This window comes from Pseudomonas sp. Irchel 3H9, assembly GCF_900187495.1.
Taxonomy (GTDB): Bacteria; Pseudomonadota; Gammaproteobacteria; order Pseudomonadales; family Pseudomonadaceae; genus Aquipseudomonas; species Aquipseudomonas sivasensis.
On sequence record NZ_FYDK01000001.1, the window covers coordinates 1078028 to 1245901 of the forward strand.

Annotated in this window: 158 protein-coding genes, 10 tRNA genes and 6 pseudogenes (1 of these 174 running past the window's edge); 90 read left to right on the top strand and 84 right to left on the bottom strand. The window is 59.6% G+C overall.

Going from position 1 to position 167874, the window contains the following annotated elements; genetic code table 11:
• The 8 genes and pseudogenes from CKW32_RS05175 to CKW32_RS05210 form a co-directional block, all read right to left on the bottom strand.
• A pseudogene (locus CKW32_RS05175) lies at positions 1-11 on the bottom strand (transporter substrate-binding domain-containing protein) (it extends 3624 nt beyond the left edge of the window).
• An 8-nt stretch (positions 12-19) separates the two neighbouring features.
• A complete protein-coding gene (locus tag CKW32_RS05180; protein WP_032889068.1) occupies positions 20-640 on the bottom strand; it encodes a response regulator transcription factor in 621 nt (206 codons plus the stop codon).
• 256 nt (positions 641-896) lie between these two features.
• On the bottom strand, positions 897-1292 hold the full coding sequence (locus CKW32_RS05185) for a response regulator (protein WP_081797772.1): 396 nt from the start codon (positions 1290-1292) through the stop codon (positions 897-899).
• A gap of 171 nt (positions 1293-1463) precedes the next feature.
• A complete protein-coding gene (locus tag CKW32_RS05190) occupies positions 1464-2795 on the bottom strand; it encodes a deoxyguanosinetriphosphate triphosphohydrolase (protein ID WP_095184233.1) in 1332 nt (443 codons plus the stop codon).
• Between the two features lie 71 nt (positions 2796-2866).
• Positions 2867-4030, bottom strand: a complete 1164-nt coding sequence (locus CKW32_RS05195) for an EAL domain-containing protein (protein WP_095184234.1) — start codon at positions 4028-4030, stop codon at positions 2867-2869.
• A gap of 95 nt (positions 4031-4125) precedes the next feature.
• Positions 4126-4467 (bottom strand): hypothetical protein, encoded by a 342-nt coding sequence (locus CKW32_RS05200; protein WP_032889075.1) that lies wholly within the window; start codon positions 4465-4467, stop codon positions 4126-4128.
• On the bottom strand, positions 4464-4853 hold the full coding sequence (locus tag CKW32_RS05205) for a phage holin family protein (protein WP_032889077.1): 390 nt from the start codon (positions 4851-4853) through the stop codon (positions 4464-4466). The genes CKW32_RS05200 and CKW32_RS05205 overlap by 4 nt, the downstream gene beginning before the upstream one ends.
• 4 nt (positions 4854-4857) lie before the next feature.
• Complete coding sequence (locus tag CKW32_RS05210) at positions 4858-5172, bottom strand: YqjD family protein (protein ID WP_032889079.1); 315 nt, start codon at positions 5170-5172, stop codon at positions 4858-4860.
• A 346-nt stretch (positions 5173-5518) separates the two neighbouring features.
• Between CKW32_RS05210 and CKW32_RS05215 the strand changes: the two genes are divergently transcribed.
• Positions 5519-6727, top strand: coding sequence for an ammonium transporter (locus CKW32_RS05215; protein WP_032889301.1), 1209 nt, complete (start codon positions 5519-5521; stop codon positions 6725-6727).
• Here the strand turns inward: CKW32_RS05215 and CKW32_RS05220 are convergent.
• Positions 6718-8439, bottom strand: a complete 1722-nt coding sequence (locus CKW32_RS05220) for a monovalent cation:proton antiporter-2 (CPA2) family protein (RefSeq protein ID WP_095184235.1) — start codon at positions 8437-8439, stop codon at positions 6718-6720. The genes CKW32_RS05215 and CKW32_RS05220 overlap by 10 nt on opposite strands.
• A 147-nt stretch (positions 8440-8586) precedes the next feature.
• Between CKW32_RS05220 and CKW32_RS05225 the strand changes: the two genes are divergently transcribed.
• The 3 genes from CKW32_RS05225 to CKW32_RS05235 all read left to right on the top strand — a co-directional run bounded on the left by CKW32_RS05225 (position 8587) and on the right by CKW32_RS05235 (position 10197).
• Entirely contained in the window at positions 8587-8823 is a 237-nt protein-coding gene (locus tag CKW32_RS05225) for a glutaredoxin family protein (RefSeq protein WP_095184236.1), read from the top strand.
• A gap of 74 nt (positions 8824-8897) precedes the next feature.
• Entirely contained in the window at positions 8898-9233 is a 336-nt protein-coding gene (locus tag CKW32_RS05230; RefSeq protein WP_032889084.1) for a hypothetical protein, read from the top strand.
• A 73-nt stretch (positions 9234-9306) separates the two neighbouring features.
• Positions 9307-10197 (top strand): pseudouridine synthase, encoded by an 891-nt coding sequence (locus CKW32_RS05235; RefSeq protein ID WP_095184331.1) that lies wholly within the window; start codon positions 9307-9309, stop codon positions 10195-10197.
• A gap of 54 nt (positions 10198-10251) precedes the next feature.
• On the opposite strand, the gene CKW32_RS05240 is transcribed toward CKW32_RS05235, so the two are convergent.
• Positions 10252-10473 carry a YgdI/YgdR family lipoprotein gene (locus CKW32_RS05240; protein ID WP_032889086.1) on the bottom strand — a complete coding sequence of 74 codons (222 nt, stop codon included), beginning with the start codon at positions 10471-10473 and terminating at the stop codon, positions 10252-10254.
• Positions 10474-10553: 80 nt separating this feature from the next.
• A complete protein-coding gene (gene mobA / locus CKW32_RS05245; RefSeq protein ID WP_095184237.1) occupies positions 10554-11156 on the bottom strand; it encodes a molybdenum cofactor guanylyltransferase MobA in 603 nt (200 codons plus the stop codon).
• Between the two features lie 76 nt (positions 11157-11232).
• Here mobA and moaB point away from each other — a divergent pair, with 76 nt between their 5' ends.
• Together moaB and glp are read left to right on the top strand one after the other, a co-directional pair.
• Positions 11233-11772: a molybdenum cofactor biosynthesis protein B gene (gene moaB / locus CKW32_RS05250; RefSeq protein WP_032889090.1), complete on the top strand. Its 540-nt coding sequence runs from the start codon at positions 11233-11235 to the stop codon at positions 11770-11772.
• Entirely contained in the window at positions 11756-12982 is a 1227-nt protein-coding gene (glp, locus tag CKW32_RS05255) for a gephyrin-like molybdotransferase Glp (protein WP_095184238.1), read from the top strand. Before moaB ends, glp begins: the two co-directional genes overlap by 17 nt.
• A gap of 129 nt (positions 12983-13111) precedes the next feature.
• On the opposite strand, the gene CKW32_RS05260 is transcribed toward glp, so the two are convergent.
• Positions 13112-13441 (bottom strand): EscU/YscU/HrcU family type III secretion system export apparatus switch protein, encoded by a 330-nt coding sequence (locus CKW32_RS05260; RefSeq protein WP_095184239.1) that lies wholly within the window; start codon positions 13439-13441, stop codon positions 13112-13114.
• On the bottom strand, positions 13438-15015 hold the full coding sequence (locus CKW32_RS05265) for a flagellar hook-length control protein FliK (protein ID WP_095184332.1): 1578 nt from the start codon (positions 15013-15015) through the stop codon (positions 13438-13440). The genes CKW32_RS05260 and CKW32_RS05265 overlap by 4 nt, the downstream gene beginning before the upstream one ends.
• Before the next feature lie 200 nt (positions 15016-15215).
• Between CKW32_RS05265 and ccmA the strand changes: the two genes are divergently transcribed.
• The 10 genes from ccmA (at position 15216) to CKW32_RS05315 (ending at position 22575) form a co-directional block, all read left to right on the top strand.
• Positions 15216-15851: a cytochrome c biogenesis heme-transporting ATPase CcmA gene (gene ccmA, locus CKW32_RS05270; RefSeq protein WP_032889096.1), complete on the top strand. Its 636-nt coding sequence runs from the start codon at positions 15216-15218 to the stop codon at positions 15849-15851.
• On the top strand, positions 15848-16516 hold the full coding sequence (gene ccmB / locus CKW32_RS05275) for a heme exporter protein CcmB (protein ID WP_003189951.1): 669 nt from the start codon (positions 15848-15850) through the stop codon (positions 16514-16516). The genes ccmA and ccmB overlap by 4 nt, the downstream gene beginning before the upstream one ends.
• 91 nt (positions 16517-16607) lie before the next feature.
• Positions 16608-17363, top strand: a complete 756-nt coding sequence (locus CKW32_RS05280; RefSeq protein ID WP_032889098.1) for a heme ABC transporter permease — start codon at positions 16608-16610, stop codon at positions 17361-17363.
• Complete coding sequence (gene ccmD / locus CKW32_RS05285; protein WP_003172771.1) at positions 17360-17536, top strand: heme exporter protein CcmD; 177 nt, start codon at positions 17360-17362, stop codon at positions 17534-17536. The genes CKW32_RS05280 and ccmD overlap by 4 nt, the downstream gene beginning before the upstream one ends.
• Complete coding sequence (gene ccmE, locus CKW32_RS05290; RefSeq protein WP_032889100.1) at positions 17533-17988, top strand: cytochrome c maturation protein CcmE; 456 nt, start codon at positions 17533-17535, stop codon at positions 17986-17988. The genes ccmD and ccmE overlap by 4 nt, the downstream gene beginning before the upstream one ends.
• 3 nt (positions 17989-17991) lie before the next feature.
• A complete protein-coding gene (locus CKW32_RS05295; RefSeq protein WP_095184240.1) occupies positions 17992-19980 on the top strand; it encodes a heme lyase CcmF/NrfE family subunit in 1989 nt (662 codons plus the stop codon).
• Positions 19977-20513: a DsbE family thiol:disulfide interchange protein gene (locus CKW32_RS05300; protein WP_032889103.1), complete on the top strand. Its 537-nt coding sequence runs from the start codon at positions 19977-19979 to the stop codon at positions 20511-20513. Before CKW32_RS05295 ends, CKW32_RS05300 begins: the two co-directional genes overlap by 4 nt.
• Positions 20510-20983: a cytochrome c-type biogenesis protein gene (locus CKW32_RS05305; RefSeq protein WP_032889105.1), complete on the top strand. Its 474-nt coding sequence runs from the start codon at positions 20510-20512 to the stop codon at positions 20981-20983. Before CKW32_RS05300 ends, CKW32_RS05305 begins: the two co-directional genes overlap by 4 nt.
• Positions 20976-22160 (top strand): c-type cytochrome biogenesis protein CcmI, encoded by a 1185-nt coding sequence (gene ccmI / locus CKW32_RS05310; protein WP_095184241.1) that lies wholly within the window; start codon positions 20976-20978, stop codon positions 22158-22160. The genes CKW32_RS05305 and ccmI overlap by 8 nt, the downstream gene beginning before the upstream one ends.
• 16 nt (positions 22161-22176) lie before the next feature.
• Complete coding sequence (locus CKW32_RS05315; protein WP_095184242.1) at positions 22177-22575, top strand: hypothetical protein; 399 nt, start codon at positions 22177-22179, stop codon at positions 22573-22575.
• A gap of 209 nt (positions 22576-22784) precedes the next feature.
• Here CKW32_RS05315 and CKW32_RS28265 read toward each other — a convergent pair whose 3' ends face one another.
• The gene (locus CKW32_RS28265; protein ID WP_177434249.1) at positions 22785-23768 is read right to left on the bottom strand and encodes a hypothetical protein; all 984 of its coding nucleotides are present in this window, start codon (positions 23766-23768) and stop codon (positions 22785-22787) included.
• A gap of 95 nt (positions 23769-23863) precedes the next feature.
• On the opposite strand from CKW32_RS28265, the pseudogene CKW32_RS28450 reads away from it, so the two are divergent.
• Together CKW32_RS28450 and phnN are read left to right on the top strand one after the other, a co-directional pair.
• Positions 23864-24095, top strand: a pseudogene (locus tag CKW32_RS28450) (alpha-D-ribose 1-methylphosphonate 5-triphosphate diphosphatase); the annotation flags it as partial.
• A complete protein-coding gene (gene phnN / locus CKW32_RS05330; protein WP_095184244.1) occupies positions 24095-24667 on the top strand; it encodes a phosphonate metabolism protein/1,5-bisphosphokinase (PRPP-forming) PhnN in 573 nt (190 codons plus the stop codon). The pseudogene CKW32_RS28450 and the gene phnN, both read left to right, overlap by 1 nt.
• A 35-nt stretch (positions 24668-24702) precedes the next feature.
• Here the strand turns inward: phnN and CKW32_RS05335 are convergent, their stop codons facing one another.
• Positions 24703-25398, bottom strand: coding sequence for a helix-turn-helix transcriptional regulator (locus tag CKW32_RS05335; RefSeq protein WP_095184245.1), 696 nt, complete (start codon positions 25396-25398; stop codon positions 24703-24705).
• A gap of 74 nt (positions 25399-25472) precedes the next feature.
• On the opposite strand from CKW32_RS05335, the gene CKW32_RS05340 reads away from it, so the two are divergent.
• Both CKW32_RS05340 and CKW32_RS05345 read left to right on the top strand, forming a co-directional pair.
• Complete coding sequence (locus CKW32_RS05340; protein ID WP_095184246.1) at positions 25473-26597, top strand: cytochrome P450; 1125 nt, start codon at positions 25473-25475, stop codon at positions 26595-26597.
• A 137-nt stretch (positions 26598-26734) separates the two neighbouring features.
• A pseudogene (locus CKW32_RS05345) lies at positions 26735-27154 on the top strand (type II toxin-antitoxin system HicB family antitoxin).
• On the opposite strand, the gene CKW32_RS05350 reads toward CKW32_RS05345, so the two are convergent.
• From CKW32_RS05350 to gcl, 9 genes are all read right to left on the bottom strand, one after another.
• Positions 27151-28347, bottom strand: a complete 1197-nt coding sequence (locus CKW32_RS05350) for an MFS transporter (protein WP_081797774.1) — start codon at positions 28345-28347, stop codon at positions 27151-27153. The pseudogene CKW32_RS05345 and the gene CKW32_RS05350 sit on opposite strands and share 4 nt — an antisense overlap.
• A gap of 274 nt (positions 28348-28621) precedes the next feature.
• Positions 28622-29626 (bottom strand): sulfate ABC transporter substrate-binding protein, encoded by a 1005-nt coding sequence (locus CKW32_RS05355; protein WP_032889121.1) that lies wholly within the window; start codon positions 29624-29626, stop codon positions 28622-28624.
• Positions 29627-29722: 96 nt separating this feature from the next.
• A complete protein-coding gene (locus CKW32_RS05360) occupies positions 29723-30547 on the bottom strand; it encodes an ion transporter (RefSeq protein ID WP_032889122.1) in 825 nt (274 codons plus the stop codon).
• Between the two features lie 31 nt (positions 30548-30578).
• Positions 30579-31454, bottom strand: coding sequence for an urea transporter (locus tag CKW32_RS05365; protein WP_095184247.1), 876 nt, complete (start codon positions 31452-31454; stop codon positions 30579-30581).
• Between the two features lie 137 nt (positions 31455-31591).
• On the bottom strand, positions 31592-33007 hold the full coding sequence (gene pyk, locus CKW32_RS05370) for a pyruvate kinase (RefSeq protein ID WP_095184248.1): 1416 nt from the start codon (positions 33005-33007) through the stop codon (positions 31592-31594).
• A complete protein-coding gene (locus tag CKW32_RS05375) occupies positions 32997-34277 on the bottom strand; it encodes a glycerate kinase (RefSeq protein ID WP_095184249.1) in 1281 nt (426 codons plus the stop codon). The genes pyk and CKW32_RS05375 overlap by 11 nt, the downstream gene beginning before the upstream one ends.
• A gap of 176 nt (positions 34278-34453) precedes the next feature.
• The gene (locus CKW32_RS05380) at positions 34454-35344 is read right to left on the bottom strand and encodes a 2-hydroxy-3-oxopropionate reductase (RefSeq protein ID WP_032889129.1); all 891 of its coding nucleotides are present in this window, start codon (positions 35342-35344) and stop codon (positions 34454-34456) included.
• Positions 35345-35470: 126 nt separating this feature from the next.
• A complete protein-coding gene (gene hyi, locus CKW32_RS05385) occupies positions 35471-36253 on the bottom strand; it encodes a hydroxypyruvate isomerase (protein ID WP_032889131.1) in 783 nt (260 codons plus the stop codon).
• A 10-nt stretch (positions 36254-36263) separates the two neighbouring features.
• Complete coding sequence (gene gcl / locus CKW32_RS05390; protein ID WP_032889133.1) at positions 36264-38039, bottom strand: glyoxylate carboligase; 1776 nt, start codon at positions 38037-38039, stop codon at positions 36264-36266.
• A 255-nt stretch (positions 38040-38294) separates the two neighbouring features.
• Between gcl and CKW32_RS05395 the strand changes: the two genes are divergently transcribed.
• The gene (locus CKW32_RS05395; RefSeq protein ID WP_095184250.1) at positions 38295-38735 is read left to right on the top strand and encodes a heme-binding protein; all 441 of its coding nucleotides are present in this window, start codon (positions 38295-38297) and stop codon (positions 38733-38735) included.
• A 118-nt stretch (positions 38736-38853) separates the two neighbouring features.
• On the opposite strand, the gene CKW32_RS05400 is transcribed toward CKW32_RS05395, so the two are convergent.
• A complete protein-coding gene (locus tag CKW32_RS05400) occupies positions 38854-39459 on the bottom strand; it encodes a TetR/AcrR family transcriptional regulator (RefSeq protein WP_032889137.1) in 606 nt (201 codons plus the stop codon).
• 133 nt (positions 39460-39592) lie between these two features.
• Between CKW32_RS05400 and CKW32_RS05405 the strand changes: the two genes are divergently transcribed.
• Positions 39593-40513: a DUF808 domain-containing protein gene (locus tag CKW32_RS05405; protein WP_032889139.1), complete on the top strand. Its 921-nt coding sequence runs from the start codon at positions 39593-39595 to the stop codon at positions 40511-40513.
• Between the two features lie 64 nt (positions 40514-40577).
• Here the strand turns inward: CKW32_RS05405 and CKW32_RS28000 are convergent, their stop codons facing one another.
• From CKW32_RS28000 to CKW32_RS05420, 3 genes are all read right to left on the bottom strand, one after another.
• Complete coding sequence (locus tag CKW32_RS28000) at positions 40578-41093, bottom strand: hypothetical protein (RefSeq protein ID WP_050442854.1); 516 nt, start codon at positions 41091-41093, stop codon at positions 40578-40580.
• A gap of 230 nt (positions 41094-41323) precedes the next feature.
• Entirely contained in the window at positions 41324-42112 is a 789-nt protein-coding gene (locus CKW32_RS05415) for a VacJ family lipoprotein (protein ID WP_032889141.1), read from the bottom strand.
• Positions 42105-43403, bottom strand: a complete 1299-nt coding sequence (locus CKW32_RS05420; protein WP_032889143.1) for a serine/threonine protein kinase — start codon at positions 43401-43403, stop codon at positions 42105-42107. Before CKW32_RS05420 ends, CKW32_RS05415 begins: the two co-directional genes overlap by 8 nt.
• 236 nt (positions 43404-43639) lie before the next feature.
• On the opposite strand from CKW32_RS05420, the gene CKW32_RS05425 reads away from it, so the two are divergent.
• Complete coding sequence (locus tag CKW32_RS05425; RefSeq protein ID WP_095184252.1) at positions 43640-44008, top strand: hypothetical protein; 369 nt, start codon at positions 43640-43642, stop codon at positions 44006-44008.
• Between the two features lie 81 nt (positions 44009-44089).
• Here CKW32_RS05425 and CKW32_RS05430 read toward each other — a convergent pair whose 3' ends face one another.
• Positions 44090-45643, bottom strand: a complete 1554-nt coding sequence (locus tag CKW32_RS05430) for a glycosyl hydrolase family 17 protein (protein WP_095184253.1) — start codon at positions 45641-45643, stop codon at positions 44090-44092.
• Between the two features lie 332 nt (positions 45644-45975).
• Between CKW32_RS05430 and CKW32_RS05435 the strand changes: the two genes are divergently transcribed.
• The 3 genes from CKW32_RS05435 to CKW32_RS05445 all read left to right on the top strand — a co-directional run bounded on the left by CKW32_RS05435 (position 45976) and on the right by CKW32_RS05445 (position 49059).
• Positions 45976-46827, top strand: coding sequence for a glycine betaine ABC transporter substrate-binding protein (locus CKW32_RS05435; RefSeq protein ID WP_032889150.1), 852 nt, complete (start codon positions 45976-45978; stop codon positions 46825-46827).
• Positions 46828-47092: 265 nt separating this feature from the next.
• The gene (locus tag CKW32_RS05440; RefSeq protein WP_027607054.1) at positions 47093-47404 is read left to right on the top strand and encodes a DUF485 domain-containing protein; all 312 of its coding nucleotides are present in this window, start codon (positions 47093-47095) and stop codon (positions 47402-47404) included.
• Complete coding sequence (locus CKW32_RS05445; RefSeq protein WP_095184254.1) at positions 47401-49059, top strand: cation acetate symporter; 1659 nt, start codon at positions 47401-47403, stop codon at positions 49057-49059. The genes CKW32_RS05440 and CKW32_RS05445 overlap by 4 nt, the downstream gene beginning before the upstream one ends.
• Positions 49060-49299: 240 nt before the next feature.
• On the opposite strand, the gene gltA is transcribed toward CKW32_RS05445, so the two are convergent.
• The gene (gene gltA, locus CKW32_RS05450; protein WP_032889154.1) at positions 49300-50589 is read right to left on the bottom strand and encodes a citrate synthase; all 1290 of its coding nucleotides are present in this window, start codon (positions 50587-50589) and stop codon (positions 49300-49302) included.
• Positions 50590-50953: 364 nt separating this feature from the next.
• On the opposite strand from gltA, the gene sdhC reads away from it, so the two are divergent.
• From sdhC to CKW32_RS05510, 11 genes are all read left to right on the top strand, one after another.
• A complete protein-coding gene (gene sdhC / locus CKW32_RS05455; RefSeq protein ID WP_016979564.1) occupies positions 50954-51328 on the top strand; it encodes a succinate dehydrogenase, cytochrome b556 subunit in 375 nt (124 codons plus the stop codon).
• The gene (gene sdhD, locus CKW32_RS05460) at positions 51322-51690 is read left to right on the top strand and encodes a succinate dehydrogenase, hydrophobic membrane anchor protein (protein ID WP_032889156.1); all 369 of its coding nucleotides are present in this window, start codon (positions 51322-51324) and stop codon (positions 51688-51690) included. The genes sdhC and sdhD overlap by 7 nt, the downstream gene beginning before the upstream one ends.
• A 3-nt stretch (positions 51691-51693) precedes the next feature.
• Positions 51694-53466 (top strand): succinate dehydrogenase flavoprotein subunit, encoded by a 1773-nt coding sequence (gene sdhA, locus CKW32_RS05465; RefSeq protein WP_032889157.1) that lies wholly within the window; start codon positions 51694-51696, stop codon positions 53464-53466.
• A gap of 11 nt (positions 53467-53477) precedes the next feature.
• On the top strand, positions 53478-54182 hold the full coding sequence (locus CKW32_RS05470) for a succinate dehydrogenase iron-sulfur subunit (RefSeq protein ID WP_003172807.1): 705 nt from the start codon (positions 53478-53480) through the stop codon (positions 54180-54182).
• 261 nt (positions 54183-54443) lie between these two features.
• On the top strand, positions 54444-57275 hold the full coding sequence (locus CKW32_RS05475; protein WP_032889159.1) for a 2-oxoglutarate dehydrogenase E1 component: 2832 nt from the start codon (positions 54444-54446) through the stop codon (positions 57273-57275).
• Positions 57276-57319: 44 nt separating this feature from the next.
• Positions 57320-58543 carry a 2-oxoglutarate dehydrogenase complex dihydrolipoyllysine-residue succinyltransferase gene (odhB, locus tag CKW32_RS05480; RefSeq protein WP_095184255.1) on the top strand — a complete coding sequence of 408 codons (1224 nt, stop codon included), beginning with the start codon at positions 57320-57322 and terminating at the stop codon, positions 58541-58543.
• A gap of 98 nt (positions 58544-58641) precedes the next feature.
• Positions 58642-60078, top strand: coding sequence for a dihydrolipoyl dehydrogenase (gene lpdA / locus CKW32_RS05485; RefSeq protein WP_032889163.1), 1437 nt, complete (start codon positions 58642-58644; stop codon positions 60076-60078).
• A 205-nt stretch (positions 60079-60283) separates the two neighbouring features.
• Positions 60284-61450: an ADP-forming succinate--CoA ligase subunit beta gene (gene sucC / locus CKW32_RS05490; RefSeq protein WP_003210567.1), complete on the top strand. Its 1167-nt coding sequence runs from the start codon at positions 60284-60286 to the stop codon at positions 61448-61450.
• Positions 61450-62331: a succinate--CoA ligase subunit alpha gene (gene sucD / locus CKW32_RS05495; RefSeq protein WP_003210566.1), complete on the top strand. Its 882-nt coding sequence runs from the start codon at positions 61450-61452 to the stop codon at positions 62329-62331. Before sucC ends, sucD begins: the two co-directional genes overlap by 1 nt.
• Before the next feature lie 359 nt (positions 62332-62690).
• Entirely contained in the window at positions 62691-64004 is a 1314-nt protein-coding gene (gene brnQ, locus CKW32_RS05505) for a branched-chain amino acid transport system II carrier protein (protein WP_032889165.1), read from the top strand.
• Positions 64005-64236: 232 nt separating this feature from the next.
• Positions 64237-64974, top strand: coding sequence for a DUF599 domain-containing protein (locus CKW32_RS05510; RefSeq protein ID WP_032889167.1), 738 nt, complete (start codon positions 64237-64239; stop codon positions 64972-64974).
• A 106-nt stretch (positions 64975-65080) separates the two neighbouring features.
• Here CKW32_RS05510 and CKW32_RS05515 read toward each other — a convergent pair whose 3' ends face one another.
• The gene (locus CKW32_RS05515) at positions 65081-65332 is read right to left on the bottom strand and encodes a hypothetical protein (protein ID WP_010211724.1); all 252 of its coding nucleotides are present in this window, start codon (positions 65330-65332) and stop codon (positions 65081-65083) included.
• 158 nt (positions 65333-65490) lie between these two features.
• Between CKW32_RS05515 and CKW32_RS05520 the strand changes: the two genes are divergently transcribed.
• The 4 genes from CKW32_RS05520 (at position 65491) to CKW32_RS05535 (ending at position 69205) form a co-directional block, all read left to right on the top strand.
• A complete protein-coding gene (locus CKW32_RS05520; protein ID WP_095184257.1) occupies positions 65491-65967 on the top strand; it encodes a PaaI family thioesterase in 477 nt (158 codons plus the stop codon).
• On the top strand, positions 65964-66416 hold the full coding sequence (locus CKW32_RS05525) for a PaaI family thioesterase (protein WP_032889171.1): 453 nt from the start codon (positions 65964-65966) through the stop codon (positions 66414-66416). The genes CKW32_RS05520 and CKW32_RS05525 overlap by 4 nt, the downstream gene beginning before the upstream one ends.
• An 89-nt stretch (positions 66417-66505) precedes the next feature.
• The gene (gene htpG / locus CKW32_RS05530) at positions 66506-68410 is read left to right on the top strand and encodes a molecular chaperone HtpG (RefSeq protein ID WP_032889307.1); all 1905 of its coding nucleotides are present in this window, start codon (positions 66506-66508) and stop codon (positions 68408-68410) included.
• Between the two features lie 66 nt (positions 68411-68476).
• Positions 68477-69205: a dienelactone hydrolase family protein gene (locus CKW32_RS05535; protein WP_095184258.1), complete on the top strand. Its 729-nt coding sequence runs from the start codon at positions 68477-68479 to the stop codon at positions 69203-69205.
• 113 nt (positions 69206-69318) lie between these two features.
• Here the strand turns inward: CKW32_RS05535 and CKW32_RS05540 are convergent, their stop codons facing one another.
• Both CKW32_RS05540 and CKW32_RS05545 read right to left on the bottom strand, forming a co-directional pair.
• Positions 69319-70185 carry a pirin family protein gene (locus CKW32_RS05540; protein WP_095184259.1) on the bottom strand — a complete coding sequence of 289 codons (867 nt, stop codon included), beginning with the start codon at positions 70183-70185 and terminating at the stop codon, positions 69319-69321.
• 64 nt (positions 70186-70249) lie between these two features.
• Entirely contained in the window at positions 70250-70666 is a 417-nt protein-coding gene (locus CKW32_RS05545) for an OsmC family protein (protein ID WP_032889177.1), read from the bottom strand.
• 140 nt (positions 70667-70806) lie between these two features.
• Here CKW32_RS05545 and CKW32_RS05550 point away from each other — a divergent pair, with 140 nt between their 5' ends.
• Positions 70807-71829 (top strand): amidohydrolase family protein, encoded by a 1023-nt coding sequence (locus CKW32_RS05550; RefSeq protein ID WP_095184260.1) that lies wholly within the window; start codon positions 70807-70809, stop codon positions 71827-71829.
• A 96-nt stretch (positions 71830-71925) separates the two neighbouring features.
• Positions 71926-73551, top strand: coding sequence for a methyl-accepting chemotaxis protein (locus CKW32_RS05555; protein ID WP_095184261.1), 1626 nt, complete (start codon positions 71926-71928; stop codon positions 73549-73551).
• Positions 73552-73670: 119 nt separating this feature from the next.
• Here the strand turns inward: CKW32_RS05555 and fabB are convergent, their stop codons facing one another.
• The 5 genes from fabB to CKW32_RS05580 form a co-directional block, all read right to left on the bottom strand.
• Positions 73671-74891, bottom strand: a complete 1221-nt coding sequence (gene fabB / locus CKW32_RS05560; protein WP_012723103.1) for a beta-ketoacyl-ACP synthase I — start codon at positions 74889-74891, stop codon at positions 73671-73673.
• An 11-nt stretch (positions 74892-74902) separates the two neighbouring features.
• Positions 74903-75418 carry a 3-hydroxyacyl-[acyl-carrier-protein] dehydratase FabA gene (gene fabA, locus CKW32_RS05565; protein ID WP_010211704.1) on the bottom strand — a complete coding sequence of 172 codons (516 nt, stop codon included), beginning with the start codon at positions 75416-75418 and terminating at the stop codon, positions 74903-74905.
• Between the two features lie 249 nt (positions 75419-75667).
• Entirely contained in the window at positions 75668-77569 is a 1902-nt protein-coding gene (locus tag CKW32_RS05570) for an ATP-binding protein (RefSeq protein ID WP_095184262.1), read from the bottom strand.
• Positions 77566-78495: an ABC transporter substrate-binding protein gene (locus tag CKW32_RS05575; protein ID WP_095184263.1), complete on the bottom strand. Its 930-nt coding sequence runs from the start codon at positions 78493-78495 to the stop codon at positions 77566-77568. The genes CKW32_RS05570 and CKW32_RS05575 overlap by 4 nt, the downstream gene beginning before the upstream one ends.
• 1 nt (position 78496) lies before the next feature.
• A complete protein-coding gene (locus tag CKW32_RS05580; protein WP_095184264.1) occupies positions 78497-80617 on the bottom strand; it encodes a TonB-dependent siderophore receptor in 2121 nt (706 codons plus the stop codon).
• A gap of 195 nt (positions 80618-80812) precedes the next feature.
• Here CKW32_RS05580 and CKW32_RS05585 point away from each other — a divergent pair, with 195 nt between their 5' ends.
• The 9 genes from CKW32_RS05585 (at position 80813) to CKW32_RS05625 (ending at position 88658) form a co-directional block, all read left to right on the top strand.
• Positions 80813-81838 carry an NAD(P)H-dependent glycerol-3-phosphate dehydrogenase gene (locus CKW32_RS05585; RefSeq protein ID WP_032889192.1) on the top strand — a complete coding sequence of 342 codons (1026 nt, stop codon included), beginning with the start codon at positions 80813-80815 and terminating at the stop codon, positions 81836-81838.
• A gap of 10 nt (positions 81839-81848) precedes the next feature.
• Complete coding sequence (locus CKW32_RS05590) at positions 81849-82196, top strand: DUF4389 domain-containing protein (protein ID WP_029292722.1); 348 nt, start codon at positions 81849-81851, stop codon at positions 82194-82196.
• Positions 82193-82642, top strand: a complete 450-nt coding sequence (gene sixA / locus CKW32_RS05595) for a phosphohistidine phosphatase SixA (protein ID WP_095184265.1) — start codon at positions 82193-82195, stop codon at positions 82640-82642. The genes CKW32_RS05590 and sixA overlap by 4 nt, the downstream gene beginning before the upstream one ends.
• 85 nt (positions 82643-82727) lie before the next feature.
• A complete protein-coding gene (locus CKW32_RS05600) occupies positions 82728-84377 on the top strand; it encodes an AMP-binding protein (RefSeq protein ID WP_095184266.1) in 1650 nt (549 codons plus the stop codon).
• Positions 84378-84407: 30 nt separating this feature from the next.
• Complete coding sequence (locus tag CKW32_RS05605) at positions 84408-84851, top strand: hotdog fold thioesterase (RefSeq protein WP_032889200.1); 444 nt, start codon at positions 84408-84410, stop codon at positions 84849-84851.
• A gap of 97 nt (positions 84852-84948) precedes the next feature.
• A complete protein-coding gene (locus CKW32_RS05610) occupies positions 84949-85752 on the top strand; it encodes an alpha/beta fold hydrolase (protein ID WP_095184267.1) in 804 nt (267 codons plus the stop codon).
• On the top strand, positions 85749-86603 hold the full coding sequence (locus tag CKW32_RS05615; protein ID WP_032889206.1) for an alpha/beta hydrolase: 855 nt from the start codon (positions 85749-85751) through the stop codon (positions 86601-86603). Before CKW32_RS05610 ends, CKW32_RS05615 begins: the two co-directional genes overlap by 4 nt.
• Before the next feature lie 102 nt (positions 86604-86705).
• Positions 86706-87524 (top strand): DUF4892 domain-containing protein, encoded by an 819-nt coding sequence (locus tag CKW32_RS05620; protein ID WP_095184268.1) that lies wholly within the window; start codon positions 86706-86708, stop codon positions 87522-87524.
• A 72-nt stretch (positions 87525-87596) separates the two neighbouring features.
• Positions 87597-88658, top strand: coding sequence for an AI-2E family transporter (locus tag CKW32_RS05625; protein ID WP_032889210.1), 1062 nt, complete (start codon positions 87597-87599; stop codon positions 88656-88658).
• Here the strand turns inward: CKW32_RS05625 and CKW32_RS05630 are convergent.
• Both CKW32_RS05630 and CKW32_RS05635 read right to left on the bottom strand, forming a co-directional pair.
• On the bottom strand, positions 88655-89692 hold the full coding sequence (locus CKW32_RS05630; protein WP_095184269.1) for a HAMP domain-containing sensor histidine kinase: 1038 nt from the start codon (positions 89690-89692) through the stop codon (positions 88655-88657). The genes CKW32_RS05625 and CKW32_RS05630 overlap by 4 nt on opposite strands.
• Positions 89692-90456 (bottom strand): response regulator, encoded by a 765-nt coding sequence (locus tag CKW32_RS05635; RefSeq protein WP_095184333.1) that lies wholly within the window; start codon positions 90454-90456, stop codon positions 89692-89694. Before CKW32_RS05635 ends, CKW32_RS05630 begins: the two co-directional genes overlap by 1 nt.
• A 259-nt stretch (positions 90457-90715) precedes the next feature.
• Here CKW32_RS05635 and pyrF point away from each other — a divergent pair, with 259 nt between their 5' ends.
• On the top strand, positions 90716-91414 hold the full coding sequence (gene pyrF, locus CKW32_RS05640; RefSeq protein ID WP_017734306.1) for an orotidine-5'-phosphate decarboxylase: 699 nt from the start codon (positions 90716-90718) through the stop codon (positions 91412-91414).
• A gap of 59 nt (positions 91415-91473) precedes the next feature.
• Here the strand turns inward: pyrF and CKW32_RS05645 are convergent, their stop codons facing one another.
• Positions 91474-92481 carry an NADP-dependent oxidoreductase gene (locus CKW32_RS05645; protein WP_095184270.1) on the bottom strand — a complete coding sequence of 336 codons (1008 nt, stop codon included), beginning with the start codon at positions 92479-92481 and terminating at the stop codon, positions 91474-91476.
• Between the two features lie 228 nt (positions 92482-92709).
• Between CKW32_RS05645 and CKW32_RS05650 the strand changes: the two genes are divergently transcribed.
• From CKW32_RS05650 to CKW32_RS28770, 4 genes and pseudogenes are all read left to right on the top strand, one after another.
• Complete coding sequence (locus CKW32_RS05650; RefSeq protein WP_095184271.1) at positions 92710-93471, top strand: SDR family oxidoreductase; 762 nt, start codon at positions 92710-92712, stop codon at positions 93469-93471.
• Positions 93472-93673: 202 nt separating this feature from the next.
• Entirely contained in the window at positions 93674-95086 is a 1413-nt protein-coding gene (locus CKW32_RS05655; RefSeq protein WP_095184272.1) for a PLP-dependent aminotransferase family protein, read from the top strand.
• Between the two features lie 1024 nt (positions 95087-96110).
• Positions 96111-96311: pseudogene (locus CKW32_RS28765) on the top strand (HAMP domain-containing protein); the annotation flags it as partial.
• Positions 96312-96326: 15 nt separating this feature from the next.
• Entirely contained in the window at positions 96327-97169 is an 843-nt protein-coding gene (locus CKW32_RS28770) for a methyl-accepting chemotaxis protein (RefSeq protein WP_371260739.1), read from the top strand.
• 36 nt (positions 97170-97205) lie between these two features.
• On the opposite strand, the gene CKW32_RS05665 is transcribed toward CKW32_RS28770, so the two are convergent.
• Both CKW32_RS05665 and CKW32_RS05670 read right to left on the bottom strand, forming a co-directional pair.
• Positions 97206-98018, bottom strand: a complete 813-nt coding sequence (locus CKW32_RS05665; protein ID WP_032889223.1) for an alpha/beta fold hydrolase — start codon at positions 98016-98018, stop codon at positions 97206-97208.
• A gap of 99 nt (positions 98019-98117) precedes the next feature.
• Positions 98118-98888, bottom strand: coding sequence for a hypothetical protein (locus tag CKW32_RS05670; RefSeq protein ID WP_032889225.1), 771 nt, complete (start codon positions 98886-98888; stop codon positions 98118-98120).
• 358 nt (positions 98889-99246) lie between these two features.
• On the opposite strand from CKW32_RS05670, the gene CKW32_RS05675 reads away from it, so the two are divergent.
• From CKW32_RS05675 to gltS, 7 genes are all read left to right on the top strand, one after another.
• A tRNA-Glu gene (locus CKW32_RS05675) sits at positions 99247-99322 on the top strand.
• A gap of 3 nt (positions 99323-99325) precedes the next feature.
• Positions 99326-99401, top strand: a tRNA-Gly gene (locus CKW32_RS05680).
• A gap of 105 nt (positions 99402-99506) precedes the next feature.
• A tRNA-Glu gene (locus tag CKW32_RS05685) sits at positions 99507-99582 on the top strand.
• A gap of 3 nt (positions 99583-99585) precedes the next feature.
• Positions 99586-99661: transfer RNA gene (locus CKW32_RS05690), tRNA-Gly, on the top strand.
• 103 nt (positions 99662-99764) lie between these two features.
• Positions 99765-99840 (top strand) — tRNA-Glu (locus CKW32_RS05695).
• Between the two features lie 3 nt (positions 99841-99843).
• Positions 99844-99919 (top strand) — tRNA-Gly (locus CKW32_RS05700).
• Between the two features lie 249 nt (positions 99920-100168).
• Positions 100169-101380, top strand: a complete 1212-nt coding sequence (gene gltS / locus CKW32_RS05705) for a sodium/glutamate symporter (protein ID WP_095184274.1) — start codon at positions 100169-100171, stop codon at positions 101378-101380.
• 80 nt (positions 101381-101460) lie between these two features.
• Here the strand turns inward: gltS and CKW32_RS05710 are convergent, their stop codons facing one another.
• A complete protein-coding gene (locus tag CKW32_RS05710) occupies positions 101461-103200 on the bottom strand; it encodes a dipeptidase (protein WP_095184275.1) in 1740 nt (579 codons plus the stop codon).
• A 215-nt stretch (positions 103201-103415) separates the two neighbouring features.
• Positions 103416-104042: a serine-tRNA(Ala) deacylase AlaX gene (locus CKW32_RS05715; RefSeq protein ID WP_032889231.1), complete on the bottom strand. Its 627-nt coding sequence runs from the start codon at positions 104040-104042 to the stop codon at positions 103416-103418.
• A gap of 89 nt (positions 104043-104131) precedes the next feature.
• Here CKW32_RS05715 and CKW32_RS05720 point away from each other — a divergent pair, with 89 nt between their 5' ends.
• Positions 104132-105079 carry a LysR family transcriptional regulator gene (locus CKW32_RS05720; RefSeq protein ID WP_032889233.1) on the top strand — a complete coding sequence of 316 codons (948 nt, stop codon included), beginning with the start codon at positions 104132-104134 and terminating at the stop codon, positions 105077-105079.
• Here the strand turns inward: CKW32_RS05720 and CKW32_RS05725 are convergent, their stop codons facing one another.
• Together CKW32_RS05725 and CKW32_RS05730 are read right to left on the bottom strand one after the other, a co-directional pair.
• Positions 105080-105487 carry a PA2817 family protein gene (locus tag CKW32_RS05725; RefSeq protein ID WP_010567536.1) on the bottom strand — a complete coding sequence of 136 codons (408 nt, stop codon included), beginning with the start codon at positions 105485-105487 and terminating at the stop codon, positions 105080-105082.
• 75 nt (positions 105488-105562) lie between these two features.
• Positions 105563-108010: an acyl-CoA dehydrogenase gene (locus CKW32_RS05730; RefSeq protein ID WP_095184276.1), complete on the bottom strand. Its 2448-nt coding sequence runs from the start codon at positions 108008-108010 to the stop codon at positions 105563-105565.
• Positions 108011-108201: 191 nt separating this feature from the next.
• Here CKW32_RS05730 and CKW32_RS05735 point away from each other — a divergent pair, with 191 nt between their 5' ends.
• The 4 genes from CKW32_RS05735 to CKW32_RS05750 all read left to right on the top strand — a co-directional run bounded on the left by CKW32_RS05735 (position 108202) and on the right by CKW32_RS05750 (position 111376).
• Positions 108202-108861 carry a transglutaminase family protein gene (locus CKW32_RS05735; protein ID WP_095184277.1) on the top strand — a complete coding sequence of 220 codons (660 nt, stop codon included), beginning with the start codon at positions 108202-108204 and terminating at the stop codon, positions 108859-108861.
• Between the two features lie 54 nt (positions 108862-108915).
• A complete protein-coding gene (locus CKW32_RS05740; RefSeq protein ID WP_095184278.1) occupies positions 108916-109533 on the top strand; it encodes a glutathione S-transferase family protein in 618 nt (205 codons plus the stop codon).
• 134 nt (positions 109534-109667) lie between these two features.
• A complete protein-coding gene (locus CKW32_RS05745) occupies positions 109668-110600 on the top strand; it encodes an ABC transporter ATP-binding protein (protein WP_095184279.1) in 933 nt (310 codons plus the stop codon).
• Positions 110597-111376 carry an ABC transporter permease gene (locus tag CKW32_RS05750; protein ID WP_032889243.1) on the top strand — a complete coding sequence of 260 codons (780 nt, stop codon included), beginning with the start codon at positions 110597-110599 and terminating at the stop codon, positions 111374-111376. The genes CKW32_RS05745 and CKW32_RS05750 overlap by 4 nt, the downstream gene beginning before the upstream one ends.
• Positions 111377-111501: 125 nt before the next feature.
• Here CKW32_RS05750 and CKW32_RS05755 read toward each other — a convergent pair whose 3' ends face one another.
• A complete protein-coding gene (locus CKW32_RS05755; RefSeq protein ID WP_095184280.1) occupies positions 111502-112041 on the bottom strand; it encodes a TetR/AcrR family transcriptional regulator in 540 nt (179 codons plus the stop codon).
• Positions 112042-112132: 91 nt separating this feature from the next.
• On the opposite strand from CKW32_RS05755, the gene CKW32_RS05760 reads away from it, so the two are divergent.
• The 3 genes from CKW32_RS05760 to CKW32_RS05770 all read left to right on the top strand — a co-directional run bounded on the left by CKW32_RS05760 (position 112133) and on the right by CKW32_RS05770 (position 116512).
• Positions 112133-113332 carry an MFS transporter gene (locus CKW32_RS05760; RefSeq protein WP_095184281.1) on the top strand — a complete coding sequence of 400 codons (1200 nt, stop codon included), beginning with the start codon at positions 112133-112135 and terminating at the stop codon, positions 113330-113332.
• A gap of 88 nt (positions 113333-113420) precedes the next feature.
• On the top strand, positions 113421-114569 hold the full coding sequence (locus CKW32_RS05765) for a TDT family transporter (protein ID WP_095184282.1): 1149 nt from the start codon (positions 113421-113423) through the stop codon (positions 114567-114569).
• A gap of 68 nt (positions 114570-114637) precedes the next feature.
• Entirely contained in the window at positions 114638-116512 is a 1875-nt protein-coding gene (locus CKW32_RS05770) for an MFS transporter (protein ID WP_095184283.1), read from the top strand.
• Positions 116513-116629: 117 nt separating this feature from the next.
• On the opposite strand, the gene sugE is transcribed toward CKW32_RS05770, so the two are convergent.
• The 3 genes from sugE to rdgC form a co-directional block, all read right to left on the bottom strand.
• Complete coding sequence (sugE, locus tag CKW32_RS05775; RefSeq protein WP_095184284.1) at positions 116630-116944, bottom strand: quaternary ammonium compound efflux SMR transporter SugE; 315 nt, start codon at positions 116942-116944, stop codon at positions 116630-116632.
• Between the two features lie 105 nt (positions 116945-117049).
• The gene (locus CKW32_RS05780) at positions 117050-118015 is read right to left on the bottom strand and encodes a bile acid:sodium symporter family protein (protein WP_032885981.1); all 966 of its coding nucleotides are present in this window, start codon (positions 118013-118015) and stop codon (positions 117050-117052) included.
• Between the two features lie 153 nt (positions 118016-118168).
• Positions 118169-119089, bottom strand: coding sequence for a recombination-associated protein RdgC (gene rdgC, locus CKW32_RS05785; protein WP_095184285.1), 921 nt, complete (start codon positions 119087-119089; stop codon positions 118169-118171).
• Positions 119090-119248: 159 nt separating this feature from the next.
• Between rdgC and CKW32_RS05790 the strand changes: the two genes are divergently transcribed.
• The 4 genes from CKW32_RS05790 (at position 119249) to CKW32_RS05805 (ending at position 119768) form a co-directional block, all read left to right on the top strand.
• Positions 119249-119324: transfer RNA gene (locus CKW32_RS05790), tRNA-Val, on the top strand.
• A gap of 19 nt (positions 119325-119343) precedes the next feature.
• Positions 119344-119420: transfer RNA gene (locus CKW32_RS05795), tRNA-Asp, on the top strand.
• A 176-nt stretch (positions 119421-119596) separates the two neighbouring features.
• Positions 119597-119672 (top strand) — tRNA-Val (locus CKW32_RS05800).
• 19 nt (positions 119673-119691) lie between these two features.
• Positions 119692-119768: transfer RNA gene (locus tag CKW32_RS05805), tRNA-Asp, on the top strand.
• A gap of 240 nt (positions 119769-120008) precedes the next feature.
• Here the strand turns inward: CKW32_RS05805 and CKW32_RS05810 are convergent.
• From CKW32_RS05810 to CKW32_RS05835, 7 genes and pseudogenes are all read right to left on the bottom strand, one after another.
• Positions 120009-120161: pseudogene (locus CKW32_RS05810) on the bottom strand (AAA family ATPase); the annotation flags it as partial.
• A 69-nt stretch (positions 120162-120230) separates the two neighbouring features.
• On the bottom strand, positions 120231-121052 hold the full coding sequence (locus CKW32_RS28775; RefSeq protein ID WP_371853982.1) for a methyl-accepting chemotaxis protein: 822 nt from the start codon (positions 121050-121052) through the stop codon (positions 120231-120233).
• A gap of 36 nt (positions 121053-121088) precedes the next feature.
• Positions 121089-121901: pseudogene (locus CKW32_RS28780) on the bottom strand (cache domain-containing protein); the annotation flags it as partial.
• 59 nt (positions 121902-121960) lie between these two features.
• Positions 121961-123214, bottom strand: a complete 1254-nt coding sequence (locus CKW32_RS05820; RefSeq protein WP_095184287.1) for an OprD family porin — start codon at positions 123212-123214, stop codon at positions 121961-121963.
• Between the two features lie 91 nt (positions 123215-123305).
• Positions 123306-124610, bottom strand: coding sequence for a CitMHS family transporter (locus CKW32_RS05825; protein ID WP_032885984.1), 1305 nt, complete (start codon positions 124608-124610; stop codon positions 123306-123308).
• Positions 124611-124746: 136 nt separating this feature from the next.
• Positions 124747-126060 carry a dicarboxylate/amino acid:cation symporter gene (locus tag CKW32_RS05830; protein WP_032885986.1) on the bottom strand — a complete coding sequence of 438 codons (1314 nt, stop codon included), beginning with the start codon at positions 126058-126060 and terminating at the stop codon, positions 124747-124749.
• Positions 126061-126103: 43 nt separating this feature from the next.
• Entirely contained in the window at positions 126104-127186 is a 1083-nt protein-coding gene (locus tag CKW32_RS05835) for a 4-oxalomesaconate tautomerase (protein ID WP_095184288.1), read from the bottom strand.
• Positions 127187-127351: 165 nt separating this feature from the next.
• On the opposite strand from CKW32_RS05835, the gene CKW32_RS05840 reads away from it, so the two are divergent.
• Positions 127352-128242 carry a LysR family transcriptional regulator gene (locus tag CKW32_RS05840; protein ID WP_032885988.1) on the top strand — a complete coding sequence of 297 codons (891 nt, stop codon included), beginning with the start codon at positions 127352-127354 and terminating at the stop codon, positions 128240-128242.
• 22 nt (positions 128243-128264) lie between these two features.
• Here CKW32_RS05840 and CKW32_RS05845 read toward each other — a convergent pair whose 3' ends face one another.
• Positions 128265-129170, bottom strand: a complete 906-nt coding sequence (locus CKW32_RS05845) for a LysR family transcriptional regulator (protein ID WP_032885989.1) — start codon at positions 129168-129170, stop codon at positions 128265-128267.
• Positions 129171-129267: 97 nt separating this feature from the next.
• Between CKW32_RS05845 and CKW32_RS05850 the strand changes: the two genes are divergently transcribed.
• From CKW32_RS05850 to CKW32_RS05860, 3 genes are all read left to right on the top strand, one after another.
• A complete protein-coding gene (locus tag CKW32_RS05850) occupies positions 129268-130059 on the top strand; it encodes an SDR family NAD(P)-dependent oxidoreductase (RefSeq protein WP_095184289.1) in 792 nt (263 codons plus the stop codon).
• Positions 130060-130227: 168 nt separating this feature from the next.
• On the top strand, positions 130228-131628 hold the full coding sequence (locus CKW32_RS05855) for an aspartate aminotransferase family protein (protein ID WP_095184290.1): 1401 nt from the start codon (positions 130228-130230) through the stop codon (positions 131626-131628).
• A 69-nt stretch (positions 131629-131697) separates the two neighbouring features.
• Positions 131698-133065, top strand: a complete 1368-nt coding sequence (locus tag CKW32_RS05860; protein WP_032885992.1) for a glutamine synthetase family protein — start codon at positions 131698-131700, stop codon at positions 133063-133065.
• A gap of 266 nt (positions 133066-133331) precedes the next feature.
• On the opposite strand, the gene CKW32_RS05865 is transcribed toward CKW32_RS05860, so the two are convergent.
• Both CKW32_RS05865 and CKW32_RS05870 read right to left on the bottom strand, forming a co-directional pair.
• Entirely contained in the window at positions 133332-134498 is a 1167-nt protein-coding gene (locus tag CKW32_RS05865) for a catalase family protein (RefSeq protein WP_095184291.1), read from the bottom strand.
• On the bottom strand, positions 134495-136303 hold the full coding sequence (locus tag CKW32_RS05870) for a di-heme-cytochrome C peroxidase (RefSeq protein WP_095184292.1): 1809 nt from the start codon (positions 136301-136303) through the stop codon (positions 134495-134497). The genes CKW32_RS05865 and CKW32_RS05870 overlap by 4 nt, the downstream gene beginning before the upstream one ends.
• A gap of 247 nt (positions 136304-136550) precedes the next feature.
• Between CKW32_RS05870 and CKW32_RS05875 the strand changes: the two genes are divergently transcribed.
• The 4 genes from CKW32_RS05875 (at position 136551) to CKW32_RS05890 (ending at position 138851) form a co-directional block, all read left to right on the top strand.
• On the top strand, positions 136551-137282 hold the full coding sequence (locus CKW32_RS05875; protein WP_032885995.1) for an FKBP-type peptidyl-prolyl cis-trans isomerase: 732 nt from the start codon (positions 136551-136553) through the stop codon (positions 137280-137282).
• A 311-nt stretch (positions 137283-137593) separates the two neighbouring features.
• Positions 137594-138052, top strand: coding sequence for a YkvA family protein (locus CKW32_RS05880; RefSeq protein ID WP_010211619.1), 459 nt, complete (start codon positions 137594-137596; stop codon positions 138050-138052).
• Between the two features lie 92 nt (positions 138053-138144).
• Positions 138145-138483, top strand: a complete 339-nt coding sequence (locus tag CKW32_RS05885; RefSeq protein WP_032885997.1) for a helix-turn-helix transcriptional regulator — start codon at positions 138145-138147, stop codon at positions 138481-138483.
• On the top strand, positions 138480-138851 hold the full coding sequence (locus CKW32_RS05890; RefSeq protein WP_005786715.1) for a hypothetical protein: 372 nt from the start codon (positions 138480-138482) through the stop codon (positions 138849-138851). Before CKW32_RS05885 ends, CKW32_RS05890 begins: the two co-directional genes overlap by 4 nt.
• Here CKW32_RS05890 and CKW32_RS05895 read toward each other — a convergent pair.
• Together CKW32_RS05895 and CKW32_RS05900 are read right to left on the bottom strand one after the other, a co-directional pair.
• Positions 138848-140617, bottom strand: coding sequence for a bifunctional diguanylate cyclase/phosphodiesterase (locus tag CKW32_RS05895; RefSeq protein ID WP_095184334.1), 1770 nt, complete (start codon positions 140615-140617; stop codon positions 138848-138850). The two genes, CKW32_RS05890 and CKW32_RS05895, sit on opposite strands and share 4 nt — an antisense overlap.
• A gap of 118 nt (positions 140618-140735) precedes the next feature.
• On the bottom strand, positions 140736-142817 hold the full coding sequence (locus CKW32_RS05900) for a carboxy terminal-processing peptidase (RefSeq protein WP_177434250.1): 2082 nt from the start codon (positions 142815-142817) through the stop codon (positions 140736-140738).
• Positions 142818-142954: 137 nt separating this feature from the next.
• On the opposite strand from CKW32_RS05900, the gene CKW32_RS05905 reads away from it, so the two are divergent.
• Positions 142955-143917 (top strand): zinc-binding dehydrogenase, encoded by a 963-nt coding sequence (locus CKW32_RS05905; RefSeq protein WP_095184294.1) that lies wholly within the window; start codon positions 142955-142957, stop codon positions 143915-143917.
• Positions 143918-144063: 146 nt separating this feature from the next.
• Here the strand turns inward: CKW32_RS05905 and CKW32_RS05910 are convergent, their stop codons facing one another.
• From CKW32_RS05910 to CKW32_RS05935, 6 genes are all read right to left on the bottom strand, one after another.
• Positions 144064-144717, bottom strand: coding sequence for an HAD family phosphatase (locus CKW32_RS05910; protein ID WP_095184295.1), 654 nt, complete (start codon positions 144715-144717; stop codon positions 144064-144066).
• A 29-nt stretch (positions 144718-144746) separates the two neighbouring features.
• Positions 144747-145736 (bottom strand): ABC transporter ATP-binding protein, encoded by a 990-nt coding sequence (locus CKW32_RS05915; RefSeq protein ID WP_095184296.1) that lies wholly within the window; start codon positions 145734-145736, stop codon positions 144747-144749.
• Positions 145733-146533, bottom strand: a complete 801-nt coding sequence (locus CKW32_RS05920) for an ABC transporter permease (RefSeq protein WP_032886004.1) — start codon at positions 146531-146533, stop codon at positions 145733-145735. The genes CKW32_RS05915 and CKW32_RS05920 overlap by 4 nt, the downstream gene beginning before the upstream one ends.
• Positions 146520-147356, bottom strand: a complete 837-nt coding sequence (locus tag CKW32_RS05925; protein ID WP_164444784.1) for an ABC transporter permease subunit — start codon at positions 147354-147356, stop codon at positions 146520-146522. The genes CKW32_RS05920 and CKW32_RS05925 overlap by 14 nt, the downstream gene beginning before the upstream one ends.
• A 5-nt stretch (positions 147357-147361) precedes the next feature.
• Positions 147362-148168 (bottom strand): alkaline phosphatase family protein, encoded by an 807-nt coding sequence (locus CKW32_RS05930; protein ID WP_095184297.1) that lies wholly within the window; start codon positions 148166-148168, stop codon positions 147362-147364.
• A 190-nt stretch (positions 148169-148358) separates the two neighbouring features.
• Complete coding sequence (locus tag CKW32_RS05935; protein WP_032886007.1) at positions 148359-149435, bottom strand: ABC transporter substrate-binding protein; 1077 nt, start codon at positions 149433-149435, stop codon at positions 148359-148361.
• Positions 149436-149787: 352 nt separating this feature from the next.
• Here CKW32_RS05935 and CKW32_RS05940 point away from each other — a divergent pair, with 352 nt between their 5' ends.
• Positions 149788-150501 carry a UTRA domain-containing protein gene (locus CKW32_RS05940; protein ID WP_032886008.1) on the top strand — a complete coding sequence of 238 codons (714 nt, stop codon included), beginning with the start codon at positions 149788-149790 and terminating at the stop codon, positions 150499-150501.
• A 100-nt stretch (positions 150502-150601) separates the two neighbouring features.
• On the opposite strand, the gene CKW32_RS05945 is transcribed toward CKW32_RS05940, so the two are convergent.
• The 9 genes from CKW32_RS05945 to soxR form a co-directional block, all read right to left on the bottom strand.
• Entirely contained in the window at positions 150602-151516 is a 915-nt protein-coding gene (locus CKW32_RS05945) for a metal ABC transporter solute-binding protein, Zn/Mn family (protein ID WP_095184298.1), read from the bottom strand.
• Positions 151516-152415, bottom strand: coding sequence for a metal ABC transporter permease (locus tag CKW32_RS05950; protein WP_032886010.1), 900 nt, complete (start codon positions 152413-152415; stop codon positions 151516-151518). The genes CKW32_RS05945 and CKW32_RS05950 overlap by 1 nt, the downstream gene beginning before the upstream one ends.
• On the bottom strand, positions 152412-153158 hold the full coding sequence (locus CKW32_RS05955) for a metal ABC transporter ATP-binding protein (RefSeq protein WP_095184299.1): 747 nt from the start codon (positions 153156-153158) through the stop codon (positions 152412-152414). Before CKW32_RS05955 ends, CKW32_RS05950 begins: the two co-directional genes overlap by 4 nt.
• Complete coding sequence (locus CKW32_RS05960) at positions 153155-154075, bottom strand: metal ABC transporter substrate-binding protein (protein WP_095184300.1); 921 nt, start codon at positions 154073-154075, stop codon at positions 153155-153157. Before CKW32_RS05960 ends, CKW32_RS05955 begins: the two co-directional genes overlap by 4 nt.
• Before the next feature lie 19 nt (positions 154076-154094).
• Complete coding sequence (locus tag CKW32_RS05965) at positions 154095-154655, bottom strand: DUF6162 family protein (RefSeq protein WP_095184301.1); 561 nt, start codon at positions 154653-154655, stop codon at positions 154095-154097.
• Entirely contained in the window at positions 154652-154975 is a 324-nt protein-coding gene (locus tag CKW32_RS05970; protein ID WP_032886016.1) for a hypothetical protein, read from the bottom strand. The genes CKW32_RS05965 and CKW32_RS05970 overlap by 4 nt, the downstream gene beginning before the upstream one ends.
• Complete coding sequence (locus CKW32_RS05975; protein WP_032886017.1) at positions 154972-155508, bottom strand: hypothetical protein; 537 nt, start codon at positions 155506-155508, stop codon at positions 154972-154974. Before CKW32_RS05975 ends, CKW32_RS05970 begins: the two co-directional genes overlap by 4 nt.
• A complete protein-coding gene (locus CKW32_RS05980) occupies positions 155508-156707 on the bottom strand; it encodes a PepSY domain-containing protein (protein WP_095184302.1) in 1200 nt (399 codons plus the stop codon). The genes CKW32_RS05975 and CKW32_RS05980 overlap by 1 nt, the downstream gene beginning before the upstream one ends.
• Before the next feature lie 425 nt (positions 156708-157132).
• The gene (gene soxR, locus CKW32_RS05985; protein ID WP_032886019.1) at positions 157133-157573 is read right to left on the bottom strand and encodes a redox-sensitive transcriptional activator SoxR; all 441 of its coding nucleotides are present in this window, start codon (positions 157571-157573) and stop codon (positions 157133-157135) included.
• 99 nt (positions 157574-157672) lie between these two features.
• Here soxR and CKW32_RS05990 point away from each other — a divergent pair, with 99 nt between their 5' ends.
• Complete coding sequence (locus CKW32_RS05990) at positions 157673-158038, top strand: antibiotic biosynthesis monooxygenase (protein ID WP_032886020.1); 366 nt, start codon at positions 157673-157675, stop codon at positions 158036-158038.
• On the opposite strand, the gene CKW32_RS05995 is transcribed toward CKW32_RS05990, so the two are convergent.
• The 4 genes from CKW32_RS05995 to msuE are packed head-to-tail and all read right to left on the bottom strand — an operon-like array spanning position 158027 to position 162099.
• On the bottom strand, positions 158027-159130 hold the full coding sequence (locus CKW32_RS05995) for a sigma-54-dependent Fis family transcriptional regulator (RefSeq protein WP_032886021.1): 1104 nt from the start codon (positions 159128-159130) through the stop codon (positions 158027-158029). The genes CKW32_RS05990 and CKW32_RS05995 overlap by 12 nt on opposite strands.
• A 13-nt stretch (positions 159131-159143) precedes the next feature.
• Complete coding sequence (locus tag CKW32_RS06000; RefSeq protein WP_095184303.1) at positions 159144-160331, bottom strand: acyl-CoA dehydrogenase family protein; 1188 nt, start codon at positions 160329-160331, stop codon at positions 159144-159146.
• Between the two features lie 55 nt (positions 160332-160386).
• Positions 160387-161526 (bottom strand): FMNH2-dependent alkanesulfonate monooxygenase, encoded by a 1140-nt coding sequence (ssuD, locus tag CKW32_RS06005; protein WP_032886023.1) that lies wholly within the window; start codon positions 161524-161526, stop codon positions 160387-160389.
• A gap of 9 nt (positions 161527-161535) precedes the next feature.
• The gene (gene msuE / locus CKW32_RS06010; protein ID WP_095184335.1) at positions 161536-162099 is read right to left on the bottom strand and encodes an FMN reductase; all 564 of its coding nucleotides are present in this window, start codon (positions 162097-162099) and stop codon (positions 161536-161538) included.
• 399 nt (positions 162100-162498) lie between these two features.
• Between msuE and CKW32_RS06015 the strand changes: the two genes are divergently transcribed.
• The 3 genes from CKW32_RS06015 (at position 162499) to CKW32_RS06025 (ending at position 166009) form a co-directional block, all read left to right on the top strand.
• A complete protein-coding gene (locus tag CKW32_RS06015; RefSeq protein ID WP_081797672.1) occupies positions 162499-162768 on the top strand; it encodes a hypothetical protein in 270 nt (89 codons plus the stop codon).
• A 232-nt stretch (positions 162769-163000) separates the two neighbouring features.
• Positions 163001-164161, top strand: a complete 1161-nt coding sequence (locus CKW32_RS06020) for a cysteine desulfurase family protein (protein WP_095184304.1) — start codon at positions 163001-163003, stop codon at positions 164159-164161.
• Between the two features lie 39 nt (positions 164162-164200).
• Positions 164201-166009, top strand: coding sequence for an aminopeptidase P family protein (locus tag CKW32_RS06025; RefSeq protein ID WP_095184305.1), 1809 nt, complete (start codon positions 164201-164203; stop codon positions 166007-166009).
• Positions 166010-166119: 110 nt separating this feature from the next.
• Here CKW32_RS06025 and CKW32_RS06030 read toward each other — a convergent pair whose 3' ends face one another.
• Together CKW32_RS06030 and rhtA are read right to left on the bottom strand one after the other, a co-directional pair.
• A complete protein-coding gene (locus tag CKW32_RS06030; protein ID WP_032886026.1) occupies positions 166120-166401 on the bottom strand; it encodes a hypothetical protein in 282 nt (93 codons plus the stop codon).
• A 164-nt stretch (positions 166402-166565) separates the two neighbouring features.
• Positions 166566-167453 (bottom strand): threonine/homoserine exporter RhtA, encoded by an 888-nt coding sequence (gene rhtA / locus CKW32_RS06035; protein WP_032886027.1) that lies wholly within the window; start codon positions 167451-167453, stop codon positions 166566-166568.
• Between the last annotated feature and the right edge of the window lie 421 nt (positions 167454-167874).

Genomic DNA, 167874 nt, shown 5'->3' on the forward strand with positions numbered 1-167874 from the left:
CGCCTGGGCATCCGGTTTCTCACACTAGCGCGTTTCGTTTTGCCAACTCGATAAGTTCTACCAAGGACTTGGCTTGAAGTTTTTGCATCAGCCTCTTTTTATATGTGCTTACGGTTTTGTTACTCAGGAACATGCCTTTTGCGATTTCCTTGTTGGTTCGGCCTTGTGCAAAAAGTTGCAATACCATCAACTCTCTATCATTAACGGCCTTGAACAGTTCAAGTTCCTTGCAGCTCTCATCGTTGGCGTTTAAGGCCTGGCTGGGGAAATAGTTGTAGCCGGACAGTACGGCACGGATGGCGCTCATCAGTTCACTCAGATCGCCTTCCTTGCATACATAACCATCGGCCCCCGAACGCATGCAGCGTGTGGCAAAGAGAGTGGGGGATTGAGCCGTCAAAACCAGGGTTTTCATCGAAGCGCTCATGGCGTTGAACCGGCAAAGCACTTCGAGTCCATCGAGTTTGGGAATGCTGATGTCCAGGATGATCAGGTCCGGCATGCATTCGCGGACCATTTGTATCGCGTCGCATCCATTGTCCGTTTCGCCGACTACTTTGAAGTTTTCCTCGTGCTCCAACAACATGCGTATGGCCAGTCTTATAACGGGGTGGTCATCAATAATAAAAACTGTGTTCATGATCATATTCCATGCAAGTGCAAATAAAGCGGGCACATTAGCTCAGAAGGTGAGGGGTAAGCATGAACTTGAGGGGGGGCAGGTATAAAACAGGAAAGTTCCTACATTAAAAAAGGTAAAGCCCTACCGGGCGTGAAGGCGTCGCGAGACGAGCGGCCAGGGTTTCCCAAGGGGATGGGTTAGCGTGTGATTGCAAGGAGTTTGCGACACTTATACGTAAACTTTTCGACGGCCTAGTTTGTTTAAGTTCCTACACTTATAGCGTGAGTAATATATGGATCAAGCCTGCAAGTTCATCTTTATTCAACGGCTTTTGCAAATAGCCGAGCAATGGCAGGTCACGTTCAAGGGCTTGGTTATGCAGCGCCGACAGTTCTGCCTCGGGAAGCCCGCTGAGCAAGATGGCGGCCTTTATAAAGCATTGGCGACTGGCGATTTCAATCAACTCGAGCCCGGGCAGGTCGGGCAGACACTGGTCGCACAGGAGGATGTCGAAGGGCGCTTGGGCCTGCGTCATCAAACGGATTGCCTGTCCGGCGTTTTCCGCCGGGGTCAGTTGCTCAAAACCAAAGCTCTTGAGCAGGCACTGGGTGGCGAGCAGTTGAAAGGGATGGTCCTCCACCAACAGGATTCGAAGGGGGTAATTGGGCATAGAGGGCACACGGTGAGTGAAGCGTCGATGGAGGGCATGTAGGAACTGTTCGCCAGATTTGCCCGGAGCGTGAGCGATTATTCCTCGGGAGTTTGTGCGAATTCGATCAGGCCGCTCTGTTCCCGTCGTAGGGCGATTCTCTTCAGGGAACAGGCAACTTGATAAATGACGTTACTGAGGGCTCGAACGCCCGGTCATTTCCCGCGCCATCTCGGTGGCATAGCTGTCGGTCATGCCAGCGATAAAGTCGATCATGCGCAGGAACGAGGCGTGCAACGGCCAAGCCGGGTTCGGTGCATTGTTACCCAGCAGGTCGAGAATACGCCGGTTCTTGAAAGAGGGCGTTCGTCCGCCATGCTGCTCCAATGCCGCGCCGCAAAAAGCGTTCAGCAGTATTTCCAACGTGGTATAGGCGCCAATTTCATGCAAGGTCTTGCGTTTGTCCTGGAAGATTTTCTTGCGCGCCATGTCTTTGGCATCCAGCACGCAGCGTTTGGCCGGCCCGTGCATATGCTCCACCAAGTCGCCGGGCAGGGTGCCGGCCAGCAAGGCATCCTGCTGTTCGACGAAGGCTCGCGCCGCCGCGTTGGTCAAATGCTCAATGGCTTTGCCGCGCAGGATCGCCAGCTTGCGTCTGCGCGAGTCCTGAGATCCCAATTGCCGATAGGTCTGCGGCAGGTCGTCGCCTACCAGGTCGAGCAGCAGCGACTCGACTTCGGCGTATTCCAGCAAGTCCATTTCCAGGCCGTCTTCCAGGTCGATCAGGGCATAGCAGATGTCATCTGCGGCTTCCATCAGATAGACCAATGGGTGACGGGCCCAGCGTTGTTCTTCCAGTTGCGGCAGACCGAGCTTGTGGGCGATCTGTTCGAGGATCGGCAGTTCGCTCTGGTAGCAGCCGAACTTGTGTTTCTTGTAGCCCAGGGCGTCGGCGTGGCGAGCGGTCCAGGGGTATTTCAGGTACGTGCCCAGGGTCGCGTAGGTCAGTCGTGTACCGCCGTCGAACTGATGGTATTCGAGCTGGGTCAGTACCCGAAAGCCTTGGGCATTGCCTTCGAAATTGAGGAAGTCGTTGCGCTCGGCGCTGCTCATGTCGTCCAGCCAGCCACGCCCGGCGGCCTGTTGGAACCAGTGCCGGATGGCGTCTTCGCCCGAATGCCCGAACGGCGGGTTGCCGATGTCATGGGCCAGGCAGGCTGATTGCACCACCATGCCCAGATCACTCGGTTCGCACCAGTCGGGCAGTGCACTGCGCAGGGTTTCGCCGACGCGCATGCCGAGTGAGCGGCCCACGCAACTGACTTCCAGGGAGTGGGTCAGGCGGGTGTGGATATGGTCGTTGCTGGACACCGGGTGCACCTGGGTCTTGCGGCCCAGGCGGCGAAATGCGCCGGAGAAAATAATGCGGTCATGGTCTTTGTGAAAAGGGCTGCGGCCGAGTTCTTCCGGGCTGTGCAGGGGCTTTCCAAGCCGTTCGCGGGTAAGCAGGGTAGGCCAATCCAAGGCGGGTACTCTCCGTGCGGTGAATGACCCTCCCAGCTTCCCGGTTCCACCTTGGCGGGGCAAGCGAAAATCTACAACCCGGCGGCGTCGATATCAATTAACAGCAAGCGCTGACCGTTATCGAAGAATTGTCCGGCAGTGAGGCAATACTGGTTGGTGGTGGCGTCGCGATACGTCGACGACAAGGTCAGGCGCCGCTCGTCCCAACCTTCGGCCAGCAGGTGATAGAAATACGGGCGCCATGACCAGTTGTGGCCTAGGTAACGCGTGTCGGCCTGCCAGGCGTCCTGGCGCCATTCGAAGTTCGGCGTGAGTTGCGTGCCATGTCGGTCGCACTGATAAAAGCGCAGCAGCCATGGGAAATCCTGCAATTGTGGTAACTGGCTAAGCGGTGCCTGGCCCAGGGCCCAGCTTTGGAGGATTTTCATCAGCTCGGCCAACTGTTGGCGCAGGTCCATGATGCGTCCACGCTCTGCCAGCTTCTGCTGGACGTACGCTGCGCGCAGTTGGGCAAAGCGTGGCACGAAGGCGTCGGTGGCAAACCAATCCAGCTGTGCCTGCGCGAACAGATAGCCCTGTACATAGCGCGAGCCGCATTCCAGGGCAAAGCTCAGTTGCGCTTCAGTTTCCACGCCTTCGGCAATGATCCAACAGCCGGTTTTCTCCGCCATCTGCGCCAGCGCCCGCACGACGTCACTGCTTGGCCCGCCCTTGGCGGCTTCCTGGAAAAGGCGCATGTCCAACTTGAGGATATCCGGCTGCAATGCCAGCACCCGGTCAAGCTGGGAATAGCCGGCACCGAAGTCATCAATGGCAATACGCGCACCGGCCTCGCGATAACGCGCGACCACATCGGCCAGGCGCTGGATATCGCCACCCAGTTCGGTGATCTCGAACACAACGCGCTGCGGGTCAACGCCGTGGGCGTGGATTTGTTTCAAGCTCGGCAGGGCCTGGCCCGGACGCAACCGGTTGATCCAGCGGGGCGAGATGTTCAGGCTCAGAAACCAATCGTCGGGGGCTTCATGCAGGCGGCTCAAGGCATTGTCGCGGATCTGACGGTCGAGGCGTCGCAACGTCGTGCCTGGCGTGCGCGGGTCCGCGAACAACGGGCCCACAGACTGCAAGCTGCCGTCAGCCTGGCGCAGGCGACCCAAGGCCTCGACGCCGGCAATGCGTCCGGTGGCAGTGTCAATAAACGGCTGGAAGCAGGCGAGCGGTTGCCCGTCAATCACAGGACCTCCTTATGAGAGGTAGCGAAAAAAAGAGGCCCGGCCTTCAATGACGAAGGCCGGGCCGATTCTGTTTGCAAGAATGCAGCCAGCAGGGCTCATCCTTTTCGGGAAGTACCTGCCATCGCTAATTTGATCAGCGGGATCAAACCTGCGCCCAGCCGCACCAACCGGGTCACGCTGCTGATACTGCCGCCCTTGGCACCCTTCCCGGTAAAGAAGCCCATCAGCGTCACCGCCGCCACGCCCCACAGCGGCGCGTGCTTGATGCCCAGGCTGTCCTGCCAGTTGTGGCGCATGTCGCGCACTTTGTGCAGCGGAGCCATCAATTGTTGGGACTCATGACGGATTTCCTGGCGGTGCATTTCCATGCGCAGGCGAATCAGTGCCTTGCGCATTTCTCGACGGGATGTGTTGTGCGGGATCTCAGTCATGCTCATGGCAGCAGGCGCTCCCGATCATTGGCCAGCTCTTCAAGCGTGGCGTGGAAGGGCGTGGACTCATCGAATACTGCTGCTTTCAAGCGCACCCCGCAGAACGCGGCGGCCAGGCTGTAGAACAAGCAGAGGCAGATGATCCCGGTGAGACGGTAGCCGGTGTCCCAGACCAGGATCATCACCAGCGTCGACAACCCGACCAGCAACAACAGGGCAAACACCAAGGCCAAGCCGGCAAACAGCAGCAGGCTGACGGTGCGTGCTTTCTGCTCCTGCAATTCGATGCCGAACAGTTCGACGTGGCTGTGCAGCAAGCCTAGAACGGCCGCGCCCAGGCGTCTTGAGGTAGAACTTGCGCCCGTGGCCGAGCCGCTTTCGCCGATAGACATAATGTTAGCGCCTTGTAGCCAATAGGCCGATCAGAAAGCCCACGCCAGCGGCAATACCCACCGACTGCCAGGGGTTGGCCTGTACGTAGTCTTCAGTAGCGGTGACCGCAGCTTGGCCGCGCTCGCGCAGGGAGTCTTCGGTCAGTTGCAGGGTTTCACGGGCCTTGAGCAAGCTTTCATGAATCTTGCTGCGCAGCTCGTCGGCCTGGTCACCCGCCAGGATCGCGGTGTCATCCAGTAGCTTTTCGGTATCACTGACCAGGGTTTGAAAATCCGCCATCAGTATCTCTTGGGCTGTCTGTGCTGTTTTTCTGGCCATGGTTATCTCCGTGATTGGCTGATCGGTACGTGTGGTTTCGAGTCACCGGCGTCGGTGAAGGTTCACTGCAATTGCGTGGTACAGCTTTTGCTTTGCCTTGGTGCGCATGCACGGGTGCCTGCGCTGAATCTGGGCGGTAAGGCCTCAAGCCATCAAAAACCTTACCTTAAATAACTGAAACTCGCGGAAAAACCCTGTCGGCAACAGCCTGTTGTGTTGATCGCTGCGCTAAAGCGGTTCACGCCCTGTGAAGAGGGGCGGTACCGGCGGTGCCAATTTAGTGCGTACAACCGTGGCTTGAACCGCTTTGGTGCTTTTTGCCTTTAATGCAGGCCTGCCAACCTTCATGGAAAATTTGCAAAGTGCGGTGGACACTCTGGTCCACAGTTCAAACACCCTGTTTATCCTGATCGGCGCGGTCATGGTACTGGCGATGCACGCCGGCTTCGCATTCCTGGAAGTCGGCACCGTTCGCCAAAAAAATCAAGTCAACGCGCTGTCGAAGATCCTCAGCGACTTCGCCATCTCTACTTTGGCCTATTTCTTTATAGGCTATTGGATCTCCTACGGCGTGAGCTTCATGCAACCGGCGGCAGTAATCAGCGCGGACCATGGCTATGGCCTGGTGAAATTCTTCTTCCTGCTGACGTTTGCGGCAGCGATCCCCGCGATCATCTCCGGCGGCATTGCCGAGCGTGCGAAGTTTGCTCCGCAGTTGTGCGCTACCGCGTTGATCGTGGCGTTTATCTACCCGTTTTTCGAAGGCATGGTCTGGAATGGCAATTTCGGCCTGCAAGCCTGGTTGCTCGCCACCTTTGGCGCCAGCTTTCATGACTTCGCCGGTTCTGTCGTGGTGCACGCAATGGGCGGCTGGCTGGCGCTGGCGGCGGTGTTGCTGTTGGGCCCGCGTAACGGACGTTATCGAGAAGGACGCTTGGTCGCCTTTGCGCCATCGAGCATTCCGTTTCTGGCGCTGGGTTCTTGGATTCTCATCGTCGGCTGGTTCGGCTTTAACGTGATGAGCGCGCAAACCCTCAACGGCGTCAGTGGCCTGGTGGCGGTCAACTCGTTGATGGCGATGGTAGGCGGCACTGTTGCTGCGCTGGTGATCGGCCGTAACGACCCAGGCTTCCTGCATAACGGCCCGCTCGCCGGGCTGGTGGCGATCTGCGCCGGTTCCGACCTGATGCACCCGGTAGGCGCGCTGGTCACCGGTGTGGTCGCCGGTGGGCTGTTTGTCTGGTGCTTTATCGCCGCCCAGGATCGCTGGAAGATCGATGACGTGCTGGGCGTGTGGCCATTGCATGGCCTGTGCGGTGTGTGGGGTGGGGTTGCCTGCGGCATCTTTGGCCAGACCGCGCTGGGCGGCCTGGGTGGCGTGAGCCTGGTCAGCCAGTTGATCGGCACCGGCCTCGGCGTGGCAGTCGCGTTCGGCGGCGGCCTGTTGGTGTATGGGGTGATCAAACGCGTCGGTGGCCTGCGCCTGAGTCAGGAGCAGGAGTACTACGGCGCGGACCTGTCGATCCACAAGATCGGCGCGGTCAGTCAGGATTGATCGTCGCTGTTCGGCGGCGTGAAAGAGCCGTGCAGCAGGCGATAGCGGTTGTGTCGCACTTCATCGACCCGCGCCTGTACCTGGTGGTCTGGAAGGCCCAGCAGGATCAAGGCGTGGGAGGCGAGCATCAGGCTCGACTCCAATAGTTCGGGCACCACTTCGCTGGCGCCCGCAGCTTTCAGTTCGGCCCACTGGCTGTCATCGCGAGTGCGCACCAGAATCGGCACCTCAGGGTTGATACGGCGCGCCTCTTTCAACACCACCAGGGCGACATCGCTGTTGTCCACGGCAATTACCACCAACCGCGCGCGTTCCAGGCCCACCGCACTGAGCAGGGCGCCGCGACGGCAGTCGCCGTAATGCACGCTGCTGTCCTCGGTGGCGGCTTCCTGTACCCGTTCCGGGTCGTCATCCAGGGCGATAAAGGCTTGTTGTTCCCGCCGCAGAAAGCGCCCGATGGACTGCCCCACACGGCCGTAGCCACAGATCACTGCATGGCCGCGTAACTCGGCATTGAGCGCGGTGATTTCCTCCAGCTGCACTTGCTGGTTGGGTTTGCGGTGCAGGCGCAGGGCAATCGCCGGGGCGGCGCGCAACAGCAGTGGCGTCAGCAACATCGAGCAGAACGTGGCGGCGAGCAGCAAGCCATTGAATTCATCCGGGATCAGCCGGCTTTGCTGCATTTGCGCCATCAACGCAAAACAGAACTCACCGCCCTGGGCGAGGGCCAAGCCGCTGCGCCAGGCGGTTTCGCTGTCGCTGCCCCGCAGCTTGACCAGCACCGCTACCACGCACCCCTTGATCAGCATCAGCGCGAGGGTCAGGCCGAGGATCAGCAGACTGTGGCTGATGAACAATTGCAGGTCGATCAACATGCCGATACTGACGAAAAACAGCCCCAGCAGGATGTCGCGAAACGGTCGGATATCCGCTTCGATCTGATGGCGGTAATGGCTTTCGCCCAGCAGCATGCCGGCCAGGAAGGCGCCGAGGGCCGGCGACAGACCGAGCAAATGGGTGAGCCAGGCGGTCAGCAACACGATCACCAGTGCAAGCAACACAAACAGCTCCGCCGAGTGGGACGCGGCGACTTCATGGAACAGGCGCGGCAACAACCAGCGACTGGCCAGCAGCAGGCCAACAAACAGCAACACGGTTTTACCCAGCGTCAGCGGCAGCGCCCAGTACCAGGCTTGATCGCTGCTGCCGGCAAACACGGGCACCAAGGTCAGTAGCAACACGGCTACCACGTCCTGGAACAGCAGCACGCCAATCGCGTTCTGGCCATGGCTGCTGAAGATTTCTCCGAGGCTGGTCAGCTCTTTGCTGACGATGGCCGTGGACGACAATGCCAAGCCCGCACCCAGCAGCAACGCGATGCCGGGGGCCACACCAAAGCCCATCAACAAGCCTCCAAGCAGCGCACTGCACCCCAGCACCTGCAAACTGCCCAGGCCAAACACCACGCGGCGCAGGGCGAGCATCTTTGTCAGGGAGAACTCCAGGCCCAGGGAAAACAACAGGAACACCACGCCAAGCTCGGCGAGGTCGGGCAGCTCTTCGCTGTCATTCACCCAGTCCAGCGCTGTAGGTCCCACGGCGAGGCCCACACACAGGTAGCCCAGAACGGGCGGCAGTTGCAGTCGGCGAAACAGCGCAATCACCACAAGGGATGAGGCCAAAATGATCAGCAGGTTGGCGAACACGAGCATCTCCGTTGCAGGGTGAGCGGGCAAAAAGCCGCGAGAATCGCTGAATCAGTTATACGTCATGCTGATATGTGTCAGGGTTTATCGGCTCGCCACGGGTCTTACGCAAGCCTAGAATGTTGATCTGTTTTCTGATCAGGTCCTTTCGCCATGCTTCCTGAATGCCAGTTGTTCGGCACCCTGGGTTGCCATCTTTGTGAGATTGCCGAAGCCGAAATCATGCCGCTCGTCGAACACGGGCTGTTGGTGGAGCTGGTTGACATCACCGATCCCCAAGATCTCACCGACCTCTATGGGCTGCGGATTCCGGTGCTTCGACGGGTGGATACCGGCGCCGAATTGGACTGGCCCTTTGACGCTGAACAGGTCGTTGCCTTCCTGCGCTGACGTTTATGCGATGGCGGGTTTCCAATTATTACGTTACTGTATGTTTGTACAGCGATTGAATAGAGGGAACGCCCGTGGTGAATGTTGAACAACTGAAAAGCAGCGTCAATCGCATGTCCGCCGACGTCGTGCGCGACGCGGTGAACGAGCTGCGCCTCGATGGCTTGGTCACGGAAGGCAAGACGCCCTTTAACAAAGTGCATTTCAATACCTGCTTCGCGGAGATCGAAGCGTTGTTCCAGCGCGCCGGTTACCACAAGCAACTGGATGTGGTGGGTTATCAGGGCTTGCTCTACGCCTTGTACGATCCCGGTCGCTGGGAAGCGGTGGATGTGCTGCGTTGGCTCAAGGAATTCACCGAAGCGGCCAGTGCGTCGCCGATCCTGCGCACGCAATTAGCCAAAGCCTGAGATCCGCCCTAGGCTCAATCCCGCGTCGTGCGGGATAATGCCCATCGGTTTTTTCAAGGCTTCGAGCATCGGCATGTCCACTTCCGGTTTTTCCGCGTCCCAACACCAAGCCAGCACTCTCTACTTGCCGCCAGGCCCTTGGGCGACCGTGCTCGATTGCCTGTGCGAGCACTTCCCGGCGATCAGCCGTGAGCACTGGCTGGACCGCATCGCCCGCGGACGGGTATTGGATATCAACGGCAGCCCCATCAAGCTGGACCTCGCCTACAAGGAAGGTCTGTGCATTTACTACTTCCGTGAAGTGCCGAACGAAAAGGTGATTCCGGTGCAGGAAACTATCCTGTACGCCGACGAGCACTTGGTGGTCGCGGATAAACCGCATTTCCTGCCCGTGACCCCGGCCGGAGAGTACGTCGAGCAAACCCTGCTGCGCCGCCTGATTCGCCGCCTGGATAATCCGTCGCTGGTACCCCTGCACCGTATCGACCGGCACACCGCCGGGCTGGTGCTGTTCTCCGCCAACCCCGCCAGCCGTTCGGCCTATCAGCAATTGTTCCCCAAGCGCCAGATCGATAAATTCTACGAAGCCATTGCCCCAGCCTTACCTGGTTTGACGTTCCCGTTGGTGCACAAAAGTCGCCTTGTGGACGGCGAACCCTTCTTCCGCATGCAGGAAGGCGAGGGCGCCAGCAACACCGAAACGGCGGTGGAGGTGCGGGAAAAAAATGGCGATCTCTGGCGCTACGGCCTGTTTCCCGTGACCGGTAAGAAGCACCAACTGCGCGTTCACATGACCGCGCTGGGGGCGAGCATCTGCAATGACCCGTTCTACCCGGACGTGCTCAAGGATGCCGTCGACGATTACGCCAACCCGCTCAAGCTGCTGGCCCAGGGCGTACGGTTTATCGACCCGGTCACCGGCGAAGAGCGTCGTTTTCGCAGCCAGATCAACCTCGATTGGTAACCCCGGAAACGACAAGGCCCGCGCGAGGCGGGCCTTGTAGGCAAACGCTAAGACTTACAGGTCTTTAACGGTGCGGACCTGATCTTTATTGATACGGGTCTGCTTGCCGTCCAGTTGTTCGAACTCGTAGAAGCCCGAATCCTTATCGAATTTAGGGGTGTCGACGGCCTGGATTTCGCGACCGTCATTCAGGGTGATCACTGTCGGCGAGGCGCAACCGGCGAGGGTGGCGATGCCCAGTGCAAGCATGAGAGCGGCGATGGTCCGTTGAGTCATGGGTTTGTCTCCGAGAGAATACTTTTTAATTGCTGACCTTGAGACGCGTAAGGCGTCGCCAAAGTTCCTTGTGCGAAAGTTCATTCTGACACGTCAGAGCTCGGCTGTAACAGCTCCGGCGTATTAAGGTTGGCCAGCCGTGGGTCATCCGCCGGGCACTCCAGCCCCACGCCGCCCAATTGCAGGAATATCTTGCGCGGGCTTCGCTCGCCGGCTTGCCAGGCCTGTTCTACCTCGGTTTTGAGGTGTGTAGGGATGATGCAGATCAAGGGTTCCCAGAATTCGCCGTGGCGCACCATCACGGGCACCGATGGGTTTTGCCGCGCGGTCTTAAGCAGGTCGGTCAGTAGGATCGCGTCGATAGCCGGCACGTCGCACGGCAATATCAGCAGGTGCTCATGGCGCGCTGCGGCCAGCCCGGCGCGGATACCGGCGAGCGGGCCCGGAAAGTCCGGGCTGTCGTCGCTCACCAGCGTGTCGGCATAGGGCGCGTAGAGGTCCTGGTTGCGATTGCACGAGATGATCATGTCATCCGTCAACGCTCGCACCAAGCGCTGTAGATGGGCGATCAATGGCTGGCCGCGCCATGCCAACAGACCTTTGTCCTGGCCGCCCATGCGCTGGCCGCGCCCGCCGGATAACAGCAAAATCGAGCAGGGAAGGGGCGAAGAATCTAACGACATAAAGGTTCCGCTGCGGCAGGTAAATAGGGGCCTGTGATATAACACCGGGCTGTTCCTCCGACAACCGGACCGTGCCATGAAAGCCAAGGCTGATGCGCCCTTCGTACCCCTGAATATCGCTGTATTGACCGTCAGCGACACCCGCACCCTGGACACCGACACCTCGGGCCAGGTTTTCGTCGACCGCCTCACCGCCGCCGGGCACAACCTGGCCGAGCGCGTACTGCTCAAGGACGACCTCTACAAGATCCGCGCCCAGGTTGCCCATTGGATTGCCGAAGACGTGGTGCAAGTGGTGCTGATCACCGGCGGCACCGGTTTCACCGGCCGTGACAGCACCCCCGAAGCCGTGAGCTGCCTGCTCGACAAGCAGGTCGACGGCTTTGGCGAACTGTTCCGCCAGATATCCGTGGCCGACATCGGCACCTCCACCGTGCAATCCCGTGCCCTGGCCGGCTTGGCCAATGGCACCCTGGTGTGCTGCCTGCCGGGTTCCACCAATGCGGTGCGCACGGGTTGGGACGGCATTCTTGCCGAGCAGTTGGACAACCGCCATCGCCCCTGCAACTTCGTCCCGCACCTGAAACAGGCCGCGCCTTGTGAATCCCGTGGGTAAGCCTGGCAAGACCGGCGCGCTGATGCCCGTGGAAGAGGCGCTGCAGCACCTGTTGGCGCTGGCCGAAGCTGCGCCGATCCGCGAGCCGCACGCCTTGCCCCTGGCCGAGTGTGATGGCCGGGTATTGGCGCAGGATCTGGTCTCCACCCTCGACCTGCCTCCGTGGCCGAACAGTGCCATGGACGGTTACGCGCTGCGCCTGGCGGACTGGACCGGTGAGCCGCTGGTGGTGAGCCAGCGCATCTTTGCCGGTCAGGCACCTGAACCTCTGGCCGCGGGCACTTGCGCGCGCATCTTCACCGGCGCACCGGTGCCGCAAGGCGCCGATTGCGTGGAGATGCAGGAAAATGCCGTGGTCCACGCCGATGAGCGCGTGAGCTTTACCGAGCCCCTGCACGCCGACCAGAACATCCGCCCTCAAGGCCAGGAAACCACGGTCGGTGAACTCGTTTTGTCAGCCGGGACGCGCTTGGGCCCGATTGAGCTGGGCCTGGCTGCGTCCCTCGGCTGTGATCGTCTGAATGTAGTGCGCTGCCCGCGCGTGGCCGTGCTGTCCACCGGCGACGAGTTGATCGAGCCCGGCTTGCCGCTGGGGCCCGGCCAGATCTACAACAGCAATCGTCGCGTGCTGTGCAGTTGGCTTTCACGCATGGGCTGTGAAGTGATCGACGCCGGGATCCTGCCGGATGACTTGGAACAGACTCGCACGCGATTGGCGGGCCTGGGCAGTGTCGACCTGATCCTGTCCACCGGTGGCGTGTCGGTAGGTGAAGCGGACTTCCTTGGCATCGCCCTGCGTGAAGAAGGCGAACTGGCCCTGTGGAAGCTCGCGATCAAACCTGGCAAGCCACTGACGGTCGGGCATTTCCGTGGCGTGCCGGTAATCGGCCTGCCGGGTAATCCGGCCTCGACCCTGGTGACTTTCGCACTGTTGGCGCGCCCCTACATCCTGCGTCGCCAAGGTGTGGCCGACGTGGAGCCGTTGCGGTTCGAAGTCCCGGTGGGATTCGTCTGGCCGAAACCGGGCAATCGTCGCGAGTATCTGCGCGGGCGCATCGAGCAGGGCAAGGCGATCATCTACCGTAACCAAAGCTCTGGCGTGCTGCGCAGCGCGGCGTGGGCGGAAGGGTTTGTGGAGGTGTTGGAAGGGACGACGCTGGCACTCGGTGATCGGGTTAATTTCATCCCGCTGAGCGAAGTCCTGAACTGAACACAAGTCCAAATGGGAGAGGGGGCTTGCCCCCGATAGCGGTGCTTCAGCCACACATCAGGTGACTGACACTCTGCCATCGGGGGCAAGCCCCCTCCCACATTTGGACCTTTGTGTGCCTGTGGCTATTCAGTAGTCGTCGCCACGCTCCGTGACGTCCCGCTCCACAGGCCGCGCTTCCGGGTCATAGCCCACCGGGAACTTGCCCTTCAAGGTCCAGGCAAACGCAATGATCTCCGCGATGGTGCGGTACAACTCCTCCGGAATGCTGTCGCCCAGTTCCATGCGCGCCAGCAGCTTTACCAGCTCGGCGTTTTCATAGATCGGCACTTCATTTTCCCGCGCCAACTTGAGGATGGCTTCGGCCAGGGCATCGTCGCCCTTGGCGGTCAGGGTCGGCGCTTGCTGGCCGTCGTACTTGAGGGCAATCGCCTGGCGCGGTGGGTTGGAGTTCTTCATGCGGTTTCATCCACCCAGCGTTGCTCCAGTCCGGTTTTCGGCCCGCGTGGTGGCGTACCCAGGTGGCAATCGAGGTCGCCGACGTTGATCCCCGAAGTCACCAGCCGCTCGCGCAAGTTGCCCAAATGGCTTTCGATCAGGCTGGCGGTGAACGGGCGTGTTGCCCACAGTTGGCTCGACAGTTTGCCCTGGGTCAGTTGTGCCTGGACCTGCAACGGCCCCAGCGGCTCCATATCGAATGCCAGCTCGACGCGCCATAGCATTTGCTTGGGGTCTTTGCGGTCTTTGCGTTCGGGCTGGTCTTTGTCTGGCGCCGGTTCTTCGCGCTGGAACTTGACCTGCAACGGCACGATGTCCTGCAGCGTGCGCATAGGGATTTCCAACTGCCAGGTGGTTTGCAGGCGGCCATCGGCGGTGGTGCCGGTCTGTTCCAGACTCGACAGTTGGTGGCTCTGTAACCTGGAAATGGCCCCGGCTGCCAGACGCAGCAGGTTTTCCAGGTCGCCTTCGCCTTCAAGCTTCGCCATCAGCCGCTCGGGCAGTGGAAAGCTGACCGGTGCCTGCCGCGCGCTGACTTGGCCCAGCGTGTTCAGTGGGCTGCGCACAAAATTGGGCAATACCTGGGCCAGCGTGTTGGCCGCAAGAATGGCGTTGAGGTTGGTACTGGCGGGCAGGGCGGGCAATAGGTCCGCGACAAGGCGCAGCAGTGCGCCCTTCATGTCCAGTGGTGGTATTTGGGGATTCTGTCCTGCGAGTAATTTGGCCTCCAGAAAGGCGCCGCTGTTCTGAATCACTTGAGCCAGGACTTTGGGGTTACTGACCTGTGCCAGATCAGGCAACGCCGCGAGCAAACGGTCGGCGGCGGCGCGCAGATCGGCGGAAGTACTGTCGCCACGGGGCAGGTTTTGCAGGGCGGTGAACACCGCATCCAGGGAGCCCTGGCGACTTTGCTGGGTCGACAACTGTTGGGTGACCGCCAATTGATCCTTGAGCCCGCTCAGCGGCACAAAATTCAAGGTCTGCGCGTTCTGCACCACGGCGCTGAGCAGGCTGCCTACGCGCAACGGCTGTGGGCTTTCCACCGTCAGTGTCGCGCCGGCCAAGACGTTATTCAGCACTGTCACCAGCGAACGATAGATCGCCGGTTGCGCCGTGCCCTGGGGCAGCATCTGAGTGGTCAATACCTTGGCTTGCAACAGCGTACCTTCCGGGACTTTGGCGGTATCGATGCGGGTGAGGGCGGCGACGTTGGCACTCAAAGCCTGTTGCAGGCTGAGGGTCAGATTGCCCGCTGGCGTCTGGCTCACCGCCACATTGCTGCCTAAGGGCAATGGCTGCGCGCTGCTGGCCTGCACCAGCGTCTGGCGGCCGCCGTCCAAGGTCAGCTTGAGCAGCAACTGAAAGGCTTCACCGCCTTGTTTAAGGGCGATGACTTCGGCATTCGCGGTTTTCCCAGGGTCGATCAGCCCAATCTGCGGCTCCAGCAGTTTCAGCAGTGCTCCAGGCGCAGGCGCGGAGCTTTGCCCGGCTGCCGGGGTGGGAGGAAGCGTAGGAAGGTTGATCTCGCCGGTCATCGTGCGCATCGTCTCTGGGGAAATTGCCCTCTTTAGCGTAGGGCATCGCATGTATAATGCCGCCCGTCTGCAAAGAGAGCGCTAAAAACCTCACAACTATTTGATCCAGCTCTCTAAAATCGGTCGCCAAAGCCGTTATTGTGCTTCTTTCTATAACGGCCGCTGCACCGCCGACTTGAACCGTAAAGGCCCGCGATCTCTTGACCAGCCCTCTTCTTGAAGCCGTAGCGCTCTCCTGTGAACGCGACTTGCGCCTGCTGTTCGAGCACCTCGACCTGCGTGTGGCGGGTGGCGATATGGTGCAGATCAGCGGTCCCAACGGCAGCGGCAAAACCAGTTTGCTGCGCCTGCTGGCCGGGTTGATGCAACCCACGGCCGGTGAAGTGCGGCTTAACGGCAAGCCCCTCAACGAACAGCGCACCGAGCTTGCACGCAACTTGATCTGGATCGGCCACGCCGCCGGCATCAAGGACGTGCTCACTGCCGAAGAAAACCTCAGCTGGCTCAGCGCCCTGCACCATCCTGCTTCCCGCGATGCCATCTGGCAGGCCCTGGCCGCTGTGGGCCTCAAGGGTTTCGAAGACGTTCCCTGTCACACCCTGTCCGCCGGCCAGCAGCGCCGCGTGGCCCTGGCGCGGCTCTACCTGCCTGGTCCGCCGCTGTGGATTCTCGACGAACCCTTCACCGCCCTCGACAAGCAAGGCGTCGCCCAGTTGGAAGAACACCTGGCGCGGCATTGCGAGCAGGGCGGAACCGTCTTGCTCACCACCCACCACACCCTGGCGCGCATGCCCGCCGGTTACCGCGACCTTGATCTGGGCCGGTGGTCGGCATGAGTGTCTTCGCCCTGCTGGTCGCCCGCGAAGCACGGCTGTTGTGCCGTCGCCCGGCTGAATTGGCCAACCCGCTGGTGTTCTTTGCCATCGTGATTGCGCTGTTCCCGCTGGCGGTCGGTCCCGAGACTAAACTGTTGCAAACCTTGTCGCCGGGGCTGGTGTGGGTGGCGGCGCTTTTATCGGTTCTGCTCTCGCTGGACGGGCTGTTTCGCAGTGATTTCGAAGACGGTTCCCTGGAACAGTGGGTCCTTTCGTCGCACCCTCTGCCACTTCTGGTACTGGCCAAGGTGCTGGCACACTGGGCTTTTTCCGGCCTCGCGCTAGTCTTGCTCTCGCCGCTGTTGGCGATGATGCTGGGCTTGCCCGTCGAATGCCTGCCGGTGTTGCTTTTGTCCTTGTTACTCGGCACGCCAGTGCTCAGCCTGTTGGGGGCCGTGGGCGCAGCGTTGACCGTCGGTTTGAAGCGTGGTGGCCTGCTACTGGCCCTGTTGATTCTGCCGTTGTACATCCCGGTACTGATCCTTGGCAGCGGCGCTTTGCAGGCTGCGCTCATGGGCATGCCGGCGACCGGTTACCTCCTGTGGCTTGGTAGCCTGACCGCCCTGGCGGTAACCCTGACACCCTTTGCTATAGCCGCCGGCCTGAAGATCAGCGTCGGCGAATAATGAGGTCTGACCCAGCGACATTGTCAGCTCTTCAACATAAGAAAGACCCTACGTTTCTCGCAATGACGAGAAGCAACCGTGAGAAACAGCAATGAACTGGACCTGGTTTCACAAGCTCGGCTCGCCCAAATGGTTCTACGGCATCAGTGGCAAACTGCTGCCTTGGTTCAGCATCGCCGCCGTGTTGCTGATCGGCATCGGCCTGGTCTGGGGCCTGGCCTTCGCGCCGCCGGACTACCAGCAAGGCAACAGCTTTCGCATCATCTATATCCACGTACCCGCCGCGATGCTGGCCCAGTCCTGTTACGTGATGCTCGCGGTGTGCGGCGTTGTCGGCCTGGTGTGGAAGATGAAGTTGGCCGACGTTGCCCTGCAATGCGCCGCGCCCATCGGTGCGTGGATGACCGCCGTGGCGCTGGTCACCGGCGCGATCTGGGGCAAACCCACCTGGGGCTCGTGGTGGGTGTGGGATGCGCGACTAACGTCCATGTTGATCCTGCTGTTTCTGTACTTCGGTCTGATTGCCCTGGGCAACGCGATCAGTAATCGTGACAGCGCCGCCAAGGCCTGCGCGGTGCTGGCCATTGTCGGCGTGATCAACATCCCGATCATCAAATACTCGGTGGAGTGGTGGAACACCCTGCACCAGGGCGCCACCTTCACCCTCACCGAAAAACCGGCGATGCCCGTGGAAATGTGGGCACCGCTGCTGTTGATGGTGCTGGGCTTCTACTGTTTCTTCGGTGCCGTGCTGCTGATGCGCATGCGCCTCGAAGTGCTCAAGCGTGAAGCCCGCGCCAGTTGGGTCAAGGCCGAAGTGCAAAGCAGCCTGGGAGCGCGCGGATGAGTTTTGCTTCTTTCAGTGATTTTCTCGCCATGGGCCACCACGGCCTCTATGTCTGGACGGCCTATGGCATCTGCCTGGCGGTGCTGGCCCTCAACGTCGCCGCGCCGATCCTGGCCCGCAAGCGTTACCTGCAACAAGAGGCGCGTCGTCTGCGCCGGGAGACCGAAAAGTGAATCCGCTGCGTAGAAAACGTCTGATGATCATCCTCGCCATCATGGCCGGCGTCGGCATTGCCGTGGCCCTGGCCTTGAGCGCGCTGCAACAGAACATCAACCTGTTCTACACCCCGACCCAGATCGCCAATGGCGAAGCACCGGTTGATACCCGCATCCGCGCCGGTGGCATGGTGGAGAAGGGCTCGTTGAAACGTTCCGGCGATTCCCTCGACGTGACCTTCGTGGTTACCGACTTCAATAAGGCCGTGACCATCACCTACCGTGGCATCCTCCCGGACCTGTTCCGCGAAGGCCAGGGCATCGTCGCCCTGGGCAAACTCAACGCTGACGGCGTGGTGGTGGCCGATGAAGTGCTGGCCAAGCACGACGAAAAATACATGCCGCCGGAAGTCACCAAGGCGTTGAAAGAAAGCGGCCAATCGGCACCAACCCCAGCGAAGGAGGGCTAAGTGATGACGTCCGCACTGTTTATTCCCGAGTTGGGCCAATTGGCGATGATCCTCGCCTTGTGCTTCGCCATCGTGCAGGCCGTGGTGCCGTTGCTCGGTGCCTGGCGCGGCGACCGCCTATGGATGAGCCTGGCGCAGCCGGCCGCCTGGGGTCAGTTTGCCTTTCTGCTGTTCGCGTTTGGCTGCCTGACATACGCCTTTATGACCGACGACTTTTCCGTCGCCTATGTCGCCAATAACTCCAACACCGCGCTGCCTTGGTACTACAAGTTCAGCGCCGTGTGGGGCGCCCACGAAGGTTCGTTGCTGCTGTGGGCGTTGATCCTCGGCGGCTGGACCTTCGCTGTATCGGTGTTCTCGCGCCAATTGCCGCAAGTGATGCTGGCGCGGGTGCTGGCGGTGATGGGCATGATCAGCATTGGTTTTTTGCTGTTCCTGATCATGACCTCCAACCCTTTCAGCCGCATCCTGCCGCAGATTCCATCGGATGGGCATGACCTCAACCCCTTGCTGCAAGACATTGGCCTGATCGTGCACCCGCCGATGCTCTACATGGGTTACGTCGGTTTCTCCGTGGCCTTCGCCTTCGCCATCGCCGCCTTGCTTGGCGGGCGTCTGGATGCCGCGTGGGCGCGCTGGTCGCGGCCATGGACCATCGTCGCCTGGGCGTTCCTGGGTATCGGCATCACCCTCGGCTCGTGGTGGGCCTACTACGAACTCGGCTGGGGCGGATGGTGGTTCTGGGACCCGGTGGAAAACGCCTCGTTCATGCCGTGGCTGGTGGGTACTGCACTGATTCACTCGTTGGCCGTCACCGAAAAGCGCGGCGTGTTCAAGAGCTGGACCGTGTTGCTGGCCATCGCGGCATTTTCCCTCAGCCTGCTGGGCACATTCCTCGTGCGTTCGGGTGTGTTGACCTCGGTGCACGCCTTTGCGTCCGACCCGGAGCGCGGCGTGTTCATCCTGATCTTCCTGCTGTTTGTGGTTGGCGGCTCCCTGACCCTGTTCGCCCTGCGCGCGCCGGTGGTCAAAAGCCAGGTCGGCTTCAATCTGTGGTCGCGGGAAACCCTGCTGCTGGGCAATAACCTGGTGCTGGTGGTGGCCGCGTCGATGATCCTGCTCGGCACTCTGTACCCGCTGGTGTTGGATGCCCTGAGCGGCGCCAAACTGTCCGTCGGCCCGCCGTACTTCAACGCGTTGTTCATCCCGTTGATGGGCCTGTTGATGGTGGTGATGGCGGTCGGCATGCTGGTGCGCTGGAAGGACACCCCGGTCAAATGGCTGGTCGGCATGTTGATGCCGGTGCTGCTCGGCAGCGTGGCCCTGGCCGTGGTCGCCGGGATTGCCTATGGCGACTTCAACTGGGCGGTGCTCGCCACCTTCCTGCTTGCCGCCTGGGTATTGCTGGCCGGTGTGCGCGACATCTTCGACAAGACCCGCCACAAAGGCCTGGTCAAAGGCCTGCCGACGCTGACCCGCAGCTACTGGGGCATGCAGATCGCCCACATCGGCATCGCCGTGTGTGCGCTGGGCGTGGTGCTTTCCAGCCAGAACAGCGCCGAGCGCGATCTGCGTCTGGCGCCGGGCGAGTCCATGGACCTTGCTGGGTACCAGTTCATCTTCGAGGGCGCCAAGCACTTTGAAGGGCCGAATTTCACGTCGGACAAAGGCACCGTGCGGGTAGTCCGCAACGGTAAGGAAATCGCCGTATTGCACCCCGAAAAACGCCTGTACACCGTGCAGAGCTCGATGATGACCGAAGCCGGTATCGACGCGGGTTTCACCCGTGACCTCTATGTGGCACTGGGCGAACCGTTGGGCGAGGGCGCCTGGGCAGTGCGCGTACATGTGAAACCGTTTGTGCGTTGGATCTGGTTCGGCGGTTTACTCACAGGGTTTGGTGGTTTGCTGGCCGCGCTGGACCGGCGTTATCGGGTCAAGGTCAAGAGCCGAGTGCGTGAAGCCTTGGGTATGCAAGGAGCGGCGGTATGAAGCGTTGGTTGATGGTGTTGCCGCTGGCGTTGTTCCTGGTGGTGGCGGTGTTCCTGTATCGCGGCCTCTACCTGGATCCGGCAGAGTTGCCTTCGGCGATGATCGGCAAGCCTTTCCCCGAGTTCTCGCTGTCGAACGTGCAAGGAGACAAGACGCTGACCCGTGCCGACTTGCTGGGCAAACCGGCACTGGTCAACGTATGGGGCACATGGTGCATTTCCTGCCGCGTCGAACACCCGGTGCTGAATAAGTTGGCTGAGAAGGGCGTGGTGATCTACGGCATCAACTACAAGGACGACAATGCGGCGGCCTTGAAGTGGCTGGCCGAGTTCCATAACCCGTACCAACTGGACATCCGTGATGAAGACGGCAATCTCGGTCTCAACCTCGGCGTTTACGGCGCCCCGGAAACCTTCTTCATTGATGCCAAGGGTGTGATCCGCGACAAATACGTCGGTGTGATCGACGAGGTGGTCTGGCGCGAGCAACTGGCTGCCAAGTACCAGGCGCTGGTCGATGAGGCCAAGCCATGAAGCGTCTGTTAGTTGCTGCCGTGCTGGCACTGGGTTTGGCGGGTGTGGCCCACGCCGCCATCGACACGTACGAATTCGCCAAGGACGGTGACCGCGAGCGTTTCCGCGAATTGACCAAGGAACTGCGCTGCCCCAAGTGTCAGAACCAGGACATCGCCGACTCCAACGCTCCCATCGCCGCCGACCTGCGCAAAGAGATCTTCCGCATGCTGGGAGAGGGCAAGGACAACCAGCAGATCATCGACTTCATGGTCGATCGCTATGGTGATTTCGTGCGCTACAAACCGGCCCTCACCGGCAAGACCGCGCTGCTCTGGTTCGGCCCTGCAGGGCTGTTATTGGCCGGCGTGGTGGTGATGGCGGTGATCGTGCGCCGTCGCCGCGCAGCGCCGACCGATGGTTCCGACGCGCTGTCCCCCGAAGAGCGTAAACGCCTCGACCAATTGCTGGACACCAAGACTGATGATTGATTTCTGGCTCGCAGCCGGCTTGCTGCTTCTGATTGCCCTGAGTTTCCTGTTGATCCCTGTGTTGCGCGGCCGCCGTGCCCAGCGCGAAGAGGATCGCACCGCGCTGAACGTGGCGCTGTATCAAGAACGCGTCGCCGAGTTGCAAGTGCAGCAGGACGAAGGCGTGCTCAACGCCGCGCAACTCGACACCGGTCGCGCCGAAGCCGCCCGCGAACTGCTGGCGGATACCGAGGGTGTGGAAAAACCCCGCGAATCGCGCCTGGGCAAACCGCTGCCATTGCTCGCCGCCGTCCTCGTCCCTGTCCTTGGCTTGGGCCTGTACCTGCACTTTGGTGCCAGCGACAAGGTCGAGCTGACCCGCGAATTCTCACAGCCACCGGTGTCCATGGAAGACATGACCCACCGCCTGGAACGCGCGGCTGCGGCCCAACCGGATTCGGCCGAAGGCCTGTACTTCCTCGGTCGCGCCTATATGGCCCAAGACCGCTCCGCAGACGCCGCGAAAGTGTTCGAGCGCACCGTGGCCCTGGCCGGGCGCCAGCCGGAGCTGCTGGGGCAGTGGGCCCAGGCGCAGTACTTTGCCGACAACAAACAGTGGTCGCCCAAGGTGCAGGCGCTCACTGATGAAGCCTTGAAGCTGGACCCGAAGGAAGTCACCAGCCTGGGCTTGCTGGGCATTGCGGCATTTGAAGGCAAGCGTTATCAAGAGGCCATCGACTACTGGACCCGTCTGTTGGCCCAACTGCCACCGGAAGATAATTCCCGTGCTGCCCTGCAAGGCGGCATCGACCGGGCTGCGCAAAGTCTGAAGGAGAGCGGGGGCAGCGTCGCCCAAAGGGCTGTGATGAAGGTACGTGTGGGCCTGTCCGCCGACGTGAAGGCCAAGGCCTTGCCAACCGACAGCGTGTTCATCTTCGCCCGCGCCGTCAGTGGCCCGCCGGCACCTCTGGCGGTCAAACGCGTCACCGTCGCCGAATTGCCCGTTACCGTCGAACTGGGTGACGCCGATGCAATGATGCCGCAATTGAAACTGTCCAACTTCCCCGAAGTCCAACTGGTTGCGCGCATATCCCGGGCCGGTCAACCAACCACTGGCGAGTGGATCGGCCGCAGCCAACCCCTGGCCAGCAGCACCATTGCGCTGCAACAGCTGACCATCGACAGTCCGGACAAGTAATTTTGAGGAAACGCCTATGACGACCGCATTCGCACGCATCACCTTGCTCAGCCTGGTACTGGGCCTGAGCGCCTGTGCGGTCCATCGGCCACCACCTGGCCCGACCGGCCCGACTATCCCGCCGTCCGGCCCCTCGACTCAGCCGAGCACCAAGCCTTCCGGCCCGGTCACCCCGCCACCGAAGCCTGCCCCGACTAAATCGCCGACCTTCGCCCCCCCACCGGGCGCCGCCAGCCATTGGGACGGCAAGATGCAGGTGTACGTGCTTGATGACCAACCGGACACGTTCTACCGCCAGCGCACCTACTACCGCTGGAGCAACGGCTGGAGCCGCTCCATCAGCCCCAATGGGCCGTGGGAAGACACCAACGTGCAAGGTGTGCCGCCGGGGTTGAGCAAGCAGTACGCGCAATGACAAAAGGCGACCTTCGGGTCGCCTTTTTCATGCCTGTGAAATCCATCCTTCCAGGCACTGAAGTTCAAATACGGGAGGGGGCTTGCTCCCGATAGCGCCAGGTCAGTCACTGATTAGCTGAATGTGGCATCGCCATCGGGAGCAAGCCCCGTCCCACAGTGGACCTCCTCAGCCCTCGGGCCATGGAGGCGCCGGTACCATGCCGCTTCTCATATGTTCATCAGTTTCGCCGCAATGGCATTCCAGCCAGCCGGTTCATGGATCATGGTCAAATAGTCATGGCCCGCGAAGAACTGCCCCTGAAACGTGTGCTTAGCCATGATCTCCTTGATGATCATCGTGGCAGGGCCCAAACCGGTATTGCCGGTTCGGGCATCGAGTGCACGACCTCGCACTTGAGTGGTGATTGCGGCGCCGAGCATCATCTTTCTTTGTTCAAGCTGCTTGATCTGATCTGCTCGGGATAAACCGGCGAGGCTGGCTTGCGGCATATCGCCGACGTTGGGGTTCTGTTCAAGAAAGGCCGCCCACTGCAACTCCATCGCCGCCACCTTGCACAGGGCGGCGTAACGGTCGCTGACCATCAGCCTGGCCAGTTCAAGTTGGAAGCTGACCATGATGAGCGGGATTTTTCCGACCAGGCCGATGCCGGTAAATGAAAGCAAGGTCGAGGTGGTCGAGATGGCCATTTCTGTGCCTCGAAATGCGAGCTTCTTGAACTTTACCTCGATGGCCAGTTGCAGCCATTTAATCGCATCACTGACTTGTTTATCACCAGCGGCGAAGGGTTGATAAGCCGCCAGCATTTTTGACAGCCGACGCAGATGTATCGCCGTAGAGGTCGTGGCAGACGCATGCCTGGCCGCATAGAAGGGCGCGGGAATAGGCGAGATCGCCGGGCTTATCGCCGCCACTCCCACCCCGGTTGCGCCAACACCCAAGCTTTTGTATTTGCGGTGTGAAAGCATCTTTTGGGTTTTGGGCGAGGGTCCGCAATTGCCGTTTTTGACAAAGTACGGGTTGAGTTTCAACCCGCTTTTTTCGCAGACCTTCATATAACTTCTGGCGGCGCCTATGGTTGTGATGATGGGGTGAAGGCCAGCCAGTCCGGAAAGAAGGCTAAAGAATATGTCTTCTTTTGACTGTTCTGTTTGAGCGGTTTCACGTACTTGCGCTGCGATTGAGTCGGGCACTGTTTCGTCTCCGTTGAGGGGAGAAGGGATAGGAGCCTGTACCGTAGATAAGCACCGTAGTGCTGGCTGTAGGATTGTTCGGGGAGGCATCACTCGTCTTTGTGGTGGCGCCGAACCTGATGCGCGGCGGGTCGCACTCGGGTAATGTGGCCGCCGCCGGCCTGGCTGCCGAAGGATTGCTGGATATACTTTTCAGTGATCGCTATCCGCCCAGCCTGTTGCAGGCGGCATTTGTACGGGCCATCGGGCCGAGCTGATGCAAGCCAGGCGCCGCGAAGGGCTTCCTGTGGTGCATAAGTCTGGCGACAAGCGAAGAGGGTGTGTTGATGGCGGGCAGGTTGATCTATCTCATCGGGCCATCGGGTTCGGGCAAGGACAGCCTTCTGGATGCCGCCCGTCCGCAGTTGGCCGAGCGCGGCTGCCGCATCGTGCGGCGCGTCATCACCCGTTCGGCGGAGGCCGTGGGCGAGGCGGCGCACGGTGTGAGCGCGGAGCAGTTTGCGGTGATGCGTACCGAGGGGGCGTTTGCCCTCAGTTGGCAGGCCAACGGCTTGTCCTATGGCATTCCACGGGAAATCGACGATTGGCTGGCGGCGGGGGATGACGTTCTGGTCAACGGCTCGCGTGCACACCTGGCGCAGGCCCGCGCGCGTTATCCGCAGATGCTGGTGCTATTGCTGACCGTGGATCAAGGCGTGTTACGCCAGCGCTTGATCGCGCGGGGACGAGAGTTGCCGGCCGACATCGAGGAGCGCTTGGCGCGCAATGCGCGGTTTACTCAAGAGCTGATCGGCGGCAGTGGTACAGGGTTGTTTGTGCTGGATAACTCCGGCCCCTTGGATCACACGGTCGAGCGCCTGCTGCACTGCCTAGATGCTGGGCATTCGGTATGCGCCTGATCCTGCTACGTATCGGCGAGTTTGGCTGGTGATCTTCATGGTTCGCAGATCGTTGTTCCAAATCGGGCCTTGAGCGCTTTGCGGCCCTTTGGCGTCACACTCAGTGCGCGGCTATCCAAGTCCTGTATTACCCATTCACGGCGAACAGCGTTTTGCAAAAGCGCCGCGCCCAAAGCACCCGCCAGGTGCGGGCGGCGCATGCTCCAGTCCAGGCAGGCGCAGGCGAATCGCCGTCGTTGCGTGCGCAGCGTCGCCACATCAATCCCAAGTTCAACCATCGCCTCGTCGCCGTGTGCGCTGAGTTGGTAGCTGTCGTTCCCGGTCAACCAGCCGGCCTCAATGAAATGGTCGTGCAGCGTGACCGCCAACGTACCCGCCATGTGGTCGTAGCAGGTGCGCGCAAACTGCAGACGCGTGGGCGTGCTCGGCACAAACGCCTTGGCGCTGTTGCGGCTGATCACCATCAACCCTTCAATCGCCTGGGCCACCGACAGACCGGCGAGGCTGTAGTACCGGTGACGCCCCTGCGTGTGCAGCGTGATCAAGCCGTCGTCCTTGAGCCGGGCCAAGTGCGCGCTGGCGGTTGAGGTGCTGACCTCGGCAATCACCGCCATTTCGGTGCTGGTACGCGCATGCCCATCCATCAGCGCGCAGAGCATTTTCGTGCGCGCAGGTTCTGCAATTGCGCCGGCGACCTGTGAGAGTGCGGCGTCGTCGTCCTGGCCATTCATATTTCGTTCCTGAGCGAATCGTTACCGGGTGAGGTGACTGATAGTAGCGGTTCTTCGTGAACAGGACGTCCTGAATGACACCGCTTGAAGCCGCTACCCACGCTGACCCTTATGACTATTACTCACGCCTGAGACGTACTGGCGGGTTGCTGTTCGACGCTGAACTTGGGCTGTGGGTCGCCAGTACAGCCGAGGTGGTTGCGGCTGTTCTGGCTCACCCGGATTGTCGAGTACGCCCGCATCACGAGCCGGTGCCTGCTGCGATTGCGCAAGGCGCGGCAGGCCAGGTATTTGCCCGCTTGATGCGGATGAATGAAGGGACGGCCCATCGATGCCCGCGAGCAGCAGTCGAACCGGCATTGGCTGGCGTAGGCGTCGGGACCGTCGCGGAGGTGGTCGGCAGCCTTATCGACCGCGTGGATAACCTGGAGGCGTTGATGTTCACCTTGCCGGTCTCGGCGGTTGCGGCGTTGCTGGGTTTTCCAGCTGGGCAGACAGCAGCGGTTGCCGAGCTGACACGGGATTTCGTCGCCTGCCTCTCGCCGCTGAGCAACGAGGCCCAACGGCATCACGCCGACATCGGAGCGTCGCAGTTGACGCAAATGTTCGGCGACGTACTTGAAGCTTCGGCGTTGATGACGCACATCCGCACAGGCGACTGGATGGACACTGACGTGTTGACCGCGAACCTGATCGGGCTGCTGTCACAGACCTGCGAAGCCACGGCCGGCCTGATAGGTAACACATTGGTGATGCTCGCCCGGCAGCCTGATCTGCTGGAGCAGGTTCAGCACGCGCCCGCCCAGGTCATGGCGCTGGTTGAAGAAGTGGCGCGCTTCGATTCCCCAGTGCAGAACACTCGGCGGTTTGTTGCCGACCGGTGTGCCATCGGTAACCGCGTGCTGGAGGCCGGGGATACCCTCCTGGTGGTGCTGGCGTCCGCCAATCGTGACCCTGCGGCAAACCCGATGCCCGATAGTTTTGTGCTTGAACGCCCGCAGCGGCGCAGCTTCAGCTTTGGTTTCGGCGCTCATCAATGTCCTGGCCAGCGGCTGGCGTTGATCATTGCGTCCCAAACCATCCTTGCGCTGCTCCGTCGCCAGCCTGCCTTGCTGGCGGGCGGGGGGTCATTCGGTTACTGGCCGTCGCTCAACGGGCGGATTCCGAGGTTTCACTCGGCAGCGCTCAACATTCGGTAAAACCACCGCCAGTCAGGCTGAGAGGTTCTGTGCTTGAGCAAAGAAAACTCTAGGGTTGTTTTTGTTCAGGCCAAGCCAAGGAGGCTGGGGTGCAAAGCAGGTGATTGATCAAGGAGCTGCAAGAGGCTGGATGGGTACTGGATCGCGTCACGGGCAGACATCATATTTTTATCGAATGGAGCGATGACTTTACCGCCACCGGAATTCAAATCCCCGATATTCCAGGCGCTGTCACCGCCGGGGACAGCTTTGAAGAGGCTTGCAACGCTGCCGTGTAAGTCGCGCACATCCTGCTGCAGGAGATCGCTGCAGAGGGCGGGACGATTCCGATGCCAACGTCAGTCGCGAACCATCGCGCTCATGAGGACTATGCGGGGATGGGCTGGGGGATGCTGGCGTTGGACATCTCGCCTTATCTGAGCAAGACCGAGAAGGTCAATGCGACCTTGCCCGGTTATGTCATCCAGCGAGTCGACCGTTATGTGCGTGAGCACAAGGTCAAAAGCCGCTCGTCATTTCTGGCGGACGCGGCTCTGGAGAAGTTGGTGCGCTCTTAAGCGGTTGCGACCGCCACCCGCCGGGACGCACTCAGGAACCGCAACAACGCCACCAGCGGGAATGCGCTGCCGACCAGCATCACCCCGAGCCAGCCGCCGTGTTCATACACGCTGCTGGCAATCGCTGAGCCAAAGGCGCCGCCGATGAAGATGCTGGTCATGTACAGCGCGTTCAAACGGCTGCGGCTGTTGGCGTCGAGGGCGTAGATGGCGCGTTGGCCCAGGACCATGTTCATCTGCACGCAGAAGTCCAGGACCACACCGGTTACCGCCAGGCCGATCACGCTGTACAGCGGATGTACGAAAGCCGGCAGGAAGCTCAGCGCGGCGAACAGCATCGCCAGCAACGAAGCGCGGTGAGTGTGACCGGCGTCCGCCAGGCGCCCGGCGATGGGCGCGGCGATGGCGCCCAAGGCACCGACCAGGGCGAACAGGGCGATTTCGCTCTGGCTCAGGCCGTGATTACGCGCCAGCTCCAGTGGCGCGGCGGTCCAGAACAGGCTGAAGGTGGCAAACATGCAGCCTTGGTAAAACGCGCGCTGGCGCAGCACGGGCTGGCGACGCAACAAGGTGCCCAGCGAGCCCAGCAATTGGCCATATGTGGCGCTGTGGTCGGGTTGGCGCTTGGGGATGGTCAGCATCAGCACCACGCTGATAAACGCCATCAACCCCGCCGCCGCCATGAACATCGCACGCCAGCCGAAGTGGTCCGCCACCACGCTGGAGACCGGCCGTGCCAGCAGGATGCCCAGCAACAGACCGCCCATGATGCTACCGACCACACGGCCACGGGACTCGGCAGGCGCCAGGTGCGCGGCCAGCGGGATCAGGATCTGCACCGATACTGAACTGAATCCGATCAGCAGCGACACCAGCAAGAACAGGTTCGGCTGTGCGGTGAACGCTGCGCCCAGCAGGCTGGCGATGGCCACCACGGTGGTGAGGATCATCAGCTTGCGGTTTTCCAGCAGGTCGCCCAATGGCACCAGGAAGAACAGCCCCAGGGCATAACCGATTTGCGTCAGGGACACGATCAGGCTGGCCATGGCCGGCGTAAGGCCGATGTCCGGGGCGATCAGTTCAATGATCGGTTGCGCGTAGTAAATGTTGGCAACGATGGCGCCGCAGCAGAACGCAAACAGCATCACCATCCCGCGGGTCATGGTGCTTGTAGTGTGGGGAGTAGCGTTCATGGTGTTCTCATAAAAGCGGAGGAAGATGGCGAGCGAGAGTAAAGCCAAGGCGTACGCACGAGTAGGGCGCTCGTGGTGATATCACTTATGCTGGCTGATGATACATTCAGAAACAACTAAGGTGGTGTGGCACTACCGATGCAACGGCCATACAGACAGCCAAATGTGGGAGGGGGCTTGCCCCCGATGGCGGAGTGTCAGTCACTGGGTGTAGTGGCTGACACACTGCTATCGGGAGCGAGCCCCCTCCCACATTTTTTACCGCGTTTCTTAGTTATTGACCGGAGTAGATCTGGTCGAAGATGCCACCGTCATTGAAGTGGGTCTTCTGTACGGTGCGCCAGTCACCAAAGGTTTTCTCCACCGACAGGAAGTCGACTTTCGGGAAGCGGTCGGTGTACTTGGCCAGTACTTTTGGATCACGCGGGCGCAGGTAGTTGTTGGCGGCGATTTCCTGGCCTTCCGGCGACCACAGGTACTTCAGGTAGTCTTCGGCGGCCACGCGGGTGCCTTTCTTCTCGACCACTTTGTCGACCACCGACACCGGCGGCTCGGCTTCAGCGGAAACGCTTGGGTAGATCACTTCGAACTGATCACGGCCGAATTCACGGGCGATCATTTCGGCTTCGTTCTCAAAGGTCACCAGCACGTCGCCGATTTGGTTGGTCATGAACGTGGTGGTCGCTGCACGGCCACCGGTGTCGAGCACAGGCGCTTGCTTGAACAGCTTGCCGACGAAGGTCTTGGCCTTTTCTTCATCGCCGCCGTTCTTGAGCACATAACCCCAGGCCGACAGGTAGGTGTAGCGGCCGTTACCCGAGGTTTTCGGGTTAGGCACGATCACTTGCACGCCATCCTTGAGCAGGTCCGGCCAGTCTTTCAGCGCCTTGGGGTTGCCCTTGCGCACGATAAACACGGTGGCGGAGGTGAACGGCGCGCTGTTGTTGGGCAGGCGCGTGACCCAGTTGTCTGGCACCAGTTTGCCGTTGTCGGCAAGGGCGTTGATGTCGGTGGCCATGTTCATGGTGATCACGTCAGCGGGCAGACCGTCGATCACCGAACGCGCTTGTTTGCTGGAACCGCCGAAGGACATTTGCAGGGTCAGCTTGTCGTTCGGGTGCTCGGCTTCCCAATGCTTCTGGAACGCGGCGTTGTAGTCCTTGTAGAAATCGCGCATTACGTCATAGGAGACGTTGAGCAGTGTGACCGGTGCGGCGTGCACGGCGCCCGCCAGGGCAAGACCGGCGGCCAGGAGAGAGGCGCTAACGAGTTTTTTCACTGCTCATTCCTTGTTGTTCGGGAGAAGGGGTAAGGCCATTTGCCAGCGACTATAGCCGGGGCGCCATAGTCGCTTAAAGATTAAAAAGAACTTTGCTTATTCCACTTTCTTGAAAAGATTACTGCCGCAGCGCGAGCAGAACGCCGCATTGGGCTCGTGGCTGTTTTTCTTGCACACCGGGCAGTCGGTTTGCAGCTGTTCACCGCGCATGGCACTGGCCAGCTCGGCGGTAAAAATGCCCGTGGGCACTGCGATGATCGAGTAACCGGTGATCATCACCAGTGACGAAATCACTTGGCCCAACGGCGTCTTCGGCACGATATCGCCAAAGCCCACGGTGGTCAGGGTGACGATGGCCCAATAGATGCCTTTGGGAATGCTGGTAAACCCGTGTTCCGGGCCTTCGATCACGTACATCAAGGTGCCGAACACCGTCACCAGGGTGCATACGCTCACCAGGAACACCACGATCTTCTGCTTGCTGCCGCGCAACGCCGCCATCAGGTAGTTGGCTTGCTTGAGGTACGGGCTGAGCTTGAGCACGCGGAAAATCCGCAGCATGCGGATGATGCGGATGATCAGCAGGTACTGCGCATCGCTGTAATACAGCGCAAGGATGCCGGGCACGATGGCGAGCAAATCCACCAGCCCGTAAAAACTGAAGGCATAGCGCAACGGCTTGGGCGAGCAGTACAGGCGCAGCCCGTACTCGATCAGGAAGATGACGGTGAAGCCCCACTCGATATACGCCAGCACATTGGCGTAGTTCTGGTGGATCTGGTCGATGCTGTCGAGCATCACGATCACCAGGCTGGCGAGGATGATCAGCAACAAGATGCCGTCAAAGCGCCGCCCGGCGACGGTGTCGCTCTGAAAAACCATGACGTAGAGCCGCTGGCGCCAGTCGTTGTTGCTGTCCATAAGTCCCGCCCGAATCGAAGATCGAGCAAGCCTAGGGGGATTCGAAGGGGCTGTCCATGCGCGGTTTCTGCACGATTCGGCGACCGGCGCGTACCAGCCAGCAGGCGAGGATAAACGGCGCGGTGAGCGCGGGCAGGTGCAGGGCGGCAAAGCCCGGTGTCAGAAGGATCGCCAGCAGGATGCCGAGCAGCGGCAGCCAGGCTTGGCGACGCGCTTGGCTCAGGGCCAGGGCCGCGAGGGCCGGGTTGTAGCTGTGCAGGCCGAGGAGGGCGCCGGTGCTGTCCTCCAGCATGACGCCGATCAGCACGCCGGCGCTGGCGCCGATCAAGGCCCAGATGGCCGCGCGTCGGTTGGCGAGCCACAGGCCAAGGGCAATCAAGACGCCGGCCACGGGCTGATCCAGCAGCATGATTTGCGCCAGGCCAGTGAAGGGCGCGTTGAACAAAGCCAGGGCGTCCGGTGCGCCCAGGGCGAAGGTGTTTGGCGCCGCAGTGCCCAGCAGCAGCCAACCCAGCATGACAAACGGCGCGGTGTAGGCAGGCAAGTCATCCGGTTGCGTCGCGTGCCTGAGCCATTGCCGCGTGAGAATCGCACTCAGGCCGCCACACGCCAGGATCAGCGGCGGCAACAAGGCAGACCACGCGAAATGCTCGCTGATCAACAAGCCCAGCAACACGCCGTTGTAGCTATATAAGCCAGCTTGGCGTTCAGCTTTGGGATAACCCCGGCGCTGGGCCGTGAGCAACCCGGCCACGCCACCCAGCAGTGCACCGCCGAGCAAGGCCGGAGCGCCGATCAGGATGGCCAGTAGGCACAGCAAGCCGCACAGCGGCTGGCGTTGCAGGAAGATTTGGCTGAAGCCGTTGAGCAGCGCTTCGGCCCAGTCGGGGCAGGTCTGGTTGTGCATGATGGGGATTCAGTGAGACTGAGTTGTCCCCATCGAGGGCCAGCCCCCTCCCACATTGGACTGCATTCACACATCTAACGATGTGAATCCAATCAAGTGTGGGAGGGGGCTTGCCCCCGATGGGGCCTCTACAGGCGCTAGATCAGCGTCTCTATACGCAAAGAGTTGGTCGACCCCGGCTGCCCGAACGGCACCCCCGCCGTAATCACCAACGTATCCCCGCGCTGCGCCATGCCCTGAGCCTGGGCAATCTCCAGTGCCGTGGAACACACCTCATCCACCTGGCGCAGCCGATCATTGACCACCGAGTGCACGCCCCACGCCACGCTCAGCCGTCGCGCCGTGGACAGGTTCGGTGTGAGGTTAAGGATCGGCGCCACGGGCCGTTCCCGTGCAGCGCGCAGGCTGGAGCTGCCGGATTCGCTGTAGTTCACCAGCACCGCCACCGGCAGGATGCTGCTGATACGACGGATCGCGCAGCTGATGGCGTCCGACACGGTGGCATCGGCTTTGGGCCGGCTGACGTCCAGTTGCGCCTGGTAATCCGGACCGTTTTCCACTTGGCGGATGATCTTGCTCATCATCTGCACGGCTTCGAGCGGGTACTCGCCCGATGCGGTTTCTGCCGACAGCATCACCGCATCTGCGCCCTCGGCCACGGCGTTGGCCACATCGGTGACTTCGGCACGGGTGGGCGCCGGTGAGAAACGCATGGATTCGAGCATCTGCGTGGCGACCACCACCGGTTTACCCAACTGACGGCAGGTGCTGATGATGTCCTTCTGGATCTGCGGCACGCTCTCGGCCGGTACTTCCACACCCAGGTCGCCTCTGGCCACCATGATCGCGTCGCTCAGTTCGGCGATTTCCCGCAGGCGCTGCACGGCCGACGGCTTCTCGATCTTGGCCATCAGGAAGGCTTTGTCACCGATCAGCTCGCGGGCTTCGCGGATGTCTTCCGGGCGTTGCACGAACGACAACGCCACCCAGTCCACGCCCAGCTCCAGGCCGAAGCTCAGGTCGCGGCGGTCCTTGGCGGTCAGAGGGCTCAGTTCCAACAGCGCTTGTGGCACGTTCACGCCCTTGCGGTCGGAAAGCTCACCGCCATTGAGCACGGTGGTATCAATGGCATCGGTGTGCTTGGTGATCACCCGCAGGCGCAGCTTGCCGTCGTCCAGCAGCAGGTCCATGCCCGGCTCCAGCGCTGCAATGATTTCCGGGTGGGGCAGGTTGACCCGGCGTTGGTCGCCCGGGGTCTCATCCAGGTCCAGGCGCAGGGCCTGGCCGCGCACCAATTGCACCTTGCCTTCGGCGAAACGCCCGACTCGCAGCTTCGGCCCTTGCAGGTCCATCAGGATGCCCAGCGGGTAGTTGAGCTGGCGCTCCACCTGGCGAATCCATTGGTAGCGCTGGGCGTGATCGGCGTGGTCACCGTGGCTGAAGTTGAGGCGGAAGATATTCACCCCGGCTTCTACCAGTTCGAGGATGTCATCGATCCCGTCGGTGGCCGGGCCCAGGGTGGCGAGGATCTTGACCTTCTTGTCAGGCGTCATGGGCAGTGCTCTCAAGGATCAGAATGGCGCGGAAGTCGTTGACGTTGGTGCGGGTTGGCTCGGTGACGATCAAGTCGTCGAGCGCCGCGAAATAGCCGTAGCCGTTGTTGTTATCCAACTCATCGCTGGCGCTCAGGCCCAAGGCTTCGGCGCGGCGGTAGCTGCAGGGCGTCATGATTGCGCCGGCGTTGTCTTCCGAACCGTCGATGCCGTCCGTGTCGCCCGCCAGTGCGTACACGCCGGGCAGGCCTTTGAGGCTGTCGGTCAGGCTCAGCAGAAATTCCGCATTGCGCCCGCCCCGGCCATTGCCGCGCACTGTGACGGTGGTTTCACCGCCGGACAGGATCACGCACGGCGCTGCCAACGGTTGGCCGTGCTGCACGATCTGCCGGGCAATGCCCGCGTGCACTTTGGCCACGTCCCGCGCTTCACCTTCCAGATCGCCGAGGATCAGCGGGCTGAAACCGGCCTGGCGTACTTTTACGGCCACGGCTTCCAGGGATTGCTGGGGGCGGGCGATCAATTGGAAGTGGCTGCGGGCGAGGATCGGATCGCCGGGTTTGACGGTTTCCGAGGCCGGGTTTTGCAGCCAGCTGCGCACGGAGGCGGGTGCGTCGATCCCGTAACGCTTGAGAATCGCCAGGGCTTGTTGCGAGGTGCTCGGGTCGCCGACGGTAGGGCCGGAGGCAATCACCGTGGCCTGGTCGCCCGGCACGTCGGAGATGGCGTAGGTGTACACCGTTGCCGGCCATGCGGCCTTGGCCAACCGACCGCCTTTGATTGCTGAGAGGTGCTTGCGCACGCAGTTCATCTCGCCAATGGTCGCGCCGGATTTGAGCAACGCCTTGTTGATGGTTTGTTTGTCCGCCAGGGTGATGCCTTCGGCGGGCAGGGCCAGCAATGCAGAGCCGCCGCCGGAGAGCAGGAAAATCACACGGTCGTCTTCGTCGAGGTTGCTGATCAACTCCAGCACGCGCTTGGCCACGGCCAGGCCGGCAGCATCGGGGACGGGGTGGGCGGCTTCAACCACTTCGATTTTTTTGCACGGTGCGCCATGGCCGTAGCGGGTGACCACCAGACCAGTGACCTCGCCGTGCCAGCAGTTCTCGACGACGAGTGCCATGGCGGCGGCGGCCTTGCCGGCGCCGATCACGATCACGCGGCCGGTGCGGTCGGCGGGCAGAAAGGGTTCAAGGACTTGCCGGGGGTGGGCGGCGTCGATGGCTGTGGCAAACAGCTCGCGAAGCAGGTGTTGCGGATCGACCGACATAAGCGGGCTCCCGGGGATTTTTGTTATTAGAGGTGCAGCAATTTCAGATTTGGAATGCGATCAAGTGTGGGAGGGGGCTTGCCCCCGATAGCGGTGTGTCAGGCGTAGATGATTGGGCTGAAACACTGTCCTCAGGGGCAAGCCCCTCCCACATTCAAGGTGTTTCCACTGACGGGTTACTTATCGCGAATCGAGAAATTCGCCATATGCTCCAGCCCCTTGATCAGCGCCGAGTGATCCCAGTTGCCGCCACCAATTGCCGTGCACGTACTGAACACCTGCTGGGTACCGGCAGTGTTCGGCAGGTTGATCCCCAACTCCTTGGCTCCGGCCAGGGCCAGGTTCAGGTCTTTCTGGTGCAGGTTGATGCGGAAGCCAGGATCGAAGGTGCCCTTGATCATGCGTTCGCCGTGCACTTCCAGAATCTTCGACGAGGCAAACCCACCCATCAGCGCTTCACGCACCTTGGCCGGGTCGGCGCCGTTTTTCGAGGCAAACAGCAGCGCTTCGGCCACCGCCTGGATGTTCAGCGCAACGATGATCTGATTGGCCACTTTGGCCGTCTGGCCATCGCCATTGCCGCCGACCAGCGTGATGTTCTTGCCCATGCTCTGGAACAGCGGCAGGGCACGTTCGAAGGTCTGGGGCTCGCCGCCGACCATGATGCTCAGGGTGCCGGCCTTGGCGCCGACCTCACCGCCGGACACCGGTGCATCGAGGTACTGTGCACCGGTCTCGTTGATTTTCGCTGCGAATGCCTTGGTGGCAGTGGGCGAGATCGAACTCATGTCGATCACAACCTTGTTCGGCGACAAGCCAGCGGCGACGCCGTCGGCGCGGAACAGCACGTCATCGACCTGCGGTGTGTCGGGCACCATGACGATGATGAATTCGGCTTCCTGGGCGACTTGCTGCGGATTGGCCAGGGCCACTGCGCCGGCGTTGATCAGCTCGGCCGGCGCCTTGCCGTGGTGCTCGGAAAGAAACAGTTGGTGACCTGCTTTCTGCAGGTTCGCGGCCATGGGTTGGCCCATGATGCCGGTGCCGATAAATCCGATTTTAGCCATGGTGAAATCCTCTTCTTATGTGGGAGGGGGCTTGCCCCCGATGGCGGTGTGTCAGGCAAAACATTGCTGACTGACCCGCCGCTATCGGGGGCAAGCTCCCTCCCACAGGGTTTTGTGTGGTGTCTGTCAGATGGCGTTATGGGTCTTAAGCCAACCCAGGCCCGCTTCGGTGGTGGTCAACGGCTTGTACTCACAGCCGACCCAACCCGAGTAGCCAATCCGATCCAGATGCTCGAACAGGAAGCGATAGTTGATCTCGCCCGTGCCCGGCTCATTGCGCCCAGGGTTGTCCGCCAGCTGGATGTGGTTGATCTCATCCAGGTGCGTGGCCATGGTCCGGGCCAGGTCGCCTTCCATGATTTGCATGTGGTAGATGTCGTACTGCAGGAACAGGTTGGCACTGCCCACCTGCTCGCGGATCGACAGGGCTTGCGCTGTGGTGTTCAGGTAGAAGCCGGGGATGTCGCGGGTATTGATCATCTCCATCACCAGCTTGATGCCCGCTGCTTGCAGCTTGTCGGCGGCGTACTTGAGGTTGGCGACGAAGGTTTTTTCCAGGGTGTCGTCGTCAACGCCTTGTGGCCGAATGCCCGCCAGGCAGTTGATCTGGGTATTGCCCAGCACTTGGGCGTAAGCGATGGCCAGCTTGACCCCGGCGCGGAATTCCTCGACCCGGTCCGGATGGCACGCCAGGCCGCGTTCGCCTTTGGCCCAGTCACCGGCTGGCAGGTTGAACAGCACCTGGGTCAGGCCGTTGGCGTCGAGGTGTGCCTTGATGTCAGCCGAGCTGAATTCATACGGGAACAGGTACTCGACACCTTCGAAACCGGCATCGGCGGCCGCTTTGAAACGGGCAAGGAAATCCTGTTCGGTAAACAGCATGGACAGGTTGGCGGCGAAACGCGGCATAAGGCTCTCCTTAATCGAGCAGGGAAATGGCAGTCGGTGCATCGTTGCCGACCAGGGCCAAGTCTTCGAATTCGTTGACGGCGTTGATCTCGGTGCCCATGGAAATATTGGTCACGCGCTCCAGAATGATTTCGACGATCACTGGCACCTTGAATTCTTCGATCATCTCCTGGGCCTTGCGCAGCGCCGGCTGGATCTGGCCTGGCTCGAATACACGCAGGGCCTTGCAACCCAGGCCTTCGGCGACGGCGACGTGGTCCACGCCATATCCATTGAGTTCCGGGGCGTTGAGGTTGTCGAAAGACAGCTGCACGCAGTAGTCCATTTCAAAGCCACGTTGTGCCTGACGGATCAAACCCAGGTAGGAATTGTTCACCACTACATGGATGTACGGCAGCTTGAACTGCGCGCCCACGGCCAGTTCTTCGATCATGAACTGGAAGTCATAGTCGCCGGATAACGCCACCACCTTGCGGCTCGGGTCGGCCTTGACCACGCCGAGTGCGGCGGGAATGGTCCAGCCCAGCGGGCCAGCCTGGCCGCAGTTGATCCAGTGGCGTGGCTTGTAGACGTGCAGGAACTGCGCGCCGGCAATCTGCGACAGGCCGATGGTGCTGACGTAGCAGGTGTCTTTGCCAAACACTTGGTTCATCTCTTCGTACACGCGCTGCGGCTTGACCGGCACGTTGTCGAAGTGAGTCTTGCGGTGCAGGGTGGCTTTGCGCTGCTGGCAGTCATGCAGCCAGGCACTGCGGTCCTTGAGCTTGCCGGCGGCTTTCCACTCGCGGGCCACTTCGATAAACATTGTCAGCGCCGCACCGGCGTCGGAAACGATACCCAGGTCCGGGGTGAAAACACGACCAATCTGGGTCGGCTCAATGTCGACGTGGATGAACTTGCGGCCCTCGGTGTAGACCTCTACCGAACCGGTGTGGCGGTTGGCCCAGCGGTTGCCGATGCCCAGCACCACGTCCGACTTGAGCATGGTCGCGTTGCCATAACGGTGGGAGGTTTGCAGGCCGACCATACCCACCATCAGCGGGTGATCATCGGCGATGGTGCCCCAGCCCATCAGGGTCGGAATCACCGGTATACCGGTGAGTTCAGCGAATTCCACCAGCAGCTCGCTGGCATCGGCGTTGATCACGCCACCCCCGCTGACCAGCAACGGACGTTCGGCCGCGTCGAGCAGGGCCAGGGCTTTTTCGACCTGGATGCGTGTCGCCAGTGGTTTGGCCAGGGGCAGTGGCTGATAGGCGTCGATGTCGAATTCGATTTCGGCCATCTGCACGTCGAACGGCAGGTCGATCAGCACTGGGCCTGGTCGGCCGGAACGCATTTCATAAAAGGCTTTCTGGAACGCGTAGGGCACCTGGCCGGGTTCCAGGACGGTGGTCGCCCACTTGGTCACCGGCTTGACGATGCTGGTGATGTCCACGGCCTGGAAGTCTTCCTTGTGCATTCGTGCACGAGGGGCTTGGCCGGTGATGCACAGGATCGGGATCGAGTCGGCCGAGGCGCTGTAGAGGCCGGTGACCATGTCGGTGCCCGCCGGGCCCGAGGTGCCGATACACACGCCGATATTCCCGGCCTTGGTGCGGGTGTAACCCTCGGCCATGTGCGAGGCGCCTTCAACGTGGCGAGCAAGGACGTGATCGATGCCACCCACCTTCTGCAAGGCTGAGTACAGCGGGTTGATCGCGGCGCCTGGGATGCCGAAGGCGGTGTCCACGCCTTCACGGCGCATGACGAGGACGGCGGCTTCGATTGCTCTCATTTTGCTCATGTTTTGGTGCCTCTTGCGTTTTGTAATTGTATACAAGTGGTGTCTGTTCAAAGTGTATTCACGGCGGGATGCGCAGGTCAATCCATTTTATTGATTGGTCTTTGCGTTCGTCGGAACGGCTTTTTTCGACGTATGGAGCCTTTGTGCGAAAATATTGTATACAAAAACAAATGTCATTGTGTTCTATTTGTTTGATCGAGCATCTGATCAAACAGACCTCCACCGCTTTCCCAATAACAAAAGAAGGACGGCACCATGAGCGCTTTAACCTTGAAGATTGCCACCCAACTGGCCAGCCAGGCCCTCACTGCAGGCCGCACGATTTCAGCGGCACCGCTGACCATTGCGGTCCTCGACAGCGGCGGCCACTTGATCACCCTGCAGCGCGAAGACGGCGCCAGCCTGCTGCGCCCGCAAATCGCCATCGGCAAGGCCTGGGGTGCGATTGCGTTAGGCAAGGGCTCGCGCTTGCTGGCACTGGATGCGCAGCAACGGCCGGCGTTTATTGCGGCGTTGAATAGCCTGGGGCAGGGCAGCGTCGTGCCGGCACCGGGTGGCGTGTTGATTCGGGATCAGGATGGGGCGGTACTGGGAGCAATCGGTATCAGTGGGGATACGTCGGATATTGATGAGCAGTGTGCGATCACGGCGATCGAGGGGGTGGGGTTGTGGGCGGATGCTGGGGTGTCAGCCTAATCGTCGGTGACTGTCAGGGCCCCATCGGGAGCAAGCCCCCTCGCACAATTTTGACCGCGTTCGCAGTTCACCATGTGGGAGGGGGCTTGCCCCCGATTGGCACCCACACCTCGGTGTATCAGTCGGGTTCACAGCCCTTGAGCACCAACCGAATAATGGTCTGCGCCGCCGCTTCGTAATCCGCTTCATCGAGCTTGGCCTTGCCGGTCACCGCCGAAATCTGCCAGTCGAAATCCGCATAGGTCTGCGTCGCCGCCCATATGCTGAACATTAGGTGATTTGGGTCGATCGCCGCAATCAACCCACGATCCACCCAGCTCTGGATGCATTGGATATTGTGCTTGGCCTGGGCGTTGAGCTGTTCGACCTGATCGCTGCTCAGGTGCGGGGCGCCGTGCATGATTTCGCTGGCGAACACCTTGGAGGCAAACGGCAAGTCGCGGGAGATGCGGATTTTCGAGCGGATGTAGTTGCTCAACACTTCTTTGGGGTCGCCGTCCGGATTGAACGGCGTGGAAGCGGCCAGGATCGGCTCAATAATGCTTTCGAGCACCTCGCGGTAGAGGTTGTCCTTGGACTTGAAGTAGTAATAGACGTTGGGCTTGGGCAGGCCGGCCTTGGCGGCAATGTCGCTGGTTTTGGTCGCGGCGAAGCCCTTGTCGGCAAACTCCTCGCTTGCCGCCCGCAGGATTTTTTCTTTGTTGCGCTCGCGAATGGTGCTCATAAACCAGGAGTTTCCTTGCCAATACCGGCGGTTGCGCATGGTAGCACCGGCTATCCGCGGGCCTCAACAATGTGCCCGCAACGCCTCGCGCCGCGTTATGCTCGCGCCATCCCCCCTTATGGAAGTGCGATTCATGGCAGGAAGCAGCTTGTTGGTGTTGATCGATGACATCGCCGCGGTACTCGATGACGTTGCCTTGATGACAAAAATGGCCGCGAAGAAGACCTCCGGCGTGCTGGGTGACGACCTGGCGCTCAACGCCCAGCAGGTTTCCGGTGTGCGCGCCGAGCGTGAAATTCCCGTGGTGTGGGCGGTGGCCAAGGGCTCGTTCGTCAATAAACTGATCCTGGTGCCCACCGCACTGTTGATCAGCGCCTTTGCGCCGTGGGCGGTGACGCCGCTGTTGATGCTCGGCGGCGCCTACCTGTGTTTTGAAGGCTTCGAGAAAGTCGCGCACAAATTCCTTCACAGCAAAGCTGAAGACCAGGCCGAGCACGCGCAGTTGGCCGACGCCGTAGCGGACCCGGCGACCGACCTGGTGGCGTTCGAAAAAGACAAGATCAAAGGCGCGATCCGCACCGACTTCATCCTCTCCGCCGAAATCATCGCCATTACCCTCGGTATTGTGGCTGACGCGCAGTTGACCCAGCAGGTGATCGTGCTGTCGGGCATCGCCATTGTCATGACCATCGGCGTCTATGGGCTGGTGGCCGGTATCGTCAAGCTGGACGACTTGGGTCTGTGGCTCACCCAGAAGCCCGGTCAGGTAGCGCGCAGCATCGGTGGTGGGATCCTGAGTGCGGCGCCATACATGATGAAAAGCCTGTCGGTGATCGGCACGGCTGCGATGTTTATGGTCGGTGGCGGCATCCTCACCCACGGCGTACCGGTGGTGCATCACTGGATTGAATCGGTGAGTCAGAGCGCCGGCGCAATCGCTTGGTTGATGCCGACCTTGCTGAATGCGGTGGCGGGGATTATCGCCGGTGCGCTGGTATTGATGATGGTGTCGCTGGTTCGCAAGGTATGGCAGCGCACTAAACGTCAGGCGTGAAGTTCGCAGTCACGCATGTGTGTTCAGGGCGCTATAAGGGCGTTCGGTCTGATCGTGGTGCCGCTTATCTCGGACCGGGTTGCAGCCCTGGATAGCCTTCTTCCGTAAAGCGTACAAGCATGCTCGCTTCGGAGTTCCAAAGGTGCATCTTGCCGTTGTTCGGAGTTGAAGCGTTGTGCGCTGATGGACTCTTAAAGCCAGTGTCTATGCGGTCGTTGTTGGGCGTCGAAAAGGCATGTGGGGTGCTATCAATGTATTTAAGTACCCGAAGAGCATTGGCTGCGATGTTCGCGCGGTCGTAGGGCGTAAGTTTATGCAACTCATGCTGGGGAACGCCGCCGACTTTGAGGAAAAATGCTTGGAGTTGAGTTTTAGTGAGCACAGAAGGCTTGGTGCTAGTGCCGAAAACCGAAGCAAAAAGCGGATCTTCGTAGAAGTCGTGATGGCTACGATAGTCACCCTCGTCCCGGCCGGTATTTTGGGTCGGCGGCGCGTGCTTTACTTCGTTCTGGTGTGTGGAGGTAGTTGTCAGAACCTTGTCCACGTTTGAGTGTGTTACTGAAGCGCTGGATAACAGCATCTGTGTCGGCCTTTAAAATAAAGCGTCTGATGGGATGTTCTGTGGTTGGGGGCGTCTGCTGCTTCAGGCGTTAACTGAACCTGAGAGGCACACTCTTAGTATTGAGTTTTTCCCCAGGGATAGTTCCCGGGCAAAGTGTGCGTGCTCTGTGGGAGGTTGCTTGAGTCTGTTGTGCGAAAAAAAAGGCCATCCAGATTGCCTGGATGGCCTTTTAATTAAGCTAGACGTGATTACTCGGCAATCTGCAACTTGCGCGATTCCGTGTAGATATACCGTACCTTCTCATACTCGAACGGCGAGTTCATCTGACCATAACGGAAGCTGGTCTGATAACGCTTGTCCACCGCGCGCAGGGCCCAGATTTCCGGGTGGTTGGAGCTGACTTCCGAGACGTTCAGGAAGTTGATCTGCGATTCCGCGGTGTAGTCCACCAGCAAGCCGCCGGTGTCGCGCAAGTTCGATGGGCCGAAGATCGGCAGTACCAAATACGCCCCGCCGGGGACGCCGTAGAAGCCCAGGGTCTGGCCGAAGTCTTCGCTCTGGCGCGGTAGGCCCATGGCGGTGGCCGGGTCCCACAGGCCGGCGATGCCGACGGTGGTGTTGAGCAGCAGGCGGCCAGTGGTCTCCAGGGAGCGGTGCCCCTTGAGTTGGAGCAAGCTGTTCAACAGGTTGGGCACGTCGCCCAGGTTGTTGAAGAAGTTGCTCACGCCGGTGCGCAGGAAGCTCGGGGTCACGTATTTGTAGCCGTCGACCACGGGCAGGAACACCCATTGGTCGAAGCGGTAGTTGAAGTGGTACACGCGGCGGTTCCACGATTCGAGCGGGTCATACACGTTGAGGGCGTTGACGGACGAGCGTTCAAACTCGCGCTGGTCCAGACCCGGGTTGAATTTAAGTTTGCTTAACGGCTCTTTGAAACCGTCGGAATCCACCACGACCGGCGCGTGAGCCTTGCTGTTGTCGGCATTGGCTACGCCCGCGCACATCAGGGCGGCGAGCAGCAGAAGATATTTAGCCACGGAAGAACTCCAGCATGGCGTCGGCGTTGACGCGGTAATTGAGGTTGCCGCAGTGGCCGCCCAGTGGGTAGACGGTCAAGCGATCGCCGAAGGTTTTACGCAGGAAACCAAGGTCGCCCGGGCCGAGGATTACGTCGTCGGCGTTGTGCATGACGGCGATTTTCGGGCTGGCGTGCAGGTAGTCCTTGAGGGCGTACAGGCTGACCTGGTCAACCAGTTGCAACAGGCTGCCGCCATCGGAACGGGCTCGCCACATCGGGATTACCTGTTCGGTGAGGTAGCAGTCGAAATCGCATTGCAGTGCACGCTTGAGGAACGGCGTGAGGCTGGTGCCTTCGGTGATCGGGTACTTCGGTGGGATGATCAGGCCGCGGCGGTTGATCAGGTCCGAGGTAAAGGCAATGTCGGCCGCCGAAAAGCGGAACGACGTGCCAATCAGCATGGCCATCTGTTCGTTGGTCAAGTGCTGCTTGGATTGCTGGAAGTCGTAGAGGAGGGCGTCGTTGAGGTCGATATAGCCCTTTTGCTGGAAGTAGCGAGTCAGCTTGTTCAGCACCAGTTCATAGAAGGTGGTGGTGTTGTTGATGCCCTTGACCTCGGTCTGTACCAGCTTGTCGAGGTTAGTGATCGAGGTATAGAGGTTGACCGGCGGGTTGAGCAGCAGCACTTTCTTGAAGTTGAAGCTGCGGCGGGTCTCGTCCAGTTTGCTGACGAACGCTGCATCCAGGGCGCCGAGGCTGTAGCCGGTGAGGTAGAAGTCGGTCACTGGCAGCGAGGCGTTTTGCGCACGCACGGCTTGCATCACGCGGTACATGTCTTCGGCGTCTTCCTGGGTGATCCCAGGGGTGGCGAAGCGCGAGGCGGCACTGATGAAGTCAAAGCTGGTAGGCGACGACAGTTGCACTACGTGATAGCCGGCTTGGTAATACAGTTTTTTCAGGTATTCGTTGATGCTGCTATCGAACCGCGCACCGGTGCCCGCGATCAGGAAGATCAGCGGCGCGGCGCGGTCTTGCTTGGCGATGCGGTAGGTGAGCTTCTTCACCGCCCAGAAGTTGTCCGGCAGGCTGAACTCGCGCTCTGGGCGCATGTTCAGGGTGTAGTCGGACTGGTTGATTTCGCTATCACTCGGCAATGTCGGCCGAAGGTCAGGCGGAGTGGTGGCGATGGTCGCTTCGAACGGGTTGGTCAAAGGGTAGCCATAGCTGGCTTGGTCGATATCGACCGCCAGTGCTGACGCACTCAAAAAAAGGCTGCCCAGTAAGGCAGCACAGCGCAAGGAACGGAGCATGACTTAATCCCTAAGAGGAAACGTGCTTAATGAAGTTCGCAGGCTATGACCACCGCGTTGCCACCGAAGTGCCAGCTCTCGGCACGAAAAGTCGGAAAATAACGTCGGAATCGGGGTAATAGTAGCGAGACGATACACTTTGCCATGCATTAGTGAACACTAATTGTGTGTATGCAGCTTGCTAACGACCGCTGGCGCATTAAGCTGAGCGCCGTTTTTGCCTATCGGAGTGCTCCATGTCCCGCCGCTTGCCCTTGATTCTGCTGCTTATTGCCCTGCCGTTATGGCTGGCTGCCAGTTATGGCGCACGTTACGGCTTTATGGAAGATGGCCAGTGGGTCGGCATCTGTGCCGACGAGGCCAGCCGCTGGGAATGCCAGGTGCGTTCGAACCTGGGCTTGATGATTCACTTTAAGGTGCTGGGCTGGGCCGCACTGGTGACCTCGGTGCTGGCGTTTTTCGTGCCGGGTCGCGTGGGCTGGGGATTGGCAGTGCTGGGGCTGGTGTTCGGGTTCCCGGCCCTGGCGCTGTACAACACCACGTTTGCGGTGTTTGCGGTGGTGATTGCGGGGTTGCGGTTGGTCAGACAGCCGCGGGGCGCCTGATAAGGCCAATCGGGGGGCAATCCCTCTCCCTCCCTTGGAATGCGTTCTCATGTGGGAGGGGGCTTGCCCCCGATAGCGGTGTTACGCCTTGCGCATCCGCAAGCACCGCCACAAAGCCACAACCATCAACCCACTGACCACCGCCCAACCCCACGCCTGCTGGTTCAGCAAGCCTTCACGGTATAGTTGCGGCGCAATGCCGGCACCGATAATAAAGGTCAAGAGTGCAATCTCCCGGCGTGGCCCGGTCACCGGACGAACCAGATACACCAACGCCGGCAGTAGCAGCGCCGCACTCGGGAAACTGCGGTAGCGTGGGTCAAACACCAGTGCCAGCATCATCACCGCACCGGCAAAGCCGGCGATTGCCACCAGCCAGCCCGCACGCTGTTCCAGCCAATTGAAGGCCCGCTCGCGCCAACCTTCCCGAGTGCTCAATGCCAGTGCTGCATGAGCCAATACCAGCAAGTTGAGCGTCATCAACAACGCCGCCCACACCCACTCATCATTAAATCGCGCAGTCACGCGGGTCAGTTCGGCCCAGGTTCCGATAGAGCAGGCCGCCACTGCGCCGAGCAGCGGCAGGGCCATGGCGGCGCGACTGCTGCGAACGCGACCACCGAGCACCAACGTCCCCAGCAGGATGACACCACCCACCCCCAACCACAGCGGCCAGTACGGCACGTTAGTCACCGGCCCGGCGAGGATGCCCTTTTCCTGGCGATCAGCATCGAACAAGCCCCAGTAGCCGCCTACCGCACCTTCGCTGGCACGTTTCCACGGCTGGTCAAACGCTTCGATCAGGTTGTAGCGCCAGCCATTGGCTTCGGCCATCGCCACAAAACCACGCATGAACTTGGCTTCATTGACTCGGCTCGGCACGGCTGTTTCACGCTGGCGACCCTCGCTGGGCCAGCCGGTTTCGCCGATCAGCACGTCCTTGGGCGCGAACTTGTTGCCGAAGGTCTGGCGCACATCGCCCACGTGCTTGAGGGCCTGGTCGATGCTCGAAGGATCATCTTCCCAATAGGGCAGTAGGTGAATGGTCAGGAAATCCACCGCCGGGGCGATTTCCGGGTGTTGCAGCCAGAACTCCCAGACATCGGCGTAAGTGACCGGTTGTTTGATCTGGCTTTTGACTGTCTGGATCAGCTTCACCAACTGCGCGGCGGTGACTTCCTTGCGCAACAGCGCTTCGTTGCCGACGATCACCGAGGTCACCACATCCGGGTTGGCGTTTGCCGCTGCGATCAACTCGTCGATTTCTTTTTCGGTGGCCACCGGATCACTGCTGACCCAAGCGCCGGCCATCACCTTGAGGCCATGTTTGCGCGCCATGCCTGGCAGGGCTTCCAGGCCGGTCATGGAGTAAGTGCGGATGCATTCGAATCGGGTGGCCAGTAGGGCCAGGTCGGCGTCCATCCGCTCGGGGCGTAGTTTGAACGGCTGGTCGAACGGGGATTGGTCTTTGTCGAACGGCGTGTAGGACGCGCATTGCAGTTTATGGCTGGCACTGGCGACATCCGGCAACACCACCGGACGGCCGAGGCCATACCAATAGCCGACCAGGGCCAGCAGGCCGAGGATCAGGGCGAAGAAATAGGGCAGGGCAGGGAAGCGGGCGGTCGCGGGCATGGTCGGCTTATCTGGGGGAGCAAAGGCGCGCATCTTACCCGGATTTGCCCTCTCCCAGTGGGGCTGCATAATTTTGACATGCAAAGTTCGGGCGGAATATTGACGCCATGTTCCAGGAAACGTCCTGCTGGCGATGTGATGTCGTTTCTTGCTTGCATAAGGTCGCTGACAGAGCAGGTCGACGGCTTCTGCGGGTTGATGATCAGGGTGTCAGTACTCAACTGATGTCGCAGCCACCGGATCGATGCGCGTGAACGGGGCGCGGTGCACTACATAACAACAGGTTGACGTCGCTCGGCATCCGTCGAGCGCAGCACTTTCGGGGAAGTACGATGAAGATGCGACGACTCTTGGGCGCAGCTGCCACTCTGGTAGTTGCGATGAGCTCCACACTGGCCAGCGCCGACAGCAAAACCCTGAGCATCGGCTACGTTGATGGTTGGTCGGACAGCGTTGCCACCACCCACGTGGCGGCAGAAGTGATCAAACAAAAGCTCGGTTATGACGTGAAACTGCAGGCGGTTGCCACCGGCATCATGTGGCAGGGCGTGGCGACCGGCAAACTCGATGCCATGCTTTCCGCCTGGCTGCCCGTGACTCACGGTGAATACTGGACCAAGAACAAGGACAAGGTGGTCGATTACGGCCCCAACTTCAAGGATGCGAAAATCGGGCTGATCGTGCCGGAGTACGTCAAGGCCAAGTCCATCGAAGACCTCAAGACCGACACCACCTTCAAGAACAAAATCGTTGGTATCGACGCCGGTTCAGGCGTGATGCTCAAGACCGACGAAGCGATCAAGGCCTACGGCCTGGACTACAAACTGCAGGCCAGCTCGGGCGCAGCAATGATCGCCGAACTGACCCGTGCCGAAGACAAACAGGAATCCATTGCGGTCACCGGTTGGGTGCCACACTGGATGTTCGCCAAGTGGAAACTGCGTTTCCTGGAAGATCCAAAAGGGATTTATGGTGCTGCTGAAACCGTCAACAGCATCGGCAGCAAGGGCCTGGAGAAGAAAGCGCCGGAAGTCGCGGCCTTCCTGAAGAAATTCCAGTGGGCCTCCAAGGACGAAATCGGCGAAGTCATGTTGGCTATCCAAGAAGGTGCCAAGCCTGATGCAGCGGCCAAGGACTGGGTCGCCAAGCACCCTGAGCGTGTAGCCGAGTGGACCGGTAAATAACCCCCCCCCAATGCCTTGATACAACCCCTGTGGGAGGGGGCTTGCTCCCGATTGCGGTGTGTCAGTCGTCAATGTTCTGACTGGCTCACCGCGATCGGGAGCGAGCCCTCTCCCACATTATTTTCGTCATCCGCAAATGTTTCTTTGCCCTCCCAATCCCTCGCTACACTTCCTCTAATACTAAGGTCGTCTGGAACCTGTTCAGCAGCCGCATACAGTGGCTATGTTCCAATAATAAAAAAGCTGTGCTGCGAGGATAAAAACAATGAACGACAGCATTTACCTCTCGATTCAAAACAGCCCTCGTTTCAAGGAGCTGGTGAGAAAAAGGGAAAGGTTCGCCTGGATTCTCTCGGCGATCATGCTAGGGCTTTACTCCGGATTCATCCTGTTGATCGCCTACGGGCCACAAGTGCTAGGGGCCAAACTGAGCCCTGGTTCATCTATTACGTGGGGTATCCCTATTGGGGTCGGGCTGATTGTCTCGGCCTTTGTCCTCACCGGCATCTACGTACGACGCGCCAACGGCGAATTCGACGACCTGAACAATGCGATTCTCAAGGAGGCTGCGCAATGATCCGTCGTCTATTGGCTGTATTCGGCGCTTCGGTCTTCGCGCCCGCTGTGTGGGCGGCGGATGCATTGACTGGTGAAGTGCACAAACAACCGCTGAATATCGCAGCGATCCTGATGTTCGTGGCCTTTGTCGGCGCGACGTTGTGCATCACCTACTGGGCGTCCAAGCGTAACAACTCGGCGGCCGACTATTACGCGGCCGGCGGCAAGATCACCGGTTTCCAGAATGGACTGGCGATCGCCGGCGACTATATGTCGGCCGCGTCCTTCCTGGGTATTTCCGCGCTGGTGTTCACCTCTGGCTACGATGGCCTGATCTACTCGATCGGCTTCCTGGTGGGCTGGCCGATCATTCTGTTCCTGATCGCCGAGCGCCTGCGTAACCTGGGCAAGTACACCTTTGCTGACGTAGCGTCCTACCGCCTCGGCCAAACCCAGATCCGCAGCCTGTCGGCCTGTGGCTCCCTGGTGGTGGTGGCGTTTTACCTGATCGCTCAGATGGTGGGTGCGGGCAAGCTGATCCAACTGCTGTTCGGTCTGGACTACCACGTAGCGGTGATCCTGGTCGGTATCCTGATGTGCATGTACGTGCTGTTTGGCGGCATGTTGGCGACGACTTGGGTACAGATCATCAAGGCAGTGCTGCTGCTGTCCGGTGCCTCGTTCATGGCGCTGATGGTGATGAAGCACGTCAACTTCGACTTCAACATGCTGTTCTCCGAGGCAATCAAGGTTCACCCTAAAGGTGAAGCGATCATGAGCCCCGGCGGCCTGGTGAAGGACCCGATCTCCGCGTTCTCCCTGGGCTTGGCACTGATGTTCGGTACCGCCGGCCTGCCGCACATCCTGATGCGCTTCTTCACCGTAAGCGACGCCAAGGAAGCGCGTAAGAGCGTGCTGTATGCCACTGGCTTCATCGGCTACTTCTATATCCTGACCTTTATCATCGGCTTCGGCGCGATCCTGCTGGTCAGCACCAACCCGGCGTTCAAGGATGCTGCAGGCGCTCTGTTGGGCGGTAACAACATGGCGGCGGTGCACCTGGCTAACGCGGTGGGCGGCAGTATCTTCCTGGGCTTTATCTCGGCCGTGGCCTTCGCCACCATCCTCGCGGTAGTGGCTGGCTTGACCCTGGCCGGTGCTTCGGCGGTTTCCCATGACCTGTACGCCAGCGTGATCAAGAAAGGCAAGGCCAACGAAAAGGATGAGATTCGCGTGTCGAAGATCACCACCATCGCCCTCGCAGTGTTGGCGATCGGCCTGGGCATCCTGTTCGAAAGCCAGAACATTGCGTTCATGGTCGGCCTGGCGTTCTCGATTGCGGCCAGCTGTAACTTCCCGGTGTTGCTGCTTTCCATGTACTGGAAAAACCTCACCACCCGTGGCGCCATGATCGGTGGCTGGTTGGGCTTGATCAGCGCCGTTGGCTTGATGGTGCTGGGTCCGACCATCTGGGTCTCGATCCTGCATCATGAAAAAGCCATCTTCCCGTACGAATACCCAGCGCTGTTCTCGATGATCATCGCGTTTGTGGGTATCTGGTTCTTCTCCATCACCGACAAGTCGGCGGCGGCAGAGAAAGAGCGTGCGCTGTACTTCCCGCAGTTTGTGCGTTCGCAGACTGGCCTGGGGGCGAGTGGGGCGGTTAACCACTAAGGTTGAAGCTGGATAAGGAAATGCCCCGGTCGAAAGGCCGGGGCATTTTTTTGTCTGGAGGTTATGAGGTGCTTGTGCCAATGCCATCGGGGCAAGCCTCCTCCTGCAGTTAACCGAGTGCATCATTTGGAATGCACTTCAATGTAGGAGGTGGCTTGCCCCTGATGGTGGTAGATCAGTCGACACAAATAAAAACGGCCTCCACTGAGGGAGGCCGTTTTCGGTGCTGCTAAAAGGTGCTTACTTGCGATCTTCCAGCTTGGAGATGTCACGCGACTCGTAGCCGGTGTACAGCTGGCGCGGACGGCCAATCTTGTACGGGCTGGAGAGCATTTCTTTCCAGTGGGAGATCCAGCCCACGGTGCGGGCGAGGGCGAAGATTACGGTGAACATGCTGGTTGGAATGCCGATCGCCTTGAGGATGATCCCCGAGTAGAAGTCGACGTTCGGGTACAGCGAGCGTTCGATGAAGTATGGGTCGGTCAGGGCGATCTCTTCCAGGCGCATGGCCAGTTCGAGTTGCGGATCGTTCTTGATGCCCAGTTCCTTCAATACTTCGTCGCAGGTCTGCTTCATCACGGTCGCGCGCGGGTCGCGGTTCTTGTAGACCCGGTGACCGAAGCCCATCAACTTGAACGGATCGTTCTTGTCTTTGGCCTTGGCGATGAACTTGTCGATGTTGGACACATCGCCGATTTCATCGAGCATGGTCAATACGGCTTCGTTCGCACCGCCGTGGGCAGGGCCCCACAGTGCGGCGATACCGGCGGCGATACAGGCGAACGGGTTGGCACCCGAAGAGCCTGCCAGGCGTACGGTGGACGTCGAGGCGTTTTGCTCGTGGTCGGCGTGGAGGATGAAGATCCGGTCCATGGCCTTGGCGAGTACCGGGCTGATCGGTTTGATCTCGCACGGGGTGTTGAACATCATGTGCAGGAAGTTTTCCGCGTACGTCAGGTCGTTGCGCGGGTACATCATGGGTTGACCCATGGAGTACTTGTAAACCATTGCGGCCAGAGTCGGCATCTTGGCAACCAGGCGGATCGCGGAGATTTCGCGATGCTGCGGGTTATTGATGTCGAGGGAGTCGTGATAGAAGGCTGACAGGGCGCCAACCACACCGCACATGACGGCCATCGGATGGGCGTCGCGACGGAAGCCGTTGAAGAAGGTCTTCAACTGCTCGTGAACCATGGTGTGGTTCTTTACAGTGCTGACGAACTGGGCTTTTTGCTCGGCTGTTGGCAGTTCGCCATTTAGCAGCAGGTAGCAGGTTTCCAGGTAGTCCGACTTTTCAGCCAGTTGCTCGATCGGGTAGCCCCGATGCAGCAGAATGCCATTGTCGCCGTCGATATAGGTGATCTTCGACTCGCAAGAGGCGGTCGACATGAAGCCTGGGTCGAAAGTGAAACGGCCCGTGGCCGTCAGGCCCCGTACGTCGATAACATCGGGACCAACGGTGCCGGTTAAAATGGGCAGCTCGACGGGGGCTGCGCCCTCGATGATCAACTGCGCTTTTTTGTCAGCCATGTGGCCTCCTATTTATGCTTCAAATCATCAGACAGACCCCCCACGCAGGGCCCGCACCACTATAGTGAGATAAATTCAGATGTCAATTTGCCTAAAGTCTTGCTCCAGAAGGCTTTAACCGTACTTTTTCCTCGAAATTGACTGCCATTTACGCCTTTTATCTCGCCAGCGCAATCCGCTATTAGGGTGAGGAGCGCGCGTTGTCATTAGTAACCTAACTGTCTATACTCGGCCACCGACCGCCAAGGGCTTTTGGGCTTGCTTTCATTGGGGGTCGCACTCCCTGGGTGGTGCTTACCTGACCAGTGCACTCCCCAACAACTTTGCCCTGATTGTTAGGGGCTCTTCAGTGTGAAAAAAAGCCGTGAATAGCCAACGACCTGTAAACCTAGACCTAAGGACCATCAAACTCCCCATCACCGGCGTTACGTCGTTCCTGCACCGTGTTTCCGGCATCATCCTGTTCCTGGGCTTGGGCATCATGCTTTATGCATTGAGCAAATCCCTGGGTTCCGAGGAAGGTTACGCCGAGGTGAAGGCATGCTTGACCAGCCCGCTGGCCAAGTTCGTAGCATGGGGCCTCCTGTCCGCTCTGCTTTATCACCTGGTAGCCGGTGTGCGCCACTTGATCATGGATGCGGGTATCGGTGAGACGCTGGAAGGCGGCCGCCTGGGCTCGAAAATCATCATCGCCATTTCCGTGGTGCTGATCGTTCTGGCAGGAGTTTGGATATGGTAACCAGCGTTACGAACCTTTCGCGTTCAGGCCTCTATGACTGGATGGCACAGCGTGTGTCTGCGGTCGTTCTCGCGGCTTATTTCATTTTCCTGATCGGATACCTCGTCGCAAATCCGGGCATCGGCTATGAGCAATGGCACGGCCTGTTTTCCCACAATGCGATGCGAATCTTCAGCCTGCTGGCCCTTGTAGCCCTGGGCGCTCACGCCTGGGTTGGCATGTGGACCATTGCGACTGACTACTTGACGCCTATGGCGCTGGGCAAGTCCGCAACCGCAGTCCGTTTCCTCTTCCAGGCAGTATGCGGCATTGCGATGTTCGCTTACTTCGTCTGGGGTGTGCAGATTCTTTGGGGTATCTGATTCATGGCTAACATTCCAACTATTTCCTTCGACGCCATCATTATTGGTGGCGGCGGTGCTGGCATGCGCGCAGCGCTGCAGCTGGCCCAGGGTGGTCACAAGACTGCCGTGATCACCAAGGTGTTCCCGACTCGCTCCCACACCGTATCGGCCCAGGGTGGCATCACCTGCGCCATCGCTTCCGCCGATCCGAACGATGACTGGCGCTGGCACATGTACGATACCGTCAAGGGTTCCGACTACATCGGTGACCAGGACGCTATCGAATACATGTGCCAGGAAGGTCCGGCTGCGGTGTTCGAGCTGGACCACATGGGCCTGCCGTTCTCCCGTACCGAGCAAGGTCGTATCTACCAGCGTCCATTCGGCGGTCAGTCGAAGGATTACGGTAAAGGTGGCCAAGCTGCCCGTACTTGCGCTGCGTCCGACCGTACCGGTCATGCGCTGCTGCACACCCTTTATCAGGGCAACCTGAAAGCTGGCACCACGTTCCTGAACGAGTACTACGCGGTTGATCTGGTGAAGAACGCCGACGGTGCATTTGTTGGTGTTATCGCCATCTGCATCGAGACCGGTGAAACCACCTATATCCGTGCCAAGGCTACTGTTCTGGCAACTGGCGGTGCAGGCCGTATCTACGCGTCGACCACTAATGCCCTGATCAACACCGGTGACGGCGTTGGCATGGCACTGCGTGCTGGCGTGCCGGTGCAAGACATCGAAATGTGGCAGTTCCACCCGACCGGCATTGCTGGCGCCGGTGTACTGGTGACTGAAGGTTGCCGTGGTGAAGGTGGTTACCTGATCAACAAGCACGGCGAGCGTTTCATGGAGCGTTATGCTCCGAACGCGAAAGACCTCGCGGGTCGTGACGTTGTAGCTCGCTCCATGGTTAAAGAGATCATCGCCGGTAACGGCTGTGGCCCGAATGGCGACCACGTTCTGCTGAAGCTCGATCACCTGGGTGAAGAAGTACTGCACAGCCGCCTGCCAGGTATCTGTGAACTGTCCAAGACCTTTGCCCACGTTGACCCAGTGGTTGCTCCGGTTCCGGTTGTTCCAACCTGCCACTACATGATGGGCGGTGTTCCGACCAACATTCATGGCCAGGCGATCACCCAGAACGCCGACGGCGTTGACGAGATCATCCACGGTCTGTTCGCAGTAGGCGAAGTGGCTTGCGTATCGGTACACGGTGCCAACCGTCTGGGCGGCAACTCGCTGCTCGACTTGGTGGTATTCGGTCGCGCGGCCGGCCTGCACCTGGAAAAAGCGCTGACCGACGGCATCGAATACGATGACGCTACCGACGCTAACATCGAGGCTGCCTTGGCCCGCCTGAACGCTCTGAACGAGCGCACTGATGGCGAAGACGTGGCAACTCTGCGTCGTGAGCTGCAAAGCTGCATGCAGAACTACTTCGGCGTATTCCGTACCGGCGAATACATGCAGAAGGGTATTGCCCAGCTGGCCGATCTGCGCAAGCGCATCGCCAACGTCAAGATCAACGATAAGAGCCAGGCGTTCAACACCGCTCGTATCGAAGCCCTTGAACTGCAAAACCTGCTGGAAGTGGCTGAAGCGACTGCGATCGCCGCCGAGGTTCGTAAAGAATCCCGTGGTGCTCACGCTCGTGAAGACTTTGAAGACCGCGATGACGAAAACTGGTTGTGCCACACCCTGTACTTCCCGGGTGACAAGCGCGTAACCAAGCGTGCCGTGAACTTCTCGCCGAAGACGGTTCCGACGTTTGAACCGAAGATTCGGACTTACTAAGGGTGGCTGCCATGTTGAAAGTCAGTGTTTACCGCTACAACCCTGATCAGGACGCTGCGCCGTTCATGCAGGAGTTCCAGGTCGATACCGGTGGTAAAGACCTGATGGTGCTGGATGTATTGGCACTGATCAAAGAGCAGGACGAGGGTTTCTCCTATCGTCGCTCTTGCCGTGAAGGTGTTTGCGGTTCCGACGGCATGAACATCAACGGCAAAAACGGCCTGGCGTGCATCACGCCGCTGTCCGCCGTTGTTAAAGGCAACAAGCTGATCGTTCGTCCTCTACCAGGTTTGCCGGTTATCCGTGACCTGGTCGTCGATATGAGCATCTTCTACAAGCAATACGAGAAAGTTAAGCCGTTCCTGCAGAACGACACGCCGGCTCCGGCCATCGAGCGTCTGCAGTCCCCTGAAGAGCGTGAAAAGCTCGACGGTCTGTACGAGTGCATCCTGTGCGCTTGCTGCTCGACCTCGTGCCCGTCCTTCTGGTGGAACCCGGACAAGTTCCTGGGTCCAGCTGCCCTGCTGCAAGCGTATCGCTTCCTGGCAGACAGCCGTGACACCAAGACATCCGAGCGTCTGGCTTCGCTGGATGACCCGTTCAGCGTATTCCGCTGCCGCGGGATCATGAACTGCGTCAACGTATGTCCCAAAGGCCTGAACCCGACTAAGGCCATTGGTCACATCCGTAACATGCTGCTCCAAAGCGGCGTGTAACTGACGTTGTAACAAAGCAGGACCGTTGTGCCCGTAAATGCTGCGGCGCAGGCTTCAACCGGCGCCGTAGTTTTAACTTGAGCAGCGACTTACAAAGCCGCGGCTCTTATTTTGAAGAAATGAGACAAGCAGGGGCATTCGGGTTGGTACCCGAACTATCAGCGTGATCCTAAGTGGCTTGTTTTGGTCGCTGCACTTGGCCTTTTGCAAGCAAACTCGGTGTTTCCGCCGGTGGTGTCCCCAAATCGAGGGTGACCAAGCATGCAAGAAAGCGTGATGCAGCGCATGTGGAACAGCGGCTATCTTTCAGGTGGTAACGCTGCCTATGTGGAAGAGCTTTATGAGCTCTACCTGCACGACCCTAACGCTGTGCCAGAAGAATGGCGCACCAAATTTCAGACGTTGTCTTCAGACGGCAACGCTGCCACCGATGTATCGCACGCAACGATTCGCGATCAGTTTGTGCTGCTGGCAAAGAACCAGCGCCGCGCCCAACCGGTTTCCGCCGGTAGCGTGAGCAGTGAGCATGAGAAGAAGCAAGTTGAAGTACTGCGACTGATCCAGGCCTACCGGATGCGTGGCCACCAGGCGGCCCAGCTTGACCCGCTGGGGCTCTGGCAGCGTCCTGCACCTGCTGACCTGTCGATCAATCATTACGGCTTGACCAATGCCGATCTTGATACGACCTTCCGTGCCGGCGACCTGTTCATCGGCAAAGAGGAAGCGAGCCTACGCGAAATTCACGAAGCGTTGCAGCAGACATATTGCCGCACCATCGGCGCTGAGTTCACGCACATCACTGATTCCGAGCAACGTCACTGGTTCCAGCATCGCCTGGAAGGTGTGCGTGGCCGTCCGGTGCTGTCCGCCGACGTTCGCAGCCACCTGCTTGAGCGCGTGACCGCAGCTGAAGGTTTGGAAAAATACCTGGGCACTAAATACCCAGGCACCAAGCGTTTTGGCCTGGAAGGCGGCGAAAGCCTGATCCCGATGCTCGACGAGCTGATCCAGCGTTCCGGTTCCTACGGTACCAAGGAAATCGTGATCGGCATGGCTCACCGTGGTCGCCTGAACGTGTTGGTCAACACCTTCGGCAAGAACCCGCGTGAACTGTTCGACGAGTTCGAAGGCAAGAAGAAGGTCGAGCTGGGTTCCGGTGACGTTAAATATCACCAGGGCTTCTCGTCCAACGTCATGACCACAGGCGGCGAAGTTCACCTGGCCATGGCCTTCAACCCATCCCACCTGGAAATCGTTTCTCCAGTGGTCGAGGGTTCGGTCCGTGCTCGTCAGGATCGTCGTAACGACACCACCGGTGAAAAGGTTCTGCCGATTTCCATCCACGGTGACGCGGCATTCGCCGGTCAAGGCGTGGTACTGGAAACGTTCCAGATGTCGCAGACTCGCGGCTTCAAGACCGGCGGTACCGTTCACATCGTCATCAACAACCAGGTTGGCTTCACCATCAGCAACCCACTGGATGCGCGCTCCACCGAGTACGCCACCGACGTTGCCAAGATGATTCAGGCGCCGATCCTCCATGTGAATGGTGATGATCCGGAAGCTGTGCTGTTCGTGACCCAACTGGCCGTCGACTATCGCATGCAGTTCAAGCGTGACGTGGTGATCGACCTGGTTTGCTACCGCCGTCGCGGTCACAACGAAGCTGACGAACCAAGCGGCACCCAGCCGTTGATGTACCAGCAGATCACCAAGCAGCGCACCACACGTGAGCTGTATGCCGAAAGCCTGACGAAGGCCGGTATTGTTGATGATGCGCGTGTTCAGGCCAAGATCGATGAATACCGCAACGCGCTGGACAATGGTCTGCACGTAGTAAAAAGCCTGGTTAAAGAGCCGAACAAAGAGCTGTTCGTTGACTGGCGTCCGTACCTGGGTCACACCTGGACGGCGCGTCACGACACCTCGTTCGATCTGAAGACCCTGCAGGAACTGTCCGCCAAGCTGCTGGAAATCCCGGATGGCTTCGTGGTGCAGCGCCAGGTTGCGAAGATCTACGAAGACCGTCAGAAGATGCAAGCCGGCGGCCTGCCGATCAACTGGGGCTATGCCGAAACCATGGCGTACGCGACCCTGGCGTTTGAAGGTCACCCGATCCGCATGACCGGCCAGGACATCGGCCGTGGTACGTTCTCGCACCGTCACGCGGTATTGCACAACCAGAAAGACGCGGGCACCTACATCCCGTTGCAGAACCTGTACGAAGGCCAGCCGCGTTTCGACCTGTACGATTCGTTCCTGTCCGAAGAAGCCGTACTGGCGTTCGAATACGGTTACTCGACCACCACGCCGCAGGCGCTGGTGATCTGGGAAGCCCAGTTCGGCGACTTCGCCAACGGTGCCCAGGTGGTTATCGACCAGTTCATCACCAGCGGCGAGCACAAGTGGGGCCGTCTGTGCGGTCTGACCATGCTGCTGCCACACGGTTATGAAGGTCAGGGTCCGGAGCACTCCTCGGCCCGTCTGGAGCGTTACCTGCAGCTGTGCGCCGAGCACAACATCCAGGTGTGCGTGCCGACTACTCCGGCGCAGATCTACCACTTGCTGCGTCGTCAGGTGATCCGCCCGCTGCGCAAGCCGCTGGTAGTGCTGACCCCGAAATCGCTGCTGCGTCACAAATTGGCCATCTCTACCCTGGAAGATCTGGCGGATGGTTCGTTCCAGACCGTGATTCCAGAGATCGATACGCTGGACGCGGCCAAGGTCACTCGCCTGATCCTGTGCAGCGGCAAGGTCTACTACGACCTGCTGGAAAAACGTCGTGCCGAGGGCCGCGAAGACATCGCCATCGTACGTATCGAACAGCTTTACCCGTTCCCGGAAGATGACCTCATGGAGATCATCGCGCCTTACACCAACCTCACTAATGTTGTGTGGTGTCAGGAAGAACCGATGAACCAGGGCGCTTGGTACAGCAGCCAGCATCACCTGCGTCGCAGTATCGGCAACCACAACAAGGCCTTGGGCCTGGAGTACGCCGGTCGTGATGCTTCTGCTGCACCTGCTTGTGGTTATGCGTCGATGCACGCCGAGCAGCAGGAAAAACTGCTGCAAGATGCTTTCACTGTTTAACGCCTTCGCGCTGACTGAAACCGAATTTTAAGGACCCACAGATAATGGCTATCGAAATCAAAGCCCCGTCATTCCCGGAATCGGTTGCCGATGGCACCGTTGCCACTTGGCACAAGAAACCAGGCGACGCTGTAAAGCGTGACGACCTGATCGTCGACATCGAGACCGACAAAGTCGTTCTGGAAGTGTTGGCCGAAGCTGACGGCGTACTGGGCGCAATCGTTGCCGAAGAGGGCGCTACCGTTCTGTCGAACCAGGTACTGGGCTCGATCGAAGAAGGCAGCGCTGCCGCTGCTCCTGCTGCCGCTGCTGCATCGGCTGCTGCCTCGGCACCTGCTGCCGCTCCGGCTGCGGGTGGTGAAGATCCAATCGCTGCACCGGCTGCGCGTCAGCTGGCTGAAGAAAACGGTATCAACCTGGCTTCCATCAAAGGCACCGGTAAAGACGGCCGTGTGACCAAGGAAGATGTGGTTGCTGCTGTTGAAGCCAAGAAAAACGCTCCTGCTGCTGCGCCTGCCAAGGCTGCTGCCCCGGCTGCCGCTGCTCCTGTGTTCGCTGCTGGCGATCGCACCGAGAAGCGTGTGCCGATGACCCGCGTTCGTGCCACCGTGGCCAAGCGCCTGGTTGAAGCACAGTCGAACATGGCGATGCTGACTACTTTCAACGAAGTCGACATGACCGAAGTCATGGCCCTGCGTTCGAAGTACAAGGATCTGTTCGAGAAGTCCCACAACGGCGTGCGCCTGGGCTTCATGTCGTTCTTCGTGAAAGCGGCCACCGAAGCGCTGAAACGCTTCCCGGCAGTCAACGCTTCCATCGACGGCGGCGACATCGTTTACCACGGCTATGCAGACGTCGGCGTTGCCGTGTCCAGCGACCGTGGCCTGGTGGTTCCGGTCCTGCGTAACGCCGAGCTGATGAGCCTGGCCGAAATCGAAGGCGGCATCGCCGGCTTCGGCAAGAAAGCCCGTGACGGCAAGCTGACCATCGACGAGATGACCGGTGGTACCTTCACCATCACCAACGGTGGTACCTTCGGTTCGATGATGTCGACCCCGATCGTCAATCCGCCACAAGCCGCGATCCTGGGCATGCACAACATCATCCAGCGTCCGATGGCGATCAACGGCCAAGTCGTGATCCGCCCAATGATGTACCTGGCACTGTCTTACGATCACCGCCTGATCGATGGTAAAGAAGCCGTGACTTTCCTGGTGACCATCAAGAACCTGCTGGAAGACCCGGCTCGTCTGCTGCTGGATATCTGATAGAAGCAGCTGCAGGCTCCGGTCAAGCCGCCAAATAGGGCGGCTTGACCTGGAGCGTGTGGCTTGAAAGCTTGCTGCTAAATAGAGGAACTATTTTCATGTCGCAGAAATTTGACGTTGTAGTGATTGGTGCAGGTCCTGGAGGCTATGTTGCCGCCATCAAGGCCGCACAACTGGGCCTCTCGACTGCTTGCATCGAAAAATACACCGACAAGGAAGGCAAACTGGCACTGGGCGGTACTTGCCTGAACGTTGGTTGCATTCCTTCCAAGGCGCTGCTGGACAGCTCCTGGAAATTCCACGAAGCCCAAGACGGCTTCGCGATCCACGGCATCAACCATGCTGGCGTGACCATGGACGTGCCAGCAATGGTCGGCCGTAAAGCCAACATTGTTAAAGGCCTGACTTCCGGCGTTGCAACCCTGTTCAAGGCTAACGGCGTCACTTCCCTGCAAGGCCACGGCAAACTGTTGGCCGGCAAGAAAGTTGAAATCACCAAGCCAGACGGCTCGGTTGAAGTCATCGAAGCCGAGAACGTGATTCTGGCTCCGGGTTCGCGTCCTATCGACATTCCACCAGCTCCAGTTGACCAGAACGTAATCGTTGATTCGACCGGCGCCCTGGAATTCCAAGCAGTTCCAAAGCGTCTGGGCGTGATCGGCGCTGGCGTGATCGGCCTGGAACTGGGTTCGGTCTGGTCCCGCCTGGGTTCTGAAGTGACTGTACTGGAAGCCCTGGACACGTTCCTGCTGGCTGCCGACACCGCTGTGTCCAAAGAAGCGCTGAAAACCCTGACCAAACAAGGTCTGGATATCAAGCTGGGCGCACGTGTTACCGGTTCGAAGGTCAACGGCGAAGAAGTCGTTGTGACCTACACCGACAAAGACGGCGAGCAGACCATCACTTTCGACAAGCTGATCGTAGCCGTAGGTCGCCGTCCAGTGACCACCGACCTGCTGGCTTCCGACAGTGGCGTGAACATCGATGAGCGTGGCTTCATCCACGTTGACGATCACTGCGCTACCACCGTTCCTGGCGTCTACGCCATTGGCGACGTGGTTCGCGGCATGATGCTCGCGCACAAAGCTTCCGAAGAAGGCATCATGGTTGTCGAGCGCATCAAGGGCCACAAAACCCAGATGAACTACGACCTGATCCCATCGGTTATCTACACCCACCCGGAAATTGCATGGGTCGGCAAAAACGAACAGCAGTTGAAAGCTGAAGGCGTTGAAGTTAACGTCGGCACCTTCCCGTTTGCTGCTTCTGGCCGTGCCATGGCAGCCAACGACACCGGTGGTTTTGTCAAAGTCATCGCTGATGCCAAGACTGACCGCGTATTGGGCGTCCACGTGATTGGCCCGAGCGCTGCAGAACTGGTTCAGCAAGGTGCAATCGGTATGGAATTCGGCACCAGTGCCGAGGACCTGGGCATGATGGTTTTCTCCCATCCAACCCTGTCCGAAGCGTTGCACGAAGCAGCGTTGGCTGTGAATGGCGGCGCCATCCACATCGCCAACCGCAAGAAGCGCTAAGCGAGATAATAAGAAACCACGGCGGAGTTGCCCGTCGTGAGCCTTGCGCGCAAGACTCACCGCGGAATATCCGCTGGACGCAGTCTTGCGCAGCTTTACGGGCCTTAAAGCCCAGCAAGTTGCGCAAGCAGCAGTCACAGGTGGCGCGGCACTCATAATGAGCGCAGCGCCGAATGCGCAGTACCTAACGAAGACGGTAAAAAGCATGAATCTTCACGAGTATCAGGGTAAGCAGCTGTTCGCTGAATACGGCCTGCCAGTATCCAAGGGCTACGCAGTAGACACCCCGGAAGCAGCAGCAGAAGCCTGCGACAAAATCGGCGGCACCGAGTGGGTTGTCAAAGCCCAGGTCCACGCTGGTGGTCGCGGTAAAGCGGGCGGCGTTAAGCTGGTTCGCAGCAAAGAAGACGCCAAGGCCTTCGCACAGCAATGGCTGGGCAAGCGTCTGGTGACTTACCAGACTGATGCCAATGGCCAGCCAGTCACCAAGATCCTGGTTGAATCGTGCACTGATATCGCTAAAGAGCTGTACCTGGGCGCTGTCGTTGACCGTTCGAGCCGTCGCATCGTGTTCATGGCTTCCACCGAAGGTGGCGTGGACATTGAGAAGATCGCCGAAGAAACCCCAGAAAAAATTCTGAAAGCCACTATCGATCCACTGGTTGGCGCTCAGCCGTTCCAGGGTCGTGAGCTGGCTTTCCAGTTGGGTCTGGAAGGCAAGCAAGTTGCCCAGTTCGCCAAGATCTTCGTAGGTCTGGCCAAACTGTTCCAGGATCACGATCTGGCTCTGCTGGAAGTGAACCCGCTGGTGATCAAGGCTGATGGCGATCTGCACTGCCTCGATGCCAAGATCAACATCGACGCCAACGCCATGTACCGTCAGCCTAAGCTGAAGACTTTCCACGATCCGTCGCAAGACGATCCGCGCGAAGCGCACGCTGCCAAGTTCGAACTGAACTACGTAGCCCTGGAAGGTAACATCGGTTGCATGGTCAACGGTGCTGGCCTGGCCATGGGTACCATGGACATCGTCAACCTGCATGGCGGCAAACCAGCCAACTTCCTCGACGTAGGCGGCGGTGCTACCAAAGAACGCGTTACCGAAGCCTTCAAGATCATCCTGTCCGACTCCAACGTCGCAGCAGTGCTGGTCAACATCTTCGGCGGCATCGTTCGTTGCGACATGATTGCCGAAGGCATCATCGGTGCAGTGAAAGAAGTTGGCGTTAAAATCCCGGTTGTTGTTCGCCTTGAAGGTAACAACGCTGAACTGGGCGCTAAAGTACTGGCAGAAAGCGGTTTGAACATCATCGCGGCTACCAGCCTGACCGACGCTGCTCAACAAGTTGTTAAAGCTGCGGAGGGCAAATAATGAGCGTCCTGATCAATAAAGACACCAAAGTTATCTGCCAGGGTATTACCGGTTCGCAAGGTAGTTTCCACACCCAGCAAGCCATCGAATACGGCACCAAGATGGTTGGCGGCGTAACTCCTGGTAAAGGCGGCACTGAGCACCTGGGTCTGCCAGTGTTCAACACCGTGAAAGATGCTGTAGCTGCCACTGGCGCCACCGCCAGCGTGATCTACGTTCCAGCTCCTTTCTGCAAGGACTCCATCCTGGAAGCAGCATTCGGCGGCATCAAGCTGATCGTCTGCATCACCGAAGGCATTCCTACCCTGGACATGCTGGACGCTAAAGTTAAGTGCGACGAACTGGGCGTTGTCCTGATCGGCCCTAACTGCCCAGGCGTGATCACCCCAGGCGAATGCAAGATCGGCATCATGCCAGGTCACATTCACTTGCCAGGTAAAGTCGGTATCGTTTCCCGTTCCGGCACCCTGACCTACGAAGCTGTCAAGCAAACTACTGACGCCGGTTTCGGTCAGTCGACTTGCGTCGGCATCGGCGGTGACCCGATCCCAGGTTCGAACTTCATCGACATCCTGAAGCTGTTCCAGGAAGACCCGAAGACCGAAGCGATCGTGATGATCGGTGAGATCGGCGGTTCGGCTGAAGAAGAAGCGGCTGCCTACATCAAGGCACACGTGACCAAGCCGGTTGTTTCCTACATCGCTGGTGTGACTGCCCCTGCGGGCAAGCGCATGGGCCATGCTGGCGCAATCATCTCTGGCGGCAAAGGCACTGCAGACGAGAAGTTTGCTGCCCTGGAAGACGCAGGCGTTAAAACCGTGCGTTCGCTGGCAGACATCGGCAAGGCTTTGTCCGAGCTGACCGGTTGGGCTGTCAAGTAAGCTTCGCGCTTAGCTGACGCTTTACCAGCAAAGGCCACCTTCGGGTGGCCTTTGTGCGTTTGGATGTACTCGATCCTATGTAAGGGGCAGTGCGACGATTCAACTAGCCCTCACACATTTGTTTGTATTGCCAACATAAGTATGAAAACGCGACATCAAGATGTCGCTTATCGGACAGTTCGCCCCGCAACAGTGCGTTTGTCAGCCTGATTCTGTAACCTACCCGCCTCTTTATGCGCTGGCCTCCCAAAAGGAAGCCGCGCGCTAGACCGGTCGGCCCCATCAGGGCCGGCAGTATTTCCCTCATCCACAGGGAATCCCTCTCTAAATTCCGATTCAGTAGTGTGGTATTTCCCGAAATGAAAGTGTTGAAAAGCCAGGATATCCTGGCGTTGGGCTTCATGACCTTTGCCCTGTTCGTGGGCGCCGGTAACATCATCTTCCCGCCTATCGTTGGCTTGCAGTCCGGACCTCACGTCTGGATGGCGGCGTTGGGCTTCCTGATCACCGCAGTGGGTTTGCCAGTGGTCACCGTGATTGCCCTCGCCAAGGTCGGCGGTGGTATGGATGCGTTGAGCAGCCCGATCGGCAAGATCGCCGGTGGCCTGCTTGCGGCGGCTGCGTATCTGGCGGTAGGGCCGCTGTTCGCTACCCCGCGTACCGCGACGGTGTCTTTTGAAGTCGGCTTGGCGCCGCTCACCGGTGAAAGCCCGTTGGCGCTGTTCCTCTATAGCTCCGTTTACTTCCTGGTGGTGTTCTTTGTGTCCCTGTACCCAGGGCGCCTGCTGGACACTGTCGGTCGTTTCCTTGCGCCGTTGAAGATCATCGCGTTAGCCATCCTCGGCATCGCTGCGTTTGCCTTGCCGGCCGGTGAGGTGGGTGTCGCCACCCCGGAATACGTCGCTGCACCATTCTCCCAAGGTTTTATCAATGGTTATCTGACCATGGACACCCTTGGTGCTCTGGTATTCGGCATTGTGATCGTCAACGCCATCCGCTCCCGTGGTGTCGACTCGCCCAAGCTGATCACCCGCTACGCGATCATCGCTGGCCTGATTGCTGGCGTTGGTCTTGCGCTGGTGTACGTCAGCCTGTTCCGCCTTGGTGCGGGAAGTCATGAAGTGGCCGCTGGTGCGGCTAATGGCGCAGCCGTACTGCACGCGTACGTGCAACACACCTTCGGCTCCCTGGGCAGTGGTTTCCTGGCGGTATTGATTTCCTTGGCATGCCTGGTTACCGCGGTTGGCCTGACCTGCGCTTGCGCCGAGTACTTCAGCAAAATACTGCCGCTGTCCTACAAGACCCTGGTAGTGATCCTGGCGCTGTTCTCGTTGTTCGTGTCCAACCTGGGCCTGACTAAGCTGATTGCCTTTTCGATACCGGTGCTTACCGCGATCTACCCGCCGTGCATCGTGCTGGTGGCCCTGAGCTTCTGCAAAGACTTCTGGCAGGAACAGGGCCGGATCGTTGGCCCGGTGATGCTGGTGTCGTTCATCTTTGGCTGCATTGATGCGCTGAAGGGCGCGGGCTTTGCCGACTGGCTGCCGTCGCAACTGGCGCATCTGCCGCTGAGCGAGCAGGGCCTTGCGTGGTTGGTGCCGTCGGTAATGACCTTGGTCGTGGCTGTGGTGGTTGATCGTATGCTTGGCAAGCGTAGCGAAGCGATCGCGTAACACCGCTTCAAGGCTGCACAGAAATGCCCCGTATCAATCAATACGGGGCATTTTTTATGCTTGGTAGACTACGACCTTCTAAAGTTGGAGCGCGGTCGATGTAGGAGGGGGCTTGCCTCAGACGGCACTGTGCCATTCAACAGGTGCAGTGGCTGTCAGCAAGCAATCGGGAGCAAACCCTCTGCGCCATGTTGACCGCGTTTGCAAAACCATTTTTTGATATAGGACCCGCATGTCGTTCGTCGAAACCAATCAAATCCACCTGCTTGCCGCCCTCTGGTTCGTCCTGTGTTGGGGCGGCTATACCCGTTATGCGACCTGGAAAGCCCGGGACACTGCGTGCCTGGCCAGTGTGCTGCATTTGTATCGTGAGGACTGGATGCGTCGCATGCTGCTGCGCGACAACCGCATTGCCGACGCCAGCGTGATCGGCAACCTGGAGCGCAATGCTTCGTTCTTTGCCTCCAGCACCCTGATTATCCTCGCTGGTATCCTTACCGTGCTCGGCGCGTCGGAGCGGGCCGTGTCGTTGTTAGCGGACATTCCTATGGTGCAGCAGGCGTCCCAAGGCATGTCGGAGATCAAGTTGTTGTGCCTGGCATTGGTGTTCGTCTACGCCTTCTTCACGTTCAGCTGGTGTATGCGCCAGTACAACTTTGCGGCGGTGTTGGTGGGGTCTGCGCCGATGATCGGTGAGCGGCATGTGTCCGAGCAAGAGCGCAAGGCGTTTGCCTTGCGGGCGGCAAGGGTAATCTCCATGGCCGCCAACCAGTTTAACTTTGGTCTGCGCGCTTATTACTTCGGCATGACCATGTTGGCGTGGTTTGTCAGCCCATGGTTATTCATGTTGATGAGCGCGGGAGTGGTAGTCGTGCTTTACCGTCGAGAGTTTCATTCCGACGTGCTGCAAGTGATGGTGTATACGCAGACTGATACGCCAGTGCCTGAGGCGATCAAAGAGTCGGCTTAGTCCACTTCAGCGAGTTAACGCTTCAAATTAAAAACCACAGGCAAAGAAAAGCCCGCTATTTGAGCGGGCTTTCTTTATCGCAGCGAAGCTATTTCAAACCGCGGTCTCAAGAACCGGTGGCTGGAGTAGCAGGTGCTGCTTCTTTTGCGGCGGCTTCGTTCGATTCAGCCTGAGCTTTGGCAGCATCGGCGTTTTCTTTCGCAGCGTCGTTCACTTTATCCTGAGCCTTCGCCATATCTTTCTGAGCTTGCTCAGAGTGCGCGGCAGCGTCTTGGGCTTTGTCTTCGGATTTTTTGTCGCAGGCAGCGAGACCGAGGGCAGCGGCGAGCATCATGGAAATAGCTAAAGTCTTGCGCATTGGGTGTTTCTCCTTATTGAAGATATCTACTGGCCTTTCGAGCCTGAGGGTTCAGCATTAGTTCCTTTTATTGCGCAGATATATAAACAGCGCACCCCAAGGAACTTTCAACCGCACTGCCTACTCCGCGGATTAACGCTAATAAGAGTCTAGACTGAATGACCGAAAACCTACTGTTAGAGCGTGCGACGCGCTTTGTTTCGGCCCTGCGCCATTGCCAGGTGCTGGGGATTACCGTGCATGCCGCCAACCTGGAAGGTATGACCTTGGTCCTGCCCTACGGCCCCTCCATCGTCGGCGACCCTCGCACCGGGGTGATCCATGGCGGTGCGCTGACTTCGCTGATGGACACCGCCTGTGGCATGGCCACCTTGTGTGTATTACCAGAGTTCGAGGTGTGCCCGACCCTCGACCTGCGCGTCGACTACATGCACACCGCCGAACCCCACAAGCCGGTTTATGGCTTCGCCCAATGTTACCGGGTGACGACTGACGTGATTTTTACCCGTGGCGTTGCCTATCAGGATGACCCGCAGCAGCCCATTGCCCATGTGGTGGGCACGTTCATGCGCATGGGCAAGCGGCTCAAGGGAGCCCAAGGACTGAGCAGCACAATCAAGGGAGAACAGGCATGACGCATCGATTCAAGACGCGCCTGGAACAGGCCCACGAACTCGGCAACTATGAGGCGCTGCTGGAGTTGATTCCTTACGCCAAGCTGATCGGCATCGAATGCACACGCCTGGGCGATGAATTGCTGTTTCGCCTGCCCGCCAACAAAGACAACATTGGTAACCCCATATTGCCGGCGCTGCACGGCGGGGTGATTGCCGGCTTTATGGAGCTGTCGGCGGCGTTGCACCTGCTGGTATTTACCGGTGCGCCGGGCTTGCCGAAAATCATCGATTTCTCCCTGGATTACCTGCGTGCAGGCCAGTTCCGCGACACTTATGCCAAATGCCAGGTCTGGCGCCAGGGCCGACGGGTCGCGAACGTGGCAATTACCGCCTGGCAGAGCACCCCGGCAGAACCTATTGCCACCGCCCGTGCGCACTTCAAAATTGAGGAAACGACTCGCCCTTGAAATCCTGGCCTTAGCCCCCAACTTTGATGACAACCCGCCGCCAACCCTCAAGGGTACGGCCACTGCCATCCAATTGGAGTTTGATGACCATGAGTGTGGAAACTCAAAAGGAAACCCTGGGCTTCCAGACCGAGGTGAAGCAACTGCTGCACCTCATGATCCATTCGCTGTATTCCAACAAGGAAATTTTCCTTCGCGAATTGATCTCGAACGCCTCTGACGCTGTCGACAAATTACGTTTCGAAGCCCTGTCCAAGCCTGAGTTGCTGGAAGGTGGCGCCGAACTGAAAATCCGTGTGAGCTTCGATAAAGACGCCAAGACCGTCACCCTCGAAGACAACGGTATCGGCATGAGCCGTGACGATGCGATCACCCACCTGGGTACCATCGCCAAATCCGGCACCGCTGATTTCATGAAGAACCTGTCCGGTGACCAGAAGAAAGATTCGCACCTGATCGGCCAATTCGGTGTGGGCTTCTACTCGGCCTTCATCGTTGCCGACAAGGTTGAAGTGTTCAGCCGCCGCGCCGGCCTTGACGCCAGCCAAGGCGTGCATTGGTCCTCCAAAGGTGAGGGCGAGTTTGAAATCGCCACCATCGATAAAGCCGACCGTGGCACCCGCATCGTGCTGCACCTGAAATCCGCTGAAGATGAGTTCGCTGACGGCTACCGCCTGCGCAATATCATCAAGAAATACTCCGACCACATCGCTCTGCCAATCGAGTTGCCGAAAGAGCAAGCTGCCGCCGAAGGCGAAGAAGCGCCTGCCCAGGAATGGGAAGTGGTCAACCGTGCCAGCGCCCTGTGGACCCGTCCTCGCACTGAAGTGAAGGACGAGGAATACCAGGAGTTCTACAAGCACATCGCCCACGACTACGAAAACCCACTGAGCTGGAGCCACAATAAGGTCGAAGGCAAGCTGGAATACAGCTCGCTGCTCTACGTACCGGCCCGTGCTCCGTTCGACCTGTACCAGCGTGAAGCGCCGAAAGGCCTGAAGCTCTACGTGCAGCGCGTGTTCGTGATGGACCAGGCGGAATCGTTCCTGCCGCTTTACCTGCGCTTCATCAAAGGCGTGGTCGACTCCAATGACCTGTCGCTGAACGTGTCGCGGGAAATCCTGCAGAAAGACCCAATCATCGACTCCATGAAGTCGGCGTTGACCAAGCGCGTCCTCGACATGCTGGAAAAACTGGCGAAGAACGAGCCTGAGCAATACAAAGGCTTCTGGAAAAACTTCGGTCAGGTCATGAAAGAAGGCCCGGCGGAAGATTTCGCCAACAAGGAAAAAATCGCCGGCCTGCTGCGTTTTGCCTCGACTCAGGGCGAAGATGGCGAGCAGGTGGTGTCCCTGGCCGAGTACCTGGCACGCGCCAAGGAAGGTCAGGACAAGATCTATTACCTGACCGGCGAAACCTACGCTCAGGTCAAGAACAGCCCGCACCTGGAAGTCTTCCGTAAGAAAGGCATCGAAGTGCTGCTGCTGACCGACCGGATCGATGAGTGGCTGATGAGCTACCTCAGCGAATTCGACGGCAAGACCTTTGTCGACGTTGCCCGTGGTGACCTGGACCTGGGTAACCTGGACTCCGAAGAAGAGAAGAAGGAAGCCGAGGAAGTCGCCAAGGCCAAAGAAGGCCTGGTTGAGCGGATCAAGACGGCCCTCGGCGATGCGGTCAGCGAAGTGCGGGTTTCCCACCGCCTGACCGACTCCCCGGCGATCCTGGCTATCGGCGAGCAGGACCTGGGCATGCAGATGCGCCAGATTCTCGAAGCCAGCGGCCAGAAGGTTCCGGATTCCAAGCCGATCTTCGAATTCAACCCGGCTCACCCGCTGATCGAGAAACTCGACGGCGAGCAGAGCGAAGAGCGGTTTGGCGACCTGTCGCACATCCTCTTCGATCAGGCGGCCCTGGCCGCTGGCGACAGCCTCAAGGATCCGGCCGCGTATGTGCGCCGCCTGAACAAGCTGTTGGTTGAACTGTCGGTTTGACCCCGTTGTAGAAAAACCCGCTTCGGCGGGTTTTTTCGTTCTACTGCACCTCAACTGGAGTAAATGATGAGCCAAGTCACTGTGCGTTCCGTGGTCTATCAGATTGATGGCCAGCCTTATGAGAGCCGCCTGGCATTCGATGCCAGCCACCAGGGTCCGTTGCCGGGCTTGTTGATGGCGCCGAACTGGATGGGTGTGAGTGCGGGTGCCGAAGAAATCGCCAAGGCCGTTGCCGGCAAAGGTTATGTGGTGCTGATTGCCGACTTGTACGGGCAAAGTGTGTGCCCGTCGAATGGCGACGAAGCCGGTGCCGCGATGATGCCGTTGAAGAATGATCGCCCGTTGCTGAACAAGCGCATGCAGGCGGCCTTTGAGCAGTTGCAAGGTCAGACCGAAGCCGCAGTGGATACCTCGAAGCTGGCGACCTTTGGTTTCTGCTTTGGCGGTTGCTGCTCCCTGGAGCTGGCACGTACCGGCGCGCCGTTGAAGGCTGCGGTGTCGTTCCACGGCACCCTCGACACGCCGAATCCGGCGGACGCGAAGAACATCAAGGGCTCGGTGCTGGTGCTGCACGGTGCTTCCGACCCGTTGGTGCCAAAAGAGCAGCTGCCGGCGTTCGAAGATGAAATGAACGCGGCTGGCGTGGACTGGCAATTGCTGAGCTACGGCGGTGCGGTGCATTCCTTCACTGACCCGGAGGCCAATGTGCCGGGCAAGATGATGTACGACGCGAAGACCGCAGCACGGGCCTTCCAGTCGATGCATAACTTGTTGGATGAAGTGTTCAAGGGCTAACGCTTAAGCGCTTGTTCCGGCCTCATCGAGGGCAAGTCCCTCCCACATGTTGACCGTGTGAATCCGATCAAGTGTGGGAGGGGCGGTGCGAAGATTCGACTTGCCCCCGTTAGCTATCTCAGAGGCAACTCAATTCTTTCAGTTTCACCTGGCACCGTCGGCCAATCCCCAGCGGCCCAGCGCTGCCTGGCCTGCTCGATCTTCAACGGATCGCTCGCGACAAAATTCCAATTGATCCGCCGTGGCCCATCCAGCGGTGCACCGCCAAACACCACTAGGTGGCAATCGCTCCCGGCGCACAGCGTCATCTCCTGTCCTGCCGGCAAGACCACCAAACTCTGCACCTCAAGCGCCTCGCCCTCCAACTGTGCTTCACCCTCCAGCACGTACACCGCCCGTTGCTCATGCTCGTCAGGGATCAGCAGGGTAGTGGCCGTCTGCATCCGCACCTCGGCATACAGCGTGGGCGACAGCACTGGCACTGGCGATTTCAGGCAAAACCCATTGCCGGCGATCATGCGAATCTGCACGCCCAAGTTGTCGCTGATCGGCAGGCTCGCCGCCGGGTGGTGGCTGTAGTGGCCGGGCCCGGTTTCATGATCCTTGGGTGACGCAAGCCACACTTGCAACCCATGCAGGCTGAAGCCACTGGCCTTGAGTGCTTCGGGTGTGCGCTCCACATGGGCAATCGCGCTGCCGGCAGTCATCCAGCTGACATCACCCGCTTGCACCTCCTGGTCAGAACCCAAGCTGTCCTTATGCTGCAGCGCACCGTCGAACAGATAGGTGAGAGTGGATAGGCCGATATGCGGATGTTGGCGGATGTTCATGCCGCTGCCCGCTGGGTAGTGGGTGGGCAACATGTGATCAAAGAACACAAAGGGCCCGACGCTACGGCATTCCCGTGAGGGCAAGGGGCGCAGGATCGGCTGGCCTTCGACGTCTTCGGGGCGAGGGCGGATCACGATGAGGGTGGTCATGGTGCGTCCCAGTCTGAGCGGGTTAGGTGTAATTGAGCATAACCCGCTCGACGAGAGGTTGCCGCTATTGGCTGAATGCGCCTTCGGACAGCTGGGTCTCGATATTGATTTCGGCAGTGGTCATCAGCTTGTGCACCGGGCACTTGTCCGCCACGCGATGCAGTTCATCGCGCTGCGCGTCCGTGAGTACGCCCTTGAGGGTCAATTTGACGTTGAGTGTGTATTTGCCTTTTGGCTCTTCGGCGGCGTCGTGGGTGACTTCCACGGTCACGCCGGTCAGCGGGATATCTTTCTTCTGGGCATAGAGCCTGACGGTCAAGGCCTTGCACGACGCCAGCGCGGCATCGAAGTAATCGTGGGGGGAGGGCGCCGAGTCGTCGCCACCCAGGCTCTTGGGCAGGTCGGTAAACAGCTCGTGGTTGTTGATGTTGACGCTGTGGCGGAAGTTTTCAGCGTTCAATGTGTTCACGGTAACAGGCATGGCAAACCTCACAGGGTGGCAGGATGAAGGTCATGCAGTTATAGAGCATGCTGGCACTTCGGTGTTCCGCGTTTTTCCACGATGAACCTCGGCACAGGGCACAAGGTCTACCCGTATTGGCCCCCCATCGAGGTTGTACCGTGCCCTGGATCCGCCTGAGTCTTGCCCTGTTGCTCGCCGCCGGTAGTCTCGCTGTGCAGGCGCGTGACTATGCCTACAGCGACGCCCACCTGCATTACGTGGATTTTTTCCAGGAAACTGCCGGCATGGATAAATTGCTCAAGGCCATGGCCGAGAATCGCATCGAGCATGTGATGATTTCCGGCATTCCCGTTGCGAAGAAATGGCACGAAGACGAGCCCAAACGCCCGCGCTACTACGCCGGTGATGACGCCGACGCCTATTGGTACAGCGCCACTGACGTCATCGTCGCTGCGGCCGTGAACAAGCTCACCCCAGAACAGCGCCAGCGTTTTCATCCGTTTCTAAGCGGCTTCAATCCCAACGACAAGAACTCTGCCGCCCATATCCAACGCATGCTCGACCTTAATCCAGGGCTCTGGCAGGGCATTGGAGAGGTGTTCACCCGTCACGATGACCTGACCGCGCTTACCTCAGGCGATACCCCACGTGCCAATAACGAGGCAATGACGCGGATATACCACCTGGCCGCCGAAAACGACCTGCCGGTAATGCTGCACTCGAACATCACCTCCAAGCGCGAGCGTAACCCGCTGTATTTAGCTGAGATCGAAGAGCCGTTGCGCAACCACCCGCACACCCGTTTTATCTGGGCCCATGCCGGTACCAGCAAGGAAATTCACCGTCATCAGGTCCAGATGGACTTCCTGCTGCCCACGTTAAGCCGGATGCTGGAGGCCTATCCCAATCTGTATATCGACCTGTCCTGGAGCATGCTCACGCCGTATTTGCTGGACGATGCGGGTCAGCCTCGGCCGGATTGGGTAAAGCTGGTGGAGCGCTTCCCGGAGCGTTTTATGCTGGGCTCGGACGTCGTAGGGCGTTTCAATAAGCTGGGTAAGGAAATGCGCCGCTTTGATCCCTTCCTCGATGCATTGCCCGAAGACATCGCCCACAAGGTTGCACGGGATAACTTCCTGGCCATTCTGCCTAAACCACCTCGCGATGGTGGCGCACGTTGATATCGCGTTTTCGTCTTACGCAAATACAGTAGAGCGCCGATAACTTCCAGGAGACCGGCTGCAGGTGAATGCAGCGCTTTTGGAAGGATCCAGGCAATGAATATCCGTAGTTTGAATATTGCCCCGCGCGCCGGTTTGGGCTTTGGCGTGCTGGCGGTGATGGTGTTTGCTCTGGGCGGCTTTGCGCTGCTGCAGATGGCCAACATGCGCCAGCAGTCGGATCAGGTGGAAAACAACTGGCTGCCCAGCGTGATGGCAGTGGGGGAGATGAGCCAGGACGTGTTGCGCATTCGCGCGCTGACCTTGCGCTTGCTGGTCACCCGCGATCCCCAGGCCGTGGCGCAGAACGAGCAGAAAATCACCGAGATCAAAGCCGCGCTGCATAACGCCGAAGGGCTGTACGAAGCGTTGATCGTATTGCCCGAGGAGCGTGTGTTGTTTGATCGACTCAAGGTCGAGGAGCAGCGCTACCTGCAGCGCCAGGAGCAGGTGGTGGCGCTGTCCAAGGCTAACCGGCTGGAGGAAGCGATTCAGGTGGTCAACGGTGAGATGAATCAGTTGGCTGACGAAATGGCACTGACCTTGCGATCCCTGGTTAATCTAAACAAGGTCAGTGCCAACGAAGCGGCAAAGCAGGCACAGCATGTATTCAGCCAGTCGCGAACTTGGGTGATCGCTATGGTTGCCCTGGCCGCGCTGGTCACCATCGGCCTGGCGGTCTGGCTGACCCGCAGTATCGTGTTGCCACTGGCTCAGTCGCTCAAAGTTGCCCAGAACGTTGCCAGCGGCGATCTGACTGGGGAAATCATACTGAGTGGCAAGGATGAACCCGCGCGCTTGCAGCGGGCGCTCAAGGGGATGCAGGACACCTTGCGTGACACCATCCGGCGTATCTCGGAGTCTTCGAGCCAACTTGCGTCGGCGTCCGAGGAACTCAGCTGCGTTACCGAGGATGCCACCCGTGGTTTGCACCAGCAAAGCCAGGAAATCGAACAGGCCGCAACGGCGGTCAATCAGATGACGGCCGCGGTGGAGGAGGTGGCAAGCAATGCGGTGGCCACGTCACAGGCATCTCGCGAGTCTGACCGTATCGCCCAGCAAGGGCGTGAGCAGGTGCATCAAACGGTAGTGTCGATTGAGGCGCTGGCCTCGGATGTGACCGCCAATGCGACCCAGGTCGAGGACTTGGCTCAGAAGGTCTATGGCATTAGCAAGGTGCTGGATGTGATTCGTTCGATTGCCGAGCAGACCAATCTGTTGGCGCTGAATGCTGCCATTGAGGCTGCGCGGGCAGGTGATGCGGGGCGCGGCTTTGCGGTGGTCGCCGACGAGGTGCGCGCGTTGGCTCATCGCACTCAGCAGTCGACGCAGGAAATCGAGCAGATGATCGGTGGGATTCAGCAAGGTACGGAGCAAGCCGTCAGTTCAATGCAGCAGAGCAACACCCGGGCGCGTTCCACCTTGGACATCGCCAAGTCGGCGGGGACGGCGCTGGAGGCAATTGCATCGGCGTTCACGCTGATCAATGAGCGCAACCTGGTGATTGCCAGTGCGTCTGAACAGCAGGCGGCGGTGGCGAGGGAGGTGGATCGCAACTTGATGAATATCCGCGACCTGGCGCATCAGACGTCCGCCGGAGCTAATCAGACCAGTGCGGCGAGTCAGGAGTTGTCGCGGTTGGCGGTGGATTTGAATTCGATGGTGGCGCGGTTTTCGGTGTAGTGCGCAGGTTGGGTGTATGTCCGTTGTTCAGGTAACGGATGTATACCCGGTCAACTCCAGTCTTCCATAAAAAAGCCCCGAACCAGTCGGGGCTTTTTCAGTGGATCAAGCTACAGGTCTTACTTACCCTGCCAGCGCTTCAGTACCAAGGTGGCGTTAGTGCCACCGAAGCCGAAGCTGTTGCTCATCACTGTGTCGATCTTGGCGTTTTCAACGGTCTTGGTCAGGATCGGCATATCGGCGACGACCGGGTCGATCTCGTCGATGTTGGCCGAACCGGCCATGAAGTTGCCTTCCATCATCAGCAGGCAGTAGATCGCTTCGTGAACGCCAGCGGCGCCCAAGGAGTGACCCGACAGGCTCTTGGTGGAGCTGATGGCCGGAGCCTTGTCGCCGAATACCGCACGTACACCTTCCATTTCCTTGGCGTCGCCGACCGGAGTCGAGGTGCCGTGGGTGTTCAGGTAGTCGATTGGGGTATCTACAGTGGACATGGCCATCTGCATGCAGCGGATAGCGCCTTCACCGCTCGGGGCAACCATGTCGTAGCCGTCGGACGTCGCGCCGTAGCCAACGATTTCCGCGTAGATCTTGGCACCACGGGCCAGAGCGTGTTCCAGCTCCTCGACCACCACCATGCCGCCACCGCCGGCGATGACGAAGCCGTCACGCTTGGCGTCGTAGGCGCGGGAGGCCTTTTCCGGGGTTTCGTTGTACTGGGTGGACAGCGCGCCCATGGCGTCGAACAGGAACGACTGGCTCCAATGTTCTTCTTCACCGCCGCCGGCGAACACGATGTCCTGCTTGCCCAGCTGGATCTGCTCTACCGCAGTACCGATGCAGTGAGCACTGGTGGCGCAGGCGGAGGAGATCGAGTAGTTCACGCCCTTAATGGCGAACGGTGTAGCCAGGCAGGCCGAAACGGTGCTGCCCATGGTCCGCGTTACACGGTACGGGCCAACGCGCTTCACGCCTTTCTCGCGCAGGATGTCCAGCGCTTCCATTTGGTTCAGGGTGGATGCGCCGCCCGAACCGGCGATCAGGCCGGTGCGTACGTTCGATACCTGGTCTTCGCTCAGGCCGGAGTCGGCGATGGCATCTTTCATGGCCAAATAGGCGTAGGCGGCAGCGTGGCCAACGAAGCGATAGATCTTGCGATCGATCAGTTCTTCGAGGGGCAGGTCGATGGAGCCGGAAACCTGGCTACGCAGACCCATTTCGGCATATTCCGGGTTGAAGCGGATGCCAGGGCGACTTGCACGCAGGTTAGCGGTGACGGTCTCTTTGTCATTGCCCAGGCAAGAAACGATGCCCAGACCAGTGATAACGACGCGGCGCATGCGGATAACCCTTAAAAGTTGTCAGTGGAAGTGAATACGCCGACCCGAAGGCCTTCGGCAGTATAGATCTCGCGACCGTCGACGCTCACCGAACCATCGGCGATGGCCAGGTTCAGCTTGCCCTTGAGGACGCGCTTGATCTGAATGTTGTAGGTGACTTTCTTGGCGGTCGGCAGGACCTGGCCAAAGAACTTCACTTCGCCCGAACCCAGGGCGCGGCCGCGGCCTGGCAAACCCTGCCAGCCGAGGAAGAAGCCGACCAGTTGCCACATGGCGTCGAGGCCCAGGCAACCTGGCATCACAGGGTCGCCTTCGAAATGGCAGGCGAAGAACCACAGGTCCGGGGTGATATCCAGCTCGGCGACCAATTCACCTTTGCCGTACTTGCCACCCTCTTCACTGATATGGGTGATGCGATCCACCATCAGCATGTTCGGGGCGGGCAGTTGCGCGTTACCTGGGCCGAACAGCTCACCGCGACTGCAGCGCAGCAGGTCTTCCCGAGTAAAGGCGTTTTGTTTGGTCATGCGAGCTCCTCAATAATCCCATGCGGCAGGGTAGGGCAAATCTTCCCGAACCGAATGAAGCGTTCATGCCTCATGTCGGCAGCCTACACATAGACTATTGCGTTGTAGTGAAAGTCACAGCGTTAGGCACTGAATGTACACTTGTTCACTGAAATTTTAAACCGGGCCCGTTCGAGGGGCCCGTTCGGGTGCCTAAGACTGCCGCACTTTCGTCTTTCACGCCAGTCGGACTTGGTTGATGGCGCACCGCTATTGCACCCAACGCTGCAGGATTTGCTGTAAATCCGTACGTTTGAACGGCTTGGCCAGGTAATCGTTCATGCCCGCCGCCAGGCAGGCTTCGCGGTCGCCCTGCAAGGCGTTGGCGGTGAGAGCGATGATTGGCAGGTCGGCACACCCTGGCAACTGGCGAATCTGCCGGGTGGCTTCGTAGCCATCAATCAGCGGCAGTCGGCAATCCATCAGGATCGCCGTGAAAATTAGGCTCTCGGCACTGCGGATCGCTTCGGCACCGTCAGTTGCCAGGCTCACTTCGAACCCCAGGCTGCGCAGCATCGCTTCCACCACGGTGCGGTTGACCGGATTGTCCTCCACCAGCAACACATGGCGGCCATCACCAGCACTGTGTTTGCCCTCAGCATTCTGGGCCACCGCGGGCAGGCTTTGTTGATCCAGCGCCAGTGGAATTTCCAGGGTAAACACCGAGCCACGGCCTTCTTCGCTCTGAGCGCGGAGGGTGCCGCCCATGCGCTCGGCCAGGGTGCGGGCGATGGGAAGTCCCAGCCCGGTGCCGCCGTAACGTCTTGAAATGGAACTGTCGGCCTGCTGGAACGCATCGAACATCAATTCCAGGCGTTCCGTGGAAATCCCGATGCCACTGTCACGCACGGTGCAGGTGAACCACACAAGCTCATGGTCGAGGGTTTGCCAATGGGGTTCGACGCTCACGCTGCCGTGCTCGGTGAACTTCAAGGCATTGCCGATCAGGTTCACCAGAATCTGGCGGATCCGCGTCGGATCCCCCTGCACTCGGAGTGCATCCATGCCCGGCGGGATCGGCAGCTTGAGCACCAGCCCACGCTGCTGCGCGCTGTGCTGGAAGGCCTGGGCGCAACTGTTGATCAGGTCGGCCAGGTTGAACGAAATATGTTCCAGCTCCAGGGCCTCGCGTTCGATGCGCGAGAAGTCGAGGATATCGTTGATCACCTTGAGCAGATGCTCGGTGGACTCGGAGGCCAGCGCCGCGTATTCAGTCTGCTCCTCGGTCATCTCGGTGGTTTCCAGCAGTTGCAGCATGCCCAGTACTCCGTTCATCGGCGTGCGCAGTTCGTGGCTCATCATCGCCAGGAAGTCTGACTTCGCATTGTTGGCACGCTCGGCTTCTTCACGGGTCTGGATCAGTTGCGCCATGGCCTGCTGCTGTTCACGACTGGCCTGGTTGAGGCCTTCGGCCAAATTGTTGATGTGCCTCGAAAGGTCGCCCAGCTCTGAATCATCCACAATCGGCAGTGGCGTCTTGTAGTCGCCTTGCTGGATCGCCTTGACGGCATTGCCCATGGCGCTGATCGGTTGCGACAGGCTGGCGGCCAGGCGCCTGGCGAGCAAGAAGGTAAACAGCAGGGCGAACAACGCCAGGATGCCCGCCTTGAACAGAATCTCCTGTTGGCGCTGGCTGAAGGCGTCATTGGACATGCCGACAATCACCCGTCCCAGGTAATCCGCGCGCGGCGCCTTGGATTCGTTGAGGTTGTCCTCGAAAAAGTCGTTGCCCAGCTGGATATGTTGCAGGCGGATCGGCGCCTGGAAGACTTTCACCGACAGCGAGCGGTCGTGTTTCTCCGACGGCTGCTCGACGTACACCAGAATGTTTTCGCTGCTGTCCTGAATCTCCAGGAAGCGCACATGGGGCGTGGCCAATGTCGCGCGCAGCAGGCTATCAAGCACATCGTTGTTGCCTGAGATCACGCCGTATTCGGTGGCGGGCGCGAGCTGGTTGGCGATCAGTTGGCCCGTGTGGTCCAGTTCCTGGCGCAGGTCCTGGATACGCACGAAAGTGAAAAAGCTAATCAGCAGCAACGTCAGCAACAGTGCCGGACCCAGGGTGATGAGCTGGGTGCGTGTGTTGATGTCCCAACGACGACGCAAGGTCATGGGCGTTTTTCTCCTTCTGCCAATCGGGCGGCGACTCTGGCTTCGTCCACCTGTTCAATGCCCAGTGAGCGCGCGACCTGCGGGTTGCCCAAGACTTTGAAATGTTCTGGATACAGTGATCGTGGCCAACTGGCCGGCGGCTGGTCCAGCAAGCGGTCGAGTACCGCCAGCCAGTCGGTCTGGTCGCTGTAGGTGCTGGCCAGGCTGCCGGCGCGCACAAACCCGGCATTCGGGCCCACCAGCGGTAATTGCTGGGCGTAGCTGCTCAGCAGCAGGTTTTTCACGGTCTTCGGGTTGTACAGTTGCGGGTCGTCGAGGCCCAGCAGTACGTGGCTGCTCCTGAACAGGTTTTGCAGTGGGCGGCTGTCGTTTGTGTTGTCCCAGCGCTGAGGTTCGATGATCAGCTCCAGCGCTTCTGCATAGCGGCGTAGCTCGGGCAGCAGGAATTCGCTCTCGGTGCTGTAGAGCACACCGATGCGCTGCGCCTGGGGCAGGATGCTGGTGATCAGGCGCAGTTGGCGTTCCAGCGGTGGGTCGCTCCACAACAGGCTGATCCGCGCGTGCCGCGAGGCCTCCGGACGTTGGTGGGCTTGTAGCCGACTGATGCGCATCACCAGGGTCGGCGGGCCTTGTAGGTCCTGCAGACGCCAGTCCAGACCAGGCAGGTCCAGCAGGATCAAGCGCGTGCTGGAGGGCAAGCGGCTGGGCGCGGGCAAGTCCTTGAGAGGGGTGAAAGTAACGTGGTCTTCGGGGCGTTGCTGGGCCAGGGCCCGGGCAAAGGCTTGCACGCCTGCACCGTCTTCGTCTGCGGTCAGCAGGATTTCGGCGCTCCACGCCGGTGCCGCCAGCAACAGGCAGGCCAGCAGCACGGCGCGTCGGCAGCACTTATAGATAAAGAAGCGGGTCATCCGTGACGAGTCGCCCATGTCAGAACTCTAGCTCCGCGCTGAAGTAGAGGACATGGCGATGGTCGTAAGTGTTGTCGGCCCAAGTGGTGGGCTGGTTATCGAGGCGTTCTTGCAGCATGCCGGCCAGCTCCACGTTGGCGTTGCCCAGGGCAATGCGCTTGGCCACCCGCAGGTCGACCCGTTCGAAGCGATATTGGTTGAGTGCGTCATCGCCATAGTAGAACAGCGCGCTGGACCAGCCGCGGCCCCATTCGCGCAACCAGCCGGCGGAGCCACTGTTGCGCGCCGTCTGGGCTTTGTCCAGAGGGTTGCTGGTGGCGGCGTCGACGTAAGCATAGGTCAGCCGCAGGCGATCGGCGCTGCTCACCCGCCAATCGAATTGCGACTCGGCCCCGGTAAACCGCGAACTGTTGGCGTTGCTGGCGATGTACTGGTTGTTGCGCAGGGGCGAGCTGATCATGTCGGTGATTTCGTCATAGAACAGTTTCACGTCCATGGTCAGCCCGAGATCGGCAAAGAACCCGTTGTATCCCAGTTCCCGCGAGCGCATCAGCTCCTTGTCCAAATTGCCCGGGCCCCGGGTCTTCACGAAGTACTGCCCGGAGTTCTGCCCGTAGGCCGGGGAGCTGAGGTTGGTGACGCGATAGCTCCAGTTGACGTTGTTCTCGAACATGTCCGGTGAACGGATGGCTTCGGAATACACCGCGCGCAGGCCGTGGCGCGGGTTGATCAAATAGTTTACCGCCACTCTTGGCGTAAGTGAGTGGCCACTCAGTTGTGTGTCTTCGAACATCGCGCCGCCCTGGAGCAGCCAGTGCTCGCTGGCGCGCCATTCCAACTGGCCGAACAGGCGCCAGGTGGTGTCGTCCAGGGTGCCGTTGAAGTAGGTGTCGGAATCGGCGCGGTCGTAGCGGTAGTTCATGCCGCTGACCAGGCGCAGGCTGTCGGACAGGCTGAGGGTGTCTTGAATCTCCAGGTCGTAACGGCTTTCGCGCGTGCTCTGGTCGATGTCACCGCACACACTCTGGTTCGCGCCGTTACGCCATTGGTCCAGCACCTGATTGGCCAGGGCTTGCTCGGCGGCACTGCCCGGCGGTGCGGTGCCTTGGCTGTAGGTGTCCATGTGCCGGGCCAGCAGTTCGGCGTAATTCGGGTTCAATTGCCACAATTGGGTCAGCTCGGGGCTGAACGAGACCTTGGCGTCGCAGGCCTTCCAAATTTGCCGGCGATTCCACTGCTGGGCCGAGCCTTGGATATACAGGCTGTGCTCGGGATTTAAGTCGATGTTCCAGCGCAGGGAGCCGGCGTAGTCCTTGGCCGCGACGTCGGAGTTGTTACCGCCTTCGGTAATCCCGGCAAATACTGGGGTGTAGGTATACGGACGCTGATTGGTGCCTTCCTTGGCATCCAGTTGCCAGTCGATGCTCTGCTGCGCGTTCAACGTCTGGCTCATTGCCAGGCTGAAGCGGTTGAGGCGGCGACTGTCGCGGCGATCAGCACCGGCGGCATCGCTGTCGAAGCCATCGTCCTGCTGCCCGGACAGGGACAGGCGCAAATCACCGGTTTCCCAGCCCACGCCCTGGCTGGCATAGAAGTCGTTGATCCCACGTTCGCCCCGAATCACCTTTACCCGTGAGCCGTGGCTGTTAGCCGGTGACCGCGTAAGGATATTGACCACCGCCATCAACGCATTGGCGCCGTAGCTGACGGTGTTCGGGCCCCGGAAGACTTCGATACGCTCGATATCCTCCATGGCCACAGGAATATCGCTCCAGTCCACCGTGGCGAGGCCGGCGCGGTATACCGAACGCCCGTCGATCAACACCTGCATGCGCCGCGCATCGTTGGCACTGGTGCCGTGGTAGTTCACTGCAGCCTGGTTGCCGGTGGTGTAGCCGACCATCATTCCCGGCACCAGGCGTAGCAGTTCGCTGATGTCCCGTGCGCCGCTGGCTTTGATCAGCTCGCTATCGATTACGGTCATGCTGCCGGGTACGGCGGCGGCCGATTGCTTGAGGCGTGTGGCGGTCAATACCTGCGGCAGCGGCTGGCTGTCGAGGAACAGATCGTCAGCCAGCACTGATGTACTGCACAACAGCAATAGCAGTAGAGACGAATGGGAAGAAGGGCCCAAATACACGACACGGCCTTGATAATGACGGATAGCCGCCCATGTTAACTGAGGCTGGAGTATTTGCCAGTCAGTGCCTTTGCAATTACGTCACACGAGTAGGGCATTTTCCCACAGACGCACGAATTGAAACGGGGGCTGGCCGCAAGCGGGTCGCTCCGTATAATGCCGCCATCGCCACTGGTATGGATTAACGGATTGCATATGACTGAGCAGCGCCCTATTGCGGTCCTGGGAGGCGGGAGTTTTGGTACCGCCGTGGCTAACCTGCTGGCCGAGAACGGTCACGCGGTGCGTCAGTGGATGCGCGATCCTGAGCAGGCCGAGGCCATCCGCGTGCATCGGGAAAACCCTCGTTACCTCAAAGGCATCAAGATTCATCCGGCGGTCGAGCCGGTCACCGATCTGTTGGCTACCCTGACGGACTGCGATCTGTGCTTTGTCGCGCTGCCCTCCAGCGCCTTGCGCTCGGTATTGGCGCCCCATGCCGAACGTCTGGCAGGCAAGATGCTGGTCAGCCTGACCAAGGGCATCGAGGCGCAAACCTTCAAGTTGATGAGCGAAATCCTTGAAGAAATCGCGCCCCAGGCACGTATTGGCGTGTTGTCCGGGCCGAATCTCGCGCGGGAAGTCGCCGAGCACGCGCTCACCGCCACTGTGGTCGCCAGCGAAGACGAAGCCCTGTGCGAACGTGTCCAGGCGGTGCTGCATGGCCGTACTTTCCGCGTGTATGCCAGTAGTGATCGTTTCGGCGTCGAGTTGGGCGGTGCGCTCAAGAACGTCTACGCCATCATCGCCGGTATGGCAGTGGCGCTGGGCATGGGCGAAAACACCAAGAGCATGCTGATCACCCGTGCACTGGCGGAAATGACGCGCTTTGCGGTGAACCAAGGCGCCAACCCGATGACATTCCTCGGCCTTGCAGGCGTCGGCGACCTGATCGTTACGTGTTCGTCGCCGAAAAGTCGCAACTACCAGGTGGGTTTCGCCCTAGGCCAGGGGCTGAGCCTCGAAGACGCGGTGACGCGTCTGGGTGAAGTGGCCGAAGGCGTCAACACCCTCAAGGTACTGAAAGCCAAGGCCCAGGAAGTGGGCGTGTACATGCCGCTGGTCGCGGGGTTGCACGCGATCCTGTTTGAAGGGCGCACTTTGAACCAGGTTATAGAGTTGCTGATGCGCGCCGAGCCGAAAACCGATGTCGACTTTATTTCCACCAGTGGTTTCAACTGAGGAACGCGTCATGAACGATCCGAAAGCAGCCCCCAAGTACGAATCCATTGTCCTGCGCATCCTGTGGATGCTGGTGTTTGCCCTGGTGTGGCAAGTGGCGCAATTCATTCTCGGCGCGTTGGTCGTGGTGCAACTGATCTATCGACTGATCTACGGCGCGCCGAACCTGGGCCTGATGAATTTTGGCGACAGCCTCAGCCAGTTCCTGGCGCAGATCGGCCGTTTCGGCAGCTTCCATAGCGAGCAGAAGCCTTGGCCGTTTGCCGACTGGCCAACCCCGCGCGCGCCCGAGGGCGAAGCCGCCCACAGCGTACCGCCGGCGCCGCACCCTGTGCGCGATGAAGAGCCGAAACTGTGAAACTATGGATTTTGCGCCACGGCGAGGCAGAAGGGCATGCCCGCACAGACGCCGAACGTAACCTTACTGAGCATGGCCGTGGCGAAGTGTTGCGCAGTGCCGCGCATCTGATTGGCCAACCGCTCAGCGCCATTATCGCCAGCCCCTATGTGCGGGCGCAGCAAACCGCGCAATTGGTACGCGACGTGTTGGGGTTCGAGCCAGAAGTCCGCACCGTGTCTTGGCTGACACCGGAGGGCAACCCACTGCAGGTGCTGGAACAGCTCGACACGGATGACAATGTGCTGCTGGTCAGTCATCAGCCCTTGGTCGGCAGCTTGATCAGCTTTTTGCAGCACGGCCATCAGCGCCAGCCAGAGCCGATGTATACCGCCAGCCTGGCGGAATTGGAGGGCGACTTCCCGCTGGCCGGGTTGATGAGCCTGGTAAGTGTGAAGAACCCGTAGGCAATACCCCTGCTTTGTGTGTGCTATACAGTCAACCAAGCAAGTGCTTGGTTGGCTATGATCGGACCACAAAGGAGCGCGTCCCATGCCCGTCGCTGTTCGTTTGCCGTTGCAGCTCTTCTTCGAACGTGAAGCGCGACACCCGCGCCAGGCTTATCTGGTTCAACCCGTTGGCGGGGGCGAGGTGCAGACCCTCACCTGGGGCGACGTTGGCCAACAGGCTCGTCGCGCTGCGCACTGGCTGCGCGCCAGGGAGCTTCCTCAGGGCTCGCACATTGCCCTGATCTCGAAAAACTGCGCCCACTGGATCATCGCCGATCTGGCAATCTGGATGGCGGGGCATGTTTCGGTCCCTCTTTACCCCAATCTCACCGCCGATTCCGTTGGTCACGTACTCACTCATTCCGAGGCGGCGCTGGTGTTTGTCGGCAAGCTCGATGATTGGCCTGCCATGGCCCCCGGCGTTCCGGACGGTGTTCCTACCATCAGCCTGCCGCTGTGCCCACCCGGCGCGTTCGACTTCACGTGGGCAGACCTGCAAACCTGCTCACCGATCCAGGACAGCCCCACACCCGTTGCCTCTGAACTGGCTACTGTCATCTACACGTCTGGCACCACGGGCTTGCCCAAGGGCGTGATGCACAGCTTCGGCACCCTGGGGTTTGCCGCCACACACGGTACTGAGTTGTTTGGCCTGGGGGAGGGCGACCGGCTGCTGTCGTACCTGCCGCTGTGCCATGTGGCTGAGCGGATGTTTGTAGAGATGGCCTCAATCTACACCGGGCAAACGGTATTTTTCGCCGAGAGCCTGGATACCTTTCTGACGGATTTGCGCAGGGCGAGGCCTACAGCGCTGTTTGGTGTGCCGCGTATCTGGACCAAATTCCAGCTGGGTGTTTACAGCAAAATCCCGGAAAAGCGCCTGGACACCCTGCTGCGGCTGCCGTTTATCGGCAAGCGCGTAGGCCGCAAGGTGCTCGCCGGCCTCGGATTGGATGCACTGCGAATTGCGTTGTCCGGTGCCGCGCCGGTTCCCGAGGCGTTGCTGCGATGGTATCAACGCCTGGGCCTGGATGTGCTGGAGGTGTATGGCATGACCGAGAGCTGCGGCTATTCCCATGTGTGTCGTCCCGGCCAGCAGACAATCGGCTGGATCGGCCTGCCGTGCCCCGGTGTGGAAGTGCGCATCGATGCGTCGGGTGAGGTGCAGGTGCGCAGCGGCGCGACCATGCTCGGCTATTTCAAGGATCCTGGAAAAACCGCTGAAACCCTTACTGGGGACGGCTTCCTGCGCACGGGCGATAAAGGTGAGCAGGACGCTGAGGGTCGCCTGCGCTTGACCGGACGCCTCAAGGAGATCTTCAAGACCAGCAAGGGCAAATACGTGGCTCCGGCGCCGATTGAGAACCGTCTGGCGGAGCACGCGCGCATCGAACAAGTCTGCGTGGTGGGCGATGGCCTTGGCGCGCCAATCGGTTTGTGTGTGCTGTCAGCGCAGGACCAGGACCGGCAAGCGCTTGGCGCCAGCCTCGAACGCTGGCTGGAGCAGGTCAACCAGACGCTGGATAAACATGAGCGTTTGCGCCGTTTGGTGGTGGTCAAGGACAACTGGGCGGTGGAGAACGGCTTTCTGACCCCGACCTTGAAGATCAAGCGCAACGTGATCGAATCGACTTACGGTCCACAGTTTCAGGACTGGAGCGAGCGTTCCGAGGCGGTTGTGTGGCAGGATTAGGGTCATCATAAAACCAACAAGGACAACCGCATGAGCCTGTGGCGTACCCAACCGAATATCGAACAACTCAACGCCATCCAGAAAAACACCATCGGTGAACTGCTGGATATTCGCTTTGAAAGCTTCGACGACGAATCCCTGACCGCCAGCATGGTGGTTGATCATCGCACCCATCAACCTTACGGCCTGCTGCACGGCGGCGCTTCGGTGGTGCTGGCCGAAAGCGTTGGCTCTATGGCGGCTTACCTGTGCGTCGACGCCAGCAAGTTCTATTGCGTGGGCCTGGAGGTCAACGCCAATCACCTGCGTGGCGTGCGCAGTGGGCGAGTGACTGCGGTGGCCAGGGCGATCCATATCGGGCGCACCACCCAGGTGTGGGATATCCGCCTGACCACGGAAGATGGCAAGGCCAGCTGCGTTTCACGTCTGACCATGGCCGTGGTTCCGCTGGGCGAGAACCCGCCGGCACGATAGGCGTGGCGTGAGTGTCATCATTCCTGGCAGTTACAGTCATTGCTGTACTGCCCAGGCATGGTGACAATCAATTTCTGTTTTTGTAGATGGGTCCGGTATGTCGCAGCATGTGTTTTTTACTCACGCCAATGGCTTCCCTTCGGCCACCTACGGCAAGCTGTTTGCCGCCTTGGCGCCGGAGTACGCAGTGGCTCACCTGCCGCAGCACGGTCACGACCCCAGGTTCCCGGTGGATGATAACTGGCAGAATCTGGTGGACGAGTTGATCCACCATCTGGAGCAGCAGCCGGAGCCGGTATGGGGTGTGGGCCACTCTCTGGGCGGTGTGTTGCATTTGCACGCCGCCATGCGTTGCCCACAGTTCTATCGCGGCGTGGTGATGCTCGATTCGCCAGTGCTGACCCGCGCGGACCGCTGGGTGATCCGCGCCGCCAAGCGTTTCGGCTTTATCGATCGCCTGACCCCGGCCGGCCGCACGCTGGGCCGTCGTGAAGAGTTCAGCGACATCGACGCTGCGCGTAGTTACTTCGCTGGCAAGACCCTGTTCCGTGGCTTCGACCCGGAATGTTTCGACGCGTACTTGCAACACGGGCTTTACCAGGCGGGTGATCGTCTGCGCCTGCGCTTCGACCCAGCCACCGAAATCAGCATCTACCGTGGCGTACCCCACACCATCCCCGGCCAGGTGCGCCAACTGAAGGTGCCGCTGGCAGTGGTGCGTGGCCGCCAGAGCCGGGTAGTGATGCGTCACCACGCCAGCGGGGTCGACCGTCTGCCCATGGGTGAAATGCTCACCATGCCCGGTGGCCATATGTTCCCACTCGAACGCCCTCAGGACACCGCGACCTTGATCAAAACCCTGTTCACTCGCTGGGAAGCCCGTGAGCGCAGTTGCGCATGAGCACGCCGGTCGAAGAAGTGCGCCTGAGCCTGCCCCATATCGAATTGGCGGCCCATCTATTTGGCCCCGAGGATGGCTTGCCAGTGATTGCCCTACATGGCTGGCTGGACAATGCCAACAGCTTTGCGCGTCTGGCGCCCAAGCTTTCAGGGTTGCGTATCGTGGCCCTGGACATGGCGGGCCATGGGCATTCCGCGCATCGTCCTACGGGTGCCGGATATGCCTTGTGGGATTACGTCCACGATGTACTGCAAGTCGCCGAGCAACTGGGTTGGAAACGTTTTGCATTACTTGGCCACTCCCTGGGAGCCATCGTTTCCCTGGTACTGGCCGGCGCGTTGCCGGAGCGGGTAACGCACTTGGGTTTGATCGACGGCGTGATCCCACCCACCGCCAGTGGTGAGAACGCTGCGGAACGTTTGGGCATGGCATTGCAGGCGCAATTGAACCTGCAGGGCAAGCGCAAACCGGTCTACAGCACCCTGGATCTAGCGGTCGAAGCGCGCATGAAAGGCTTGGTCGCCGTCAGCCGTGAAGCCGCAGAGCTACTGGCCCAGCGCGGTTTGATGCCGGTGCCGGGTGGTTACACCTGGCGTACGGACAGTCGCCTCACCCTGGCTTCGCCGATGCGTCTGACCGATGAGCAGGCAATGGCCTTCGTGCGGCGAGTGGGTTGCCCTACGCAGTTGGTGGTTGCCGCCGACGGTATGTTGGCGAAACATCCTGACTTGCTTTCCCAGCTGCCCTTTGCGGTAACCACGCTGCCAGGCGGCCATCATTTGCACCTGAATGATGAGCCCGGCGCAGTCCTTGTTGCAGACTGTTTCAATCGGTTCTTCTCCGCGCCTTGACTTGGGGCGGTCAACTGCCGAGGCTGGGCAGATTGAAAGGGAGTCAACCATGAATGTTTTCAACACCGCTACGACCTCCAATGGCCAGGGCTTTTTGAGCTTATGAGCGTGCGTAACGGATGTATCCGTATCCTGGGGCTGAGCCTGCTCAGCCCAATGGTATTCGCCGCCGACCTGCCGGGCAGCCAGGACCTGCCCACCGTGGCCCGACAGGTCGACACACAAATTGTCGATTACCGTCCCGCCGAAGAAAAAGAACGCATCTACCCCATGGGTGCGATCCGCAAGATCAGTGGCCAACTGCGCTATGAAGGCCAGGCCACCGCCCGGGGCCAAACCACCGCCATCACCTATGAACTGCCCGCTGAACACAGCTCCAGCGCCGCGTTCACCGCGACCCGCGAAGCATTGCAGGCAAAGGGTGCACAGCTGTTGTTCTGGTGTAAGGCCCGCGACTGCGGCGAGAGCAGCCTGTGGGCCAATGAGGTGTTCGGCAACGCCAAGCTGGTCGGCGCCGATGGCCAGCAGGAATACCTGCTGTTGCGTCTGGCCGCACCGCAGGACAATTCCTTGGTGGCGTTGTACGGCATCACCCGAGGCAACCGCCGTGCCTATCTGCATGTGGAACAACTGGACGCCAGCGCACCGCTGGGTGACCTGCTGCCCACCTCCGCGACCCTCTTGCGCGAATTGAAAAGCACCGGCGAACTGGATTTCCCAGCGCTGGGCGCCGAGCCTGACGACACCTGGTTGACCCTCATCTCCCGTGGCTTGAACCTCGATACCACCCTGCGCGTCAGCTTGACCGGCACCCACGCCGAAGTCTGGCGCCAGGCTTTGGTCGAAAAAGGCGTGCGCGCTGCGCGCCTTGAAACCGGAACCGGTGAAACCAAAGGTCTGCACCTGCATCTGATACGCTGACCCATATAAGGCGAACGGACCCGAGCCGTTCGCCTAAGCTTTCTTCCTACAGCCTTTTTTCCGAGATACCCCATGCTCAATAACGATCGCCTGCTGGTGCAAATCCTGCTGCTGGTGCTCTTTGGTGCCAGTTTCTGGGTGATGGCGCCGTTCTGGTCGGCGCTGTTCTGGGGCGCAGTTCTGGCGTTCGCCAGTTGGCCACTGATGGTGCTGCTGACGCGCTGGTTGGGTGGCCGTGAATCCCTGGCTGCCGGCATCCTGACGCTGGGCTGGATGCTGTTGGTGGCGGTGCCGCTGGTGTGGCTGGGGTTCAACCTGGCGGACCATGTGCGCGATGCGGTGGCGTTGATCAAGGATATCCAGGTAGACGGGCTGCCCGAGGCACCGAACTGGCTGGGCTCAATTCCCTTTGTGGGTGAGCGATTGGTCGGGATGTGGAACAGCATTGACGAGCAGGGTGCGGCGCTGATGGTCAGCATCAAGCCGTACCTGGGCCAAGTGGGGAACTGGCTGCTGGCGCGCAGTGCACAGATCGGCGGCGGTATCCTTGAGCTGACACTGAGCCTGGTGTTCGTGTTCTTTTTCTATCGCGATGGGCCACGGTTGGCGATGTTCGTGCATCGCCTGTTGGAGCGCTTGATCGGTGATCGCGCCGGTTATTACATCGAACTGGTTGCAGGTACTGTTCAACGTGTCGTCAACGGCGTGATCGGCACCGCTGCTGCCCAGGCATTGCTGGCGCTGATCGGTTTCTGGATTGCCGGCGTGCCGGGCGCCCTGGTGCTGGGGATCGTGACCTTCCTGCTCAGCCTGATCCCCATGGGCCCGCCGCTGGTGTGGATCCCGGCCACGGCGTGGCTGGCTTGGAAGGGCGATTACACCTATGCGGTGTTCCTGGGCGTGTGGGGTACGTTCATCATCAGCGGCGTGGACAACGTGCTCAAGCCGTACCTGATCAGCCGTGGCGGCAATCTGCCGTTGGTGATCGTTTTGCTTGGGGTGTTCGGCGGCTTGATCGCATTTGGTTTTATCGGCCTGTTTATTGGCCCGACCTTGTTGGCCGTGGCTTACAGCCTGTTGATGGATTGGAGCGCGACACAAGCTCAAGGGCGACGCGAAGACAAGCCTCTTTAAGCCCTGGGCAACCACATCACTGCAGTTAAACCGCCGCCTGGGGTCTCCTCCAGGCTCAGGCGGCCGCCGAGGCGCTCAGCGGCATCCTTGGAAATCGTCATCCCCAGGCCTACGCCACCGGAATTGCGGTTGCGTGAGCCTTCCAGGCGGAAGAAGGGCTCAAACACCGCCTCGCGCATATCGGCGGCAATCCCAGGGCCGTGGTCGATCACGCGGATGATCAGGGCTTCGCGGCTGTCTTCAAGTTCAACACGCACCGTGCCGGCATAGCGCAAGGCATTGTCGATCAGGTTGTTCAAGCAGGAGCGCAGGGCCATCGGTTGCACCTGCAACGGAACGCAAGTGCCGGCGAATTGCACATCGGAGCCCTGGTCCTGGGCGTTTTCACTCAGTGATTCCACCAACGCCTGCACATCCAACCAATGCCGTGTTTCGCTGGTGCGTTGTTCATGCAGGTAGCTCAGGGTGGCGTCGAGCATGTTGATCATGTCGTCCAGATCCTGGCGCATCTGGCCCTGCAACTTCGTGTCGTCGATCTGTTCCAGGCGTAGCTTGAGGCGTGACAGCGGAGTGCGAAGGTCATGTGAGACGGCGCCGAGCATACGTGCGCGTTGGCTGACCTGTTCGCGGATACGCCGTTGCATCAGGTTGAAGGTCGATGCTGCTTTGCGCGCTTCCTGCGGACCGGACTCATCCAGCGGCGGGCTGTCGAGGTCCAGGCTCAGGCGCTCGGCCGCTTCGCTCAGACGCTGGATCGGCCGGCTCAGCAGCTTGGCGCCGTACCAGGCGGCAATGATCAGGCAGATGAACTGGAACGTCAGCGGGACCAGCGGGCCGCCAAACCACGGGCGGCGATGTTCCTTATGCCGTTGCGTCATAGTGCCATCAGGCTGTTCGACAAAGGCTTCCTGAGGCGGTGGCGGGGGAGGACCGTAATAACGAAACCAACAGATCGCCAGCACATGGGCCAGCACAATCGCCACCAGCAACACGCCGAACAGCCGACCAAACAGCGTATTGAAGGCGGCACGCATCAACCGATATCCCGCGCGTCAAACAGGTAGCCTTCGCCCCGCACAGTTTTGATCAACTGTGGTGCCTTGGGGTCATCCCCCAGTTTCTGACGCAGGCGCGACACCAGCAAGTCGATGCTGCGATCAAACGCTTCGATGGATCGCCCCCGAGCGGCATCCAGCAATTGCTCACGGCTCAACACCCGCCGCGGGCGCTCGATAAACACCCACAACAGACGAAACTCGGCGTTGGACAGCGGCACCACGAGGCCATCGTCCGCCACCAGTTGGCGCAACACGCTATTGAGGCGCCAGTTGTCGAAACGGATATTGGCGCGCTGTTCGGTGCGGTCATCACGTACTCGGCGCAGGATAGTCTGGATACGTGCCACCAGTTCGCGCGGTTCGAAAGGCTTGGACATGTAGTCGTCGGCGCCCAGTTCCAGACCGATGATGCGGTCGGTGGGTTCGCAGCGGGCGGTAAGCATCAGGATCGGTATATCCGACTCCGAGCGCAGCCAGCGGCACAGTGAAAGGCCGTCCTCGCCTGGCAGCATCAGGTCGAGCACCACCACGTCAAAGGTTTCGGCTTGCATGGCCAGGCGCATCGCGGCGCCGTCGGTGACGCCGGTGGCGAGGATATTGAAGCGTGCCAGGTAGTCGATCAGCAGTTCGCGAATCGGCACATCGTCGTCGACGATCAGCGCGCGGGTATTCCAGCGCTTGTCATCGGCGGTCACCGCGCCTTTTTGTTCGTCGTTCACTGGGACAAAAGGGGTCTGCATAGTGCGATCATCTGCCTGGTTGTTGCGGTCAGCATAGGCGCCCAGCCCCATGGCTGGAAGTGCTGGTCGTTGGGTCGTGCGGGCGAGGCTAGCGGTGGGGCGTGTTGGGGGCATGTCGTGAATGTATCAGCTTTGAAATATTTGCCCGAAAGGCCCGCCAAATGCCGGTTGGTCAGTATTTACCGATCATCGGATCCCGCAACGCCGCTGCTTGCGCTACAATCCGCGCCGATTTCGACTTGCCTGAGAGCCCATTCCAATGTCCGTCTGCCAGACTCCTATCATCGTCGCCCTGGATTACCCCACCCGTGACGCCGCACTGAAGCTGGCTGACCAGTTGGACCCCAAGCTTTGCAGGGTCAAGGTCGGCAAGGAACTGTTCACCAGCTGTGCCGCAGAAATCGTCGGCACCCTGCGTGACAAAGGCTTCGAAGTGTTCCTCGATCTGAAATTCCACGATATCCCGAATACCACCGCCATGGCGGTCAAGGCCGCCGCCGAAATGGGTGTGTGGATGGTCAACGTGCACTGCTCCGGCGGCCTGCGCATGATGACCGCCTGCCGCGAAGTGCTGGAACAGCGCAGCGGCCCTAAACCCCTGCTGATCGGTGTGACCGTGCTGACCAGCATGGAGCGCGAAGACCTGGCCGGTATCGGCCTGGACATCGAGCCTCAGGAGCAGGTACTGCGCCTGGCAGCCCTGGCCCAGAAAGCCGGCCTTGATGGCTTGGTGTGCTCGGCGCTGGAAGCCCAGGCCTTGAAGACCGCCCATCCGTCGTTGCAATTGGTGACCCCGGGGATCCGCCCGGCGGGCAGCGCCCAGGATGACCAGCGCCGTATCCTGACCCCGCGTCAGGCACTCGATGCAGGTTCTGACTACCTGGTGATCGGTCGCCCGATCAGCCAAGCGGCGGATCCGGCCAAGGCGTTGGCGGCGGTCGTTGCCGAGATCGCCTGATCCGAATGGGGAAGGGGCTTGCTGCAGCGAGCCCCTTCTCACATTTGCTATGCAGTGTGTCAGCTGACCTTAAGCACCAATTTCCCAAAGTTCTCGCCGTTGAATAACTTCATCAACGTCTCCGGGAACGTCTCCAGGCCCTCGACAATATCCTCTTTGCTCTTGAGCTTGCCCTGCGCCATCCAGCCGGCCATTTCCTGCCCGGCGGCGGCAAAATTCGCCGCGTGATCCATCACCACAAAGCCTTCCATCCGCGCGCGATTGACCAGCAGTGACAGGTAGTTGGCCGGGCCTTTCACGGCTTCCTTATTGTTGTATTGGCTGATGGCGCCGCAAATCACCACCCGCGCCTTCAGCGCCAGGCGGCTAAGTACTGCGTCAAGAATGTCGCCGCCGACGTTATCGAAATACACATCCACGCCCTTCGGGCATTCGCGCTTGAGGGCGGCGGGTACGTCTTCGTTCTTGTAGTCGATGGCTGCATCAAAGCCCAATTCGTCTACCAGAAACTTGCACTTGTCAGCGCCACCGGCGATGCCGACCACGCGGCAACCTTTCAGCTTGGCGATCTGCCCGGCAATACTGCCCACGGCGCCGGCTGCACCGGAAATGACCACGGTTTCACCTTCCTTGGGTGCGCCGGTGTCCAGGAGCGCGAAGTAGGCGGTCATGCCGGTCATGCCCAGTGCAGAAAGGTAGCGGGGCAGAGGGGCGAGCTTTGGGTCGACGGTGTAGAAGCCGCGCGGCTCGCCGAGGAAATAATCCTGCACGCCCAAGGCACCATTCACGTAGTCGCCGACCGCGAATTTCGGGTTGTTCGAGGCAATCACCTTGCCCACGCCGAGCGCGCGCATCACCTCGCCGATACCGACGGGCGGAATGTAGGACTTGCCTTCATTCATCCATCCACGCATGGCCGGGTCGAGGGACAAGTATTCATTGCGTACCAGCACTTGCCCGTCCTGGGGTGTGCCCACCGGTACTTCCTGGTACGTGAAGGTTTCCCGCGTCGCCGCGCCGACCGGGCGTTTGGCGAGCAGGAATTGGCGGTTGGTCTGGGCAGTCATGGCAGGGACTCTTAAGAAGTGGAGCATGAGTGATAGACCTTGAGCGGGTTGGGGGCAAGGTCGGCTGAAGGCGCGAATGCTGGTCGATAGGCTGCGTTGATAGTGCGCAGGGTGTACTTATCACTGGTACTCATGCAGCCCTAACCGGGCGTTTGATAGTGCTGACGCGCCAGTGTCAGTGTTGGCTAGACTCGGCCCACGGCTATTTCTCCCATAGGACATTCCCCCATGAGCATGACGTTTTCCGGCCAAGTCGCCCTGGTGACCGGCGCCGCCGCCGGTATTGGCCGCGCCACCGCGCTGGCGTTCGCCGCCGAAGGTTTGAAGGTCGTGGTTGCCGACCTGGATGTGGAGGGCGGCGAGGGCACTGTCGCGCTGATCCATCAGGCCGGTGGCGAGGCGTTGTTTGTGCGCTGCAACGTCACACAGGAGGCGGATGTGCAGCAACTGATGGCGCAGACCATCAGCGCTTATGGCCGCTTGGACTACGCCTTTAATAACGCCGGCATCGAGATCGAGAAGGGCAAGCTGGCGGACGGCAGCCTGGATGAGTTTGACGCCATCATGGGCGTCAATGTCAAAGGCGTGTGGCTGTGCATGAAGTACCAATTGCCACTGTTGCTGGCCCAAGGTGGCGGGGCCATTGTCAACACCGCGTCGGTCGCGGGCCTGGGGGCGGCGCCGAAGATGAGCATCTACGCGGCCTCCAAGCATGCAGTGATCGGCCTGACCAAATCGGCGGCCATTGAGTACGCCAAGAAGAAAATTCGCGTTAACGCCGTTTGCCCGGCGGTGATCGACACCGACATGTTCCGCCGTGCCTATGAGGCCGACCCCCGCAAGGCTGAATTCGCCGCCGCCATGCACCCGGTTGGGCGTATCGGCAAAGTAGAAGAAATCGCCAGCGCCGTGCTTTACCTATGCAGCGATGGCGCCGCATTCACCACCGGGCACGCCTTGGCGGTGGACGGTGGCGCGACGGCGATCTAGGACCTCGCGTCGCCCTCTATTCGAAAACGTCTTGGGGGGATGTGGGGCTTTTCCAGAGCTGGCAAAACGCCGCGACCGAATATGTGTCATTAGGTAAATAATTCAATTAAATCAATACTTTAATAAATTTGTGCGACCGGCAGTCAACGGCTTCTGTGCTTAACTCTTCGGGTTGATAACAGACAGTTGAAGTGAGTGGCTCATGGATTTAAGGATTGATCGACAAGCCCTTGTACCGGTGGTGCAGCAAATTGTCAGTGCAGTGGCGCAATGGATTCGCAAGGACGAGGTAAGCCCCGGCACACGCTTGCCCTCCATCCGCCAACTGGCTCGGGATAATCTGCTCAGCCAATCCAGCGTGATCGAAGCATTCGAACGGATGGTCGCCCAGGGAGTGCTGGCCCCCCGGCAAGGCTCGGGATTTGTAGTGGCCCAGCCAGCCGTCTCCCACGAAGGCAATTGGTATGAGGGGGCGGAGCGCGAATGGGGGGCCTTTGCCGATAATCCGCTGGGCGAGTTGAAACTGGGCTGCGGCTGGTTGCCAGACGCCTGGCGCGAAAGCGATGACATCAGTTACGCAATCCGTGAAGTTACCCGCACCGACACTGCAGCACTGTTCAACTACAGCACGCCCTTAGGTTTACCCGCGTTGCGCGAGCAACTGGCCAAGCGCCTGACTCAGATTCATATCCCCTCCAGCGTGGACTGCATCCTCACTACCGCGGGCGCTGGCCATGCCCAGGACCTGCTGATACGCACGCTGCTCAAGGCCGGCGATTGCGTGGTGGTCGAAACCCCGGGGTACGGCAACCTCTATCAACAATTGGCGTTCCAGGGTGTGCAACTGCTGGAGGTGCCGCGTACCCGAGGCGGCCCCGACCTCCTGGCCCTGGAAGCGTTACTACAAGACCATCGGCCAAAATGCCTGTTCATCCACAGCCTTTATCACAACCCCACCGGGACGAGTCTGTGCCGCGAGGTGGCCGAGCGTTTGCTGGAACTGGCGCACCGCGAAAACTTCCTGATCATTGAAGAAGACGTCTACGGCGATCTGCAACATGCCAGTTGCATACGGCTCGCGGCATTGCCCCATGATGACCGGGTGATCTATGTCGCGAGTTTCTCCAAGACCCTGAGCAGTGCGTTGCGCGTGGGGTATCTCACTGCCAGTTCGGCGATCATCACGCAACTGGCCAGCCTCAAGACCTTGACCGGATTCGGCACCTCGCGGTTTGCCGAGGCGGTGGTTGCTACGCTATTGGCCAATGGCACCTATCGCAAATGGGTACAGCGCCTGCGCAAGCGACTGGGCACTGAAATGAGAGCCACCCTGCAAGTGCTGGAAGATGAGGAGTGGGAGGTGTTCGCGGTGCCTTCCGGAGGCATGTTCCTGTGGGCGCGGCCGGGGGAGGCGCAACCTTCGCTGCTGCAGAGGTGTGCCCGACGTCTGGGAGTGTTGTTGTCTCCCGGGGCGTTGTTCAGCCCAACGGCGGAGCCCTGTGAGTGGCTGCGCATCAATGTGGCCTATGCAACTGATCCACGGGCTTTGGCATTGTTCCGTGCCATGGGGCCTACCAGATCGACCTCGACCATTCTGAAAACGACGAGCGTGTAGCTTTTTGCCATTATTGTGGCGCCAACGTCTTGTGCTTAGTGCCTTGTGGTTGCGAATCTCGCTGGATGTCAATCGGGCTTGATGGCATCTGCCATTGCAAGAGGATTCAAGTGCAATGATTTCAGGCGTGCAACGACGTTTCGCCAACCTCGGTATGGCGAAAAAACTGGGTTTGGGCTTCATGCTGGTGCTGCTGCTGACGGCTTTGGTAGCAGCTATCGGCGTGTGGTCCCTGCAGACCGTTGGCCAGCGTTTCGAGGGGCTCAAGGCCATGTCTTCGCTCAACAGCGGCTTGCTCAAGGTGCGCCTGATCGAGCAGGACTACGCGCTGCACGCCGACCCCAAGGCTGTCGACGCCCTGCATGAAAGCGTCGACGCCTTGGCGGCCCAGGCCGCCGCCCTCAAGGCACAGTCTGCGGCGAATGTGCCGGTGATGACTGACGTCGAGCAGGCCCTGGTCGCCTACCGCCAGGCGTTCGATGAGTTTGTCGAGCTGACCCAGACCAAGGATCTGGCGCTGGAAATGGCCACTTGGTCAGTGTCCAGCGTGGCGAACAACCTGGACGTGTTGCAGGCCGGCCTGGCGGACGACGGGGCTTATGGCCTCAAGGAAAGCCAGGGCAAGGAGGGCGCCGAGTTTATCGAGCAGGCTGGTCAGGTCAGTCAGGTGTCGCGCTTGATGTTGCAGGCCATGAACGAAGCCCACGTACGCTTGGACCAGAGCCGCAAAGTGGATGCTGAGGATGCCGAGCAAGGCAAGATCGAGCAGGCTGACCAGGCTCTTGCTCAAGTCGAGCAACTGAAAACGTCGGTCAAGGACTCCGGTTATCAGACGGTGCTCAATGAAGTCTCAGGGCACATTGCCGCGTTCAGCGAGAAGCTGGGTGAATACACCGGCCTGTTGGCCCAGGAAAAAGTGGTCTACAAACAACTGCATGACCGGGCGGCTCTGGTGGTCAGCCGGGTCAACCAGGCCTATGACGCCGAAGACCTATCGATGCAGGCACAACTGAAAAAAAACGCGATGTTGATCATCGTCTCGTCGGCCCTGGCTTTGCTGGTGGGGCTGATTGCAGCGTGGGTGATTACCCGTTTGATCGTCGCGCCGCTGCGCAGTGTGATCGCGGTGGCGCAGCAGATTGCCGCCGGGGATTTGAGCGGGCGTATGGAGGTCAGTCGTCGTGATGAAATCGGCCAGTTGATGCAGGCGATGCAACAGATGGGCAACGGCCTGAGCCAGATGGTCAGCGGCCTGCAGGCCGGTATCGAGCAATTGGCTAGCTCGGCGCAGTCGCTCTCTAGCGTGACCGAGCAAACCAATGTCGAGGTCAGCAGCCAGAAGGAGGAAACCGAGCAGGTGGCCACTGCTATGAACCAGATGACCGCCACGGTGCACGATGTGGCGCGCAACGCTGAAGAGGCCGCGCAAGCCGCGCAGACCGCGGATGACAAGGTCGACAGCGGTCAGCAAGTGGTGCGCCAGAGTTTGCAGCGCATCGAGTTGCTGGCCACTTCCAGTAACAATGCCAGTGCGAGCATCGAGAGCCTCAGTGCCGAAATCCAGAACATTGGCACTGTGTTGGGCGTGATCAAAAGCGTGGCGGAGCAGACCAACTTGCTGGCCCTGAACGCGGCCATCGAGGCTGCCCGTGCGGGTGAGCAGGGCCGTGGCTTTGCGGTAGTGGCCGATGAAGTGCGGGCGCTGGCCAAGCGTACCCAGCAATCGACCGAAGAAATCGAGCGGTTGGTCAGCACCTTGCGCAGCGCGGCGCAATCATCGGTGCAGCAGATCCAGCAAAGCGGTGAGCTGGTCAAGCTGGCGGTCAGCGATGCGCTGGAAACCGAGAGCGCCCTGGGCAGCATCGCAGTGGCGGTGTCGTTGATCCAGCAGATGAACCAGCAGATCGCCGCTGCCGCTGAGGAACAAAGCTCGGTGGCTGAAGAGATCAACCGTAGCGTCACCAGTATTCGTGCGAGTGCCGATCAATCGGCGTTGAGCATGCAGGGCAATGCGGCGTCGAGTATCCAGCTGGCGCAGTTGGGGGCGGAGCTCAAGGGGATGGTGGGGCATTTTCGCCTTTGATCGCAGCACCGAGGCTGCGATCAAAGGGGAGGGCGATCAAGCGTGGTTTGCGAGAAAGGTCAGCAGCGCTTCGTTGACGAAGTCCGGGTTCTCCCGGCTGGAGATATGCCCTGCGTCTGGAATCAACGTCAGTGCGCAGCCAATCAGTTCGGCCATTTCCTTGGATTCGACGGGTGGACGAGGTTTGTCCTGCTCGCCGCACATCACCAAAGTGGTATCGGCGTCCAGGCGCGGTAGTTGCTCCAGCACGTCGTCGCGGCTGAAGATCAACTGGCCCAAGGGCACGACGCTCTGCAGCAGGCGTTCTCGGGAAAAGGCCCGCAGTGACGTGCGAAAGTCCTGGTACAGCGCTGATTCGCGGTCGATGTCCGGGCGGAAGAAGATCGGTGCGATCACATCCAGCAACGGCTCGGGAATGGCGCCGGCGTCTTCAATCATCTTGAACAGCGAGAAGTAATACTGGCGCGTGGCCTCGGGCTCGGCGCCGAGGTAGGTGTCCATCAGTATTAGGCTGTTGATGCGTTCTGGGGCCTGCAACGCCAGGCGCGCGCCCCACATACCGCCGACCGAGAGGCCCACCAGGTTGATCTGCGTGATAGCCAAGTGATCCAGCAGTGCCAAGGTCTGGCGTGCGAGGTCGTCGAGGGAGCGCGTTTGCGTGGGCAGTTGGCCCGATTCACCGTGGCCCCATAGCTCGGGCACGATCACACGGTACTGTTGCGACAGGGCGTCGATCTGCGGTGCCCACATGTCGCGGTTCCACAGGTAGCTGGAGCCCAGCAGCACGGCCGGGCCGGTGCCTTGGTCGAGGTAGTGCAGGGGTTGTCCATCAATGACGGCGATAGGCATAGCAGGCCTCTGACTTCACGGAGTGAGGCGCACTTTTTTACGCTAGTCGGGGGGCGGAGGATAGGTGCCAGGATGATGGCACCTATTATTTTGCGAGGATCAATCGTAGATGACTTTCTTCTTCCACTCGGCGTCGGCGTCGACTTCTTTCATGCCTTGGGTCAGTTCGTTGACCTCTTCTGCGGCCTGTTTGCTGTTAGCCAGCACGGTGGAGTTGGCGCGGGCCAGTTGGCCTTCCAGCAATTGCAGCTGGGCGCTGTAGAGTACCGGCTCCGGCTGTTTGCGCAGGTACTGCACACCACGCTCGAAGGCCAGGCGTGCCTGGCCCGGTTGGCCCTGCTGCAGCGCGTGCTGGCCGAGGTTATTGAAGAACTCGATGTGCAGCAGCACCAGGATATGGCGGATTTCTTTGATCCAATGCTTGGCTTCGTTGGAGGGTAGGAAACCGTCCTGGGCTGCGCGCGTGACCTGGCCGTGCAGGGCTTCCAGCAGGAAGCGCACGTCCTTGGCCTTGGCTTCGGTCTGGATCGGTGCCGGGGGGTTGTTGACCGGGATGGATTCGCCCTGGGCTACCAGTGTGTTCAGCTCAGTGATGCGCGCTTTAATAGGAGCACTGGTCTTGTTGAGGTTCAACAGGCGCTGGTTCACGTTGAGTTCCAGGCGGGTCAACAACAGTTTGAGCGCCGGGGTCATCAGTTGGCCTGGGAATGTTTCGGTGATCTCACCGCAACGGCGCAGGCGATCGTTAAGCTCGATCTGGACGCGCTGCTTTTCCAGCTTGTTGTTTTCCACCACGTGGTTCATATAGCCAATGGCGATCAGTATTACGATCCCGGCTATTACCAGCAGGGTGATCATGAGTGGTGTCACCGGTGTGACCTCTTTATAGGGTTTGCAATGGAGTGTAGTGACTGGGCCGGCTATCGGATAGGGCTGATCGACCAGCTGCCCGGGTAGTTTCTTCTATATAGACAAGCGCTCCCTGCGTAGATGCACATTGCCATTATTTGCCAGGGCGAACTATAACGTCTTGTCGGGTGCCAGAATATAGGCGTCAAGGTGCGGACGGGCAGAATGCTCGCAACGGCTGGTAAACGCGGGCGAAGTCATTGATTTTAATAAATTTATCCTTGGGGGTTGACGATCCCCCAATCCATCCATAGAATGCGCGCCACTTAAAGCGTAAAGCACACAGCGAAACGCGTTGAGTAGTGAATGTTGTACGTGTGTCCCCTTCGTCTAGTGGCCTAGGACACCGCCCTTTCACGGCGGTAACAGGGGTTCGAGTCCCCTAGGGGACGCCATATGCGGGAATAGCTCAGTTGGTAGAGCACGACCTTGCCAAGGTCGGGGTCGCGAGTTCGAGTCTCGTTTCCCGCTCCAATTTACAAACAGTGTGGCTTTCGGGCGGCACTGAGTGAAACCAGGACCCAATCTTCGGATGAGGCCTCTGGGCACTGAAATACACACCATGTGTTTCAGTAGCGTGTCCCCTTCGTCTAGTGGCCTAGGACACCGCCCTTTCACGGCGGTAACAGGGGTTCGAGTCCCCTAGGGGACGCCATATGCGGGAATAGCTCAGTTGGTAGAGCACGACCTTGCCAAGGTCGGGGTCGCGAGTTCGAGTCTCGTTTCCCGCTCCATTTTAAGCGGTGTTGCTTTCGGGCGGCGCTGAGTGAAACCAGGACCAAGTCTTCGGATGAGGCCTCTGGGCACTGAAATACACACCATGTGTTTCAGTAGCGTGTCCCCTTCGTCTAGTGGCCTAGGACACCGCCCTTTCACGGCGGTAACAGGGGTTCGAGTCCCCTAGGGGACGCCATTTGCGGGAATAGCTCAGTTGGTAGAGCACGACCTTGCCAAGGTCGGGGTCGCGAGTTCGAGTCTCGTTTCCCGCTCCATATTCAAGAAAAAAGCCACTCAAGCGAGTGGCTTTTTTTTGCCTGCGATTTACGTAAAGGGGCTTCGGTCTCTTTTTTCATTCTTACAGGTTCCAGATGTGCTTTTCCTGGTAAAGCCATCTGCTGCGCCGCTGATGTGGTGGGTCTTGTAGGAATAGTCTGTACTTTCCGTGAGGTTGATGCGAATTGGTCCCGCTGTCTCTACTCTGGCGTGCCTATTTTCCTTGTTCACCTCAGAGAGCTGCCCGGATGTTACAGCTGGACTTCTATTCAACCCTGGTCGCCGCGTCCCTTGTGCTTTTGCTTGGCCGCTGGCTGGTTGCCCGCATAGGCTTTTTACGCGCCTACAATATTCCCGCGCCGGTAGCCGGCGGCCTGGTGGTCGCTTTAGTGCTTTTGGCGTTGCGGGGGCTGGCCGATATTGAGGTGCGCTTCGACCCTTCGTTGCAAACCCCGTTGATGCTGGCATTTTTCGCCACTATTGGACTGAACGCGGATTTCGCCAGTTTGAAGAAAGGCGGCCGAATCCTGGCGATCTTTCTGTTGGTCGTGACCACACTGCTGGTGGTGCAAAACGCCATGGGCATCGCATTGGCCAAGGCCTTGGGACTCGACCCGTTGATGGGCTTGCTTGCCGGCTCGGTGACGCTGTCAGGCGGACACGGTACGGGTGCCGCCTGGGGGACTGTGTTCAGCGAGAAGTATGGCGTGGCCTCCGCGTCAGAATTGGCGATCGCCTCCGCAACCTTCGGCTTGGTCCTCGGGGGCTTGATTGGAGGTCCGGTTGCCCGCTTGCTGATCAAGCGGGTCCAGGTGCCTGGTATCGAGCAGGTGCAGCCACGCCTGCCCAAGGGCTTCGAGCAACCGAACAGGGAGCGTTTGATTACCCCGTTCTCATTCATCGAAACCCTCGCGTTGCTTGCGATCAGCCTCCAGGTCGGCACCTACCTCAACGGCTTCCTTCAAGGCACAGCACTGGAGTTGCCCACTTTCGTCTGTGTGCTGTTTGTCGGCGTCGTGCTGCGTAACGGCTTGTCGGCGCTGGGCTGGCATCAGGTGTTCGAGCGCGAGGTATCGGTGCTGGGCAATGTCAGTCTGTCGTTGTTCTTGGCTATTGCCTTGATGTCGCTCAAGCTGTGGGACCTGGCAGCACTTGCCTTGCCGATTGTCATCCTGCTGGCCGCGCAGGCGTTGCTGATGGCGCTGTTTGCGATTTTCATCACGTTCCGGGTCATGGGCAGCAATTACGATGCGGCAGTGCTGGCCGCAGGGCACTGCGGGTTCGGGCTCGGTGCCACGCCGACGGCGATTGCCAACATGCAGGCGGTGACGCAACGCTTCGGGCCGTCACAGATTGCGTTTCTGGTGGTGCCGATGGTGGGCGCATTCTTTATCGATATCACCAATGCGGTGGTGATCAAGTTGTATCTGGCGCTGCCGTTCCTGGGCGCGGCGGGTTGACGCGTTAACCCCTGCGCCGCACACAAAAACGCCGATCAGCAATGATCGGCGTTTGTTGTTGGGGAGCGCTTCAATCGCAATCAGAGCTTGGGCAGCTGTCCGATACGCCCCATCATTTCGGTGACGATCTGCAGATCCAGCAAGAACTGGTCGACCGTCTTGAACTCATTGTCGGTATGCCCGGTGTACTTCACTTCCGGTCGCGCCAGGCCAAATTGCACACCGTTGGGCAACTCGTGCACGGAGGTCGCTCCAGCCGAGGTGCCGAACTTGTGTTCCATGCCCAGGTTTTCGCTGGCTACCGCGAGCAAGGCCTTCACCCATTCACCTTCCGGGTTGCGGAACATCGGCTCGGCCACCGAGTAGGTGAAGTCTACGTTGACCTTGGTTTTCTTGTCCCAGGCGCTCAACTTGTCGGCGATCTCGGCCTTGAGCTGCTCCGGGGATTTACCCTTCGGCACCCGGAGGTTGACTGCCAGCTTGAAAGCCTTTTCATCCAGCCCGACAAAGGTCGGTGAGGTGGTCAGCGGGCCCATGAAATCATCCGCAAAACCCACGCCCAATTTGCCACCCAAGTAATCCAGGCCCCAATTGTCGGACGCATACCGCGCAGCGTCGGTGATGTGGTTGTGCTTGAGAGCGATCTTGCCGTCGACGCTGTGAATCAGCTCCAGCATGCGCGCCACCGGGTTGATGCCGGACTCCGGCTCGGAGGAGTGCGCCGACACGCCGGTGACAGTCAGCTTGACGTCCTTGCCGTTGACCTTGGCGCTCACCTCAAAATCGCCACCGTTGCGCTTGACGTATTCCGTGCCGGCCTTTTGGAGGCTGGCTGCTAATTCCTTAGGGTTGTCGCTGATAAACGTGGCCACCGACGCCGATGGAATCTGGTTGGTGGCCATGCCGCCGGTCATTGCGATGATTTCTGCGCCTTTGCCTTCCCCTTTGCGGCGGGGGAAGGTGGCCATGACGGTGCCATAACCTTTTTCGGCAATCACCACCGGATAGCCGCCATCCAGCGCAAGGTTGTATTGCGGTGTCGGGTTGCGTTCGAAGTAGTAAGGGATCGCGTCTCCGGAGGTCTCCTCGGTGGTATCCACCAGCAGTTTGAAATTGCGCGCCAGCGGCAGCTTTTCTTCCTTGATCACTTTCATGGCATACATAGCCACCACGATGCCGTTTTTATCATCCTCGGTACCACGGCCATACATGCGGTCGCCGATCAGCGTGACCTTGAACGGATCAAGCTTGGTGCCGTCTTTCAGTACCCAGTTTTCCGGGGTTACCGGCACCACGTCGGCGTGGGCGTGGATGCCCACCACTTCGTCGCCGCTGCCTGCCAGGGAAATTTCGTACACGCGGTTGTCGACGTTACGGAAGTTCAGGTCAAAGGTCTTGGCCAGGGCCTGTAGCTTGTCGGCAATCCGGGTGAATTCTGGATTCTTGTATTGCGGAACACCGTCTACGTTGAAGGTTGGGATTTCCACCAGTTCGCGCAGAGTTTCTAGGGCGGCTTTTCCGTATTTAACTCGGGTGTAAATACCCAGCAAGCGATGGATCTCGTTCTGCTGGTCGGCGGTCAGGGTCTGGTTGTCGAGGAAGACGCTGATTGCAGGGCCTACATCCGCCGTTTTGCCCAGGTCTCCCTTGGCTAGTGTGCTGAGGAAACCACGAAAGTCGGTGACCGAAGTTTCGTTGAAGCTCTTCAGAATTGCCGTGCTTTGCTGCGGGGTGATATTGGCAAAGGCGGGAGTGCTCATCACCGAAAGGCTCGCCGCGAACAGGGTCGCAGCCGCCAAATGTTTGAGAGGGAAGTGCATGGCTAAAGGCATTCCTTTGCAAAGGGAAAGTAGGAGATTTCTGATCAATGTGTCAGAAACATTTCCACACACTAACACTGCAAAGGTGTGCCGGGGAGGCCGTAAGAAGGCTTATCTAAAAACTCGATAGCCCCCTTGAATGCTTATTTCGCAACGTCGTGACCTGCGTTTTAGAGGCCGCGCAGCTCATTGTGCTCGGCGAGAGCGATTGCGGTTCAGTCAAGGCTGTAACGTACCGACAGCGCGCCCTTTTTTTCCGACAAGGCAAGGATCGTCACCTCACCCAGCTCGCCCAGTGTTTGCACATGGGTGCCACCGCATGCGTACGTGGGCAACTCGCCGAAACCTACTTCGCGGATGCCTTCGTCCAGGGTCATATGGCGTGGGTAGTCTGCGGCGATCCATTGGTTGATCTGCTGCTGGAGGGTTTCGGCGTCGATGGCTTGCGCGGTTTCGCCACGGATAAAGGTGATCTTGCCTTCGCCCGGCCAGTGGTGGGCCTTGATTGGCATCCAGCCCAGGGTTTCGCCGGCGTTGCCGATCAAATGCCCGGCGGAATGCAGGCGCGTGTGCAGGGCGCGGCGTGGTTCATCGACCCGCGCATTGATGGCGCCCAGTGGCACAGGTTGGTTGAGATAGTGCACCACGCGATCAACCTCCTGAGTGACGCGCAGTACCCGGGCTTCACCCAGCCAACCGGTGTCGGACGGCTGGCCGCCGCCTTGGGGATGAAAAATCGTCGACTGCAAAATGACCGCAAACTGGTCCTCAAAGGGCGTGCAACCCAGCACTTCAAGCTCTGCGGTGAGGTGGTCATGGGTGAAAAACAGGCGCTCGGTCATTTTCTACATCCGCATCAGGGTTCTGCGGGCAGTATAAATGCTGCCGGATTAGGTGATAATCCGCTCAATTATCAATGGACCTGTGCGTCATGAGCATCAATCTTCCGTTACCGCTGCTGGGTGAAATGGCGATTTTCGTCAAGGTGGTAGAGACCGGCAGCTTCTCCGAAGCGGCACGGCAACTCAGTGTCTCGCCGTCGGCGGTGAGTCGCAGTATTTCGCGCCTGGAAAAAGCCCTGGCTACCCGGTTACTGCAACGTACCACGCGAAAACTGCGCCTGAGCGACGGGGGTGAAGAGGTATTCAAGCGCTGCCAGGAGATGGTCAGCGCTGCGCGCTCGGTGATGGAAATCAGCGGTCAATTCACCCATGAGGCTGAGGGCCTGGTGCGTGTCAGTGTGCCCAAGGCGGTCGGGCGGTTTGTGGTGCATCCGCATATGCCCGAGTTCCTGCGGCGATATCCCAAGGTGGATGTGCAATTGATACTGGAAGACCGGCAGGTGGACATGATCGATGACAATGTTGATCTGAGCATTCGCATCACCGACAGCCCGCCGCCGGGCCTGGTGGGGCGCCAGCTATTGCCGATTGAACATTTGCTTTGCGCTACGCCGCAGTATTTGGCCGAGCACGGTACACCGGAGCATCCCCACGACTTGTTGGAGCACAGCTGTATCTACCTTGGCGAAACCCCGGGCGACTCGCGCTGGAAGTTTCGCCAGGGAGGTAGGGCGGTGACCGTCAGCGTGCGTGGGCGTTATGCCGCTAACCACACCGGCGTGCGGCTGGATGCGGTGCTGCAGCATGTGGGGATTGGCAGCTTGCCGTACTTTACAGCGCGTCATGCATTGGAGGAGGGGCGGTTGGTGCAGGTGCTGCCGGGGTGGGATTTTATTGCGTCCTACCATGGCGAGGCGTGGTTGCTGCATTCGCCCACGCGCTACCTGCCGCCTAAGCTGCGGGTGTTCATTGATTATTTGGTGGAGTGTATGGCGAAGGAGCCGACGTTGCGTCGGCCCTCTGGTGTGGTTGGCTGATCAGTGCTTGCTCTGATCCTGGGGCATGGCCAGCAACTGTTTTTCCTGGTTCCAGTCGAACGGTTCGTCGTTCTGTTCGGCCTCAAAGCGACGTTCTTCCAAGGCTTGGTAAAGGTCCAGTTCTTCGTCGGGCATGAAGTGCAGGCAGTCGCCGCCGAAAAACCACAGCAGATCGCGTGGTACGAGGTGGGCAATTTGCGGGTAGCGCAGGATGACCTGGCTCATCAAGTCCTGCCCCAGATACTGGCTTTCGATCGGGTCGATGGGCAGCAGCGCGCGCAATTCGTCGAAGCGCTCCAGGAACAGGGTGTGGCTTTCCTCGGGCACCTGTTCGGCTTCGCCGACGGCAACCAGGATGCTGCGCAGGTGGTCGAGCAAGACGAGATGATCGGCAACGACGTTGGACACGAGATAAGTCCTCTAAAGCAAAAACGGGCGCGAGAGTATATAGCCCTCGCGCCCGTATTTATATGACCGCTCGACTCAGCGGACTTTACCCTCAGCCTGGGTCAACTCTTCCTTACTGAAATCATCCACGTCGATCACCTTGCGTCGTGCTGCCTCGGCGTCACGCAGAGTCTGTGCTTCGGCCGGTTGCAGCACCCCGGCGTGCAGTGCTGCGTCAATGGCATGCTCGCCGGCGCTCGGTTTGACCTGACCGCTTTTGAGCGCAGTGTGGAGTTTTTTCTGCAGCGGATGGCTGGCACCCAGCAGGTCGTAGGCATGTTGCAGGGCGCCTACCGGATCGTCCGCCGATTGCGGGCGATAGCAGCCGGCCAGCAATTCTTCCAGGGTTGGATCGCCTTTGGCGCGGCCTATCACTGCGGCCACTTCGGCATCCAGTGCATCGGACGGCCCCGTGTGGCGACGGCCGAACGGGAATACGATCACCCGCAAGAGGCATCCGAGCACCTTGTTTGGGAAGTTGCTCAGCAACTCATCCAGCGCGCGTTCCGACTCGCCGAGGCTTTCTTCCATGGCCCAGGCGAACAGCGGTTCCAGGTGGTCCGGTGAATCCAGGTCGTGATAACGCTTGAGCGCCGCCGAGGCCAGGTACATATGGCTCAGTACATCCCCCAGGCGTGCCGACAGGCGTTCGCGGCGTTTCAATTCGCCACCCAGCAGCATCATGCTCAAGTCCGCTAGCAGGGCGAACGCCGCAGCTTGGCGGTTCAGCGAACGGAAATAACCCTGGCTCAAGCGGTTGCCCGGCGCTTTCTCAAAGCGGCCAATACCGAGGTTCAGTACCAGTGTGCTGGCGGCGTTGCTCACGGCAAAACCGATATGCTGCATCAGCAGGCCGTCGAATTCCTTTAACGCCTGGTCGTGATCTTCGCGGCCGGCCAGGGCCATTTCCTTGAGTACGAACGGATGGCAGCGGATGGCGCCCTGGCCAAAGATCATCAGGTTGCGCGAGAGGATGTTCGCGCCTTCCACGGTGATGAAGATCGGCGCGCCTTGCCAGCTACGGCCCAGGTAATTGTTCGGGCCCATGATGATGCCCTTGCCGCCGTGCACATCCATGGCATGGCTGATGCACTCGCGGCCCCGTTCGGTCAGGTGGTACTTGAGAATCGCCGACAGCACCGAAGGCTTTTCCCCAAGGTCGACGGCATTGGCGGTGAGCATGCGCGCGCTGTCCATCAGCCAGGCGTTGCCGCCGATGCGAGCCAGGGCTTCCTGGATACCTTCGAAGGCCGACAGCGGTACGTTGAACTGCTCGCGCACCTGGGCGTATTGGCCGGTCACCAGACTGGTGAACTTGGCAGCGCCGGTGCCGACTGCTGGCAGGGAAATCGAACGGCCCACCGACAGACAGTTCATCAGCATCATCCAGCCCTTGCCGAGCATTTCCTGGCCGCCGATGAGGAATTCCAGGGGGATAAACACATCTTTGCCAGAGTTGGGGCCGTTCATAAACGCGGCGCCCAGGGGCAGGTGACGACGGCCGATTTCCACGCCAGGAGTGTCGGTGGGAATCAACGCCAGGCTGATGCCCAAGTCTTCCTCTTCGCCCAGCAAGTGGTCCGGGTCATGGGCCTTGAAGGCCAGCCCGAGCAAGGTCGCGACCGGCCCAAGGGTGATGTAGCGTTTTTCCCAGTTCAGGCGAAGACCGAGGGTTTCCTTGCCTTCCCATTCACCTTTGCAGATCACGCCCGTGTCGGGCATGGCGCCCGCATCGGACCCTGCCAGTGGGCCGGTGAGGGCGAAGCATGGAATGTCATCGCCACGAGCCAGGCGCGGCAGGTAGTGGTTGCGTTGTTCGTCGGTACCGTAGTGCAGCAGCAGCTCGGCCGGGCCGAGGGAGTTGGGCACCATCACGGTTGAGGCGAGGTCGCCGCTGCGGGTGGCAAGCTTCATTGCGACCTGGGAGTGGGCGTAGGCGGAGAAGCCTTTGCCGCCATATTCCTTGGGAATGATCAGGGCGAAGAAACCGTGGGTCTTGATGTGCTCCCAGGCGGCTGGAGGCAGGTCCATGGCCTGACCGATTTCCCAGTCGCTGACCATGGCACAGAGTTCTTCGGTTGGGCCGTCGATAAAGGCCTGTTCCTCTTCGGTCAGTTCGACCTTTGGGTAGGCAAGCAACTTGTCCCAATCGGGGCGACCGCTGAACAGCTCGCCGTCCCACCACACGGTGCCCGCGTCGATGGCATCGCGCTCGGTTTCGGACATGGGCGGCAGGACTTTCTGGAACCAACTGAACAGCGGCTTAGTGAAGTATTGGCGACGCAGGTCGGGCAGCAGCAACGGCGCTGCGACGGCGGCGATCAGCACCCAGAAGATCAGCAGCAGCCAGCCCGGTGCATGGCTCCAAGCGCCCATCGCCAGCATGTAGACGGCGACCACGCCCAAGGCGGGCAGGGGCGCGGTGCGGCGGTGTGCCAGGTAGGCAATGCCGACCACCAGAACCAGTATCCACAACAACAGCATATTCAATCCTCCGTGAAACCAGGGGCGAAACCACCAAGGAGCTTAGTCGGCATCCGAGAAAGCGCGGCAGTCAGGGTGTAACGAGTTGTACGCAAAGCACCGATCTACAGGCGCCGACATTTGGCCGAATCGTCGTTATCTCTATGGCAGACCTGTCGTTAAACTCCAGGCTTCCTTCGGAGATAGCACTCATGGAAACGTACCTGAGTCCCAGCCGCTTCATCGATAGTGACCACCCTGCGGTGGTGGAGTTCGCCGAAAAACATCGCGGAACCCGCGCGGATTTAACTGACCAGGCAGTCAGTCTCTATTACGCCGTGCGTGACGCGGTGCTCTACAACCCCTACACGTTCAGCCGCGACCCAGACACCTTGAATGCCAGCTACGCCCTGGCCACCCGTGAGAGCTACTGCGTGCCCAAGGCCACGTTGCTCGCTGCCTGCGCGCGCCACTGTGGTATCCCGGCGCGCATAGGCCTGGCGGATGTGCGCAATCACCTGTCGACGCCGCGTCTGCTCGCGTTGCTCAAGAGTGATGTGTTCGCCATGCACGGTTACACCGAGCTGCACCTAAACGGTGGCTGGGTCAAAGCCACGCCGGCGTTCAATCAGCAATTGTGCGCGGTGTTTGATGTGCCGCCGCTGGAATTTGATGGGCTCAACGACAGTGTGTTTCACGCGTTCAATCGTCAGGGCCAACGCTCGATGGAGTACGTGGTGGACCATGGGCAATTTGCTGATGTACCCGAGCATTTGTTCTTCACCCATATTCAGAAATGCTACCCGCACCTGTTTGCCGCAGACATGCCAAACCTGTTGGGTGATATGCAGAGCGATTTAAGCCGCGGGTGAACCGGCGTATGCTGCTGCGTCCATAGCCATGTTCATCAACAATAAGGCGCGGTCATGCTGAAGATCTGGGGTCGTAAAAATTCATCAAATGTCAGGAAAGCACTATGGTGCGCCGAGGAGCTCGGCCTGGACTATGAAGCAATTGATGCGGGCGGGGCTTTTGGTGTGGTCGACACCCCGCAATATCGGACACTGAACCCCAATGGGCGGGTGCCGATGATTCAGGACGGTGACTTTGTGTTGTGGGAATCCAACACCATCGTGCGTTATTTATGCGCGAAGCATGCGTCGGAATTTTACCCGAGCGACCCGCAAGCCCGAGCAAGCGCAGAGAAGTGGATGGACTGGACAACCTCCACCCTGGCTGAGCCCTTCAAAGCGGTGTTCTGGGGTGTCCTGCGTACTCCGGCGGAAAAACAGAACTGGGACAGTATCAACGCCGGGCGCCAGGCGTGTATCGATGCGCTCAAAACAGTCGATCAAGCCCTCGCCGAGCAGCCTTACTTGTCCGGCAACGCGTTCGGCATAGGCGATATCCCCTTGGGATGCTTTGCATATGCCTGGTTCGAGATGCCCATCGAACGCCCCGCAATGCCCCATCTGGAAGCCTGGTACCAGCGTCTGCAACAGCGTCCGGCCTATCGCAAAGCGGTCATGACCGCGTTGACTTAATACTGACTATTAATACAGGTGACTGTACTTGTGCGGCGCAGCCAAGCACCATGCTTGTCATGCGCCGCCGTTGAACTACGTGCGCTGCGCGCTCATCTACTCTTTCTATTCCCTTCTTTGGTGCGTATTCCGATATGAGTTCCGCTCTGTCCATCCGGCAGCTAACCAAAACCTACGGCAACGGTTTCCAGGCCCTGAGTGGTATCGATCTGGACGTTGCCGAAGGTGATTTCTTCGCCTTGCTCGGCCCCAACGGTGCCGGCAAATCCACCACCATCGGCATCCTCTCCACCCTGGTCAACAAAACCAGCGGCACGGTGAATATCTTCGGCCATGACCTGGACAAATCCCCGGCGGCGCTCAAGCGTTCCATCGGCGTGGTGCCCCAGGAATTCAACTTCAACCAGTTTGAAAAAACCTTCGACATCGTCGTGACCCAAGCCGGTTACTACGGCATCCCGGCGAAAGTTGCCAAGGAACGCGCCGAGCAGTACCTGACCCAGTTGGGCCTTTGGGACAAGCGCGACGTGCCGTCCCGTTCATTGTCCGGCGGCATGAAACGTCGCCTGATGATTGCTCGCGCCCTGGTGCATGAGCCGCGGCTGCTGATCCTCGATGAACCCACCGCCGGCGTGGACATTGAGCTGCGTCGCTCGATGTGGACCTTCCTCACCGAGCTGAACGAGAAGGGCATCACCATCATCCTCACCACCCATTACCTGGAAGAGGCTGAACAGTTGTGCCGCAACATCGGCATCATCGACCACGGCACCATCGTCGAGAACACCAGCATGCGTAACCTGCTGGGCCAGTTGCATGTGGAGACTTTCCTGCTCGACCTGAAGAACAATCTGTCGGCGCCGCCGCAATTGCTTGGCTACCCAAGCCGCCTGGTGGACAGCCACACCCTGGAAGTCCAAGTGGATAAAGCCATGGGCATCACCGCGCTGTTTACGCAGCTGGCGACCCAGAACATCGAAGTGCTGAGCCTGCGTAACAAAACCAATCGCCTTGAGGAGTTGTTCGTGTCCCTGGTGGAGAAAAATCTGACGAAGGTGGCGGTATGAGTTCCGAACTGCAACCCAACCTCGTCGCACTGCAAACCATCGTTTACCGCGAAGTGAAGCGCTTTACCCGAATCTGGCCGCAGACCTTGCTGCCGCCGGCGATCACCATGGTTCTGTACTTCGTGATCTTCGGTAACCTGATCGGCCGGCAGATCGGTGATATGGGTGGCTTCACTTACATGGAGTACATCGTGCCGGGCCTGATCATGATGTCGGTGATCACCAACTCCTACGGCAACGTGGTCTCAAGCTTTTTCGGCAGCAAGTTCCAGCGCTCCATCGAAGAACTGATGGTCTCGCCGGTGTCGCCGCACACTATCCTGCTTGGCTACACCGCTGGCGGTGTGTTGCGTGGCTTGATGGTCGGGGTGATCGTGACGCTGCTGTCGCTGTTCTTCACCCACCTGCAAGTGCATCACCTCGGGGTCACCATTCTGGTGGTCGTGCTGACGGCGACGATTTTCTCGCTGCTGGGTTTCATCAACGCCGTATTCGCACGCAACTTCGATGATATTTCGATCATCCCGACCTTTGTGCTGACGCCGCTGACTTACCTGGGCGGGGTGTTTTACTCCATCACTTTGCTGCCGCCGTTCTGGCAGACGGTGTCGCTGGCCAACCCGGTGCTGCATATGGTCAACGCGTTCCGTTACGGCATCCTGGGTGTGTCGGATATCAAGATCAGTGTGGCGATCACTTTCATGATCGTGGCGACGGTGGTGTTGTATATCGGTTGCGCGAAGTTGCTGGTGAGCGGGCGTGGGATGCGTACCTGAGTACTGACCCGAACGCGTAAAAAATGTGGGAGGGGGCTTGCTCCCGATTGCGCTATGTCAGTCAGCTTATCTGTAGCTGACACATCGCAATCGGGAGCAAGCCCCCTCTCACATTTGGTTTTGTGTCAGGCCTTCAGTGCCAGTTCGATCAGCGCGTGCAGTTCTTCAACTTTCAGTGGCTCGGTTGAGAACAGAATACGAAACACCGTCGGCGCCGCCAGCAAGTTGATCAAGCGGTCGACGCTGGGCGGGTTGTCATCTGGATAGCGATCAACAATCGCCTGAAGCTGCCCACTCAAGATGCTCACGCAATACCCGGGTGTCAGGCTGCATTGCACGTCGCGCATCATGTTTCGCCCCGGTTCTGAACTCATCTCATCCAGATATTGCTCGGCCCAGGCTTGCAGATCACCGCGCAGGGTCCCGGTGTTGGCCGGCTCGCTATCAGGCCGCATGCGCGCCAGCGCCACATCGGCCAGAAGCATGGAAAGGTCGCCCCAGCGCCGGTAGATGGTCGAGGGCGTGACGCCTGCGCGGGTGGCAATCATCGGCACGGTGACACTGGAGCGCTCCTGGGTTTTCAGCAGCTCACGCACGGCCGAATGAACGGATTCTTGTACCCGGGCACTACGCCCCCCCGGGCGGAGGCCTTCTTTAATCGCCATGTTTATGACCTTAACACAAAGAATTTGCTTTAAGCGTTGGTCAGTAGCACACTCCGCAAAAGCAAAATATTAGCTTTAGTGGAGCGTGCCTATGTCCAGCCGTATTTCTCATCGTTCGAGCCTGGTGTTCCTGGCGATCACGTTGCTGACGTTTCTCGCGGCTTCCAGCGCGCCGACACCGTTGTATCACCTGTATCAGGAGGGGCTGCATTTTTCGGCAGGCATGCTCACGTTGATCTTTGGCGTTTACGCCTTGAGCCTCTTGGCGGCGCTGTTGACCGTGGGCTCGCTGTCGGACCACCTGGGACGCAAGCCAGTGATTTTTGCTGCGTTGGTCCTGAATATGCTGGCGATGCTGCTGTTCATCAATGAGGGCAGCGTGGCCTGGCTGATTGCCGCGCGTACCGTGCAAGGGTTTGCCACCGGGATGGCCACGGCGGTGCTGGGCGCGGCATTGCTCGACACCGACCGTCAACAGGGCCCGCTGGTCAACAGTGTGGCGCCTCTGCTGGGTATGGCGTGCGGGGCGATGGGCAGCAGTTTGCTGGTGGAGTTCGCGCCGCTGCCGACGCAGTTGATCTACTGGACGCTGCTGGCGCTGATGCTGGTGCAGGCGCTTTATGTATGGCGCCTGCCGGAAACCGTTGATCGCATTCCCGGTGCAGTGGCATCGCTGCGCCCAACGCTGCATGTGCCGCCCCAGGCGCGTCGAGCGTTGTGGCTTTCGCTGCCGGTGGACGTGGCGGTGTGGGCAATGGGGGGCTTTTACTTGTCCCTGGCGCCGTCGCTGGTGCGGGCGGCGACAGGCTCTACGTCGAACCTTATCGGTGGTGGCTTGGTGGCGGTGCTGACATTGAGCGGGGCGCTGGTGATCTTCACCCTGCGCAATCGACCGGCCAGTAAGGTACTGCGCCTGGGCGCTGCGCTGTTGGCTGTGGGGGTGGCGCTGATCCTCACGGCAGTGCACAGCGCCAGCCTGCCGCTGTTTTTTATCGCCACGTTGATCGCCGGTGGCGGCTTCGGCGCCGGCTTTCTCGGCGCATTGCGCAGTGTGGTGCCGCTGGCCTTGCCCCATGAACGCGCAGGCTTGATGTCGGCATTCTATGTGCTGAGTTATTTGGCGTTTTGTTTGCCTTCGCTGCTGGCGGGCAACCTGATTCGCAGCTTTGGCCTGATCGCCACCACCGACGGTTACGGCGCAGTCCTCATTCTGCTGGCCCTCGGGGCGTTGGTCGCTTTGCTGCTGCAGGATTCGGCAAAGTCCAAGGCGGCCTGCATATCTGAAAAGTAGATAACAGTTAGAGATATTACCCGTTATATAGATATTCGATCAGGTTCTATGATGGTCTCAACCTCATGCGAGGAAGAGGATTTTCATCATGACCTGCTCGAATACCATCAGCTACAAGCCTTTCAGTCACCTGGCCCGCCCTCGGGAAGTGATCCGCCAGTTCACGCCCAATTGGTTCGCCGCGACCATGGGCACCGGCGTACTGGCGCTGGCCCTGGCGCAGTTGCCGGTAAATATGCCCGGTTTGCATGCCATTGCCGAAGGGCTGTGGTGGTTCACCATCGGCCTGTTCATCCTGTTCAGTGGCTTGTATGCCGCGCGTTGGTTGATGTTTTTCCACGAGGCGCGGCGGATCTTCGGGCACTCCACTGTCTCGATGTTCTTCGGCACCATTCCCATGGGCCTGGCGACCATTCTCAATGGCTTGCTGCTGTTTGGTCTGCCGCGTTGGGGTGGCGATGTGATCCCGCTGGCCGAATCCCTGTGGTGGCTGGATGTGGCGATGGCACTGGCCTGCGGTGTGCTCATCCCCTTCATGATGTTCACCCGTCAAGAACACAGCATCGACCAAATGACCGCCGTGTGGCTGTTGCCGGTGGTCGCCGCCGAAGTCGCTGCAGCCAGCGGTGGCCTGCTCGCACCGCACCTGGCGGACGCTCACTCGCAACTGATAATGCTGGTGACCAGCTACGTGTTGTGGGCGTTTTCCCTGCCGGTGGCGTTCAGCATTTTGACCATCCTGATGTTGCGCATGGCCCTGCATAAACTGCCTCACGCCAACATGGCTGCGTCGAGCTGGCTGGCGCTCGGCCCCATTGGCACTGGTGCCCTTGGCATGTTGCTACTGGGCGGCGATGCGCCAGCGATCTTTGCCGCCAATGGCTTGCCTGGCGTGGGTGAAATGGCCAATGGTCTCGGCCTGGTTGCTGGTATCACCCTGTGGGGCTTCGGCTTGTGGTGGATGCTCATCGCTGTACTGATAACCCTGCGTTACCTGCGCGCTGGCATTCCCTTCAATCTGGGCTGGTGGGGCTTTACCTTCCCGCTGGGCGTGTACGCCCTGGCCACGTTAAAGCTGGCGAGTCTGTTGCAACTGGGGTTCTTCGGTGTATTTGGTTGCGTGTTGGTGATGGCATTGACGCTGATGTGGTTGATCGTGGCCAAGCGCACCGTACAGGGCGCTTATAAAGGAGAGCTTTTTGTTTCGCCATGCATTGCAGGCCTAGCGAATAAGTAAGCGGGATTAGGTAAAGTCTTGGCCTGACAACCTATAAGCCTTCAGGCCACGCAGGAACACGGACGACGATGAGCCATCCTTCGCAATTCACCTTGCTGCGCACACGGCGTTTTCTGCCGTTCTTCATCACCCAGTTGCTGGGCGCTTTCAACGACAACATTTTCAAGCAATCGCTGATCCTGGCGATCCTCTACAAACTCACCATCGACGGTGACCGCTCGATCTGGGTCAACCTGTGCGCCTTGTTGTTTATCCTGCCGTTCTTCCTGTTCTCGGCGCTGGCCGGGCAGTTTGGCGAGAAATTCAACAAGGACGCACTGATCCGCGTGATCAAAATCGGCGAGATCGTGATCATGGCCGTGGGCGCCACGGGTTTCCTGACTAACCACCTGGAATTGATGTTGCTGGCGCTGTTTGCCATGGGCACTCACTCGGCGCTTTTCGGCCCTGTGAAGTACTCGATCATGCCCCAGGCCCTGCACGAAGATGAGCTGGTGGGCGGTAATGGCCTGGTGGAAATGGGCACGTTTTTGGCGATCCTGGCCGGCACCATTGGTGCCGGGATCATGATGTCGTCCACCCATTACGCGCCGATCGTGGCGGTGGCGATTGTCGGCGTGGCGGTGCTGGGTTACCTGGCCAGCCGCAGCATTCCACGAGCAGCGGCGTCTACGCCGCAACTGCGCCTGGACTGGAATATTTTCACCCAGTCCTGGGCCACGCTGCGCATGGGCCTGGGGCAGACGCCGGCGGTGTCACGCTCCATTGTCGGCAACTCCTGGTTCTGGTTTGTCGGCGCGATCTACCTGACCCAGATCCCGGCCTACGCCAAGGAATGGTTGTACGGCGATGAAACCGTGGTGACCCTGATCCTCACGGTGTTCTCGGTGGGCATCGCCCTCGGCTCAATGCTTTGCGAAAAACTCTCCGGGCGTAAGGTCGAAATCGGCCTGGTGCCGTTCGGTTCATTCGGCTTGACGGTGTTCGGCCTGTTGCTGTGGTGGCACTCTGGCGGCTTTCCGCAGAACGTCCAGGCCAATGACTGGCTGGCGGTGCTCAGTTACGGCCAGGCCTGGTGGGTGTTGATCGATATCCTTGGCCTCGGCGTGTTTGGCGGCTTCTATATCGTGCCGCTGTATGCGCTGATCCAGTCACGAACCGCCGAGAACGAGCGCGCGCGGGTGATCGCTGCCAACAACATCCTCAATGCTCTGTTCATGGTGGTGTCGGCGATTGTTTCGATCCTGTTGCTGAGCGTGGTCAAGCTGTCGATCCCTGAGTTGTTCCTGGTGGTGTCGCTGCTCAACATCGCGGTCAACACCTACATCTTCAAGATCGTCCCTGAGTTCACCATGCGCTTCATGATCTGGCTGCTCAGCCATTCCATGTACCGCGTGGAACACCGCAACCTGGAGGCCATTCCTGATGAGGGCGCGGCCTTGCTGGTGTGCAACCACGTGTCCTTTGTCGATGCGCTGTTGATTGCCGGTTCGGTGCGTCGTCCGATCCGTTTTGTCATGTACTACAAGATCTACCGCTTGCCGGTGCTCAACTTCATCTTCCGCACCGCTGGTGCGATTCCGATTGCCGGACGCAATGAAGATATTCAGATCTACGAAAAGGCCTTCACGCGAATTGCCCAGTACCTGAAGGAAGGCGAGTTTGTGTGTATCTTCCCGGAAGGCAAATTGACCGCCGATGGCGAGATGAATGAGTTTCGTGGTGGAGTTACGCGGATTTTGGAGGAGACGCCGGTACCGGTGATTCCGATGGCGTTGCAGGGGTTGTGGGGAAGTTTCTTCAGTCGCGATCCGAACAAGGGGATTTTCCATCGGATCTGGTCGCGTGTAGTGTTGGTAGCTGGCGAGCCTGTCGATGCAGAGGCGGCGACGCCTGAGCAGTTGCAGGCGGTGGTTGGTGTTTTGCGGGGGAGTGTCAGGTAGTTCTGTACTGGATGTATTGGCCTCATCGGGGCCAAGCCCCTTCCTCCATTAGACCGCGCTCGTCACAACAGCTCGGTCAAATGGGGGAGGGGGCTAGCCCTTGATGGCGGTAGCGGCCTAAGTGCTGATCTTGAGGCCAATAAGCCCGCAAATGATCAGCGCCACACTGGCCAACCGAAACAACGCCATGGATTCCCCAAACAGGATAATACCGGCGATCACGGTGCCCACCGCACCCACCCCGGTCCAGATGGCGTAGGCGGTACCCAGTGGCAGTTCCTTCATGGCCAGCCCCAGCAGGCCGAGGCTGATAGCCATGGCGGTTATGGTCAGGGCGGTGGGCAGTGGCTTGCTGAAACCGTCGGTGTACTTCAGGCCGACGGCCCAGCCGACTTCAAACAACCCGGCAAAAAACAGAATGATCCAGGACATGATGACCTCGCTTCTTCAGGCGGGGTCGTCCCCGGATTCAACGCTCGTTGGCGTCGCGAGGTCGTCCCCGCGAAGCCCGTAGAGTGCCGAAAACGGATCGGGCGATCAAGTTTGCGGGGTGTTCTCCAGGATGCGACGGTCTTCCTTCTCGCTCATGCGTCGGAAATATGTCGACAGCAACGCCCCGGAAATATTGTGCCAGACGCTGAACAGTGCACTCGGCACTGCCGCCAGGGGCGAGAAATGCGCACTGGCCAACGCGGCGCCAAGTCCAGAGTTCTGCATGCCGACTTCCAGTGCCAGCGACTTGCGTTGTGCCAACGGCAGCTTGAACAGTCGCCCAGTGAAGTAGCCCAGCAAGTAGCCGAAGCTGTTGTGCAGCATCACCACGGCCATGATCAGCAGGCCAGATTCGGCAATCTTCGCCTGGCTGGCGGCAACCACCGCCGCGACGATGATCACGATGCTCACCACCGACACCAGTGGCAATACGTCCACCGCGTGGCGAACTCGCTCGCCAAGTACGCGCTGCGCGATCACGCCAAGCACGATCGGCAGTAGCACCACTTGCAGGATCGACCAGAACAGCTCCATGAACGATACCGGCAGCCAGGCCGAGGCCAGCAGCCAGATCAAAGCTGGCGTGAGCAGCGGGGCGAGGAGGGTGGTGACAGCAGCGATGGCCACGGACAGCGCCAGGTCGCCCCGGGCCAACCACGTCATCACGTTGGACGATGTGCCGCTTGGGCAGCAACCGACCAGGATCACGCCGACGGCAATTTCCGGCGGCAGGTGGAATGCCTGGCACAGCAGCCAGGCCACACCTGGCATGATCACAAAGTGCGCAACCACGCCGAGTGCCACGCGCCACGGGTGGCGTGCGACTTCGGCGAAGTCTTCGAGTTTTAGGGTCAGCCCCATGCCGAACATCACCAGACCCAGCAGCGGGACGATGGCGCTTTTCAGCCCGATGAACCAGCTCGGTTCGAGGAAGGCGAGCACGGCGAAAATCAGCACCCAGTAGGCGAAGGTATTGCCGACGAAGCGGCTCAAGGCGGCGAGTGCGCGCATGGGGGTGTCCTTGTTGTTAGATTCTTGAAGTGCAAATGCGATCAAATGTGGGAGGGGGCTTGCCCCCGATGGCGGTATGTCAGCCAACATGTGCGTAGCTGACACACCGTAATCGGGGGCAAGCCCCCTCCCACATTTTGATCTTCAAACGGCTTAGATGCCCTGTGGCGTTTCTTCGCCGCCGAGTGCTTCGATCAACGCCGGCAGGAATTCACCGAAGGTCAGCATCATCAGGGTGAAGCTCGCATCCAGCTGACCCAGTGCCTCGTCGCCGCCGTCCTGTTCCGCCTGATCTTGCAGCAGATCTTCGAACTTCAGGCGCTTGACGGTCATCTTGTCGTCGAGCATGAAGGACAGCTTGTCCTGCCAGGCAAGGGACAGTTGGGTCACCACTTTGCCGGTGGTCAGGTGCAACTGGATTTCTTCGCCAGTCAGGTCCTGACGCTTGCAGCGCACGATGCCGCCGTCTTCGTGGGTGTCACGCAGCTCGCATTCGTCCAGGACGAAGAAGTCATCGGCCGGTTTCTGGGTGGTGACCCAGTCGGTCATGATCGCGGTTGGCGCGTTTTTTACGGTGAGTGGGCGTACTGGCAGGGTGCCGATCACTTCACGCAGGGTGGAAAGCAGGTCTTCGGCGCGTTTCGGGCTGGCCGAGTTGACCAGGATCAGGCCTTGTTTCGGCGCGATAGCGGCGAAGGTCGACGAGCGACGGATAAATGCGCGTGGCAGGAAGGCCTGGATGATTTCATCCTTGATCTGATCGCGTTCCTTCTTATAGACCTTGCGCATCTGCTCGGCCTCGATCTCTTCGACTTTCTCTTTAAGTGCGTCACGCACTACGCTGCCCGGCAGGATGCGTTCTTCCTTGCGCGCGGCAATCAGCAGGAAGTCACCGCTGACGTGGACCAGGGGAGCGTCTTCACCTTTACCGAAAGGCGCGACGAAACCGTAAGTGGTCAACTCCTGGCTTGCACAAGGGCGCGCCAGTTTGGTGGCCATGGCCGCTTCCAACGCCTCGGCATCAACAGGCAGATCTTGGGTCAGGCGATAGATAAGCAGGTTCTTGAACCACATGGGGTGAGTCTCTCCTTTATACAAAGGGGGGCATTATTCTCTTGATAGCGCCCCAGGCCAACCCTGCCTAAGCCATTGGAAGGCCTCAAAAAAAAGATTTAAGAAAGTGCTTGCCAGACCTAGGGTCGCTCCGTAGAATGCGCGCCACACCGAGACGAAGGGTGATTAGCTCAGCTGGGAGAGCATCTGCCTTACAAGCAGAGGGTCGGCGGTTCGATCCCGTCATCACCCACCATTCGCTTCATGTGTTACGCGCAGCGGTAGTTCAGTCGGTTAGAATACCGGCCTGTCACGCCGGGGGTCGCGGGTTCGAGTCCCGTCCGCTGCGCCATATTCGGTAACCTGGAATGCTGAACGCCAGGTCACCACAAAAAGCCCGCTCATTGAGCGGGTTTTTTTTGTCCGAAATATGGCGAAAAGTCGTGCTGGAAACTTTTTTTAAATAAATTGCATTTAAATCAAGACATTACGATTTTTTGGTGTATGATGCGCCCACACCGAAACGAAGGGTGATTAGCTCAGCTGGGAGAGCATCTGCCTTACAAGCAGAGGGTCGGCGGTTCGATCCCGTCATCACCCACCATTCGCTTCATGTGTTACGCGCAGCGGTAGTTCAGTCGGTTAGAATACCGGCCTGTCACGCCGGGGGTCGCGGGTTCGAGTCCCGTCCGCTGCGCCATATTTGCTTCCGCCAAGGCCCACTGAGCGCCTGGAAGCCACGGAAATAGCGGCCTTGTGCCGCTTTTTTCGTTTCTGGAATCCACTGGATTCCACCTCCAGCCACTTGAAAATTGATCCACGGCCGATTGCTGATTGTTGTCCCAATAATTGTGGATGACCTTAGCAGCAGTGTCTTCGCTGAAGACTCATCTGGCCCCACCGCATGCAGGCCTGCTGAACGGTGTCTACGGTGCAGTTCAAACGGCTCATCGTCCTCGATACCCTCTTTGTCCTTGCGCTTTCGTTCACACGATTTGATCTTTCTCTGGGCGGCCAAGGTGCTGTGTTGCAGGCGGTAGGACTCGTTGTCCATTTCGACGATAGGACAGCTGTGTGTCAGCCGATCCACTTGGTAAGTGGCGATATCGGGCAATGAGCCCAGCGCTTGCAACGTTGCAACCTGAACAAACCGACGTCCCGGTTAAATCTTGAATTGCCTCAACAGGCCTTCAAGGCGATGACCGATGGCGTACAGTTCATCGACTGTGTGTACGCCGCTTTGCGTCTGGTCTGCGACGTTTTCAATCGCGTGGGCTATCTGATGGACGCTCCGATTGATTTCTTCGGCGACCGATGTCTGCTCTTGCGCGGCGCTGGCGATGTGCGCGTTCATCGTATTGATGGTGACGATCAACTCGACCGCTTTGCCCAGCGACTGCCCGGCTTGTTCCGCGTGCAGGCTGGCACCATGACCTGCTGCGCCTGAATGGCTCATCGCAGTGACGACCTTGGTTGTGGCCAGGTTAAGGCGCTCGATCATCGCTTGAATTTCCTGGGTACTAAGTTGCGTCCGGCTTGCCAGCGCGCGTACTTCATCGGCAACCACTGCAAATCCGCGCCCCGCGTCCCCGGCTCGTGCCGCTTCGATCGCGGCATTAAGTGCCAGAAGGTTGGTTTGTTCGGCGATTGAGCGGATGACATCAAGCACCGTGACAATGCCTTCTACATCGCCTTGCAGGCTTTTCAACGAGACGCCTCCCGCGGACAAGTCCTCGGTCAGGGTGCCCAGTCGGGCGATGCTTTCATTGACGACCTGCCTGGCGTGCTGGGCCTGCAAATCGGTTTCGCCTGCTGCATCTGAAGCGCTCTGGGCACTGATGGCTACCTCTTGCGCCGCGGATGACATTTGATTAATTGCTGCGGCGACCTGATCGGTTTCCTGGCGTTGCTGTTCCATGACCTGATCGATGCATTTGCTCTGTTCGGCCACTTGGGTGACCGATGTATTCAGCTCTCGGGCCATGCCGACGATCTGGCTGACCAGCCCATGAATCTTATCCGCGAAGGCATTGAACGACACGGCCACCTGGCCGAACTCGTCGCGGCTGATGGGTAAGCGCCGCGTCAGATCGCCTTCGCCCGCTGCGATCTCATCAAGGTGCTCACGAATCCGTGACAGGGGGCGCAGGCTGCTTTTAACCAATAACAAGGCGAGCACGCCGGTGATTCCGAGCGCAACCAAGGCGATGACGGTTATCCCATAGACAAGGCTGCGCACGCGCTGATGGATTTCCCCTCGTACTTTGGCAACCTGGCTTTCGATACTGTCCAGGTTAATCGCGGTGACCACGACCATGTCCCAAGCAGGCAGGTAAAAGCTGTAAGCAAGCTTGGGAACGACTTTATCCGTATTGATCAGGGCGCCTGAATAATTGACGAAGTGGGTGTCGTTCTTCGCTGCGGCCACCATTTCCCGGTTCAGGTAAATTCCATTCTTGTCTTTGCGGTCGCTCATGTTAGTGCCGACGCCTTCGCGGCTGTCGCCTCGAAACAGGCGTACGACCTGACTGTCGTAACCGATGAAATAGCCGTCGTCCCCATACTTCATTTGGGACAGTCGCGCGATCGCCAGCGCACGCGTTGCTTTGTCCCCCGTCTCTGCCTGCGCATACAGTTCCGCTACTGAGGTTCGGGCAAGGTTGGCGTAGTCTTTCAAGCGCTCCCGGCTTTCATCAAGCAGGCGTTCCCGAGTCACCGTGACTTCTTGCTCGGCGCTCGACAGCAGAGTGGTGCTTGTTGTCAGCGCCAGCACCGTGGACAACAGCACCACCGGGGCCAGCACCAGCATCAGTACTTTGTTTTTAAACAGCATGCTTGGGGTTCCTCACCTGAATCTGTATGAACGCGGCCGCAAGGGCCGCGATCGTCGACTTACCAAAGGGCGATGTCATAGGTGAGGTAGAGGCGATTGCTGTCGCGGCCGCGGGAGAACTCAGAACGGTAGACATAGTTGCGCATGCGCACGCCCAGCCCCTTGAACGTGCCGGCTTGCACAACGTAAGCCAGCTCGGTATCACGCTCCCATTCCTTGACCGTGGTCGTGGACTTGCCGTCATTGCCGCTCAGGTAGCGCGTTGAAAAGGTCAAGCCGGGCACGCCGACGGCGGCGAAGTTGTAGCCGTAGTTGAGCATCCAGGTCTTCTCATCCTCCTCAATGAATTTGCCGATGCCCGCATTACTGAATGAGTAGACGGTTGCGCCGCTGATGTAGGGTAAACCGGCATCACCGCGAAGGGTTTGGTAGCCGCCTCCGACGGTATGGCCTGCGATCACGTAGGACAACTGGCCGCTGAGCATGTCATTGTCGATTTTGCCTGCGTAGGCAGAGCCGCTATCAACGCTGTTGAAGTAGCGCAGGTCGCTGGTCAGCACGCCACCGGCAAGCGGAAGGTCGTGCTGGATGCCGGCAAAGTTCTGTCGGTAAAAGTTCTCCAGCTCCCCGTAGAAATAGCTCAGGCGAACATTCTTACCCCATTTGTACTCGGCCCCGGCGTAATTGAAATCTCCCGACTTTTCCCCGCTGTAGCCATCAGGCACGATCGGCACGCTGTCGGTGGAGTCCCGTAATTTGAAACGGTCCAGATGCCCTCCGGTGACGGTCAGGTTCTCAATGTCGGTGCTACTGACCTGGGTGCCCTGGTAGGTCTGGGGCAATAAGCGTGCATCGTTGTAAATCAGCACCGGCGTCTTGGGCAGCAAGGTGCCGTACTTGACGGTGGTTTTGGCGAACCTGACTTTTGCGGTAGCGCCGGCGCTGGCAAACTCGTCGGCCGCTCGCCCGTCATCATGCACCGGCATAAGCCCGGTGCCACTGCGACCGCGCCCTGAATCAAGCTTTACGCCATACAGCCCCAGGGCATCCACGCCGAAGCCGAGGGTGCCGGCGGTAAATCCGGACTGATAGTCCAGCAGAAATCCTTGGGCCCACTCGGTGCGTTCGCTTTTTGCGGTGCGCGCAGCCCGTGCGCTCAAGCCGTGCTCGTCGCGAAAGTTCTCGTTGAAATACACGTTACGCAGTTGCAGCTTGAGTTTGCTGTCATCAATAAAACCTTCGGCGTTGGCCCCTGCGACGGGTACCAGGCCTAACGCGCAAAACAAAGCCCGACGGGTATACACATGGTTCATGGCAAATGACTCGTTGTTGTTATTTGGGGTACAGGGCGACACGCGCCTCGTGAGTGAGGCGCGATGGAAGGCAGCAGAGGTTGTGGGTGAATCAGGTGAACAGGCTGATGGCCCCGGTCAACAAGGCCAGCGCGGTGACGACCAGAGAGGTCAGCACTGCCCATTTGACGGTGGCCTTCTGGAAGTCGCCAATATCGCGATCGACCATGCCCACCAGCAACAGGGTCGAGGCCACCAGCGGACTCATGAGGTGAACGGGCTGCCCCAGGATCGAGGCGCGCGCGATTTCCACCGGGTCGATGCCATAAGCGGCGGCGGCATTAGCCAGGATCGGTACCACACCAAAATAGTAAGCGTCATTGGACAGTACAAAGGTCAGCGGCATGCTGGTGATCGCAACCACCAATGGAAACAGGTGACCCCAGGACGGCGGGATCCAGTCGACGAGGGTCTGTGCCAGGGCATCCACCATCTTTGTGCCGGAGAAGATCCCGGCAAAGATCCCGGCGGCAAATACCAGCAACACCACAGTCATGGCATTGCCCGAGTGCGCCAGGATGCGTTCTTTCTGAATGTCCAATTGCGGGTAGTTGATCATCAGCGCGAGCACGAAGCCGATCAGGAACAGGATCGCGGAATGCATCAGCCCCATCACCAGGGCCGCCATCACCGCTATAACCAGCACCAGATTGACATACGCCAGCTTCGGACGTTTGTGGGGCGTGTCCTCAAGAATCGCGTTGATGTAGCAATCGCCGCCGCCGCTTTGCAGTTGCACGTTGCCGATACGCTTGCGCTCTGCGCGACCCAGTATGAAGGCCGTGAAGATCACCCACAGGGCACCGCCGATCATGGTCGGCAGCAACGGCACGAAGTATTCACCGGCATCCAGGCCCAGCGCGGCAATAGCCCGTGTCGCGGGGCCGCCCCAGGGCGTCATGCCACTCATGATGCTCAGCGACAGCATGGAGATGGTCGCGAGGATCATCGGGTTCATGCCGATACGTTTATACAGCGGCAGCATCGCTGCGCAGGTGATCATGTAGGTCGTTGTGCCGTCGCCATCGAGAGCCACCAACAACGACAGTAAGGCAGTGCCTACCGCGATCTTCATCGGGTCGCCATTGACCCGCTTCAGGATTTTGCGGATCAGCGGGTCGAACAAGCCTGCGTCGATCATCAGGCCGAAGAACAGGATTGCAAACAACAGCAGTGCGGCAGACGGTGCGACCATTTTCAGGCCGTCTAGCATCATCTTGCCGGTGGTGCCGCCAAAGCCACCTATGACCGCGAAGACAATAGGCACCACAGTGAGTGCGACGATCGGCGACAAGCGTTTCGTCATGATGAGGAAGGTGAATACGACCACCATGGCCAAGCCAAGGAAAGCGAGCATAGAACGATTCTCTTGTTGTTATCGTAAAAATGGCTGACGCCGAGGCGCACGAGCCCTGACCCGCCGGGCGGCACAACGGCGCCTGGCGGGGAGGGGGGGTCAGTCAAGTCAGGGGGGAGGTGTTATCCGGTTTTCTCTAGGCGCGTTTGGCGACCTTCAAATCTTTCCAGGCGTTTCCTGGTGCCTCGGAAGATTTTGCGTCGAGCATCCGGTTCAGCGTTTCGCGGTGGCAGGCATTTTCAGACATCGAAATCACTACCGTTGCTACAGCGTTACTGGCCAAGCTGGTCAGGGCGCGCGCTTCAGACATGAAGCGGTCAACGCCGATCAGCAATGCCAGGCCGGCCAATGGGATGTCGTGAATGACCGTCAGGGTCGAGGCAAGCGCCACGAACCCGCTGCCAGTAACGCCGGCGGCACCTTTGGAGGACAACAGCATGATCGCCAGCATGGTGATGATTTGCGTCAGGCTCAGGTCGATGTTGCAGGCCTGGGCAATGAAAATCGCCGCCAACGAGAGGTAGATGGCCGTGCCGTCCAGGTTGAACGAGTAGCCGGTGGGCAGTACCAGGCCCACGACGCCTTTTTTGCAACCCAGTGCTTCGAGTTTCTCCAGCATGCGCGGCATCACAGGTTCCGTGGAAGAGGTGCCGAGTACCACCAGGAACTCTTCCCGAAAGTAGCGCAGCAGTTTCCACAGACTGAAGCCGTTGGCGCGGCAAATGCTACCCAGTACCACGAAGACGAAAAAGCCGCAGGCGATGTACAAGGTCATGATCAACTTCGCCAGCGAACCCAGCGAGGTGATGCCGTACTGGCCGACAGTGAACGCCAAGGCCCCAAAAGCGCCGACCGGTGCAAAACGCATCAGGTAAGAAAAGATCTTGAAGACCATTTGCGAGGCGGATTCGAGCACGTCGAGTACCGGTTTGCCACGCTCGCCCAGCGACGACAAGGCAAAGCCGGACAACACCGCAATAAACAGCACCGGCAACACCTCACCTTTACTGAAGGCGCCGATAAAAGTCTCGGGAATGATGTGCATGAAAAACTCCACAACCCCAAGCTTTGCGGCCGACTCCGTGTATTGGGCCAATCCTTTAGTGCTCAACTGGGTGGGATCAATGTTCATGCCGGCGCCCGGCTGGAACACGTACACCGCGACCAGGCCAATCAATAGGCTGATCACCGTCAGGACGAAGAACAGCAGCATGGTTTTGCCGAGCAGGCGTCCGAGCGAGCGTTTGTCGCTCATCCCGGCGATGCCGGTGACGATGGTGCAGAACACCACGGGGGCAATCATCATCTTGATAAGTTTGATGAACGCGTCACCCAGCGGTTTGAGTGCAATGGCCTGCTGGGCCCAGAAATGCCCGACCACGATGCCGAGCACCACGGCGCAGAGAATCTGGAAGTAGAGCGATTTAACAACTTTCATGGCATCACCCATTTTTAGAATTGTGCGGATGCAAAAATGCCAACGACCGCCGGAATTATCCGGCGAGGCGCTGAGAGTCAGTGGCGTAGACGTAACCGGAAAAAAGCCTGCGCGCGGTGCGTACGACGGACGCTTGAATTGTCTCACCGTTGACGCCGGTGTAGGACAATACGACATCAATTCCGCCGCTCGGGTGTTCGATACGCACCGCTTCAAGGCGCGGCGTACTGATCCCGCCGAGCATCTGCGCGACGATGCTGCCCTCTATCACGCACGCGGTAGCTAAACCAATCGAGCCCGTAATGGCCAGCGCGCGGTGGCAGCTGTGTGGCATGAAATAGCGAACCTGAATCGTACCGCCGGCTTTCGCAGGCGACACCAGGACCGGCTTGGGAATTACCTTGTTGCTGACATCGCCTAAGCCCATGGCCAAGCCGGCCTGAAGCCGCAGTGTCTCAAGGCGTCGCAGGAATTCTTTATCAGCGTCCAGTTCCGCTGGGGTCTCATCGCCACGCTTGCCCAGTTGGCTGGCCTCGACGAGCACCATGGGCATCGCCATGTCGATACAGGTCACCGCAATGCCGTCGATGACGTCTTGCGTGTTGCCGGTGGGAAAGAGTTTGCCAGTCTTGCTGCCGGCTGCATCCAGGAAGGTCAATTGCACCGGCGCCGCGGTACCGGGCACGCCATCAATGGCGGTATCACCCTCATAACTGACTTTGCCATTCGGTGTGTACACCTCGGAATGGATGAACGTCCCAGTGTTTACGTTGCGAATACGCACACGAGTGCGTTCTTGGGTAGCTTTGACCAGACCCTGTTCGATGGCGAACGGGCCAACCGCGCACAGCATGTTGCCGCAGTTGGGTGCGCTGTCGACCCGGCGTTGTGAAACCATCACTTGAACGAACAAGTAATCAACGTCCGCATCCGGGTGCAGCGAAGGGCTGACAATCGCAACCTTGCTGGTTTGCGGATTGCCACCGCCAATTCCGTCGATCTCCAGTTCATGGCCGGAGCCCATCAGGTTGAGTAGCAGTTCGTCACGGGCCTCAACGGCTGCGGGCAAGTCCCAGTCGAGAAAAACCGGACCTTTTGAGGTACCACCACGCATCAGCACACAGGGAATTCTTTGCATGACACTGACTCTTGTTGATCAATCGGTGTAATTGATGTTCTTGGAGCAAGAGTCTCAAGCTTTAAAAAATGTTTCAAATGCAAAAATTGAAGCGATTATTGCGTTTTGCGAATGATAAATTTACGCTGAATTTCTTTTTGACGCCTTCTGCTGACGAGATAAGACATGGAATATGAGCTAAACGATATCCGATCATTCGTGAAAATCGCCGAACTTGGGAGCTTTCACGAAGCAGCTGATGCCTTGCATCTGTCTCAACCCGCACTCAGTCGGCGGATAAAAAAGCTGGAAGAGGGGTTGGGCACCGCATTGCTTGATCGCACCACGCGCAAGGTCAGTCTCACGAGCGTCGGCCGTGACTTTCTTCCAAAGGCACGTCGGTTGCTGGACGACTTCGATGAGTCGATTCTCAATATCCGTGAATTGGCCGAACGCCAGATTGGCCGTGTCACCCTGGCGTGCATCCCTACTGCCGCATTCTATTTTTTGCCCTCAGTGATCCGCCTGTATAACGAGCGCTATCCAAAAATACGCATCCGTCTGCTGGATTTGAGTGCCAATGAGGGGCTTGAAGCGGTACTGCGCGGGGAAGCCGACTTCGGTATCAATATGATGAGTGGGCAGCATCCGGACATTGAGTTCGTCCCATTGGTCAGCGAACCTTTTGTATTGGCGTGCCGGCGTGATCATGAATTGGCCGGACGCAGTTCGGTCACCTGGTCTGAATTGAGCGATTACCGTCTTATCGGGGTAGGGCGCCTGAGCGGTAACCGGATGCTGCTCGATCACGCGTTGTCTGGCTTGAGTTGGCGGCCGCAATGGTTCTACGAAGTCCAGCACCTCTCTACTTCGCTGGGGCTGGTGGAGGCTGGGCTGGGGGTTTCGGCGATGCCGAGCCTGGCTATGCCGGCGGAAGATCATCCCACTTTGGTCAGCGTCCCGTTGATCGAGCCAGTGGTAAACCGCTCATTGGGCCTGGTCTACCGCCGCGGGGCATCGCTCTCGCCGGCAGCGGAAAAATTCGTCTCGATACTGCTTGAGCAGTGGCCGCAATGAGCCATACGGCGAGTATTTTTTCTCAAACCCGACGCGGCTCGCCCTCGGCAATCTTGCGCATCAGACTCAGGTAGCGACTCGCTGCCAGCCCCAGGGGGCGGTTCTTTACCCAGATGATATCGACCCATAACCGCATCTGACTTGGCATGTAGTCAAACACCACCTCCGTCAATGCACCCGAAGTGATCAAGGGTTGTACCAGCGGCTGTGGAAGATAAGCCCAGCCCAATCCTTGCTGCACCAGGTCCAGCGTTGCCAGGTAATTGTCGCTGTGCCAAATGCGCCGTGACAGCACAACACGTGGATCAGAGTCGGTAGGTCCTCCAGTGGCCACGATGATCTGCCGAACGTTGACCAGTTGCTCTTCACTTAAGGGGCTTTTCTTGCCGGCGGCGGCAGGATGATCAGGAGAGGCAACGGCCACCAGCAACTGGCTTCCCGCCTCAAGAAACGTCTCCCGCTCGTCGAGCCCTGGTCGTTCAAATCCAAGCGCCAATTGCACACGTCCCTCATGGAGCATGCGCATCGCCTCCGGATGGGACGCGGAGCGAATCTCGATTTCAAGCGTGGGGAACTCGCTGGCGATAATGGACAGCGGACGATTCCATACGCCTGTTTGCAACTCCGGCGCCATCGCAAGGACCAGGCGCTCCTCCAACCCTTGATGAAGCTGGAGAGCATGGGCGTCCAGCAGGTTTAGCTGGCTGGCGACCTGTCGTGCCTGGGGCTCAAGTGCTTTGGCGGCGGCTGTAGGAATGGCTTTGCGGGTTGATCGGTCAAAAAGTAATAAATCCAGCTCTGCTTCAAGCTGCGACACCGCCATGTTGATGGCCGAGGGTACCCGGCCCAATTTGCGTGCGGCGGCAGAAAAGGAGCCGCTGTCGACAACCGCAAGGAAAACTTTCAGTGACTCACTGGTAAACGCCATGGTGGTTGTCAGATTTTCTGATGATGATCGTCTTTATTTATCAGATTTATTAGCCTAATTTCCACTTCTATTACAAGTTAAGTACGTGGGGAACACCATGTTAAATACTGATTTGAGGGGGCAAGTGGCACTTATCAGTGGTGCCGGAAGTGAAGCGGGTATTGGTATGGCGATCGCACGCAGGCTGGGTGCAGCGGGCGCGAGATTGATCATCACCGCTAGCAGCAACCGCATCGAGGATCGAGTTAAAGAGTTACTCGCAGAAGGGTTTGAAGTTGAAGGCCGGGCAACTGACCTAACCGATGAACGTCAGGTGCGTGAATTCGGCCTATGGGCCGCGTCAGTCTGGGGGCGGGTCGATATTCTGGTGAACAATGCCGGTATGGCCATGCAAGGAAGCCCTGAAGTTCTCTCGGAATTGGCAACGATGGAACTGCATGAGTGGAATCTTTCACTGGCCAGAAACGTAACGACCGCTTTTCTTCTGACACGGGCCGTTTTGCCCGGTATGAGGGCGAGAAGTTACGGGCGCATTGTCAATATCAGTTCGACCACGGGCACCCGAGGGAGCAATCCGGGGGAAGCCGCTTATAGCGCCGCCAAGGCAGCGATGGTGGGCATGAACATGGGGCTTGCGCTTGAAGTCGCCAAGCAGGGGATTACCGTCAACAGCGTGGCCCCCGGCTGGATCACCACGGGCTCAACCACGCCCGTTGAAGCCGAGGCGGGGCGCTTCACCCCGATTGGGCGCGCAGGCAGCCCCCGCGAAGTGGCGGCGGCGGTTGCATTTCTGGCATCGCCTGACGCCAGTTACATCACTGGGGAAGTCCTCGTAGTGGATGGCGGTAACTGTCTGGTCGAGAACAAAGCCCCTCACGGCGATTATTAAGTTTGAATACGCTTTAGCGCGCTCAATCCACGATATTGGGCGGGGGCTATAACCGAGATTTATAAAAGCGCGATGTATCAAAGAACCGTTGAGTTCTTTGAGCTGTATCCGGCTGTCATTCAGCAACGGACTTTTAATTAAGTTGATAATTAACATAGGGTATTGATCATGTCGAAAAGTGGAATTAGTGAATCAGCGATTGCTGCTTTTACCGCCTCCGAGCGTGCCCGGTTTATAGAAAACAACCCAACTTCACTGGCGCTGGCCGAGCGCGCCAAGGCGAATCTGTTCAACGGTGTGCCCATGCACTGGATGAGCGACTGGTCGATGCCTTCGCCGCTCTTCGTACAGCGTGCAAAAGGGGCGCGCTTCACCGACGTTGACGGGCATGAATACATAGACTTTTGCCTTGGCGACACCGGCACGATGTTTGGTCATTCACCTGATCCTATTGTCCGCGCCATAACGGAGCAGGCGAATAACGGCTTGACCACGATGCTGCCGGGCGAAGACGCGGTGGTCTGCGGCGAGTTGCTGGCTCGGCGATTCAAGCTGCCTTACTGGCAAGTGACCGCCAATGCGACTGACGCCAACCGGTATGTGCTGCGCTGGGCGCGCGCGATCACCCAGCGCAACGTCTTGCTGGTGTTCGATGGCTGCTACCACGGCACCGTGGATGACGTGATGGTGCGCTACCGCGACGGCAAAACAGTGCACCGTTCAGGTCTTGTCGGCCAAGCCTACGACTTGAGCCAATACAGTCGATCCATCCCCTTCAACGATGTCGCCGCACTGGAGGCTGCGTTAGCCCAGGGCGATGTGTGCGCGCTGATGTGCGAGCCGGCGATGACGAACATTGGCATGGTCCTGCCGGATCCGGAGTTCATGCAAAAGTGCCGAGAGCTGACCCTTAAATATGGCAGCCTGTTGGTCATTGATGAGACCCACACTATTTCCACCGGCCTCGGTGGATGCACTCGCCAGTGGGATTTGAAACCCGACTTTTTCGTGGTGGGTAAACCCATTGCAGGTGGCGTGCCTTGCGCGGTGTTTGGCGTTAGCGAGCCAGTCGCCTCGGCTATGCGCGACGTCCAGAAGACCATCAGCGAGGAGAGCGGCGGGCATGGCCACAGTGGCATGGGAACGACGCTGTCCGCCAATGCCCTGGCGATGCGTTGCATGCGCGTCAGTCTTGAAGAGGTCATGACAGAGTCTGCATACGAGCACATGTTGCCCCTGGCCTCAAGGCTGGCTCAGGGATTCCGACGGTTGTTCAAGCGGCACCAACTGAACTGGTCTGTCACAGAGTTGGGCGCGCGTTGTGAGTTTCAATTCTGTGCTACCTCGCCAAGAACAGGCGCGCAAGCCGAGGCGGCTTTTCATGACAGCCTTCAAATGGCGCTGCATCTTTATCTCATCAACCGCGGAATCCTGATCACGCCTTTTCACAACATGACCCTGTGCTGTCCGCAAACAAGTGATGCGGATATCGACAGGCTGATCGCTGAGTTGGATAACGCGCTGACCACCCTGCTTGCCCTACCTGGCGCGCGGGTTATCGCTTCATAACTGCACGTCTGAAAACGCCATTGTTCTTAAATACTGCCAGTCGCTTGAATAAGCGCTAAGAGGTTTGACATGCAATTCGCGGATAAAAAAGAGGCCGTAGATTATCTGGCCGCCCACCCTGAAGTGCTGAGCATCGAGTTGTTCCTTATCGACGCGAATGGCGTTCCACGGGGCAAATTGTTGCATCGCGACGAACTGCTGGCGATCTACGAAAATGGTCGGCCATTGCCAAGTTCCATTCTCGCCTTGACCGTGCAGGGTGAAGACGTAGAAGACACAGGCTTGGTCTGGGATGTTGCTGACGCCGATTGTTGGACGTACCCCTTGGCGGGAAGCCTGACCTTGCAACCCTGGCGCACCAACCCCACCGGTCAAGTGCAGGTGAGCATGCACCCGACCCAAGGTATTCCCGCCGCACCGGCGGACCCGCGCCACGTGCTGGTGAACACCATTGAGCGGCTGAAAGCCGATGGATTCCATCCGGTCATGGCCGTCGAGTTGGAGTTCTACCTGCTGGACCGACAACGCGACGTCAACGGTCGGCCGCAGCCGGCGTTGCAGACCAATGGCGTACGCCCTGTTGCTCCACAGGTCTATGGCGTGTACGAGCTGGAGCAACTTCAACCGTTTCTTGATGACCTCTACGCGGCGTGCGCGCTGCAGGGGTTGCCGGTACGTACGGCGATATCCGAGTACGCGCCAGGCCAGGTCGAGTTGACGCTGGAGCATCGTTTCGACGCACTCCAGGCCATTGATGAAGGCGTACGTTACAAACGCCTGGTCAAGGGGGTGGCCAACAAACATGGTCTGCAAGCGTGCTTCATGGCCAAGCCATTCAGCGATCAGGCCGGCAGCGGTATGCACCTGCACGTCAGCCTGGCCGACGAGCACGGGAATAACCTGTATGCGAGTGAAGACCCACAGGGTACGCCACTGTTGCGGCACTCCATCGGCGGGATGATGGAGACCTTGTTTGACTCGCTGGCGATATTTTGCCCCCATGCCAATTCCTATCGACGCTTCCAGACCGGTAGTTACGCGCCGCTGGCTAAAAGTTGGGGCGTCAACAACCGTACGGTGTCGTTCCGCGTGCCCGGCGGCCCTGCCATCAGTCGGCACATCGAACACCGCATTTGCGGTGCCGATGCCAACCCCTATCTCGCCGCTGCCGCGTTACTGGCGGGTATTCACCACGGCATCACTCATCAAAGCGATCCCGGCGCGGCGATTGTGGGGAATGGCTATGAACAGGCGACCGATTTTCTACCCACCGACTGGCTGACAGCGTTGCAGGCACTGCAACGCTCAACCTGGGCACGTGAGGCGCTGGGCGCTGAATTCCTGAAGGTGTTCCTGGCGATCAAGTGGCGCGAGTTCCGTCAATTCAATGCTGAAGTCGGAGAGCAGGACTGGCGCTGGTACCTCACTCACGCATGAATATCGACCCGTCGGGACGCCTTGGAACGGACCGCTGAGGCTACCTGACCTTTTTCTTGCGTGGCTGGCGCGTGGCCAAATGCTCGAAGCAAAAAGAGGCCGTGCCGAACACGGCGATTATGGTCAGCACGATCATGCCTAGGGTTGAGTTTTCCACGATGGGCGTCCTACGTGATGGAGTAGGCGTCCACGTTAGAGTTACGGCGAAAGCGCCTCAATAGACCCGACGCAATCCTTACGACGCCGGGCCCATTATTACGCACTCTTTACGGGGCGTTGCGGCTGTGGCGGTAATCGCTGACGGCCTCGTACACCGCCTTGCGCAAGCGGTTGATACCACCGATAGGGCGGTGTTCTTCCACGCCGAACCACGGGTTGAATGACTGGTTGTCACACGCCAGGTTCTGTTCGGGTGTATCGAAGTCCTGAGCCGGGATTCGCACCTTGGCCACGCTCTCGTAGGGCGCATCGCTTTCTTTCCACTCGATGCTGGTGTCTTCGATCGGCATGAATTTCTGCGGGTTCTGCCGCTGGATCTGCAACACGAAACACGCCGGGACGCGGTCCGTGGACAACTGCTGGCTCAGGGCGCTGCGCAGGAAGTTCGGCAGGTCCTGGTTCTGTTTGGGCAGGACGTATTCCGGGCAGCTCTGCGGGTCTGGCGCCACGCGGAACTTGGCATTCGCCGCGCCGAACTTGTAGGGCGATACCGAGAAATACGTAGTTTGCGTCGGGCTTGCCGGGGCCGGTGCCAGGGTTGCCAGGGCGATAAATAGATGACGCACCTGCCAAGTGCGTGGGTCAGCCTTGGGGAAGAACGCCAAGACTTTTTTGCCATCGGCCTGGGCGCCGATGTTCTGCGCGTATTCCGCCACATCGCTGACAAAGAAGTTCGGATGGCTAAACATCACGAAGTCCTGTTCCGTGCGGGTCTGCTGGCCGGCCAGCAGTTGTTTGCCCGGCACGTCCAACAGCTTGAGCGCCATGCCCCGGGCATCGCGAATGCTGTCGAACTGCGGGTAGGCGTTGCCGTTGGACAACCGCATCATGGCCTGCCAGGTCTTGCCCGGTTCGGCGAATACACCCTGGCGTAATGCCGGGTCGAGATCCGCCAGTACGCTGACTTCGGCCTTCACGCAGCCGTGGGCCTTGGCATGGGCATCGCGCAGGTAGCGCGTGCCTTCGCGGTGCTGGTCAACGATGCGCACCGCCGTCTGGATGATGCCCTGAGTCATCGCGGCTTCACCTGCCGGGACGTGTTCATCCGGCGACACCGGCCCGCTGTGCTGCCAGGCATACCAGGCGGTAGCGGCCAGCCAGCCAAGCAAGCCCAGTCCGACCAGCCACAACAGGGTCTTGCCGAGAAACCTACCAATGCGCAGCCACAGGCGGGCGAGCAGGGACGGTTGGTCGTATCGAGATCGAATCATCATGGCAATTGTTGCTCCAGCGGGCCGCCCAGCACTTTGAGGTATTCCAGCAGCGCCCAGCGTTCCTGCGGCTGCAGGCCACGGCCGATGACGCCTTTGCCACGAGCGCCTGCACGGAATTCGTGGCCGCTGTTGTGGTTGCCGGTAATTTTGGTATCGAACAGAAAAGCATTCTTGAACGCCGCAGTCTCGAAGCCGAGATGGCGAGGGTCGTAGTCGAAGGTGCCTTTATAGAACGTGGTGCTGCGCTCGTCCTGGGGCGAGAGCAATTGGTAGATCGTCGGCACCGAACCGTTATGCAGGAATGGCGGGGTGGCCCACACGCCCGCCAGTGGACGGGCCTTGTAGGCACGCAGCTCGCGCACGCCAATCGGAAGGCCAAAACCATCCAGGCGCGGGCGTTCGGCCGGTGTGACACCGGCGGCGCGGTAAGCGTGGTCTTCGACGAAGGCGGTGACATACGCCAGGCCCTTGGCCACGGACATTTTTTTCAGGTCCAGGGGTTCGGTTGGCGTCGGGTGCAGTTGGACATTCAGCTTGGATAGCTCCGCAGGGTCCCATTGCAGGGCGCTTAGGTCATAGCGCTGGTCTGCGATGTTGGTGGCGGTGCCGGGGTCGGTACCGATGTAGTCCACCGGCAGCATTTTCAGTGTCTGCACAGGGCGGCCACCTTCCTGGCTGACGGTGGGCACGTGGCAGCCGGCGCAGTTCTCGGCGAACAGCGCGCGGCCCTGAGCGGCTAGGGGCTTGTCGATAGGCCCGAACAATTCTTCGGGCCAGGTGGGCGGTTTGAGGCGTTGCAGGGTTTCTTCGATCAGGTGGAGGTCGCGCACTCGTACGCTGGACGGGTAACGCGCATCGCCTTGAAGCGGTTGGCCAGCGCCATCGAAAAACGTCAGGGTCGCCCCCACACCGAGCGCTTCGCCGATATTCCGTGCCATCGGTTGCTGGGCCGAGCCGTTCCATTGCACCCAATCGAAGGTCCAGATATCCCACAGCTGTGGGTAGTCCACAGGTGCGTTGGCGACGCGATAATTTTCCGGGGATATGGCATCGCCGAAGCTGGCATTGGCAATGCGGCCAAACGCGTCGGTACGGCCCGGCCCTTCTTCGGTGGGGTAGAGGCCGCGGTGTGTATCGTTCCAGGCGACTTTTAGGAACTTGTTCAGCGACTGCTTGAAGTCCTGGCGCAGTTGGCTGTGTTCGGCGTCGTAACGATCCCCCAGCACCTGACGGGCGAAGCGTTCGAATTTCCATGGGTTGTAATAAGTCGCTGCAAGGCTGGCGACCAAGGCCTGGCCAAAGCTGCCGCCGCGTAGTGTCGGCACGCTGGAGGGCAGCACATGCTGGGCCGAGCCGCCGTCAATCCGCAGGGCCTGACCCTTGAAGTGCAGCTCGCCGGTGTGGCATGCGGCGCAGGTGATGTCCAAGTACTCAACGTTGCTGCCCGCGTTTTTATGTCGGGCAAAACCTACCGGCAGGTTGCCGGGGTTTTGCGCGATGGGCACTTGCTTGGGATCCACAAGGAAACCGAAGCGCGCCAGGTACTCTGGCGTGGCAAAACGTCCCTCGGAGAACGGCAGCTCCAGGGCGGTGAACCAGTCGTAATGCAGGCCTTTTACCTGGGTGCCTTGGGGCGTGAAGTAATAGGTCTGGCGGTCGGCGGCGCTCCATTGATTCTGATAGTGCACCTGCTCCACGGGCACGTAGTTCGGTAGCTTGGGGTTAACGGTGTAATAGAGCACCACGGCCAGTGATAGGACCAGAATGGCGAATATCAGGAGTAAAACACGGGAAAAAATGCGCAAGATAACTATCCTTGTCGAGTTGTAGCGTTGTTATGCCACTACGCCATAAGTGCGGCAAGTGGCCATGAGCCTTATGAGAGGCGGTCCCGCGATCCGTCGCGGACGCCCATCATGAATGAAAATGCTTTTAAACACGTGAACTTATCGGAAGTTTCCTGCTCACATGCCGGTAGCCATTGGTCGTGGCCGCCTGATAAGCTCGCGACTTTATTCGAATGCCCTATTGGCGCATGAACAAGGAAATAGCATGAAACAGCATCGGTTGGCGGCGGCGGTGGCCCTGGTTAGCCTGGTACTTGCGGGTTGTGACTCGCAGACCAGCGTAGAGCTGAAAACCCCGGCGCAAAAAGCTTCCTACGGCATCGGCCTGAACATGGGCAAAAGCCTTGCTCAAGAAGGCATGGATGACCTGGATTCCAAAGCAGTAGCCCAGGGCATCGAAGATGCCGTTGGCAAGAAAGAGCAGAAGCTCAAAGACGACGAACTGGTTGAAGCGTTCGCCGCACTGCAAAAACGTGCTGAAGAACGCATGACCAAAATGAGCGAAGAGTCGGCAACCGCCGGCAAGAAATTCCTCGAAGACAACGCCAAGAAAGACGGCGTCGTCACCACCGCTTCCGGTCTGCAGTACAAGATCATCAAGAAAGCTGACGGCGCACAGCCTAAGCCGACTGACGTGGTGACTGTTCACTACACCGGTAAACTCACCAACGGCACCACCTTTGACAGCTCCGTGGATCGCGGCAGCCCGATTGACCTGCCGGTCAGCGGCGTTATCCCAGGTTGGGTCGAAGGCCTGCAACTGATGCACGTCGGCGAGAAGGTCGAGTTGTACATCCCGTCCGACCTGGCCTACGGCGCCCAGAGCCCAAGCCCGGCGATTCCAGCCAACTCCGTGCTGGTATTCGACCTGGAACTGCTGGCCATCAAGGACCCAGCCAAGGCTGAAGCTCCTGACGCACCAGCCGCCAAGAAGTAATAGGCGCCTGAACACACAACGCCCCGTCTCGACGGGGCGTTGTTGTTTCTGAAGCACTTACATTGCGGTTTGGGCAAATCCAAACGAACATCCCTGGCCAGTGGCAGTCTGATATAAGGCTAAGGCAGCACTAGCCGCACACAACCGCCAAGTCAATGAAATCTTGGGTTTTTTTGATGTGCGCAAAAAACGCCCGATCTGACTGAAAGCCTTTTAAACCGTGGCTTTCAGCCAGTAAAACAGGCTCTGTTCACAAGGTTATCCACAATTTGTGTGGATAACCTTTCTGTTTGATGGAACTGGAGTGACAGATGAAACCGCCCTTCAATTTCACCCGTTTCCTACCCATGGCTGCACGCTTGCTGGGCCGCGGGCGCCTGCCGACCCTGCTGTTCGCGGTGGCCGCCAAGGGGTCAAGCCAGGGCAATCGCCTGGGCAAGCTCAAGGATGATTTCAAACTGCTCCAGGCCCTGTGCCTCGCGTACTGGCGGGGAGAGTATCGGGCGATCAGCCCCAAGGCGCTTATCTCGGTGGTAGCGGGGCTGATGTACTTCCTCAGCCCGATTGATGCGATTCCGGACTTTATCCCGATGTTCGGCATGCTCGATGACATCGCCGTACTTGCGTGGGTCATGAAGACCCTAGAGGGCGAACTGAGCGCTTTTCGCGCCTGGCGTGATGCGCAGCGCCCGGAAAAGCTCGCGGTGGTTGAGCGTTTGCCTGCGACACCGGCCTTGCTGGCTAAGGAAAACCCGCAAAAAAACGGATGAGGCAGCTATCCCCTGCGACCTTTGTGGCTGTTAGGATTACACTCCTAAGGAAAGAGCTTACTCAGTAAGTGCAGTTATCCTACGGGGCAGTCATGGATATTCAGATAATTTCACGCAATGGCGAACCCGAGTACGCGGTGTTGCCATGGGATCAGTACCAGGCGCTGCTAAAAGCTGCCGGTCAGCAACAGCCTTCACCGCCTCCTTCTCGTACTGTCCAACCCGCACCTGACCAGGACTTGCGCCCGCTCGCAGACCTGCGCGGTTTGCGTGAAACCAAGGGCCTGGCGATTGAAGTGCTGGCTCGCACCGTGGGCATCAGCCCGTCGTATCTCGGATTGATCGAAAGTGGTGAACGTCAGCCGGATGCCGCGATACGACGCAGCCTGGCCTGGGAATTAGGCGTTGCAGGTTGGAGGGATGAATCTTGAGCCTACGTATCAGCCGTCAGCATTGGGATGGGTTACTTAACGAACTGGACCAGGCGCGCCGCCAGCGCCATCTGTTGACTTACCGCGCGCTGCTGGAGCGCCTGCAGTTTCCGACGCCGGCGATGCAAACCCTGGCCGCTGCTCTGGAGCACCTAGCGGCACTGGACGCCAAGGCTGAGCAACCGTTGCGCAGCTCCCTGGTGATCAGCCAGGGCGCCAGCCGCCTGCCGCGTACCGGCTTCTTTGAATGCGTGGAGCGCCTCGGGCGCTTCAGCGGACCCTCCGATGGCGTGGCCGCGGCGTCCTGGCATGCCTCCGAAGTGGTGCGGGTGTTCGAATACGAGTATCCGGAGTCGGCCGAGGCCTAAAGCGTCTGGGGCAACATGTCCATGCTGTCGATCACATGGATGCTGTAACCAGCCACATCCTTGGCATGGTGCTTGGCCTGCGACGCCAATTCCGCCAACTGGCTGGCATCGAGTTGTCCACAGGCCTGTGGATACAAATGCACCACTCCAATCGACAACGACAGCAGCGCAAATTCCTGGCGCACGCCCTGACGGTTCAGTGCCACAAAGCAACCAGCGTCGAGATGCTCGGCGCGGTAGAAACGCCGGCATTGGGTATGGAAGTCATCCAGCAACTGGTTGAGCCGCTTGCGCCATTCCTGTGGCCCCAGCACCAGCAAAAAATCATCGCCGCCGATATGCCCGACGAAGTCGCGGCTGGGGTCGACCCGGTCGTTCAAGCACTGCGCCAGGCACAGCAACACCTCATCCCCACGCCCGTAGCCGTAGATGTCATTGAACGGTTTGAAACTGTCGATATCCACGTAGCAGATCACTGACTCGCGCTGTTGCTGCAACAGCCGTGTCAGGCACTGCTGGATCGGTACATTGCCGGGCAGCAGCGTCAGCGGGTTGGCGTAGCGGGCCTGTTGGATTTTCAACTCGGTGATCAGCTTAAGCACATCGATCACTCGACCCAGGCCCAGGTAATCGCCATTGAGCGTGATGATGAAGTCTTCCTCGATACGTTGCCTTGCGCGGCTGGTCAGCAAGCGGCTGACCTGCTGCAGTGACTGGCTCAGCTCCACCGCCAGAAAGTCAGCGCTCATCAAGCGGCTGATGGGTTTGCGAGCGAACAGGTCAGTGGCAAACGGCTTGAGCAGCGCGTCGGACAGCGAATGCCGATGGACGATGCCAACGGGGTGCCCACGCTCATCCAGCACCGCCAGGGAGTTGAGGTTGGCCTGGCGGCGGAATGCTTCCAGCACCTTGGCCGTGGCGGTGCCTTGATCCACTGCCGGTTGCTCATTGAGCAGGGCGCTGAGGTCGCTGCCTTCGTCGTTGAGCGTCACCGTGGTCTGGTCCGGTTTGGGCAGCATCAGTCGTGCTTCTTGTGGCGGTTGTTCCTGTGGGCGGCAGAGCAGGTAACCCTGCACCAAATCGACGCCCATCTCAGTCAACACCGCCAGCTCTTCCGGCAATTCAATACCTTCGGCGATGACCTGGGCACGGGAGGCCCTGGCGATTTGCAGGATCGAACCGACAAACTCGCGCTTGAGTGCATCCTGATGAATGCCGTCGATGAAGTGTCGGTCGATTTTCACGTAGTCCGGACGTAACTCCGACCATAAGCGCAGGCTGGAATAGCCGGCACCCAGATCATCCAAGGCAATTGAAAAGCCCATGTTGCGGTAATGGTGCAGGGCGGTTTGCAACAGGTCGAAATCGTCGGTGGGGGTTTGCTCGGTGAGTTCGATCACCACTTGGCTCGGCGGAATGCCGAAGTCGCGCAGCAGTTGCAGGGTGCGTCCCGGTTGGTGCGCCGTTTCCATCAAGGATTCCGGCGAGATATTCAGGAACAGCTTGCCTGGAAGCTTTTGATCGCTGAAGCGTCGGCACGCGCTTTCGCGGCATGCCATTTCCAATTCGCTGAGGCGCCCGGTTTGCCTGGCCACCGAGAAAAGCGCAACGGGGGAGTGCAGAGGGCTGTTGGACGGGCCACGACTAAGGGCTTCGTAGCCGAGGATGCGCCGTTCGGACAGGCAGATGATCGGTTGGAACAGGCTGTGCAAACTGCGTTGAGCCAGGATAGAGCCCAATGCATTCAGCTGTTCGGTCATGGTCATGGTGATCTCGATCGAAAAAAAAGGACCGCAGGCGATAAGCCTGCGGTCCTTCATTTCACGACAGAATGATGTCTATATGATGACACTCTGGGGAGCGATCACGTTAAATCGCCATCATTTACTGCTTGGCTACCTGCTTGGTGATTTTCAGGTAGTCCAGCAGGATCCGGCCTGTCTCGGCCAGGTACGCATCGTCTTCCGGCTTGGTTTTATCCGCTTCGGTCGGCAGCGCGTCTTCGTCTTCTTTCTTCAGCTCCTTGAGTGGTTCTTCGCCCTTGGCCTTGCGGCGGACGTTCTCCAGCACAAGCTGCTTGTTTTCGATATCGCTGTGCTGCGCGCGACGGTCCACTTCATTGAGGCTGACGGTTTTTTCTTCCATCAACTTCTTGGCCAGGGCCAGCTTGTCGCGGATGAACACAAACTCGGCATCCTTGGCGGAGCGGGTATCGTGGTCAGCTTTCAACTGTGCCAGGAACGGCTTGAATGGATCCGTAGCAGGCTTGATCGCTGGCCGGATGGTGTCCCACGGCATGGCTTCCGGCAGAGCGCTTTCGCCGATTTCCTTGGTGTCGATGATCGACGGGAAATCGATGTCCGGCAGCACGCCCTGATGCTGGGTGCTCTGCCCGGAAACCCGGTAGAACTTGGCCAACGTCAGCTTGAGCTCGCCATGGTTCAGCGGCTGGATCGTCTGCACGGTGCCTTTGCCGAAGGTCTGGCCGCCGATGATCAACGCGCGGTGATAGTCCTGCATGGCGCCGGCGAAAATTTCCGAGGCCGAGGCGGAGAGGCGGTTGACCAGCAGCGCCATCGGGCCTTTGTAGAAGGCGCCCGGGTTCTCGTCTTCAAGCACGTCCACGCGGCCGTCAGCGTTGCGCACCAACACGGTCGGACCTTTGTCGATAAACAGGCTGGTCAGCTCGGTGGCTTCCTGCAGGGAGCCGCCGCCGTTGTTGCGCAGGTCGATGACCACGCCGTCGACTTTTTCCTTCTGCAGTTCAGTCAGGATCTTCTTCACGTCGCGGGTGGTGGACTTGTAGTCCGGGTCGCCAGCGCGGAAGGCCTTGAAGTCCAGGTAGAAGGCCGGAATTTCAATCACGCCCAGTTTGTAGTCCTTGCCATCCTGCTTGAGGTTGAGGACTTTCTTCTGCACCGCCTGGTCTTCGAGCTTCACCGCTTCACGGGTGATGGACACGATCTTGCTGGTCTGGTCGTTTGGCGCATTGGTGTGCGGAATCACCTCCAGGCGCACCACGCTGCCTTTCGGCCCACGGATCAGCTTGACCACTTCGTCCAGGCGCCAGCCGACCACATCGACCATCTCTTTGTCGGCCTGGGCCACACCGATGATCTTGTCCGCCGGAGCGACCTGCTTGGTCTTGTCTGCCGGACCGGCCGGCACCAGACGCACGATCTTCACTTGGTCATTGTCGCTTTGCAGGACGGCACCAATGCCTTCCAACGACAGACTCATATTGATATCGAAATTTTCCGCGTTATCTGGCGACAGATAATTGGTGTGCGGGTCGTAGGACATCGCGAAGGTGTTGATGTAGGCCTGGAAGATATCTTCTGCACGGGTCTGGTCCAGACGCGCCAACTGATTCTTGTAGCGCTTGGTCAACAGCTCCTGAATGGCCTTGGGCTCTTTGCCGGCGATCTTCAGGCGCAGCACTTCGTCCTTGACGCGTTTGCGCCACAGGTCATCTAGGGCGGCGGTGCTGGTCAGCCAAGGGGCGTCCTTGCGATCCACCAGAAGGGTTTCCTTCTGGGTGAAGTCGAGCTTGTCGACGCCTTTGTTCAGCTCAGCCAAGGCGAAATCCAGACGCGCTTTGACGCGGTCCAGGTAGCGCTTGTAGATGGTGAAGCCGGGCTGCAGGTCGCCGCTCTTGAGGAAATCGTCGAACTGGCTCTTCCACTTGTCGAACTCAGCGATATCGCTGGCCAGGAAGTAGCTGCGCGACGGATCCAGCAGCTTGAGGTAGCTGTCGTAGATGATCACCGAGCGAGCGTCGTCCAGCGGCGGCTTGCTGTAGTGATGGCGCTTGAGCAACTCGACCACGTTAAGGCTGGCAATCACCTCATCGCGATCCGGTTGAAGGTTGTCCCAGCTGTTGGCTGCGAACGTATTGGTCGACATCGACGCGAAGCCGAGACCAATGAAAAGAGCGAGGGCGGTGCTGGGGAACAGATGCTTCATGCTGATTCGACGCGGGGGCAATTGATAACGCATATTAGGCCGTCTTTGAAGTTGCCGGTTCCATAGGGGCCGGTCGCATAATGCAAAAAGCCCGCGCTACTGCTACGGGCTCAGTCCAGACTCACTATGGAGGCACTGTGAAAGCATTGCAAGGCGTTGAAGGTCATGTGGAGTGGTTGGACGAACCAAGTCCTACATGTGACGTAGGCCAAGTTCGCATTCGCGTGGCGGCTGCGGGTCTTAATCGCGCCGATTTATTACAGCGTGCCGGGCTCTATCCGCCACCCCCTGGCGCCAGCTCTGTGCTGGGCCTGGAATGTTCCGGGGTGATCAGCGAAGTGGGGCCTGGTTCCTCGTGGCAAGTGGGGGATCGAGTCTGTGCGCTGCTCGCCGGTGGTGGCATGGCTGAAGAGGTGGTGGTAGATGCTCGCCATGTGCTGCCGGTGCCGGAAGGTCTGTCGTTGATTGAAGCGGCGGCCTTGCCTGAGGTGTACAGCACCGCATGGCTCAATCTGTTCCAACTGGCGGGCCTCAAGCCCGGTGAGAAAGTGCTGCTGCATGCTGGTGCCAGTGGCGTGGGCTCGGCGGCGATCCAACTGTGCAAGGCGTTTGGCAGCCCGTGCTGGGTCAGCGTCGGCTCGGCGCAACGCCTGGCCTACTGTGAAGACCTGGGCGCCCAGGGCGGCGTGGTACGTACCGATGGGATCGAAGGGCTGCGGGATTTCGGGCCGTTTGATGTGATCCTTGACCCGGTCGGCGGCAGCTATGCGGCGCTGGATCTGAAGCTGCTGGCGCTGGACGGCCGTTGGGTGTTGATCGGTTTGATGGGCGGTCGCGAAGCGCAGTTGGACCTGGGCCAAGTGTTGGGTAAGCGTATCCAGTTGTTAGGCTCGACCCTGCGCAGCCGTGACGATCAGTTCAAGGCAGACCTGTTCAGTGACTTGAGCCAGCATGTCTGGCCGTTGTTTGCCGAAGGGCGCTTGAGCCCGCAGTTGGCCAAGACCTTCCCAATCAAGGATGCCGAGGCGGCGTTTGCTGAGCTTGCGACTAACCAGATTTCAGGGAAGTTGGTGTTGGTGATCGACGAAAGCGTGACCTGACCTTGAATTGAAATGCGACCAAATGGGGAGGGGGCTTGCTCCCGATAACCGTGTGTCAGTGAAGAATATTTCATCTGACCCACCGGCATCGGGAGCAAGCCCCCTCCACATTCGCCTGATTGGATTTCAATTCAAGATAGCGGGTGTCAGATCCAATGGTGGATTGGCCAACCAGCCTTCTCTGCATGCTCGCGCAGCACCGGATCCGGGTTCACCACCTGCGGGTGATCCACCTTCAGCAGCAACGGCAGATCATTGCGCGAATCCGAATAGAAGTACGCGCCATCCAATGTCTCACGTTCCTGCTCCAGCCAATCCAGCAATCGCGTGATCTTGCCTTCGCGGTAGGTGAGTACACCCACGGTACGGCCGCTGTACACGCCATGGCTCACGTCCAGATCAATCCCCAACACCTCATCAATACCGATTCGCGCCGCAATCGGTTTCACCAAATGCGTTCCCGATGCCGAAATCACCAAAATCCGGTCGCCCTTCGCACGATGCCTGGCGATGGTCTTAGTGGCCTCGCTGTAGATCAGCGGTTCAATCACGTCCTCCACCCATGGCTCGACCAGGTGATCGATCTCTTCCGGGGTGCGGCCGATCATTGGCTCCAGGCTGAAGTCCATGAAGTCCTCCATGGCCAATTCGCCGCGGCTGTAGGCGTCCATCAGTTCGTTGTTCCTGCGCATGAACGACTCGGGGTCGACCCATCCCAGGCGGCCCATCTGCTCGCTCCACAGGGTGGCGCAGTCGCCGTGGATCAGGGTGTCGTCCAGATCAAAAATTACCAATGCCATCCGTCACGCTCTCTTTGTAAATCGTTGCATCAGGCTACTTCACACAGCGCACTGGGGTCGATGGAAAGTGCCAGGCGTTGACCATCCGGGTGAAGATCGTCCGCCGAGCGGTTGAGCACATCGACGACCAGTTCCACGCCGCGCGCTTCGATGCGGTAGCGGATCACGTTGCCCAGCAGGCTGTGGCTGCGCACCAGTGCATCCAGTTCGCCGCAGCGGCTCAGTTCGATGGCTTCGGGGCGAATCGCGATGCGCCCACTGATCGGGCGTTGGAGCAATTGGCTGGCCTTGTCGGCGTCGAGCAGGTTGTAGTTGCCGATAAAACCGGCGGCGAACACGTCAACTGGCGCGGTGTAGAGGGTCTCGGCATCGCCGCTTTGAACGATCTTGCCCTGGTTCATCAGGAAGATGCGGTCGGACATGGTCAGGGCTTCTTCCTGATCATGGGTCACGAAAATCGTGGTCAGCCCCAGTTCGCGCTGGATCTGGCGAATCTGCTCACGCAGGTGCTTGCGAATGCGTGCATCCAGCGCCGAGAGCGGCTCATCCAGCAGCAGCAGGCGTGGGCGTGTCACCAGGGAGCGGGCGAGAGCCACGCGCTGGCACTGGCCGCCAGACATCTGGTGCGGGTAGCGCCCGGCCAGGTCTTTGAGCTCTACCAGTTGCAGTACTTCCTGCACGCGCTTGTGGCTGTCGTCGGAGTTGACCTTTTGCATGCGCAGACCGAAGGCGACGTTCTGTTCCACGGTCATGTTGGGGAACAGCGCGTAGCTCTGGAAGACCATGCCGATGTTTCTTTTCTGCGGGCTCAGCGGAACGATGTCCTGGCCATCGAGCAGAATTTTCCCACTGTCCACCGAGGTCAGACCGGCAATGCAGCGCAGCAGCGTGGACTTGCCGCACCCGGACGGGCCGAGCAGGGTGACGAACTCGCCTTTGGCAATTTCGCAGTTGATATCGCTAAACACGGGCGTACCGGAGTAGCCCTTTTGCAAGTGTTGGACGCTGACGAAGCTCATTGGCTTTTGTCCTTGTTCAAGATATTGGCGGCCCAGGTCAGCACCAGCACAAAGAAGAAATAGGAAATGACCACGGCACTGGTGAAGTGTCCGCTGCTGTTGCGCATGTTGTTGAGGTACACCTGCAGGGTCTCGTAGCGGGTGCCCACCAGGATGTTGGCGAACACGAACTCGCCGAACAGGAACGAGAACGACAGCAGCAGCGCCACCATCAAGCCTTTGCGCAGGTTGGGCAGCACGACGAAGATCGCCGCTTGCCAAGTGCTGGCGCCCAGCAGTTGGGAGGCGTCCATCAGGTCGCGCAAGTTGATGGCTTGCAGGTTGTTGGTGATCGCCCGGTACATGAACGGCAGCGCCACGGTGAAGTAGCAGCCGATCAAAATCCATGGCGTGCCCACCATTGCCAACGGCCCGGAACCATAGAGTTGCAGCAGGCCCACCGATGACACCACTGGCGGCACCGCGAAGGGCAGCAGGATCAGGATGTTCATCAGCGCGTCGAGCTTGGGAAAGTGGTAATGCACCACGAACAGCAGCGGCAGAATGAGCACCACCGACAGGATCAACGCGCCCACGCACACTAGCAGCGACTGCCCGAAGGCCATCAGAAAGCGCGGGTCGCTCCAGAGCTGCACGTACCACTTCACGGTGAAGCCCGCCGGCAGGATGGTTGCCGACCAACTACTGGCAATCGAGTAAACGAACGTGCCCACCAACGGCAATACCAGGATTGCAAAGAGCAGGTACACCACCACGCGGTGGTAGAGGGAGGCCGGGCCGGCTTCAGCGCGAGACATGGTAGCTCCTCTTGAGCAGCAGTTGATGGACCACGGTGATCACGGTCATCAGCGCCACCAGCACAACGGCCAAGGCGCTGGCCATGTTCGGATCGAGGGACACATCGCCGGAGACCAGGCCCGCGATACGGATTGGCAGCACGTTGAAGTTGCCGGTGGTCAAGGCGTAGACCGTGGCGTAGGCGCCCAAGGCATTGGCGAGCAGGATCACGAAGGTGCCCAGCAGCGCAGGCGTCAGCACCGGTAAACCGATGTGCCGCCAGAACTGCCAGCCATTCGCGCCGAGCAACGACGCGGACTCACGCCAGTCTTCACGCAGCGCATCGAAGGCCGGGTACAGCAGCAACACGCCGAGGGGGATCTGGAAGTAGGTGTAGAGGATGATCAGCCCGGTCTTGGAATACAGGTTGAAGTCCTGAATGATCCCGGCCTGCTTGAGCATGAGAGTGATGCTGCCGTTGAACCCCAGCAAAATAATGAACGCGAACGCCAGGGGGACGCCGGCGAAGTTGCTCGTCATGTTAGCGAAGGCGGTAACGAAGTTGCGCAGCGGCCCATCGACGCGGCGTAGCGAATAACTGCCGAGAGTGGCGATGATGATGCCGAAAATGCTGGAGTAAAAACTGATCTCCAGGCTGAACTGGATCGCTTGCCGGTAGAACTTCGAGCTGAAGATCCGGGTGAAGTTTTCCAGGCCCCAGCCGGCCTCTTCGGTTTGCAGGCTGTTGATCAGCACCCACACCAGCGGGGCGATCTCGAACACGATAAAGAACAGCGTGAAAGGCACCAGGCACAGCAATGCCAGCCATTTGCCGCGAGTCATGGCATTCACTTCAATAGCTCCCGGCATACAGGTTTGTCGTGGGGCACGCCCAGCAGTTCGCAGACGGTGCCGCACAGGTCGGTCTGTTTCGGCGTGGCGTTGGCATCCAGGCTGAAGGCATCGCCGAGGACGAACAGCGGCACTTCACGTTCTTCCGGCAGCAGGCCGTTGTGCGAGCGGTCGTTGTTCATGCCGTGGTCGGCGGTCACCAGCACTTGGCAGCCTGCGTCGAGCCAGCCTTGCAGGTAGTCAGCCAGGATGATGTCGGCCGAGCGTGCGCTGTTGCGGTATTGCGCGCTGTCGAGGCCGTGCTTGTGGCCGGCGTCGTCGATGTTCATCGGGTGCACCAGCAGAAAGTCCGGCGCGTGCTTGAGTCGCAGGTTTTCGGCGTCGGCGAACAGGTGGGAATCGGGGTAATGGTCATTCCAGTAGAAATGTCCGTGCTGGATCGCCAGCGTCGTGTCGTCGGTATGGCGATCACGGGCGGCGAGAAAGGGCGAGCGGTTATACAACTCGCTGACCCAATGGTAAGCCGCAGCCGCAGTGCTAAGACCTGCGTCGGTGGCGTAATGGAAAATGCTGCGCTGGTTGGACAGGCGCGCGACCTGGTTGTGCACGATACCGCTCTGGATCGGTGGCACGCCGGTGAGAATGCATTCATAGAGCGGGCGGGACAGCGAGGGCAGTTCACATTCCAGCTTGTAGAGGGCTGCGCGTCCTGCGCCGACATAGGCCTGCAAGTGCCCCATGGCGTGTCGGGCAACCTCGAAGTTCAGGCCGTCGAGCACGACAAGGATGACAGTGTGCTTCATGGGGGAGAGCGCTCCGCAACGATTGACTTGGCTCAATTCCTCTGGAGGAACGGGGTCAGAAATGTGGGAGGGGGCTTGCCCCCGATAGCGGTGTGTCATGCAACGGATTTGTTAGCTGATCCACCGTCATCGGGGGCAAGCCCCCTCCCACATTGGATCTCCACTGGAGCTCCAATGTGGGATAAAACCCTTACTTCATCTCTACGATGACTTGCTCATTCCACAGCTGCGGCAGCTTCTTGGAAGTCGCTTCCCAGGCATCTGCATCCTTGATCGGTTGCGGGTTGGCCTTGGTGTACTGCTCGCCCGGAATCAGGTTCTTGGCGATTTCAGCCGGCAGTTTCAGGTCGGTTTCCGCACGAATCGGACGCGCATTGCCCTTGGCCAGGTTGAGTTGGCCGGCATCGCTGAAGATGTACTCGCGGGTCAGCTTGGCGGCGTTCGGGTGCTTGGCGTATTTATTGATGATGGTGGTGTAGCCGGATTTCACCGAGCCGTCCGAGGGGATCAGCACCACGTAGTCATCCGGGTTGGCCATCTTGGCTTTGTAGCTCAGGCCGTTGAAGTCCCAGACGATGCCTACTTCGACTTCACCTTTTTCCATGGTGGCGATGGTCGGGTTGGACAGGCCGAGCCGGCCTTGCTGGGCGATCTTGGTGAAGAACTGCAGGCCTGGCGCGATGTTCTTTTCATCGCCTTTGTTGGCGATGGCCGCCGCCAGCACGGCGTTGGACGCCTGGGCCGCGGTGCTCACGTCACCCACCGAGACTTTGTATTTGCCGGTTTGCAGGTCGGCCCAACTGGTGGGGACTTCGGAGCCGTGCAACAGCTTCTTGTTGACGATAAACGCGATGGTGCCGGTGTAGGCGAGGGCCCAGTGACCGTCTTTGTCTTTCGCCCAGTCCGGCACCGAAGCCCAGGTGGACGGTTTGTACGGCTGGGTGACTTCCTGCTTCACCGCAATCGGACCGAACGCTGCGCCGACGTCGCCGATGTCGGCGCTGGCGTTGTCTTTCTCGGCCTTGAACTTGGCGATCTCCTGGGCCGAGCTCATGTCGGTGTCGATGTGCTTGAGGCCGTAGGTCTTGGCCAGGTCTTCCCAGGTGCCTTTCCAGTTGGCCCAGTCATCGGGCATGCCGACGCTGTTGACGGCGCCTTCCGCTTTCGCGGCGGCTTCCAAGGTTTTTAGATCGGTATCAGCGGCCATGGCGGCGGTGCACATGGCAATGGTCGAGCCTAACAGTGATGCCAGGAAAAGCTGTTTCATCCGAAGCTCCTTTGGGCGTTTTCAACGCTGCGTTTTTATGAACGTTTGCGGTGGTGTTGGTCTAGGTCAGAGCAATACCTGAGCCAATTTAGGCTCGATGGATGACAGTTTCATGTCGTTGTCGTTTTTAACGCGCCGATGTCGCTCGGCACAGGCTGAGCGTAGACCATGCCCAAGTGCCCGTAGGCTCTGGACTTGGCCGGTGTATTGCAAGAGGTGCGGCATGCACTTGAGGCGGGCTGTCATCTGTCGGTCATCTGCAATGCCTACGCTTGCACGCAGTCGCAAGGGCCCGATTGCGGAGCTTTTATGCACCTGAACGGTGCTGGTCTAGTCCAGATAGGTAACGTTGATGCGTGATGAGGCAATCAAGGCGGTGACATCCATCGGCCTGGCGCTGCAAGAGCAGATCGACCATGGACTTTTGCCGCCTGCAAGCAAACTTCCCGCCGAGCGCAAGCTCAGCGAGTTGTTCGGTACCACCCGAATTACCGTGCGGGAAGCCTTGTTACAACTTGAGGCCCAAGGGCAGATTTATCGCGAGGAACGCCGGGGCTGGTTCGTGTCGCCGCCACGGTTGGCCTACAACCTGATGCAGCGCAGCCACTTTCACGCGATGGTCAACGACCAGGGCCGTGTGGCGTCCACCGAAGTGATTTCGGCGCGCCTGCAACCTGCATCGGCGGCGGTGTGTGCATGGCTGCAACTGCCGGCATTGTCCAGCGTGATCCAGATCTGCCGAAGCCGGCGGATCGATGGGCGACTGGTGTTGTATGTGGAGCACTACCTGAACCCGCAATATTTCCCGGGGATTCTTGAGTGCGACCTGAATCAGTCGATGACCGAGTTGTACGTGCGCAAATACGACTTGCACTACGGACGGGTGCGCTTCGAGATTGTGCCGACGTCACTGCCGGTGGAAGCCGCCGCCGCATTGCGCGTGTCGGTGGGCAGCCCGGGTTTGCGGATTGCTCGGGTTAATTATGACCAGCACCAGCGCTTGATCGACTGCGACCTGGAGTTCTGGCGGCATGATGCGATTCATGTGGGCGTGGATGTGGTTTAACCACCGCTCTCCCGGCGCTGAGCTTGCTTCTGTAGTGAGCAGGCTTGCCCTGCGCTGGGCTGCAAAGCAGCCCTAAAACAGGATGCTGGTCACCCCCATATCAGTGACTGAGCGTCTTGATCACCTGATCCACATTGGTTTCCAACTCCGTCACCGGGTCTGCACCGTCGACATTCAGCACCAGCAATGTCGAGCCGCCTGCCGTGATGGCGGCTTTCACCGCTTCACTCGGCTGGCGATGGTGCAGCACCACGGCCACATCGTTGTCCTTCAATTCGGTACTGAGTGTGTGCAACGCCTCAGGCGTCCACTCGGCATCCGGACGCGCATCGGTGCTGATCAGTTCCAGGTTCAGGCTGCTGACCAAATACCCAAAGTGATCGCTCAAACTGACCACACTCAGGTTGTCCGCCTTGGCCAGCCGGGCTTCGCTGTCGGCGGTGAGCTTGAGCAGGCGTTGCTTGAGTGCAGCCAGATTGGAGTCGATTTTCACCTTGGCGCCCGGTGCCAGGCGGCTCAGGTCGGTGGACAAGACATCGGCCATGCGCCCCAGGTTATTGCTCGATTGCCATGGTTGGCTGTTCAAACCGTCAGCGACGCCCGGTTGCACGGCGATCCCCGGCAACCCGCCGTCCACGGGGCGTGCGGCATCGACTTCGACAATGCGGATGTTGCTGCGCCGTGCCACGGGGTACAGCGGATCATCTGCCCACAGCGAGCGCAGGCCGATGGCGGCGTCGGCGTCCTGGGCCAGCGCGCTCAGTGCGGAGGCGCCACGGCCGGTGAAGTACGACACCTGGCGCGAGCCCGGCAGGTTGGCCGGGGCTGCGCGCTCAAGCTGAACGTCGGTGCCTTTGAGCAGCACCTCGGCCAGGCCATAAGTGATTGGCAGCGACGCCAGCACCTTGACCGGTTTGGCGGAGTGGGCAGTCGGTTTGACTGCCTCGGCGGCGATCAGCGGCGGAGTGATTAAACAGGCGATGGCCAAGGCGAGAGGCTGAAGAACAGAGCGCATTATCCAAAGTTCCCTTTGAGGCTGGGCACGGTGCCGCGCGCGATGGCGGCAAAAGCGAAAGCGATACCGGCCATCAGGATGATCGCGGCACCGGAAGGAATCGGCAGGTCGAAGATGATCGGCAGCAGGATCCCGCACAGGGTACTGACAGTGGCGATCACCACCGAGACCCAGAAGAAGCCTTTGAGCGACTGGCTCAACAGGCGCGCCGCCGCAGCTGGAATCACCAGCAGGGCGCCGACCAGAATCGCGCCGATGACCTTGACTGCCGCGACGGTGATCAGCGTCACCAGAATTACGAACAGATAATCGAGGGTCTTCACCGCCACTCCGCGCACTGCCGCCAGTTGCGGGTTGAAACTGGCGAGCATGATGCGGTTGTACAGCGGCAGCGCCAGAGCCATCACCAGCGAGCCGACAATCGCCAGCACCAGCAGATCGTTACCGTTGACCGTCAACACCGAACCAAACAGCACGTTCTCCAAGATGTGCACGTTGATCTTGCCCGCCAGGATCAGCAGCAGGCTCGCGCCCAGCGCCAGGGACACCGACAGGAACACGCCGATCAAAGTGTCCGGCGCCAGGCCGGTGCGGTTACGCAGGTAATTGAGCAGGATGCCAAACAGCAGGCAGTAACCGAACAGACTGCCGTAGGGGCCGGTGTAGGGTTCACCGAGCAAAATGCCCACGGCGACGCCGGTCAGCGCAGCATGGCCGACGGCTTCGGAGAAAAACGCGAAGCGCTTGACCACTACCAGCGTGCCCAAGCCGCCGAGCACTGGGCCGATCAGCAAACCGGCGAGCAGGGCATTGACTACAAAACCATAGGCCAGTGCCTCCGGCAGGTAACCGGCAGAGGCCCAGCCCTGGACCATCAGGCGAAACGCTTCATAACTCATTGCGCCGGGCTCCGAGGATGGGTGGAGAACAGGGTCAGCAGGCGATCCGGGGTGAGCGCCTCCTGTGGTGTGGCGTCGAACAGCACGCGGCGGTTAAGGCCGGTAACGCGGTCGGCCAGACGGCCTACGGCTTCGAGGTCGTGCTCGATCCACAGCACGGTCATGCCGGCGAGGCGCCAGTCACTGAGCAGGCGTTCGAACACCTGGATGCCCGCTTCATCGAGGGCCGACATCGGTTCATCCAGCACCAGCAATTGCGGCGCAGGGATCAAGCCCTGGGCCAGCAGCACGCGTTGGCGTTCACCTCCGGACAGTGCACCCATGCGCCGCTTGCGTTTGTCCTGCATGCCGACCCGTTCCAGAGCCTCGCCAATCGCCGCGGCGTAATGCTTGGACAAGCCCAGAAACGCCGGGCGCCGCTGGCACATGGCGGCCATGAAATCGTCCACGGTCATCGGCAAACCCCGGTCGAATTCCAGCGCCTGGGGCACATAGCCGATTGTGCCCGGCGTGGTCGGCCACTGCAGGCTCAAGCGACCCTGATGCGGCGTTTGTCCCAGCAGGGTCTTGATCAGCGAGCTCTTGCCGCCGCCGTTGGGGCCGACCAGCGCGTGGGTGCTGCCCGGCTGCACCTGGAAACTCACGCTGTCGAGGATCACGGTGCGGCCCAGGGTCAGGGACACCGTGTCGAAGTCGAGTGTCGGGCCGACGCTGGCGACCTTCAGGGATTGTGCCGCCGTCATGCGCCCGACTCCTGAATCGCCCGGACCACCGTGTTGAGGTTGCCGGTCATTTCCACTTCGTACTTTTCAGCGCTGTATTCGCCATAGGAAATATGCGACAGCGGGTACAGCTTGACCCCGGATTCACGCTGGATGGTGTCGACGTAGGTGGAGGGGAAATCCATCTCCGAGAAGATCACCTTCACGTCCAGGGCGCGCAGTTCGTCGATGGTCTTCTTCAACTGGCTGGGACTGGGCTCAATGCCGTGGGCGGGCTCGACCACGGCGGTGACTTCCAGGCCGAATTCACGCAGCAGGTAGTCGTAGGCCGCATGCACAGTGGCGACGCGCAGGTCCGGGTTAGGCGCGCTGGTCAACTTGGCGAGGGCGTCGGCGCGCATCTGGCGCAGGCGTTTGCCATAGGCACGCGCGTTCTGGGTGTAGGTCTTGGCGTTGTCCGGGTCGAGCTTGCCCAGCTCACGGGCGATGTTGTTGACCTGGGCAATCGATGCACTGATCGACAGGAAGGTGTGCGGGTTGACCACCTTGCCCGCACCGCGCGCGGCATTGCCGGTGGCGGCCAGCAACGGCACGTTGGCGTTGGCTTCGATCACCGGGATGTCCGGGCGCTCGCTGGCGGCGATCATACGGTCGGCGAAGTCGTCGTGGCCGACGCCATTGAGCACGATCACGTCCAGGGTGCCGATGCGCTTGATGTCTTCGGCGCGCGGCTCGTAGGCGTGTGGGTTAAAACCGGCTGGAATCAGCGGCACCACGTCGGCCTTGTCGCCGACGATATTGGCCACGTAGCTGTAATAAGGGTGCAGGGTGATGCCGATACGCAGGCGTTTAGCCGCTTCGGCGTTGGCCAGCGGGGCGAGTATCAGGCTGAGCAGGCTGACCAGCAACAGGCGCAACAGGGGAGATGAAATAGACATGGGCAATCGGTCTTCTCGTTCAGTGACGGTGCTGGCGGGTAACGCCGGCATCGAATTGCGCGACCACTTGCTGCCAGCCGGCCGCGATCAGCGCCTGGTCAGTGAGGTCGGAGGGGGCGGCCAGGTCTTTGCGGCGGTTGAGCCAGATATCCGGCTCGGTGCCTTGTACGCGCATCAGCAGTGAACCGCTGGTGGTCGGCGTCTGGCTCAACCCGAAGTAGGCCGCAGGCGCCAGTAACTGCCAGCGGTGATCGCCACGGCTGACCGAACTCGCATCTTGGGCGAACGGCGCGAAGCCTTCTTCGGCCAATTGCCCAGGCGTCGGCAGGGCGCTTTGCTCTTGCTGCAGCAAGTGGATTTCATCCAGGGTCACCCGCAAGTCGGCGTAGATACCTTGCTCGGCGGCGCTCAGGTCGCGGCGGGCGTCCAACTGGTGGCTGGGCACGGCGGCCACTTCCTGGGATTCGCCGTGCAGCGCCACCACCGTGCCGGCGACCGCGAGGATGATCAGGCACAGCAGCAGGACGTAGAGGGTTTCGTGGCCAGCGCCCGCGGGACGTACAACGTGTGTCGTACTCATTGGGACTGGATATCCGCTTGGTCGATTTCAACGACGTGGCCAGGGCCGGCGTCAAACAGCACGTAGAACTCGGCGGATGGCTTCTTGAAGGTCAGGGTCGAATCCTGGCCGAGCTTGCCGGGCACCAGGATGGTTTCGTCGTAGCCGATCACATCCAGGGTCACGCCGGGCGCCCCGCTGCCGTCGGAGAAGCCGCCCTTGCACTGGATCTGCTCGCCGGGGATTTCCTTGCATTCGCACATAGGGTTGTGGGCCAGGGCCACGGTACTTAAACCCGCGCACAGCAACAGCGCGGCGCGGGACAGGTGCTTGATCATCATGGTTTGACTCCTTGCTTGTTCAGCCAGGCAATGGTGGCAGGCGAGGCCTGGCTCAGCGGGATGGAACCCTGGTGCATCGTGCCGTCCCAGCCTTCCATGGTGACCCACAGTTCGGCGTCGGCAGGTGTGCGTTCAGGGACGGGCAGGGCGGCGCCCATGCGGTACGGTGTGCCAAAGAAGATCACCCCGGCCGCGCGCAGGCTGCGTGGCTTGCCGATGCGCAGGTAAGTAGCTTTGACCTGGTCGGCACAGGTGTCGCACAGGGCGGCGTTGAAGAACTTCATCGGGCCGGCCGGGTCCGGGCTTGGGCCCTCATTGCGGAACTCGGCGAGGGTCAGGCTCCAGGGGCCAACCTGTATTTCTCCGGCCACCCGCTCACCGATACCCGCGTCACCGCGAAACAGTGCGGCATCGGCAAAATACTTGGGCATGAAGCCCAGGGGCACCAGCAGTAGCAGAACATTGATATGGAATCGCCATTTCAGCCAGAAAGCCCGCAGGGGAGTCGGCGGTGTCGCTGCGACCTTGCTCATCAGTGGCTCTCCGAAGCTTCAGCCTGCAAGGCTGGGGTGGAAACAGGCTTGCGCTGGGTCTTGGCCTCGCGCTTGAGGGCATTGAGGGTGGCCAAGGCGGTGCGCTTGGTCCATATCAGCAAGCCGCTCAAGACCATCATGCTCAGCACCAGGCCGAAGAACGCCCAGATCAGCTTGATCCACAGTCCGCCAAAATCGCCGGTGTGCAGCGGGCGCATGGATTCGGTGACGAACTCAAGTGCGGTGCGGTCGGACAGGAGGTGCGAGACAGCGATTTCGCCGCTATAGGGGTTGAGTTGGGCGGTTTGGTACATCAGTGGGTACCAGCCGCGGCCGCCGATTTGCAGGTGGCTGTAGGCGTTGAAGGGCATGCGCACGAAGCTCGCTTCTAGGCCAGGGATGCGCTGGGTCGCAATCGTGATGGCTTCATCCAGGGGAATCATTGGTGCCGGCACACCTGCTGCCGAGGACGGTACTTTTTCACGGGCGATCACCGGGACGATGGGCTCGCTGGAAATTGAAATCTGGTTGTCCCCCAGGATCGCCTGGATCAGGAACCAGGTGCCGGTGATGGAAATGACTGCGATAAACCAGATAGACCAGATACCGCTCAGGCGGTGGAAGTCACCCCAGAAGATTCGCGCACCGTGGCGAAACCGCAGGGTTGGTTTGAAAAAACCTTTCCAGAAGCGCTTGTAGACCACCAGCCCGGTAACCAGCGAGGCCAGCAGCGGCAGACCAAGCAACGACACCAGGTACCAGCCCCAGCTGTAGCCATTGGTGAACGGCACCAGCCACCAGCCGTGCAGCGCACGGGTGAACTGACGGAAATTGAACGACGGGCTGATGCCCTGGATCGCGCCGGTGTAAGGGTTGACGTAGACCTCAAGCGAGCGCCCGTCGGGGTAGCTGAGGTCGACACTCAGGGCGAAGTGCGACTCATCTGGGCGGCTGAGCGATTGGACAATCACCTCGGGCTCGGCACGCTTGATGGCGCTGATCACTTGGTCGTAGCTCAACAGTTCGGCGTCATCCGACGGTTTGCTCGCGCGGATATCCGGGTTGGCCAGCCAGACGATTTCCTGGCTGACCACCGCCAGGGTGCCGGTGACGCAGACGATCAGTACAAAGAACCAGATGGGCAACGCCAGCCAGCTATGTACGAGAAACCAGAGTTTGGAGCGTGACTTCTTCGACATGTAAATGAGGGTCTTGATCGGAGGGGGGCGAGGGAGGCCCGGAAAAGGCCAGTCGTAGCTTTTGCTGACGCGACAGGCTGTATCTAAATAAGACGGATGAGAATGAGAAATCCCTAACCCGGATATGAAAGAAAATGTTTCAGATTCACATTCGGTGGTTTTTTACCCGTTTATCGAACACGAAACATGTTCCGAGCTATCACCGAGCAGGCGTTGATAGGGCCGGCGCGCTGCGTAGGATGGGCTTGGCCGTTGAACGGCCCGCCCAAAATGACTGCCAGAACCCTTTACGACAGATACGCGTGGGTGGCGCCGGAGGCTTTCTTGTAGCGCTTGATGCCCTCGGTGGCATTGTCGATGCGCAGGTCCGGCCTTTCACGATAGGCCACGCCAATCAAGGACTCCGGCGGTTACGACGAGAAAGCTCAACTGGGCTCGAGCAATTGCGCACCAGGCCCGCGCTCACCCAGCAGGTCATCCTGATTGCGCAGCGGGCATGCTTCCAACGACAAGCATCCGCAGCCGATGCAGCCGTTGAGCTTGTCGCGCAGCAGCATCATTTTGTTGATGCGCTCGTCCAGGTCTTCGCGCCACAGTGCCGACAAACGTTCCCAGTCTTTGGCTGTCGGGGTGCGGCCATTTGGCAGCGTCTGTAATGCCTCGCCAATCGTCGCCAGGGGAATCCCCAAGCGCTGGGCGATCTTAATCACCACCACGCGGCGTAATACATCCCGCGGATAGCGCCGCTGATTGCCCGCGTTGCGATTGCTCTGAATCAGCCCCTTGGTTTCGTAGAAGTGCAGGGCCGTGACGGCCACGCCGCTACGGGCGGCCAGTTGGCCGACGGTGAGTTCCTTGGTAATCATGAAAACTCCGATTAAGCGCTTGACCTTGACTTAACTGGAGGTTTTACCCTGCGTGGCATCGAATCGCAAGATTCTGCCTACAGTGGAAGGGGAGTATTCATGCAGGTATCAGAGAAGAATCTCGGCTTCACTCAGCTGATCGAGTTCCATATCGAGCCTCAGCAGCAAGTTGCCCTGGTGGCGGCCTTGTCCACCCAAAGCGAGCGTTTGGCCCAGGGCCATGACGGATTTCTCAGTGCGAGCGTGCAGGTCAGCGATGACGGCCGGCGGGTGCTTAATTACCTGCAATGGACGTCCCGAGCGCACGGTGAGGCAGCGTTCAAGCGTTTTGAGCAGGGTGAGGAAGACTTCTGGACACTGATTCGCGCCCATCAGGCCACGGCGGTGACCTTTGGTTCGTTCCAGGTGCTGCGCAGTTTTGAACGCAGCCATGACAATGCATTGCACTGCCGTCTATATGGATAAATGCAGCATCCGTTCACCTTGCACGTTCTCCCCCGGCCGACGCTTATTCACCGCCAATTCGCCAATCTTGATCAGGCGTGTGCGCGTGACGTTACGGCTCAGGCCCAGCAGGTTGGCGGTGTGCACCTGATTGTAATGGCTGAAACGGTAAGCGGCCCGAAGCAGGGCGTCTTCGACCTTTTCATGCAGGGCGCCGGCCTGTTCTTCGAAAAGCTTTTGGAAGGCGCGCTCCAACAAGGCTTCGGCGCTGTTGTCGGTGCCGTGCTGACTGTCGTCCTGGCGCTCAATGCGCATGTTCGACAGGCGTAAATCATCCCGTTCGATCACGCCGTTACGGCAGATCAGCAGGGTGTGGTGGATGACGTTTTCCAGTTCGCGGATATTGCCCGGCCAGCTGTAGCTCTTGAGTTTTTGTTCGGCTTCGCGACTGATCGTGATCGGGCCGTAGCCCAGGCGTCGGCTGTAAGCCTCGATAAAGTGCCGGGTCAACGGCAGGATATCGCCGGGGCGCTCGCGCAGCGGGCTCAGCTCCAGGCTCACCACGTCGAGTCGGTAGTAGAGGTCTTCGCGGAAATGCCCGGCGTTGATGGCTTTTTCCAACTGCACGTTGGTTGCAGCCAGTACGCGCACATCAATCGGAATGCTCTTGCGCGAACCTAAGCGTACGACTTCGCGTTCCTGTAGGACACGCAGCAATTTGACTTGGATGGCCATCGGTAAATCGCCGATCTCATCAAGGAACAACGTGCCGCCATCGGCTTCTTCGAACCAGCCAGCCTTGGCGCTGAGGGCGCCGGTAAAGGCGCCTTTTTCATGGCCGAACAGTTCGGCCTCCACCAGGGATTCAGAGAAGGCGCCGCAGTTCACTGCCACGAACGGGCGGTTGCGCCGCGCGCTGAGGTTATGAATGTGGCGCGCCACCAGCTCTTTACCGGTCCCGGTTTCGCCGATGATCAGCACGCTGGCTTCGCTGGGCGCCACTTGCTGGATATGGTCGAGCAGCGCCTGGGATTTCGGGTCTTCGAAGACCTGGGCCGTGGCGCGAATCGAGGTCGCAAGGGCGGGCGAGGGCGGTAGGGTTAGAAGCTGCATGGGCACCTCTTTTTTATGAGTAGAACGTAGGAATCGGCAGGGATTGGTTCAACGCCCAGTCCCCCAGTTCATGGAGCTTGTAGTCCACCGGGTCGTGCAGGGTTTGCGTGCGCAGGTTGCGCCAGTGGCGATCCAGGCGCAGGGAGGCATGGGTTGAACGTGCGCCGGTAACTTCAAACAGACGGCTGCACAGATCCAGGCCTTGGCGGGTGGCGGCGACCTTGGCGGTGGCGATGGCAATTGCCAGTTGGCCGCGCTCGTGTTCGCTGAGGTTTGGCCCTTTGGCCCAGGCTTGGTCCAGTAGCTCGGCGGCTCGCTCCACCAGCAGGCGCACGCCTTGGAGGGCCACCCAGAACTCGCCGTAGTGGTGGAGCACGTAAGGATCCTTGCGCACGTCCTCGGCCGAGGATTTGTGCCAGGCACGGGTTTCGGTGAGGGTGTAGGTGCGTGCTTCTTCGAATGCGCCTTCGGCAATGCCGAGAAACATATGGGTAAAGGTCAACTGTGCGATCAGCGGGCGCAGGCAAGCGAACGGTGTGCTCAGCGGGCCTGGGTCGAGCAGCAATTCCGACTCTTCGACGCGCACCCGTTCGAAGCTGGCGCTGCCGCTGTCGGTCTGGCGTTGGCCGATATTGTTCCAGTCATTGTGCAGAGTGATGCCGCTGCGCCCACTGGGGATGGCGGCAATCAGCAGTTTGCCGCCGGCATTTTCATCCACCGCCGAGGCGATCAGCATTTCCGAGTCGCTGGCGCCGGAGCAGAAGCTCTTTTTGCCGGAGAATTCGCGCCAGCCGCCGAAGTCCTTGACCACGGTGCGCGTGTCCAATGGATTGAGGGCGTTGCCCCAGAACCAGTTCTTGCGGGCGGTTTGTTCGAACCAGGGTTGCCATTGGTCCGGGCGTGAAAACAGGCGCACGGTGGCCAGCATCAGATGATGAAAGCCGAAGACGTGGGCGATGGAGCTGTCGACCTTGGCGAATTCGCGCACGATGCCCAAGGTGTCGCTCCAGCGGGCGCCGAGGCCGCCGTATTGGGTGGGAATGCTCAGGGCCAGCAGGCCGCTGTGGCGCAGGGCGTCACGCTCGGTTTTGGGTGTGCCGCCGCGCTCGTCGCGTTCGACGGCGCTGAGGGCGAATTCGGCGGCCAGCAGTTTGGCGGTCTGCAGGGGAGATGGCAGGACGCTGTGGGGTTTGGCTGTCACGGGTTTTCCTCTTTATTGGCAGCAGCGGCCCGGGCCGGTGCCGCCGCTGCGCCGATCAGGCCTTGGCCGGCAGTACATCGTTGGCAATCATTTCGCCGAACGGGCCGGTGAGGTTGGTGATACCGCGTCCAGCGAGGCTGGCGTAGGGTTCCGGCAGCAGCGGGAACACCAGTTCGGCGAAGCGATAGGCCTCTTCCAAATGCGGATAGCCGGAGAAGATGAAGCTCTCGATGCCCAGGTCGGCGTATTCCTTAATGCGTTCGGCCACTTGTTGCGGGTTGCCCACCAACGCGGTACCGGCACCGCCGCGCACCAGGCCGACACCGGCCCACAGGTTGGGCGCGATTTCCAGGTTGTCGCGGCGCCCGTCGTGGAGGGCGGCCATGCGGCGCTGACCTTCGGAGTCAAAGCGCGAGAAGGATTTTTGCGCGGCGGCGATGGTGTCGTCGCTGATGTGCTCGATCAGTTTGTCGGCGGCTTTCCAGGCGTCTTCTTCGGTTTCGCGCACGATCACATGCAGACGAATGCCAAACTTCACCGTACGCCCGTGGCGCGCGGCGCGCTCACGCACATCCGCGAGTTTTTCCGCGACGGCGGCGGGCGGCTCGCCCCACGTCAGATACACATCCACCTGTTCGGCGGCGAGGTCGTGGGCGGCGTCGGAGGATCCACCGAAGTACAGCGGTGGGTAAGGCTTCTGCACCGGTGGGTACAGCGCCTTGGCGTTTTGCACGCGCAGGTGTTTGCCTTCGAAATCCACCGATTCACCCTGCAATACGCGGCGCCATATCCGTAGGAATTCGTCGGAGACTTCGTAACGTTCAGCGTGGTCGAGGAAGCTGCCGTCGCCACGGTTTTCGTCGGGGTCACCACCGGTCACTACGTTGATCAGCAGGCGGCCGTTGGACAGGCGATCCAGGGTGGCGGCCATGCGTGCAGATACAGTCGGCGAAATGATGCCGGGACGAATGGCCACCAGGTAACGCAGGCGTTCTGTCAGCGGTACCAGCGCCGAGGCGATGACCCAGGAGTCTTCACACGAGCGGCCGGTAGGAATCAACACACCGTAGTAACCCAGGTTGTCAGCCGCCTGGGCGACTTGCTTCAGATAATTGAGCGTGACGGGCCGGGCACCTTGGGTGGTGCCCAGGTAATGACCGTCGCCATGTGTCGGCAGAAACCAGAAAACATCCATAACCAATCCTTAAGCGATTTTCAGCAGAGAAGGGGAGTGCGCTGCAAACAAGGGTGCAGCACGTTCTGCCGCAAGGCGTATCCGGCCCTTCAGGGGCTCACTGGTTATTTGGTAGTCGGTGAAGTCGGCTTCGGTGGCGTACACACCGATCGGCAGGGTCAGGGCCTGGAAGAAGGCGAACAGCGGGCGCAGTTGATGATCGAGGACCAGCGCGTGGCGTTCGCTACCACCGGTGGCGGCGAGCAGCACCGGGGTGTTGACCAGGGAGTTGAGACCGACCAGATCGAACAGGTGCTTGAGCAGGCCTGGGTAGGAACCGCGATAGACCGGCGCGGCGACGATGAGCAGGTCGGCCTGTTCGATGGCCAACAGTTGGGCTTCGACTTCGGCGGGCAATTCATCGCGCGACAGTGCACCGCCCAGTGGCCGGGCAATGTCGCCCAGTTCGATCAGTGTGGTCTGGATTGGCAGCAGGGTGGCCAATTCGGCCAGCACAGCTTGGGTCAACACTAGGGTGCGCGACGGGCGCCAGGTTCCGCCGGAGAGGGCAACGACATTCAGTGGACGGGTCATGAACAGTTCCTTTTTCAACAGTGGTTCATAGCAAGTGAGGTGCAAGGTGTTGAGCAAGAGCTGTACCAACGGCTGCAGGCCTTGATTGGCTTGGGCTGCGGCTCACTGCTGAAAAATGTTGCTGTTGCCTGCCTGGTGATTTGTTGAATGGCTGTTGCCTGGGCAACAGTTGCTTGGCGAACAGTGCCTGGCAGAATTGGAGCTAGTTATAGAGGGTTACTGTTATTCCGTAAATGAACGTATTTCCATATTTATAGATCATAAAGAAATATATGAGGGGGCTATCGGAGGGGGCTTCGGCGGTTGATAGCGACTATCACGGACGGTGATTTTTCACCGAATGACGTCGGGAGTAGCCTGTGTTCATTGACTCGAAACCTCCTTTGCAGAGCCGCCGCCATGAACCGATTCCTCTCCGTTTGCTTATTGATTGTCAGCGCCGTACTCGCCGGCTGTGCGAGCCATCCATCGCCAGAATTACGTCCCTACTCTGCCGAAGAGACCAAGCAATTGGCTCTTGAAGCGCTGAGTCGTCGAGGCTTGTCGTTCGATGAATATCAACAGCAGCGTGCGGCACTGACCGGTCAGCCACAGAAGTCCTTCGGCTTTGATCGCCAAGGTGAAATGAATGCCGAGCGCGACGTCGTACTTCATGGTCGTCCCAGTTGATCGCGTTCTGCGCAGCAAAAAGCCCGAGGCGCCCTTTAAGGACCTCGGGCTTTTTGTTTTCCATGGCGCGACTTCAGCCTGTTAAGCTGAATTTCAGGAGCGTTCCTACGCACATTTACTTAAAGTTGTCCTTCTTTAATGGCATTCGATCCGGTAGACATGACGACCTCTGTTCCGGCCGATGCTCCTGAGACGCCGCTCTCGGGAACCTGCTTTGCGAGTCTTAACTGTCATGAATAAACGTCCTTTGTATTTCGACTACGCCGCCACCACCCCGGTGGACGAGCGGGTCATCCAGGTGATGGTCGAGTGCCTGGGCTTCAACGCCAATTTCGGTAACCCCGCGTCCAGTTCCCACGCTTACGGCCAGGCGGCCCGGCAAACGGTTGAACAGGCGCGTCGCCAGGTGGCCGAGTTGGTGGGCGCACAGCCTGAGCAGATCGTCTGGACCTCCGGCGCCACTGAATCCAACAACCTCGCCATCAAAGGCGTGTTCCAGGCGCGGGGTGTGGCCGGTGGGCATATCATCACCAGCCAGATCGAGCACAAGGCCACGCTGGACACCGCGCGACAGTTGCAGGAAGCCGGCGTAGCCGTGACCTATCTGGTACCCGACGCCGACGGTTTGATCAGCGTCGAGGCGGTCAGTGAGGCGTTGCGCGAAGACACCTTCCTGGTTTCGCTGATGCTGGTGAATAACGAACTTGGCACCCTGAATGACATCCCCGGCATCGGCGCGCGGGTGCGTGAACACGGCGCGCTGCTGCATGTGGACGCGGCTCAGGGAGCAGGCAAGGTGGCGATCGATCTGGCGCAATGGCCGGTGGATTTGATGTCGTTTTCTGCGCACAAGTTGTACGGCCCCAAGGGTATCGGCGCGCTGTACGTCGGGCCTCGGGCGCAACAGAAGGTGTTGGCGCAGATTCATGGCGGCGGACACGAGGGCGGCTTGCGCTCCGGCACGTTGGCGACCCACCAGATTGCAGGGATGGGCACGGCATTTGCGCTGGCAGCGCAGTCGTTCACCGAAGAGAAAGCGGTGATCGTCGCGTTGCGGCAACGCCTGCTGGATCAGTTGGCATCGATCGCCGGTGTACGCCTCAATGGCAGTGCCACGCAACGTATTCCCCACACCCTGAGCCTTACGTTCGGCGAAGGTGAATTCAATGCCGCGGCATTGAGCGCTGGTATCGCTTTTTCCGCGACGTCGGCCTGCAATTCTGCGAGCAATGCACCGTCCCACGTGTTGCTTGCCCTTGGCCATGACGCCCGCTCGGCCGGCCGCACCATTCGCTTGAGTCTGGGGCGGTTCACTACCGAGCAGGATATTGACCAAGCGGTGCTATTGATCAAGGCCGCATTGGCCAGCGCACCGGCCTTCTGGGCCGTCTGATTTTCACATAACAATTATTAGTGGTTAGCAGGAGACACAATGAGCACGCAGCCTTTGACCCATGGAACGGTTCCCCTGCGCCTGGCGCGCACCCGCGAACTGATGAGCCGCGAGGGCATCCACGCCCTGTTGGTGCCGTCGGCTGACCCGCATTTGTCCGAATACTTGCCGGGTTACTGGCAGGGCCGCCAATGGTTATCGGGTTTCCATGGCTCGGTGGGGACGCTGATTGTCACCGCAGATTTCGCCGGCGTGTGGGCCGACAGTCGTTACTGGGAACAAGCGACCAAGGAGCTCAAGGGCAGCGGCATCGAGCTAGTAAAACTGCAGCCGGGCCAACCTGGACCACTGGAGTGGTTGGCCGAGCAAACTCCGGAAGGCGGTGTGGTGGCGGTGGACGGTGCAGTGATGGCGGTCGCTTCGGCGCGCACCTTGAGCGCCAAGCTGGCAGAACGCGGCGCGCGCTTGCGTACCGATATCGACGTGCTCGATGCGGTTTGGACAGACCGTCCAAGCCTGCCGAACCAGCCGATTTATGCGCATCTGCCACCGCAAGCGACCGTTAGTCGTGGCGAGAAGCTCGCTGCACTGCGCGCCAGTTTGAAAGAGAAGGGCGCCGACTGGCACTTTATCGCGACCCTGGACGACATCGCCTGGTTGTTCAACCTGCGTGGCGGCGACGTTTCATTTAACCCGGTGTTTGTATCGTTTGCGCTGATCAGTCAACAGCAGGCCACGTTGTTCGTGGCGCTGAGTAAAGTCGACGCGGATCTGCGTGCTGTGCTTGAACAGGATGGCGTGGCGTTGCGCGATTACAGCGAGGTCGCGGATGCCTTGCGTGCAGTGCCGTCGGGTGCAGGTTTGCACGTCGACCCTGCCCGCGTAACCGCCGGCTTGCTGGAAAACCTGGATGCTGGCGTCAAGTTGATCGAAGGACTGAATCCGACCACATTGGCCAAATCACGCAAGAGTCAGGCAGACGCCGAGCACATCCGCAGGGCTATGGAGCAGGATGGCGCTGCTCTGTGCGAATTCTTCGCCTGGCTGGACAGTGCGCTGGGCCGTGAGCGCATCACGGAGTTGACCATTGATGAACACCTGACCGCAGCCCGTACCCGTCGCCCCGACTATGTGTCGCTGAGTTTCAACACTATTGCCGCCTTTAACGCCAATGGCGCAATGCCCCATTACCACGCCACCGAGGAAGAGCATGCGGTGATCGAAGGTGATGGCTTGCTGCTGATCGATTCGGGTGGCCAGTACCTGGGCGGCACAACGGATATCACACGCATGGTGCCTATCGGTACGCCGAGTGAGGAGCAGAAACGAGACTGCACCCGGGTGCTGAAGGGCGTTATTGCGCTGTCCCGTGCGCATTTCCCGAGGGGGATTCTATCGCCGTTGCTGGATTCCATTGCCCGTGCGCCGATCTGGGCTGAAGGTGTGGACTACGGCCACGGTACTGGGCACGGCGTAGGTTATTTCCTCAATGTGCATGAAGGTCCACAAGTGATTGCTTATCAGGCCGCCGCCGCTCCGCAAACGGCGATGCAGCCGGGGATGATCACTTCCATTGAGCCGGGTACGTACCGGCCGGGGCGTTGGGGTGTGCGTATCGAGAACCTGGTGCTGAACCGCGAAGCGGGCAAGACCGAGTTTGGTGAGTTTCTGTCGTTTGAAACCCTGACGCTTTGCCCGATCGACACGCGTTGTCTGGAGCCGTCGCTGCTCACCACGGATGAGCGCGAGTGGCTCAACGCGTATCACGCGCAGGTGCGTGAGCGCTTGAGCTCGTTGCTGAGCGGCGCGGGGCTAGAGTGGTTGCAACTGCGTACGGCAGCTATCTGATCTGAAGCAAACGCCGCCTGCGATCTGCTCGCAAGCGGCGTTCAAGGATGAGTGTTAATCGAGAGCTGATTGGGCACGATGAGCAGTCGAGGATGACTGCTCGGGGGCGATTACTTACAGATGACGATCATGCTGCGGCTGGTGTACCCGGCAGGATTGATGCCAAAGGGATAGTCCCCGGGTTCCTCGGAATTGTCACCGGACTTGGCGATGACCCGATATCCCTTGGTACCGCAAGAGTTGGTTGCACTGGTGTAGCACTGGTCCCAAGAGGAGGACAGGCCGGAACAGTTGATATGCAGTCCTCTTTTTCCCCGTTTTACTTCTGTCTTGGTAGTCGCGGCACAGCCAGCAATGGCTACGACCATTAACACTATCAAAATTCGCTTCATTCCCATCCTTAATAGCCACTTCCCAATACTTGAAGCCGGCTCTACTCGCTCTCGAGTGTAGTGTTCGCGCTGTCCTTGTCGAAAAACTCCATGAATGACATTCGTTTAGCGCTTAAACATGGCCTAAATGAGCGGCAAATGCCAGAGGTACATTCAAAGATGATTCAATCCGCTGGAACCAGTGGTTTCGAGTCATTGCGCATCGTCAGCGTCGCGCCTACCGAGGCCAGGATAATGCAGGTAATGGCCAGCCATTGTGCCAGTGATAAGTACTCTTGCAGGAAGAGCAGGCCTGAGAGCGCGCCGAATACGGGTTCGATGCTCATGAGGGTGCCAAAGGTTCGTGCAGGGAGGCGCGTCAGCGCTACCATCTCCAGGGTGTAGGGCAGGGCAGTGGACAGAATGGCGACGCCGATGGCTATTGGAATCAGCGCAGGCGTCAACAAGGCACTGCCAGCGTGGACGATGCCAATGGGCGCGACAAACAGTGCTGCGATCATCACCCCAAGAGCGGCGGTCTGGACGCCGTTGTCGTTACCTGCTTTCTGTCCGAACAGAATGTAGAGTGCCCAGCAGACTCCCGCTCCTAATGCATAGGCTGCGCCAACTAAGTCGATACCATTGCTCGCTTCTCCCATGGGGATCAATAGAAGCAGGCCGACGATTGCGAGGGCAATCCACAGGAAGTCCACCGCCCGGCGCGACGCGTAGATGGCCACTGCAAGAGGTCCCGTGAATTCTAGGGCTACGGCGATGCCCAGGGGCACGCTGCGCAGTGACATATAGAAGAGGAAATTCATGCCGCCCAGGGCCATTCCGTAGATGACCACGGTGCGCAGGGACTTGGCGGTCAGCTTGGCGCGCCATGGTCGCAATATGAGCAGCATAATCACACTGGCGAAAATTAGGCGCAGGGTTGTAGTGCCTTGTGCGCCTACAATCGGGAACATGCTCTTGGCCAACGAGGCTCCTGACTGGATGGAAGCCATGGCGATCAGCAGCAGGCCGACAGGAAACAATGCCGAGGCCAGGCTGCGGGGAGAGGTGGTCATTGGGATGTACGTCCGATGTCATATTTGAGTAGCAGAGGCTGCTATGATGCTTAACTACTTGGAATTGAGCAATATATTGCTCAGTGTTGTGCGGGTGGCTGTCTATATATAGAAGGACATGAAGGTTGGTGGGCGACTTGATAGAAAAACCAAATTAAAGGTTGACGTAAAATTCTGGGAGCCTATAATTCGCCCCACTTCCGGCGCAGTCGAAACGGAAAACTCCTTGGTAAACAATGAGTTGCGCAGTTTTCGGCAGTAAGCTGCTTCAGTTCATCGAAGCCAAAAGGAAGTTGAAAAAGAGGTGTTGACAGCAGCGTGTAACGCTGTAGAATTCGCCTCCCGCTGATGAGAGATCAGAAGCGCAAGTGGTTGAAGTTGTTGAAGAAATCTTCGAAAGCTTCTGAAAATAATCACTTGA

Coding starts and splice junctions, on each gene's coding strand:
- CKW32_RS05180 (WP_032889068.1), bottom strand. CDS start 640: ATGAACACAGTTTTTATTATTGATGACCACCCCGTTATAAGACTGGCC.
- CKW32_RS05185 (WP_081797772.1), bottom strand. CDS start 1,292: ATGCCCAATTACCCCCTTCGAATCCTGTTGGTGGAGGACCATCCCTTT.
- CKW32_RS05200 (WP_032889075.1), bottom strand. CDS start 4,467: ATGAGCATGACTGAGATCCCGCACAACACATCCCGTCGAGAAATGCGC.
- CKW32_RS05205 (WP_032889077.1), bottom strand. CDS start 4,853: ATGTCTATCGGCGAAAGCGGCTCGGCCACGGGCGCAAGTTCTACCTCA.
- CKW32_RS05210 (WP_032889079.1), bottom strand. CDS start 5,172: ATGGCCAGAAAAACAGCACAGACAGCCCAAGAGATACTGATGGCGGAT.
- CKW32_RS05215 (WP_032889301.1), top strand. CDS start 5,519: ATGGAAAATTTGCAAAGTGCGGTGGACACTCTGGTCCACAGTTCAAAC.
- CKW32_RS05220 (WP_095184235.1), bottom strand. CDS start 8,439: ATGCTCGTGTTCGCCAACCTGCTGATCATTTTGGCCTCATCCCTTGTG.
- CKW32_RS05225 (WP_095184236.1), top strand. CDS start 8,587: ATGCTTCCTGAATGCCAGTTGTTCGGCACCCTGGGTTGCCATCTTTGT.
- CKW32_RS05235 (WP_095184331.1), top strand. CDS start 9,307: ATGTCCACTTCCGGTTTTTCCGCGTCCCAACACCAAGCCAGCACTCTC.
- CKW32_RS05240 (WP_032889086.1), bottom strand. CDS start 10,473: ATGACTCAACGGACCATCGCCGCTCTCATGCTTGCACTGGGCATCGCC.
- mobA (WP_095184237.1), bottom strand. CDS start 11,156: ATGTCGTTAGATTCTTCGCCCCTTCCCTGCTCGATTTTGCTGTTATCC.
- moaB (WP_032889090.1), top strand. CDS start 11,233: ATGAAAGCCAAGGCTGATGCGCCCTTCGTACCCCTGAATATCGCTGTA.
- CKW32_RS05260 (WP_095184239.1), bottom strand. CDS start 13,441: ATGAAGAACTCCAACCCACCGCGCCAGGCGATTGCCCTCAAGTACGAC.
- CKW32_RS05265 (WP_095184332.1), bottom strand. CDS start 15,015: ATGACCGGCGAGATCAACCTTCCTACGCTTCCTCCCACCCCGGCAGCC.
- ccmB (WP_003189951.1), top strand. CDS start 15,848: ATGAGTGTCTTCGCCCTGCTGGTCGCCCGCGAAGCACGGCTGTTGTGC.
- CKW32_RS05280 (WP_032889098.1), top strand. CDS start 16,608: ATGAACTGGACCTGGTTTCACAAGCTCGGCTCGCCCAAATGGTTCTAC.
- ccmD (WP_003172771.1), top strand. CDS start 17,360: ATGAGTTTTGCTTCTTTCAGTGATTTTCTCGCCATGGGCCACCACGGC.
- CKW32_RS05295 (WP_095184240.1), top strand. CDS start 17,992: ATGACGTCCGCACTGTTTATTCCCGAGTTGGGCCAATTGGCGATGATC.
- CKW32_RS05300 (WP_032889103.1), top strand. CDS start 19,977: ATGAAGCGTTGGTTGATGGTGTTGCCGCTGGCGTTGTTCCTGGTGGTG.
- CKW32_RS05305 (WP_032889105.1), top strand. CDS start 20,510: ATGAAGCGTCTGTTAGTTGCTGCCGTGCTGGCACTGGGTTTGGCGGGT.
- ccmI (WP_095184241.1), top strand. CDS start 20,976: ATGATTGATTTCTGGCTCGCAGCCGGCTTGCTGCTTCTGATTGCCCTG.
- CKW32_RS05315 (WP_095184242.1), top strand. CDS start 22,177: ATGACGACCGCATTCGCACGCATCACCTTGCTCAGCCTGGTACTGGGC.
- phnN (WP_095184244.1), top strand. CDS start 24,095: ATGGCGGGCAGGTTGATCTATCTCATCGGGCCATCGGGTTCGGGCAAG.
- CKW32_RS05335 (WP_095184245.1), bottom strand. CDS start 25,398: ATGAATGGCCAGGACGACGACGCCGCACTCTCACAGGTCGCCGGCGCA.
- CKW32_RS05340 (WP_095184246.1), top strand. CDS start 25,473: ATGACACCGCTTGAAGCCGCTACCCACGCTGACCCTTATGACTATTAC.
- CKW32_RS05350 (WP_081797774.1), bottom strand. CDS start 28,347: ATGAACGCTACTCCCCACACTACAAGCACCATGACCCGCGGGATGGTG.
- CKW32_RS05360 (WP_032889122.1), bottom strand. CDS start 30,547: ATGGACAGCAACAACGACTGGCGCCAGCGGCTCTACGTCATGGTTTTT.
- CKW32_RS05365 (WP_095184247.1), bottom strand. CDS start 31,454: ATGCACAACCAGACCTGCCCCGACTGGGCCGAAGCGCTGCTCAACGGC.
- pyk (WP_095184248.1), bottom strand. CDS start 33,007: ATGACGCCTGACAAGAAGGTCAAGATCCTCGCCACCCTGGGCCCGGCC.
- CKW32_RS05375 (WP_095184249.1), bottom strand. CDS start 34,277: ATGTCGGTCGATCCGCAACACCTGCTTCGCGAGCTGTTTGCCACAGCC.
- CKW32_RS05380 (WP_032889129.1), bottom strand. CDS start 35,344: ATGGCTAAAATCGGATTTATCGGCACCGGCATCATGGGCCAACCCATG.
- hyi (WP_032889131.1), bottom strand. CDS start 36,253: ATGCCGCGTTTCGCCGCCAACCTGTCCATGCTGTTTACCGAACAGGAT.
- gcl (WP_032889133.1), bottom strand. CDS start 38,039: ATGAGCAAAATGAGAGCAATCGAAGCCGCCGTCCTCGTCATGCGCCGT.
- CKW32_RS05395 (WP_095184250.1), top strand. CDS start 38,295: ATGAGCGCTTTAACCTTGAAGATTGCCACCCAACTGGCCAGCCAGGCC.
- CKW32_RS05400 (WP_032889137.1), bottom strand. CDS start 39,459: ATGAGCACCATTCGCGAGCGCAACAAAGAAAAAATCCTGCGGGCGGCA.
- CKW32_RS05405 (WP_032889139.1), top strand. CDS start 39,593: ATGGCAGGAAGCAGCTTGTTGGTGTTGATCGATGACATCGCCGCGGTA.
- CKW32_RS28000 (WP_050442854.1), bottom strand. CDS start 41,093: ATGCTGTTATCCAGCGCTTCAGTAACACACTCAAACGTGGACAAGGTT.
- CKW32_RS05420 (WP_032889143.1), bottom strand. CDS start 43,403: ATGCTCCGTTCCTTGCGCTGTGCTGCCTTACTGGGCAGCCTTTTTTTG.
- CKW32_RS05425 (WP_095184252.1), top strand. CDS start 43,640: ATGTCCCGCCGCTTGCCCTTGATTCTGCTGCTTATTGCCCTGCCGTTA.
- CKW32_RS05430 (WP_095184253.1), bottom strand. CDS start 45,643: ATGCCCGCGACCGCCCGCTTCCCTGCCCTGCCCTATTTCTTCGCCCTG.
- CKW32_RS05435 (WP_032889150.1), top strand. CDS start 45,976: ATGAAGATGCGACGACTCTTGGGCGCAGCTGCCACTCTGGTAGTTGCG.
- CKW32_RS05440 (WP_027607054.1), top strand. CDS start 47,093: ATGAACGACAGCATTTACCTCTCGATTCAAAACAGCCCTCGTTTCAAG.
- CKW32_RS05445 (WP_095184254.1), top strand. CDS start 47,401: ATGATCCGTCGTCTATTGGCTGTATTCGGCGCTTCGGTCTTCGCGCCC.
- gltA (WP_032889154.1), bottom strand. CDS start 50,589: ATGGCTGACAAAAAAGCGCAGTTGATCATCGAGGGCGCAGCCCCCGTC.
- sdhD (WP_032889156.1), top strand. CDS start 51,322: ATGGTAACCAGCGTTACGAACCTTTCGCGTTCAGGCCTCTATGACTGG.
- sdhA (WP_032889157.1), top strand. CDS start 51,694: ATGGCTAACATTCCAACTATTTCCTTCGACGCCATCATTATTGGTGGC.
- CKW32_RS05470 (WP_003172807.1), top strand. CDS start 53,478: ATGTTGAAAGTCAGTGTTTACCGCTACAACCCTGATCAGGACGCTGCG.
- CKW32_RS05475 (WP_032889159.1), top strand. CDS start 54,444: ATGCAAGAAAGCGTGATGCAGCGCATGTGGAACAGCGGCTATCTTTCA.
- odhB (WP_095184255.1), top strand. CDS start 57,320: ATGGCTATCGAAATCAAAGCCCCGTCATTCCCGGAATCGGTTGCCGAT.
- lpdA (WP_032889163.1), top strand. CDS start 58,642: ATGTCGCAGAAATTTGACGTTGTAGTGATTGGTGCAGGTCCTGGAGGC.
- sucC (WP_003210567.1), top strand. CDS start 60,284: ATGAATCTTCACGAGTATCAGGGTAAGCAGCTGTTCGCTGAATACGGC.
- sucD (WP_003210566.1), top strand. CDS start 61,450: ATGAGCGTCCTGATCAATAAAGACACCAAAGTTATCTGCCAGGGTATT.
- brnQ (WP_032889165.1), top strand. CDS start 62,691: ATGAAAGTGTTGAAAAGCCAGGATATCCTGGCGTTGGGCTTCATGACC.
- CKW32_RS05510 (WP_032889167.1), top strand. CDS start 64,237: ATGTCGTTCGTCGAAACCAATCAAATCCACCTGCTTGCCGCCCTCTGG.
- CKW32_RS05515 (WP_010211724.1), bottom strand. CDS start 65,332: ATGCGCAAGACTTTAGCTATTTCCATGATGCTCGCCGCTGCCCTCGGT.
- CKW32_RS05520 (WP_095184257.1), top strand. CDS start 65,491: ATGACCGAAAACCTACTGTTAGAGCGTGCGACGCGCTTTGTTTCGGCC.
- CKW32_RS05525 (WP_032889171.1), top strand. CDS start 65,964: ATGACGCATCGATTCAAGACGCGCCTGGAACAGGCCCACGAACTCGGC.
- htpG (WP_032889307.1), top strand. CDS start 66,506: ATGAGTGTGGAAACTCAAAAGGAAACCCTGGGCTTCCAGACCGAGGTG.
- CKW32_RS05535 (WP_095184258.1), top strand. CDS start 68,477: ATGAGCCAAGTCACTGTGCGTTCCGTGGTCTATCAGATTGATGGCCAG.
- CKW32_RS05540 (WP_095184259.1), bottom strand. CDS start 70,185: ATGACCACCCTCATCGTGATCCGCCCTCGCCCCGAAGACGTCGAAGGC.
- CKW32_RS05545 (WP_032889177.1), bottom strand. CDS start 70,666: ATGCCTGTTACCGTGAACACATTGAACGCTGAAAACTTCCGCCACAGC.
- CKW32_RS05555 (WP_095184261.1), top strand. CDS start 71,926: ATGAATATCCGTAGTTTGAATATTGCCCCGCGCGCCGGTTTGGGCTTT.
- fabB (WP_012723103.1), bottom strand. CDS start 74,891: ATGCGCCGCGTCGTTATCACTGGTCTGGGCATCGTTTCTTGCCTGGGC.
- fabA (WP_010211704.1), bottom strand. CDS start 75,418: ATGACCAAACAAAACGCCTTTACTCGGGAAGACCTGCTGCGCTGCAGT.
- CKW32_RS05570 (WP_095184262.1), bottom strand. CDS start 77,569: ATGACCTTGCGTCGTCGTTGGGACATCAACACACGCACCCAGCTCATC.
- CKW32_RS05575 (WP_095184263.1), bottom strand. CDS start 78,495: ATGGGCGACTCGTCACGGATGACCCGCTTCTTTATCTATAAGTGCTGC.
- CKW32_RS05585 (WP_032889192.1), top strand. CDS start 80,813: ATGACTGAGCAGCGCCCTATTGCGGTCCTGGGAGGCGGGAGTTTTGGT.
- CKW32_RS05590 (WP_029292722.1), top strand. CDS start 81,849: ATGAACGATCCGAAAGCAGCCCCCAAGTACGAATCCATTGTCCTGCGC.
- CKW32_RS05600 (WP_095184266.1), top strand. CDS start 82,728: ATGCCCGTCGCTGTTCGTTTGCCGTTGCAGCTCTTCTTCGAACGTGAA.
- CKW32_RS05605 (WP_032889200.1), top strand. CDS start 84,408: ATGAGCCTGTGGCGTACCCAACCGAATATCGAACAACTCAACGCCATC.
- CKW32_RS05610 (WP_095184267.1), top strand. CDS start 84,949: ATGTCGCAGCATGTGTTTTTTACTCACGCCAATGGCTTCCCTTCGGCC.
- CKW32_RS05615 (WP_032889206.1), top strand. CDS start 85,749: ATGAGCACGCCGGTCGAAGAAGTGCGCCTGAGCCTGCCCCATATCGAA.
- CKW32_RS05620 (WP_095184268.1), top strand. CDS start 86,706: ATGAGCGTGCGTAACGGATGTATCCGTATCCTGGGGCTGAGCCTGCTC.
- CKW32_RS05625 (WP_032889210.1), top strand. CDS start 87,597: ATGCTCAATAACGATCGCCTGCTGGTGCAAATCCTGCTGCTGGTGCTC.
- CKW32_RS05630 (WP_095184269.1), bottom strand. CDS start 89,692: ATGCGTGCCGCCTTCAATACGCTGTTTGGTCGGCTGTTCGGCGTGTTG.
- CKW32_RS05635 (WP_095184333.1), bottom strand. CDS start 90,456: ATGCAGACCCCTTTTGTCCCAGTGAACGACGAACAAAAAGGCGCGGTG.
- pyrF (WP_017734306.1), top strand. CDS start 90,716: ATGTCCGTCTGCCAGACTCCTATCATCGTCGCCCTGGATTACCCCACC.
- CKW32_RS05645 (WP_095184270.1), bottom strand. CDS start 92,481: ATGACTGCCCAGACCAACCGCCAATTCCTGCTCGCCAAACGCCCGGTC.
- CKW32_RS05650 (WP_095184271.1), top strand. CDS start 92,710: ATGAGCATGACGTTTTCCGGCCAAGTCGCCCTGGTGACCGGCGCCGCC.
- CKW32_RS05655 (WP_095184272.1), top strand. CDS start 93,674: ATGGATTTAAGGATTGATCGACAAGCCCTTGTACCGGTGGTGCAGCAA.
- CKW32_RS28770 (WP_371260739.1), top strand. CDS start 96,327: ATGGTCAGCGGCCTGCAGGCCGGTATCGAGCAATTGGCTAGCTCGGCG.
- CKW32_RS05665 (WP_032889223.1), bottom strand. CDS start 98,018: ATGCCTATCGCCGTCATTGATGGACAACCCCTGCACTACCTCGACCAA.
- gltS (WP_095184274.1), top strand. CDS start 100,169: ATGTTACAGCTGGACTTCTATTCAACCCTGGTCGCCGCGTCCCTTGTG.
- CKW32_RS05710 (WP_095184275.1), bottom strand. CDS start 103,200: ATGCACTTCCCTCTCAAACATTTGGCGGCTGCGACCCTGTTCGCGGCG.
- CKW32_RS05715 (WP_032889231.1), bottom strand. CDS start 104,042: ATGACCGAGCGCCTGTTTTTCACCCATGACCACCTCACCGCAGAGCTT.
- CKW32_RS05720 (WP_032889233.1), top strand. CDS start 104,132: ATGAGCATCAATCTTCCGTTACCGCTGCTGGGTGAAATGGCGATTTTC.
- CKW32_RS05730 (WP_095184276.1), bottom strand. CDS start 108,010: ATGCTGTTGTTGTGGATACTGGTTCTGGTGGTCGGCATTGCCTACCTG.
- CKW32_RS05735 (WP_095184277.1), top strand. CDS start 108,202: ATGGAAACGTACCTGAGTCCCAGCCGCTTCATCGATAGTGACCACCCT.
- CKW32_RS05740 (WP_095184278.1), top strand. CDS start 108,916: ATGCTGAAGATCTGGGGTCGTAAAAATTCATCAAATGTCAGGAAAGCA.
- CKW32_RS05745 (WP_095184279.1), top strand. CDS start 109,668: ATGAGTTCCGCTCTGTCCATCCGGCAGCTAACCAAAACCTACGGCAAC.
- CKW32_RS05750 (WP_032889243.1), top strand. CDS start 110,597: ATGAGTTCCGAACTGCAACCCAACCTCGTCGCACTGCAAACCATCGTT.
- CKW32_RS05755 (WP_095184280.1), bottom strand. CDS start 112,041: ATGGCGATTAAAGAAGGCCTCCGCCCGGGGGGGCGTAGTGCCCGGGTA.
- CKW32_RS05760 (WP_095184281.1), top strand. CDS start 112,133: ATGTCCAGCCGTATTTCTCATCGTTCGAGCCTGGTGTTCCTGGCGATC.
- CKW32_RS05765 (WP_095184282.1), top strand. CDS start 113,421: ATGACCTGCTCGAATACCATCAGCTACAAGCCTTTCAGTCACCTGGCC.
- CKW32_RS05770 (WP_095184283.1), top strand. CDS start 114,638: ATGAGCCATCCTTCGCAATTCACCTTGCTGCGCACACGGCGTTTTCTG.
- sugE (WP_095184284.1), bottom strand. CDS start 116,944: ATGTCCTGGATCATTCTGTTTTTTGCCGGGTTGTTTGAAGTCGGCTGG.
- CKW32_RS05780 (WP_032885981.1), bottom strand. CDS start 118,015: ATGCGCGCACTCGCCGCCTTGAGCCGCTTCGTCGGCAATACCTTCGCC.
- rdgC (WP_095184285.1), bottom strand. CDS start 119,089: ATGTGGTTCAAGAACCTGCTTATCTATCGCCTGACCCAAGATCTGCCT.
- CKW32_RS28775 (WP_371853982.1), bottom strand. CDS start 121,052: ATGGCCCGAGAGCTGAATACATCGGTCACCCAAGTGGCCGAACAGAGC.
- CKW32_RS05820 (WP_095184287.1), bottom strand. CDS start 123,214: ATGAACCATGTGTATACCCGTCGGGCTTTGTTTTGCGCGTTAGGCCTG.
- CKW32_RS05825 (WP_032885984.1), bottom strand. CDS start 124,610: ATGCTCGCTTTCCTTGGCTTGGCCATGGTGGTCGTATTCACCTTCCTC.
- CKW32_RS05830 (WP_032885986.1), bottom strand. CDS start 126,060: ATGGGTGATGCCATGAAAGTTGTTAAATCGCTCTACTTCCAGATTCTC.
- CKW32_RS05835 (WP_095184288.1), bottom strand. CDS start 127,186: ATGCAAAGAATTCCCTGTGTGCTGATGCGTGGTGGTACCTCAAAAGGT.
- CKW32_RS05840 (WP_032885988.1), top strand. CDS start 127,352: ATGGAATATGAGCTAAACGATATCCGATCATTCGTGAAAATCGCCGAA.
- CKW32_RS05845 (WP_032885989.1), bottom strand. CDS start 129,170: ATGGCGTTTACCAGTGAGTCACTGAAAGTTTTCCTTGCGGTTGTCGAC.
- CKW32_RS05850 (WP_095184289.1), top strand. CDS start 129,268: ATGTTAAATACTGATTTGAGGGGGCAAGTGGCACTTATCAGTGGTGCC.
- CKW32_RS05855 (WP_095184290.1), top strand. CDS start 130,228: ATGTCGAAAAGTGGAATTAGTGAATCAGCGATTGCTGCTTTTACCGCC.
- CKW32_RS05860 (WP_032885992.1), top strand. CDS start 131,698: ATGCAATTCGCGGATAAAAAAGAGGCCGTAGATTATCTGGCCGCCCAC.
- CKW32_RS05865 (WP_095184291.1), bottom strand. CDS start 134,498: ATGATGATTCGATCTCGATACGACCAACCGTCCCTGCTCGCCCGCCTG.
- CKW32_RS05875 (WP_032885995.1), top strand. CDS start 136,551: ATGAAACAGCATCGGTTGGCGGCGGCGGTGGCCCTGGTTAGCCTGGTA.
- CKW32_RS05880 (WP_010211619.1), top strand. CDS start 137,594: ATGAAACCGCCCTTCAATTTCACCCGTTTCCTACCCATGGCTGCACGC.
- CKW32_RS05885 (WP_032885997.1), top strand. CDS start 138,145: ATGGATATTCAGATAATTTCACGCAATGGCGAACCCGAGTACGCGGTG.
- CKW32_RS05895 (WP_095184334.1), bottom strand. CDS start 140,617: ATGACCATGACCGAACAGCTGAATGCATTGGGCTCTATCCTGGCTCAA.
- CKW32_RS05900 (WP_177434250.1), bottom strand. CDS start 142,817: ATGAAGCATCTGTTCCCCAGCACCGCCCTCGCTCTTTTCATTGGTCTC.
- CKW32_RS05910 (WP_095184295.1), bottom strand. CDS start 144,717: ATGGCATTGGTAATTTTTGATCTGGACGACACCCTGATCCACGGCGAC.
- CKW32_RS05915 (WP_095184296.1), bottom strand. CDS start 145,736: ATGAGCTTCGTCAGCGTCCAACACTTGCAAAAGGGCTACTCCGGTACG.
- CKW32_RS05920 (WP_032886004.1), bottom strand. CDS start 146,533: ATGTCTCGCGCTGAAGCCGGCCCGGCCTCCCTCTACCACCGCGTGGTG.
- CKW32_RS05925 (WP_164444784.1), bottom strand. CDS start 147,356: ATGACTCGCGGCAAATGGCTGGCATTGCTGTGCCTGGTGCCTTTCACG.
- CKW32_RS05930 (WP_095184297.1), bottom strand. CDS start 148,168: ATGAAGCACACTGTCATCCTTGTCGTGCTCGACGGCCTGAACTTCGAG.
- CKW32_RS05935 (WP_032886007.1), bottom strand. CDS start 149,435: ATGAAACAGCTTTTCCTGGCATCACTGTTAGGCTCGACCATTGCCATG.
- CKW32_RS05940 (WP_032886008.1), top strand. CDS start 149,788: ATGCGTGATGAGGCAATCAAGGCGGTGACATCCATCGGCCTGGCGCTG.
- CKW32_RS05945 (WP_095184298.1), bottom strand. CDS start 151,516: ATGCGCTCTGTTCTTCAGCCTCTCGCCTTGGCCATCGCCTGTTTAATC.
- CKW32_RS05950 (WP_032886010.1), bottom strand. CDS start 152,415: ATGAGTTATGAAGCGTTTCGCCTGATGGTCCAGGGCTGGGCCTCTGCC.
- CKW32_RS05955 (WP_095184299.1), bottom strand. CDS start 153,158: ATGACGGCGGCACAATCCCTGAAGGTCGCCAGCGTCGGCCCGACACTC.
- CKW32_RS05960 (WP_095184300.1), bottom strand. CDS start 154,075: ATGTCTATTTCATCTCCCCTGTTGCGCCTGTTGCTGGTCAGCCTGCTC.
- CKW32_RS05965 (WP_095184301.1), bottom strand. CDS start 154,655: ATGAGTACGACACACGTTGTACGTCCCGCGGGCGCTGGCCACGAAACC.
- CKW32_RS05970 (WP_032886016.1), bottom strand. CDS start 154,975: ATGATGATCAAGCACCTGTCCCGCGCCGCGCTGTTGCTGTGCGCGGGT.
- CKW32_RS05975 (WP_032886017.1), bottom strand. CDS start 155,508: ATGAGCAAGGTCGCAGCGACACCGCCGACTCCCCTGCGGGCTTTCTGG.
- CKW32_RS05980 (WP_095184302.1), bottom strand. CDS start 156,707: ATGTCGAAGAAGTCACGCTCCAAACTCTGGTTTCTCGTACATAGCTGG.
- soxR (WP_032886019.1), bottom strand. CDS start 157,573: ATGATTACCAAGGAACTCACCGTCGGCCAACTGGCCGCCCGTAGCGGC.
- CKW32_RS05990 (WP_032886020.1), top strand. CDS start 157,673: ATGCAGGTATCAGAGAAGAATCTCGGCTTCACTCAGCTGATCGAGTTC.
- CKW32_RS05995 (WP_032886021.1), bottom strand. CDS start 159,130: ATGCAGCTTCTAACCCTACCGCCCTCGCCCGCCCTTGCGACCTCGATT.
- ssuD (WP_032886023.1), bottom strand. CDS start 161,526: ATGGATGTTTTCTGGTTTCTGCCGACACATGGCGACGGTCATTACCTG.
- msuE (WP_095184335.1), bottom strand. CDS start 162,099: ATGACCCGTCCACTGAATGTCGTTGCCCTCTCCGGCGGAACCTGGCGC.
- CKW32_RS06015 (WP_081797672.1), top strand. CDS start 162,499: ATGAACCGATTCCTCTCCGTTTGCTTATTGATTGTCAGCGCCGTACTC.
- CKW32_RS06020 (WP_095184304.1), top strand. CDS start 163,001: ATGAATAAACGTCCTTTGTATTTCGACTACGCCGCCACCACCCCGGTG.
- CKW32_RS06025 (WP_095184305.1), top strand. CDS start 164,201: ATGAGCACGCAGCCTTTGACCCATGGAACGGTTCCCCTGCGCCTGGCG.
- CKW32_RS06030 (WP_032886026.1), bottom strand. CDS start 166,401: ATGAAGCGAATTTTGATAGTGTTAATGGTCGTAGCCATTGCTGGCTGT.
- rhtA (WP_032886027.1), bottom strand. CDS start 167,453: ATGACCACCTCTCCCCGCAGCCTGGCCTCGGCATTGTTTCCTGTCGGC.